The sequence below is a fragment of the Dietzia sp. B32 genome (assembly GCF_024732245.1).
GTDB lineage: Bacteria > Actinomycetota > Actinomycetes > Mycobacteriales > Mycobacteriaceae > Dietzia.
Map to the genome: position 1 here is coordinate 226,407 of NZ_CP093845.1, position 230,686 is coordinate 457,092.

Below are 230,686 nucleotides of genomic sequence, written 5' to 3' on the forward strand. Positions count from 1 at the left end.
GGCGGCCTCGGCCGTCGAGACGGACGAGGACCTGGGCACGTGGCTCGGACCGGCCCTGGCGTACAACCGGGCGGTCACCGGCCGCGCGGCCCGTCGGCAGGGGTAGCCCCGTGAGCGCGGACCACGTGATCGACGTGCGGGGACTGACGAAGTCCTTCGGGAGGTTCCCCGCTCTGAACGGGGTCGACCTGCAGGTCGAGAAAGGTCATGTGCAGGGGTTCCTGGGGCCGAACGGCGCGGGCAAGTCCACCACCATCCGGGTGCTCCTCGGTCTCCTGCGGGCCGACGGCGGAACTGCGACCGTCCTCGGGTGCGACCCCTGGCGGGACGTCGTGGACCTGCATCGCCGACTCGCCTACGTCCCCGGCGACGTCAGCCTGTGGCCGGGCATGAGCGGCGGTGAGGCGATCGACCTCCTCGGTGACCTCCGGGGCGGGCTCGACGAGCGGCGGCGCGCGGAGCTGGTCGAGCGTTTCGAGCTGGATCCGACAAGGCGGGGTCGCCAGTACTCCAAGGGCAACCGCCAGAAGGTCGCCCTCGTCGCGGCCCTGGCGTCGGATGTCGAGTTGCTGATCCTCGACGAGCCCACGAGTGGACTGGATCCGCTGATGGCGAAGGTCTTCCGGGATGTGATCGGTGAGGCCAACGCCCGCGGCACGTCGGTGCTGCTCTCGAGCCACATCCTGGCCGAGGCCGAGTCCCTGGCGGACCGGGTGTCGATCATCCGTGACGGGCGGATCGCCCGGACCGGCACGCTGACCGAGCTGCGTGGCCACGCCCGCTCGTCGATCAGCGCCACGCTCAGCCGGATCCCGGAACCGCGCGAACTGGACACACTGTGTGGACTCGACTTCCTGCGCGACGTCCGGGTGGACGGTGATCGGATCTCGGCCACTGCCGAGGCGGCCAGGACCGGCGAGGCCATGACGGTGCTCGCCCCCTACGGTCTGGCCGCGCTGACCGTCGAACCCGCGTCGCTCGAGTCGCTCTTCCTGGACGTCTATGGAGGCGACGCCGGATCCGGCACGGACGGCCCGGCGGCGACCCCGTGACCGCGTTGCTCGCGGGGACCCGCCCGCTGTTGCGGGCCACGGTCCGGCACGACGGGATCCGCTTCGCACCGTGGATCGCCATCGCGACGGCGCTGTCCGCGTCGTCGGTACTCGTCTATCCGTTGCTCTTCCCCGATCCGCTGGAGCGGGCCGCGCTCGCTGTCGCGGTGGGGGACAACCCGGCGCTCGGCATCATCTTCGGACCCGCGTTCGACCTCAGCACGGTCGACGGGTTCAACGCCTGGCGCGCCCTCGCCCTCGCCGGGTTCTTCACCGCGCTCGGGGCGGTCCTCACCGTCATCCGCGCCACTCGCGGGCAGGAGGACTCCGGGCAGGCCGAGCTCCTCGCCTCCGGTGTGCTCGGACGCGCGAGCCGACTGTTCGCCGGGGTAGGGCTGGCGCTGGCCGGCTCCCTCGCCGCCGGCGTGGTCTCCGGCGTCGTCACCGGCCTCTGCGGTGGTGACTGGCAGTCCTCGCTGCTCCTGGGCGCGACCTTCACCGCGTCGGGCTGGATGTTCGCCGGGGTCGCCGCGATCACGGCGCAACTGGGTTCGGACGCCCGCACCGCCTCCTCCCTGGCGATCGGGACGCTCGGCGCCCTCTTCCTCCTCCGGGGTGTCGCCTACACCGTGGACACCCCCGCGTGGACCGTCTGGGTCAACCCGCTGGGATGGATGACCGAGACCCGACCCGCGACCACCGACCTCTGGTGGCCGCTGCTGGGGGCGGTGGCGTTCACGACCCTGTGCCTGGCCATCGCCTTCGTCCTCCAGTCCCGTCGCGACCTCGGGCAGGCCGCCCTCGCGCCGTGCCCCGGGCCGGACCGCGGACGAATCCGGTCGTCGTGGGGGCTCGCCCTGCGAATCAACCGAGGAGCCGTCCTGACCTGGACCGGCGCGTTCGTCGTGCTCGGGCTGATGTACGGGTATCTCGCCACCTCGATCCAGGACATCCTGCGCCGGGACACCGCGGTCAGGGCCATCCTCGCGGCGGGGGCCGCCACCCCGGACGACCTGACCTCCGCGTTCATCGTGACGATCCTGCGCCTCGTGGGGATCGTCGCCGCGGTCTCCGGGGTCCAGATCATGCTCAAGCTCCGCTACGAGGAGATGGAGGGCCGGCTCGAACCCGTCCTGGCCGGCGCGCTCCACCGGGCCCGGTACCTCGCGGGCAACGTGGTGCTGGCGTTCGCCGCCCCGGCCGCGTTCGTGCTTCTCGCGGGCCTGCTGATCGCGGCGCGCGCCCCCGGGGCCGGGATCGGTGTGTCGTTCGGTCCCACCGTGCTCCAGGCCGCGGCCACGATCCCCGCCGTGTGGACGGTCGTCGCGCTCGCCGTCGCCGTGGTGGGCGCGCGACCGCACGTGAGCCTCGCCGCGTGGGTCGGGGTGTTCGCGTCCTTCGCCCTGACTGTGCTCGGGCCGACGTTCAGACTCCCCGACCCGTACCTCGCGATCAGCCCGTTCTGGCACGTCCCGAGCGTCACCGCGGGCGGGGCCGGCTGGGGTGGGCTGCTGTGGATCTCCTCGGTCACGGCTCTGTTCCTGGTGGTGGGGTTCGTGGGTTTCCGTCGACGTGACGTGGCGGCCCCGTGACCACCGACCGTCCGTGGTGGACACCACGGAGCTCGCCGTGCGGATGACCCTCGCCGTGACGATGAACAGAGTCGCCGACGGCCTGGGACGGTCGCTCGCCGCGGTCGCCCGCGCCGCCGACCGACGCCTGGACACCCTGGGCCTGGCTCCCCCGCCCCTGGATCTGCCTCCAGAGGTCCGCGACGCCCTCCGCGACGTCTTCGGTCACACGATCGACCCCACCTCGGTGATGATCCGCCGCGGCCATGTCCCGGGCGTGCCGCACCGGCGGGCGTTCGCGCTGCCCGGGTTGATCTACCTGGGTGCCGACCCCGGCGTGGTGGGCACCACGTCAGTTGACTCGGTGGCAGCGGGCACCGATCGGCCCCGGGCCACCCCGACCCTGGTGCATGAACTGGTCCACATCTGGCAGGGCCGGTATCTCGGCCCGCGCTACGTGGTGCGGGCGCTGGGCGAGCAAATCCGCCTGGGCCGGCGCGCCTACGACTGGCGGGCGGCAGTCGCCCACGGTGCCCACGACGCGCCCGCCGGCCACGTCGCCCACGGAGGCCACGGCCCGGGCGCGCTGCCCGTGGAGGCCCACGCCCAGCTGGTGTCCGAGGCGTACGCCGCGGGCCACGACTTCGCCCCCACCGCCGTCCTCTCCGGGCGGGACCATCACCTGCGGGCGGTGGAGCACGTGCTCATCGGGTTGCGTGCCGGCGACGCCTCCACGCTGCGGGGGAGAACGGTTTAGGGGCTGACCACCTCGTCGTCGTACCGTATCGGGGTGACCGGCATCGACCCAGACAGTTTCGACCCGAGCGGTATCGAGCCAGGCGGTATCGACCCGAGCGGTATCGAGCCAGGCCGCATCGACCCGAGCGGTATCGACCCGGCTGACCTCGAGATCTGCCTGCGCGTCCTCGACAGGGCCGCCGCGCTCGGCGAGGACCACCCCGACTCCATCCGGGTGCAGCGGTCGGTGGGCCACATGTTCAAGCTCCTCAAGAAGACCCGCCGCGCCGAGGTGCGCCGCGCCCGCCAGGAGGCGGACAAAGCCGTCATCGAGGCCACCGCGACCGGCTCGCCCACCCGCATCGACGACGAGACCGCCGGCATCCGCCTGGTCTCCAACACCCCGGGCGCCGTCGCCGGCCACCTCCAGCGCGCGATGGCGTGCTACGTCTGCAAGCAGCGCTTCACCCAGGTCGACGCCTTCTACCACCAGTTGTGTCCCCGGTGTGCGGCGCTCAACCGGGCCCGGCGGGATCCGGAGATGGATCTGACCGGCCGGCGGGCCCTGCTCACCGGCGGCCGCGCGAAGATCGGCATGTACATCGCCCTCATGCTGCTGCGCGCCGGCGCCGACGTCACCATCACCACCCGCTTCCCCCGCGACGCCGCGCGCCGGTTCGCCTCGATGGACGACCACTCCGAGTGGGCCGACCGCGTGCACGTGATCGGCGTGGACCTGCGCGACCCCGCCCAGGTGGTGGCGCTGGCCGACGAGGTCGCCGCCGGCGGCCCGCTGGACATCCTCATCAACAACGCGGCCCAGACCGTGCGCCGCTCCCCCGGGTCGTATTCCGGGCTCGTCGAGGGCGAGTCGGCCGCACTCACCGGCCGCGCCGCCGACATCCCCGTGGTCACCATGGGCCGCACCTCCGAGCTGCACCCGGCCGCCCTCATGGGAGGAGAATCCGCGCTGATCGGGTCCGAGGAGGCCGAGCGCGAGGCCGACCACATCGCGACCCTGGCACTGCAGGCCGGCTCGTCCTCGCTGGAGCGCATGGCCGCCGGAACCGCCATCGACGCTGGCGGGCTGCTGCCGGACGTGGTGGACCACAACAGCTGGGTGGCCACCGTCGAGCAGGTCGAGCCGATGGAGATGCTCGAGGTGCAGCTCGCCAACTCTGTCGCTCCGTTCATCCTCGTCTCGCGCCTGCGCCCCGCCATGGCGGCCTCGAAGGCGCGGCGCAAGTACGTCGTCAACGTCTCCGCCATGGAGGGGCAGTTCTCGCGGCGCTACAAGGGCGCCGGCCACCCGCACACCAACATGGCCAAGGCGGGCCTCAACATGCTCACCCGCACCTCGGCCGAGGAGATGTTCACCGAACACGGCATCCTCATGACCGCCGTGGACACCGGCTGGATCACCGACGAGCGCCCGCACACCACCAAGGTCCGGCTGCACGAGGAGGGCTTCCACGCGCCGCTGGACCTCGTCGACGGCGCCGCCCGCGTGGTGGACCCGATCGTCCGCGGCGAGGCCGGTGAGGACCTCTACGGCTGCTTCCTCAAGGACTTCGAGCCCAGCCCGTGGTGAACGTCGACGCCGCCCGCCGGATCCTCGCCGACGAGCTCCTGCCCACGATCCGCGCCGCGGTGGCCGATCTCGGCGGCGACGGGCCCGACACACTGGTGCACTCGCGGCCCACGACCGCGGGGTCGGATTGGCCCACCAACACCGCCGCCGCGCTCGTCCACCACCTGTGCGGGGTGCTCGCCTCCTGGGGCGCGTCGTGTCTCGGCGGCGAGGACGCGGACCGGGACCGTGACACCGAGTTCGCCTTCACCGGACCGGTGGGGCCGGAGCTCGACCGGCTGGGCGCGCTCATCGCACGGCTGCCCGGGTGGGTCGCCGCGGCGGTCGAACGCGGCGAGCTGGCCACTCCCGCCGGGACCACGGTCGACGTCGACGCCGCGCGCCGGGCGGGGACCTTCACCCCGGACTGGGTCGTGGGCCACATCCTGCACGAGGTCGCCGCCCACACCGGCCAGCTGCAGGTGACCCGCGACGTCCTGCTGTCCCGGGGCCGCTCGCGGTGAGTCCGACCCCGGTCCTGCTCGACTGCGACCCGGGCATCGACGACGCCCTGGCGATCGCCTACCTGGTGGCCGAACACCGCGCCGGGCGGATCGACCTGACCGGCGTGGTGTGCACGGCCGGCAACGTCGGGTTGGAGGACACGGTCGGCAACGCGTGTGCGTGGCTGGACCTGGCGGGCTCCGCGGAGCTCCCGGTGGCCGCCGGGGCGCCCGGCCCGATCGTCGTGCCCCACGTGCTGACCCCCGAGACGCACGGCCCCCGTGGGGCCGGGTTCGCGGAACTGACGACGACGACGAGGGCGGTCGATCCCCGCGACGGCGCCCGCCTCTGGGTGGACGCGGCGCGCGCACATCCGGGTGAGCTACTGGGGATCGTCACCGGGCCCTCGTCCACGCTGGCCCATGCCCTGGCGTTGGACCCCGCACTCCCCCGGTTGCTGGGCGGGCTCGTGGTGATGGGCGGGACGTTCCGTGGGCACCCCGGCAACACCACCCCGGTCAGCGAATGGAATGTCGACGTCGACCCGGAAGCCGCCGACCGGGTGTGTCGGGCGTGGGAGGACGCGCGCGCGGCCGATCCCGCGGTCCCGGCCCCGCTGTGGTGCGGGTTGAACCTCACCGAACGTGCGGTGTGGACCCCGGAACGGTCACGGTGCCTGCTCGAGACGTCGGGGTCGCCGCTGGCGCGGCAGTTGACCGAGGCGCTGCGGTTCTACTTCGGGTTCCACGACTCCGTCGGCGAGGGGTACCTCGCGCAGGTCCATGATCCGTTCGTCGCGTGGATGGCCCTGCACCCGCAGGCCGTGGTGGCCGAGGTGGCGCACGTGCGGGTCGAGTGCGTGGGCGAGCACACGCGCGGGATGACGGTCGCCGATGTGCGTGGCCACCGGGGTCGGGTGGACAATGCCCGCATCGCGACCGATGTGCTGGTGCCGGGCGGGCCGGACGCCGTGCTGGACGAGATCTGTGCGGCGATCGTCTCGCTGGCGGGCCGGCCTGACTAGTTTCCCGGCCGCGTGAAGTTCCGGGTCGGCGGTGCCGGGTCGGGAACGCACTCGGCCGTGGCGTGCCCGCGCAGCGAGGTCGCGCACGCCACGCCGGCCGCGGCGCCGGTCCCCACGGCGATCGGCACGAGCTGCAGGCCGGTCACGATGTCGCCGGCGGCGTACACCCCGTCGACGCTGGTCAACTGCATCGCGTTGACGGTGAGACCGCCTTCGTCATCCAGCTCGCAGCCCAGGGACGTCGCGAGCTCGTTCGTCGGGTGGTGCGCGTAGGAGAAGAACACCTTCGATCCCGCGATCATCCTCCCGTCCGCGAGCCGCACCCCCTCCAACCGGCCGGGGTCGCCGACGAGTTCCCGGGCGACCCCGTCGACCACCTCGATGTCGTGCTCGGCACAGGCGGCGCGCTGGTCGTCGTCGAAGGCCGGGTCGGAGTCGCTCTCGGTGATGATCACGACCTCCGACGCCCAGTCCAACAGTTCGGAGGCGTACGCCGGCACGTGGGCACCCACGCCCAGGACGATGATCCGCTGGTCCGCGGCGGTGAGGCCGTCACACGCGGGGCAGTGGTGCACATCGACCCCGTAGTGTTCGTCGATCCCCGCGAGGTCGGGTAGCCGGTCGCGCACGCCGGTGGCGAGGATGATCCGCTTGGCGGTGACCGTGACGGGGTTCTCGTCCCCGCCGTCGGTGGTGGTGCCCGGCGCGATGCGTGCGACGAACCCGTCGTCGTCCTCCCTGACGAGGTCGGTGACGACCCCGCGGAGCCGGCGGACGGTCGGGTACTCGCTGAGACCCTCCTCGACATCGGCATAGAACCCGGCGGGCGTGGCGGGGCCGGTGCCGAGCATCCCGTGGATCTCCCGCGCCGCGAGGTTGCGTTGACACCCGGCGTCGACGAGCAGGGTGGAGCGGCGGTACCGGCCGACCCAGGTGGCGGCTGACAGACCTGCCGGGCCGCCGCCCACGATCAGGACGTCCACGCTCTCGGGAACGGGGTCGCTCGACGCGACCGCCCCGGGGTCGGCGTCGTCTGCGGGGGCGTGGGTCATGGCTCTCCGATCCATCACACGGGTGGTGTCACACTACGGAAAGTGAGGCGGCTCGATCACCGGTCCGCGTCGGTCCGCGCCGGTCAGCGACGCCACGGGCGACGCGGGTGGCCGAGGGGCCCGACTAGAACCGGTGTTAGGCTCCTCCGGATGTTCCGGTGGGCCCGTGGGCTCCCCCGGACAACGCCGTCGCCCCACTTCACCGCCCCGGGAGAGTCCATGAGGTCTGTCGCTGCCGCCCTGATCGTCGTCGCGGGTGGGGCGGTCGTCGCCGGGGTCTCGGCCCGTCGCGAGGCGGTGGCCGCCGGCGACGCCGAACCCCTTGCTGCCACCGTGCGAACCGCGGTGACGACCGCGCGGGAGACCGTACGGCGTCGGATCAGGTCGCGATCGGCGGCGGCGGTGCCCGCGGGGGGCCCCGACGCCGCGGCCCCCGAGGGATCGGGACCGGCGTCGTATCCGGCGCCCCCGGACCGGGCCGACCCGGGCACGGGCACGGGCACGGCATCCCGCGGGCTCGCCGGGGCCCGAGGGTTCGTGCCCGCCCTCGAGGGGATCCGCGGGCTCGCGGCAGTCGGCGTGCTGACCACCCACGTCGCGTTCGTCACCCGCGCCTCCACCGGGTCACCCGTCAAGCGGCTGTTCGGTCGACTGGACCTCGCGGTGGCGGTCTTCTTCGCCAAATCCGGGTTCCTGTTGTGGCGGTCCCACGCGGCCCACGCCCGCCGGGACGAGCCCGGGACCGCCCGGCCGACCAGGGAGTACCTGCGCTCGCGGCTGGTGCGGATCATGCCGGCGTACTCGGTGTTGGTCGCCGCGGCGATGCTGTTGCTCGAGCAGAACCACGTCAACGGCCCGGACTCGTGGATCGCCAACCTCACCCTGACGCAGATCTACACCTCGAACTTCCTCGTCGCCGGGTTGACCCACGCGTGGTCTCTGGCGGTGGAGATGGCCTACTACCTCGCCTTCCCGCTTCTGTGGACCGCGATGAAGGACCTGCGCGGCGACGCCGCCCGTTGGCGCATCCCCGCGATCGCCGCCTTCGGTGCCTCGGGACTCGTGTTCCCGATGCTCCCGTGGCACGCCCTCGGGCTGTTGCCGGCCGACGTCAACGTCCAGATTCTGCCCCCGTCGTTCACCGCGTGGTTCGCCGCGGGGATGCTCCTGGCCGAGGTCGCCACGGCGCCTCCCGGCACCCTCGCCCGGTTGTGCCGGGATCAGCTCTCGAGGTGGGGGTGGTGGGTCGCCGGCGGCGCGGCGCTGGTGGCCACCACGGTCCCCGGGTGGTTCACCGAGGGGTTCGTCCACCCCGGGCCGATCGAATTCGCCGCCCGCACCGGACTGGCGGGCACGATGGCCTTCCTCGTCCTGGCGCCTGTCGTCCTCGCCCCGGAGGGCACGCGCTTCCCGCTCCTGGAATCGAGGCCCCTGCAGAAGGTCGGCACCTGGTCCTACGGCGTCTTCCTGTGGCACCAGCTCGTACTGCACGCCGCGTTCCCCCTCACGCGCACCCGGCTCTGGGACAGGCGGATGGCGGTCATCTGGCCGGTCACCGTCGCGGGATCCCTGGCGGCGGGCGCGGCCAGTCACCACTGGCTGGAGGAACCCGCGCGCAGGGCGCTCGAGCGCCGCTGAGGCCCTCCCCGACCTCCGTCGGAGGAGTTTCGACCGAACCTGTCGATCCGGGCGGTCCCGTTCGTCACCATGATGTCGGCACACTCGCGTGTCCGACGTCCACCACGAACGGTCAGGAGATCGACATGAAGTACGTGCTATTGCTCTTCGGGAACATCGACGACGTCCGGTGCGGGGAGGCCGGACCGGAGGAATCCGTCGAGGGGCCCGGGCCGGAGGCGTTCATCGCGTTCGACGCCGAGCTCCGGGCCGCGGGAATCCTCGCCGGTGGTTTCGCCCTGGAGGACCCGGAGACCGCGGTCAGTCTCGCGGCCCCCGCCGGTGGCGGCGACCCCGTCATCACCTCGGGTCCGTTCGCGGAGAGCCGCGAGTTCGTCGGGGGCACGATCATCATCGACGTGCCCGACATCGACGCGGCGCTCGCGTGGGCGAGGCGATGCCCGGGAGTGCACGGTGGTCGGGTCGAGGTCCGCGCGATCGCCGAGTACTGACGGACGCCGGGCACTGACGGACGCCGGAAACCGATGACCGAGGGACCGGGAGGCGCGACGGGCGCGGATCGCGGGGCGCCCGGTGACGGCCGACCCGGGGTGGACGAGAGCACCACCCCGGGGCGGTCGGCGACCGACGCCCTCGCCGCGCTCCGGCGAGAGGACCGCTCGCGACTGCTCGCGGCCCTCACGTCCCGGTTCGGTGACCTCGACCTCGCCGAGGACGCGACGCAGGACGCCTTCGCGGCCGCGCTGGAGACCTGGCCGGGCACCGGAGTGCCGGAGAAGCCCCTCGCCTGGCTCATGACCACCGCGACCAGAAAGGCGATCGACCGACTCCGGCGACAGCGGGCTCTGACGGAGCGGTTGGCCCGGCTGCATGTCGAGCAGGAACACCGGGTGGCCCGTGCGGTGGAGGTCTCGCCGGCGGACCCGGACGAGATCCCGGATGAGCGTCTAGAGCTGTTCTTCGCCTGCTGCCACCCCACCCTGAGGGTCGAGGAGCAGGTCGTGCTCACGCTCCGGTGCCTGGCGGGGCTGACCACCGCCGAGATCGCCCAGGCGTTCCTGGTGCCGGTGCCCACGATGCAGCAGCGGCTGGTCAGGGCGAAGAAGCGGATGCGGGTCACCCGGATCCCGGTGCGGGTGCCTGGGAGCGCGGAGCTTCCCGCTCGGCTCTCGTCCGTCCTGACGGTGATCTACCTGGTCTTCTCCGAGGGGTACGCCGCCACGGAGGGGGCGGACCACCTGAGGAGGGATCTGACGCGGGAGGCGATCCGGCTGGCCCGGATCGTCCATCGTCTGATGCCCACCCAGCCGGAGGTCACCGGTCTGCTGGCGTTGGTGGTGCTGATCGAGGCCCGCGCGTCCGCACGGACCGGTCGCGACGGGATGCCCGTTCCCCTGGCGGACCAGGACCGCCGCACGTGGGACCCTATTCTGCTGGAGGAGGGCCTGTCGCTCGCAGAGCAGGCTGCCGCGGGCGGCCCGGGCCCGTACTCCGTTCAGGCCGCCATCGCCGCCGTGCACGCCGAGGCCCCTGACTTCGCGTCGACGGACTGGCGGCAGATCGTGGCCCTCTACGATGTGCTCCTGATCCTCGCTCCCGGTCCGGTGGTCCGGATGGCGCGAGCGGTGGCCATCGGGCGACGAGACGGGCCGGAGGCGGGGATCGCCCACCTGGACGAGTTGTCCGCGGACCCTGCGCTCGCCGGGCACCATCCGTTCCACGAGGCGAGGGCCGTCACCCTGGAGTTGCTCGGGCGTCCGGAGGAGGCGCGCCGGGCGTGGGCCCGCGCCCACGCACTCGCCCGCAACGAGGCCGAGCGTGACTACCTCCTGCAGCGCTGGTGGGATGCCTGAAGCTCGTGCGTCGGGTAGCTCGACTCGCCTTCCCTTCCCCCTCGACCCATGGCAGGTTAGGCTAACCTCACGCCGCGACCTCCAGGTGCCGGCGCCGCATCCCCGAGGAGGATCCCACATGACCGCCAGTCCGCTCCCCCAGCACGACCGGGACCCCGAGTCCGTCGCCGGGCACTGGCTTCTGGCGCGTATCGGCAAGAAGGTTCTGCGTCCAGGCGGAAAAGAATTGTCCGAATGGCTGGTCTCGGCCGCCACCGTGACGGGGAAGCGCGTGGTGGAGTTGGCTCCCGGGCTCGGACTGACCGCAACCCTGCTACTGAACGAGAACCCGGCGTCGTATGTGGGCGTGGATTCGGATCCCGACGCCGTCGCCGTCGCCCGTGACACGATCGGCGGCCGGGGTGAACTGGTCGTGGCGACCGCGCAGAATACGGGGCTGGAGACCGCCTCCGCCGACATCATCATGGGCGAGGCCATGTTGACCATGCAGGGCGACTCCGCCAAGCGGCAGATTGTCGCGGAGGCCGGCCGGGTGCTCGGACCGGCCGGGCGGTATCTGGTCCACGAACTGTGCCTGGTCCCCGACACACTGGACGACGAGATCAAGACGGGTATCCGCAAGGACCTCGCCCGTTCGATCCGGGTGAACGCGCGGCCACTGACCGTAGCGGAGTGGATCCACCTGTTCGACGAGGCCGGCTTCGGGGTCGAGAGCACCGAACTCCGCCCGATGGCGTTGCTCCAGCCCCGCCGTGTCCTCGCCGACGAGGGCATCGTCGGCGTGGCCCGGATCGTCCGAAACCTCCTCCGCGACGCCGACGCCCGCCGACGAGTTCTCGCCATGCGTAGGACCTTCGTCGCGCACGACCAGCACATGAGCGCGGTCGGGTTCGTACTGCGCAAACGCTGACCACGCCGCGGCACACGAAATCCGCTACTCTCCCTCCGGATCCGCTACCCGATTCCGAGTAGCAGATTGGCAGTGCGAGTAGCGGATTTCGTGTGGGCGGTCGGGGGCGGTGCGCGGCCTGCGCACTGCGCACGACGGCGCCCGGCAGGGTCAGGAGTCGAACGCGTCGATGATCGCCTGCGCCGCCAGTGCGGCGGTGAGCGTCCCCTCGCGGACCTGACGCTCGACCTGCGGAGCGATCCGGCGCACGTCCGGGTCGGCGGACAGCCGGGCCATCAGGGTGTCGTGGACCATGGACCACGTCCAGTCGACCTGCTGTCGCGCCCGCCGGGCCTCCACCTCGCCGATGCCGGACATCGTCTCCTGGTGCGAGCGGACCGCGTCCCAGAAGCGGTCGAGGCCCTCGGCCTCCAGTCCCGACATCGTGAGGACGGGAACCTTCCACACCGCGTCGGACGGACGCACCAGCCGCAGCGCGGCCGCGAGCTCGCGGGCGGCCCGCGCCGCGTCCTTGACGTGTGGCCCGTCGGCCTTGTTCACCGCCACGATGTCCGCCAGCTCGAGGACACCCTTCTTGATGCCCTGCAGCTGGTCACCGGTGCGGGAGAGGGTGAGGAAGGTGAAACAGTCCACCATCCCGGCCACCGTCACCTCGGACTGGCCGACGCCGACGGTCTCCACGAGGATCACGTCGAAACCGGCGGCCTCGAGCAGGACCATCGTCTCCCGAGTCGCCTTGGCCACGCCGCCGAGCGTGCCCGACGTGGGTGAGGGTCGGATGTACGCCCTCGGCTCGGTGGACAGGGTGGCCATCCGGGTCTTGTCGCCGAGGATCGAACCGCCGGTGCGGGTGGAGGACGGGTCGACGGCGAGGACCGCGACCTTGTAGCCCTGCTCCAGCAAATACAGGCCGAAGGACTCGATGAACGTCGATTTTCCGACCCCCGGCACCCCGGTGATGCCGATCCGCAGGGACCCGCCGGCGTGCGGCAGCGCGCCCAGGAGGAGCTGTTGGGCCTTCTCCCGGTGCGCCGGACTGGTGGACTCCAACAGGGTGATCGCACGGGCGAGGACCGGACGCCGGTCCTCGAGCACCCCGGAGAGCAGGGCGTCGACGTCGATCTCGCGCCGCGGTCGCGGCCCGGTGGGCGAGGGCACCGGGCCGCGTACCGAACCGGTGCCGGCCGTGGTCGACAGACTGCCCGACAGGTTGCCCGACCCCGCGGGATCGGGTCCGGAGCCGGGGCGGGTCAGGACGTCACCTCCGAGCCGGCCCCCTCACCCGAGGACGCCGACGCCAGGTCGTGGCCGAGCTCGGCCGCGAGAGCGTCCAGCAGACCGATCGCGGCCTCGGCGATCACGGTGCCCGGCGGATAGATCGCGGCGGCGCCGGCGTCGTAGAGCTCCTGGAAGTCGCCGGGCGGGATGACGCCGCCGACGGTGACCATGATGTCCTCGCGGCCCACCTCGGCCAGGGCCGAACGCAGTGCGGGCACCAGGGTGAGGTGACCGGCGGCCAGGGAGGACACGCCCACGACGTGGACGTCGGCGTCGGCGGCCTGCTGGGCCACCTCCTCCGGCGTCTGGAACAGGGGGCCCATGTCGACGTCGAAGCCCAGGTCGGCGAAGGCGGTGCCGACGACCTTCTGGCCGCGGTCGTGCCCGTCCTGCCCCATCTTGGCGAGCAGGATGCGGGGACGGCGCCCCTCCTGCTCGGCGAACGAGTCGGCCATCCGCATGGCACGGGTGACGTTGTCCACGGCGCCCTCCTTGGTGACCTCCTGCCGGTACACACCGGACAGGGTCTTGATCTCGGCCTTGTGACGACCGTAGACCTTCTCCAGCGCGTCGGAGATCTCCCCGATGCTGGCGTACGCGCGGGCGGCATCGATCGCGAGGGCGAGCAGGTTGTTGTCCATGTCGCTGCTCGCCCCGCCGGAGGCGGCCTCGGTCAGGCGGGCCAGGGCCGCCTGGCAGGCGTCCTCGTCCCGCTCCGCCCGCAGCTTGTCCAGCTTCGCCAGCTGCTCGGTGCGGACCCGCGAGTTGTCGACCTTGAGGACCTCGATCTCCTGGTCCTCGGTGACGACGTACTTGTTCACGCCGATCACGGGCTGGCGACCCGAATCGATCCGCGCCTGCGTACGGGCGGCGGCCTCCTCGATGCGCAGCTTGGGGATGCCCTCCCCGATCGCCTGGGCCATACCGCCGGCCTCCTCGATCTCGAGGAGGTGCAGACGGGCCTTGTCGGCGAGCTGGGCGGTGAGCCACTCGATGTAGTACGACCCGGCCCACGGGTCGATCGGTCGCGTGGTCCCCGACTCCTGCTGCAGCAACAGCTGCGTGTTGCGGGCGATGCGCGCGGAGAAGTCGGTGGGCAGTGCCAGCGCCTCGTCGAGGGCGTTGGTGTGCAGCGACTGCGTGTGCCCCTGGGTGGAGGCCATGGCCTCGATGCAGGTGCGGGCGACGTTGTTGAAGACGTCCTGCGCCGTCAGGGACCAGCCCGAGGTCTGCGAGTGGGTGCGCAGCGACTTGGACTTGGCGTTCTTCGGCCCGAACTTCTCCACCAGCTCGCTCCACAGCAGACGCCCGGCCCGCAGCTTGGCGATCTCCATCGAGAAGTTCATGCCGATCGCCCAGAAGAACGACAGGCGGGGCGCGAACTTGTCGATGTCCAGCCCGGCGTCCAGGCCCGCGCGGAGGTACTCCACGCCGTCGGCGAGCGTGTACGCCAGCTCGAGATCGGCCGTCGCACCCGCCTCCTGGATGTGGTAGCCGGAGATGGAGATGGAGTTGAAACGCGGCATCATCCGGGACGTGTAGGCGAAGATGTCCGAGATGATCCGCATGGAGGGCTTGGGCGGATAGATGTAGGTGTTGCGGACCATGAACTCCTTGAGGATGTCGTTCTGGATGGTCCCCGCGAGCTGCTCCGGCGTCACCCCCTGCTCCTCGGCCGCGACCACGTAGAACGCGAGGATCGGCAGGACGGCGCCGTTCATCGTCATGGACACCGACACCGACCCCAGGTCGATGCCGTCGAACAGCTCGCGCATGTCGAGGATCGAGTCGATCGCCACGCCGGCCATGCCGACGTCGCCGGCGACCCGCGGGTGGTCGGAGTCGTACCCGCGGTGCGTGGCCAGGTCGAACGCCACCGACAGGCCCTTCTGCCCGGCGGCGAGGTTGCGCCGGTAGAAGGCGTTGGACTCGGCCGCCGTGGAGAAGCCCGCGTACTGACGAATCGTCCACGGCTGGTTGACGTACATCGACGGGTAGGGCCCGCGGAGGAAGGGCGCAGCGCCCGGCACGGTGTCCAACGGGAAGGGGGTGACCTCCTCGCCGTCGTCGGTCGGGGCGGTGCCCGCCTCCACGGCGTCACGGTCGGCCTTGGTGTAGACGCGCTTGACGTCGATACCCTCCGGTGTCTCCCAGTGCGCGTCGGCGGCGATGCCGCCGGAGACGGCCACCGCCGCGGCAGCGGTGCCGGTGCCGTCGGTGGCGTGGAGCGGAGCGGTGCTGAAATCGGGGAAGGTCGTCATGTCACTTCACTCCCAGCTGGTCGAGGAGGGTGGTCAGGGCGGCGACGGCGTCGATGCCGAGGGCCAGGTACCCGTCCGGGCGGTCGGAGGCGTCGGCCGGGAAGCCCCTCTCGGCACCGGCGAGGTACACCGTCGACACCCCGGCGTCCCGCAGGGCGCGGACGGCGTCGGAGCCCTCGGTCGCGTAGCGCTTGTCGGCCCCACAGAGCACGGCGATCTGCTCGCCCTCGTGCGCACCGGCGTACTGGCCGGCCTCGGTGACGACCGGGTTGCGTGCCACGATGCCGCCGGCGGCGAGCAGGTTGGCGACGAACGTCACGCGGGGTGTCGTCTCCGCCTGCGGGCCGAGACCTGCGATGAGGACGGTCGGCCGGCTGCCGGTGGCCTCCAGGTGGGCGTCGGAGCGGTCCCGCAGGTCCTCGAACGCGCGGCCGTAGCGGTAGTCCCCGCCGCCGCGGCGGGACGCGTCGAGCGGCTGCTCGTCGAGGTTGGGGAACTCGGACACTCCCGTGATCGGGGCGGTGCGGTGGGCGATGTCGGCGTCGCGGGCCTCGCGCACCCGGGCGATGGCGTCGGCGACGGTGCCCGAGGAGATCGCGGCGGTCAGGCCGCCCTCGGCCTCGATGGTCTGCAGCGCCGACCAGGCGGCGTCGGCGAGGGAATCGGTGAGCGACTCGACGTACCAGGAGCCACCGGCCGGGTCCACGACGTGGCCGAGATGAGACTCCTCGAGCAACAGGAGCTGGGTGTTGCGGGCGATACGCGCGGCGAAGGACCGCGAGGTGCTCTCCAGGCCGCCCGGCACCGAGGCGTCGAACGGGAGGACCGTCACCGAGGTGGCGCCTCCGACCCCGGCGCCGAACGCGGCGAGGGTGGTGCGCAGCATGTTCACCCACGGGTCGCGGCGCGACATCATCGCCGACGAGGTGACCGCGTGCTGGGGCGCCCCGCCGGCCTCGGGGGCGCCGAGGAGCTCGGCGACCCGGGCCCACATGAGCCGGCCGGCGCGGAACTTGGCGATCGAGGCGAACTGGTCGTCGGTGGCGGCGAGCCGGAACGAGACCTGGCGCAGCGCGGCGGCGGCGGGCAGTCCCGCCGAGACGAGCGCGCGGACGTACTCGAGCCCGGCGGCGACGGCATAGGCCAGCTCCTGGGCGTCACCGGCACCGTCGGCGTGGAACACCGTGCCGTCGGCGACGAAGGTCCGGATGGTCTCCTCGCGCTGGCTGACCCGCGAGGCCAGCTGGACCGCGGCGTCGAGCCCGATCGACTCGGTCCCCGCATAGGCGGCGGTCACGGGCGCAGCGCCCAGGTCGGCGATGACGGCGGCACGGTCGGTGACCCCGTCCCCCGCGGAGCGGCGCTCGTCGAGCAGGGCGAGGAACGCCTCGGCCACCTCCTGCAGGTCCGCGCCCGAGTCGAGGGTCACCGGCGCCAGGTCCAGGTAGACGTCCTTGAGAACCGCGGCCAGGTCGGCGGCCCCCGACGTGAGCCACAGCGCGGAGACGCCCTGGTTCAACAGGTCCAGTACCTCGGTGTTGACCTCGGAGGGCTCCTGGGTGACCTCGACACGGGAGCTGACGTGCCACCCGCTCTCAGGCAGTCCCGACCGGTCCCCGCCACGGACGTAGGGGAACTGGCCGGGCGCGGGGCGCTCGTCGATCTCGTCTTCCCGCGTGTACAGCGGGTTGACCTCGATGCCGTCCCGGGTCGTGGCGACCAGGGCGCGCCAGGCGTCCTCGGGCATGTCGGCGGGATCCTTGCGGGCGGCCTTCGCGAGGACGGCTCCCACAGAGGCGTACCAGGAGTGAAGGTCTGGACCTGTGGTCGGACTGGACACCGGTACCTCGTTCTCGTGTGGAGTGAAGGGGGTCACCCCCGGACTCTAGTCGAGCCCCCTGCGGGCTCGGTACACGCAGGTGCGGTCAGGGGGACCTGCGGGGGAACGCGCCCGGGGCGGTGGCGACTACAGTCGTCCCGGTGCGGAACCGGGCGATCGCGTGGGTGGCGGCCGTGGGGCTGGTGATCCTCGCGGTGACCCTCGTGCCGACCCCGGGGTTGGAACAGTTCCGCGAGTGGGCCACACATCTGGGACCCTGGTTCCCCGTCGCGTTCTTCGCCGCGTACGCGATCGTCACCATCGCCCCGGTCCCCCGGTCGACGTTCACCTACTCCGCCGCGGTGCTGTTCACCCCGGCCGTGGCCATCCCCTGGTCGCTGGTGGCCAGTTGCATCGCGGCGACACTGGCCTTCGCCGGGGTGCGCCGCCTCGGGCACGACCGGACGGCCGCGTTACGGGCGGACCCACGGGTGGCCTCGATCGACACGCGACTACGGCGGCGAGGGTGGCTCTCGGTGGGCAGCCTGCGCCTGGTGCCCGCGGTTCCCTTCTCGGTGGTCAACTACGCCGCTGCGCTGACCTCGATCTCCTACCCGCAGTTCCTCCTGGCCACCCTCGTCGGCAGTGCGCCGGGAACCGTCGCGGCCGTCCTCCTGGGGCATTCTCTGACCGAGGGCGACGGCACGGCGGCTCTCTGGGCGACCGCAGGGTTCGCGGCGGTCGGCCTGGTCGGGATGGTCCTCGACGCCAGACTCCCCGTCAGACCGGTTCGGTGACGAAGTCGACCAGGCGCTCCACCGCACCGAGCAGTGCGGGCTCGATGTCCCGGTAGGTGCTCACGGAGGCGAGCACGTGGCGGAACCCGTCGGCGGGCTCACCCCAGCCCAGGCGCTGACAGATGCCGGTCTTCCAGTCCTCCCCGCGGGGCACCACGGGCCATTCGCGGATGCCCACCGCGGAGGGTTTGACCGCCTGCCAGATGTCCACGTACGGGTGGCCGGTGACGAGGACGTTCTCGCCGAGTCCGGCGACGATCCGTGATTCCTTGCTCCCCTCGACGAGGTGGTCCACCAACACGCCGAGGCGGGCACGACGGGTGGGGCCGAACTCGGTGACCAGGGAATGCAGGTCGTCGATCCCGTGCAGCGGTTCGACCACCACGCCCTCGACCCGCAGGTCGTGACCCCAGATCTTCTCCACCAGAGCCGCGTCGTGGATGCCCTCGACCCAGATACGTCCCGCACGGGCGGTCCGGGCGCGCAGCCCCTCGACCTTCCGCGACCCCGACGCGGTGACCGCGGGTCCCCGCCGCGCCGCCGGCGCCGGCCTGCGCAGTGTGACCGGGGAGCCGTCGATGAGGAAGGCCGAGGGGGTCATCGCGAAGAGGCGCACCCGACCGCGCCGGTCCTCGAGTCTGACGAACTCGCCGTCGTGGGACCGGTCGAAACCCACCACCGCGCCGCAGAACCCGGACCCGGCGTCCTCCACCACCAGGTCCCGTTCGGCGTCGACGACGGGGACCTCCGGGCGGCGGCGTCGCGCCGTGCCGGACAGGATGTCGGAACCGTACATGTCTGCCATGGCCAGACACCGTAGCCGTCGTCGCGCCGGGGGTGCCGACGGCACACCGCCGGTAGGATTGATCGTCATGTCCCGACCCCTCACCCGCGGTACCGCGCTGTCCCCGGCGTGGCCGCTGCCGCTGCACCTCCTACGCACCGCGTGGGCGGATCAGCCGTTCGACGAGTTGACCGCATATGTCTCCGGTCTGGCGGAATCGCACCTGCTGGAGATCGTCGGAGAGCCCGTTCCGGCACTGGCCGAGGTCTCCCCCACCGCCGGCCCCGCGGGGCTCCTGCCCGGTCTCGTCACCTCGCTCCGACGCGCCGGGCGTTCACACCCGGCTCCGGAGGCGCTGTCCCTGCTCACGACGGCGCCCGGAGACTCCTCGAGCCTGCCTCCGGTCCCGGCGGTCCGCGCGGATGTCGCCGACGCCGGGTGGGGGGTCCTCGTCCGCGATCCCGACTCGCGGGACGCCGTGTGCCTCACCTGTGTCCAACCGCACCCGGATGTCCTGCGGTGGCGGGCCCGCGGGGTGCACGACTGCCCCGTCGCGCCACAACCGGCCGGCCCCTCGGAGGCGCTGGCGGACCTGGGCGGGGCCGTCGTGGAGGCCGCGGACCTCATCGAGCGCACGGCCGTGCGCACCAACGGCGTGGCCCGCGTCGACCTCCCTTCCCACGTCACCCGCCTGCCGGCCGGGCTCCCGTCCCGCGTCCTCGAGTTGGTGGACAGGATCGACAGGGTCGAGGCGATCATCTCCGTCGCCCTGGCGCAGCCGGAGGTCGGGGTGGATCCCGCCGCGCGTGAGCCGGTGCTCCGGCGGCTCGTCGCGGTGAAGGACGCCGCCCGCCGGTCCGCTGTCGCCGCAGCCGGCGACGCGGCGCTCAGATCCCTCTGAACAGCCTGCGGCGCCGGCAGGCGTCCGCGACCCCGGTCACGCTCTCCGCGACGGGGCGGGGCAACAGTCGACCGCGCACCGGGCCCCGTTCCGGGTGCAGCCCAGGGACGGCACGTCGCCGAGCCGACCGACCTCCTCCCCCGTCTCGAGCTCCTCGAGCAACTGCAGGATCATCTCGGTGAATTCCGGTGACGGGCCGGGGGTCGCGCACCGGGTGATACGGACGCCGAGGTCCTCGGTGTCCTCGACGAGTTCGGTGTCGAGGTCCCAGATCACCTCGACGTGGTCGGAGATGAAGCCGACGGGGCACACCACGACGTCGCGGATCCCCCGATGGGTGGCGAGGTCCCGGACGTGGTCCACGACGTCCGGTTCGAGCCACGGCACACTCGGCGGCCCCGACCGGGACTGCCACACGACGTCGTACTCGTCCACCCCGACCGCTGCGGCGATGAGGCGCGCGGCGTCCTTGACCTGACGGCTGTAGAGGTGGCCGCCGTGCTTCTTGGGGCCGGCGGTGGCGTCGGCGGTGTTCGGGACGGAGTGCGCGGTGAACACCAGTCGGGGTTCCCCGCCGGTACCGACGCCGGCGCCGTCGGAGTCGGCGTCGCGGGCCAGCCGGCGGGCGTCGTCGAGAGCGCGCGACAGGTCCGCGGCGAACCGTTCGACGAACTTGGGATGGTCGTGGAACTGACGCAGACGCACCAGCGTGGGGGCGTCCCCGACCGCATCGCGGGCCCGCTGGATGTCCTCGTGGTACTGCCCGCAGCCCGAGTATCCGCCCCATGCCGAGGTGGCGAAGACCGCCGCGGTGCGGATGCCGTCGTCGCGCATCTGCGTGAGGGTGTCCTCGAGGAACGGGGTCCAGTTGCGGTTGCCGAAGTAGACCGGCAGTTCGCGGCCGCGGCGGGCGAGTTCGGCCTCCACACCTCCGATGATCTCGCGGTTGAGATCGTTGATCGGGCTGCGGCCGCCCAGCTGGCGGTAGTGGGTCGCCACTTCCTCCAGGCGTTCCTGCGGGATCCCCCGGCCCCGGGTGACGTTCTCCAGGAACGGGATCACGTCGTCCTGCCCCTCGGGCCCGCCGAACGAGAGCACGAGCAGAGCGTCGACCCGCCCCACGGGGTCGTCCGTCGATCCGGTCATGTCACTTCTCCTGTCCACTGAACGAGACCGTTCCCGCCCCGCCGTCCGCGTAGATCACGGTGCCGGTGGTGGCGGTCATGAGGTCGGAGAGGAGGGCGACGGCCGTCGTCGCCACCGCGGTGGGATCGTTGACGTCCCATCCCAACGGCGCCCGCCGGTCCCATTCGTCCTGCATCTGGTCGAGTTCGCCACCGGGGCCGAGGGCCTCACCGGCGATCGCCTTGGCCGCGAGGGTCTTGACGGGCCCGGCCGCGATGAGGTTCGAGCGGATCCCGTCGGGTCCCAGGTCGCGGGCGACGTACCGGTTGACCGCCTCGAGGGCGTTCTTGGCCACGGACATCCAGTTGTAGAACGGCATGGAGAACCGCGGGTCGAAGTCCAGGCCGATGATCGAGGCGCCGCGGTTCAGCAGGGGGTGCACCGCCTTCGCGAGCGACGCGTACGAGTAGGCGGAGACCTCGAGAGCGACCGCCACGTCCTTCCAGGGCGCGTCGAGGAAGGGGTCCCCGAGACAACTGGGAGGGGCGAACCCGATCGAGTGCACGACCCCGTCCAGGGAGTCGGCGTGCTCCCGCACCCGGTCGGCCAACGCGGCCAGATCGTCCTCACTCTGGACGTCCAGCTCGATCACGGGTGGGCGTTCGGGCAGTCGCTTGGAGATCGCCTTGACCAGGGAAGGGCGTCCGAACGCCGTGAGGATGACCTGCGCACCGTGCAGTTGGCAGTGCTTGGCGATGTGGAACGCGATGGAGGCGTCGGTGATGACGCCGGTGACGAGGATGGTCTTGCCGGACAGCAACCCGGTGCCAGCCCCGGTGGTCTCGCTCGTATCGGTCTGGCCCATGTCAGTGCCCCATTCCCATTCCGCCGTCGACGGGGATCACGGCCCCGGAGATGTAACCGGCGTCGTCGCCGGCGAGGAAGCTCACGACCCCGGCCACGTCCTCGGCCGAGCCCGTGCGTGCGAGCGGGATCGCGGCGACGGCCTGCTCCCGGGTCTTGTCGTCGAGTCCGGCGGTCATATCGGTGTCGATGAAGCCCGGGGCCACGACGTTCGCGGTGATGCTGCGTGAGCCGAGTTCGCGGGTCAGGGAGCGGGCCATGCCCACGAGGCCGGCCTTGGACGAGGCGTAGTTCACCTGGCCTGCGGTGCCCGACTGCCCGACCACCGAGCCGATGAAGATCAGGCGCCCGAACCGGGCGCGCAGCATCCCGCGGGACGCGCGCTTGGCCACCCGGAACGCCCCGGCGAGATTGGCGTCGAGCACGCTCGTGAACTGCTCGTCCTTCATCCGCATGAGCAGGGTGTCGTCGGTGGTGCCGGCGTTGGACACCACCACCTCGACGGTGCCGAACTCGGCCTCGACGGCGGTGAAGGCGGCGTCGACCGAGTCGGGATCGGTGACGTCACACTCCACGCCGAAGAGGCCCTCGGGGGCCCCGGATCCGCGATGGGTGACGGCCACGCGGTGGCCGTCGGCGTGCAGCCTCACGGCCACCGCCCGCCCGATTCCGCGGCTGCCTCCGGTCACGAGGACCGTTCTCGGGGTGGTGCCGGGCGTGCTCTCGGAAACCATGGCCCCCACCCTAGCGAGCCGGGGCGGACGGTTCGGTGCTGGTCCGCTCTCCGGACGAAGTCGGGGTCACGGGATCCGTCGGTGGGCGGCCAGCGATCCCGCTGCGGCGGCCATCCCGAGGAGCGTGCCGATGACGAGCCAGGGCCGCGAGGCGTCCGCCTTCTTCCACTCGTAACCGATCTGCTCCTCGAGGGTGCGGTATACGGAGTCGAGTTCCTCGAGGCTGGAGGCGGTGAAGAAATCGCCTCCCGAGATCTCGGCGATCCGGCGCAGCGATGCATCGTCGACGGGCACCGGCTGGGGCCTGCCCTGGATGTCGACGGTGCCGTAGAGGGTGCCGAACGAGATGGTGGAGACGGGGATGCCGGCCTCCGCGGCACGCTCGGCGGCGGTGAAGGCGCCCCGCTCCTCGGTGGGGTCGGCCGGGACGGTCTCCTTGCCGTCCGACAGCAGGACGACCCTCGCCGGCGGTGCCTGGTCGGGGCCCCCGAGGCTCTCGGTGAACGTCGTGATCGCCTGGGTGGCGGTGTAGATGGCCTCGCCGGTGGCGGTGCGCTCGTCGAGGGTGAGTCGCTCCACCGCGCGGATGACCGGCCCCCGGTCGGTGGTGGGGGCGACGAGCATGGAGGCGGTGCCCGCGTAGGAGACCAGGCCCAGGTTGACCCCCTGGGTCAGGTTGCCCGCGAAGGTCGTGGCCGCTTGTTGCGCGGCCTCGAGGCGCGACGGGGAGACGTCCGTCGCCTCCATGGACAGGGACACGTCGACGACGAGCATGACGGTCGCCCGGTTCCGCGGGACCTTCTGCTCCTTCTGTGGGCCGGCGAGAGCGACGACGAGGAAGAGCAGCGACAACACCAGGAGCACCGCCGGGACGTGCGTGAACCAGCGGCGGCCGCGACGGTCGACGGTGCGCAGCACGCCGAAGTTGCCGAACCGCACGGTCCGGCGCTTCTTGGAGCGCAACGCGATGATGTACCCCACGGCGAGGGCGACGGGGACGATCAGCAGGATCAACCAGAGGGGGTGCTGGAACTCGGACAGGCTCACCGCGACGGCACCTCCTGTACCCCGGGATGGTCGTCGGGCAGGTCCCTCACCAGACTGTCGCCGGTGGGGAGGCCACCCTGGCGGCGCGCGCCGACGAAGTCGATGACGTCCCGGATCCAGTCCCGGTCGGTCCGCAGCGCGAGGACGGGTGCGCCGCAACGCCTCAGCGCGGAGTGGACCAGGACGCGGTGCTCCTCGGCTGCGCGGCGGTAGTCGACTGCGAGGGCGTCGTCGACGTCCAGCTCCAGCACCTCCCCGGTGGCGGGATCCTGTAGCAGGGCCGCGCCCACGGCTGGCAGGGAGATGTCGAGAGGATCGGCGACGTGCACGGCGAGGAACTCGTGGCGGGTGCCGAGGACACGGAGCGACCGTTCCCAGTCCACCTCGGACAGGAAGTCGGAGACGACGACCACCAGACCGTGGCGACGGGTGGCGTTGCGTACGGCGCGGAGGCAGTCGTCGATCGAACCGCCGGGTGAGACCCGTGGCGTCGCCCGTGACACCTCCTCGAGCAGCCGCCGCACATGGTCGCGGCCACCCGCTGCCCGCAGGACGCGGGGGCGACCGTCGCCGGTGAGTACCAGCCCCACCCGGCTCCCGGCCCCCGCCGAGAGGAATCCGACGGTGGCGACGGCGGCCTCGACCAGTCGCCGCTTGGCGCCGTACCGGCCCTCCACATCGAGGCTCGGTGCGAGATCGACGACCAGCCAGGTCTCGAGCTCGCGGTCGGCGATGGTCTGGCGGATGTGGGGAACGGTGGTCCTGGCGGTGACCGACCAGTCCATCGTGCGGACGTCGTCCCCGGGTTCGTAGGCCCGGGCCTCACCGGGCTCGGTGCCCGGCCCGGGCAGCAGTCCCCGGTGGTCGCCGTTGAGGACGCCGTCGAGTCGCCGGGTGACGAGCAGTTCCAGCCGCGCCAGGGCCGCACGTGACGACGCGTCGACCGGGTCGTCGCGTCTGCCCTCGTCCGCGGTGGTCACCGTGACGGCGGCGGGCCGGCCTGGGCGGGGACCGCGCTGATCTGCGGGAGTGGCACGGCCTCGAGCACACGGCGCACCACGGTGTCGGCCGTGACCTCGTCGGCCAGGGCGTCGTAGGTCAGCACGAGACGGTGACGAAGGACCGCCGGCAGGACGTCGACCACGTCCTGCGGAACGACGTAATCGCGCCCACGGACCAGGGCGAGCGCGCGGGCGGCGGTGACGGCTCCGAGGGTGGCGCGCGGGGAGGCGCCGTAGGACAGCCATCGCGCGACGTCCTCGAGCCCGTGCCGGGCGGGTTCGCGGGTGGCGACCGTGACCCGCACGACGTAGTCGACCAGTGCATGGTGGACGAACACCTCGCGGACCGCCTGCTGCAGACGGATGAGGGCGTCCACGCCGAGGACCTGCGAGGGCTCGGGAGGGGTCGAACCCATCCGGTAGACGATCTCGCGTTCCTCCTCGGGGGTCGGGTAGTCCACGACGAGCTTGAACAGGAAACGGTCCCGCTGAGCCTCCGGGAGTTGGTATACCCCTTCACTCTCGATCGGGTTCTGCGTGGCCATGACGAGGAACGGGCTGGGCATCGGGAAGGTCTGCCCGCCGATGGAGACGTGCCCCTCCGCCATGACCTCCAGCAGCGCGGACTGGACCTTGGCGGGCGCCCGGTTGATCTCGTCGGCGAGGACGAAGTTGGCCAGGATGGGACCGAGTTCGACCTCGAACTCCTCGCGCCCCTGCCGATAGATCCGGGTGCCGACGATGTCGGCGGGGACCAGATCAGGAGTGAACTGGAGCCGCCGGAAGCCGCCTCCCACCACGGTGGCGAACGTCTCCACCGTGAGGGTCTTGGCCACGCCCGGGACACCCTCGAGCAGGATGTGCCCCCGCGAGAGCAGGCCGACGAGGATCATCTCGATCAGTCGGTCCTGGCCCACCACGACCTTCTTGACCTCGTAGACCGCGCGCTCGAGGAGCCGGGCGTCCTCGGCGGCCGTCGAGGCGCTCACCGCGAGGGAGTCGCCGGGCTTGCTCGATGGTTCGGGGTGGGGATCGGTCACCGCGGAGGGCTCCTTCGCGTGGTCGGGTGTTCCGGGCGCCCTGCCGGCGCCGTCCGAACGGGCTGGGGACGACAGTACCGCCTGCCCCGGTCAGACCAGCCGGACCACCATCGGCGAGATCCCGGCCATCCGCACGGGCGAGATCTTCACGACGTCGCCCGACTGCGGTGCCTCGACCATCCTCCCGTCGCCCAGGTACAGGGCGACGTGACCGGGCCAGAACAACATGTCCCCACGCTGGCGGGTGGCCACGGGGTGCTGCGGCCCGGCGGTGTACTGGTACCCGGTGTAGTGCGGCAGGGCCTTGCCGATCCCGGCGAACGCGTAGATCATCAGGCCCGAGCAGTCGAAGCCGATCTTGTTGTAGTCGCCGTGACGGTCGGCGACGCCGCCGTCACGGATGCCGCGGGTGGGGCCGTTGGCGTCGCCGCCTCCCCACGCGTAGGGCACCCCGAGTTGCGACAGGGCCCGGTTCACCACCGTTTCGACCCGCGCGCTGTTCGACGGCGCGCCGGAGTTGCCGCCCTGACCGGGTGCGGGTGCCGGAGCGGCCGGGCCCTGGGCGATCGAACCGAAGTCGGCGCGGCTGATCGCGTCCGCGACCTGCTGCACGATCGCCTCGGTGTCACCCCTGATCCCGGCGTCGACGGCCGCGCCGACACTGCCGGCGTCGATCGTTCCGCCGATGGCGCGGGTCGCCTGATCGGAGGATCCCCCGGCGAACTGTCGTACCGCACCGAGGTCGAGATGCGACGGGAGGGCGGAGGCGATGTCGGCGGCCTGCTCCACCGCCTCCGGCTGCGCGGCGAGAGCGGAGATCGCCTCGTCGCGCAGAGCGTCGGCGTCGACCCCGTCCCCGGGGTCGACTCGCGGCCCGGCGGGGGTCGCCCCCGACTCCGCGAGGGCGGAACGGTGCACTTCCAGCTCCGCGGTCAGCGCGGCGACCTCCTCCTCGAGAGCGAGGACGTCGTCGGCGACCCGGGACACCTCCGCCTCCGCGGAGTCCCGCCGGGCGGCGGCGTCCGAGTAGCGTTGCTCCGCGGCATCGCGGGCGGCGACGGCCTCGGCCTCGCGGCGGGCGGCTTCATCGGCGGCCGCCACCATCTCCCGCACCACGGTGCGCTGGTCGGCCGCCGCACGCCGGAGATACTCCTGCCTCAGGCCGGCGTCCGCGGGTCCGCCGGGGGCGAGGATCTCCGACGCCGCACCCGGTGCGGTCCCCTGCCGGTGCAGCAGGCGCGAATAGTCGTCCAGGGCGCCCCTCGCGGAGTCGACACCGGACTCGGCCCGTTCCCTCTCGGCGGTGGTGCGATCGGCGTCGGCGATCGACCGATCCAGCTCGACCCGTGCCATCTGAAGATCGACGAGGCTCTTGTTGACGCCCTCGCGCTGCACCGCGATCTGCTCGCGGGTCTCGTCCAGCCGCGCGGTGGCGTCGGCGACCGCACGGATCAGACCGGAGACATCGCCCGGCGCGACCGCCGAGACCTGCTGGGCGCCCGCGACGGGGGGCTGAAGCGCCGCCCCGGCGGTGCCCAGCACCAGCACCGCCGCCAGCGCCACCCGCCCGGGCGCTCTCCCGGGATTGCCACGTGTACGTACCCCTCGGGCACGGTTCGACCGATAGTCAGGCTCCACGTTTCACCTTCCGCTGACCGCACCGGGGTGCGGCTGACCGCGCGTCCCGTACGCGGGACGCGTGACCGAGGCGGCGTCGGCGGCCGGTGATGCCTTCCCCTGCGCCACTGGAGCCTCAAACCGACTCGGCAGAACCTAGTGTTCCTTTAGCACCGTAGGTCACAGGGAACACATGTGAAACATTGGGCGGAAAAATACACTGCTGTAACTTCTATAACAGCAGGCGGGACGGCGTGTCGCGAACTGGACACGTCGACCGGAATACGGCGGTCAGCGCGAGCGGCGCCGCAGAACGACCGCGAAGAGGGCCACCGCCAGCACCGCCACCACGATCGCGACGGCGGTGAGGGTGCCCCACGGCGGAGCCGGGGCGGTGATCTTGTGGGCGAACACCGACGCGGAGACCACCGGATCGAACTCCTCCCAGGCGTCGTCCTGGCCGGCCTCGAGCTGATGGCGTGGGATCGAGTCACTGGAGCTGCCGATGAAGACGGGTGTCCGCACGAGGATCGTGCCGTCGTACTCCTCGCCCAAGAACGCCGCGAGGTCGCGGGCGTCCGTGTAGACGGCCGCGGGCGCCTCGGTGTAGACCACCTTGAGGTCGACGCCACGGTCGCCGGCTTCGTCCACCACGGTTCGCAGACCCTCGACGAACGGCTCCGGGGCGGAGACGCCGTCGTCGGCCAGATCCGCGACCACGGCGTGGTAATCCAGCCAGGGAGGAACCTCGCCCTCCCGCAACGACATGATCGGCTCGTCCTCGTAGGCGAGCACGGTCACGGAATCCGCGGGGTTGTCCACGCCCGACATGGTGCCATCTCGGCGTCGTCACCCACGAACCCACGCGCCGCCCCGACCGACAACCGCAGTCGCGTGCCCACGTTCGGGCGTGCCGGGACCTATACAGGACGGGCGTACTGGTAAATTGGCGGCCGAAGACGGATCAGAGGGTCCACAATGGACCCTGTGTCCGCCCCGGCGTCGCCGCCCGAGACACATGCGGTGACACCGGGAGGGATGACGAACCGACATTCGCACCACGAGTGGAGCTGACGTGACAGCAAGCATTGACAGTTTTGGCGCCAAGGGGACCCTTGAGGTCGGCGACGAAACCTACGACATCTACCGCCTCTCGGCGGTGCCGGGAGCCGAGAAGCTCCCTTACTCGCTCAAGGTTCTCACCGAGAACCTCCTGCGCACCGAGGACGGCAAGAACGTCACCAAGGCGCACATCGAGGCGCTGGCCAACTGGGATCCGAACGCCGAGCCCGATACCGAGATCCAGTTCACGCCCGCCCGCGTGATCATGCAGGACTTCACCGGTGTGCCGTGCATCGTCGACCTCGCCACCATGCGTGAGGCCGTCGAGAAGCTCGGCGGCGACCCGGACAAGGTCAACCCCCTCGCCCCCGCCGAGATGGTCATCGACCACTCGGTGATCATCGAGTCCTTCGGTCAGGCCAGCTCCTTCGACACGAACGTGGAGATCGAGTACGAGCGCAACGAGGAGCGGTACCAGTTCCTGCGCTGGGGCCAGGGCGCGTTCGACGACTTCAAGGTCGTCCCCCCGGGCACCGGCATCGTCCACCAGGTCAACATCGAGTACCTGGCGCGCACGGTGATGGTCCGCAACGGCCAGGCCTACCCCGACACCTGTGTCGGCACCGACTCGCACACCACCATGGAGAACGGTCTCGGCGTCCTCGGCTGGGGTGTCGGTGGTATCGAGGCGGAGGCCGCGATGCTCGGCCAGCCGATCTCCATGCTCATCCCCCGCGTCGTGGGCTTCAAGCTCACCGGTTCGATCAAGCCGGGCGTCACCGCGACCGACGTGGTGCTGACAATCACCGAGATGCTGCGCAAGCACGGCGTCGTCGGCAAGTTCGTCGAGTTCTACGGCGCCGGCGTCGCGGCCGTGCCGCTGGCCAACCGCGCCACCATCGGCAACATGAGCCCGGAGTTCGGCTCCACCTGTGCCATGTTCCCGATCGACGGCGAGACCATCGACTACCTGCGCCTGACCGGTCGCGACGAGGAGCAGCTCGCGCTCGTCGAGGCCTACGCCAAGGAGCAGGGCATGTGGCTCCACCCGGACTCCGAGGAGCCCGTCTTCTCCGAGTACCTCGAGCTGGACCTCGGGGACGTCGTGCCGTCGATCGCCGGTCCGAAGCGGCCCCAGGACCGCATCGAGCTCGCCGACTCCAAGAGCGCCTTCCGCAAGGACATCCACAACTACGTCGACACCGAGGCCAAGCCGCTCGGTGACACGGAGAAGGGTCGGATGCAGTCCGAGGGCGGCGCCCCGTCGGACAACGCCGACAAGGCCGTCCTGAGTCACGCCGAGGAGGGGGCGGTCCGCGCCGACGCCTCCACTCGTTCCGACGGCCGTCCGTCGAAGCCGGTCGAGGTCAAGGTCGGGGACACGGAGATGGTCCTGGACCACGGCATCGTGTCCATCGCGTCGATCACCTCGTGCACCAACACCTCCAACCCGTCGGTCATGATCGGCGCCGGGCTCGTCGCTCGCAAGGCGCACGAGAAGGGCCTCACCGCGAAGCCGTGGGTCAAGACCTCCATGGCCCCGGGCTCGCAGGTCGTCACCGAGTACTACGAGCGGGCGGGCCTCTGGCCGGACCTGGAGGCTCTCGGCTTCCACCTCGTCGGCTACGGCTGCACCACCTGCATCGGCAACTCCGGCCCGCTGCCGGAGGAGATCTCCGCCGCGATCCAGGAGAACGACCTCACCGCGACCGCCGTCCTGTCCGGCAACCGCAACTTCGAAGGTCGTATTAACCAGGACGTCAAGATGAACTACCTGGCGTCCCCGCCGCTGGTCATCGCGTACGCGATCGCCGGCTCGATGGACTTCGACTTCGAGAACGACTCCCTGGGCAAGGACAAGGAGGGCAACGACGTCTTCCTCAAGGACATCTGGCCCACCTCCGAGGAGATCGAGGAGACCATCAAGGCCTCCATCTCGTCCAAGGAGTACAAGTCCAAGTACGCCGACGTGTTCGCCGGTGACGAGCGCTGGCGCGGGCTCAGCACCCCGGACGGCAAGACCTTCGAGTGGGACGAGAAGTCGACCTACGTCCGCAAGGCCCCGTACTTCGACGGTATGGAGATGGAGCCGGAGCCGGTCACCGACATCAAGGGTGCGCGGGTCCTGGCCAAGCTCGGCGACTCGGTCACGACCGACCACATCTCGCCGGCGTCGACCATCAAGCCGGGTACCCCGGCGGCGCAGTACCTCGACGCCAACGGGGTGGAGCGCAAGGACTACAACTCCTTCGGCTCCCGCCGCGGCAACCACGAGGTCATGATCCGCGGTACCTTCGCCAACATCCGCCTGCAGAACCAGCTGCTGGACGGCGTGACGGGTGGCTACACCCGTGACTTCACCCAGGAGGGGTCGCCGCAGGCGTTCATCTACGACGCCGCGCAGAACTACGCCGAGCAGAACACCCCGCTCGTCGTGCTCGGCGGCAAGGAGTACGGCACCGGTTCCTCGCGTGACTGGGCCGCCAAGGGCACCCGCCTGCTGGGCGTGCGCGCCGTGATCACGGAGTCGTTCGAGCGCATCCACCGCTCCAACCTCATCGGAATGGGCGTCATCCCGCTGCAGTTCCCCGAGGGCGAGTCCCACGAGACCCTCGGTCTCGACGGCACCGAGACCTTCGACATCACCGGGATCGAGGAGCTGAACAACGGCTCCACGCCCAAGACTGTCAAGGTCACCGCCACCAAGGAGGACGGCCAGGTGGTCGAGTTCGACGCCAAGGTGCGCATCGACACCCCCGGCGAGGCGGACTACTACCGCAACGGCGGCATCCTGCAGTACGTCCTGCGGAACATGATCAAGGGCTGATCGGCCTCCCACATCGACGGCGGTGCGCGGTTTCCCCAGCTCAGGCGAGGAAACTGCGCACCGCCGCGGTGTATCCGAAGGAAAGTAGTGACATGCCCAGGGTCAGTCAGGACCACATGGACGCCCGGAGACACCAGATCCTGTCCGGCGCGCGCGAGTGCTTCGCGGAGTACGGGTTCGAGGGTGCCACCGTGCGTCGCCTGGAGGAGGCCACCGGGCTGAGCCGGGGCGCCATCTTCCACCACTTCGACGACAAGGACGCGCTCTTCCTCGCACTGGCCCACGACGACGCCGCGGCAATGGCCGCCACCGTGGCCGCGCAGGGTCTGGTGCAGGTGATGAGGGAGATCCTCGCCGACCCCCAGGAGTTCTCGTGGCTCGGTACGCGGCTCGAGATCGCCCGGCGGATCAGGACCGACCCGGAGTTCCGGGAGCGGTGGACGGACCGTCAGGCGGAGGTCGATGCCGCGGTCGTCGCGCGACTCCGGGAGCAGAAGGCCTCCGGACGGATGCGCACGGATATCCCCGCGGACGTGCTGCGTGTCTACCTCGACATCGTGCTCGACGGCCTCATCACACACCTGGCCACCGGGCGCGGCACCGAGCACGTGAGCGAGATGCTGGATCTCGTCGAGGCGTCCCTGCGGACCGGTCAGGGGTGACAATCCCCACCTGCGCGATCCCCCGGTGCGGGCGTACGTTGGTCGCATGTCCACACCTGACACGCAGATCCCGCAGCTCACCCTGAACGACGGTCGATCGATCCCCCAGGTCGGTTTCGGTACGTTCCAGGTCCCGCCCGCCGACACCGAGAAGGTCGTCACCGACGCGATCGAGGCCGGGTACCGCCACCTCGACACCGCCCAGATGTACGGCAACGAGGAGGGTGTCGGCCGGGCGGTCGCGGCGTCCGGCATCCCGCGCGACGAGTTCTGGATCACCACCAAGCTTAACAACACCTTCCACGAGCGCACCGCCGCACGTGAGGCCACCGAGCGCTCGCTCGAGGCGCTGGGCGGGCGCATCGACCTCTACCTCGTGCACTGGCCGCTGGCGATGCACGACGACGTCGCGACCGTGTGGGAGACGATGGAGGAGATCCGCGCCGACCTGGCCGTCGACTCGATCGGCGTCTCCAACTTCACCGCCGCCAACCTCGAACGGTTGGCGGAGGCGGGCCTGAGCACACCGACGGTCGACCAGATCGAGTCCAACCCGTACTTCGTCAACGACGACCTGCGCGCGGCGTGCGTCGAGCGGGGCATCGCGGTCGAGGCGTGGAGCCCGCTCGCCCAGGGTGCGGTCTTCGGTGATCCCCAGCTGCAGGCGCTCGCCGAGCAGGTCGGGAGGACTGTCTCCCAGGTTGTCCTGCGTTGGACCCTCCAGCGCGGCGACATCGTCTTCCCCAAGTCCTCCAACCCGGCCCGCATGCGCGAGAACCTCGAGGTCTTCGACTTCGACCTGTCGGACGAGCAGATGGCCTCGATCACGGCCCTGCACAACGGCACCCGCTCGGGCCCGGACCCGGACACCTTCGACTGGCGCGGCTGACCCCACCGCCTGACCCCACCGCCAGACCCCGTCGCCCAACCCCGTCGCGAAGACAGTTCCGCACACGTTCGCCGAGAGGCAGGTGTGCGGAACGCTCTTTTCGACGGCGCGACGGACCGCAAGCGCCCTAGAGTCGGTCCATGACCACCACCGCGGCCACGGGCGGGGAGCCCGCCACGGGCCGGACAGTGACCGACCGGTCCACCACCGCCCCGGTCCTCGCCTCGTACGCGGCGGGCAGCCTCGGCACCGGCGCGTTCGGCACCCTGCCCGGGTTGGTGCTGGCGTACTACCTCACCGACTCGATCGGGGTGGCGGCCGCCGTCGCGACGGTGCTCGTTCTGGTGCCCAAGGTCCTCGACGTCCTGGCCTACCCGCTCATCGGCGCGATCTCGGACCGGGCGTCCCACCGCAGCGGCTATCGCACGGGCCTGATGCTGTCCGGGGCGCTGGCCCTGCCGCTGCTGTTCGTGGCGACCTTCTCGGCGCCGACCGGCTGGAGCACGAGCGCGGCCGGGGTGTGGGTGATGGGGTTCTTCCTTCTGGCCTCGATCGCCTACTCGTGCTTCCAGGTGCCCTACCTCGCGTTGCCGGCCGAACTCACCGATGACGCCGCCGCCCGCGTGACGCTCCTGGCCTGGCGGGTGGCTGTGCTCGCCGCGGCGATCCTGCTCACCGGGGGCGGCGGGCCGGCACTGCGTGACGCGGCCGGTGGCGGCGCGACCGGATACGTGGCGATGGCCGTCGGTGTGGCCGCACTGATGCTGGTGGGCATGCTGTGGTCGACGTTCGTGGCGGGCTGCCGCACGATCATGCGGGCAGACGCCCCAGCCGGTGGGCTGGCCCACGAATACCGCGACGGGCTCGACGCGTTGCGGGTCACCCGCCCGTTCCGGCTGCTGGTCGCGGTGTTCTGCCTGCAGGCCGTGGCGACGGCCGTGATGCTCGCGGGCGGCCAGTACGTGGCGACGTACGTTCTGGGCGACGAGACCGCCCTGACCGGGCTGTTCCTGGCCCTGGTCGGCCCGGCGTTGCTGGTGATGCCCCTGTGGACCCGACTCGCGCGCGCCCGCGGGAAGGTGCCGGCGCTGGCCGCGGCCACGGCGCTGTTCACGGTCGCGACCCTGCTGCTCATCCCGGCCGGCTTCTCCCCAGGCGCCTGGGTTCACGTGCCCGTGGCAATGGCGGGTGTCGCGTACGCGGGAATGCAGGCTCTACCGATGTCGATGCTGCCCGACTGCACTGACCTAGACCGCATTTTGGGGGGACGACGACGAAGTGGCGCGATGAGCGGCCTGTGGACGGCGTCGGAGACCGGCTCGATGGCCCTGGGCCCGGTCGTCGTGCTCGCCCTGTTGGCGGTCGGGGGATTTCGCTCCGGCGGGGTGTCCGATCAACCCGGGACGGCGCAGTGGGCCATCGTCCTGGCGTTCTCACTGGTCCCCGCACTCCTCGCGGGCGCTAGCCTGCTGCTGATCCGGACGCTGGGCCGGTCCTATCCCCGATGGACGGAGCGATCATGACACCCGATCCCCTCTCCCTGGAGATCACCGACCGCGGGGAACACGCCCTGGCCCGCCTCGTCGCGATGCGGGCGCAGGACCCGCCGACCACCGGGGGCCGGGTCCTGTCGTACGTCTACGATTCCGGGCTCGCCGAACTCGACGAACTCGCGACCCGCGCCGCCCGGCTGGCTCACGGCGTGAACGGGCTCGATCCCACGGTGTTCTCCTCGGTCGCCCGGATCCACGGCGGCATAGTCGCCCGTGTGCGCGACATTCTCCGTGGGCGATCAACGGGCGAGGGTGGCGAGGGTGGCGACGCGCAAGGCGGGGACATCTACGGGAACGTCACGTCCGGTGGCACCGAGAGCTGCATACTCGCCTGCCTCGCCGCCCGCGAGGTCTCCGGTCGACAGCCGGGCGACGGTGGGACGATCGTCGCGCCGGTGACGGTGCACGCGGCGTTCCGCAAAGCCGCGCACCTGCTGGGCCTGAGGTTCGTCGGCGTCGAGGTCGATCCCGGGACGGGGCGGGTGACCGCCGCCGAGCTCCTCGCCGCGGTCGATGAGGACACGGTGCTGGTGGTGTGTTCGGCCCCCGCGTACCCGAACGGCGTGATCGACCCCGTGGCCGAGGTCGCCGCCGGACTGGAGGCCGGTCTCGATCCGCGGATCGGGCTGCACGTCGACGCCTGCCTCGGCGGCCTGGTGCTGCCGTTCTGGCCCGTGCCGGACCCCGCCGCGCCGAGTACTTCGGGGGCGAACCCGATGCCCCCGTGGGACCTGCGGGTCGGGCGGGTCACCAGCATCTCCGCGGACCTGCACAAATACGGCTTCGCCCCCAAGGGCACCTCGGTCCTGCTCACCCGGGGACGCGAGCGACACCGGGCGGCATGGTTCGCCACCGTCGACTGGCCGGGCTACCCGGTGGTCAACCCGACGCTCGCCGGGTCCAAGCCCCTCGAACCCGCGGCGGCGGCGTGGGCGGTGCTCGAGGCACTCGGCGACGACGGGCAACGGGAACTGGTCGCCCGGACCGCCCGCGCGACCGACCGGCTGGTCGCCGGACTGTCCGGGATCGAGGGGTTGCGGGTCCTCGACCGCGACTCCGGCCCACTGCTCGCGGTCGTCGCCGACGAGTCCGCAGGTACAGGCCGACGCGTCCACCCGCACCTCTGGGCGGATGCCTGCGCCCGGAGGGGCATCGCCGTCCAGGCGCAACCTGCCTACCGCCAGGAGCGGGGGACCTTGTCGTCGTCGTCTCATCTCACCATCACCCCGGTGACCGAACGGCTCGTCGAGGAGATCCTCCGCGTGGCGCGCGAGGCGGCCGATGAGGTCCGTGGACAGCCGGCGCCCGCTCCTCCCGCGGGGTTCGCCGACGTGCTCGACGCGCTGGACTCGGGCGCCCTCTCCCCTGCCGACCTGCTCGCCCTGCCGGAGGACGAGGTCCACGCGCTCGTGGGTGACCTTCGCGCCGCCGACGAGGCCGGGGCCGAGGGAGACGGTGGCGGAATGGCGCCGCTGCTCGCGGCGATAGAACGGCTGCCCGCTGACGTGGGCGCCCGCCTCGTCCGGGCCTACCTCGCAGCGGTGATGGAAGGCTGAAAGCGACACGCCCCCCGACCAGGAAGGTCGGGGGGCGTGATGTCGAGCGCTCGGATGCGTCAGACGAGGACCGCGATCGCGACATTGACGATGCCGAGGATGCCGGCGACGTTGGCGAGCGTCCGGGTGGTGCCCTGCGCCCGTGCTTCCTTGCGGACGCCGATGATCGCGATCACGAGGATCACAACGGCCACGAGGAGCTTGATGCCGATCTTCATGTGATTGACGTCGGCGTCCTGCATCTCGCGCAGCCCGACCAGCAGGATTCCGGTGACCACCTGGAGAATGGCTCCGTGGAGAATGCCCTTGGCCATGTACGGGGCCTTGATGGTGGCGAGCCAGCCGCCGATGATGCCGGCGAGGCCGATGAAGTGCAGGATCAGTACGATACTGAAGGCGATGTCCATGTCGCGATTGTCTCAGGTCAACGCGGCGACTCAGCACATAAGGGTTCCCTATGTGACTCTCGACTCGATCGGTGCAGACGCGGTGTGGGGCGCAACCTGAAGGATGTCGGCCGCTACTCGGTCTCGTCCCTGGAGTGCGGCAGGACGACGACCGGACAGCGCGAATGGGGCACGACGTGCTGGCTCACCGAGCCGAGCAGCATCGCCGCGAAACCACCTCGGCCGCGACTGCCCACCACCAGCAACCGGGCATCCCTGGACGCCGCGACCAGCGACTCCGCGGGATGTCCTCGAAGAACGGCCAGCTGGACACCGGAATCTGAACCCAGGGTGTCGTTCACCGCACCTTCGAGCATCGCGTGTGCCCCGGCCTCCAACTCGGAGGAGCTCTCCCACCCGGCCATCGCGTAGGGACCATAGACGGTCGGTAGGTCGTAGGCGGTGAGAGCTATCAACGGTGCGTTCACGGCGCGGGCGTACTCGGCCGCCCACCGCAGGGCGACCAGGGAGTCAGGGCCCCCGTCCACTCCCACGACGACTGGTCTGGTGTCCATGAGCATGCCTCCTCGGGCGAGATCGCCGACGGCGCTCCGGACTGTCGTGCACCGACGACACCTTCCACCGTAGCCCGGGTGGCCACACCTCGTGAGGAAGTCGCCAGAGCCGACCGATCAACCCGCTCACGCGAGTTCGACGGGAGCGTGCGCGAACGTCGCGTGCCCTCGCTTCGCTCGGTTACGCGAGTTCGACGGGAGCGTGCGCGAACGTCGCGTGCCCTCGCTTCGCTCGGTTACGCGAGTTCGACGATCTCCATGTATTCCTGGTTCCACAGGTCCTCCGTGCCGTCCGGCAGGATGATGACCCGCTCCGGCTCGAGCGCCTCGACAGCGCCCGGGTCGTGGGTGACCAGGACGACCGCACCCTCGTAGGTGCGTAGAGCGTCGAGCACCTGCTCTCGCGAGATCGGGTCGAGGTTGTTGGTGGGCTCGTCGAGCAGCAGCACGTTGGCGGCCGAGGACACCAGCCCGGCCAGCGCCAGACGCGTGCGCTCACCACCGGACAGCGTGCCGGCGGGCTGCTCGAGCTGCGGGCCGGTGAACATGAACGCCCCCAGCAGGCTGCGCAGCTCCTGCTCCCCCGCGTCCGGCGCGGCGTGGCGGATGTTCTCCCACACGCTGGCGTCCATGTCGAGAGTGTCGTGCTCCTGGGCGAAGTAGCCGACCTTGAGCCCGTGGCCGGAGACGACCCCGCCCTCGCCGTCGGTGCGCTCCACCCCGGCGAGCAGTTTGAGCAGAGTGGTCTTGCCGGCGCCGTTGTAACCCAGCACGACCACGCGGCTGCCCTTGTCGATCGCCAGGTCGACCCCGGCGAACACCTCGAGCGAGCCGTACATCTTGGTCAACCCCTTGGCGAACATCGGGGTCTTGCCACACGGCGCCGGCGTGGGGAACTTGATGTGCGCGACCTTGTCCGACACGCGCACCTCGTCGAGCTCGTTCATCATGGTCTCCGCGCGGCGGATCATCTGCTTGGCGGCGGCGGCCTTGGTGGCCTTGGCGCCCAGCTTGGCGGCCTGCATCTTCAGTGCGCCGGCCTTCTTCTCCGCGTTCGCGCGCTCACGGCGGCGGCGTGCCTCGTCGGTGGCGCGCGCGTCGAGGTACTTCTGCCACCCCATGTTGTAGGCGTCGATCTCCCCGCGCACGGCGTCGAGGAACCACACCTTGTTCACTACGGCCTCGAGCAGCTCGACATCGTGGGAGATGATGATCAGGCCGCCCTCGTGCTTCTCCAGGAACTGGCGCAGCCAGGTGATGGAGTCGGCGTCGAGGTGGTTGGTGGGCTCGTCGAGCAGGAGCATGGTCTGCGACTTGCCGGCCCCGTCGGAGGCGGCGAACAGGATCCGCGCCAGCTCCACGCGCCGACGCTGCCCGCCGGACAGGGTGCCCAGATGCTGGGTGAGGATCCGGTCCTCGAGCCCGAGGCTCGCGCAGATCCGCGCCGCTTCGCTCTCGGCCTCGTACCCGCCGCGGGCGGAGAACTCGTCCTCGAGCCGGCCGTACCGGCGCACGGCCTTGTCCATGGCCTTGTCGTCCGGGGCGTCGACCATCTGCTCCTGGGCGGCGGTCATGTCGGCCATGATCACGTCCAGTCCGCGGGCCGAGAGGACCCGGCTGCGCGCGAGCTGGTCCATGTTGCCCTCACGGGGGTCCTGCGGCAGATAACCCAGGTCCCCTGTCCGGATGACCTTCCCGGCGTAGGGCTCACCTTCGCCGGCGAGGATCCTCATCGTCGTCGTCTTACCCGCGCCGTTCCGTCCCACCAGGCCGATCCGGTCGCCGGGCTGGACCCGCAGCGAGGACCCGTCCATGTGGAGCAGGGTGCGCACGCCGGCGCGCACCTCGAGGTCGTCGATGGTGATCACGTGCGCGGGTACCTCGCTGTAGCGTTCGGGGACAGTCTCGACCACCCTCGCGGGATTCGGGCCGACCTGCCACTCTACCTGCGGCGAATGACCTCCGGCGAGTTCGGTGACGTGGGTCTCCGTGTGACTCGGAACCCCACGGGCAGTCGCGTCACCCGCGGACGCCCGTCCGGTTGATGCGGCCCCACCCGGCTGTGGGAAGGGCCCGGAGTGCTCTCCCGGCCGTCGGCGCACCCGGCAGCGGGACCAGGCGGGCATTGGGGCAGCGCGACACCGCCGGGTTGTGCTGCCTCCTCGTCCTACGCTGCTGCTGTGGTCCATTCTCCCAGCGCGACCGGGCATTGCGTGGGCATACCCCCAGCGTAAGTCAACGAGGCAGCACACCTGGAGGCAGCCGCGCTGCCGGAATGCCCACCCGGCCTCGAGCGCCCGGCGCGGATGACCGGGCAGCCCCGGCCAAGTGCGCCCTGAGCCGCCGGGCCGGTCAGCCGCCGCTGCGCCCGAACAGGTTCTGCACGCTGCGGCCGATCGGCCCGTGGTCGTCCGAGAGCAGCGTGTCGGTGAGCACCCCGTGCCCGGGGCCGCCGATCGTCTCGGTGTCCAGGCGCACCCAGCCGGGCGCGGGCTCGCGGTGCAGCGAGACCACGAGATCGCAGTTGATCGTGGGATGGCTCACCGGATCGGTGGCGAGGGAGACGCCGCTCGCGGAGTCGGCCACCACCACGGTGTGCTGCCAGCCCGTCATGCGCTCGCCGGAGACCAGATCGACCCGCGACCGACCCCACGCCCGGGCCGGGCCCAGCTCGTCCCCGCCGCCGGATTCGTAGGAGAAGTCGACCACCGAGAGGTAACCCCCTCCGTGGGCGAAGCTCATCATGGGATCGCGCTCGCGCGCCACGGGCACCGGCGGCGCCGCGTGATCGCCGACCACGGGGTAGTCCGCCGGAGTACGCCGCATCCGCCAGCCGCGCGCCACCAGGGTGGGCCGGCCGTCCACGGATGCGGTGGCTTCGAGCAGCTCCACGCTGCGGCCGGGGCGGACCGTGCGGATCTCGATGTCCAGGGGCGCGACGGGCACGGGTCCCAGCACGTCCACGGACACCCGCGCCAACCGCACGTCCTCCCCGGAGTCGACGCGCTCCATGGCCCGGACCAGCAGCGCGCTCGGCGGGCCGGCGTGCTGGGCCTCGGCGGACCACGGCCCCGCGGTGAGCGTCGTGGCCTCGAAACGGGTCTCGTCGAGCTGCTGGTAGAACGCGTCGGACATGGGTCCCCTCTGCCTCGGGCGGTAGTGTCGATCCTGATGAATGCTACGGGTGGCGGACTCTACGACGTCGCAGTCGTCGGGCTCGGGCCCGCCGGCCGCGCGCTCGCCTCCCGCTGTGCCGCAACCGGTCTCACCGTGCTCGCGCTCGACCCGGACCCGGCTGCGCCGTGGCGCCAGACGTTGTCGGTGTGGGCCGACCAGATCCCTCCGTGGCTCCGGCACGAGGCGTGCGGGGTGGACGTGCTCGCGCACACCGTGCCGGACGCGGCCCTGTACGCGCCCGACAGGGCCCTGTTGCACCGTGAGTACGCCGTGCTGGACAACGAGGCACTGCGCCGCGCGCTGCCGCTCGGTCCCGGGGTGACCGTCGAACACGCGGAGGTCGACGACGATGCGGTGCGTGCCCTGACCGCCCGCGCGCACCGGGTGGTGGACTGCCGCGGCGCCGGGGGCCGGCGGAACCGGGGCCCCCTGCAGACGGCCTACGGGATCGTCGTGGACGCGGCGGACGCGGTGCCGGCGCTGGGCGGGGAGAACGCCCTGTTCATGGACTGGCGGACCGACTACGTCCGCGACCGGGACGACGACGACGACGAGGCCGGCCCCAGCTTCCTGTACGCGATCCCCGTGGGGCCGGACCGGGTCCTTCTGGAGGAGACGTGTCTGGCGGGACTGCCCGCTCCGGATCCCGCCGTCCTGGCGAGCCGGCTCCGCTCGAGACTGGCGGGCCGGGGGGTGGCCGCCGAGGCGATCGCGTCGCCGCTGTCCGTCGAGCGGGTTCGGATCCCGCTCCTGCCGCGCCCCGGGGTGCCGGAGGACCCGCTGGTCGAGGCGTTCGGCACCGCCGGGGGACACGGGCACGCGGCGACGGGGTACTCGGTGGCAGCGATGCTCGCGGCCGTGCCGGGGGCGGTGCACGCGATCGAGGCGGGGTACCCGTTGCCCGCTCCGCGGTCGCCGCTGAGCACGGCCCTCCACGGCGTGGGACTGCGTGCTCTGCTGCGGGCCGATGACCGGACGCTCCGGGCGCTGTTCAACGCCTTCGGCAGGCTCGACGGTCGCCGTCAGCGCTGGTTCCTCGACGCCGCGAGCCCGTCTTACCAGGTGGCCGCCGCGATGTGGGGCATGTGGGTCTCCATGCCCGCGCGCGCCAAGGCCGGGATGGTCGCGGCGGTGCTGCGTCCGTCGGCGCGCTCGTCGGTGGGTGCGCCGGCGACCACGTCAGGCGACGCGCGGACGGTACCCGTCGAAGGACAGTGACAGACCTGCCGGCCGGCGCGTCACGCGGAACATCGACGACAGCGCCACGGCCGCGACGGCCACGGCCACTAGTTCAAAGGTCTCCTCGGTGTACATGAGGACGAGATAGGGCGTCGACATGCCGGCGTCCGCGCGGTGGACGAGACCGGTCAGGCTCTCGATGACGATCGCGCCGGTCAGGAAGACCACGGCCGAGAGGATCAGTGCGAGAACCACCCGACGCTTCAGCGCCAACACGAGGCGGATCAGCAGCGCTCCGACGACCAGCGCGATGATCGCGCCGGGGATCACCCAGTTGTAGAAGGTGTCGAACGGCAGGTACGGGGCCATCCTGTCCCCCACCACGAACAATCGCTCGTGCAGGGCGGAGGCCTCGTCCACCGAGGCGGTGACGCCGACCGCGGCGAAGAGCCACCACGACTTCCGGAACCTGTTGGCGGTGAGAGCGGCGAGGGCGGCGAAGATACCGACGAGGAGCCAGATCGTCGAGGCGAACCACACCGCGATGTTGCCCTCGGCGCCGATGTCGAAGGCCGTCCACAGGAGGTTCCAGGTGTGCCAGGGCTGGTCGCTGCCCGTGCGGTGGACCATGAGGAGCAATAGGCCGGACAGCGGCGCGAGCAGGATCGACGGGGGCAGGACCACCCACGCGGTCGCCTTGGTGAGGCGGGCTCCGGTCTCGGTCCCGACTTCGGTTCCCGGAAGATCAGAGGGGCGGGACATGTGTCCAGCGTAAACGGCCGGTGAACGGAACAGCCGCAGGTCGTCTGGCCCCCGGCCGGAAGAACGACCCGGACACGAAGAGCGCCCGCCCCCTCTCGAGGGGGCGGGCGCTCTGTCGCGTGACCGGGGCGCGGCTACACCGTGAAGCCGATGGCGCGGAGCTGCTCGCGGCCGTCGTCGGTGATCATCTGCGGACCCCACGGCGGCATCCAGACCCAGTTGAGCTCGAGATCGTTGACGAGGTCGGCTCCGATCGTCGCGCTGCGGGCCTGGTCCTCGATGACGTCGGTGAGGGGGCAGGCGGCGGAGGTCAGCGTCATGTCGACGCGGGCGATCGTCGAGCCCTCGGTCTCGCCCGGGCGAACCCAGATGTCGTAGACCAGTCCGAGGTCGACCACGTTGATCCCGAGCTCGGGGTCGACCACGTCGCGCATGGCCTCCTCGAGATCGGCGACCAGGGCCAGGTCCTCCTCGGACTGCTCCGGCCGGTTGGGGTCGGGGCGGAACTCGCCGTTGTAGACGGTGCCCGCCGGTGTGGCGTTCTCCTCCGTCGACGCGGACTCGTCGACCGACGGATCGTTGGCAGGGGTCATCTGCTCGGTCATGTCACTCACTCCTGATGGTGTTCGGTCTGTCGGCCGAGGGCGTCCTTGAACGCCATCCAGCCCAGCAGCGCGCACTTGACGCGCGCGGGGTATCGGGACACCCCGGCCAGGGCCACGGCGTCGTCGAGTAGCTCCTCGTCCCCGGCGTCCTGCCCGCGGGAGGAGATCATCGCCTGGAAGGCGTCGAGCACCTCCAGTGACTCCGTCACCGGGCGGCCGACCAGGAGGTCGGCCATCATCGACGTGGAGGCCTGACTGATCGAGCAACCCTGGGCGTCGTAGGACACGTCCTCCACGGTGGCGAGGTCGTCGGACAACCGCAACCGCAGTGTCAGCTCGTCGCCACAGGTGGGATTGACGTGGTGCACCTCGGCGCCGAAGGGCTCCCGCAGCCCGCTGTGCTGCGGACGGCGGTAGTGGTCGAGGATGACCTCCTGGTACATCTGCTCGAGCTTCACGTGAGCGCCCCTTCCACTCCGAAGAACTGCTGGGCCCGGCGCAGGGACCTCGCGAGAGCCTCGACCTCGTCGAGGGTGTTGTACAGCGCGAACGAGGCCCGCACCGTGGACTGCACGCCGAGGCGGCGGTGCAGCGGCCACGCGCAGTGGTGGCCCACACGGACGGCCACGCCGTCATCGTCGAGCACCTGGCTCACGTCGTGGGCGTGGATACCGTCCACGACGAAGGAAACGGCGCCGCCCCGGGAGACCATGTCCGTCGGCCCGACGATCCGGATGCCCGGGATCTGACCGAGCGCGTCGAGCGCGGCCACGGTCAGCGACTCCTCGTGGCGCGCGATGGTCTCCATCCCGATCGCCTCGAGGTAGCGCACGGCGGCCGCGAGACCGACAGCCTGGGACACCATGGGCACGCCGGCCTCGAAACGCTGGGGCGGCTCGGCGAAGGTCGACTCCTCCATGGTCACCGTGGAGATCATCGACCCGCCGGTGAGGACGGGAGGCATGGCCCGGAGGAGCTCGCGCCGGCCGTAGAGGACGCCGATGCCCGTGGGGCCGAGCATCTTGTGGCCGGAGAACGCCGCGAAGTCGACGCCGAGGGCGTGGAAGTCCACTGCCATGTGCGGCACCGACTGGCAGGCGTCCAGCACGACGAGCGCGCCGACGGACCTGGCCGTCTCCACCACGCGGGCGACATCCGTCACCGCGCCGGTGACGTTGGACTGATGGGTCACGGCGATGACCTTGACCGCGTCGGTGATCTCGAGCGAGTCCAGATCGATGCGACCGTCGTCGGTCACCCCGTACCAGCGCAACGTGGCACCGGTCCGTCGGCACAGCTCCTGCCACGGCACCAGGTTCGCGTGGTGCTCGAGCTCGCTGATGACGATCTCGTCCCCGGGGCCCACCGCGTACTCGCCGAAGCGCTGGTCGCCCAGGGCGAAGGCCACGAGGTTGAGCGCCTCGGTGGCGTTCTTGGTGAAGACCAGCTCGTCGACGTGGGCACCCACGAACCGCGCGATGTCCGCGCGGGCGCCCTCATAGGCGTCCGTCGCCTCCTCGGCGAGCTGGTGCGCGCCGCGGTGGACGGCCGCATTGGAGTGCAGCAGGAAGTCCCGCTCCGCGTCCAATACCTGCAGCGGGCGCTGCGAGGTCGCCCCGGAGTCGAGGTAGACCAGGGGCTTTCCGTCACGGACCGTCCGCTGCAGGATCGGGAAATCCGAGCGCACGGCGGTGAGATCGAGGGTCGAGGTCATGTTCTCCCAGCTGTCCGGTCAGGCGTTCGCCGGCGTCAGGTACGACTCGTACCCGTTCGCCTCGAGCTCGTTGGCCAGTTCGGCGCCACCGGAGGCGGCGACGCGGCCGTCGACGAACACGTGGACCCTGTCGGGGGTGATGTACTTGAGGATGCGGGTGTAGTGCGTGATGAGCAGGATGCCGCCGTTCTCCTCCGCCTTGTAGCGGTTGACACCCTCGGACACCACGCGCAGGGCGTCCACGTCGAGGCCGGAGTCGGTCTCGTCGAGCACGGCGATCTTCGGCTTGAGCAGGTCGAGCTGCAGGATCTCGTGGCGCTTCTTCTCACCGCCGGAGAATCCCTCGTTCACACTGCGCTCGGAGAAGGCCGGGTCGAAGTCGAGGTCGGACATGGCCTCCTTGACCTCCTTCACCCAGTGGCGGAGCTTGGGGGCCTCACCGCGGACGGCGGTGGCGGCGGAACGCAGGAAGTTCGCCGTGGAGACCCCGGGGATCTCGGTGGGGTACTGCATGGCCAGGAACAGGCCCGCGCGGGCCCGCTCGTCGACCTCCATCGACAGGACGTCCTCCCCGTCGAGAGTCACGGTGCCACCGGTGACCTCGTACTTGGGGTGACCGGCGATGACGTACGCGAGGGTGGACTTGCCGGAGCCGTTGGGCCCCATGATGGCGTGGGTCTGGCCCGACTCGATGGTCAGGTCGACGCCCTTGAGGATCTCGACGGTCTCGGGTGAGTCCTCGGTCGCTGCGACGCGGGCCGTGAGGCCCTTGATCTCGAGAGTGGTCATGGGAGTTGCTCGCAATCTGTGTATGAGGTCGTGGGGGAAGTTCTGGGCGGGCTCGTCAGATGCCGGAGGACTCCAGCTCCAGTTCGACGGCCTCGGTGATCCGCTCGCGCACCTCCGGCACGCCGATACGGTTGATCACCTCGCCGAAGAACCCGCGGATCACGAGACGCCGCGCGACGTCCTCGGGAATGCCCCGCGACATGAGGTAGAAGAGCTGCTCGTCGTCGAACCGCCCGACGGCGCTGGCGTGGCCGGCCCCGGCGATCTCGCCCGTCTCGATCTCGAGGTTCGGCACCGAATCGGCGCGGGCGCCGTCGGTCAGCACGAGGTTGCGGTTCATCTCGTAGGTGTCGGTTCCCACGGCGGCCGCGCGGATGAGCACGTCACCGATCCAGACGGTGTGGGCCTCCGGCAGCTTCGACTTGGCGTCGCCCTGCAGCGCACCCTTGTAGAGGATGCGCGAGGTGCAGTTGGGCTCCGAGTGGTCCACGAGCAGACGGTGCTCGAGGTGCTGCCCGTCGTCGGCGTAGTACAGGCCGTTGAGGGTGACCGTGCCGCCGGGAGCGGTGAACCGTGCGAACGGGGAGACACGCACGAGCTCGCCACCGAACGTCACCGTCGTGTAGGTCAGTGTCGCGTCGCGGCCGACCTGCAGATGGTGACCCGCGAGGTGCAGGGCGTCGTCGTCCCAGTCCTGGATGAGGACGACCTCGAGGTGGGCGGAGTCGCCGACGATGAACTCGACGTTCTCGGCGATCGTCCCGCCGCCGCGCTGGTCCACGACGAACGTCGCATTGGCGAACGCCTCGAGGCGGATCTGGGTGTGGCCGTAGGCCAGTTCGCCCTCGCCCGGGCCGTCGACGGTGACGTAGACGGGCTCGTCGATCACGGTCTCCTTGGCGACCGTGATGACGGTGGCCTCGGCGGCGGAGCTGAACGCCTGCGCGGCGACGCGGTCGCGGGGGGCCCCGGCCTCGCCGACGCGCTTGTCGTCCATGGCGACCGTCTCGACGGTCAGACCGTCGTGCTCGGCGACGGACGCCAGCAGGCGACCGGTCGCGGTGATGTTGGAGCCGTCGTGGATACCGCGCAGACGACGCAGCGGGGTGAAGCGCCAGATCTCGTCCTTGTGGCTGGGTACCTCGAAGGCGCCCACGTCGAACGACGCGAACTGGTCGCCCTTGGTGGCGTCGACGGGGACGCCGTAGCGGTCCGTCAGGGGTGCCGGGGTGGACCCGGTCTCGGGGGTGGTGGTGTCGGTCATAGTGGTCAGCCCACCGATCCTTCCATCTGCAGTTCGATCAGGCGGTTGAGCTCGAGCGCGTACTCCATGGGGAGTTCCTTGGCGATCGGCTCGACGAAACCACGCACGATCATGGCCATCGCCTCGTCCTCGGCGAGGCCGCGGCTCATGAGGTAGAACAGCTGGTCCTGGCTCACCTTGGAGACCGTGGCCTCGTGCCCCAGCGTGACGTCATCTTCGCGGATGTCGATGTAGGGGTAGGTGTCGGACCGGCTGATGTTGTCGACCAACAGGGCGTCGCACTCGACGTTGGACTTGGAGCCCTTCGCACCGGCGTTGATCTGGACCAGACCTCGGTACGCGGAGCGTCCACCGCCACGGGCCACCGACTTGGAGACGATGTTCGAGGAGGTGTTGGGGGCCAGGTGCAGCATCTTGGAGCCTGTGTCCTGGTGCTGTCCCTCCCCGGCGAACGCCACCGAGAGCACCTCGCCCTTGGCGTGCTCACCGGTCAGCCAGACGGCCGGGTACTTCATCGTCACCTTGGAACCGATGTTGCCGTCGATCCACTCCATGGTGGCGCCCTCTTCGGCGCGGGCACGCTTGGTGACGAGGTTGTAGACGTTGTTCGACCAGTTCTGGATGGTCGTGTAGCGGCAACGGCCGCCCTTCTTGACGACGATCTCGACGACCGCGGAGTGCAGCGAGTCCGACTTGTAGATCGGAGCCGTGCAGCCCTCGACGTAGTGCACGTAGGCGCCCTCGTCCACGATGATCAGCGTCCGCTCGAACTGGCCCATGTTCTCGGTGTTGATGCGGAAGTAGGCCTGCAGCGGGATGTCCACCTGCACACCCGGCGGGACGTAGATGAACGACCCGCCGGACCAGACCGCCGTGTTGAGGGCGGAGAACTTGTTGTCACCGGAGGGGATGACGGAGCCGAAGTACTCCTCGAAGTACTCGGGATGCTCCTTGAGCGCCGTGTCGGTGTCCATGAAGATGACGCCCTGGCTCTCCAGGTCCTCACGGATCTGGTGGTAGACCACCTCGGACTCGTACTGGGCGGCCACGCCCGCCACGAGACGCTGCTTCTCGGCCTCGGGGATGCCGAGCTTGTCGTAGGTGTTCTTGATGTCCTCGGGCAGGTCCTCCCAGCTGGTGGCCTGCTTCTCCGTGGAACGGACGAAGTACTTGATGTTGTCGAAGTCGATACCGGACAGGTCCGATCCCCAGGTGGGCATCGGCTTCTTGTCGAAGATCTTCAGGGCCTTGAGGCGCTTGTCGAGCATCCAGTCGGATTCGCTCTTCTTGGCGGAGATGTCACGCACGACCGCCTCGGACAGGCCGCGCTGCGCGGTGGCACCGGCGTCGTCCGAGTCGTGCCAGCCGTAGTTGTACTGGCCGATGGAGGCGATTCGTTCCTCATCGGTGGTCGGCTCCGTGACGTCGGCCGTCACCTGATCGGGGGTGATGGTCATCGCACTGTCCTTTCGGCGGTCGGTGCCGACGCGGACGCGTCGGCCGGTGCGGGGATCGTGGCCGCGAGATCACTCACGGTCACGGTCCCGGTCGGGATGTTGGTGGTGCAGGCGCAGTTTCCGCCCGCGATGGTGGCGAGCCGCTGGACGTGGGTGCCCACTATCTCGGCCACCACCTCCTGCTCGGCTTCGCACAGTTCGGGGAACCGGGAGGCGACGTTCCACACCGGGCAGTGGTGCTGGCAGATCTGCAGTCCCGTGCCGGCCTCCTCGACGGAGGACGCGTAACCCGCCCCGGACAGGGCGGTGGCGATGTCGGCGGCCGCCCGCTCGACGTCGTGGGGCCCCTCGGCGGGACGGACGTGCCCGATCACCGAGCGCACCCGCTCCCGGGCGAACTCCGAGACGGCGGCCGTGCCACCGATGCGACGCAGCGCGGTCAACGCCTCGACCGCCAGGTGGTCGTACCCGTGGCGGGCGGTGTTGCGGCCCGTGGCCGTCATCTGGAACGCCTTGGCGGGGCGGCCGCGGGTGCCCGCCGGCCGCGTACGGACGGCCTCCACCTCGCCGGACTCGACCAGGTGGTCCAGGTGGCGTCGGACACCGGCGGCGGTGAGCCCGAGTTCGTGCCCGATCTCCACGGCGGTGAGGGCTCCGCGCTCCAGCAGGAGCTCACGGATCGACGAGCGGGTGTCCGGACGCGTGGTGCTGTCGAACACGTGCTGCACGCTCATGCGCCACTCCCTTCCGGTTATGCTCGGTGCGCCCGGTCGGGACGCACCTCCTGATATTACGCAACACTTCTGTTTCGGAAATATTCCCCCCACCCCCGGGCGTGCGCTGCCGGGGTGAGGTGTGCGACGACAGCGGCGGTGGAGGAAGGGTCGGGACTGTGGCACGCGATTCCCCGATGCGCGGCGCCGGGTCGGTGACATCCCGACTCCACGCGCAGGAGCAGTCCAGCGGGTCCCCGGTTTCCGCGGAGCTGGCCCGACTGCGTCGCATCCGACGCCTCGGCACCACGGCGGCCGTCGCCATGGCGGTCGGGGCGCTCGGGGCCGGGGCGCTGCCCGTCCTGCAGAACCCGATCGCCGGTGAGCGTCTGTTCGGGCTGTGGCTGCGACTGCAGCAGTCCTCGATGACGGTCGTCATGGCAGGCATGGTGACCGTCACCCTCTGTTGGTTGCTCCTGGCCCCGTACGTGCTGGGTCAGGACCGGCGGGGGCGGATCAGCGGTCGTATCGACCGGGCGACGCTCGACCGGGTCATCGCGTCGTGGGCACTCCCCCTCGCGCTGGCGCCACCGATGTTCAGTCGGGATGTCTACAGCTATCTCGCCCAGGGGGCGATAGGCAACGAACTCGACGACCCCTACGAACTCGGCCCGGTCTCCGCGTTGGGAACCTCCCACGCCCTGACCATCAACGTCCCGGACATCTGGCGGGACACGCCCAACCAGTACGGCCCGCTGTTCCTGGGGGTGCAGAAGGCCATCCACGGACTCACGGGTGACGACGTGCTGTTCGGGACCATCCTGCACCGGGTCGTCGCGGTGCTCGGGATCCTCATGCTGGGTTGGGCCGTCCCCCGGCTCGCCGAGTACTGCGGTGTGTCCGACGTCGCCGCCCTCTGGCTGGCCGTCGCCAACCCCCTCGTGCTGTTCCATCTGGTCTCCGGTATCCACTCCGAATCGCTCATGATGGGCCTGCTCGCGATCGGCCTCGTGCTGGCCCTCCGCGCGGTGGACGCCTCCGGAACCGGGTGGCGGAACACCGCGGTGTTCGTCCTGGGCACCGTCCTGGTCACCGGCTCGGCCCTGGTCAAACTCCCCACCGTGGTGGCCCTGGGCTTCATCGGGATGGCACTTGCGCGGCGCTGGGGGGCGAGCTGGTCCGCCACCCTGCGCGCGGCGGCGACCATGGTCCTGATCAGCGGGGTGACGACCGGGCTGGCGATGCTCGTCACCTCGTCCGGTCTCGGGTGGATCACCAAACTCGGCGCGGCCACCTCACTCCGGAGTTGGCTCTCCCCGCCCACCGCGATCGGCGTGATCATCGGCGGCATCGGTCAGTACCTCGGTCTCGGGGACCACACGGAACAGATCCTCGTCATGGTGCAGACCGCCGCGTTGGTCGCAGCCGGCGCGTTCACCGTCCGCATGCTGTTCGCGGTCCAGTCGGGCCGCATCAACCCTGTCGGCGGGCTGGGGGTGTCCATGGCCGCGATCGTCCTGTGTTTCCCCGTGGTGCAGCCCTGGTACGTCCTGTGGGCCCTGGTCCCGTTGGCCGCATGGGCCTCACGGATGGAGTTCCGGCTGCCGGTGGTGGCGGTCAGCGCCGTGCTGGCCTGCTTCACCCTCCCGCCAGGTGCGGGACTGCCGCCGTTCGTGACCGTCCAGGCCTGGGCGGCGACCGTCGTGGCCGTCGCCATGCTGCTCGTCGCGCTGTTCCGGTGGCCGGGGCTGTTGCGCTTCCGGTAGCCGGACCGGCCTACACTCGGATCCCGTGACCTCCCCGCCGACCCCGCCCGCTCTGCACGTCGAGGGGCTCGTCAAGAGATTCGGCGCGACCACCGCCGTGGCCGGCCTGGACCTGCGGCTCGAGCGCGGACAGGTCATGGCGCTGCTGGGACCCAACGGCGCCGGGAAGACCACGACGGTCGAGATCTGCGAGGGATTCGTCCGCCCCGACGCGGGAACCGTGAAGGTCCTGGGACTGGATCCGGTCCTCGATCGACAGCGGGTCCGCAGCCGCATCGGGATGATGCTCCAGGGTGGCGGCTCCTACCCCGCCGCCAGGGTCGGGGAGATGCTCCGGCTGGTGGCGTCCTACTACTCCGATCCCCTCGATCCGGCCTGGCTGCTGGGCGAACTCGGGCTGACCGAGCACGCACGGACCCCGTACCGACGGCTGTCCGGCGGCCAACAGCAGCGTCTGTCGCTGGCGATCGCGGTGATCGGGCGCCCGGAACTGGTCTTCCTCGACGAACCGACCGCCGGCCTCGACGCCCAGTCGCGCCGTGCCGTGTGGGACCTCGTCCACGCCCTGCGTCGCGACGGGGCCGCGGTGGTACTCACCACGCACCTCATGGACGAGGCGGCCGCGCTGGCCGACGAGGTGGTCATCATCGACCACGGCCGACGGGTCGCCTCCGGGACCCCGGCGGAACTCGAACGCGCCGGAACCGCCGAGGGTGTCACCCTCGTCGTCGACGGCGAGGTGTCCCCGTCCGTGCTCGCCGGCGCACTCGGCGAGGAACACACGGTCACGGCGGGGACCGCGGCCGGCGTCCTCGAGGTCCACGGCCCAGTCTCCCCCGAGATCATGACCGCCATGTGCGCCGCCCTCGAGCGGTCCGGCATCCAACTCACCTCCCTGGCCACCCGCACCAGGAGCCTCGAGGACGTCTTCCTCGACCTGACCGGACGGGAACTGCGATGACCCACACGCCGACCAGTGGCAACCGCTTCGCCCCCGGGACCTTCGCCCGACCGTCCGCCCCGGCCTCCCCGGCCAGGATGACGGCCGCCCAGACCCGCATGGAACTGGCCCTGTTCCTGCGCAACGGCGAACAGCTCCTCGTGGCCCTGGTCATACCCGTGGCCATCCTGTTCGCCCTCACCGCGGTCGAGTTCGGCGCGGTACCCGAACCGCGGATCGACTACGCGATCACCGCCGTGCTGACCATTTCCGTCATGGGCACGGCCTTCACCGGTCAGGCGATCGCGGTGGGCTTCGACAGGCGCTACGGAGCCCTCAAGCGTCTCGGTGGCACTCCCCTGCCGCCCAGCGTCATCATCATCGGCAAGATCCTGGCGACCCTGGTGCTCGTGTCCGGGCAGGCCGTGGTACTCGGCATCATCGCCGCACTGTTGGGATGGCGGCCCGACCCGGCCGGACTGGCGGTCGGGGCGCTCGTGATAGCCCTCGGTTCGGTGGCGTTCTCGTCCATGGGTCTCCTGCTCGGGGGCACCCTGCGGGCGGAGATCGTCCTCGCGTTGGCCAACCTCATCTGGTTCGTCCTCATCGGTGGCGCCGGTCTCGCGATCGGGGTGGTCGATCTCCCCGCCGCGCTGAGTGACCTCCTCGTCGTCGTCCCCTCCTACGCGTTGACCACCGCACTGGTCACCGCGCTCGGCGGCGGCGTCCCCGCACTGGCGGCGCTGTCCCTGCTCGTCTGGACCGCCGTGTGCGGCGGATTCGCCGTGCGTCACTTCTCCTTCACCTGATAGCAGACGTCCGACCGTCGCGGCCTAGAATCGGGGCCGTGACCTCGACATCGCACGCCCCGACCTCCGGAACCCCGGCCGCGAGCGACCCCGGGAGATCCGCTGGACCACTGTCCCGCCTGCCCGTGCCGTCGATCCGGGTCCAGAAGGGCGTCGCACTCGCCAACGTCATCGCCCAGATCGGGATCATGACCACCGGCGTGACCGTCCGCGTGACCGCCTCCGGCCTCGGCTGCGAGACCTGGCCGCAGTGCAACGAGGCCAGTTTCGTCCCCGTCCCGGGCGCGGCACCGGCCCTGCACCAGGCGGTCGAGTTCGGCAACCGGCTGCTCACGTTCGTCCTGGTGGCCGTGGCCGCCGCGTTGCTGTTGGCGCTGCTGCGTGCCGGACGTCGCCGCGGGCTCATCTGGTTGGCCCTGGCGATGCCCGCCGGGATCGTCGCCCAGGCCGTCATCGGAGGAATCACCGTCCTGGCCGGCCTCGTCTGGTGGACCGTGGCCCTGCATCTGTTGCCCTCGATGATCCTCGCCTGGCTCGCGGCCGTGCTCTTCGCCCGCATCGGCGAGGACGACACGGCGCCGCCACGGCGCGTCATTCCCAGGCCCATGACGTGGCTGACCGTACTCTCGGCCGTCCTGCTCACCGGGGTGCTGACCACCGGGACGATGGTCACCGGCGCCGGCCCCCACGCCGGCGACGCCCGCATCACCGCCGCGGATCGACTCCAGATGCCCATCCAGTGGCTCGTGCACTTCCACGCCGAGCTCATGGTGGGCTACGTATGCCTGCTCATCGGATTGCTGGCCGGGCTCATCGCCCTGCGCACGGAGGGCCCCGCGATCCGACGGTGCGCGATCCTCATCGGGCTCATCGCGGCGCAAGCGGTCATCGGGATCACCCAGTACCAGCTCGGGGTCCCCGAACTCCTCGTCGTGGCGCACGTGACCCTCGCGGGCGCGATCACCGCCGTCACCGGGGCACTGTGGGCGGCGGGGGTCATCAGAGACCACGTGCCCGCCTAGGTCGATCCCGTCTCCACCCCGGTGGGGCGCCCCGAGGTGCGCGCACCCGGAGGTGCGCCGCGAGGTCCACCCCGGTGGTGCGCCGCGAGGTGCGCGTCGTCTCTGTACGGATGGCCGCCCGCTGCGCGCCCCCTCCGGTCCATTCGGGGCGCGCACCCGGACGACCGCAGACACGACAGCGGCCCCGCCGATCGGCGGGGCCGCTGTCGTGTGCCGCAGGTCAGGGAATCAGACCAGCGAACCCGAACCAGCCATGCGCTTCCAGTGCCCGGCCGGCACATCGGTGCGCGAGACCAGCTCACGCGTCCAGTCCGATCCGGTCAGACCGGAGATCCCGTCACGGACCGCCTCGGCCTCCGACAGGCTGTCGACCATCGTGTCGCCCAGGACGCCGTCGGCGCCCACCAGGGTGACGCGGACACCACAGCGACCCACGGGCTGGAGGACGACGTCCGCCGACCCACCGTGGCGGGACAGGAACTTCTCGACGAACTTGGCGGTCTTGGCCGGCGGGGTGGGGCCCGAGGGCACCGGCGCCGCCTCGATCTTCTCGGCGGGCGCCTTCTCGGCCGGCGTGTCCTTCGCGGCAGCCGGCTCCTCCTGCGTCGCCGGGCCGCCTTCATCGCCCGCGCCAGCCGCCGCCGGCTGGGAGGCCGCCGGTGCGTCCGCGGGTCGGTCAGCCGCGGACGGCGCCGAGTCGGCCGAGCCGGTGGCGTCGACGTCCTTCGACTCGTCGGCAGTCTCCGCAGCGGGGGTCGCCTGCGCGGCGGGCGCGGTGCCACCGCCCAGCGTCAGACCGCCGGGCTTGCCGCCGCCCGGTGCCTTGGCCTTGCTCCCGCCGCCCAACGTGAGGCCGCCGGGCTTGCCGCCGCCCGGTGCCTTGGCGGAGGAACCGCCGCCGAGGGTCACTCCGCCGGACTTCTTCTCGGCCGGAGCCGCATCGGTGGCGCTCTCCGCCTTCGCCGCGGGCACCGGGGCCGCCTGTGCTGCGGGCGCCGGGTCCCCCGCGGGCGTCGACGCCGCGGCCGGGGTGGGGGCCTTGTCGTCGCCTCCCGATGCCGCAGCGGCACCGGCCGCAGCGGCACCGGCCGCGCCACCCAGGACGAGTTTGCCCGCAGAACCGCCACCGGGGGCCTTGGCCTTGGAGCCGCCCCCGAGCTTGAGCCCGCCGCCGGACGGTGCGGACGGTGCGGACGGTGCGGCCGCCGGTGTCGGGGCCGCCGGAGCCGGGGAGGCGGCCGTCTCATCCGACTGCGCGGCGTTCGCGGCCGGCTCGGCAGCAGGCTGCGCCGGAGCCGACCCCGTCTCGGCGGGGTCGGACGCCGTGGAACCGGCCGGGGCGGGTGACGCGGCAGCGGCCGGCTGGGCGGGTGACGCGGCAGGGGCCGACGATGCGACGGGAGCGCCGCCGTCGACCTCGGTGATACGCGAACCGTGAAGGGTGGACGCACCCCCGCCCGGTGCGCGCGGGGCGCGGCGACCGAGCGAGACGGCCCCGCCCGATCCGCTCGCGGCCGGGGCCGGGGTCTCCTGCGCGGGGGTCTCCTGCACGGGGGATGCCGTCTGTGCGGGTCCGGTGGCCTCGGCAGCCGCCGCCCCGGGAGCCTCCGTCCGCGGCGCGGCCGTCTCCGGAGCGTCCTCGGGTGCCGCCTGGGAGCGGGTGGACGCGGCCGGCGACCCGGACCCACTGGTGGTGATCTCGGGCCATCCGGTCGCCCGGACTCGCGGCCCCCCGGCGTACTGGGAAAGGATCTGCAGGCTCATGGGGGTAGCCTATCGCCTCCCCCGCCCCGCCCACGCCGGCACTCCCGCGAACAGGCGAACCGATGGACCCGCACCGGCTGCGTCGGGCCCGACCCTCCCGGATACTGGGCTCCATGAGAGCCATTGAGATCTCCGGACACGGTGGACCCGAGGTGCTGACGCCGGTCGAGGTGGACACGCCCTCCCCAGGGCCGGGCGAGGTGCTCGTGCGCACCACCGCGGTCGGGGTGAACTACATCGACACCTACTTCCGCGAGGGCATCTACTCCCGGGAGCTGCCCTTCGTCCCGGGTAGCGAGGGGACGGGAGTGGTCGAGGAGGTCGGCGAGGGCACTCCCGACCTGGTGGTCGGCGATCGGGTGGCCTGGTGCCAGGTGCCCGGGTCGTACGCGCAGTACGTGGTGGCGCCGGCCGAGTCGCTGGTGACCGTGCCGGAGGGGGTCGACGACGAGGTGGCGGCCTCGATGCTGCTGCAGGGACTCACGGCGCACTACCTGATCACCGACACCCACCGGGCCGTACCCGGTGACACCGTGCTGATCACCGCCGGCGCGGGTGGTGTGGGTCAGCTCCTCATCCAGATGGCCACGGTCCATGGCTATCGGGTGATCACCACGACATCGACCGAGGAGAAGGCGCAACTGTGCCGGAACCTGGGGGCGCACCACGTGCTGCTCTACCCCGAGGCGACCCCCGACAGGGTCCGGGAGCTCTCCGACGGCGGCGTCTCGGTGGTGTTCGACGGGGTGGGCCGGGACACCTTCGACGACAGCCTGGCCTCGCTGGCCCGTCGGGGGACGCTCGTGCTCTTCGGCGCGGCGAGTGGTCCGGTTCCCCCGGTGGACCCGCAGCGGCTCAACGCGGCCGGCTCGGTGTTCCTCACCCGGCCGAGCTTGGGTGACTTCATCGCCGGCACGGCGGAATTCCGCGAGCGCGCGGCAGAGGTCCTCGAGGGGATCGTCGACGGGTCGCTGCGGTTGTCTGTGGGCGCGGGCTTCGCCCTGTCGGACGCCGCTGAGGCGCACCGGGCACTGCAGTCGCGACAGACCACCGGATCCGTCGTCCTCCACCCCACCCGCTGAGCGGCGCGTGGGGTCGAGTGGTCAGGCGAGCGGGATGAGCTCTGCGACCGTCTGTAGTCCCAGGAGGGCGTCGACGGACAGCGCCACGAACACCCCGGCCAGGTAGTTGTTCGACAGGATGAACAACTTCAGGGGCTTGACCTCGATGCCGCGGTGGACCCCGGCCTCGAGACGGTGGGCCATGATGATGAACCACACGCCGAAGCCGACGGCGCCGGCGGCGTACACCCACCCGGCCGCGGGGATCAGTGCCAGGGTGCACAGGACCGTCACCCAGGTGTAGATGGTGATGCGGCGGGTGACGCCCTCGGCGGACATGACCACGGGCAACATCGGGACACCCGCGGCCTCGTAGTCCTCCTTGTAGCGCATCGCCAGCGCCCAGGTGTGCGGCGGAGTCCAGAAGAAGATGATGAGGAACAGGACGATCGCCTGCCACCAGTTGTGCGGCTGGCCCTCGGGGAGGTGGTCCGTGATCACGGCCCACGACACCAGCACCGGCATGCATCCGGCGGCTCCGCCCCACACGACGTTCTGGGCGGTGCGACGCTTGAGGATCATCGTGTAGACGAATACGTAGAAACAGATCGTCAGCAGGATGAAGAACGCGGCCAACCAGCTGCCGGCGAGCAACCCCAGCCAGAGCATGCTCGAGGCACCGAGGACCAGACCGAAGATCAGGGCGGCCCGGGTGCTGATCGCGTGACGCGCCAGCGGCCGGCGCTCCGTCCGCTTCATCACCTTGTCGATGTCGGCGTCGACCACCATGTTGAGCGAGTTGGCGCTGGCCGCCCCGAGCCAGCCACCCACCAGTGTGAGCAGGACCAATGAGATGGACAGGCCCGTGTCGTCGCCGCTCAGGAGGGCGCCTCGATCGGCCTGCAGCATCGCGGGGATCGCCGCGACGAGGAGCAGTTCGATCACTCGGGGCTTGGTGAGGGCGATGTACGCCATCACCACATCCGTCAGACGGGCTCGCCCGCTCGCCGGAGCCGGCCGCCCCGTGGACTCGGGAGGGGAGACGGATGGTCCCCCACTCCGGGTCGGGGTGGAATCGTGCACCGGAACTCCTCGCAGCAGACGTCAACGCACTACTGCGCCGATACTACGTCCCCCCTGCGCGGTCCGCGAAAGAGCGGGGGCGGGGACCGTACGCCCCGCCGCGCCCGCGACCACTAAGGTGGTTCACGACATACGCGCGGATCCGCGCCGCACCCTCAGACCCGGGAGAACCACAAGTGACCAGCGCGTCGGAGATCACCGAGCTCACCACTGCACGCCACCCGTCCGACTGGACCGAACTCGACACCCGCGCCGTGGACACCGCGAGGGTCCTCGCCGCGGAGGCCGTGCAGAAGTGCGGCAGCGGCCACCCGGGCACCGCGATGAGTCTCGCGCCGCTCGCGTACACGCTCTACCAGCGCATCATGCGGCACGACCCCACCAACCCCACGTGGGTCGGCCGGGACCGCTTCGTCCTGTCCTGTGGGCACACCTCCCTCACCCAGTACATCCAGCTGTACCTCGCCGGCTTCGGTCTGGAGCTGGACGACCTCAAGGCGCTGCGGACCTGGGGGTCCAAGACCCCCGGACACCCGGAGTGGCGTCACACCGACGGCGTGGAGATCACGACCGGCCCGCTCGGTCAGGGACTGGCCTCCGCGGTCGGCATGGCGATGGCCGCACGCTACGAGCGCGGTCTGTTCGATCCGGAGACCCCGTCGGGCAAGAGTCCGTTCGACCACTTCATCTACGTGATCGCCTCCGACGGGGACATCCAGGAAGGCGTCACCGCCGAGGCGTCCTCCCTCGCCGGCACCCAGCAGCTCGGCAACCTCATCGCGATCTACGACGACAACGAGATCTCGATCGAGGACGACACGAAGATCGCCTTCAACGAGGACGTCGCGGCACGCTACGAGGCGTACGGCTGGCATGTGCAGACGGTGAACGGCGGCGAGGACGTCGCCGCCATCGAGGAGGCGATCGCCGATGCGCGCGCGGTCACCGACAAGCCGTCTCTCATCGTGCTGCGCACGATCATCGCCTACCCGGCTCCCACGATGATGAACACCGGTGCCTCTCACGGCGCGGCGCTCGGCCAGGACGAGGTCGACGCGGTCAAGGAGGCGCTCGGTATGGGCGGTACCGATCCGTTCACGGTCGAGGACGAGGTGATCGCCCACACGCGGGCCGCCCGCGACCGGGGTGCCCGCGTCCACGCGCAGTGGAGCGACATGTTCCACGCCTGGGCGGAGGCGAACCCGGAGCGGAAGGCGCTGTTCGACCGTCTCTACTCGGGCAAGCTCCCCGAGGGCTGGGACGCCGGGCTCCCGACCTGGGACGCCGATGCCAAGGGTGTCGCCACGCGCAAGGCCTCGGCGGAGGCGATCCAGGCCCTGGGTGCGGCCCTGCCCGAACTGTGGGGCGGTTCCGCGGACCTGGCGGGGTCCAACAACACACCCATCAAGGGTGCGGACTCCTTCGGCCCGTCGACCATCTCCACCGACACGTGGACCGCGTCGCCCTACGGCCGGAACCTGCACTTCGGTGTCCGCGAGCACGCGATGGGGGCGATCCTCAACGGAATCGCGCTGCACGGCCCCACCCGGCCCTACGGCGGGACCTTCCTGATCTTCAGTGAGTACATGCGTCCGGCAGTCCGGCTGGCCGCACTGCAGGGCAGCAACGCGTACTACGTGTGGACGCACGACTCGATCGGTCTGGGCGAGGACGGCCCCACCCATCAGCCGGTCGAGCAGCTGGCCGCCCTGCGCGCCATCCCCGGGTTGGCGATCCTCCGCCCGGCCGATGCCAACGAGACCGCGGCGGCGTGGCGCGCCATGCTGGAGGCGCTCGACGGGCCCAAGGGCCTGTGCCTGACCCGTCAGGACGTCCCCGTTCTCGAGGGCACCAAGGAACTCGCCCGCGAGGGCGTGGAGCGCGGCGGATACGTCCTCGCCGAGGCGTCGACGGGCACTCCCGAGGTGATCCTCATGGGCACCGGGTCCGAGGTGCAGCTGGCCGTCCGGGCACGTGAGGTCCTCGAGGCGGAGGGGGTGCCGACCCGGGTGGTCTCCATGCCGTGCGTCGAGTTCTTCGATCAGCAGGACGCCGGGTACCGCGAGTCGGTGCTCCCCCGCTCCGTCCGTGCCCGGGTGAGCGTCGAGGCCGGCATCGCCATGCCGTGGCACCGGTTCATCGGGGACGCCGGTCGGGCCGTCTCGCTCGAGCACTTCGGCGCCTCCGCGCCCTACCAGACCCTGTTCACCGAGTTCGGGATCACCGCCGATGCGGTGGTCTCCGCGGCCCGCGAGTCCCTCGCGGCCGCCCGAGGGGAGGCATCATGACCAACGCCAATCTCGCCGCCCTGAGCGCCTCCGGCGTCTCCGTGTGGCTCGACGACCTGTCGCGGCAGCTCCTGGCCTCCGGCGAGCTCGAGAAGCGGATGTCCGCGTACTCGATCGTCGGCGTGACGACCAACCCCGCGATCTTCCAGTCGGCACTGGCCGACTCCTCCGCGTACGAGAGTGCGCTCGCCGAGGCGGTCCGGGCCGATCGCGACGTGGATTCCGTCGTCCGGGCCCTGACCACGTCCGACGTCCGCGACGCCTGTGACGTGCTGGCGGACATCCACCGGACGACCGACGGGGTGGACGGCCGTGTCTCCCTCGAGGTGGATCCCGGTCTCGCGGACGACACCGCGGGAACCGTCACCCAGGCGGTGGAGCTGTCCGAGGTGGTCGACCGACCGAACGTCATGATCAAGATCCCCGCCACCGCCGCGGGCCTGCCGGCCATCACGGATGTCATCGGCAAGGGGATCGACGTCAACGTCACCTTAATCTTCTCGGCGGCGCAGTACCGCAAGGTCGCCGAGGCGTACCTGACCGGGCTCGAGCAGGCTGTCGCAGCAGGGCACGACCTGTCCGCCATCCACTCGGTGGCGTCGGTGTTCGTCTCCCGGCTGGACACCGAGATCGACTCCCGACTTCCGGGATCGTCCGACCTGCGCGGCCAGGCCGGGCTGGCGAACGCCCGCCTGTGCCAGGAGGTCTACGACGAGGTCTTCGACCCGGCCGGTCGCTTCGGTGAGTTGGCCGATCGCGGGGCCCGCCCCCAGCGTCTCCTGTGGGCCTCTACGGGGGTCAAGGACCCGGCGTACCCGGACACCCTCTATGTGACCGGTCTGGTCACCCACGGCACGGTCAACACCATGCCGTTCGGCACCATCGAGGCGTTCGCGGACCACGGCGTCGTCGAGGGCGACACGGTCCGCGGCACCGCCGAGGCGTCCCGGGCCACTCTCGACGCCGTGCGCGCCGAGGGCGTGGACTTGGAGGAGGTCTTCGCGCTCCTGGAGCAACAGGGCGTGGAGAAGTTCGTGACCGCCTGGGACGATCTGGTGGACACCGTGCGGGCGCGGATCGACGAGATCCCGACCGGGTCGTGAGCGGCTCCGACGGCGGGGGCACACGGGTCGACGAGGTCCCGGGGGGAGCGCCGGAGGGATGGTCCAATCCTCTCCGCGACCCGCGGGACCGTCGGCTCCCCCGGATCGCGGGGCCGTCCGGCCTCGTGATCTTCGGCGTCACCGGTGACCTGTCCAAGAAGAAGCTCATCCCGGCGATCTACGACCTGGCCAACCGTGGTCTGCTCCCGCCGGGTTTCTCCCTGATCGGGTTCGGACGTCGGAAGTGGGCGCACGACGAGTTCGCCGCGTTCGCACGCGAACAGGCCCGGGAACGGTGCCGTACCCCGTTCCGAGAGGACGTGTGGGAGCAGCTCGCCGCCGGGCTGAGGTTCGTCACCGGGACCTTCGACGACGACGAGGGCTTCGATCGCCTCGCGGCCCAGCTGGAGGCCCTGGAGGCCGAACGTGGGACCGCCGGCAACTACGCGTTCTACCTGTCCATCCCCCCGGACGACTTCCCGACCGTCTGCCGGCACCTCGATCGCACCGGGTGCACCCGCGGTCCGGAGGGATCCTGGCGCCGGGTCGTCATCGAGAAGCCCTTCGGACACGACCTGGCCAGCGCGCGCGAGCTCAACGCCGTGGTGGGTGCGGTGTTCCCCGAGGACTCGGTGTTCCGCATCGATCACTATCTGGGCAAGGAGACCGTCCAGAACATCCTCGCATTGCGTTTCGCCAACCAACTCTTCGAGCCGGTGTGGAACGCGAACCACGTCGACCACGTCCAGATCACCATGGCCGAGGACATCGGTCTGGGTGGCCGGGCCGGCTACTACGACGGCATCGGCGCCGCGCGGGACGTCATCCAGAACCACCTCATCCAGTTGATGGCGCTTATCGCGATGGAGGAACCGACAGACTTCTCCGCTGCCGCTCTGCGGGCGGAGAAAACCAAGGTCCTCGAGTCGACCTCGCTGGCGCTGCCGATAGCCGAGACGGCCGCGCGAGGTCAGTACGCGGGGGGTTGGCAGGGATCCGAACAGGTCGTGGGGCTGAAGGACGAAGAGGGGTACGACCCCTCCTCGACCACCGAGACCTATGCCGCGATCACCCTCGAGGTCCACAACCGGCGCTGGGCGGGAGTCCCGTTCTACCTCCGCACCGGTAAGCGTCTGGGACGGCGCGTCACGGAGATCGCCGTAGTCTTCCGCCGCGCTCCGCACCTGCCGTTCGACGCGACCATGACGCAGGAGCTCGGCCAGAACGCCCTGGTCATCCGGGTCCAACCAGACGAGGGTGTCACCCTGCGCTTCGGTTCCAAGGTCCCCGGCACCGCGATGGAGGTCCGGGACGTCAACATGGACTTCGCCTACGGCGAGGCGTTCACCGAGTCCTCCCCCGAGGCGTACGAGCGTCTCATCCTGGACGTCCTCCTCGGAGAGCCCTCGCTCTTCCCGGTCTCCCGCGAAGTCGAACTGAGCTGGCAACTGCTGGACCCCGTCCTGCAGGAGTGGGAATCGGACGGGACCCCCGAGCAGTACCAGGCGGGTACCTGGGGGCCGAGGGGCGCCGACGAGATACTGGCCCGCAGTGGCCGCACATGGAGGCGACCGTGATCATCGACCTACCCGACACCTCGACGCGGGAGATCGCCAAGAAGCTCGTGCAGATCCGCGAGGACGCCGGGTTGAGCACCATCGGACGGGTCCTGACACTGATCGTGATCACCGATCATGTCCGCGGCAGTGAGTCCGCGATCGAGGCGGCCAACGAGGCCAGCCGGGAACACCCGTGCCGGGTCATCGTCGTGATCCGCGGTCGCCGCGCGGACGCGGACAGGCTCGACGGTCAGATCCGCGTCGGGGGCGACGCCGGCGCGGCAGAGGTCGTCGTGCTGCGCACCTCCGGCGCGATGGCGTCCCAGTCTGCGTCCCTGGTGACCCCGTTGCTGTTGCCGGACACGCCACTCGCCGTGTGGTGGCCCCGCCACTCCCCCACGCTGCTGTCCGAGGACAGGGTGGGCAGACTCGCGAGGCGTCGGATCGTCGACTCCGACGCGGAGGGGCACCCGACCGATGCCCTGGCCAAGCGGGCGGCCGGGTACTCGCCCGGCGACACCGACCTGGCGTGGGCGCGCATCACGCACTGGCGATCGCTGCTCGCCGCAACGCTGGACAGCCCGCCGTTCGAACCCATCACCGGAGCGACGGTGTGCGGTCCGGAGCGGGCGGCCTCGGTGGACCTGGCCGGTGGTTGGCTGGCGTCGCGTCTCGGCATCGACGTCCTCCGGGCCGTCGGGCCGAGGATGGTCGTCCTCGAGCGGGCATCCGGGTCCATCGTCCTCGAGCAGATCAGCCCCACCTCGGCCGAGCTCCGCATCACCGGTCAGGCGCCCACGCGGGTCGCCCTCGTCGGTCGGAGTATCGCCGACTGTCTGTCGGAGGAGCTGCGGCGCATGGACACCGACGGCGTGTACGCGGATGCCCTGGCGAACCATGACCGCGTCATCTACACCTCGGCCTCCGTCCGCTGAGCCGGGGCTCGCGTCAGATCCCGACCACACCCACGACAGGAGCGCCGATGTCAGTCACCCGTCATCTCGTACACCCGGATTCCGAGGCCCTCGCCGAGGCTGCAGCACTGGCGACTGCCGGGCATTTAGGCGACCGGATCGCGGTGGCCGGGCATGCGACCCTGTCCCTCACGGGTGGGTCGGTGGGCGTGAAGACCGCCGCCGCGCTCGCCCGGGCCGACATCGACTGGAACAGCGTGACCGTCTTCCTGGGTGACGAACGCTTCGTCCCGGTGGACGACGCCGAACGCAACGACGGGCAACTCGACGCCGTTCTGCTCGGCGTCATCGGCGACCGTGCCGTCATCCACCGGTGGCCGGCGCGCGGCCCCGAGTTCGACGACGTCGATAGCGCAGCCGAGGCATTCCTGCGGGCCGTGGACCTACCCGCCGGCGATGGACCGCTGTTCGACGTCACGCTGCTGGGTATGGGCCCCGAGGGACATATCGACTCGATCTTCCCGCACTCCCCGGCGATCGCCGAGGTCGAGCGGCTCGCGGTGGGCGTGCGTGACTGTCCCAAGCCCCCGCCTGAGCGGCTCACCTTCACCCTTCCCGCCGTCCGCCGGTCGCGGCACGTGATCGTCGTGGCCGCCGGCGACGGGAAGGCTGAGGCGGTGGCGAAGGGCCTCGGCGGGGCCGATCCCGCGGACTGGCCGGTCGCCGGCGCCGTCGGCATGGAGTCCACCACCTACCACCTGGACGGACCGGCCGCTTCGATGCTGGGTTAGACAGCTGCTGGGTTAGACAGTTGGTGCGTCAGAGATATGGCGCGTCAGACAGATGCTGGGCTGACCGGACACCGGGGTGCACCATTCCGTCCTCAACGGACGAAACGGGGTGCCTGTCCTTCCGTTGCCGGAAGGCGGGCACCCCGCTCGTGTGGGCGACGACTCGGTCGCGCCGGAGTGTGGTGGGTCAGCCGAAGCGGACCATGAGGCCGACCGCCACGATGGCGATGACCCACAGGATCGCGACGACCACGGTGACGCGGTCGAGGTTCCGCTCGACGACGCTGGACCCGGAGAGGCTGGACTGGACGCCGCCGCCGAACAGCGAGGACAAGCCACCACCCTTGCCGCGGTGCAGCAGGATGAACAGCATCAGCAGCAGGCTGGTGATGATGAGGAAGATGTCCAGGGCGAGCTTCATGTAGGGATCGTGCCTCACGTCGGGTCGGGCGGTCGGGTGCGACCGCTACAGACTACCCGGTCGGGTGTCCGCGGCGAATCCCGGCGCGCCCGACCCGGCCGGGCCGGGCGCGCCGGGGTGGGTGGGTCAGGGCAACGGGCCGCCGGCCGCGATGGCGGACAGCTGGGCGAACTCATCCGGCTTGAGCGAGGCTCCGCCCACCAGACCGCCGTCGACGTCGGACTGCTCGAGTAGTTCGCCGATGGTGCCGGCGTTGACGCTGCCGCCGTACAGGACCCGCATCTGCTCGGCGGTCGCGTCGTCCGCGAGATCGGCGAGCGCCGAACGGATGGCGGCACAGACCTCCTGGGCGTCGGCCGCGGAGGCGGTCTTGCCGGTCCCGATCGCCCACACGGGCTCGTAGGCGATCACGGTCGAGGCCAGCTGGTCCCTGGTCAGACCCGCCAGGGAACCCTTGAGCTGGTTCACGACGAAGTCGACGTGGTCCCCGGCCTCGCGCACCTCAAGCTTCTCACCGACGCAGACGATCGGCGTCAACCCGTGCTTGTGGCAGGCGGCGGCCTTGGCGGCCACGAGCTCGTCGGTCTCCGAGTGGTAGTCCCGCCGCTCGGAATGGCCCACGACGACATAGGTGCAGCCGAGCTTGGCCAGCATCGCCGCCGAGATCTCGCCGGTGTAGGCACCGGACTCGTGGACGGAGACGTCCTGGGCGCCGTAGGCGAAACCGAGCTTGTCGCCCTCGATGACGATCTGGACACCGCGGATGTCCGTGAACGGGGCGATGAAGGCCACGTCCACCTTCTCCAGGTACTTGTCCGGGAGTGCGAAGGCGACCTTCTGCACGAGTGCGATGGCCTCGAGGTGGTTGAGGTTCATCTTCCAGTTGCCGGCGATGAGCGGGGTGCGTGCCATGTTCTCTCCTGTGGTCTCGGGGTCCGGATCAGTTGCTGCGCTCGAGGGCGGTGACGCCGGGCAGCTCCTTGCCCTCCAGGTACTCCAGCGAGGCCCCGCCACCGGTGGAGATGTGCGAGAAGTTCTCCTCGCCCAGACCCAGAGTGCGGACGGCCGCGGCGGAATCGCCGCCGCCGACGACCGAGAACGCGCCGTTCTTCGTCGCGGTGATGATGGCCTCCGCGACCCCTCGTGTCCCGGCGGAGAACGCCTCGAACTCGAACACGCCCATGGGGCCGTTCCAGAAGACGGTCTTGGCGGTGGAGAGCGTCTCGCTGAATGCCTTCACCGACTCGGGACCGATGTCCAGGCCCATCTTCCCCTCGGGGATGGCGTCGGCGGCGACCGTGGTGTGCGGCGCGTCGGCGGCGAAACCATCGGCGGCCACCACGTCCACGGGCAGGCTGATGACGTCCCCGAACTTGGCGAGCAGATCCTTACAGGTGTCGATCATCTCCTCCTGCAGCAGGGAGGAGCCGACCCCGTGACCCTGGGCGGCGAGGAAGGTGAAGCACATACCGCCACCGATGACGAGGCTGTCGACCTTGGGCGCCAGGGCTTCGATCACGGCGAGCTTGTCGGACACCTTGGACCCGCCCAACACGACCGCATAGGGGTGCTCGGGGTCACCGCTGAGGTTCGCGAGGACCTCGACCTCGCTCCGGACGAGGTCCCCGGCGTAGGCCGGGAGGACCTTGGCGACGTCGTACACGGACGCCTGGGCACGGTGGACCACCCCGAAGCCGTTCGACACGAAGGCCCCGTCCTCGCCCACGAGGCTCGCCAGTTCGGCGGCGAACTCGGCCCGCTCCGCCTCGTCCTTGCTCGTCTCGCGTGCGTCGAACCGCACGTTCTCCACGAGGAGGACGTCGCCGTCGGTCAGACCGTTGGCGCGCTCGCGGGCATCCGGACCCACCACGTCTCCGGCGAGCTGGACGTAGCGTCCGAGCTCGTCACCCAGCTTCTCGGCCACAGGGGCGAGTGAGAACTCGGGATCGGCCTGCCCCTTCGGACGGCCGAGATGCGCCGTGATCACCAGCGCCGCGCCGGCGTCCAGCAGGGCGTTGAGCGTGGGCAGCGAGGCCGTGATACGGCCCGCATCGGTGATGGTCGTGCCGTCGAGCGGGACGTTGAGGTCGCAGCGGACGAGGATCTTGCGGCCCTCTACGCCGGCGTCGAGCAGGTCGTTGAGCGTGCTCACGGCCATGTGGTGGGACTCCTGTCGGAAGAACGGTGGTGATGGTGGGTGGTACGCGGTACCGGACTATGTGCTCCGGGCCCGGTCGGGACGCTGTGGGCGTTCCCGGACCGGGCCCGGATCGTCGTACTGGGGATGAAAGTCCCGAGAGTTCTCAGAGGGACTTGCCGACCAGGCCGATGATGTCGGCGAGGCGGTTGGAGTAACCCCACTCGTTGTCGTACCAGGAGGCGATCTTGATCTGGCCGTCGATCGCCTTGGTCAGCGGCGCGTCGAAGATGGACGAGTGCGGGTCACCGACGATGTCGGAGGAGACGATCGGGTCCTCGGTGTACTTCAGGATTCCCTTCATCGGACCCTCGGCGGCGGCCTTGATCGCGGCGTTGACCTCGTCGACCGAGGCCTTCTTCTCGAGCTCGACCGTGAGGTCGGTGAGCGAACCGGTGGGCAGCGGGACGCGCACGGCGTACCCGTCGAACTTGCCCTTGAGCTCCGGGAGGACGAGCGCGACGGCCTTGGCGGCACCGGTCGAGGTGGGCACCATGTTGATGCCGGCGGCGCGGGCACGACGCATGTCGCTGTGGGGCGCGTCCTGGAGGTTCTGGTCCTGCGTGTAGGCGTGGATCGTGGTCATGAGGCCCTTGACGATCCCGAACTCGTCCGAGAGCACCTTGGCGACCGGGGCGAGGCAGTTGGTGGTGCAGGAGGCGTTGGAGATGATCGTCTGCGAACCGTCGTACTCGTGGTCGTTGACGCCCATGACGACGGTGATGTCCTCGTTCTTGGCCGGCGCCGAGATGATGACCTTCTTGGCGCCGCCCTCGAGGTGGCCCTTGGCCTTCTCCGCATCGGTGAAGATGCCGGTGGACTCGACGACGACGTCGACCCCGTAGTCGCCCCACGGCACGGACGCGGGACCCTCCTTGACGGCGAGGGCGCCGATCTTCACACCACCGACGGTGATCGACGAGTCGTCGAACGTGACGTCCTTGCCCAGACGACCCAGGATCGAGTCGTACTTGAGCAGGTGAGCGAGCATGTCGTTCGTGGTCAGGTCATTGACGGCCACGATCTCGATGTCCGTCTTGCCCTCGGCCTTGAGAGCCTCCACCGCGCGGTAGAAGTTGCGGCCGATACGTCCGAATCCGTTGATGCCTACGCGCACGGTCACGTGTTGTCTCCTTATTGGTGGTGCGAGAACGCTTTACGTCACCAGGGCCGGGTGGAGCCCGGGACGTGATCCAGACTACCCGCCGCGGACCGCGCCCGTGCAGGGTGCTCGGGGGTGGATCAGCCTTCGTCGAGCATGTCCTCGGTGACGACGGACTCGGTGTCGGGGATTCCGAGATCGGCGGCCTTCCGGTCCGCCATGGACAGGAGCCTCCTGATCCGGCCGGCGACCGCGTCCTTGGTCATGGGCGGGTCCGCGAGCTGGCCGAGCTCCTCGAGCGAGGACTGGCGGTGCTGGACGCGGAGTTCACCCGCAGCGAGCAGGTGATCGGGGACGTCCTCGGCGAGGATCTCCAGGGCGCGCTGGACGCGGGCGGCCGCTGCCACGGCGGCCCGGGCCGACCTGCGCAGGTTCGCGTCGTCGAAGTTGGCGAGCCGGTTGGCCGTGGCGCGGACCTCCCCCCGGGATCGGCGCTCCTCCCAGATGTCCCTGGTGGAGGTGGCGCCCAGTCGGGCGAGGAGGACCCCGATCGCCTCGCCGTCGCGGATCACGACCCGGTCCCCGCCGCGGACCTCGCGGGCCTTGGCGGTCACACCGAGACGCCGTGCGGCGCCCACGAGCGCCATCGCGGCCTCCGCCCCCGGCGCGGTGACCTCCAGCGCGGACGATCGACCGGGCTTGGTCAGCGACCCGTGGGCGAGGAACGCGCCCCGCCACGCAGCCTCGGCGGCGGCGACGGAGCCGCCGACGACCGCGGCGGGGAGCCCGCGGACCGTCCGGCCCGAGTTGTCGACCAACCCGAGTTGGCGGGCCAGATCCGCACCCCGGTCGATGACCCGCAGGACGAACTTTCGGGCCGGTCGCCCGCCCGAGCCCCCGATCGGGTGGATCTCGCACGGGACGGAGAACAGTGCGTCGAGTTCCCCGGCGAGACGATCCGCGATCTCCCCCGAGTCCACCTCGGCCTCGATCACGAGTCGGTTGGACAGGACCTGGAGGGTGCCGGCGAACCTCAGCAGCGCGGCCACCTCGGCCTTCCTGGTCTCGGTGTTCCCCACGGGAACCCTCACCAGTTCGGACTTGACCTGTGCGGTCAGTGACACGCCCTGCTCCTTCGTTCTCGGCTCATCGTCCCGTTCCTCATCGCACCGAGTCGGCGAGTGCCGAGGCGAGCAGTGCGGGGTCGTGGACAGGCCTCATGGTCCCATCCGCAGCGGTCCTGGCGATCTCCGCGGTCATCACCCGTGCCCCGAGTCCCGCCGCCGCCCGGTCGAGATGCGCGCGTTCGGTGGCGCTCAGCGGCATCCTGGGGTCCACGAGCAGGACGTCGAAGTCAACTTCGGGCGCATGCTGACGCAGCACGTGGAGATGCTGCTCGGCGGAGAAGCCGGCGGTCTCCCCCGGCTGCGGCGCGAGGTTGAGCACGAGAGCCTTCGTCGCCGTCGTCCGCTTGAGGGCGGACGCGATCTCGGGCACGAGCACGTTGGGGATCACGCTGGTGAACCACGACCCGGGGCCGAGCACCACGAGGTCGGCCCCGGTGATCGCGCCGACCACGCCCTCCGCGGCGGGCGGACCGTCCGGGATGAGGGTGACCCGGCGGACGCTGCCCGGGGTCGTCGCGACGGCGACCTGTCCGATGATCGTCCGGACCACACGGGGGTCCGCCTCCAGTCCGACGACCTCGGCCGCGATGTCGAGGGCGACCGGGGACATCGGGAGCACGCGGCCGGTGACGCCGAGCATCGATCCGACGGCGTCGAGCGCCTCGATGGGGTCACCCAGCAGCTCCCACAGGCCGGCGAAGACGAGGTTGCCCACCGCGTGCCCGGCCAGTGCGCCCGTGCCCCCGTAGCGGTGTTGGAAGAGCCTCGTCAGGAGCGCGTTGTCGTCCTCCTCGGAGGCGAGGGCGCACAAGGCCATCCGCAGGTCCCCCGGTGGGAGGATCCCCAGCTCGCGACGTAGCCGACCGGAGGAACCGCCGTCGTCCGCGACCGTCACGACCGCCGTGACGTGGTCGGCGACGAGGCGGGCTGCGCGGAGGGTCGCGGACAGGCCGTGACCGCCGCCGAGGGCGACGACGGACGGGATGCTGCCGGTGTCGGCGGTGTCGGCGGTGTCGGTGCTGTCGGTGTTGTCGGTCATGTCCGGCCTCACTCCCGCCCGAGGTCGCGGTGACGGACGTGGACCTCGACCGCGTCGAGGCCGGTCAGTCGGCCGGCGAGCGACTCGGAGATCGCCACGCTCCGGTGTTTGCCCCCGGTGCATCCGACCGCGATCGTCATGTACCGCTTGCCCTCGCGTCGGTACCCGGTCATCGCCAGCCGGATCATCGAGACCGCGGCGCGGAGGTATTCCTCGATCGACTCGTCGGCGAGGACGTAGTCCTGGACGGGCTTGTCCCGCCCCGTGTGCGGCTGGAGCTCGGGTATCCAGTGCGGGTTGGGGAGGAACCGCATGTCCAGCAGCATGTCGACGTCCACGGGGACGCCGTACTTGAACCCGAACGACTCCACGGTGAGGTGGAAGTCGAACCCGAGGTCGCCGAAGGGGGTCTCCAGTCGGTGGCGCAGGTCGTGCACGCTCAGGGATGAGGTGTCCACCACGACGTCGGCACGCCCGCGTAGTCCCTCGAGGATCTTGCGTTCACGGGTGATGCCGTCGATCAACCCGCCACCGGATTGCAGGGGGTGGGAGCGGCGCACGTTGTTGAACCTGCTGACCAGTGCCTCGTCCGAGGCCTCGAGGAAGAGGATCCGCGCCTGCGGACGGTCGTCGATCAGCGCGAGGAGGTCCCCGAGGTGCTCGTCGAACCCGAGGCTGCGGGTATCGGTGACGATGGCGAGGCGGAGGGGCTCGTCGTCGGATTCCCCGAACCGGGCGAGCAGTTCTCCCACGAACGCCAGCGGGAGGTTGTCGACGACGTACCAGCCGAACTCCTCGAGGACCTTGGATGCGGTGCCCTTCCCCGCCCCGGACATACCGCTGATCAGCAGGAGCTCGCGCCCTCGCTCGCCGTGGCCGTCGTCGTCACCTGCGTCCATCGTGTCACCTCGTGTCGTCGGTCTGTGCCCGGTCGGCTTGCCCGTCCGAGTCTTCCACGTCGGTGGCGGCCGCGTCCCCGGGCCCGGTGTCGGTGCCGAGCGTCGAGTGGATCGCGGCCGCGACCCCCGGACCGATCCCGGGTACCGCGCACAGGTCGTCGATGCTCGCGGCGCGCAGTGCGGACACGGTCGGGAACTTCTCCACCAGCGCGGCCCGTCGGGACGGGCCGAGGCCCGGGACATCGTCGAGCACCGACGCCGTCATCCGCTTGGACCGGGCGCCCCGGTGGGCCCGGATGGCGAACCTGTGGGCCTCGTCGCGCAACCGCTGGAGCAGGAACAGCCCCTCACCGTGGCGCGGGAAGATCACGGGGTACTCCTCCCCGGGCAGCCAGATCTCCTCGAGTCGTTTGGCGATCCCGATCACCGGCACGTCGGTCACACCGAGCTCGGACAGGACCTCGGCGGCGGCCTCGACCTGCGGTCGGCCACCGTCGACCACGAAGAGCTGCGGTGGGTAGGCGAACCGGCGGGTGGCGGGCGCCGTGTCCCGGGCTCCGACGTCGTCGACCGGGCCGTCGGTCTCGTCCGGCGTGACGGCCGGGTCCTCGTGGTGGCGTCGGAAGCGACGGCGGGTGACCTCGGCGATGCTGCCGACGTCGTCGGAGTGGCCGTCGCCGGCGGCGTCCCGGATGCGGTAGAGCCGGTAGTCGCTCTTGCGCGGGATCCCGTCCTCGAACACCACGAGGGAGGCCATGACGTCGGTGCCCTGGGTGTGGGAGATGTCCACGCACTCGATGCGCAGGGGTGCCGAGTCCAGCTCGAGAGTCTCCTGGATCTCCTGGAGTGCGGCGGAGCGGGCGGTGAGGTCGCCGCTGCGCCGGAGTTTGTGCTGGGTCAGGGCCTCGACGGCGTTGCGGTGGACCGTCTCGGCCAGGGCCCGCTTGTCGCCGCGCTGGGGCACCCGCAGCGAGACACGGGAGCCGCGGAGGCCCGAGAGCCAGTCCGCGAGCTCGTCCGAGTCCTCGGGCAGGGCGGGGACCAAGACCTCCCGTGGCACCGCGGCTGCGATGTCCCCGGATTCGGCGGCTTCGGCCAGATCGGCCTCTCCCCCGTAGAACTGGGCGAGGTAGTCGGAGACGACCCCGGGGACGGCCCGGGTCGCGTCGAACTCGCCGTCCTCGTCCACCCCGTGGGCGTGCTCGACGACCCATCCGCGCTGGCCGCGGATCCGCCCTCCGCGGACGTGGAACACCTGGACGGAGACCTGGAGTTCGTCGACCTCGACGCCCACCACGTCGGCGTCGGTGCCGTCGCCCAGCACGACCGCCTGCTTCTCCATCGCACGCCGCATGGCACCGAGGTCGTCCCGGAGGCGCGCGGCGCGCTCGAAGTCGAGGTCCGCGGAGGCCTCGAGCATCCGCTTCTCGATGCGGCGCATGATCGCATCGGTGCGCCCGGCCAGGAAGTCGATGAGCTCGCCCACGATCACACGGTGTTCGTCCGGGGTCACCCGGCCTATGCAGGGGGCGGCGCACTTGTCGATGTACCCCAGCAGGCAGGGCCTGCCGAGCTGGGCCTGACGCTTGAACACGCCGGCCGAACAGGAGCGCACGGGGAACACCCGCTGCAGCGTGTCGAGGGTGTCGCGGATGGCCCACGCGTGTGAGTAGGGGCCGAAGTAGCGGGTACCCGGTCGCCGGGGCCCCCGGTAGACGAACGCCCTGGGGAACTCCTCGCCCACGGTGACCGCCAGCATCGGGTAGGTCTTGTCGTCGCGGTAGCGGACGTTGAACCGCGGATCGTATTTCTTGATCCAGGTGTACTCGAGCTGCAGCGCCTCGACCTCGGTGGACACGACCGTCCACTGCACCCCGGCCGCGGCGAGGACCATCCGTCGGGTACGGGGGTGGAGGAGCGACAGGTCGGCGAAGTACGAGCTCAGTCGGCTTCGGAGGTTCTTGGCCTTGCCGACGTAGATGACACGCCCGTGCTCGTCACGGAAGCGGTAGACCCCCGGCTCGGTCGGAATCGAGCCGGGGGCCGGGCGGTAGGTACGTGGATCGGCCACAGCGGGTCAGCGGTCGGCGACGGTCTCGGGGTCGGCGGCCGAGGGCTTGCGGGCTCGCACGGCCTCGCGCAGGCGCGCCATGCCGTCGATCCCGTGTTGGCCGTCGATGGTCTGGATGGCCCAGATCCCGGCGTGTTCGTAGGCCGGGAGCTCGAGCCGGGGCCAGTAGCTGGAGCGCGGGAACGTCAGCCCCACGACGTCGTCCCACCCCCAGGTCCGGACGCGCAGTGGCCCGCGGAGCTCCACGCCCTGCTGTCCGACCCGCACCCGGATCCGCAGGAGGGTGAGCAGGACGCCGGCGAAGATGAAGCCGATCACGACGAAGGCCAGCTGGTCGGCGACCCCGATCGTCACCCCGGTGTCACCGCGGACGAGGATGACCGCCCACACCACGTGGACGATGACGATGAGCACCGCCACCGCGATCGCGGTGGTGCGCATCCGCCGGGGCCGGTGTTCGAAATCCCAGCTCTCGTTCATCGACCGGTCCTCAGGCTGCGGAGGGCGATCGCGGCGCCGAGCGCGGCGGCCACGGCCTCTCCCCCCTTGTCCTCTGCGGCGCCCTCGTGGCCGTCGCGGTCGCGGGCCTGGCCCTCGTTCTCGGTGGTGAGCACCCCGTGGGCGACGGGGGTGGCCTCGTCCAGTGCGATGCGGGTGAGACCGTCGGTCACCGACCGGCAGACGTAGTCGAAGTGCGGGGTGGAGCCCCGGATCACCACGCCCAACGCCACCACGGCGTCATGGGACCGTGCGAGCTCCTGCGCCACCACGGGCAGCTCCACGGCGCCGGTCACGCGCGCCACGGTGACCACCGCACCGGAGGCCTCGGCGACGGACAGGGCCCGGTCCATCAGCTGGGTACAGATCTCCTGGTGCCAGGTGGAGGCCACCACCCCGAGCCGCAGCCCGCGGGCGTCGGGGATCACGAGCTCGGGTCTACCGCTGCCGCTCATCGCTGATCTTCTCCGTCCACGTCGGCGCCGGCCGGGCCGGCGGGCCCCTCGTCGAGTCCCTCGAGCAGGTGACCCATCCGGTCTCGCTTGGTACGCAGGTATCGCAGGTTCTCGGGAGTGACCGCCGTCGGCATGGGCACCCGGGCCACGACCTCGACCCCACCGGCACGCAGCGCGTCCGCCTTGGCGGGATTGTTGGTCATCAGCCGCACCCGGGTCACGCCGAGGTCCCTGAGCATCTGCGCGGCGAGACTGAAGTCGCGGGCATCCGCGGGCAACCCCAGGTCGAGGTTGGCGTCCACCGTGTCGCGCCCGTCGTCCTGCAGTTGGTAGGCGCGCAGCTTCTGCACCAGGCCGATCCCCCGGCCCTCGTGTCCACGCATGTAGAGCACGATCCCGCGACCCTCCTCGCAGACCGCGGCGACCGCGGCGTCGAGCTGGGGTCCGCAGTCGCAGCGCAGCGAATGGAACACGTCGCCGGTCAGGCACTCGGAGTGGATGCGGACCGAGACGGGGTCGTCGCCCGAGATGTCACCCGCGACCATCGCCACGTGCTCGACCCCCTGCAGGGTGTCGCGGTACCCGTGGGCGGTCATGGTGCCGGCCGGGGTGGGGATCCGCGCGGCGGCCTCGTGCACCACCTGGACCTCGTTCGCGCGACGCCACGCCTGGAGTGCCTCGATGGTGATCATCGCCAACCCGTGCTCGTCGGCGAACCGCCGGAGCTCGGGGGTGCGCGCCATGGTGGTGGGGTCGTCCTCGGAGACGATCTCGCAGATGACGCCGGCGGGGCGCAGCCCCGCCAACCGGGCGAGGTCGACCGCGGATTCGGTGTGGCCGGGCCGGGTGAGCACGCCGCCGGGACGGGCGCGCAGGGGCACCACGTGGCCGGGGCGGGTGAAGTCACCGGGCACGGTGTCGTCGGCGGCGAGCAGACGTGCGGTCCGGGCGCGGTCGGCGGCCGAGATCCCCGTGGAGACGCCGGTGCGCGCGTCGACGGTCACGGTGTAGGCGGTGTCGTGGCGGTCCTCGTTGATGGCGCGCATGGGCGGCAGGTCCAGTCGGAGGCAGTCCTCGGCCTCGAGCGCGACGCACACGTATCCGGACGAGTACCGGACGAGGAAACCCATGAGTTCGGGTGTGGCGAGTTCGGCGGCGAAGATCAGATCGCCCTCGTTCTCGCGGTCCTCACTGTCCACCACCACCACGGCCCGTCCCGCCGCGATGTCGGCGATGGCTCGATCGATGCCGTCGAAGGTGGTCACTGCTGCGGGTTCTCCTCAATCAGGCGGGCCCGGGCGGGGGCCGCGGGCGCGGGCTCAAGTATGGCGCATCCGGTCAGTGCGACCCCCCACCGCGTCCGCCGAGCAGCCGCTCGACGTACTTGGCCAGCACGTCCACCTCGAGGTTGACCGGGTCGCCCTCGCCGAGTCCGCCGAGGATCGTGGCCTCGAGGGTGGTCGGGATGAGGGAGACCTCGAACCACGCCTCCGGCTCGCCTCCGGGGCTGACCGCCGACACCGTCAGCGAGGTCCCCGAGACGGTGATCGACCCCTTCTCCACCACGTACCGGGAGAGGTCGACGGGCAACGAGACGCGCACGACGTGCCAGTGATCGTGCTCGACCCGGCTGAGGACGTGGCCGGTGCCGTCGACGTGGCCCTGGACGATGTGGCCACCGAACCGGGCGTCCGCGCGCATGGCGCGCTCGAGGTTGACCGGGTCACCGGGCGCCAGTGCTCCGAGGGCGGTGCGGTCGAGCGTCTCGGCCATCACGTCCACGTCGAAGTACTCCCCCGGCTCCCACCGGGTGACCGTCAGGCACACCCCGTTGACGGCGATCGAGTCGCCGTGGTGGGCGTCCGAGGTGACCAGCGGCCCTCGTATGCGCAGGCGCGCGGAGTCCCCCGTCGTCTCGATCGAGTCGAGGGTTCCGAGTTCCTCCACGATTCCGGTGAACATCAGCGGGGTCCTCTCGTCAGTGGGGTCGTGTCAGCAGTAAGAGTCAGGCGCAGGTGGAGGTCGTCGCCCAGGATGGTGGTCTCTCGGATCTCGAATCCGTGGGCGGCGGCGAGCGTGTCGACCCCTGCGCCGGACACCGCCGACAGTCCGGCGCCGAGTACCAGGGGCGCGAGGTAGGCGTCGATCTCGTCGACGAGACCGGCGGCGAGGAACGCTCCCGCGAGTCGTGGGCCTCCCTCGACGAGGACGTGCGAGACGTCACCGAGCAGGGCCAGCGCCTCGGCGGGGTCGCGGGTGGCCAGGTGCCGGAACCGGTCGTCGGCGCCCCGCACCCTCGCGTCCGCGGGCACGGGGCTCAGCCCCATCACCACCCGCAGCGGTTGGCGGGGGGCGGGCCGGCCGTCGTCGGTGCGGGCGGTCAGGGCGGGGTCGTCGGCGCGCAACGTCCCGGTTCCGACGACGAGGGCGTCGATCTCCTGCCGTCTGGCGTGGGCGTGGCGGCGCGACACGGGCCCGGTGATCCACTTGCTCGATCCGTCCGCCGCCGCCACCCTGCCGTCCAGGCTGGCCGCGTACTTCCAGGTGACGAGGGGCCGGCCGTGGTCCTGGCGGTGGAGCCACGCCCTCAGCGGGCCGCTGCGGGCGGCGCGCACCTCGTCGTCGTCGGCCCGGACGACCCCGATCCCCTCCCGCCGCAGGGTCCCGGCGCCGCCGGACGCCACGGGGTTCGGGTCGGATACCGCGTACACCACACGGGCGAGCCCCGCCTCGCGGATCCGACCGGTGCACGGTCCGGTGCGCCCGTGGTGGTCACACGGCTCCAGGGTCACCACGATCGTCCCGCCACGCGCGCGGTCCCCGGCGGCGTCCAGCGCCACCACCTCGGCGTGCCGACCGCCGGGGGCCTCGGTCGCGCCCGTCCCCACGACCTCACCGCTCTCGTCGAGGACGACCGCACCGACCGGGGGGTTGGGGGTGCAAACCCCCAACGCGGAGGCGGAGACGGTGATCGCCGCGGCGAGGGCGTCCCGTTCGCGACGGCGGCGTCCGTCACCATCGGCCCCCGGCCCGCCGGGCACGCCCGGCACCTCCGGCACGTGAGGCACCGTCACGCCCGCGCGTCGAGCGCCCCGGAGCGCAGGGTCCCGATCATCGCGTCGGGGTCCGGAGCACCGTAGACGGCCGAGCCGGCCACGAACACGTCGCATCCCGCGGCAGCGCACTCGGCGATGGTGCCCGCATCGATGCCCCCGTCGATCTGGATCAGGACGGCGAGACCGCGGCGGTCGATCTCCGCGCGCAGCGTGCGGACCTTGTCCAGCACCTCGGGCATGAACTTCTGGCCGCCGAAACCGGGCTCGACGCTCATCACCAGGACCAGGTCCACATGGTCGAGCAGATCGAGGTACGGCTCGACCGCGGTCCCGGGCTTGATGGAGATGCCCGCCCTGCACCCCCTGGAGTGCAGCTGCTCGGCGACCGCCCTCGGGTCGTCGGTCGCCTCGACGTGGAAGGTGACGTTGAACGCCCCGGCGTCCACGTAGTCACCGACCCAGCGCGCGGGGTCCTCGATCATCAGATGACAGTCCATCGGCTTGTCGGTGACCCTCCCGACCGCCTTGGCGACAGGGGCGCCGAAGGACAGGTTGGGCACGAAGTGACCGTCCATGACGTCCACATGGATCCAGTCGGCGGACGGGATGCGCTCGATCTCGCGGTCCAGGCGGGCGAAGTCGGCGGACAGGATCGACGGCGCGATGAGCGGCTGGTACGACATGTCGTCCAGTCTAGGCGGGCCGGCCCGGGCGGCCCCCCGAGGGCGCGGACCGCGACCGGTCCCCGACGATCAGGCGTCCGGAGACACCAGGGAGACGCAGAATTCCAGCTGGTCGGCGACGATGCGCTCGAAGTGCGGGTCGACGTAGGGGTCGAAGTGTTCGCACGGGTACTCCAGGTACCGGCCGTCCGGAATCCGCTCCGCGGCCCGACGCGCGGTCGCCGCGGGGGTGATGGCGTCCCCCGTCGCGATCTGCACCAGCGTCGGGCAGGTGATCCGCCGCGTGTGCCGAATCGGCGAGTAGAAGCCGATCCGTGCCAGGATCCGTGCCGCGACGTCGTCGCGGAAGTCGCTGCGGCGCAGTCCCGAGTCGGCCGCCAATCGGTCCACAGCGGGATCGGCGTCCGGACTCGTCATGACCGCCGTGTCGCCCGGTCGTCCGACGAGACGCACGTACCGGGGTTCCCGACGCCGGAGCGAGCGCCACAGGTCGTCGAGGATGGCCGGGCCGAGTCGGAGCGCCGCGGCGAGCCCCGTCGCCCGGACCGCCGCCGGACCGCTCACGTGGGGGACCTGGGCGACGACACCTGCCAGCCGCTCCCCCGTGCCGGCGAGGGTGAGGACGTGTCCACCCGAGAACGACGTGCCCCAGGCGATGACGCGGTCCGGGTCGACCCCGGGCAGTGACCGGGTGAAGGCGAGGGCGGACCGCCAGTCGTCCAGTTGGCGGCCGATGTCGAGGAGCTGCCGGGGCTGTCCGTCGCTGGCACCGAAGTGCCGGTAGTCGAAGACCACCACGACGAAGCCCGCGTCCCGGAACCGCTCCGCGTAGGCGGGCAACCGCAGGTCCCGGATGCACCCGAAGCCGTGTGCCATGACGATCGCCGGTGCGGGCGCGGCCGGTGCCGGGGTGTCACGTGCCGGGGTGTCACGTGCCGGGGTGGCGGGGCCACCGGCCGACCCGTCCGGGCGGTAGACCCACGCAGAGCACCGCACCCCGTGTGAGGTGAACTGCGCGTCCTCACGCATCGTTGCCCCTTCGTAGCGCCGCCATGAACATCGCGTCGGTGCCGTGCCGGTGCGGCCACAGCTGCACCCACGGGCCGTCGCCCAGGCCGTCGACCGGACGGCCGACCACCTCGGCGAGGATCTCACGCACATCGAGGAGCTCGACGTCGTCGCGCCGATCAGCCTCGCGCACCACCGACACGGTCTCCGACAGGTGCGGCGAGCAGGTGGCGTACAGCACCACCCCTCCGGGCCGGACCAGACGCAGAGCCGACTCGAGGAGTTCGCGCTGGAGCGTGACCAGGCCCGGGATGTCGGCGGCGGTCTTGCGCCACCGCGCCTCGGGTCGACGACGAAGTGCGCCGAGGCCGGAACACGGGGCGTCGAGGAGCACCCGGTCGAACCCCGGCTCCAGACCCGGGTCGCGACCGTCGGCGGTGTGCACGGTGACCGGCAGATCCTTCGTCGCGCCGCGGACGAGGTCGGCGCGGTGCTCGGAGATCTCCACCCCGGTGAGCGTCGCCTGGTCGATCTCCGCGAGAGCACCCAGCATGACCGCCTTGCCGCCGGGTCCGGCGGCCAGATCGAGCCACCTCCCGGAATCCGGACCGGTCAGCGGTGCGCGGGCGGCGGCCAACGCGACGAGTTGGCTGCCCTCGTCCTGGACCGTGGCGAGCCCGTCGCGGACGGCGTCGAGGGCACCGGGGTCCCCGGAGTCCAGGTGCACCGCATAAGGGGACAGCTCGCCCTCCGTCCCCCCGGTGATCAGCGCCAGTTCCTCACCCGTGATCGCCCCTGGGCGGGCGGCGAGGTGGACCTTCGGCCGGGCGTCGTCGGCGGCGAGCAGTTCCGGCAACTCCGCGGCGGCGGCACCGAGGGATTCCGCGAACGCACGGGCGATCCACTCGGGATGGGCGGTTCCGATCGCCATCCGGGCCACCGGGTCGGTGACGCCGTCACGGAGCGCGTCGACCCACGAGTCGAGACCCCGGGCGGAGACCTTCCGGAGAACCGCGTTGACGAATCCGCCCGCCTTGCCCAGGCCCGCGGTGCGGGCGGCCTCGACCGCGGTGTCGACCGCGGCGTGCGCACCGATGCGGGTGAACAACAGCTGATACGAGCCCAGCCGCACGAGGTCGAGGACCGGCGGGTCGATCTCCTCGACCGGCCGGGACGCCGCGAGCGCGATCACCCGGTCGAGCAGCCCCTGCGCCCGGAGGGTGCCGTAGGTCAGCTCCGTGGCCAGGGCGGCGTCCCGGGTGTCCAGCTTCGCGCGGCGCAGTTCGGCCGGCAGGGACAGGTTCGCGTAGGCCGAGCGTTCCCGGACGGCCGCCATCACCGCCAGGGCGACGGTTCTGGCGTCGGGGCGGGGCTGCTTTCGCGACGAACCCTGCTTCTCCGCCCGGGCGTCGGGCCGCCGACGGCGGTCCGATCGCGGCCGGCCTCCCCCGCCACTCCCGGGGCGCCCCTGCCCACTGCCGCGCGGGCGGCCCTCGCCACCGCTTCCCGGGCGTCCCTGTCCTCCGCCGCGGCGGGCGTCGGGACCCTGCCCACGGCCCTGTCGATCGTCGGCGCTCACTCGAACACCGCACCCTCGTCGAGTCGGGCGCCGCGCACCCAGTCGAGCGCGTTCATCATCTTCTTCCCCGGTGGCTGGATGGTGCCCAGGGCGAGCGGTGTGGTCGCGGTGCCCACGAGGAAGGACCGCTTGTCCCACGCGATTCGGCCGGGCCCGAGGTCCGCGGGAGCGTCCTCGGCGGGGCGAGCGGAGCCGATCTTCACGCGTTCACCGCCCAGGGTCGTCCACGCGCCCGGTGCCGGGGTGACCGACCGGATATGACGGTCGACGGCCAGTGCGGGATCAGACCACCGCACGCGGGCGTCGTCGACCGTGAGCTTCGGCGCGTGGGACGCACCGTCCGCCGGCTGGGGAACCGCGCGCAGCTCTCCCGCCTCGAGACCGTCGAGGGTCGCCGTCAGCAGGCCCGCACCCGACACGGCCAGACGACCGAGGAGGTCCCCGGCCGTGTCGCGGGGCCTGACGGTCTCGGTCATCGTCCCCAGGACCGGGCCCGTGTCCATCCCCTCGTCCAGCAGGAACGTGGTGGCTCCGGTCACCTCGTCTCCGGCGGCGATGGCGGCGTTCACCGGGGCCGCGCCCCGCCATGCCGGGAGCAGGGAGAAGTGCAGGTTGATCCATCCCTGCGCGGGGATGTCGAGCACGGGGCGGGGGACGAGGTGTCCGTAGGCGACCACGGGCACCGCGTCGGGCGCCAGCTCGAGCAGGCGCTCGGCGAATTCCGGGTCGCGGGCGTTCGGCGGCGTGAGGACGTCGAGCCCCGCGGCGTCGGCGGCGGCCGCCACAGGGCTACGGGACAGTCCCCGGCCACGGCCGGTGCGGGCGTCGGGGCGCGAGATCACGGCCACCACCTCGTGGTCGCTGTCGAGCAGTGCCCGGAGGGAGGGAACGGCGACCTCGGGTGTGCCGGCAAAGACGAGACGCATGGTCACCTCACCGCCAGGGCGTCGGAGAGCTGGTCGTAGATGACGCCGCCGCTGACCGCCGCGCTACCGAACCAGCTGGCCGAGCGGATCTCGGCCATCGCCGCGCGGCGACGCTCCGGGGTGAGTCGCTGGAGGAACAGCACCCCGTCGAGGTGATCGGTCTCGTGTTGCACGGCGCGGGCGAGGATGCCCTCGGCCTCGAATCCGACGGGCTCACCGTGCACGTCGAACCCGCGGGCGCGGACGCGGGCGAAGCGCTCGGTGGGCACGGACACACCCGGGATCGACAGGCACCCCTCGTTGACGTGGGTCCTCTCGTCGCCGATCGGTTCCCACTCGGGATTGACCAGGTGCCCCTCACTGCCGCCGCAGCTGTAGACGAACACCCGGGTGGATACTCCGATCTGGGGCGCCGCGAGTCCGGCACCCTCCTCGTGCGCGACGGTGTCCATGAGGTCCGCCACCGTGCGCGCCAGCCTGTCGTCGAAGGAGGTGACGGGGTCGGCGGCGGTCCGCAGGACCGGGTCGCCGAAGAGACGGACGGGGTGGACGGTCATGCGTATCGGGTCTCCTCGCGGGCGTCGATGCTGAACGGCCATTCTAGGCCCTCCGTCGGCGGGCGCCCGCGGCGGCGGTTCGTGACGCCGGGCGCGCGCGGCCGTCAGCCGATGTGGACGGGATCCAGCCGCACCCGGACGGGGTGGCTGTGGCGGCGCCCGGACCGTCGGAGGACGAGCGCGCGGATCTCCGCGGCGACCTCCGCCAGGACGGGCGGAGGAACCCGGAACAACACCCGCTCCGGGTCCTCCACCTCGTCATGGCCCGGGAGTTCCTCGCCGGCGGGCAGATCCACCGGCCCCAGGACCTCCACGCTGTCCATCAGCCGGAAGTCCTCGAGGACCTCGGCGAGCGCGGCGGCCGGACCGTCGACCGCGATCATGTGCACCGCCGGCGGGAAGCCCACCTCGGCGCGGTCGGCGAGTTCGCGCTCCGCCCAGCCCTGGGGGTCCCAGCGGACCAACGCCTGGGCGACCGCGGACTCCGACTCGGCGGACAGGAAGACCCTGCCGCCCTCGTCGGCGGGACGCACGAGGCCGGCGGCGCCGATCCACAGGCGCAGGGCGTTCTGCACGGCACGGAGATCGGGACGGCCGAGGAGGGCCCACGAATCCAGGAGCAGGGCCGCGCCGTACCCGCCCTCGGCGACCGGTTCCGCACCCGGGGTCGACACGATGATCGCGGGGCCGGCGGGCACCGTGTCGAGGATGTCCCCTCCCCCGCTGGTGCGGATCCGGATACCGGGGAACATCCTCCCCAGTTCCTCCGCGGTGCGGCCGGCCCCCACGACCCCGGCCCGCAGCGCCCGGGACCCGCACGCCACGCACCGGAACCCCGGTTCCGGGACCCCGCACCACCCACACGCCAGCTCCACGGGGCCGTAGACCTCGTCCATCCGACCGGCTCGGAGCGGGCCGTTGCACCGGCGGCACCGTGCCGGGGTCCGGCAGGAGCCGCACAGCAGGGTCGGGATGTACCCCTTCCTCGGCACCTGCACCAGGACCGGGGCGTCCACGTCGATCGCCTCGCGGGCCATCGTCAGGGCGACGGCGGGCAACCGGGTCCGGCCCCCCGCGACATCGCGGGCCTGGACCGGGTCGGCATCGGTCACGGCGACCACGCGGGGCGCGAGCTCGCGGACCAGCCCGGGCCGCGGACGGATCTCGTGCGCCCAGCCGGAGCGCACGTACTCGGCCACCTCGGGGGTCCGGTCCACCGACGACAGCAACAGGGGCACCGCCTCGAGCGCCGAGCGTTGCGCGGCGACGTCCCGCGTGTGCGGATAGGGCGCGCGCGGTTCGACGAACGAGTCGTCGCCGTCGTCGTGCAGCACGATCAGTCCCAGTTCGGGCAGCGGCGCGAAGACCGCGCTCCTGGTGCCGACGACGATCCGGGCGTGGCCGCGGACCGCGCGCAGCCAGCGGCGGTAGCGGGCGGAGGGCCCGACACCGGCGGACAGATCCGTGACGAGTTCCCGACCGGCCGCGCCGCCCCCGACGACCTCGCGACACGCCGCGGCGAGGCGGTCGACGTCCCGCTGGTCCGGGACGATCAGGAGGACCTGGAGCCCACGACGTCGCAGGGAGTCGGCGAGGGTCGCCAGGGCCCGGGCCCAGTCCCGTCCCGGTGGGACCGTCCACACCCCGCGGGCGGGGACGGCGCCGGTCGCGGCCTCGAGGAACCTGGCGACCATCGGGTGGTCGCCCCACCCTTCCGGTACCTCGACCGGCCCCACCGACACCCCGAGGGGCGGCTCCGGCTCCGGGACGGACTTCTCGGCGGCGGCGTGGCGCGGCGGGATCGCCAACCGGATCACGTCCGAGCGCATCCCCACCCACCTGCGGGCGACGAGGTCGACCAACCGGAGCAGGGCCGGGGTGAGGACGGGCTCGGGCGACACGACGCGTTCGAGCCAGGCCAGATCCCCCTGGTGATCGGTCTGCGCGCGCCGCTCGACGAGGAACCCGTCGACCAAGCGGCCGGCGAACCTCACCCGCACCCGCACGCCCGGGGCCGCCTCGGCGGAGAGGGATTCGGGGACCAGGTAGTCGAACTCCCGGTCGAGGTGAGGGACCCCGAGCAACGGCAGGACCCGGGCCACGGGGGCTTCTGCCGCCGCGACCCGGGTCGCTGGGCGCGTGGTGGTCACGTCCGAAATACTCGCACCCCGCTCCGACACACGGGGCGGCGGCGTCAGAGTCCGGCGGCCTGCTTGAGCTCGTCGACGCGGTCGGTGCGCTCCCAGGGCAGGTCGATGTCGGTGCGACCGAAGTGACCGTAGGCGGCCGTGGGGGCGTAGATCGGGCGCTTGAGGTCCAGGTCGCGGATGATCGCGCCGGGCCGCAGGTCGAACACCTCGGTGACGGCCTGCTGCAGGCGGTCGATGTCGACCGTCTCGGTGCCGAACGCCTCCACGAACAGCCCGACGGGGGCGGCCTTGCCGATGGCGTAGGCGACCTGGACCTCGACGCGCTCGGCCAGGCCGGCGGCGACGATGTTCTTGGCGACCCAGCGCATGGCGTAGGCGGCCGAGCGGTCCACCTTGGACGGGTCCTTGCCCGAGAACGCGCCGCCGCCGTGGCGGGCCATGCCGCCGTAGGTGTCGACGATGATCTTGCGTCCGGTGAGGCCGGCGTCGCCCATCGGGCCGCCGAGCACGAACCGGCCGGTCGGGTTGACCAGCAGTCGGAAGTCGGCGGTGTCGATCCCACCGGCGGCCTCGGCCAGGACCGGGTCGATCACGTGCTGCGTGAGGTCGTCCCGCAGGGTGGTCTCCAGGTCGACGCCGTCGGCGTGCTGGGTGGAGATGACGATGGTGTCCAGCCGGACAGCGCGGTCACCGTCGTACTCGATGGTGACCTGGGTCTTGCCGTCCGGGCGCAGATAGGCCAGCGTGCCGTCCTTGCGCACCTCGGTCAGCCGCCGCGAGAGGCGGTGGGCCAGCGCGATGGGCAGCGGCATCAGCTCGGGGGTGTCCGAGCAGGCGTAGCCAAACATCAGGCCCTGGTCGCCGGCGCCCTGACGGGCGATCGCGTCCTCGACCGAGTCGGTGGACGTACGAGCCTCGTGGGAGGTGTCCACGCCCTGGGCGATCTCCGGCGACTGCTGGCCGATGGAGATCGACACGCCGCAGGAGACGCCGTCGAAGCCCTTGTCCGAGGAGTCGTAACCGATCTCGACGATCTTGTCGCGGATGAGCTGCGGGATCTCCACGTAACCGGTGGTCTTGACCTCGCCGGCCACGTGCACCATGCCGGTGGTGACCATCGTCTCCACGGCCACCCGGGCCGCCGGGTCCTGCTCCAGCATCGCGTCCAGGATCGAATCTGAGATCGCGTCACAGATCTTGTCCGGATGCCCCTCGGTCACGGACTCGCTGGTGAACAGCCGACGTGCCTGCGTCACAGTGGTTCTCTCTTCCATGGTGGGATCGCGTGTGATCGTTGCTGATCGCGTGGGAACAGACTAGTCGGTGCGGTCCGCGTCACTCCGCGCGGTCCGCCCGTCCGCGATCCCCACGACCGCGTCGAGGAGGCGGTCGGCCAGGAGGTCCTTGCTCGCGTGCTCGACAGCCGTCTCGCCGCCGCCCGAGTCCAGGATCCAGCCACCGTTGACGTCCTTGCCGAAGGTGGTGTCACGGCCGACCTCGTTGACGACGAGGAGATCGCACCCCTTGCGGGCGAGCTTGGCGCGGCCGTGCTCGAGGACGGACCCCGATGCGTCCCCGGTCTCGGCGGCGAAACCCACCAGGACGCAATCTGCCGGGACGTCCCCTGCCGAGCGCGCGGAGACCAGCTCGGCCAGGATGTCCGGATTCCGCCGGAGGCGGATCTCCGCCGGCTCGGACTCGCTCCCCTTCTTGAGTTTGGAGTCGGAGACGTCGGCCGGCCGGAAATCGGCGACGGCGGCGGCCTTGATCACGACGTCCGCGTGGGCCGCTGCGCGCAGCGTCTGCTCGCGCAGTTCCAGCGCCGACTCGATGTGCACGGCCTCGACCGCGGGTGGGGTCGGCAGATCGGAGGACGTCACCAGTGTCACGTGGGCCCCCCGGGCGGCGGCCACCGCGGCGATCGCGTGGCCCTGTTTGCCCGAACTGCGGTTGCCGAGGAAGCGAACGGGGTCGATCTCCTCGCGCGTGCCGCCCGAGGTGACGACGACGTTCTTCCCGGCGAGGTCCCACGGCAGTGATCCCCCGTCGAGCAGGAGTCGGGCCAGCCGCGCGATATCGGCGGGCTCCGGAAGCCGCCCGGCGCCGGTGTCCGCCCCCGTGAGCCGACCCCACGCCGGCGGCATGACGTGGATGCCGTCCCCCCGGAGGGTGTCGACGTTGCGTCGGGTCGCGGGGTGCTCCCACATCTCGGTGTGCATGGCCGGGGCGAGGAGCACCGGGCAGCGAGCGGTGAGGAGCGTGGAGGTGAGGAGGTCGTCGGCCCGACCGCTCGCCGCGCGGGCGAGCAGGTCCGCGGTGGCGGGGGCGACGACGACGAGGTCCGCCCGTTGCCCGAGGGCGACGTGGCGGACCGAGGGTACGTCCGAGAAGACCCCGGTGGACACCGGGTTGCCGGACAGCGCCTCGAACGTGGCGGACCCGACGAATCGCAGGGCCGCCTCTGTGGGGACGACGTCGACGTGGCATCCGGACTCGGTGAGGAGCCGGATCAGGCCACAGGCCTTGTAGGCGGCGATCCCGCCGCCGACTCCGACGACGACGCGCGGGCCGCGCTTGTCGTCCCCGGAGGGGCTCACTCGCCCTCGGCGCAATCGAGCAGGTCGGAGTGCAGCTCGCGCAGCGCGATGGTCAGGGGCTTCTCGTGAAGACCCGGGTCGACCAGCGGGCCGACGTATTCGAGGATGCCCTCCTCGATCTGGTTGTAGTACGAGTTGATCTGACGTGCACGCTTGGCCGCGAAGATCACGAGTGCGTACTTGGAGGACGCCCGCTCGAGCAGCTCATCGATCGGGGGGTTGGTGATGCCGATCGGGGTGTCGTACAGCGGGGTGGCCGCTGCGGCTTCGGTGGTGGCCACTATGGGTTCTCCTCTGGGTACAGCCTGGGATGGTGTCTCGGGTGACACCGGGGTGATGCCGGGTGATGCCGGTTCCGCCGCTAGTCGCGGCCGACCAGCAATGATACCAACTCGTCGACGGCCTTTTCGAGTTCGTCGTTGACGACCACGACGTCGAACTCGTCGCGGGCCTCCATCTCGACCTTCGCGGTCTCGAGCCGGCGGGTCACCACGTCGTGTGGTTCGGTGCCGCGACCACGCAGTCGGACCTCGAGTTCCTCCCACGACGGTGGGGCCAGGAACACGGTCCTGCCCTCGGGGATCGACTCGCGGATCTGACGGACACCCGCGAGGTCCACCTCGATGAGGACCGGGTGCCCCTCCTCGAGAGCCTGTCGCACCGGCTCGGCGGGGGTGCCCGACAGCTGCAGCCCCCGGTGGATCTCCGCCCACTCCAGCATCCGGCCCTCGGAGACGGCTTCCCGGAAGTCCTCGGTGGACACGAAGTAGTAGTCGCGGCCGTCGACCTCACCGGGCCGCGGGGCCCGCGTGGTCATCGACACGCTGAAGTAGAGGTCCGGGAGGCGCTCGCGGAGGCGGGCGACGACGGTTGACTTCCCGACGGCGGAGGGGCCGGCCAAGACGATCAGCCGGCCCCTCTTCGCCGTCGACTCCGGGGTGACCCCGGATGACGGTGTGTTCATTCGTCGATCAGTCGACCGTGAAGTCGAACCGCTCGAGCAGTGCGCGGCGCTGGCGGTCACCGAGACCACGCAGGCGGCGCGTCGGCGCGATCTCAAGCTCGGTCATGATCTCCTGAGCCTTGACCTTGCCGACCTTGGGCAGGGCCTCGAGCAGCGCGGAGACCTTCATCTTGCCAAGGATCTCGTCGCTCTCGGCATCCTTGAGCACCTGCTTGAGGTCGGTGCCGCCACGCTTCAGGCGCTCCTTGAGCTCAGCCCGGGCGCGACGGGCGGCAGCCGCCTTCTCCAGAGCAGCAGCGCGCTGCTCATCGGTCAACTGGGGAAGGGCCACAATTCCTCCGTCTCGTTCGTGTGTGTCTCATGACTCACGCGGATGTCCACCGTAGGACACCCCCGCCTGGTGTGCGGTGACCGTCCCCGGCGCGTCCGCGGGCTGCGGAACACCTCCGGGAGCGGGCGCTCCCTCGTGCTCACCGTACCCGGGCGGTTCCGCCGCCCCCGAGGGGACTTCCGCGGCTCCGGGCCTGATGACCTCAGCAACAGTACGCGGCCGGCCGGCCGTGTACCAGACGGGGTCCCACAGTGGCACCCCGTCTGATCTGCGCTTTGACGGTTCGAGGTTGTATGGCACCCTAGCGCCGCCGGCCGGGGCGCGCGATGTGAACCGCGCGATCCCCCGGTTCGGGCGGCCAGGGGCGTGTCGGGTGGGACGCCGGTTCACGCGAGGGGAATCAGGCGACTGGGGAGTCGCCGGAGAACCTGTACTGCGAGGCCAGTTCGACCACGGTCGCACGCATCGCTCCGACGTCCGGACCCGCCCGGAGCACGTGCCGGGAGACGTTGACCAGGGTGTCGCCGAGCGCGGGGCCGGCGATCCTCCGGACGTCCGCGAGGGTGCCCCCCTGCTCCCCCACCCCGGGCATGAGGACCGGGCCGGAGAGCGCGTCCAGCCGCGGGGGGTCGGCGACCGTCGCACCGACGACCACTCCGAACGACCCCGGGGTGCCGTCCCCGTCACGGGTGTTCCTCAGGCCCACCTGGTCGACCACGGACTGGGCGACCGTGCCGGCGGGGCCGGTCGAACCCTGGAGCGCCCCGGCCTCCGGATTGGAGGTCCGGGCGAGGACGAAGAGACCGCGACCGGTCTCGCCGGCCATGTCGAAGGCGGGCTCGAGCGATCCCACCCCGAGGTAGGGCGACACCGTGAGCGCGTCACACGCCAGCGGTGAGCCGTCGCGGAGCCACGCCCTCGCGTACCCCGCCATCGTGGACCCGATGTCCCCCCGCTTGGCGTCGGCCACCGACAGTGCCCCGGCCTCACCGATACCGCCCAGGACCTCCTCGAGGACCGCGAGGCCCGCGGATCCGTACTCCTCGAAGAACGCGACCTGCGGTTTGACCGCGGGCACCAGGTCTGCGAAAGCCTCCAGCGACCGGCGGGAGAACTCGGCGAGCCCGGCCGGGTCCGTCCCGAGCCCCCAGGACCGGAGCAGCGCGGGGTGCGGATCGATCCCGACGCACAGATTGCCCCGGTCGTCGATGGCGGACCGCAGGCGCGTTCCGAAAGGGGCCCGGGAGGCGGTTCCGGTCATCGCGCGGCGAGCCCCGAGTGCAGCTGCTGCAGCGGGCTCACCCCGACGTCACCGCGGCGCATCGCCTCGATGCCGTGTACCGCCGCCGTGGCACCCTGCACAGTGGTGATGCACGGGACACGGCGCGAGATCGCGGAGGACCGGATCTCGTGCCCGTCGGCCCGGGTGCCGCCGGTGGACGAGGCGATGTTGAGGATGAGATCCACCTCGTCGGCGTTGATCCGGTCGACGATGGTCTGGACCGGGTTGCCGTCGGCGTCCACCGGGCGGGGGCCCGACTCGGAGAGCTTGGCGACCGTCTCGCAGGCGATCCCGTACCGGCGGAGCATCAGCGCTGTGCCCTCCGTGGCCAACACGGTGAAACCGAGCGCGGCCAGGCGCTGTGCGGGGAACACCATCGAGCGCTTGTCGCGGTTGGCGACCGACACGAACACCGTCCCGGACGTGGGCAGGACTCCCTCGGCCGCGAGCTGCGCCTTGGCGAAGGCGACGGCGAAGTCCGGGCCGATGCCCATGACCTCACCGGTGGACTTCATCTCGGGGCTGAGCAGCGAGTCGACGGTGTCGCCGGCCGGGGTGCGGAAGCGGTTGAACGGCAGCACGGCCTCCTTGACCGCGACCGGTGCGTCCGCCGGCAGGGAGCCGCCGTCGCGGTCGGACGGCAGCAGGCCGTCGGCCCGCAGGTCGGCGATCGACTCGCCCATCATGATCCGCGCGCAGGCCTTGGCCAGGTGGACGCCGGTGGCCTTCGAGACGAACGGCACGGTGCGGCTCGCACGCGGGTTCGCCTCGAGGACGTAGAGGATGTCGTCCTTGATGGCGTACTGCACGTTCATCAGGCCCTTGACGCCGATACCGAACGCGAGGGCCTCGCTCGAGCGGCGCACCCGGTCGATGTCGTCCTGGCCGAGGGTGATGGGCGGCAGCGCGCACGCCGAATCGCCCGAGTGGACGCCGGCCTCCTCGATGTGTTCCATGACGCCGCCCAGGTAGACCTCGGTGCCGTCGCACAGGACGTCGACGTCGATCTCCACGGCGTCATCGAGGAACCGGTCGACCAGCACGGGGCGGTCCGGGCTGATCTCGGTCGCGCGGCCGATGTACGAACGCAGGGAGGCCTCGTCGTAGACGATCTCCATACCCCGCCCGCCGAGAACGTAGGACGGGCGCACGAGGACCGGGTACCCGATGTCGGCTGCGATCGTCGTGGCCTCCTCGGCGTTGATGGCCGTGCCGAAGGCCGGAGCGGGCAGGCCGGCCCTGGCCAGCACCTCGCCGAACTCGCGACGGTTCTCGGCGAGGTCGATGGCGGACGGGCTCGTGCCCACGATCGGCACGCCGGCGTCCTCGAGCTGGGCGGCCAACCCGAGCGGCGTCTGTCCACCCAGCTGCACGAGGACACCCGCGACGGTGCCCGACTCGGACTCGGCGTGGTAGACCTCCATGACGTCCTCGAACGTCAGCGGTTCGAAGTACAGACGGTCCGCGGTGTCGTAGTCGGTGGACACGGTCTCCGGGTTGCAGTTGACCATGACGGTCTCGTACCCGGCCTCCGACAGGGTCAGCGCGGCGTGGACGCACGAGTAGTCGAACTCGATGCCCTGGCCGATCCGGTTGGGCCCGGAGCCCAGGATGATGACCTTCTCGCGCTCGGTCTGTGGGGTCACCTCGGACTCCGCGGACGGGTCGAGCTCGTAGGTCGAGTAGTGGTACGGCGTCTTGGCCTCGAACTCCGCGGCGCAGGTGTCGACGGTCTTGTACACGGGTCGCACACCGAGGCGGTGGCGGAGCCGCTGTACTCCCTCGGCTCCGGCGTACTCCGGGCGCAGGGCCGCGATCTGGGCGTCGGAGAGCCCGTTGTGCTTGGCGAGGCGTAACAGCGCCTCGTCGACCACGGGCGCGTCGATGATCTGCTGGCGCAACTCGACGAGCGCGGCGACCTCCTCGACGAACCACGGGTCGATCCCGGAGGCCTCGTGCACCTGCTCGACCGTCGCGCCCAGGCGCAGCGCGAGCTCGACGTCGTACATCCGTCCCTCGGTGGGGCGACGCAGGTCGTCCAGGACCGCGGACAGGTCGGTCGAGCGGCCCGGTGCGATCACCTCGTCGGACAGGGTCCAGAAACCGGCGGACTTGGTCTCCAGCGACCGCATGACCTTGCCCAGGGCCTCGCGGTAGTTGCGGCCCAGGCTCATCGCCTCGCCCACCGACTTCATCGTGGTGGTGAGGGTGTCGTCGGCCTCGGGGAACTTCTCGAACGCGAACCGGGGGGCCTTGACCACGACGTAGTCCAGCGTCGGCTCGAAACAGGCCGGGGTCTCGCCGGTGATGTCGTTGGTGATCTCGTCGAGCGAGTAACCGATGGCGAGGCGGGCGGCGATCTTGGCGATCGGGAACCCGGTCGCCTTGGAGGCCAGGGCCGAGGACCGGGACACGCGGGGGTTCATCTCGATCACCACGAGGCGCCCGTCGACGGGGTTGATGGCGAACTGGATGTTGCACCCGCCGGTGTCCACGCCGACCTCGCGGATGATCGCGATGCCGAGGTCGCGCATGTTCTGGAACTCGCGGTCGGTCAGGGTCATCGAGGGCGCGACGGTGACGGAGTCGCCGGTGTGCACGCCGAGCGCGTCGACGTTCTCGATCGAACACACGACGACGACGTTGTCCTTGTTGTCGCGCATGAGCTCGAGTTCGAACTCCTTCCACCCGAGGATGGACTCCTCGATGAGGACGTTCGCGGTGGGCGAGGCCGACAGCCCGCCGCCGGCGATCCGCTCGAGGTCCTCGGTGGTGTACGCCAGGCCGGAGCCGAGCCCGCCCATGGTGAACGAGGGCCGGACCACGACGGGCAGCCCGAGCTCGGCGACCGTCGCGTGGACCTCCTCCATCGTGTGGCACACGGCGCTGCGGGCCGAGTCGCCGCCCACGCTGGCGACGATGTCCTTGAAGGTCTGGCGGTCCTCACCACGGTTGATGGCGGGGATGTCGGCGCCGATGAGCTCGACGTCGTACTTGGTGAGGATGCCCTGGGCGTCCAGCTGCATCGCGGCGTTGAGGGCGGTCTGCCCACCGAGCGTCGCCAGGACCGCGTCGACGGGATGGCCCTCCGCGGCCTCCTTGGCGAAGATCTTGTCGATGTACTCCGGCGTGATCGGCTCGACATAGGTGGCGTCGGCGAACTCCGGGTCGGTCATGATCGTGGCCGGGTTGGAGTTGACCAGCGTCACGCGCAGACCCTCCGACCGCAGGACGCGGCACGCCTGGGTCCCCGAGTAGTCGAACTCGCAGGCCTGGCCGATGACGATCGGCCCGGAGCCGATGACGAGGACGTGGTTGATGTCAGTGCGCCGGGGCATCAGTTCGAGCCCTTTCTGGAGTCTGCGGAGCCGAGGTCGGAGGAGTCGAGGAGGCTGACGAAGCGGTCGAAGAGGTCGGCCGCGTCGCGGGGGCCGGCTGCGGCCTCGGGGTGGTACTGGACGGAGAACGCGCTCCCGTCGGTCAGGGCGACGCCCTCGACGGTGCCGTCGTTGGCGCAGGTGTGGGTGACCGTGGCGGTACCCCACGGGGTCTCCCAGGTCTCGGTCTCGGGAGCGCGGAGCGCGAACCCGTGGTTCTGTGAGGTGATGGCCACCGCGCCGGTGGCCTTCTCGATCACCGGGATGTTGGTGCCGCGGTGACCGAACTGCATCTTGTAGGTTTCCAGCCCCAGCGCACGGCCGAGGATCTGGTTGCCGAAGCAGATGCCGAAGAACGGGATGCCCTGACCGAGCACTTCCTTGGTGAGGTGGACCGCGGCGTCGGCGGTGGCGGGGTCACCCGGCCCGTTGGACAGGAACACCCCGTCGACGTCGAGGTCGAGGACGTCCTGGAGGGTCGACCCCGCCGGGATCACGTGGACCCGGACGCCGCGCGCGGCGAGCATGCGGGGCGTGTTGGACTTGATGCCCAGGTCCAGGGCGGCCACCGAGAAGCGGGTCTCACCCTCGGGCTCGACCACGTAGGGGGTCTCGGTGGTCACCTCCTCGGACAGGGAGGCACCGGCCATGGACTCCTGCGCCCGGACGGTGGCCAGCATCGACTCGTCGTCGGTGAGATCCGCGCCCGAGAAGATGCCGGCTTTCATCGCCCCGCGCTCGCGGATGTGGCGGACGACGGCACGGGTGTCGATCCCGGCGATCCCGACGATGCCCTGCGCGATCATCTCGTCGGAGAGGCTGCGCTGCGACCGGTAGTTGGACGCCCGCCGGGAGAGGTCGCGGATGACCAGTCCGGAGACCCAGATCCGGCCACCGCCGACCTGTCCGTCGAGGAGCGATTCCCCGTCCTCGTCGTTCCATCCGGTGTTGCCTATCTGGGGGGCGGTGGTGACGACGATCTGGCGGCAGTAGGAGGGATCGGTGAGCGTCTCCTGGTATCCCGACATGGCGGTGGTGAACACGGCTTCCCCGAGGGTGGTGCCGGTCGCGCCGAAGGAGGTACCGCGGTGGATGCGTCCGTCCTCGAGGACGAGCGCGGCGGGCTGCGGGGCCCCCTGCGGCGCGGGCGTGGTGCTGTGCGGTGTCACTGGTTCTCCTCGGTGGTGGCGCTGGGGCTGGGGGTCGTGTCGGAGGGGGCGGCGTCTCCGCGTAGGGCCTCCCAGCGGGGATAGGTGTCCTTGTCGTCGGCCCGGAAACCGGAGTCGATGAGTGTTCGGCCGTCGGTGCCCGTCACCTGCCAGCGTGCGACCAGGATGCCGCCGCCGGGCACGGTCTTGTTGGCCAGCGCCGAGGCGCGGCGCACGTCGACGAGGTCCGCGCGGGGGATCCACACGTCGGCGTCGGCGAGTTCGAGGTGCACGCCGCCGGTGTGGGCGGTCAGGGTGGCGGCCGAGCGGTGGCCGAGCGGCGGGCGGGCGATCCGGGCCTGCCAGTCCCCCGCGATGGTACTGCCGATGTAGACACCGGTCAGCGGCCCCAGGACGATGTCGCCCGGGTCCGAGGGCCGGGCCGGGAGATCATCGAAGAGACCGGCCTGGGAGCGGCTACGGTTCCGCCATCCCAGCGTCATCAGCCCGATCAGCGTCAGCAGGACGGCGACGACGATGATGACGGTCCAGTAGTCCTGGGTCATGCGAGTACCTCTCCGTCGCGGGTGGTCAGGCGGCCCCGGTACACGGTGCCGATGACCCTCGCCGCGAATGTCATTCCCTCGTAGGGGGTGTTGGCGGACAGACTTGCGAGCGCGTCGCCGACGACGGTCCACGGCGAGTCGGGGTCGACGACGGCGAGGTTCGCGGGCTCCCCCACGGCGATCGGTCGACCCTGGTCCGACAGGCCGGCGATCTCGGCGGGCCGGGTGCTCATGACGCGGGCGAGGTCCCGCCAGGTCATGTCCCCGGTCTCGACGAGCAGGGCGGCCACGATGGGCAGGGCGGTCTCGAGCCCGAGCATCCCCGGCCGGGCGGCGGCGAACTCGCAGCACTTCTCCTGTGCGGCGTGGGGGGCGTGGTCGGTGGCCACGCAGTCGATCACGCCGGACCTCAGCGCCTCCCGCAGGGCGAGGGTGTCGTGTGCCTCGCGGAGGGGCGGGTTGACGCGGTAGACGCCGTCGTAGGTCTCGAGACGGGAGTCGTCGAGCAGCAGGTGATGCGGGGTGACCTCCGCGGTGATCGAGATCCCCTGGGCCTTGGCCCACCGGAGCAGTTCGACGGTGCCGGTCGTGGACGCGTGGCAGATGTGCACGCGGGCACCGGCGTCACGGGCCAGGATCGCGTCGCGGGCCACGATCGACTCCTCCGCCGATCGCGGCCACCCGGTCAGGCCCAGGCGGGCGGCGTTGGGCCCTTCGTGGGCCACCGCGCCGCCGGTCAACCGGGGCTCCTCGGCGTGCTGGGCGATGAGCACGCCGAGCCCGGCCGAGTACTCCAGGGCGCGACGCATCACGAGGGGGTCGTGGACGCACATCCCGTCATCGGAGAAGACCCGGACGCGGGCCTCCCCCGTGGCCATCTGACCCATCTCGGTGAGCTGCTCGCCCTTGAGGCCCACGGTGACGGCGCCGACGGGGTGGACGTCGCACAGTCCGACCTCGCGCCCGATGCGCCAGACCGAGTCGGCGACCGTCTGGTTGTCCTGCGGCGGCTGGGTGTTGGCCATGGCGAACACGGCCGTGTACCCGCCGCGAGCCGCCGCGGCGGAACCCGAGTGGATGGTCTCGGTGTCCTCGCGCCCGGGCTCCCGCAGGTGGGTGTGCAGGTCGACGAATCCCGGCAGCAGGACGGCGCCGGCGGCGTCGAGGGTCTCGGTGTCCGTGGAGGACGGATCGACGGAGTCGGCGGCGTCCGGGCCGATCGCGGCGATGACGCCGTCGCGCACGACGACGTCGACCGGGTCGCCCTCTCCGTACGGGCGCGCCCGCCGGATCAACAGGGTGGGTGCGTGGGGGGCGCTCACTCGGGTGTTCCTTCCGTGCCGACGAGGGTGTGGAGTAGGACGGACATGCGGACGTGCACGCCGTTGGTGACCTGCTGGAGGATCGCCGAGGACGGCGCGTCGGCGGCGTCGAAGCCGATCTCCATCCCCCGCACCATCGGCCCCGGGTGGAGGACCACCATGTCCTCGCCGAGCCGCGCGGCGCGCGCCGGGCCGAGCCCGTAGCGCACCGCGTACTCACGGGCCGACGGGAAGAACCCGCCGTTCATCCGTTCGGCCTGGACACGCAGCATCATGACGGCGTCCGCGCCGTCGAGTTCGGCGTCGAGGTCGGTCGAGGCGCGGACCGGCCAGCTGTCCACGCCCACCGGGAGCAGCGTGGGCGGGGCGACGAGGACGACCTCGGCACCCAGCGTGGACAGCAGCAGGGCGTTGGACCGGGCGACGCGCGAGTGCAGGATGTCCCCGACGATCACCACCCGGCGTCCGTCGAACCCGCCCAGCCGCTCACGCAGGGTCATCGCGTCGAGCAGGGCCTGGGTGGGGTGCTCGTGCATCCCGTCACCGGCGTTGATGACCGACGGGCCCGCCCCGCCCGGCGCGACCCATCCGGCGATCTGTTGCGCCGATCCCGAGGCGGGGTGCCTCACGATGAGGGCGTCCGCGCCGATCGCGGTGAGCGTCAGCGCCGTGTCGCGCAACGACTCGCCCTTCTGGACCGAGGAGGCGCTGGCGGAGACGTTGATGACGTCCGCGCTCATCCACTTGCCGGCGGTCTCGAAGGACACACGCGTGCGGGTGGAGTTCTCGTAGAACACGGTCAGGACGGTCTTGCCCCGCAGCGTCGGGAGCTTGCGGACCTCACGCCCGAGGAGCATCTCCTTGAGTCGCTCCGCCTCGTCGAGGATCGACAGGGCCGCGTCGCGGTCGAGGTCGGCCGCGGAGAGCAGGTGCTTCATCGGGTCTCCTCCGAGTCCGGGCGCCGCAGTACCACCGCGTCGACACCGTCGATCTCGGTGAGCCGGACCGACACACCCTCGTCGCGGGAGGTGGGGACGTTCTTGCCCACGTAGTCGGCGCGGATCGGCAGTTCGCGATGGCCGCGGTCGACCAGCACGGCCAGCTGGACGCGGGCCGGTCTGCCCAGATCGCGCAGCGCGTCGAACGCCGCCCGGATGGTCCGGCCCGAGAACAGGACGTCGTCGACGAGGATCACCGTCGCGCCGTCGATCCCGGCGGTCGGGACCCGGGTGGGACCCATCGGCCGGTGGGGGCCACCGGCGAGATCGTCTCGGTAGAGCGTGACGTCGAGTGATCCCGCGTGGACGTCGGCCCCGCTGAACTCACGGATCCTCTCCGCGAGGCGGGCCGCGAGCGGTACACCCCGGGTGGGGATCCCCAGCAACACCACGGGGCCCGAGTCGGGTGCATCCGCTGCGGTGCGTTCGATGATCTGATGTGCCAGGCGGGACACCGTCCTGGCGACGTCGTCGGACGTGAAGAGTGACACCGAGTTCGTCTCCGAACCGTCAGCGCTCACCGATCACCACCTCCTTGTCCGCCTCGCTGGACGGCTCGTTAAAGGGATAGCTTTCGGTCCTGGACTCTATCAGTCCCCGGGGTGCGTTCCGGGATCGGCGGACGTGGTCTCGGACACGTCCCCGGCGACGTCGGGCGTGGACCCGGACTCGTCCGCGGCGGGCTCGGCACCCAGGCCCGACACGGCCCGCTCGGCGGCCCTGATGTGCTGGGCCAGTCCGGCCACCCGGTCGAGCACCGCGTTGACGTACGGGACCGACTTCTCCGCGGACAGGTCGGACACCAGCAGGACCGCCTGGTCGATCACGACCGCCGCATCCACCTCGTCCGTGCCGAAGAGCAGTTCCCAGGCCCCGGCGCGCAGGACCGCGCGGTCGACGGCGGGCAGGCGCTCCAGAGTCCACTCGCGGAGGTGCTCGGAGATGGTGGAGTCCAGCCGGTCGAGTCGCTCGGCGACGCCGGTGACGATCTCCATGGTGTACGGCGCGACGTCGTGGAACTCCTGGGAGTCCTCGCCCATCTGTCGGCGTTCCTCGGCGAGCGCCACCACGTCCGCATCGCGGAGCTCCGCCTCGAAGAGCAGGGAGACGGCACGTCTACGCGCCCGGTAGCGCGATCCGCGACTCCGGTGATCGGCCTCGTCCGCCATGATCAGTCGTTCACCCGGCTGAGGTAGTGACCGTCGCGGGTGTCGATACGCAGCTTGTCGCCGGTGCTGATGAACAGCGGCACCTGGACCTCGGCACCCGTCTCCAGGGTGGCCGGCTTCGTTCCACCGGTGGAGCGGTCGCCCTGCAGACCCGGGTCGGTGTGCTGCACCACCAAGTCGACGGCGACCGGCATCTCGGCGAACAGCGGCGCGCCCTCGTGCATGGAGACCTGGACCGAGGTGTTCTCGAGCAGGAACCGCGCGCCGTCGCCCATCACGGCGGGGCTGACGTTGATCTGCTCGTAGTCCTGCTCGTCCATGAGGACGTAGTCCTCGCCATCGCGGTACAGGAAGGTCATGTCGCGGCGGTCGACCGTCGCGATCTCGACCTTCACACCGGCGCTGAACGTCTTGTCGATGTTCTTCCCGGTGACGACGTTCTTCATCTTGGTCCGCACGAAGGCGGGACCCTTTCCGGGCTTGACGTGCTGGAACTCGACGATCTGCCAGAGCTGACCCTCCTCCTTGAGGACGAGGCCGTTCTTGAAGTCGGCGGTGGACGCCATGGTCGGTACTCCTTCGGGAAGTCGTCCGCGCCGACGCCGTGTGCCGGCGCCGCGCGAATGGTCGTGGGTCGGTCCCTCAGAGCACCCTGAGAGCCTTCGACGTGGTGGTCAGGGACCTTCCGCCTCCGCCGGTGACGGCTACGGTGTCCTCGATTCGGATCCCGCCGAGGCCCGGGAGGTAGATCCCCGGCTCGATGGTGATCACATCGCCGTCGGACAGTGTACTCGTGGACCGGGTGGACACCGCGGGCGCTTCGTGTACGTCCAACCCCACCCCGTGCCCGAGCGAATGTCCGAAGTGGTCGCCGAACCCGGCGTCGGCGATGAGGTCCCGACTCACGGCGTCGAGATCCGCGCACGGGACGCCCGGGCGGACGGCCTCGACGCCCGCCACCTGTGCACGGCGGACGATCTCATAGGCATCGAGCAGGCGGTCCGGGGCGGTTCCGAGAGCGACGGTGCGGGTGCAGTCGGAGGCGTATCCCGACACAGTGGCGCCGAAGTCCACCACCACGAGGTCGCCGTCGGCCAGGACCCGGTCGCCGGGAACGTGGTGCGGGTGCGCGCCGTTGGGGCCGGAGGCCACGATCGTCTCGAAGGCGACCCCGTCCGATCCGGCCCGCCGCATCGCGTGCTCGAGATCGGCCGCGATGTCCCGTTCGGTCCGGCCGGCGATCACCAGGTGCTGCTCCAGCACATGGGTCCACGCCTCGTCGACCACGGTGCACGCTCGTTCGATGAGCGCGAGTTCGTCAGGGTCCTTGGCGCGGCGCACCTGCTCGACCAGGCCGCTCGTCTCCACGATCCGCGCGCCCGCTCCCCCGGTTGCCGCGAGCACCCGGCGCAGCGCCGCCGCAGCGGAGAGGGTCAGCTGATCCGCCTCGACGGCGAGCGGGGCGTCGGCGGGTCCGCGGCGACGGCCGAGGACCCCGGCGACGTACTCGCGTGAGATCACGTGACCCACGTCCGGGGCCTGCTCGACGACCTGGAGTTCGTACCGGGAATCCGTGCAGAGGACCGCCTCGCCGTCGCCCTCGACGAGCACGGCCCCACCCGACCCCGAGAACCCCGTCAGATAGGCGATGTTGCGGGGATCGGTCACCAACAGTGCGTCGGCACCGACACCCGGGAGGGCGGAGGCGACGGCGCGACGCCGGGGGGCGAGACGCTCGATCACAGCAGGATCCCTCCCCCGCTGGGCTTGCGACCCTCCGAGATGGTCGCGTAGGCCGCGGTCATCAGCGACGGGTCCGGGGCCTCCATCCGCGAGGGGCGGGCCAGTCCGTCCAGGACCACCAGGCGCAGGAAACCCGAGTGGTTCTTCTTGTCGCCGGCCATCAGCTCGAGCAACCGCGGGAAGGCGTCCTCGTCGTACCCGGTGGGCAGACCCAGAGAGGCCAGGACGGCGGCGTGCCGGTCCGCCGTCACGTCATCGAGACGACCGGCCAGCCTGGCGAGCTCGGCGACGAAGCACATGCCCACGCTGATCGCCGCGCCGTGCCGCCAGCGGTACTGCTCCCGCCGCTCCACGGCGTGGCCGAGGGTGTGGCCGTAGTTGAGGATCTCCCGCAGGCCGGACTCCTTGAGGTCCTGGCCGACCACGTCGGCCTTGACCTGCACGCTGCGGCGGATGAGTTCGACGATCGTGTCGCCGCCCGGGTCGAGGGCGGCCTCCGGATCCGCCTCGATGAGGTCGAGGATCCGTGGATCGGCGATGAAGCCGCACTTGACCACCTCGGCCATCCCGGAGACCAGTTCGTTGCGCGGGACGGTCTCGAGGGTCGCGGTGTCGATGAACACGGCGGCCGGCTCGTGGAAGCTGCCGACGAGGTTCTTCCCGGCGTCGGTGTTGATCCCGGTCTTGCCCCCCACCGCGGCGTCGACCATCGCGAGCAACGTGGTGGGGATGTGCACCACCCGCACTCCCCGCATCCAGGTGGCGGCGACGAAGCCCGCGAGGTCGGTGGCCGCACCGCCGCCGAGGCTCACGATGGTGTCCTTGCGGTTCAGTCCGATCTGGCCCAGGACGTCCCAGCAGTAGCCGGCCACGGCGAGGTCCTTGCCGGCCTCCGCGTCCGGGATCTCGATCCTGTGGGCGTCGATGCCGGCGTCGGCGAGTTTCTCACGCAGCGCCTCGGCGGTCTGGGCCAGCGGGGGCTGGTAGAAGATCGCCACGGTTCGCGAGGACGAGCACGCCTCGAGGATCTCCGGGAGCAGGCCCCGGCCGATGACCACTTGGTACGGGTCCGCGGCGCGCACCTCCACGATGACGGGCTCGGTGGTGTTCTCGTCCTGGTTCATCTGCTGCTCCCGCTCATCGCTGGTGTTCCTACGCGTCTGGTCATCGGTCACGTCCGGCCGGCGCTCCGCAGGTGCGGGTCGCCGGATTCGAGCCTGTCGACGATGTCCGTCACCACCTTGCCCGAACTGCGTCGCTCGGTGCTCACCGTGGTCCAGGCGACCTCCCGGTACAGCGGGGACCGTTCGGTCAACAGTGCCTGGTACCGGGCCGTGGCGTCGCCTCCGGCGAGCAGGGGACGACCGGGCCCCCGCGACCGGCGCACCCCCTCAGCCACCCCGATCGTCAGGTGGACGACGCGGTGGCCCCGTAGGCGTTCCCGGGTCGCCGCCGACAGGACCGCCCCGCCCCCGAGGGACAGGACGCCGTCGAACGAGGCGAGGGCGTCACCGATGATCCGCTCCTCGATCCCACGGAAGTACGGCTCGCCGTCGGAGGCGAAGATCTCGGGGATCGACCGGCCCTCGGCCTCCTCGATCAGGAGGTCGGCGTCCCGGAACGGTACGTCCAGTCGCCGGGCGAGCTTGCGGCCGATGGTCGTCTTGCCGGCACCGGGCGGCCCCACGAGGACGGCGACCGGTCGTGCCGGATCGCTCATGCCTCGTCCGTCGCCCAGTCCAGCCGCTCGGCGACCGCGTCGAGGTAGCCCCCGACGTTGCGACGGGTCTCCGCAAGCGAGTCACCACCGAACTTCTGCAGGACGGCGCGGGCCAGCACGAGGGCGACCATCGACTCCGCGACGACGCCGGCCGCCGGCACCGCACACACGTCCGAGCGCTGGTGGATGGCCGTGGCGGCGGAACCGTCCTCCATGTCCACCGTGCTCAGCGCGCGGGGGACGGTGGAGATCGGCTTCATCGCCGCCCGGATACGCAGGGGCTGACCGTTGGTCATGCCGCCCTCGAGGCCCCCGGCACGGTTGCTGCGGCGCTCGACTCCGTCGTCCCCGCGGACCATCTCGTCATGGGCCACGCTGCCACGGCGGCGCGCGGTCTCGAACCCGTCTCCGACCTCGACACCCTTGATCGCCTGGATCCCCATGAGGGCGCCGGCCAGCTGGGCGTCCAGCCGATCGTCGCCGGAGACGTGGGAGCCGAGGCCGATCGGGAGTCCGTGGACGACCACCTCGACGACGCCGCCGAGGGTGTCGCCGGCCTTCTTCGCGGCCTCGATCTCCGAGATCATCGACTCGGCGGCCGCGGTGTCGAAGGCCCGGACCGGGCTGGCGTCGATCGCCTCGAGGTCGGCGTAGGTCGGTTCGGGACCGACGTAGGGCTCGGAGGCGCCGATGGAGATGACGTGGGAGAGCACCTCGACCCCGAGGACGTCCCGCAGGACCGCGCGGGCCACCGTTCCGGCCGCCACCCGGGCGGCTGTCTCCCGGGCGCTGGCGCGCTCGAGCACCATACGGGCGTCGTCGAAGTCGTACTTGAGCATCCCGGAGAAGTCGGCGTGACCGGGCCGCGGGCGGGTCAGACGGGCCGCGCGGGCCTTGTCGTCGATCGCCTCGGGGTCGACGGGGTCCGCCGACATGATCTGTTCCCACTTGGGCCACTCGGAGTTGCCGACCTCGATCGCCACGGGCGATCCCATGGTCCGGCCGTGGCGGACCCCGCCCAGGACCCGGACGGCGTCGGCCTCGAACTTCATCCGCGCCCCGCGGCCGTAGCCCAGGCGGCGGCGGGCGAGCTGCGAGGCGATCTCGTCGCTCGTCACCTCGACGCCCGCGATGACGCCCTCGACGATCGTCACGAGGGCCTGGCCATGCGATTCTCCGGCAGTGGTCCACTTCAGCACGTCGCTGATCATCCCACGCCCCCGCGGGTGCGGGAACATCAGGCCCGCCGCGGGCCCGTCACCGGCCGAGGACTCCCGACAGGGCCGCCGCCATGGCCTCGCGCGGCGCCGGCATCCCGGTGAACAGTTCGACCTGGCCGAAAGCCTGGTTGAGCAGCATGACGTCCCCGCCCACGACCGGCACCCCGGCCCGCGAGGCGACCGCGCCGGCAACGGTGGGCCAGGGGTCGTAGAGCACGTCGAACAGTCGCCGGGCGTGTGCCACCAGATCGGTGAGGTCGCGGACCCCCGGCTCGGGCACGGTGTTGACCAGCACGTCGGCGCGGGAGATCTCCCCGGGCAGCGAGGGGTCGGTCAGCAGGACGGTGTGGACGTCCAACCCAAGGGCCCGGCCACACTCGGCCGCGGGACCGGCGTTGTCGCGCCGGGACGCCAGGACCACGCGTGTGGCGCCGGCCTCGGCGAGGCCCGCCAGGACGGGGCGTGCGGTCCCGCCCACGCCGAGGACGACCGCGGTGGGCGCCGGGGGCAGATCCCCGAACGCGGCGAGAGCCCCGGTCACCCCGTCGACGTCGGTGCAGTCGGCGAACCAACCGCCGGCCCGCCGGACGAGGGTGTTGGCGCTCCCGACGATCCGGGCGCGCTCACTCACATCGTCGGCCGAGGCGAGGGCGGCGAACTTGCCGGGCATCGTGACCGAGTACCCGATGCGGTCCGCGGGCGACGAGGCGACCACCGACGACAGACGCTCGGCGTCACAGTCGATGCGCTCGTAGGTCCATCCGTCGAGCCCGAGGGCCCGGTACGCGGCGCCGTGCAGGACCGGGGACAGCGAGTGGTCCACCGGGTGGCCCAGGACGGCGGCCGACCGTGGCGGACCCCCGGGGTCAGCGCCCACTGGCCAGGACCCCGTTGGCGATGGCCTCGCTCTGGTACCGCTCGTGCTCAGGGTAGTCGTCGGCGAAGCGGGTGGTGCCCTGCATGTCGACGGTCACGAAGTACTTCCACCGGCCCTCGGCCGGGTTCTCCATCGCGCGCAGTGCGTCGAGGCCGGGCGAACCGATGGGCCCGTAGGGCAGGCCGTCCATCGCGTAGGTGTTCCAGGGGGTGACCGCGGCCCGGTCGGCGTCGGTGGTGGCGATCTCCTGGTCGGCGAGGGCGTAGTTCACCGTGGAGTCGAACTGCAGTTGCATGGGCTCGGCGAGGCGGTTGAGGATGACCCTGGCGACCTTGTCGAAGTCCTGCAGCATGCCCTCCTTCTCCACCAGGGACGCCGCCGTGACCACCTCGTAGGGGGTGAGGCCGATCCGACCCGCGGCCGGGACGAGCCCCGTCTCGTCGTAGGCGGCGGTCGAGGCGTCGATGAGCTGGCGCAGGATCTCGACGGGCTCGGACTGCGGGTTGATGTTGTGGACGCCCGGGGCGATCAGGCCCTCGAGCCGACGGACCGGGTCCGGGGCGCCCCGGACCTCGTTGATGGCCCAGTCGGGGACGCCGAGCTCCACCGGATCGGCCTGTACGGCCGCGTCCACGATCTCCTGGGGCTGCCGACACGACGTCGGGGCCCCGGGATCGTCCAGGTCACGCAGGCATGTGGCGTCGGCGATCAGGGTGAAGATGCCCTTCTCCCTGCCGCCGCCCACCACGACGGTGTCGAGCAGCCTGCCGCCCGGCTTGACCTCGATGAAGCCGACGCGGTTCTGCGGGTCCGAGAGCGCCTCCACGGCCGCGTCGGCGCTCATCTCCTGCCGGACCTGGTAGTAGCCGGGCTGGATGCCCTCGACGGGTGTGCCCGCCGCGGCGCCGGTGAAGGCTCGCGTGCTGGCGACGGTGCCGATCTCGTACAGGCGGTCCCCGACGACACCCAGGGTGTCCCCCGGTTCGACGTGCAGGAGCGCGTTCCCGCTGCCCTGCCCCTCGAAGTCCGGCGCCGCCGCGACCTCGGTGTTCAGATTGCGGTAGACCATCACGCCAAAGGCGAGGACCACCCCGATCACGGCCGCCAGGAGGATGAACCTCGTGGTGGCTCCGGTTCGTGAGCGTCCTCGTGCCGCAGACATCGTGCTCCTCGGTGATGGTGTCAGGGGAGCTGTCCTGCGGACAGCATCGTGCTCGTCGGCGAGTTTATCCAGGTTGGCCGCCCAGGGGGTCGTTCATCGCCGGGCGTGCCGCGAGTCGATCCAGGCCTGGAGCAGGACCACCGCGGCCGCCTGGTCGATCACGTCGCGTTGTCTGCGGGTGTTGCGGCCGGCGCCGTGGAGCGCGTTGCTCGCGGTCACGGTGGTGAGGCGCTCGTCGACGAGATCCACGGTCAGGTCCGGCGCCCCGGCCGTCAACGCGGCGGCGAACGAGCGGGCCATCGCGGTGGACGCGGTCTCCCGGCCCTTGAGCGAGGTGGGCAGCCCGACCACCACGCCCACGGCGTCGTACTCCTCGACGAGTGTGGTGAGCCGTCGGAGTTCGGCGGCCCAGCCGGGGTCGCCGTCGGTGACCCGGATGGTCTCGACGGGCGTGGCGAGGATCCCGTCGGGGTCGCAGGATGCCACGCCGATGCGGGCCGTGCCCACGTCCAGGCCGAGCCGCCGACCGCGGGTCCATCCGCCGCCGGGCGTGGCGGGCCCGGCCGGATCGGCCGGTGCGCCCGGGGCGTCGGTCATCCGGCGTCCCGCACGGCGTCGCGCAGTGCCGTCACGGCCGCGTCGATGCCGGCCGGGTCGGATCCCGCGCCCTGCGCCATGTCCGGCTTGCCGCCGCCGCGGGCACCCAGTGCCGGCGCGATGGCCTTCACGAGATCGCCGGCCTTGAGCCCACGGTCCTGTGCGGCGGAGCTGACGGCGATGACGAACGGCACCTTGTCCTGGCCGGGGGCGGTGAGGAACACGACCCCGGCGTCCGAGCCGAGCCGTCCCTTGAGATCGGAGGCGAGGGTGCGCAGGTCACCCGCGGCGCCGCCGGGCGTGCTGTGCGCCAGGAACCGGATGCCACCGAGGTCCTCCGCCGAGTTCAGCAGGTCGCCGGCCTGGGCCGCGAGCTGGGAGGTCCGCAGGGACTCGAGTGCCTTCTCGGCTTCGCGCAGCTTGGCGGTGAGGGCGGCGACGCGGTCGGGCAGCTCGTCGGTGGGCGCCTTGAGCGAGGCCGCCAGGCCGGACACGAGCGCGCGCTCGCGGGCCTGGTGGCGGTAGGCGTCCATGCCGACGTAGGCCTCGACGCGCCGGATGCCGGAGCCGACGGAGGCCTCCCCCAGCAGGCTGACGGGTCCGATCTGCGCGGAGCTGGCGACGTGGGTACCGCCGCACAGCTCCATCGAGAAGGGTCCGCCGATCTCCACCACGCGGACCCGCGAGCCGTAGTTCTCGCCGAACAGGGCCATGGCGCCCATGCGCTTGGCCTCCTCGAGGGTGGTCTCGACGGTGTTGACCCCGTAGTCGGCGTCGACCGCCGCGTTGGTGATCTCCTCGACCTGGGCGAGGACGTCGGAGGGGATCGAGCCCGACCAGTTGAAGTCGAACCGCATGTATCCGGGCTTGTTGAGCGACCCTGCCTGGACGGCCTCCGGGCCGAGGATCTGCCGCAGTGCGGCGTGGACGAGGTGGGTGGCGGAGTGGCCCTGGGTGGCGCCCTTGCGCCACTCGGGGTCGACGGCGGAGGTGACGAGCTGACCCGCCTCGGCCTCGCCGCCGGTGAGGACGCCCTTGTGCACCCAGAGCTTCTTGCCGATCTTCTGGACGTCGTCGACCCGCATCTGGAACCCGGCGGTGGAGATCATGCCCCGGTCGCCCAGCTGGCCACCGGACTCGGCGTAGAACGGGGTGCGGTCGAGCACGAACTCCACCGCGTCTCCCTCGCGGGCGACGTGGACGGCCGCTCCGCCGGAGACGATGCCCAGCAGCCGCGACTCGTCGGTGAGGTCGGTGAAGCCGGTGAAGACGGTCTCCCCGGCGTCGAGGAAGTCACGGTAGACGGACAGGTCGGCATGGGCGTGCTTCTTGGCCCGGGAATCGGCCTTGGCGCGGGCCCGCTGCTCCGACATCAGGGAGCGGAAGCCCTCCTCGTCGACCTGCAGTCCGGCCTCGGACGCCATCTCGAGGGTGAGGTCGATCGGGAAGCCGTGGGTGTCGTGCAGGGCGAACGCCTGGCGGCCGGTGAGCACCGCCGCGCCGGAGGCCCGGGCGTCGGAGGCGGCGCGCTCGAACAGCTGCGTCCCGGACTCGAGGGTCTTGAGGAACGCCACCTCCTCGGCCACCGCGATCCGCTCGATCCGGTCGTACCCTGCGACCGTCTCGGGGAAGGACGGGCCGATCGCCTCGCGGACGGTGGCCATGAACTCGGCCATCGTCTCGCCGGTCGCGCCGAGGAGTCTCACGGACCGGACGATGCGACGCAGCAGGCGTCGCAGGATGTAGCCGCGGCCCTCGTTGCCGGGTGTCACGCCGTCGGAGATGAGAATGTAGGCGGTGCGAGCGTGGTCGGCGATGACCCGGAAGCGCACGTCGGCGGCGCTGTCCGCCCCGTACCTCGCGCCGGACAGCCGCTCGGCGGTGTCGATGACCGGACGCAGCAGGTCGGTCTCGTAGACGTTCTCCACGCCCTGGAGCAGGAACGCGACACGCTCGACGCCCATGCCGGTGTCGATGTTCTGCTTGGGCAGTGGGCCGAGGATCTCGAAGGCGTCCTTGCCGCTGCCCTCGCCCCGCTCGTTCTGCATGAACACGAGGTTCCAGATCTCGATGTACCGGTCCTCGTCCGCCTCGGGCCCGCCCTCGACCCCGTAGGCGGGGCCCCGGTCGTAGAAGATCTCCGAGCACGGTCCGCACGGTCCGGGCACGCCCATGGACCAGTAGTTGTCCGCCATGCCGCGCCGCTGGATCCGCTCCTCGGGCACCCCGATCACGTCCCGCCAGATGCCGTGGGCCTCGTCGTCGTCGAGATAGACGGTGACCCACAGCAGCGCCGGGTCGATCCCGAACCCGCCGTCGTCGACCGACGAGGTCAGCAGCGACCACGCGTGCCGGATGGCGCCTTCCTTGAAGTAGTCGCCGAAGGAGAAGTTCCCGGCCATCTGGAAGAAGGTGTTGTGGCGGGTGGTGATGCCCACCTCCTCGATGTCGAGGGTGCGCACGCACTTCTGGATGGAGGTCGCCGTGGCGTACGGCGGGGTCTCCTGGCCGAGGAAGTAGGGCTTGAACGGCACCATCCCGGCGTTGACGAACAGCAGGTTGGGATCGTCCAACACCAGCGACGCACTGGGGACCTCGGTGTGACCGGCCCTGACGAAGTGGTCGAGGAAGCGGCGCCGGATCTCATGGGTCTGCACTGGGGGCCTCACTGGTCGTCTACTGGTGGTCTCGGGCGAGGTCCCAGCCTACCGCCGCGTCCGGACGGGACCGGGAACGAGGTGGGTGGGGCACGCGGGTACGACGACGACGGGGTCGGCGGCCCGGACACGACCGCGGGCGCCCATCCGGCCGAACCGGTGGATGGGCGCCCGGTGCCGGACGTGCCGTGCGTGACGTGGGATCAGCGCGGCATCGGGGGCAGGATGATGCCGAAGTTCGCGGCGGTGATGAACGCCTCCTGGGGCAGGAGCCCCATGCTGTGCGCCCCCGTGCCCCAGACCCCGATCGAGGTCGCGACGCTGACGAGTGTGGACAAGAGATAGGCCATGTTTCCTCCAGAGTGAGCGGCGTTGTAAAAGTGCCTGGTCGAGCACTTATTAACGATACTCACATATTTCTCAAGGACTGGCTACGTCTTCGTTCGGATGATCTTGCGTAGCTTGTCCACCCGCGACGCGAGCTCCCTCTCGTGTCCGTGGGAGCTCGGTTCGTAGTAGTCGCGGCCCACCAGCTCGTCGGGCGGGTACTGCTGTGCCACGACACCGGCGGGCGCGTTGTGGGCGTACCGGTAGCCCACTCCGTTGCCCAGGCCCTTCGCCCCGGCGTAGTGCCCGTCCCGGAGGTGCTTGGGCACCTCGCCCACCCCGCCGGCGCGTACGTCGGACATGGCGGCGTCGACGGCCGCGATGACAGCCTTGGACTTGGGGGCGGTCGCGAGGTGGATGGTGGCCTGGGCGAGCGCGAGCCGACACTCCGGCATTCCGACCTTTTGCACGATCTCTGCGGCCGCACTCGCCGCCAGCAACGCCGTGGGATCGGCCATCCCGATGTCCTCGCTGGCGTGGACCATGAGGCGGCGCGCGATGAACCGCGGGTCCTCCCCCGCCACCAGCATCCGCGCCAGGTAGTGCAACGCCGCGTCCACGTCGGAACCGCGGATGGATTTGATGAACGCACTGGTGACGTCGTAGTGCTGGTCACCGTCGCGGTCGTAGCGCACCGGGGCCGCGTCCAGGCTGAGCTCGACGACCTCCGGCGTCACCACACCGTCCTCGGCCGCCCCCGCCGCCGCCTCGAGGATGGTGAGACTCCGCCTGGCGTCGCCTCCCGAGAGCCTGACGATGTCCTCCAGCGCCGCGTCGGTCAGCTCGACCCCGCCGGCCAGACCCCGTTCATCGTCCACCGCGCGGTTCAGGACGGCCGCGACCCCCCGGTCGTCCAGGCCCTGGAGCTCGGCGATGAGAGATCGACTCAGCAACGGGGCGATCACGGAGAAGTGGGGGTTCTCGGTGGTCGCGGCGACCAGCAGGACGATCCCGTTCTCCACCGCGGCGAGCAGCGCGTCCTGCTGACTCTTGGAGAACCGGTGCACCTCATCGATGAACAGGACCGTGCGCTGGCCGTGGACCTGGCGGGTGCGGGCGTCGTCGATCACCGCCCGGACGTCCTTGACCCCGGCGCTCAGGGCCGACAAGGCCACGAAGTGTCGTCCCGAGGTGCTCGCGACCAGGTTCGCGAGCGTGGTCTTCCCGGTTCCCGGCGGACCGTAGAGGATCACCGAGGAGCCACCCCGCCCCTCCACCAACCGCCGGAGCGGGGAGTTGGGCCGGAGCAGGTGCTCCTGGCCTATCACCTCGTCGAGCGTGCGTGGCCGCATCCGCACGGCCAGCGGAGCCGAGGGGTCCACGGTGCCCGACGCGGGCGGGACGGGCCCGTCGCCGCTCGCGTCCCCCGCGGCGAACAACCCAGCATCATCTGTCACGCCGACCAGGCTACCGGCGCGCCATGACTGGACCCCGGGTGAACATTCGGGGACCAATCACCCCAAGTCCCGGCAGGCCTCGTCGTCGTCGGGTTCTCTTGTCACCAGGTGTGTCACGGTCCCCGCCGGGAACACCACCCCCGCCGACCACGATCCCCGGAGGACCCCCACCCCATGTGCCGCGACGACCACCCCATCCACGGCTCCACGTTCACGCGGCGCGAGGCGCTCGCCGGCGCCGGCATGGTCGCCGCCGCCGGCGCGATCGGGGTGACCCTGCTCGCCGACCCGGCTCCCGTGTGGGCCACCCCGGCCCGCCCGGTCGCCGACGACCTCGACGTCTACGTGATCGTCACCGACGGGATGCGGCCCGACGAACTCAACCCCGCCCAGTCCCCCACCCTGCACCGGTGGGCCACCGAGGGGACACGGTTCACCGCCGCCTCCTCGGTGATGATCGCCGAGACCCTGCCCAACCACGCCGCCATGGTCACAGGGGTCCTGCCCGCGCGCAACGGGGTGCCCGCCAACACCGTCTGGGACCACGCACTCGGCGACGAACGGACCCTCGACCGCCCCGACGACCTGCGGGCGCCCACCGTGCTGGACCGCATCCGTACCGAGGCGGGCCTGACCACCGCGAGCGTGCTCAGCAAGGACTACCTCCACGGTCTGTTCGGTGGCCGCGCGAGCGTGCAGTGGGCGCCCTTCCCGCTGGTCCCGATCACGGACCATTCGCTCGACTGGTTCACCGTCGAGGCGCTCAAGCAGACCATCACCGATCACGCTCCGCGGATGACCTTCGTCAATCTCGGGGACATGGACCGCTTCGGGCACATGGACCTGTCGGGGACCTCACTGCGCCTGGCCCGCAACCAGGCGGTGTACAACTCCGACCACAAACTGTGGGACCTCGAGCAGTTCCTCCGGGCCACCGGCCGCTGGGAACGGTCGGTGCTCATCGTGCTCGCCGACCACGGTATGGACTGGTCCGAGCCACTGCGCCTCATCAGCGCCGCCGGCGCGATCGACGCCGACCCGGCGCTGCGCGGCCGCGTCGGGATCGCCCAGAACGGGGGTGCGGACACGTTCGCCCACCTCGGGCCCGCCGGGGACCGGGACGCGACGCTGGCACGGCTGCGGGAGGTGGTCGGAGCACTCCCGGGGGTCAACCGCCTCTACGACCCGGCCGAGCTCGACCTGGGCGACCGGGGCGGCGACCTCGTGGCCACCTGTCACCCGGGTTGGCGGTTCTCCGACCCCACCCCGTTCTCCAACCCGATCCCCGGTAACCACGGCCACGAGGTGACCCTTCCGATCCCATTCTTCATCGGCGGCGGGCACCGGATCGTCCGACGCGGTGGCGTCGTCGACCGGCCGGTGCGCACCCTCGACGTGGCGCCGACCGTCGCGCGCCTGTTCGGCCTCGAGCACTCCGGTATGGACGGGCGCCCGGCGCTCGAGGCGTTCCACCTCTGACCAGACCGCCCCGGTCCGGGCCCGGTCCGGGCCCGGTGCGGGCCCCGCCCTGCGCCGGGACCTACTCGGCCGCGGCCGGCTGGGCCTGGGTGGCCTGTCCGCGCTGGATCGGCTTGGCGTCGATGCCGGACTCCTTGCGCTGCTGGGGGGTGATGGCCGCGGGGGCGTCGGTGAGCGGGTCGACCCCGCCGCCGGACTTCGGGAACGCGATGACGTCCCGGATCGAGTCGGTGCCGGCGAGCAACGCGCAGATCCGGTCCCAGCCGAAGGCGATCCCACCGTGCGGCGGGGCGCCGTAGGAGAAGGCGTCGAGGAGGAACCCGAACTTCTCCTGCGCCTCGTCCTGCGAGATCCCCATCACGCCGAACACGCGCTCCTGGACGTCCTTGCGGTGGATACGGATGGACCCGCCACCGATCTCGTTGCCGTTGCACACGATGTCGTACGCGTAGGCCAGGGCCGAGCCCGGATCGGTGTCGAAGGTGTCGAGGTGCTCGGGCTTTGGCGAGGTGAACGCGTGGTGCACGGCGGTCCACGCACCCGAGCCCACCGCGACGTCACCGGCGGCGGTGGCGTCGTCGGCCGGCTCGAACATCGGGGCGTCGACGACCCAGGTGAACGCCCACTTCTCGGGGTCGATCAGGCCGAGCTTGGACGCGATCTCACCGCGGGCCGCGCCGAGGAGTGCGCGGGTGGACTTGACGGCCCCGGCGCCGAAGAAGATGCAGTCCCCCGGCTCGGCACCGACGTGCGCGGCGATGCCGGCACGCTCGGTGTCCGAGAGGTTCTTGGCGACGGGACCGCCGAGCTCGCCGCCCTCACCGACGAGGATGTACGCCAGGCCCTTGGCGCCGCGCTGCTTGGCCCACTCCTGCCAGGCGTCGAGCTGGCGACGCGGCTGAGACGCCCCGCCCTTCATGACGACCGCCCCGACGTAGGGCGCCTTGAACACGCGGAACGGGGTGTCGGCGAAGAACTCGGTGCACTCGACCAGTTCGATGTCGAAGCGGAGATCCGGCTTGTCCGAGCCGTAGCGCCGCATCGCCTCGTCGTAGGTCATCCGCGGGATCGGCGTGGTGATCCGGTAGCCGGCGGTGGCCCACACGTCGGTGAGGATCTCCTCGGCGAGTGAGATGACATCGTCCTGGTCGACGAAGCTCATCTCCACGTCGAGCTGGGTGAACTCGGGCTGGCGGTCGGCCCGGAAGTCCTCGTCGCGGTAGCAGCGTGCGAGCTGGTAGTACTTCTCCATCCCGGCCACCATGAGCAACTGCTTGAACAGCTGCGGTGACTGCGGGAGGGCGTAGAACGTGCCCGGCTGCAGGCGCGCGGGCACGAGGAAGTCACGCGCCCCCTCGGGGGTCGAGCGGGTCAGCGTGGGCGTCTCGATCTCCACGAAGTCGTGGCGCGCCATGACGTTGCGGGCGGCGGCGTTGACCTTCGACCGCAGGCGCAGTGCGGCGCCCGGGCCCTCGCGCCGCAGGTCGAGGTAGCGATGGCGCAGACGCGCCTCCTCACCGACCTCGTCGTCCAACTGGAACGGCAGGGCCGCGGCCTCGCCGAGGACCTCGAACGAGGTCACGTCGATCTCGACCTCACCCGAGGCGAGGTTGGGGTTCTCCGACCCCTCCGGGCGGCGGTCCACCACGCCGGTGACGGCGACGCAGTACTCGTTGCGGAGGCGGTGTGCGCGCTCGGCGACCTCCTCGGAACGGAACACCACCTGGCATACGCCGGTCGCGTCGCGGAGGTCGACGAAGATGACCCCGCCGTGATCCCGGCGGCGCGCGACCCAGCCGGCCAGGGTGATGGTCTCCCCTGCATCGGCGGCTCGGAGCTGGCCGGCGGAATGGGTGCGCAGCACTGCGGTTGTCCTCTCGTCGGGAAAAGGTGTGCGGTCGGCGAACGCCAGAGCGGACCCACCGCGTCGTGAGCGGTCGGCCCCGGGTTCGGACGAGGCACAGTCTACGTCCCCCCTCGGCCGTTCCCCGTGTCGGATGCGGCCGCGGCTCGGCGCCCCATACAGTGATCCCGGAGCATCGCGGTGGTGCGGCATGCCCGGGTGGACCGGCGGCCCCGCGGACGAGAGGCGGCGACATGACGTTCCGGCAGGGTGGGCGGCTGGACACCAGCGGGGTCTCCGGCGGGGGACGCGGAGGCCGGGGGGGACGTCGGGGGATGGCGGTCGGCGGCGGTGTCGGAGGCCTCGTCGTCGTCGTCATCGCGCTGTTCCTGGGCGTGGACCCGGGCCAGCTCGGCCTGGACTCCGGAACCGGGGGCGGCCAGGGACAGTCCACGGACTCGGCGCAGCGGTTCCAGGCCCACATCGACCAGTGCGACCTGCAGCAGGCCAACACCGACACCATCTGCCGCATCGTCGCCACCACGGAGAGTCTGGAGGACGTCTGGACGGCCCAGTTGCCCGACCAGATCGGGATGCGCTGGGTCCAGCCCCACACCAACATCTTCACCGGCGCCATCGACACCGGATGTGGTGCGGCCTCCTCCGACATCGGGCCGTTCTACTGCCCGGCCGACGAGAACGTGTACATAGACCCCGCGTTCTTCGACCGGGTTCTCGTGGGCCAGCTCGGTGGGTCACCCTCCGGTGCGGCGCAGATGTACGTCGTCGCCCACGAGTTCGGGCACCACCTGCAGACCATGCTCGGCGACATCCGCCGGTCGCAGCAGGACCCGCAGGGCCCCTCCTCGGGTGCGGTCCGGGTCGAACTCCAGGCCGACTGCTACGCCGGGCTGTGGGCCCACTACGCCACCTCGACCCCGGCGCCCGACGGCGGCCCTCCGCTGCTGGAGAGCCTCACCGGGAGCGACGTGGACGCGATCATCCGGACCGCGGAGGCGATCGGCGACGATCACATCCAGAAGTCCGGCGGAGCGCGCGTCGACCCGGGCTCGTGGACCCACGGCTCGTCCGAGATGCGCCGGCAATGGTTCCTCACGGGCTACGAGCAGGGCTCGATGCAGGCCTGCGACACGTTCCGCGCGCAGCTCTGAGCCGCGGTCGGGGTCACCGGCCGCTCGGGGTCAGCGCGCGACGGCCCTGGTCACGTGGTCGACGACGGCCTCCAGGGGCACGGGCTCCTGGTCGCCGGTGGCCATCGTCTTGACGACGGCCGTGGAGGTGGCGAGCTCGTCCTCCCCGACGACGACGGTGACCGCCGCCCCGGAACGGTCCGCCGCCTTGAAGGCCCCCTTCATACCGCGGTCCCCATAGGCCATGTCCGCCCGGAGTCCGCTGCGACGGAGTTCGGCGAGCAGGGGTACGAGCACCGCCTTGGCCCGGGCGCCGAGCGCCACGCCGTACACGTCCACGCGCCCCTGCGCCGCGGGGTCGATTCCCTCGGCCTGCAACGCGAGCACCGTCCGGTCCACGCCGATGCCGAATCCGATCCCCGACAACGCCTGGCCGCCGAGCTGCTCCATCAGACCGTCGTACCGGCCGCCGCCGCCGATCCCGGACTGCGCGCCCAGGCCGTCGTGGACGAACTCGAAAGTCGTCTTGGTGTAGTAGTCCAGACCCCGGACCATGCGGGGATTGACCTCGTACGCGACGCCCAGCGCGTCCAGGTGCGCCCGCACGGTCCCGAAGTGCTCGGCGCTGGCGTCCGACAGGTGATCGATCATCAGCGGCGCGTCCTCGAGCTGGGCGCGGACGTCCGGGCGCTTGTCGTCGAGCACACGCAGCGGGTTGATCCGCGCGCGCTCCCGGGTGGCCTCGTCGAGGTCGAGACCGAAGAGGAAGTCCTGGAGGCGGTCCCGGTAGGCGGGGCGACAGGTCTCGTCACCCAGCGACGTGAGCTCGAGGCGGAATCCGGTGAGGCCGAGCGAACGGAACGCCTCGTCCGCCACCGCGATGACCTCGGCGTCCAGCGCCGGGTCGTCGACGCCGATCGCCTCGATGCCGACCTGCTGGAGCTGGCGATACCGGCCGGCCTGGGGGCGCTCGTATCGGAAGAACGGGCCCGCGTAGCAGAGCTTGACCGGGAGCTGGCCGCGGTCGAGTCCGTGCTCGATCACGGCACGCATGACCCCGGCGGTGCCCTCCGGGCGCAGGGTGACGCTCCTGCCGCCCCTGTCGGAGAACGTGTACATCTCCTTGGACACCACATCGGTCGACTCCCCGACCCCCCGTGCGAACAAGGCCGTGTCCTCGAAGACCGGCAACTCGATGTGCCCGTACCCGGCGCGCCGCGCGGAGGAGGTGATGGCCTCCCGCACCGCCACGAACCCGGCGGACGCCGGGGGGACGTAGTCGGGAACGCCCTTGGGAGCCTTGAGCGCGGTCTTCTTCTCGGTGCCGGTCACTGGTGAGTGGTCCTTGGGTCTCGAGGGTGGGGAAGCTGGTCGGTCTAGAGGTCGCGCAGGAACGGATTCGAGCGCCGCTCGCGACCGATGGTCGTGGAGGGCCCGTGTCCCGGCAGGACCACGGCGTCGTCGTCCAGGACGAGGAACTTCTTGGCGATGGACTGCATCAACACCTCGGTGTCGCCCGCCGGGAGGTCGGTGCGACCAACGCCGTCCTGGAACAGTACGTCCCCGCCGAGGACGACCATCCGGGGTCCCTCCTCGGTCTCGACCGTGATCCGGAAGGACACGGAACCGGGACTGTGGCCCGGAACGTGGTCCACGTCGAAGGTCATCGATCCGAATCGCAGGGTGTCGCCGTCGAACACCTCGACGACCTCGGCCGGTTCGGTGAACGTGACGCCCTTGAGCATCGCCGACAGGTCGAGGGACAGCCCCTTGCCCGGGTCGGCGAGCATCGCCCGGTCCTCGGGGTGGATGTAGGCGGGGACCCCGTAGTGGTCCGCCACCTGTTGTGCGTTCCAGATGTGGTCGAGGTGCCCGTGGGTGAGGAGAACCGCTCGAGGCCTGAACCCGGACTCGGAGATCTGTCGACGGACCTGCGCCTCCGAGTCCTGCCCCGGGTCGACGATCACACAGTCACCGGCGTCGTCACCGACGATGTAGCAGTTGGTCTGGAACATTCCGGCGGGGAAACCGACGATCTGCACGTCCCGAACTCCCTTTCTGATGATGGTCGACGCCGTCCGGCGTCCCGTGGCGGGTCAACGGGGCCCGACACCGGAGTGGCTTTCAGCCGTCATCGCCCGACCTGGTAGACAAGGACCCTGGGCTGGACCGCCCTGGTGACTCCGTCGAGGAGCCCACCGTGGGTCCGCCCGACCGTTCCAGCCTAGTCCAGGTCCCCAGGAGGGTCAGTGTCCACCAACCAGGAACGCCGAGCCGAGGCGCGCCAACGCCTGCGCGAGCAGATGGAGGCGCAGGCCCGCCGCGAGAAGCAGCTGAAGATCGCGGGGGCCGCGATCGTGGTGGTGGTCCTCCTCGGCATCGTGGGCGTGGTGGTCTGGAACAAGGCGGAGCAGGCCCGGGCCGAGGAGTACGCCGCCAACTGGGTCACCTGCGAGTACGCGGAGGACAACGCCCCCAGGGAGAAGGTCGACCCGGCGGAGTTCGAGGATCAGGGGCCGGAGATCGTCGCCGAGGCGCGACGCTTCAACGAGCAGATCGACGAGGTGGAGAAGTCCAAGCGCGAGGTCGACCCCCCGACCGGAGATCAGCCCCGGCGCGGTACTGCCGAGATCACCATCACCACCGGTAAGGGGGAGATCCCTCTCGTCCTCGACCGTGAGGGTGCTCCGTGCAACGTCGCGAGCTTCGTGCACCTGGCGCAGCAGGAGTACTTCGACGACACCGAATGTCATCGTCTGACCGTGGGCGGGGAGGGCTCGCAGCTCTCGGTGCTGCAGTGTGGTGACCCGACGGGGACCGGGCTCTCGGGCCCCGGCTACATGATCACGGACGAGCCGCCCACCGACCTGGCCGTGGACGAGAGCGGTTCGGGGATGTCGATCTATCCCCGGGGAACCGTCGCCATGGCCAAGTCGCAGGCACCGAATAGTGCCGGCAGTCAGTTCTTCCTCGTGTACGAGGACTCCATGCTGCCGCCCGAGTACACCGTCATGGGGACGATCGGTGAGGCGGGTCTGGAGGTCCTCGACGAGATCGCCGAGGCGGGTACGAAGAGCGACGACCAGACGAAACCGGACTACGAGACCCCGCGTCGGCCCGTCGTCATCGAGAAGGTCACTGTCGGCGCCCAGGAGGGCCTGCCCGAGGAGTGACCCCACGTCACCGGATCACCGGCCCCGGCCTCCAGGCCGGGGCCGGTGTCGTCTCCGGTGCCACCCGGTCCTGCTCCCGACCCCGTCCTCGGTGCGACCAGCACACCTGGTCCGGGTCCGCTCCCCTAGTTCGAGGTCATGCGGTAGACGTCGAAGACGCCCTCGACCTTCCGGACCGCACCGAGGACGTGGCCCAGATGCTTGGGGTCGGCCATCTCGAACGTGAATCGGGAGATCGCCACCCTGTCGTCGCCCGCGGTCTGCACCGAGGCGGACAGGATGTTGACCTTCTCGTCGGCTAGGACCTTCGTGATGTCCGACAGGAGGCGATGGCGGTCGAGGGCTTCCACCTGGATGGCCACGAGGAACACCGCGCCGGGCTGGGGCGCCCACTCGACCTTCACCAGTCGCTCCGGTTCCCTGTGCAGGTCGGAGGCATTGGTGCAGTCGGTCCGGTGCACGCTGACCGAGCCGCCGCGCGTGATGAAGCCCAGGACCTGGTCACCAGGGACAGGGGTACAACAACGGGCGAGCTTGGCGTGGACGTCCTCCACGCCGCCGACCAGGACTCCTGCACCCGAGGTGGTGGTCCGCGGCGGGGTGATGGTCTTGTCGCGGGAGCGGTCGGCCAGTTCCTCCGTGACCTCGTCCACTCCGCCGTGGGCGGCGACCAGACGGCCCACCACGGTCTTCGCCGAGACATGGTTCTCACCGATCGCCGTGTAGAGCGCGGTGACGTCCGCGAACCCGAGCTCGCGGGACACCCCGGCGATCGACTCGTTGGAGAAGATGCGGTGAACCGGGACCCCGCCGCGGCGGACCTCCCGGGTGATGAGATCCTTGCCCCGCTCCAGGGCCTCCTCACGGCGTTCCTTGGCGAACCACTGCCGGATCGAGCTCTTGGCACGGCCCGAGACAACGAACTTCTGCCAGTCCAGGCTGGGGCCGGCGTTGAGGTCCTTGGAGGTGAAGACCTCCACCACCTCGCCGTTCTCGAGCGGGCGCTCGAGGGCGACGAGCTTGCCGTTGACCCGCGCCCCGATGCACCGGTGGCCGACCTCGGTGTGCACCGCGTAGGCGAAGTCCACGGGTGTGGCACCGACCGGCAGGTTGATGACGTCTCCCTTGGGGGTGAAGACGAAGATCTCTTTGCTGGTCATCTCGAAACGCAGGGAGTCCAGGAACTCGCCGGGATCCGCGGCCTCACGCTGCCAGCTGAGCAGCTGGCGCATCCATGCCATCTCGTCGACCTCGGCGGGGTCGCCGTTGTGCTTGCCGCGGGTCTCCTTGTAGCGCCAGTGCGCCGCGATGCCGTATTCCGCGTTGCGGTGCATCTCGTGGGTACGGATCTGGATCTCCAGCGGCTTGCCGTCGGGTCCGATCACGGTGGTGTGCAGCGACCGGTACACGCCGAAGCGCGGCTGGGCGATGTAGTCCTTGAACCGACCGGGCATCGGCTTCCACGTCGAGTGCACCACTCCGATCGCGGCATAGCAGTCACGTACGTCCTCGCAGAGGACGCGGATACCGACGAGGTCGTGGATCTCGTCGAACTCCCGGCCCCGGACGATCATCTTCTGATAGATCGACCAGTAGTGCTTCGGACGACCCTCGACCCGCGCCTGGATGTGGGCCTTCTCGAGGTCCGTCCGCACCCGGTTGGTCACGGTGCCCAGGTAGACGTCGCGGCTGGGGGCCCGGTCGGCCACGAGCCGGACGATCTCCTGGTACTTCTTCGGCTCGAGGATCGCGAAGGCGAGGTCCTCGAGCTCCCACTTGATGGTCGCCATACCCAGCCGGTGTGCGAGCGGGGCGATCACCTCGAGGGTCTCGCGCGCCTTCTTGACCTGCTTCTCGGGTGGCAGGAAGCGCATCGTGCGCATGTTGTGCAGGCGGTCGGCCACCTTGATCACCAGGACGCGCGGGTCGTGAGCCATCGCGATGATCATCTTCCGGATGGTCTCCGCCTCGGCGGCCTCGCCGAACTCGACCTTGTCCAACTTGGTGACGCCGTCCACGAGGTGGGCGACCTCACCGCCGAAGTCCGCTTCCAGCTGGTCTAGTGAGTACGCGGTGTCCTCCACCGTGTCGTGCAGCAGTGCCGCCACGAGGGTGGTGGTGTCCATGCCCATCTCGGCGCAGATGGTGGCCACGGCGAGCGGGTGGGTGATGTAGGGGTCACCGGACTTGCGGAAGACGCCCTCGTGTTGCTTCTCGGCGAGGGTGTAGGCACGCGCCAGCAGGCCGACGTCGGCTTTGGCGTGGTGGATGCGGTGGACGCGGACCAGCGGTTCGAGGACGGCCGGTGTGGAGGTCACGGTCAGCCCGGAGGTGAGGCGTCGTGCCCACCGGGCCCGCACCCGCCGTCCGGCGGACGGGCGGTTGCCCGGGATCACCGGGAGCGGTTGGGTCGAGGGCTGGGGTTGGGCCTTCTGTCCGAGGGGTGCGCCCCGGTCCGGCTGCCCGGCGGGGTCCTGCCGTTGCGTCATGTCCGGCTCCTCCCTCCAGTTCCGGGCCGTCAGATACGGCCGGCGGTCACGCGACCGTGAGGCAGGCCAGCGGTGTGCCGGCCAGTCTATCCCGACCCCCGAGACCGGGGACCTCGAGCACCACGGACAACCCGGCGACTATCGCGCCACAGTCCTCCAGCAGTCCCACCGCGGCGGTGAGGGTCCCCCCGGTGGCGAGGACGTCGTCGACGACGAGGACGCGCTTCCCGCTGAGGTCGAGACCGTCCGCGGGGAGTTCCAACGTGGCAGCGCCGTACTCGAGCTCGTAGGAGCGCGAGTGCACCGGTGGCGGGAGCTTGCCGGCCTTGCGGATCGCGAGGATGCCGGTGTGCAGGCGCACGGCAGCTGCCCCGGCCAGCAGGAAGCCGCGGGCGTCGAGTCCGGCGACGTAGTCCACGCTGCCGATCTCGTGTCCGGCGATGAGCCCGGCGACGACGGCATCGAAGCCGTCGGCGTCGGCGAGGACCGGGGTCAGGTCGCAGAACTGGACCCCGGCGGACGGGAAGTCCTCGACGCGGCGCATCAGGCGCTCCACGGCGGAGCTGATCGCTGGTGAGACGTGGGTCAGGGCGGGCTCGGTCATGCGGTGGCCTCGGACTTCTCGCGTCGGGCCAGCACCTTGGCGGTCTGGCGGCTGATCTGGGGATCGCGGTTCTTCAGGCTCACCAGCAGTGGCGTCGCGAGGAACACCGAGGAGAACGTACCGGTGACGATGCCGACCATCTGCACCAGAGCGAGATCCATCAGGGTGCCCACTCCGAGGATCCACACCGCGATGACCACCAGCGCCAGCAGTGGCAGCACGCCGATGATCGTGGTGTGGATGGATCGCATGAGGGTCTGGTTGACACCCAGGTTCGCCTCTTCGGCGTAGGTGCGGCTCGTCGTGTGTCTGATGCCGCGGGTGTTCTCCTCGACCTTGTCGAACACGATCACCGTGTCGTACAGCGAGAAGCCGAGGATGGTCAACAGACCGATCACCGTGGCCGGCGACACCTCGAAGCCGACGATCGAGTAGATCCCGGCGGTGGTCACGACGTCGAACAACAGTGCCACGATGGCGGCGGTGGCCATCTGCCACTCGAATCGGAAGGCGATGTAGCCGAAGACGATCACGAGGAAGACCCCGAGTGCGATCAGGGCGTTCTTGGTGACCTGCCCTCCCCAGCTCTCGGATCGGGCGGAGTCACCGATGGCTTCCACCGACGAGACCCCGTCCGCGGTCACCGGCTGGAACTCCTCGTACAGGGAGTTCTTGGCGGCGAGGATCTCGTCGCTGGTGAGGAACCGGGTCTCGACCTCCACGATCCGGGCGTTCCCGGCGCCGACGATCTGCACCATCTGCGGTTCCTCGCCGACGGATTCCTCGACCACCGCGGCCACGCGGTCCTTGTCGATGTCGCCGGCCGGCATCGTGAGTTTGGTGCCGCCGGTGAAGTCGATCCCGAAGCTGAAACCGCGGAAGAGGATGCTCGCCAGGCAGATCGCGACGATCACGAGGGTGAGGACGTAGAACTTCCGGCGGTTCGGAACGATGCCGAACGCCCCGGTTCCCGTGTAGAGCCGGGTGAACAGGCTGTCGGTCCGGCCGGTGGGCGCCGTGGCGCCGCTGTCGGTTGCGGTGGTGACGGGAGTGCTCATCGGCCCTCCTCCTCATCGGTGGCGGGGCGCGTGGTCGGCGTGTCGGTCATCGTGTCGCCGCCCGGTCCCCGGATGGTCGCGGTGACCCCGCGGCCACCGTCCCGGTCCGCGTCCTTCTCGGCCTTCCGGTCGAGTCGACGCTGTTCTGCTGCGGCCGCCTGGAGATTCTCCATGCGTCCCATCCCGTTCGCCCAGGTCTTGGCGAAGGTGGGTCGGGTGGAGGCCAGGTAGACGAGCGGCCACGTCACGGTGAACGCGACGAACACGTCCATGACGGTCGTCAGACCGAGGGTGAACGCGAAGCCGCGCACCTCGCCACTGGCCAACAGGTAGAGGACGACGGCACCGATGAGGCTGACCATGTTGCCGGTCACGATCGTGCGGCCGGCGCTCTTCCAGGCCCTGGGTACGGCGGATCGGAACCGGTGGCCGTCCCGTAGTTCGTCCTTGATGCGCTCAAAGAACACGACATAGGAGTCGGCGGTCATTCCGATGCCGATGACCAGGCCCGCGATGCCGGCGAGGTCGAGGCTGTAGTCCACCGTGTAACCCAGGAACACGAGCATGACGTAGGTCAGCAGGAACGACAGGGCCAGCGAGATGAACGCCAGGACTCCCAGCAGGCGGTAGAAGAAGGCCGAGTAGGCCAGGACCAGGAGGAAACCGATCGCACCGGCGAGCAGGCCGGCCTCGAGCGACGCCAGACCGAGGGATGCCGGCACGTTGTCGACGTTGGGGTCCTCGAAGGAGATGGGCAGGGCGCCGTAGCGCAGGTTCGCGGCGAGGGACGCCGCCTCGTCCGTGGTGAAGTCACCGGTGATGGAGGTCGCCGAACCGACGGGCGTAGCGCCCTGGACGACCGGCGCACTGATGACCTCGCCGTCGAGGACGATGGCGATCTGCCGCTGGAGGTTCTCCTGGGTCAGGCGTGACCAGGTGGCGCTGCCCTGCTCGCCGGGGCCGGCGTTGAACCGGAAGGAGACCTCGTTCTTGGCGGCCTGCTGGTTGAACCCCGAACTGACGGAGTCCTTGACGATCTGCTGGCCGTCGAGACGTCGGCCGTCCTCGGGTTCGCCGATGAGCAACGGGACGGGACCGAGGACGTACTTCGCACCGTCACCACAGGCGATGAGGGCCCGGGACGGGTCGTCGAAGCCGGCGAGCACATCGCGCTCCGGGCAGCGGAATGTCGCGAGCGTCTCGGTGAGTTCCTGCGGATCGCCCTGGCGGACCTCGCGGGCCTCCTCGACCTCCCTGGCGACGGCCTCCCGGTCCCCCTTGGCGGCGGGCACGGGCTCGAGGTCGCCCTCGGCGACGGGCTGGACCTGCAGGACGGGGCGGATCGTCAGCTGCGAGGTGGTGCCGAGATCGCGGGCCTGGCTGGAGTCCTCACCGGGAACGGTGAGGACGATGTTGCTGCCCTCGATGACGACCGAGGTCCCGGCGACGCCGAGCCCGTCGACACGGTCCCGGATGATGTCCTGCGCCAGTCGTAGGTCCGCCTCGTCGGGGTCTCCCTTGGGGATCAGCGTGACGCGCGTTCCGCCCTGCAGGTCGATGCCCAGCTTCGGCGTCAGTCCGCGGTCCGCCACGGCGAAGGCGCCGAGGAGGAGGATGAACAGCACCAGGAAGAAGGCGGACAGCAGTGCCCACGGTCTGGGGCGGGCGTCGGTGCCTCGAGGACGAACTGGTGACACAGGTGATCTCTCTCGGTATTCGTCTGTGGCCTCCGGCTGGACGGCCCCATTACACTACTCGCCGGTTGCGGCCTACCGGGAATCCGCGGCGCCGGTACCGGAGTCGGTACCGGGGTCGCTTCCAGGGGTCGTACCGGTCTCGAGCTTCTCGCGGATCACCCGCCGGTCCCACCGGGTCCGGACGCCCGAGGCGATCTCCAGTTCCACCGTCTCCTCGCTGACGGAGACGATCGTCGCGTGCAGACCGGAGGTGGTGAGCACGCGATCCCCCGCGGACAGGGACGCCTGCATCTCACGCATGTCCTTCATCGCCCTGCGCTGCCTTGTGCTCTGCAGGACCATCAGCACGATCAGCACGACGATCATCAACGGAAGCAGCAGTTTTAGTCCCATGCGGGTCCTCCTGACGTGGACCCGCCGGTTCCGGGTCAGCGGGGCGGGTCCGGGCTACGGACGGTCTCGTCCGAGGATGCCAGTCGGGGACTCAACCGCGTGCGCCGGGTCCCCGGTCGACCTCGACAGGCAGCATCGGCTGACCGGCCGCCCCGTCGGATCGGGTGAGGCCCAGGTGGTCCCACGCCGCGGTGGTGGCGATTCGCCCGCGTGGAGTACGCGCGAGCAGGCCCGCGCGGACGAGAAAGGGTTCGCAGACCTCCTCCAGGGTGGTGGACTCCTCCCCCACGGCCACCGCCAGGGTGCTCAGCCCGACCGGCCCGCCCTCGTGCTGGACGAGGAGCGCCCTCAAGACCGCCCGGTCGAGACGGTCGAGTCCCAGTTCGTCCACCTCGTACACCTCGAGCGCGGCCCGCGCGACGGGCACCGTGATGCGCCCGTCAGCGCGGACCTCGGCGAAATCACGTACCCGCCGCAGGAGACGGTTGGCGATCCGCGGTGTGCCCCGGGACCGGCCGGCGATCTCCAACGCCGCGTCGGCCTCCACGGGGATGGCGAGGATGTCCGCGGCGCGGGTGACGATCCTCGCGAGATCGGCGTCGGTGTAGAAGTCCATGTGCGCGGTGAATCCGAACCGGTCGCGCAGGGGTCCGGTGAGCGCACCGGATCGCGTGGTGGCGCCGACGAGGGTGAACGGGGCGATCTCCAGAGGAATCGAGGTGGCGCCGGGCCCCTTGCCCACCATGATGTCGATCCGGAAGTCCTCCATGGCGAGGTAGAGCATCTCCTCGGCCGGCCGGGCGATGCGGTGGATCTCGTCGATGAACAGCACGTCGCCCTCGATGAGGTTGGACAGCATCGCGGCCAGGTCGCCGGGCCGTTCGAGGGCGGGCCCGGAGGTGATCCTCAGTGATCCACCGAGTTCGGCCGCGACGATCATCGCGAGACTGGTCTTGCCCAGCCCGGGCGGACCGGAGAAGAGCAGGTGGTCGGGGACGACGCCCCGGCGGGTGGCGGCGGTCAGGACGAGGTCGAGTTGTTCCCGGACGGTCTCCTGACCGATGAACTCGCCCAGACTGCGCGGTCGGAGGGCGCCCTCGACGTCCGAGTCGAACGGGGTCACGGACGCGGACAGTTCGCCCTCCTGCCCCGCGCTGAGCCCGTCCCCGGGGGTGAACCCGTCACCGAGCGCGTCGGACCGTCCCGTCATCAGCGCTTACCGAGGGACTTGAGCGCCAGCCGCAGGGCCTGCGCCGGGTCCAGGTCCGGCTCGGCCGCGAGGACAGCGGTGGCGGCCTTCTCCGCCTCGGCCGCGGAGAAACCAAGGCCCTCGAGTGCCTCTGCCACCTCGGTCGCCGCCGGCGCACCGCCGACACCGCCGGGGGTTCCCGCCGACCCGCCGGCCGACACGGGCCCGACCTTGTCCTTGAGCTCGAGCACCATGCGCTCGGCCGTCCGCTTCCCCACCCCGGGCACCCGGGTCAACGCCTTGACGTCCCCGGCGCCCAGCGCGCGGACGAGGTCCTCCGGTTCGAGCGTGGCGACGATCGCCAGGGCCAGACGCGGGCCGACCCCGGAGACGGTCTGCACGGTGAGGAACAGCTGTCGGGCGTCCACCGAGTCGAAGCCGTACAGGGTGAGCGAGTCCTCGCGCACCACCAGCTCCGTGTGGAGCATCCCCTCGGCACCGCGCCTCAGACCCGCGAGCGCGGCCGGTGTCGCGTGCACGAGTACGCCGACACCTCCGGTCTCCACCACGCAGCGGTCGAGACCGATCTCGGCCACTGTTCCCCGTATTGAGGCGATCACCAGCGCACTCCCTTCGTCCGCGCCATACCCCGGGCGGCGGCCCGGGCGCGCTCCTGATCGGCGGCCGCGCTGCGGCCTCCGGTGACGTTCGACGCGGCGGCCTCGCGTGCCGCCGCCACCTTCGACTCGAACCCGGCGCGGGTCCGGGCGACCCGACCGTCGAGGGCTGCCACCCGACCCTGCATGGGCGCGCGCCAGCTGTGGCACACGGCCAGTGCGAGGGCGTCGGCCGCGTCCGCCGGGCTGGGCGGCTTCTGCAGACCGAGGATGCGGGTGATCATCAGAGTCATCTGTTTCTTGTCCGCGCGCCCGCTGCCGGTGATGGCGGCCTTGACCTCCGAGGGGGTGTGGAAGGCCACCGGGATGTCGCGGTAGGCGGCCGCCAGCGCCACCACGCCCGCGGCCTGGGCCGTGCCCATGGCGGTGGAGACCTGGTTCTGCGCGAAGACCCGCTCGATCGCGACGACGTCCGGTCGGTGGATCTCCATCCACTCGTCCGCCACTGCGTGGACCGCCCGCAGGCGCTTCTCGAGGGGGTCCTGGGCCGCGGTGCGGACGACGTCCACGTCCAGGGCCGTGACGGCGCGGCCCGGCTCGGTTTCGATCAGCGCGAGCCCGCACCGGGTCAGCCCCGGGTCCACACCCATCACGCGCATAGCGACCTTTCGCCGACCACTGGTAGAACCTACGTTCGAGACCCTACCAGTGGCCCGCCCGTCAGGCGTTCAGCGCCGCCAGCACGTCGTCCGGCACGTCCAGGTTGGAGTAGACGTTCTGCACGTCGTCGGAGTCCTCGAGCGCGTCGATCAGCTTGAAGACCTTCATGGCGCCGTCCGCGTCGACCGTCACCTCGACGGAGGCGCGGAACCCGGACTCGGCCGACTCGTAGTCGATGCCGGCCTCCTGGAGCGCGGTGCGCACCCGGACGAGGTCGGTCGGCTCGCAGACCACCTCGAACTGTTCACCGAGGTCGTTGACCTCCTCGGCGCCGGCCTCGAGAACGGCCATGAGGATGTCGTCCTCCTCGAGCTCACCCTTGTCCAGGACGATCTCGCCCTTGCGGGTGAACAGGTACGCCACCGAGCCCGGGTCGGCGAGGTTGCCGCCGTTGCGGGTCATCGCGGTGCGCACCTCGCCGGCGGCACGGTTGCGGTTGTCGGTCAGACACTCGATGAGCAGGGCCACGCCGTTCGGGCCGTAGCCCTCGTACATGATGGTCTCCCACTCGGCGCCGCCCGCCTCCTCACCGGCGCCACGTCTACGCGCCCGCTCGACGTTGTCGCCCGGGACCGAGTTCTTCTTGGCCTTCTGGATGGCGTCGTAGAGCGTCGGGTTGCCGGCTGGGTCACCGCCGCCCGTACGGGCCGCCACCTCGATGTTCTTGACGAGCTTGGCGAAGAGCTTGCCGCGCTTGGCGTCGATCGCGGCCTTCTTGTGCTTGGTGGTGGCCCACTTGGAATGGCCTGCCATGTGATGTTCCGCCCTCCGGGGGTTCTCAGACCGGCCCGCCGTATGGTGGGTCCGGTGCGACGTGTCGCTGACTGATCAGTCTACGAGGTCGCCTGCCGCACCATGTCGAGGAAGTACCCGTGGACGCGCACATCGTCGGTCACCTCGGGGTGGAAGGAGGTCGCCAGGGCGTTGCCCTGGCGCACCGCGACCACGTGATCGTCGCCGTCCGAGGCGCGGACCCGGGCGAGCACCTCCACGTCCGGGCCCACCGTCTCGACCCAGGGTGCGCGGATGAACACGGTCCGGACCGGGTCGGCGCCGAGGGCGTCGACGACGAGGTCGGCCTCGAACGAGTCGACCTGCCGTCCGAAGGCGTTCCGACGGACGGTCATGTCGATCGCGGAGAACCAGGTGGCGTCCGCCCGGGTGTCCAGGACGACCGACGCCAGCAGGATCATGCCCGCGCAGGAGCCGTAGACCGGCATGCCGCCGGAGATCCTCTCGGCCACCGGCTCGTACATGTCGTACACATCGAGGAGTCGGCTCATCGCGGTCGACTCACCGCCGGGAAGGATGAGACCGTCCACGGTGTCGAGCTCCGAACGCCGACGGACCGGCACAGCGCGGGCGCCGACGGACTCGAGATGGCGGAGGTGTTCGGCGACGTCGCCCTGCAGGGCGAGGACGCCGACGGTCGGGGCTACCGCGCTCACTTCTTCGACGGGTCGTCGGTGGTGCTCACCGGGAACGGCTGCGCACCCGGGCGCAGGCGCCGGGACAGACCCTCCTGGGTGACGGCGGCCACGAGTCGACCGGAGCGGTCGAAGATCCGCCCCTGGGTGAGGGCGCGCCCCCCGAACGCCGACGGCGAGGTCTGGTCGTACAGCAACCAGTCATCGGCCCGGAAGGGGCGCATGAACCACATGGCGTGGTCGAGAGAGGCGTCCTGGGTGGGCTCGTCGGGGTGCGGGACCTTGGCCGAGCCCAACAACGTCATGTCCGACATGTACGCGAGTGTGCACACGTGGAAATTGGGGTCGTCCGGCAGCGCGTCGACGCTCCGGAACCACACCCGCTGCTGCGAGGCCAGCACCGAACTCGTCTCCAGGCGGTCCCGGGGGACGATCCGGATGTCCCACTGGGCCCATTCCTCCACGAAGACGCGGTGGGCCTCGTCGAGGTCCTCGATTCTCGGGACGTCGATCTCCTCGGGCCCCACGACCCGGGGCATCGAGTCCTGGTGCTCGATGCCCTCCTGGTCGACCAGGTGGAAGGAGGCCGACATGGAGAAGATCGGCTCCCCCTCCTGGATGGCCGTGACACGGCGGGTGGCGAAGCTGCGACCGTCCCGGAGGCGGTCGACCTGGAAGACGGTCGGCACGTCGGGGATGCCCGGCCGGATGAAGTACCCATGCAGGGAGTGGACGTGCTTGTCGGAGTCCACGGTCCGGACCGCGGCGACGAGGGTCTGACCGGCGACCTGGCCGCCGAAGGTCCGCTGCAGGTGCGTGCGGATGGCCGGTCCTCGGTAGAGGTCGCGGTCTATCCGCTCGATCTCGAGGATGTCCTCGATCTTCGCCACCGGCGGGTCACCAGCCCCGCTCGGCGAGCCGGTGGGGCTCGGGGATGTCGTCGACGTTGATGCCGACCATGGCCTCGCCGAGGCCGCGGGAGATGGTCGCGAGCATCTCCGGATCGTCGTGGAAGGTCGTCGCCTTGACGATCGCCTTGGCCCGCTCGGAGGGGTTGCCGGACTTGAAGATGCCGGAACCGACGAACACACCCTCGGCACCGAGCTGCATCATCATCGCGGCGTCGGCCGGGGTGGCGATGCCGCCCGCGGTGAACAGGACCACGGGGAGCTTGCCGGTCTCAGCGACCTCCTTGACCAGCTCGTACGGCGCCTGCAGCTCCTTGGCGGCCACGTACAGCTCGTCGGACGGCAGGCTCTGGAGCTTGCGGATCTGCTGGCGGATCTGGCGCATGTGGGTGGTGGCGTTGGAGACGTCGCCGGTGCCGGCCTCACCCTTGGAACGGATCATGGCCGCGCCCTCGGTGATCCGGCGCAGGGCCTCGCCGAGGTTGGTGGCGCCACAGACGAACGGCACGGTGAAGCCGAACTTGTCGATGTGGTTGGCGTAGTCGGCCGGGGTGAGGACCTCGGACTCGTCGACGTAGTCCACGCCGAGGGCCTGGAGGATCTGGGCCTCGACGAAGTGACCGATCCGGGCCTTGGCCATCACGGGGATGGAGACGGCCTCGATGATCCCGTCGATGAGGTCCGGGTCGCTCATGCGGGCGACGCCGCCCTGGGCGCGGATGTCGGCGGGGACACGCTCGAGGGCCATGACGGCCACGGCGCCGGCGTCCTCGGCGATCTTCGCCTGCTCGGCGGTGACGACGTCCATGATGACGCCACCCTTGAGCATCTCGGCCATACCTCGCTTGACGCGTGCGGTTCCGGTGGTGTTCTCGCTGGACTGCGGCTCGCTCACGAAATAGGCCTTTCCTGGCTCAGACGACGTGTAACAGGGGTCCAGTGTAGGTCGCCCTCACCCCGCCGCCCCAACCGCCGCCCCGCCGGGGTTGGTCAGGCCTGTGGCGGCGGGGCGTCCACGAGCTCGACATACCCGGGCATGGGGGCCCGGCCGGCCAGTCGCAGGACCCGGACGGGGGTCTGTTCGCGCAGGGTACGGGTGTCGCGCACGGCATCGTTGTAGAAGCGACGCGCCATGGAGACGCGGTCGGTCGCGTCCTCCAGTTCTGCGGCGAGGTCAGCGGGCAACCCGCTCGTGTCGACGCCGGAGAGCACCACGCCGAGGGTGTTCTCGGCGATCTCGGCGTCGGGCCCGGTGGAGTCATCGGAGTGGTCGTCGGCGTCTCGGTGCCGCCGGTGCTCCGGGTGGGGGGCGGGGTCCGGTCCGGTGATCGCCCCCGGCGGGTGGGCCCGGGCGCGTGCGAGGGCCCGCGCCAGGCGGTCGGCGCCCACCGGGTCTCGTTCCCTGAGGTCCCGGATCACGGCGGTGGCGACCGTGTGGCGCCGTTCCAGGGCCCCGGCCAGGGCGGCGCGGGCCAGGTCGGTGCGGATGTGGAGCCTGTCCAGGCGGTGGGCCGTGAGGTAGGCCAGGACCAGTGACGCGAGCGCGACGACGAAGACGACGACGACGACGAGGACGATCAGTTCACCGGACACGGAGCGTCTCCCCCGGGCCGCGGATGGTCTCGTACACGCGGACCACCCTGTCGGCGACGACCGACCAGTCGTAGTCGCGGACCGCCTCACGACTCCGCGCGCGGAGGCCGTCCCGGCGCCCGGGGTCGGTCAACACCCTCGTGAGAGCGGTGGCGAGGGAGTCGGCGTCGCCGACCGCGGCGAGTTCGCCGCACTCGCCGTCCCGCAGGACCCGGCGGAACGCGTCGAGATCGGATGCCACCACCGCGGTCCCGGCGGCCATGGCCTCCACGAGCACGATGCCGAAACTCTCCCCGCCGGTGTTGGGGGCGCAGTACACGTCGGCGGCGGCGAGGACGGCGGCCTTGCGGGTGTCGTCGACGCGCCCGAGGAACTCCACGTCCATCCCCCGGGGCAGTCGGGCGCGCAGGGCCCGCTCGTCGCCGTCACCCATGATCCGCAGCCGCAGGCCCGGCACCTCTCGCAGGACTGCCGGGAGCGCCGCGGCGAGCACCCCCATGCCCTTGCGCGGTTCGTCGTAGCGGCCGAGGAACGCCACGGTGGGTGCACCGGTCGGCTCGGCCGAGGTGTCGACATCCGTGAACGCGGACACGTCCACACCGTTGGGGATCTCCACGGCGTCGGAACCGAGGGCCTCCATCTGCCAGCGGCGCGCCAGGGTCGAGACCGCGATCCTCCCGCGGATCTTCTCGAGCAACGGGGCCAGGACCCCGTCGGCGGCGCCGAGTATCAGCGACCCGGTCGTCGACGTGTGGAACGTGGCCGTGATGGGGCCGGAGGACATGGCCAGGGCGAACATGCCCACTCCCGGGGCGTTGGGTTCGTGGATGTGGAGGATGTCCAGTGGCTGTTCGCGGAGCCACTGTCTGGTGGCCCGCCAGGTCGCCGGACCGAAGCTGAGGCGGGCAACCGATCCGTTGTACGGGATCGGGACGCCCGGCCCGGTCAGTGTCATCCCGGAGACGGGCGCGCTGCCCGGACTGCCCGGAGCGAGGACCCGGACCGTGTGCCCCCGGCGCCGCAGTTCCTCGGTCAGGTCCACCACGTGGGCCTGGACGCCTCCCGGGGCGTCGAAGGAGTAGGGGCAGATCATGCCGATGCGCACGGCGGGCTCAGCCCTCGATCCGCGCGCGCCGCTCGGCCGGCAGGTCGTCCAGCCAGAGGGGCTGGAGCATGTGCCAGTCCGCGGGGTGTCGGGCGATCCCCTCCGCGAAGAGGTCCGCCATCGCCTGGACCGCCGACTCGATCCCGCCGGAGACATCGATGGGAGGGGTGATCCGAACGCGCATCGTGTCCTCGTCGGAGTACCAGAACTGGGCCACCAGCAGCGGTGCCCCGGTCTCCACCGCGAGCCTCGCGGCCCCTGCGGGCATGCGCGTCTGCTCGCCGAAGAACGTCACCGGCACCCCGGTCCGGCGGAGGTCTCGCTCCCCCGGCAGACAGACGATCCCGCCCCCGGCGAGGAACTCGCGCAGCGCGTCGAGCGGCGGGGTGGGGCCGCCCGTGTGGGGGTAGATGGTGAACCCGAGCCCCTCCCGGAAATCCAGGAAGCGCTGGTACAGCGATTCCGGCTTCAACCTCTCCGCGACGGTCGCGAACCCGCCGTAGCGTCGCGCGAGCCAGGTGCCGCCGAGGTCCCAGTTGGCGGAGTGCGGCAGCGCCACCACCACCCCGCGTCCCTGTGCCAGCGCCGCGTCGAGGTGCTCGACCCCGGCGATCGTCCGGTCCATCTCGCGCGCCACCGCCTCGCGGTCCATCGACGGCAGGCGGAAGGCCTCCCGCCAGTAACGGGCGTAGGACCGGAAGGAATCCCGGATCAGTTGGTCGGGGACCTCTGCCGGGGCGACCCCCAGGACACGGGCCAGGTTCCGGCGCAGTTGCGAGTCCGGGCCCTGTCTGCGGGCGGCGAGATCGGCGCCCGCCCGGAAGAGCGCGCGGGCGGCCGGCTCGGGAAGCGCGCGCACGACGGCCCACCCGGCGGCGTAACCCAGATCCGACAGGCGCTCGCCCAGTGCGCTCATCGGTCCCCCACCGCAGGGGCGTCGGCTCGTGCCACCCGGCTGAGGTAGTCGGTACGCCCGCCCCACACGCGCTGGATCACCGTGACGAAGCTGCCCACGGCGACCGCGGTCAGGCCCACCTCGAGCGCCCACGGCACCCCCAGTCCTTCCAGACCGGCACCGAGCAGGACGAGGACCAGGCGATCTGCGCGCTCCATGAGTCCGCCCGGCGTGCGGAGCCCTCCGGCGTCGGCGCGGGCCTTGGAGTAGGACACCACCTGGGACAGGATCAGACACGCCAACACCATGATCAGCGCGACGCTGTTGTCGGGCTCGGCGTGGACCAGCCACCACAGCAAGGACGCCAGGATCACCCCGTCCGCGACCCGGTCGGAGACCGCGTCGACCAGGGCCCCGTACGGTGACCCGCCCCCGCTCGCGCGGGCGACGGCACCGTCGACCAGGTCGAACAGGGTGCACAGGGCGATCACGATCGCGCCGGCGACGAGATGGCCGGGCCCGAACAACGTGATCGCCGCGGCGCAGGTCAGCAGGAGACCTGTGAGGGTGATCCCGTTGGCGGTGACACCGGTGCGGACGAGGAACGCCGCCAGGGGGTGGGCCACCCTGGCGACCCCCGACCTTCCGTACTCGCTGAGCATTCGTCTCCCTGCCTACCTCGAGGTGTGGTCTGGTCCGGAGACGCCGTTCGGGGACACCGTGGCGGACCACGCCTCGGAGAGCAGCCGCCGCGTCTCGCGGAGGAGCTGCGGAAGCACCTTGGTTCCGCCGGTCACGGTAATGAAGTTGGCGTCGCCGATCCAGCGCGGCACGACGTGTTGGTGCAGATGCTCGGACAGGGACCCGCCGGCCGCGCCCCCCAGATTGAGCCCCACGTTGAACGAGTCCGGGTTGGAGACGGCCTTGATGACCCGGATCAGGTGTTGCGTGTACGACATGAGTTCGCGGGACTCGTCGTCGTCCAGGTCCTCCAGGTCCGCCACCCTGCGGTACGGGACCACCATCGAGTGACCCGGGTTGTAGGGGAACAGGTTGAGCACGACGTAGACGTGCTCGCCGCGGGCGACCACCAGCCCGTCCTCGTCGCTCATCCTCGGGATGTCGAGGAACGGCTCCCCCGTCATCCCCTCCGCGGGTTCGGGACGCGTCTCGGCGATGTACGACATCCGGTAGGGCGCCCACAGCAACTGGAGGTGGTCCTCCCCCACCCCGAACTGGCGGTAGACGTCCGTGGAGGACGGATCTCCGGTCGTCACACTCGCTCCGCGGTCGGGACGTCGTTGCGGCGTGAGTTGACCCAGTACGAGATCTTGTCCATCGCGGCGTTCCGCGAGACCCCGTTGAGCTGCGTCCCGTCGGGGAACCGGAAGCTCACCGCGCCCGCCTCGACGTCGCGGTCACCGGCCAGGAGCATGAACGGGACCTTGCCGGTGGTGTGGTTGCGGATCTTCTTCTGCATCCGCTCGTCGGAGACGTCGAGCTCGGCCCGGATACCGCGCCCGCGGAGCTCGTCGATCACGTCCTCGAGGTGCTTCTCGTGCGCCTCCGCCACGGGGATACCCACCACCTGCACCGGCGCGAGCCACGCGGGGAACAGCCCGGCGTAGTGCTCGAGCAGGACCGCGAAGAACCGCTCGATCGAGCCGAAGAGCGCGCGGTGGATCATCACCGGCCGCTTCTTGGTGCCGTCCGCGGCGTTGTAGGTCAGGTCGAACAGCTCGGGCAGGTTGAAGTCCAACTGGACCGTCGACATCTGCCACGTACGCCCGATCGCGTCACGCGCCTGGACGGAGATCTTGGGGCCGTAGAAGGCGGCCCCGCCCGGGTCCGGGACCAGCTCGAGGCCGGAGTTCGTCGCCACCCGACGCAGCGTGTCCGTCGCGCGCTCCCAGATTTCGTCGCCGCCGACGTACTTCTCCGGGTCCTTGGTCGACAGCTCGAGGTAGAAGTCCTCGAGGCCGTAGTCGCGCAGGAGCGAGATGATGAAGGACAGCACGGAGGCGATCTCGCCCTCCATCTGCTCCTCGGTGCAGTAGATGTGGGCGTCGTCCTGGGTGAAGCCGCGGGCGCGGGTCAGGCCGTGGATCACGCCGGACTTCTCGTACCGGTAGACCGTGCCGAACTCGAACATCCGCAGTGGCAGTTCGCGGTACGAGCGGCCGCGGGAATCGAAGACCAGGTTGTGCATGGGGCAGTTCATGGGCTTGACGTAGTAGTCCTGCCCCGGCTTGGTCTCCTTGCCGTCCGCGTCGTATTCGGCGTCCAGGACCATGGGGGGGAACATCCCCTCCGAGTACCAGCTGAGGTGCTGCGACTTGCGGAACAGGTCGCCCTTGGTCACGTGCGGGGTGTTGACGAGTGAGTACCCCGCGGACAGGTGGCGCCGGAGGGAGTGCTGCTCCATCTCATTGCGGATGATCCCGCCACGGGGGTGGAACACCGGGAACCCGGACCCGATCTCGTCGGGGAAGCTGAACAGGTCCAGCTCGGTCCCGAGCCGACGGTGGTCGCGCTTCTCCGCCTCGGCGAGCCTGTCGAGGTAGGCGTCCATGGCCTCGGTGCTCTCCCAGGCCGTGCCGTAGATCCGCTGGAGACCGGCGTTGTTCTGATCGCCCCGCCAGTAGGCAGCGGACGAGCGCGTGAGTGTGAACGCGGGGATGAACTTGGTGGTGGGCGTGTGCGGGCCGCGGCACAGATCCGACCAGATGACCTCGCCCGTGCGGGGGTTGAGGTTGTCGTAGGCGGTCAGTGCACCCGCGCCGACCTCCATGATCTCGGAGTCCTCGAGCGCCACCGCACCGTCGGCGTCACCGGCGTCCGCCCGGCCCTTGTCCTCGACCAGCTCGAGCTTGTACGGCTCGCCCGCCAGCTCGGTGCGCGCCTCGTCGAGCGAGGCGTACTCCCGCCGCGAGAAGCGCTGGCCGGCCTTGATGATCTTCTTCATCCGCTTCTCGAGGTCCTTGAGGTCCTCGGGCGTGAAGGGCTCGGCCACGTCGAAGTCGTAGTAGAAGCCGTTCTCGATCGGCGGACCGATCCCCAGCTTGGCCTCGGGAAACTTGTCCTGCACCGCCTGGGCGAGCACGTGCGCGCACGAATGCCGGATCACCGACCGGCCGTCCTCCGAATCGGCGCGGACCAGTTCGACCTCGGTGTCCTCGGCGGGCGCCCAGGACAGGTCCCGGAGGGTCCCCTCCGGATCCCGCACCACGACGATCGTCTCCGGGCCGCTGCGCGACTGCAGCTCCCGCTCGGCGAGGATCTTGCCCGCGGGCTCACCGGCCGGGACGACGGTCGTCACAGGGGCCGCACCCGTCGCGTCGACATCGGTTTCCGGAATGCGGTTCTCGGACACGGGGGGAGATCTCCTCGGGCAGTGGACGTCGGGTGCCGGTGGGCCACCCGGGCTGACACCGGTCCACGACAGGGACCGGGCCGGTCCATGCTACCCGGGGCCCTCACGGAATCCCGGACCGCGGCGCGACGTTGCACCCGTCATGCGCATTGACATCTGGTCCGACGTCGTCTGTCCGTTCTGTTGGATCGGCAAGCGGCACCTCGAGGCGGCACTGGAGAAGTTCCGTGCGCGACACCCCGAGATCAGGGTGGAGGTGGTGTGGCGGGCCTACGAACTCGACCCGTCCGCTCCCCGCGTCGAAGGGGACGAGCCGACAGAGACGAGCGCACAGATGCTCTCGCGCAAGTACGGGATGTCTCTCGCCGAGGCGGAGGCCGGGCAGGAGCAGATGGCCGCCCGGTTCACCGAACTCGGTCTGGACTTCGACTGGCGGTCCGCGCGAATCTGTTCGACCTTCGACGCCCACCGCCTGGCCGCCCTGTCCGCCGAGCACGGACGGGCGGACGCGGTGGACGAGGCCCTGCGACGCGCCCACTTCACCGAGGGACGGGCGATCTCGGACCCGGCGGTGCTCCATCAGATCGGGGTCGGGGCCGGGTTACCCGCAGAGGAGGTCGACCGGGTGCTCCGTGGGGACGCGTACGCCGACCGGGTGCACCGCGACGTCGAGACGGCCCGCGGTCTCGGGGTCCGGGGGGTGCCGTTCTTCGTGTTCGACCACCGACTCGCCGTCAGCGGGGCCCAGCCGGTCGAGGTGTTCGACCGGGCACTGGAGCAAGCGGCGGCTGCGGAGATCTGAGTCCTCGCCGAGCTCGTACACACCACCGGGCCCGTACCCACCACTGAGCCCGCACGCACCGCCGGGCGCCCGTCCCGCTGTCCGCGGATCGGGCGCCCGGTCGTGCGGGGTGCCGCTATGTCACATCGCCAACGCCGCCGCGCCGAAACCGGCGAGGGCCACGAGGCCCGAGCCCGCGGCGAGCTGGACCATGCGGTCCGCGGCCATGCACTTGAGCAGGAAGTCGCCCATCGTGCCGCCCTGCCGCTGGTGCGCGATCGCGAGGGCGGACGGCCCGCACCTGCCGATCGAGACCGCCGCGAACAGAGCCGCGCCGAGAACGGGGTTGGCGAGGGCGATCGCGCCCAGGAACAGCAGGTAGTAGGCGCTGGAGCGGATGAAGATCATGAACCCGGGCCCGATGAGCGTGCCGAAGTAGAACGACACCCGCATCGGACGACCGACCCGGCGCAGATGGCGGGGCAGCTGCTGACGTCGCATCGGCGTCGGCATCCGCAGCAGACCGGTCTCGTGGAGGCCGTACAGGAACGCCAGCGAGGCCCATCCCGCCAGCAGCGGGGCCACCGGGGCCGGCCCGACCACGGACTGGACGGCCATTCCCACGAGGCCCAGGCCCGCACCGACCGGCAGAGCGGTGAGCAACGAGCCCGCGAGGTGGGCACCGAGACGGCTCAGGGCGGAGCCGTCACCGGGCCGGTCCGCCTGCTTGGGGGCGGCGACGACCCCTGCCACGGACATGCCGCAGGTGGACCAGTTCGCCGCGACGGCGGTGAGAGCGGCGGCGCCGACGACGCCGACCGTGAGTGCGACCGGCGCCGAGAGGCCACCGACGGCACCGACGGCGACCGCGGCGCCCACGCCGGCCGCCAGGGAGGCCGCGGCGACGCCCACGCGCTTGCCCAGGCTGATCGCCCGGCCCATACGTGGCCGGATGCCCGGGCGGTCGCCCAGGTCGAGATCGGAGATGTCGGGCACGCTGGCTGTGGCGACGCCCTCCACGGATGACGGCGCCGCGAGGTGCGGTGCCGTGGTCTGGATACTTGTCATGGTGTTCCTCCTCGGTGATGGTGGATATCGACCCGGTATCGGGGGTTGGTGGATTCAGGGGCAGGAGCCCGGCGGGGGTGGTCCCGTCCGATCAGGCCCGCGGTTCGACGACCACGGTCCCGACCATCTGGGGGTGGATCGAGCAGGTGACCCGGTAGACACCCGGGTCGGCGAACGTGATCCGGTGCTCGCCCTCGGCGCGGAAGCCGGCGTTGCCGTCGACGCCTTCCACGACCACGTCGTGGAAGGTCCCGCCGTCGTCGTAGAACCATGCGACCTCGTCTCCGGCGGTGAGATGGATCTCCCGGGGTTCGAAGGCGACGTTGCGGACCGTGACCCTGGTGGGCTCTGTCTGCGTGGAGCAGCCGGCGCCCGCCGTCAGGACCCCGGCCAGGACGAGGAGCCCGACCGCTGCCGACCGGCCCGGACGACGCGTCCGTTCGGCGGGGCTCATCCCTCGACGATGACCTGCCCGGTCATCTGCGGATGGGGGGTGCAGTGGTAGCCGTACTCCCCCGGCGTGTCGAAGGTCTGGGTGTAGCTGCCCTCCGTCTGCAGTTCCGAGACGAACTCGATCCCGGAGTCGTCGTCGGAGGCCACATCGTGGGGTAGGGAGGCCTCCCAGACCCACTCGACCGAATCGCCGGGTTGGATCGTCACCACGGGGGGCTCGAAGCTCATGTCCTTCACGTGGACCCGGACGGTCTCACCCGACGCTGTCGATCCGGATCCCCCGTCCGACGAGCAGCCGGTGGCGAACAGAACCGCGGACAAGGCCAGCGCGGCGATCTTGGTGGTGCGATGCAACATCAGTTGTCACCTCTCGTAGTAGAAGTTGGTCGTCATACCGGCGTCCAGGTGGTAGGCGTTGTGGCAGTGGAACATCCACGCACCCGGGTTGTCGGCGTCGAACTCGAAGGCGAGGTCCTGGCCGGGGTGGATGATGACCGTGTCCCGCCGCAGCCCGCCGTACGCCGGCACCCCGAAGGTGTGCCCGTGTAGGTGCATGGGGTGCCACATGGTCGTCTTGTTGGTCATCTCCACGCGGATCCGCTCACCGGTCTTCATGGACACCTTCCCCACGTCGGGCCCGGCGATCCCCCAGACGTAGTCCGCCGGCGACTGGATCAGTTCCAACCGGAACGTCCTGTCCACAGGTCGCTCCGGGAGCTTCGAGGCCTCCGTTGCGGCGAGGTCGGCATCCTGCACAGGTGTAGTGCCGAGTTCGTCGATATCCCCCGACCGCGAGGGATCGATCGTCGTGACCGAGTCCCTCGTCCGAAGGGTCGTGGCCACGAAGTCCTCCGACCCCTCCACACGGGCGACGATCGGCCATGTCCCGGAGTCCACGTCCACGAGGACATCGACCCGCTGCGCCATCCCCACGAGAACGGACCGGGCCTCCACCGGTCGACACGGGAACCCGTCGGTCTCGACGACACGTATCGTCCGACCGCCGACCGCCACCCGGTAGGGGGTCTCCGCCGCCGCGTTGATGATGCGCAGACGGACGGTGGAGCGCGGCGGCACCGTCAGCGGGTCGGCGTCCTCCGAGGGACGCCCGTTGAGGAGGTGCAACGGGTAGGCGATGTGCTGGGTCATCCCCCCGAGCGCCGCGGACTCGGGATGGGGTCCGGCGGTTCGGGCGAGCGCATCCGGATCGACCGCACGGGCGGCGGCCGTGGTGCTCGAACCGTGTCCGGAGTGTCCGCCGTGACCGGAGTGACCCCCGAGCGCGGGGTTGAGCGCCCGGAGCAGTTCGTCGGGTGACGGGCCGAAACCCACGGTCCAGTCGTCGATCACCAGGACGTGGTCGACATCGGCGCCATACTGGTCCTGCGGGTCCTCGACGACGAGGGCCCCGAGCATTGCCTCGTCCGCCTGGAGACCGGAGTGGGAGTGATACCAGTACGTTCCCGGGTGCGGAAGGGTGAACGAGTACTCGAATTCCCCGCCCGGGGCCACCGTCTCACCGGTGAGCGGAGGCGCCCCGTCCATGTCGTTTCGGAGCTGGATGCCGTGCCAGTGGATGATCGTCTCCTCGTCGAGGAGATTGGTGTGGCGGACCCGGAGTCGGTCCCCGAGCGACGCCCGGATCTCCGGACCCACAGGGCCCTCGCCGTAGGCCTTCGCCGTCACCTGTCGGCCTGCCAGGCCGAAGGTGGCAGCGACCGCCGGCACGGCCACGTCCACGACCCGACCGGAGCTGAACCGGGCGGCTTCCGCCTCCCCGACCTCCGGATCGGAGTAGCCGATGCGGTCCGATGCCCGGATCGCGGACGTGACCGCCGCCTCCGCACCACAGGCGGCCATGGCCAACCCCACGCCGCCCAGACCCAGGGCGGCGAGGAATGCCCGGCGGTTGACGTCAGGGGCCAGGGTGGGCAGGACACCCGTGGTGCGCCCCATCAGCCGGCCCGCCGTTCCGGGGCCCGGAGTCCGCTCACGCCGTCGGAGCCGCCGGCGTGGCCCGTGACGGTCACGGTCGACACGACCTGTCCGGTCGCGGGGTCGATGCCGACGACCGTCGGCAGGTCCTTGCCCTCGTCGTCACCCTCACCCGGGGCGGTCCCCAGGACGTAGAGGACCGACCCGTCGAGGTTGTAGGACACCGAATCGATGGAGGCCAGCCCCAGCTTCTCGAGGTCGAGGTTCTGGGTCTCCCGCGCCCCGTCGACGTCGAACAACCGGATCCTCACCAGGTCTCCCCCGTTGGCGGAGTGCGGGTGGATCTCCGTGTCGGTGTACTCGACGAAGAACTGTCGCCCGTCCGGGCGGACGCCGTTCTTGTGGAAACGGCCGTCCTCGCGACCGACATTGCCGACGGGCGTGACCTCCTCGGTGGGCAGACCGTCGGAGAAGTCGAACAGGTACACGTCGCCCGCTTCGTTGATGAGGAAACCGGAGGCGATCTCCTCGGCGAAGTGCCCCTCGCGAGCGGACGTGAAGTCCTCCGGGAGTACCTCCGACCGCCCGGTCTCGCTGATCTTCCCGTCGGAGTCGATCGTCAGCTCGATGAGCTCGCGGGAGTTCTCACAGACCGAGTAGATCTTGTCGCCCACCGGCCAGGTGAACGGCCCGCACCCGAGGATCTGCTGTTCCCCGGAGAGCACGCCCCGGTCGAGATCGACGACACGCGGTCCGAAGAGCTGGTCGTCCCACGACGTCATGTAGCGGCCACCGACACTGACGGTGTGTGAGCCCTCCCGGGAGTGGAAACGCACGTGTCGGGGAAGCAGTACCTCGGCGGGCTCGAGGAGGTTCCCGGAGTACGTCGAGACCGTGTAGTCGGCCTGTCCGCGCGACCCACGGGGCGCCCACACCTCGAACGCCACCGCCTGGGGTTCGGACGCGTCGTCGGAGGTGAAGACGTGGACCACGTCGTCCCAGATGGCGTGCCCGGTGGTGATCCGGGTCTTGACCACGCCGTCGGCCGGATCGAACGCGGCGTACACCGTCTCGTTGTCGCGGGATTCGGTCGCGACCATCCAGTCCTCCCCGATCGGGGTGACCTCCGCGGTGTACGGCTTGTTGGGGTCGGCGCCGACCTCGCCGAGTTCCTGGTCGTCGTCCCCGAGCGCCGCGTTGGACGGCGGCAGGGTGACCTCGGGCACGTTGGGGAACCCATACGTGGTGGCGACGCCGTTGGCTACGTCGAACTCCTCGCCCGACTCGGTGGAATCGCTGCCGGACGAACATCCGACGAGCATCAGCGCCGTGGCGGTGGCGAGCGACATACCCGCCAGCCGGGTGGTCGTGAACATCTTCATGGGGTGTCCTTTCCGGCCGGTCAACGGGCGCCGGCGCCGACGCGGGGCCGGGTCGCGTTGTTGGTCTGGCAGTCCTCGCCGATGATCGGCGCGAGGGTGCAGGTGTAGGACTGGGACTCATCCGAGACGCACCAGATGATCTCCTGGTCGAAGCTGCCGGAGACGGGGTTGTACATGACCGCCTGGGCATCCGGCTCTCCGCAGTACGTGGTCGAGCAGCGAGGCGCTCCACAGCAGTCGTAGTAGGCGATGAGGTAGGTCTTGCCGTTCTCGGGATGCGTGCAGCATCCGACCCAGTACTCGGCGCCCGGCTTGGAGCCGGGGGCGCAGGTGGACACTCCGCCACCGGCGCAAGACGGACACGGGCGGCCGTCCATGTTGCACCAGCGCCAGTAGTTGCACTCGGTGGGATCCTTGCCGTCGTACGTGGGCAGCAGGTCATCGCCCGCACCGAACGGCGTCATCTTGGTGGCACCGGCCGACGGCGTCGCCGCGGGGGGTTCCTGTGCCATCGCCTTGGGGTCGCGGGTGACGGGCAGGGCCCCGACGAGTGCGACGCCGGAGACGCCCATCGTCCACGTGGCCATCCGGGACAACACGGACCGGCGGGACGTCCTCTCGGACAGCCTCCGGGAGACCTTGCTGATCGCGGAGCCGCCGCCGCCGGCCAGCCATTCGGCGTGTTCGCTCAACCGTTGTTGGTCGGAGTCTTCGATGTGGACCACGGTTCATTCCTTTCGTTTCGGGTGGGGGGTGATCTCGTGGGCCCGGACGCGACCTGCGTCCCGGTGGGCTCACGACGCGTTGGGGACCTTCAGGCCGGCGTACAGGTGCTGGATGGTCGGGGTTGCGGTCTCGAGTGCGTTGAGCAGGCTCTCGACGTGCTGCATGTTGTTGCACAGACCCTTGGCGGCGATGGATCCGTCGGAGTCGATCAGGATCCCGTAGGGAGTGGTGCCGACCTGGTAGGCGATTCCGACCTCGCGGGCGTCGAGGTACTGCAGTTCGCCGCCGATGCCCGCTCCGGACAGGAACTCACGGTGTTCCTGCTCGGTGCCGTCCGAGATCAGCACGACGTCGAGGTCCTTCTCGGCCCTGGCCATAGTCTTGATCCCGGGCAGGAGCGCCTTGCAGGTCGAGCACTTCGGGCCGGTGAACATCAGCAGCTGCGGCCGGGGCCGCTCCCCTGCCACCGATGCGTCGCGACCGAGGTGGTCCGTGAGGCCGTCGAAGGCCGGGCCGGTGTCGCCTATCGCAGGCCCGGAGTCCTGGACGCGGGCGCCGAGGGGGCCGAGCCGGACCTGGACCCGACCCAGCTCACGGGCCAGGCCGAGGATCATCAGGACGAGGACGACGTCGACGGCGACGAGGACCGCGAGGACGGTGTAGACGAGAACGGACATGGGGACTCCTCTGGGGTGATTCGGGCAGGGGGTGCCGGCCCCAGGTGCGGCGCACGTGGGGATGGGAGCGGCTCCCGGACGGCGGGGCCGATCGGAACCGATGGTCGGGAAGGGTCTGTTCGGCTCGGCCGGGGCCGGACCGGACAGGGAGGTCGGGTCAGACCGAGCCGGCCTGCCGGCGGTGGAGTTCGGCCCGGGCGGGTTGCAGATAGGTGTCCACCCGCGAGCGTCCGAGCGTGAGGGTGGAGAACACCGAACCGACCCCGAAGGCCAGGACGACGGCGAGACCCGCCAGGGCGAGAGCGGTCATCGCCTCCGTCAGCGTGGCCGGGCCGGGCAACACGGGAGCCAAGGCGGCGGCGCCGGCGAACGCGAGTGCGCGGGCGGCGTGCCACCAGGTGATCCGCGGGGCCTCGTGGCTGCCGAACGCGAAGCAACCGCAGTCGAGCTCGGTCCTCCCCCGCAACAGGTTGACGGAGAGGCCGGCCGCGTAGGCGAGAAAGAGGGCGGCGATGGCCCAGCTGGTCGACTGCAGGGCCACGCGGGCGATGAACGCGGCGCCGAGGGCCACCTCGAGGAACGGGAGAACTCGGCCGACACGGAATGCCAGGCGGTCCGGGAGGATCTTGTAACCGACCACCACGCGGCCGTGAGCATCCAGATCTCGGAGTTTGCTCACCCCCGCGACGACGAGCCCGATCCCGACGACGGATGTGACGAACATGCCCGTCATTAGCGCTCCTTCCAGCGGCGATGCCCCGGTCGGGGCGTGTACTTCAGCACGTCCGGAACGCTATGGAGGTTGTGTTACAGATGTGTGACGGCAGTGGTCCTCAGTTGTTTCATACCCTCCACAACCGTTGAGATCTCGGTCACGCGGGCTACTCAGACCCTGGACTGGGTGACAGATGTAGAGGCCATCTCGGATGTGACCTGCGGCGTCGTTGCTCTGCGGGTACGGGACCGGAATCACTGAAATGCGGACGACCCCCGGTCTCCGTGGTGGAGTCCGGGGGTCGTTGTGGGCTCTGGCCCGCTTCAAGGGTGGTCCTAACTGGGTTCGAACCAGTGACCTCTCCGGTGTGAACGGAGCGCTCTTCCGCTGAGCTATAGGACCTCGCGTTCCGGGCGGTCTCGCCTCGGCACCGGAACACTGTATCAAGACCCGGGCCGGGCCCCAATTCGGCCCCCTCGAGGGGCGGGCGGATCGCTGACGGGCCGTCCGGGGCGTAGGCCGTGAGGGTCTCGGTGGGTAGTGGCCCTCGCCCGGGTCGCCCACTGTGCCGTGGGCCCTCGACCATTCGCCCCGACCAATCGCCCCGGCCATCAGCACAGACCCTTTGCACCTCGCCGTGGCGACCCGTGGGCCGTACGGGGCGCTCGACGTCGAGGCGAGCTCGCCGGGGCTGCACGGTAGAGCACCGTGCCGTCGCCCGGTCCATACAGCTCAGACCTGGTTTCCGCCCCCCGATTTGTGTTCCCCGAAGACCGTCGGCTAATGTTCCTTCTCGCAACGAGGTGAGCGAGAGCGAGCCGCGAAGCGATGCGGATGTGGCGCAGCTGGTAGCGCATCACCTTGCCAAGGTGAGGGTCGCGGGTTCGAATCCCGTCATCCGCTCGGAGGGATCGAGGAGCCAGGACGTCCTCACCAGGCTCGATACCTTTGCGGTGGAGTGGCCGAGTGGTGAGGCAGCGGCCTGCAAAGCCGTCAACACGGGTTCGATTCCCGTCTCCACCTCCACGTCCGGACTTGTCCGGACGGGAAGCCCGCGCGATTAGCTCAGCGGGAGAGCGCTTCCCTGACACGGAAGAGGTCACTGGTTCAATCCCAGTATCGCGCACCATCACGAACGCCCCGGCCGTCGGCCGGGGCGTTCGTCGTCGTCGCTCCCGATCCGGTACCGCGGCGTAGTCGCCCCGTGATCTCGTAGGCGGATGATCGGGGTATGTCCGTGATGCCGTACCTACACCACTCGACGACCGTCGACCTGGCCGATGTCGCGACCCTGCGTGGCCGCGTCGTCGACTTCCGGCACAGCACCGGGATCCTGGCGGACCTCCGACGCACCGGGACCGACTCGTTCGAACTCACCCTCGTCCTCGGTGGAGGCGACGACATCGAGAAGCTCACGATCCGCGGTGTCCGCGGGGGCGAGAGCCTGCACCTGCACGAGGCCTGAATCGGACCCCGATAGTCTCTGGGCGTGACACCGCGATTGCAGCATGCTTCAGGGGCCGACATCGACGCCGTGGCGTCGCTCGCCGCACGCACCTTCCCCCTGGCGTGCCCGCCCGAGTTGGATGCTCCGGCGATCGAGGCGTTCATCGCCGAGAACCTGACCCCGGAGGCCCTGCGGGCCCACCTCGATACTCCGGGTCACGAGCTGCTGGTCGCGAGTGGGACCGGAGGCGAGGCCGTCGGTTACGTCCTACTCGTGGCGGGGACGGAGATGGACCCGGACTGTGCGGCCCAGATCGTGCACCACCCGACTATCGGAATCAGCAAGTTCTACGTTGATCCCGCCCACCACGGAGCAGGCCTGGCCGCGGTGATGCTCGACGACGTCTCGCGGCGGAGCAGAGCGGGCGGCGCCCGGAGTGTGTGGCTGGCCACCAACCTCGCCAACACGAGGGCACGGCGCTTCTACGGCAAGCACGGATTCCTGGAGCGGGGACAACGGACCTTCGACGTCGGTGGTGTGCTCAACACCGACGTCGTCTACGAACTGCCCCTATAGAGACCGGGCGAGGCCCCGTAGGTCCACGGTCGGCCCCCGGTCAGCCCCCGACGGTCTCGAACCGGGACAACGCCAGTAGACGCGAGGTCGCCCGGAGGTACTTCTTGCGGTAGCCGCCGGCGACCATCTCCTCGGTGAAGATCGCGTCCAGCTTCTCACCGGAGTTACGCACGGGGATGCCCGCGTCGTAGAGACGATCGGCGAGCACGACCAGGCGCAGCGCGATCGACTGGTCCGGCAGCGGCTTGACCCCGCTGAGGCAGACTCGGGTGACGCCGTCGACGAGACGGTTGTACTTGGACGGGTGCAGGGTCGACAGGTGCTCGCACAGTGCGTCGAAGTCGTCGAGAGTCGCACCCGAGACCGCCTCAGCGTCGGCCTCGAGGTCGGCGTCGTTCATCGGGTCCGGAGCGGGGGGCAGGTTACGGTGCCGATAGTCCGGGCCATCGACCCGGATCGACTCGAAGATGCCGGACATCTTCCGGATCTCGCGCATGAAGTCCTTGGCCGCGAACCGGCCCTCCCCCAGCTGCTCGGGCAGCGTGTTTGACGTGGCCGCGACACTCACCCCGGCCGTGGTGAGCTCCGCGAGCAGGCGGGACACCAGCATGGTGTCCCCCGGGTCGTCGAGCTCGAACTCGTCGATGCACAGGACGGAGTGCCCGGAGAGCTCGTCGACGGCCCGGTTGAACCCGAGGGCACCGACGACGTGGGTCAACTCGACGAACGTCCCGAACGCCTTGGGCTCGGGGCAGTTGTGGTAAATCGATGTCAGCAGGTGGGTCTTGCCCACACCGAAGCCGCCGTCCAGGTAGATGCCGGTGCCCTGCACCGCCTTCGGACGTCGGCCGAAGATCCCCTTCTTGGGCGCGCGACGGGCCACCACCGACTCGGCGAACGACCGACACGCCGTGACCGCAGCGGCCTGGGAGGGCTGCGCCGGGTCGGGGATGTAGGAGTCGAAACTGACGTCGTCGAACATCGACGGGGGGACCATCTGTGCCACGAGCTGGTCGGCGGGGACCACCGGGGTGACGTCAACGAGGCGAGAGACCATGGGCAGAGCCTATCGTGGGGACACCCGGCGTCAGAACGGAAGGAGTCCCCGGTGCACATGACACGGCCCACCGTGCTCGACGACGACCCCGCGGCCCTCGAGGCCCTGTGGGCGGCACTGGACCCCGAACCGGGCCTGCCCGTGCCGTGCATCCGCGCGGTGATGATCTCCTCGGTCGACGGCACGACCACCGTGGACGGGCGCAGCGGCGGGCTGGGCACCCCGACGGACCGGCTGGTCTACGACGCCATGAGGGCACGGTCCGACCTGGTCCTGGTGGGCTCGGGCACCGTCCTCGCCGAGGGTTACGGCCCCGCCCGCACCGCCGCCGTGTGGGCCGACAGACGTCCCGGCCCCCCGCCCGTGGTCCTGGTGTTCACCCGCACCCTGGGCGACGACCTCATCGACCACTGCGCCAGTGCCGGCGACGGATTGCAGGTGGTCGCCACCCACGGTGTGACCGGTGACCGACTCACCGCCGCCCGGGCGCGCGGGATCACGGTCCACGTCCTCGACCCGGGCCCGCTGCGGAACACCGTGCGATCGCTGGCCACTCATTTCGGGGCCTCGGAGGTGACCTTCGAAGGCGGCCCGCGGCTGCTCGGGACCTTCCTGCGTGAGGGCGCGGTCGACGAACTGATCCTGTCGATGTCCCCGGAGATCATCCTCGGCGGTGACGACTCCCGACTGGCGGAGGCCACCGCCACCACCCGGGTCCCCCTGCGCGTCGCGGCGGCCTTCACGTGCCCCCGCGGCGGCCTCTACACACGCTGGGTCGTCACCGGAACTGACGGACGGGAGGGCGTGCGGTGACGCGACACCGGGGCATCCGGGCGATCGGTGCGGGCGTGACGGTGCTGGCATTGTCGGTCGCGGCGTGCGCGCCACTGCCCGCGACGGGTCCACGGCTGGCGACCGGGGACGGACCCGGGAGGACCTCGGGGGGCGGCGTCGCCGAGGAGCCCGAGGCCCCGCCCGACTGGCTCGCGCCGCGGGCCGACCTGAGCTGGGTCCCGTGTCCCAACAGCCGGGTCGGCGGGATCCCCGAGGACGCGACCATTGAGTGTTCGCTGGTCGGGGACACGCCGGTGTTGCGACTCACCGCGACGGACACACCGGACGACGCGGCTCCGCTCGTCGTCGTCGCCGGTCCCGAGACACCGGCCGATTCACTCGTCGCGAGGCTCGCCTCCGCCGGCCCCGAGCTCGGCCGCTCCAGACCGCTGGTCGTCGTGGACCACCGCGGGCGGACCGGGCCGGCCGGCACCTGCCTGTCGTTTCCGGCGCGCCGCACGCTCGACGCACTGGCGGATCGGGGCACCGATCCCGGCTCGCCGGAACTGCGAGCGAACCTCGCCGACACCTCCCAGTCCTGCACGGACCAGCTCCAGGGCCGCGAACTGGACTTCGGCTCCGCCGGCGCCGCCGAGGACCTCGAACGTCTACGCCAGCAGTGGGATGTGCCCGGGCTCGCCGTGATGGGGATCGGCACCGGGGCCCGGACCGCGCTGGCCTACGCCGGCGCGCACCCCGGCCGGCTGTCCCTGCTGGTGCTCGACTCCCCCGCCCCGGCGGACGGTGACCAGGAGGCCGCGGCCCGCGCCGGGATCGACGGCTCAGACGCGGCGCTGCGGCTGTGGGCCGCGGCGTGCACCCGCGTCGAGTGCGGGCCCGGGGACGCCGACGAGAAGGTCGCGGCCCTGGACCGCGCCCTGGATCGCGCCCGCGACCCCGGTGCGGCGGTCCCCGCGGCATTGCTGTCCGACGTGATCCGGTCGGCTCTCGCAGACCTGTCCGGCGCGTCCGCCCCGGCCCCGTCGCCGGGAGACGTCCTCCTGGGCGACCTCGTCGCCGCCGCCCCCGGCGAGACCCCGGACAGTGTCCGCGGCCGTGCCGCCGCACTGGCCGGCACGTCGTTGCCGTACGTGGCCGGATGTTCCGACCTGACACGTCGCGTCCCGGTCAACCGGGTGGAGGAACTACGGGCAGAGTGGGAGCAGACCCCTCCGTTCGGGGAGATCGTCGCCGCACAGCTGTCCGCGTGCTCCACCTGGCCCGTCCCCGGGCCCTCCCCCGTGACCCTGCCCGCGGACACCCCGGTGCTGCTGGTCGGCGGCATCGCCGATCCACAGGCCGGGGCCGCCGCGCTCGAACCGACCGCCGGCGCGCTCACCGCCGCCGGGGCCTCCGACGTGCGGATCGTCACCTGGGGCGCACCGGGGTCGCAGGTGATCCTGCACTCCGGATGCGTCCGGAGCGCCGTCACCGGGTTCCTCGACGACCCCGACGCCGCAGGGGAATCCGCCGCCTGCCCGTCCTGACCGGCCGGGGTGCCTCACCGGGGGCGGGGAGGTCAGGCGGTAGCCTGCGAGTCGTGCCGCTGCCCTCCCGAAGCACGACGACCGTGCCCCGTGTCCTGACCCATGTGTTGTGGCCGCTGGCGATCATGACCGTGATCCACCGCGTCGTGATCAAGGCCGTCAACGGATCCATCACGAACGACTTCGGCACCGTCTACGCCGCCACCAGGCGTTTCCTGGCCGGCGAGCCGGTGTACGCCGAGAGTCTGCTGACGGTGCAGCCGCACTACCTCTACGCCCCCAGCGGCACCTTCGTCCTGGCCCCGTTCGGGATGATCGACAACTACACGCTGGCGCGGTGGCTGTTCATCGGCGTCAACACGGCCGCGATCATCGCCGCGTTGTGGCTGCTCATGCGGCTGTTCGACCTCGACGTCCGGTCGTTCGCCGCCCCCGCCATCCTGCTCGCGGCGTTCTGCACCGAGGCCGTCACCAACACCCTGGTCTTCACCAACGTCAACGGCGTGGTCTTCCTGTGCCAGGTGGCGTTCCTCTACCTGCTCCACCGACGGCGCCTGTGGTGGGCGGGCGCGGCCATCGGCATGTCCCTGGCCATCAAACCGATGCTCGCGCCACTGCTCGTGCTGCCCCTGATCCGGAAGCAGTGGCAGCCCTTCGTCACCGCGGCCGCGATTCCCGCGGTCACCATGGCCGCCGGCTGGGCCCTGACCGTCGATGCCCGCAGCTACGTCGACACCACCCTCACGTACATGGGCGAGGTACGCGACTACTACAACAGTTCGATCGCCGGGCTGGGCCTGTACTACGGGGTGCCCGAGCCGATCGTCCTGGTGGCCCGGATCCTGGTCGTGGTGGCCACCCTGCTCGCCGTGTGGCTCCTGTTGGACTACCGCCACAACCACGAGGTGCTGTGGCTCGCGACGACCTCCGGGGTCGTGCTCACCGGCGTCTTCCTCGTGTCCACCCTGGGGCAGATGTACTACTCCATGATGCTCATCCCGCTCATGCTCACGGTGGTGCTCGACAAGTCCCTGGTCCGGAACTGGCCGGCCTGGCTCGCCGCGTACGGCTTCTTCACGCTCGACTTCTGGGAGTCGGCGCGCTGGCCGTACTACGGGCGCCTGCTGGAGTTCGCGCACCCGACCCTGGGGTGGTCGCTGTTGCTGGCCACCATCCTGGTGGTGCTGCTGTGGCGTCGCACCGATCCCCACCGGCACGAGCGGATCGCACCTGCCGCCGTGTCGGCGTAGCCTGCGGTCATGAGCAAGCCCACCGATACCCACACACCCCAGCCGGATTTCACGCTGGACGACACCGAGTGGCGTCGCCGTCTCAGCCCCGAGGAGTACCAGGTGCTGCGGCAGGCCGGCACCGAGCGGCCCTTCACCGGTGAGTACAACGACACCAAGACCGAGGGCGTGTACCGCTGCCGTGGCTGCGGTGCCGAACTGTTCCGCAGTGACGCCAAGTTCGAGTCCAACTGCGGGTGGCCCTCGTTCTTCACCCCCCTGGCCGGTGGGAGTGTCATCGAGCGCGAGGACACCTCACTCGGTATGACCCGCACCGAGGTGATCTGTGCGCGCTGCCACGGCCACCTGGGCCACGTGTTCGCCGGCGAGGGGTACGGCACCCCCACCGATCTGCGGTACTGCATCAACTCGCTGAGCATGACCCTGGAGCCGGCGGAGGACTGAACACCTCGGGACCCGTGCGGTCCCGACGAGAGAGGGCCGACCGGGACTGTCCCGGTCGGCCCTCTCTCGTGTCGGATCGACGTCAGGGCATAGAAGCGGCCAACTGCCGAGCCGTGACGCGCGGCCCGGTGAAGAACGGGATCTCCTCGCGCACGTGACGCCGGGCCTCGGTCGCCCGCATCTCACGCATGAGGTCGACGATGCGGTCGAGCTGCGGGGCCTCGAACGCCAGGATCCATTCGTAGTCCCCGAGTGTGAAGGACGGCACGGTGTTGGCGCGGACGTCCGGGTACTCGCGGGCGGCGCGGCCGTGCTGGGCGAGGATCTGGCGCCGCTCCTCGTCCGGGAGCAGGTACCACTCGTAGGAGCGCACGAACGGGTACACGGAGACGTAGGCACCCGGCTCCTCCTCGGCGAGGAACGCCGGGATGTGGCTCTTGTTGAACTCCGCGGGACGGTGCAGTGCGGTGTTGGACCAGTAGGCGGTGCTCGCCCGGCCCAGGATCGTGGTGCGTCGGAACTCGTTGTAGAACCGCTGGAGCTCCTCGATGTGCTCGCAGTGGGTCCAGATCATGAAGTCGGCCTCGGCGCGCAGGCCCGAGATGTCGTACAGGCCCCGCACCACCACATCCGTGCCGTCGTAGCGGGCGAGGAACGTCTCCAGGTCCGCGGCGACCGTGTCCCGGTCCTCCCCGAGCTGACCCGGGGTCACCGTGAAGACGGAGAACATCAGGTACCGCAGGGTCGAGTTGAGCTTCTTGTAATCAAGGCGTGCCATGGCTCAATCCTGCCACTTCGCCGCCAGTCGCCGGGCCGCGGCCCGTGCCGAGCCGATACAGGCGGGCACCCCCACGCCCTCGGTCGCCCCCCCGACGAGTTCCACCCCGGGCAGGCGCTCGGCCAGTTCGTCGCGCACGCCCGCGATCCGCGCGTCGTGTCCGGGGCCGATCTCGGCGAGGGCGTCGGACCAGCGGCGCACCCGCGAGTGCAGGACCGTCGGAGCGGAGCCGCACAGTCCTCCCAGTGCGGATTCGGCCATGCGGGAGAGGGTGGCGTCGTCGGCGGCGAGGACCTCGTCGTCGTCCAGTCTCCCGAACGACACCCGCACCAGGTGACCGGGTCGGGTGTCGAGGTGCGGCCACTTGCGGCTGGTGAAGGTCATCGCCTTGAACGGCACCGGTTCGTCGGTCGCCACCAGGACGCCGGAACGCCCGGGCAGGTCGAGGGAGCGGTCGACCTCCAACGCGACGACGGCCGAGGAGGCCGTCCGGATCCCGGACAGGCCCCGGTCGTCGGAGTCGAGCCCACCGGCGGCCACGAGGAGCGGGGCGGCGTGGGGGACGGGGACGGCGACGACGACGAGGTCCGCCTCACACGCCCACGACCCGCGGTCGCCGACCACCGCCAACGAGTAACGGGGACCGTCCCGGTGGAGGGCGGTGCAGGTGGCGTGTGTGCGGATGACGGCCCCCGAGGACCGGACGAGTGCGTCCACGAGGAGCCGGTAGCCGCCGTCGAGGGTGGCGAACACCGGGCCCGGCACGCGGTGGCCGACGAGTTCCCCGGCGGCGGCGGTGAGGCTGGGCGCGCCCCGGTCGAGGGCCTGTGCCAGCCCCGGGATCACCTGCCGCAGCCCCAGTCCTGTGCTGGGAGCGGCGTACACGCCCCCGAGCATGGGGTCGACGAGCCGCGTGACGACGGCGTGACCGAATCGCTCGGAGACGAGCGACCCGAGCGAGACGTCGCCTCCCGGTTCCCAGTCCAGCGGCAGGTCGACCTCGCGCGCGGCGACGGCGAGTTCGCGTGGTCCCAGCACGTCGGACAGCGCCGCCACGTCGGACGGGAGCCCCATCAGCGTGCCGGAGGGCATGGGGACCATCCGGCCCCCGGTGAGGATGGCCGGCCCGAGGGGGCCGGGATGGCGGAGCGCGCCGGTGAGGCCGAGCTCGGAGACGAGGTCGCTCGCCTCGGGCCGGCGGCCGATGAAGGCCTCGGCACCGAGCTCCATCGGGCCGGACGGGAAGTCCGCGGTGTGCAGCGCCCCGCCCGGCCTGTCCGAGGCCTCGAGGACGGTGATGTGCGCGTCCGGGAGCTCCCGGGAGAGCTGGTAGGCGGCGGTCAGTCCACTGAGGCCGCCCCCCACGACGGCGACGCGTGGGCCCACCGCTACTTCCCGGTCAGCTCGTGGACGAGCTCCACCACGTGGGTCACCGCGCCCGGGTCGGTGCTCGGCAGGACACCGTGGCCGAGGTTGAACACGTGGCCGCGTGCGCCGAGGTCGCGGGCCCGGCTGCCCTCCTCGACTATCCGTCGGACCTCGCCGTCCAGTGCGGACCGATCGGCGAAGAGCATGGCGGGGTCGAGGTTGCCCTGCAGGACCTTGCCCGGTACCCGCCCGGCGGCGTCGTCGAGTGGGATCCTCCAGTCCACACCGACGACCTCCGGACCGGCATCGCCCATCGCGCCGAGCAGTTCACCGGTGCCCACGCCGAAGTGGGTGCGAGGGACAGTCGAGATGACCTCGTCGGCGAAGATGCGGGTGGAGTGCGGCAGAACCAGCGCGCGGTAGTCCCGCAGGCTGAGCGCGCCGGCCCACGAGTCGAAGAGCTGGACGGCGTCCACCCCGGCGTCGATCTGCGCCCGCAGGAACACCGTGGTCAGGTCGGCCAGTTTGGCCATGAGCGCGTTCCACACGTCGGGCCGCGAGTACATCAGCGACTTGGTGTGCTCGTGGTTGCGGCTCGGGCCGCCCTCGATGAGGTAGGAGGCCATGGTGAAGGGGGCGCCGGCGAAGCCGATGAGCGCCACCTCCGGGTCGAGTTCGGCCACGACCAGGCGCACGGCCTCCTCGATCTTGTCGAGCCGGTCCGGGGTGAGCTCCGGCAGTGCCGCGACGCCCGCCTCGTCGCGGATCGGCTCGGCCACCACGGGCCCGGTCCCGGGGACGATGTCGATGTCCACACCGGCGGCGGCCAGCGGGATCACGATGTCGGAGAAGAAGATCGCGGCGTCCACCCCGTGGCGGCGGACCGGCTGCAGGGTGATCTCACACGTCATCGCGGGATCGAAGCAGGCCTCCAGCATGGTGGAGCCGGCACGCACCTCCTTGTACTCGGGAAGCGAGCGTCCCGCCTGGCGCATGAACCACACCGGGGTGTGTGCACCGCCGACGCCGGTCACCTCGTCGAGGTAGGGGCCGGTCCCGGCGCGGCGGCCGGTGGTCGCGGCACCCGCGGTGGGGTCGACGGAACGGGAGGTCGAGGACGCATCAGAGTTCAACACGCCCCCCATCGTCCCATGAAGCGGCGACCGGGGCCGGTCAGCCCACCCGGGCAGGTGACGGCGCGCCTCCTCGGGGCGGGAGCGTGCGGTCGCTAGCGTGACGACCCGTGAGCACATCGGTCAATGACGGCGCACCCGAGGTCTTCCGGGAGGCGGTCGAGTCGCTGTCGCGACTCGAGGTACGCCCCGAGATCTCGGTCGGCCCGATCCGCCCGCCGCAGCGACTGGCACCCTACAGTCACGCCCTCGGCGTCGAGATCATCCCGCCGTCCGGGGACGACGTCCCGGAGTTCTCCGACGGCGACGCCTTCGGCCGCCTCATCCTGCTGCACGACCCCTCGGGGGACGATGCATGGAACGGCACCCTGCGCCTGGTGGCCTACATCCAGGCGGACATGGAGGCGTCCCTGGCGGCCGACCCGCTCCTGCCCCAGGTGGCGTGGAGCTGGCTCACCGAGGCCCTCGATGAGCAGGCCGGGCCCTACACCTCACTGGGTGGCACCGTGACCAGCACCGCGTCCGTCCGTTACGGCGACATCGCCGGTCCTCCCCAGTCGCATCAACTCGAACTGCGCGCGTCCTGGACCGCCCTCGAGTCCGACCTGACGGGGCACGCGTCCGCGTTCTGCTCCACCCTGGCACTGGCCGCCGGCCTCCCGCCCGTCGGCGTGACCTCCCTGCACCGGCGGTCGTGAGCGGGCGTCGCCGCGGCGAGACCCCGCCCGGGTCACCGCCTCCCCCGGCCGAGTACGAGTTCACCGACGACCCGGCCTCCATCGAGGCGGTCGCCGAGGCCCTGCGATCCTCGCCCGGCCCCGTCGCGGTCGACGTCGAACGCGCCTCGGGGATCCGCTACTCCGAGCGGGCCTTCCTCCTGCAGCTCCGCGCCCCGACCGGCCCCGCCCTGCTCGTGGACCCGGAGACCCCGGGTCGGACCATCGGCTCCGTCGCCGACGTCCTGTCGACCCGGCCCCTGCTGCTCCACGCCGCGAGTCAGGACCTCCCGTCGCTGCGTGAACTGGGGGTCTCCCCGACCTCGCTCGTCGACACCGAACTGGCCGGACGCTTCCTCGGCACCGAGCGGGTCAACCTCGGGGCGATGATCTCCGAACACCTCGGGATCGGCCTGGCCAAGGCGCACTCCGCCGCCGACTGGTCCCGTCGCCCGTTGCCGGCGGCGTGGTTGGACTACGCCGCCTACGACGTGCTTTTCCTCCACGAACTGGCGGACGAGGTCCTCCCGCGGCTCGACGAGCTCGGCCGCCGCGAATGGTTCGAGGCCGAGTGTCGGTACCTGGTGGAGTCCGGCCCGGCACCTGCCGCGCCGGACCCCTGGCGTCGACTGTCTCGCTTGTCGACCCTGCGTGACGGGCGTCAGCTCGCCCGGGCACGGGAGCTGTGGATGGCCCGGGACCGGGTCGCCGCCGAGCGCGACATCGCACCCAAACGGCTCCTCGGCGACGCGGCGATCGTCGAGGCCGCCAGGGTGGGGCCGTCGAACGCGGCGGCCCTGTTGGCGATCGACGGGTTCGACGGGCCGCACCGCCGGCGTCTGGCCGGGGAGTGGCTGGCCGCACTCGAGTGGGCCGAAGGACTCGGGCGCGGGGACCTCCCCTCCCGCCAGGGGCCACCCGCCGAGCATCCCCCGCACGCGTCGTGGAAGCGCAACGAGCCCGAGGCCGCGGAACTGCTCGAGATCGCCCGCGACGAGATCGGCGCGCTCGCCGACGAACTGGGACTCGAGCCCGGGCTGCTGCTCAAACCCTCGACCCTGAGACTGTGGGTGTGGCGCGCGGCCACCACCCGGCCCACCGACGACGGTGCGCTGCTCCACGACGTGCTGACCGCGGAGAATGCCCGCGCCTGGCAGATCGAACTGACCGCCGACCCGCTGCTGGAGGCGGTGCGGCGCTTCCGAGCGGACTCCTGAACCGTCTCCGCGTCGGGCGCCCGACGCGGAGACGGGGACCGCGGATCCGGTCCGTCAGTTCAGGCGGGTACGGATGCTGGCCGCGATCCCCTCGGGCGTCAGGCCGGCGTCCGCGAGGATCTCCCCGCGCGAGCCGTGGTCGAGGAACTGCTGGGGGATCGCCAGCGAGAGGCGATCGACCAGCACCGATGCGGCATCCAGGCACGCCGACACCGCCGAGCCGACCCCTCCGTGAAGTCCGTTGTCCTCCACCGTCACCACGAGTCCGCGTCCGCGGGCGCTCTCCACGATCGATGCCGGCACGGGGTAGACCCACCGCGGGTCGACGACGTCCACGGTGAGTCCCTCTGCCTCGAGTGCGCGGGCGGCGGCGACGGCGGGGGCGACCATCGACCCGACCGCCACCACCAGGACCTCGGCCTCACCGGGGCCGTACACGCGGTCCACCCCGTCCTCGGATGTGGCGAGGGCCGGTACCGCGTCCCCCACGGACCCCTTCGGGAACCGGACGACGGTCGGGCCGTCGTCGACGGCCACCGCCTCGCGGAGTTCCTGCCGGAGGGTCACCGCGTCCCGCGGGGCGGCCACTCGCACCCCGGGGATGATGCCGGTCAACGACAGGTCCCACATCCCGTTGTGGCTGGCACCGTCCGGACCGGTGACCCCGGAGCGGTCCAACACCAGGGTGACCGGCTGCCGGAGGAGTGCGACATCCATCAGCAGTTGATCGAAGGCGCGGTTGAGGAAGGTCGAGTAGACGGCCACGACGGGGTGCAACCCGCCGAGCGCGAGCCCGGCGGCCGAGGCCACGGCGTGCTGCTCGGCGATGCCCACGTCGTACATCCGTTCCGGGAACCGCTCCCCGAACGCGGCCAGGCCGGTCGGCCCGGCCATCGCCGCGGTGATGGCGACGACATCGTCGCGTTCGGTGCCGATCGCGCACAGTTCCTCGGAGAACACGGAGGTCCAGTCCACGGATGACGAGGTCGCCAGCGGCTTGCCGGTCTCGGGATCGATGACCCCGGTGGCGTGCATCTGGTCCGCCTCGTTGTTCTCGGCGTGGACGTAGCCCATCCCCTTACGGGTCACGACGTGGACCACCACCGGACCGCCGAAGTCCTTCGCGAGGCGCAGCGCCGCCTCGGTCGCCGCGAGGTTGTGGCCATCGACCGGACCCATGTATTTGAGGCCGAGATCGGCGAACAGTTCCTGCGGGGACACGACGTCCTTGACGCCGGTCTTGATGCCGTGGAGCACGGAGTAGAGGGCCTTGCCCACGACGTCCTTGCGGGCCGTGAGCGCGTTCTTCGTCCGGTCCATCGCCTTCTCGTACGCCGGCTGGAGCCGGAGCGCGCCGAGACGCTCTGCGATCCCCCCGATGGTCGGCGAGTAGGACCGGCCGTTGTCGTTGACGACGATCACCATGGGGCGGTCCTTGGCGGCGGCGATGTTGTTGAGCGCCTCCCATGCCATGCCGCCGGTCATCGCACCGTCCCCGATCACGGTGACGACGGTGCGATCGGACTCCCCCCGCAGGGAGAACGCCTTGGCGAGGCCGTCCGCGTACGACAGGGACGCCGTGGCGTGGGAGGACTCGATCACGTCGTGTTCACTCTCCGCACGGCACGGGTAGCCGGAAAGCCCCCCTCTGGTGCGGAGACCGTCGAACTGGTCGCGACGGCCGGTGAGGATCTTGTGCACGTACGACTGGTGCCCGGTGTCGAAGATGATCGGATCGCGCGGTGAGTCGAAGACCCGGTGCAGCGCGACGGTCAGTTCGACGACGCCGAGATTCGGGCCGAGGTGCCCGCCCGTGGCGGCGACCTTACGGATGAGGAACTCCCGGATCTCCCCGCACAGTCGGCCCAACTCGTCGGAGTCGAGCCTGCGGAGATCGGAGGGGCCGTCCACCTGTTCGAGCACGCTCATTGCTGTCGACTGCCCCTTCCGTGACCGACACCCCGCTGGGTCGAATCGTCAGTCTACGGGCTGACGCCGCGCGACCTCGCCCACGGGCGGGCGTTCGGGCCCCCACCTGCGGCGCTGCCTCAGGAGCCCTGCGGCGAGTCCAGTACAGCGATCCCCTCGACGTGGTGGGTGCCCGGGAAGGCGGCCACTCCGCGGAGGTCCGCGAGCGTCCACCCGGCGCCCACGAGTACCCCGATGTCGCGCGCCAGACTCGCCGGATCACAGCCCACATGGATGATCCTGGACGCCCCCGTGGCGGCCAGGCGTTGCATCACCGGGATCCCGGCCCCACCACGTGGCGGATCGAGGATGACGACCTCGGGATAGGGGTGGTCTCCCGGGCGGTCGTCACGGCCCTCGAGAAAGGTCTCGACGCGGGCCCTCACGGTTCGCACTCCCCCGCCAGATCCGTCGCCGAAGGCGTCCGTCGCGGCGTGCACCGACGCCGTCGCGGATTCGACGATCGTCACGCGTGACCCCGGGATCGCGTCGTGCACCCCGGCGGCGAACAACCCGGCGCCGCCGTAGAGGTCCCAGACCACGGGCGCGTCGGACAGACCCGGGGTGTTCGTCACCGCGGTGCGTACCCCGTCGCTGTAGTGGGTCGCCGCGGAGCGGTGCGCCTGCCAGAAGGCCTCTGACGGTAGGCGCCACTGCCGGTCGCCCACGCACCGCACGACGGTGGGCCCCCCGGCGACGACCTCCCAGTCAGTGGCTCGTGAGTGACGCGCACGAGCGCGCGTCGCGGCGGACCGACGGGACCGGCCACCCCGTCCGCGCGGCGCGTCGTCGACGACCGGACGGTGGGCGAGGTGGACGACTCCGTCGTCCCCGAGCACACCCAGGACCTCGCGGTCCGCGCCGAACGAGGCGGAGGACACGGCGTCCCGGAGACGGGGATCGGGCTGGATGCAGGGCTCGGTCACCAGCTCCCGGGAACGGGCCCTGCGTACGCCGGGCACCCCGTCGGCGCCGGTGACCCAGCGGGCGACGGTACGCCAACCCGAGGTGACCGGATCCGCGGCCGGGACCTCCACGTGGACCGGTCCGTCGTGGAGGTCGATGCGGCCTATCCGGGACACCTGCTCGGCCAGGATCCGCCCCGCGAGGTCGCGGGCCGCACCGGGGGCGATGTGGCTCCAGTCGCAACAGCCCGCACCGGCGGCCGCCGCCGGGCAGGCCGGTGCGACCCGGTCCGGGGACGGCTCGAGCACGCTCTGCACGGTGCCCCGACAGAAAGCGCGGCCCGGGTCGTCGTCGACGAGGACGTCCACCAGCTCCCCGGTGATCCCGCCGCGGCAGAACACCACCCGGCCTTCGTGACGCGCCACGAACTCGCCGCCGTGCGCGGGGCCCCCCACACGGAGGCGCAGCACTCGGCCCGTCCAGTCGGTTGCTCGGTCCTGGGTCATCGTTCCTCCGGTCCACCCCAGCGTCCGACGATCGGTTCGTCGCGGGCCTGCTCCGCGCGGCCGTGCGAGGACGACAGCTGCCACGGGACGCTGGTCACCATGACACCCCTCTCGTAGAGCAGGCGGGTCTTGAGCCGCAGCGCACTCTGGTTGTGCAGCAGCTGTTCCCACCAGTGGCCCACCACGTACTCGGGGATGTACACGGTCACCACGTCGCGCGGTGCCTGATCGCGGATCCGCTTCACGTAGTCCACCACGGGTCGGTTGATCTCACGGTACGGGGACTCGACGACCTTGAGCGGGACCGAGATCCCGCGGCGCTCCCACTCCCGTGCCAGGGCCCGGGTCTCGGCGGTGTCGATGTTCACCGTCAGGGCCTCGATCGTGTCCGGGCGGGCCGCCCGTGCATACGCGAGAGCCCGCAGGGTGGGCAGGTGCAGCTTGGACACGAGCACCACGCAGTGTGTCCGGCTGGGCAGGACGACCTCCCACGAGGACTCGTCGAGTTCGCGGGCGACGGAGACGTAGTGGCGGTGGATGAGTCGCATCACCCCGAACGCCCCGAGCATCGCCAGGACCGCGACGTACGCGCCGGAGAGGAACTTCGTCGCCATGACGATCACCAGGACGCCGGCGGTGAGGACGAAGCCGACGGCGTTGACCACCCGGGACCGGCGGATCCGGCGACGCACGACCGGGGCGCGCTCCTCCCCCAGCAGCCGGCTCCAGTGCCGGACCATGCCGAGCTGGCCGAGGGTGAAGGCGACGAAGACGCCGACGATGTAGAGCTGGATGAGGACCGACACCTGCGCGTCGAAGGCGACGACCAACGCTATCGCCGCGATCGCGAGGAGGACGATCCCGTTGGAGAACGCCAGCCTGTCGCCGCGGGTGGCGAGTTGTCGGGGCAGGTACTTGTCCCGCGCGAGCACCGAGGCCAGCACCGGGAATCCGTTGAACGCCGTGTTGGCGGCGAGCACCAGGATGAGCGCGGTGATGACGATGACGGCGTAGAAGGCCGGCGGCAGCCCGGCGAACACCGGCTGGGCCAGCTGGGCGATCATCGTCTTCTGTCGATACCCCTCGGGAGCCCCGATCAACTGGGTCGCCGGTTGCTCGGCGATCCTGACGCCGAGCCGACCGGCCAGGGCGATGAGCCCGAGCAGGAACGAGACCGCCAGCGTCCCGAGAACAGTGAGTGTCACGGCGGCGTTGCGGGCCCGGGGTTTGCGGAAGGCGGGGACGCCGTTGTGGATCGCCTCGATCCCGGTCAGCGCCGCACAGCCCGAGGCGAACGATTTGGCGACGACGAAGGCGAGCGCGAGTCCGGCCAGTTCCGCCCCCTCGGCGGGGACGAGTTCGAAGCCGGATGATTCGGCCCGGAGGTCGCGGCCCAGGATCTCGACCTGGAACAGTCCCCAGAGGATGAGCCCCGTCATGGACGCGAGGAACGCGTAGACGGGGAAGGCGAACATCGCCCCGGTCTCGCGGATGCCGCGCATGTTGAGTGCCGCCAGCAGGGCGATCGCCAGGACGCCGAACGCGACCTCCCGGGACTGGACGAACGGGATGGCGGAGCCGATGGTGGCGGCGGCGGCCGATATCGACACGGCGACCGTGAGGACGTAGTCGACGAGCAGGGCCGCGCCGACCGCGAGGCCGGCGCCGGGGCCCAGGTTGACCGTCGCGACCTCGTAGTCGCCCCCTCCCGAGGGGTAGGCGCGGACGTTCAGCCGGTAACAGGCGATGACGACGACGAGGACCGCAGTCACCGCCAGACCCACCCACGGGGTGAACGTGAGGGCGGACATCCCGGCGATCGAGAGGACGAGGAAGATCTCCTGCGGGGCGTAGGCCACCGAGGACAGCGCGTCGGAGGCGAACACCGGGAGCGCGACCCGTTTGCGCAGACTCCTGGCCCCGACGGTGTCGCTACGGAAGGGGCGACCCACGAGGAGGCGCTTGGCTCCCACGGAGACCTTCGAGATCGTGGACACCGACATATCCTAGGGCCCGCGCGCCCGGACGGGCAGCAACCGAGGGTGTGAGTAGCGTGATCATCACTGGCGCACGCGGGTGGGCCGTGAGGAGTGGGACTCATCATGAGAGTCGTCGTCATGGGATGCGGTCGTGTCGGGGCAGGGTTGTCCGTCGAACTCGACGCAGCCGGTCACGATGTCGTGGTGATCGATCGGGAGGCGGCCGCGTTCTCCAGGTTGTCGGAGGGGTTCTCGGGACGCACGGTCACGGGACAGGGTTTCGACAGGACGGTGCTCACCGAGGCCGGAATCGAGGGTGCGGACGCGTTCGCCGCCGTGTCCTCGGGCGACAACTCGAACATCATCGCCGCCCGGGTCGCCCGGGAGACCTTCGGCGTCGAGCGGGTGATCGCGCGGATCTACGACGCCGGCCGGGCCGAGGTCTACGAGCGACTGGGGATCTCCACCATCGCGACCGTGCCGTGGGCCACCGGTCGTCTCGTGCGGTACATCACCGCCGGATCGAGTCCCGTCGAGTGGCGGGACCAGACGGACTCGGTGTCACTCGTCGCGCTCGACCCGCCCGCAGCGTGGGTAGGGATCCCGGTCGACCGGCTCGCCGTGGCGGTCGGGGGACGGGTCGCCGCGGTCACCCGCTTCGGCGACTGCCGACTCCCGGACGCCCGCACGCTCGTCCAGGCCGACGACGTGGTTCACCTCGTTGTGCCCTCGCAGGCGGTCCCGGACCTGGACGACCTGCTCCGGGAAGGACCCTCTGATGGCTGACGATGTTGTTCCCGACTACGCCGACGGGTCCGGACTGCTCGCCGGTGCACCTGCCAGGACCGTGTACTCCGCGACCATGAGGGTGGTGGTCGCCGGAGCCGGTGTCGTGGGGCGGTCGATCGCGCGGGAGCTCGTGACGAGTGGTCACGAGGTCACCCTGATCGACAGGCGATCGATCGTGTTCTCGGCCGATCCCGTCGACGGGGCCGACCAGCAGGTCGGCGACGCCTGCGAGCTCAGCGTCCTCGAACGGTTGCACCTGCAGGACGCGGACGTCGTCGTGGCCGCGACCGGCGACGACAAGGCCAACCTGGTCGTGAGCCTGCTGGCCAAGACGGAGTTCGCCGTGTCCCGGGTGGTCGCCCGCGTCAACGATCCGCGCAACGAATGGCTCTTCGACGAGCGTTGGGGGGTCGATGTGGCCGTGTCGACGCCGCGCCTGATCGTCTCGGTCGTCGAGGAGGCGGTCTCCGTCGGGGACGTGGTGCGCCTGATGACCCTGCGCCGCGGTGGCGCGAACCTGGTGAGCGTGACGCTGCCGGATCAGACCCCGCTGGCGGGGCGGTCGGTGTCGCGCGTGCGACTTCCCCGCGATGCCGCCCTCGTCGCCATCCTGCGGGGCGGGCGGGTGATCGTCCCCGAGCCAGACGTCCCCTTCGAGCCCGGTGACGAGCTGCTGGTGGTGGCTCCGGAGGAGGTCGAGGCGGAGATCAGCGAGGTGGTCAGGGGCGGGTGACCGTCACGGCGATCTCCCGGCCGTAATCCCACCCGGGGGCCAGCGGGAGGTCGTCCCCGCTCCAGAACCGACCGGGGTCATACCAGCTCGGGTCCCCCGCCGGGAGGAGCACGCCCATCGCCTCGAGGGTGACACCCACGACCTCCGCGCAGTACGCCGCCTCCATGCGCAGTGCCGCCCCCGCCCCCGCCCCGGTCCCGGTCGCGGATCCGGTAGCGGTCACGCGCGGGCTACCGGCCGACCGCTTACCGCGAGCAGCCCACCGCCCCCGAGCCCACCTCGCGGTGAGGCGTCCCGCAGACGGGAACGACACGCCGTTCAACCGGGCGATGGTCTCCAGGAGCGCGTCCTCACCTTCTCGGCCGATCTCCGGGGCGATCTGGCGGAACCACGCCCGTTGCCCGTACGGGCCGGCCCACTGCCGCACGGCGGCCTCGAGGTCGTGGAGCTGCACCCCGCGTTGGCGCCGACCGGTCCACACGTCCGGCAATGCCCGCCCCATCTCCGCGTGCCACAGCAACGGCGGCATGTCGTCCAGCACCACCGCGACGCCCACGTGATTGACCGGCGCATTGGTGAGTGTCTGGATCAACCGGTCCGCCGGGGTACGCCCCCGGAACACCCACAGATCCCCGGTGCGGGTGCGGTGTGCGGCGGCGGCTAGAGGGACGGTGTCGACGGTCATACCGCGATCCTGCCAGGACGGACCGCCCGTTCCGCCTAGTCTCGGCGGCATGGCTCCCAGGGGACGGCAGTGGCTCAAGGTGATCGGCGCGGCGGGAGTGGCGGGGGTGGCCGCCACGGGGATCCTGGCGACCCGGTCGGAGCGGCGTCGACGGTCGTACGAGCCCGATGAGGTGCGGGAGCGCCTGCACGAGCGTTATGCCAGGATCCAGGCCCGCAGGCACGGCGCGGACGGGTAGACCCCGCGCGCGTCGGAGACCGGAGGGGGACTGGATATCCTGGCGGCACCATGCCGTCGTCCTCCCCGCCTTCCCCCGACCTCCGTCGGGCCCGCCACGAGCTGCAGGCCCGACTCGACGACGTCGGCATCCTCGATGCGCACCGGCTCCGGCCCCGGATCCGGCGTGCCCGCGTCGACCAACTCGAGGAGCTCGGCCGGCGGATCGACGTGGCCGCCGAGCTCGTCCGGCGTCGATCCGGGTCCATCCCCACGCCCCGCTATCCCGAGCAGCTGCCGGTCAGCTCCCGCAAGGACGAGATCGCCGAGGCGATCCGGGACAACCAGGTGGTGGTGATCGCCGGCGAGACCGGGTCGGGTAAGACCACCCAGATCCCCAAGATCTGCCTCGAGCTCGGTCGCGGGGTCAGGGGCATGATCGGGCACACCCAGCCGCGACGGTTGGCCGCCCGCTCGGTGGCCGAGCGCATCGCGGACGAGCTCGGTGTGGAGATCGGCGGGCCGGTCGGTTCCGCTGTCCGCTTCGACGACCGCACCAGCCCGGAGACCGCGGTCAAGCTCATGACCGACGGTGTCCTGCTCGCCGAGATCCGGCGCGACCGGCTGCTGCGTGCGTACGACACGATCATCATCGACGAGGCCCACGAGCGCAGTCTCAACATCGACTTCCTGTTGGGTTACCTCCGGCAGATCCTGCCCCGTCGCCCGGATCTGAAACTCGTCATCACCTCCGCCACGATCGACCCGGAGCGTTTCGCCCGCCACTTCGCGGACGCCGAGGGACGCCCCGCGCCCGTCATCGAGGTCTCGGGACGCACCTATCCGGTGGAGATCCGGTACAGGCCCCTCGAGGTCGAACACGCGGGCCGTCTCGTCGACGTGGATCCGCTCGATGCGCTCGCCGACGCCGTCGCCGAACTCCTGCGCGAGGATGACGGCGACGTGCTCGTGTTCCTCTCCGGCGAGCGCGAGATCCGCGACGCCGAGGAGGTGCTGCGGGGGCGGAAGTTCCGCAATACGGAGATCTTCCCGCTGTTCGCCCGCCTCACGGCCGCCGAGCAGCAGCGCGCGTTCCGTGCCCATTCGACCCGACGGGTGGTGCTCTCGACCAACATCGCCGAGACGTCCGTGACCGTTCCCGGCATCCGCTACGTCGTCGACACCGGTCTGGCGAGGATCTCCCGCTACTCGACCCGGACCAAGGTCCAACGCCTTCCCATCGAACCGGTGTCGCAGGCCTCCGCAGCCCAGCGCGCCGGTCGCTGCGGCCGCGTCGCCGACGGGATCTGCATCCGCCTCTACTCAGAGGAGGACTTCGACTCCCGGCCCGAGTTCACCGATCCGGAGATCCTCCGGACGAATCTCGCGTCGGTGATCCTGTCCATGGCGGATCTGGACCTGGGACCTGTGGACGACTTCCCGTTCGTGGAGCCGCCGGACCGCAAGGCGGTCCGCGACGGGATGACCCTGCTCTCCGAGCTCGGGGCGTTGACGGTCGACGAGGACGAGCGTCCGCATCTGACCGAGGTGGGCCGCGACATGGCGGCACTCCCCCTCGATCCCCGACTCGCCCGGATGGTGGTCGAGGGCCATCGCAACGGTTCGCTCTCCGACGTGTTGGTGGTCGTCGCGGCTCTGACCGTTCAGGACGTCCGCGAGCGGCCCGCCGAGGAGCGCGACAAAGCCGACCTGCTGCACCGTCGGTTCGCGGACAAGACCTCCGATTTTCTCGGCTACCTCAACCTGTGGCGGTACATCACCGAGCAGCGTCGCGAGCTCTCCGGCAGCGCTTTCCGCAAGATGTGCAAGGCCGAGTACCTGCACTGGCTGCGCATCCGGGAATGGCAGGACCTCAACTCGCAGCTGCGGAGCATGTGCCGCGAACGCGGATGGCATCCCGCGTCCGGGCATGCGGCGGAGGACGATCTCCACAAGGCGGTCCTCACCGGTCTGTTGACCAATGTCGGTATGCGCGACGAGGAGACCCGGGAGTTCCGCGGGACACGTGGTATCCGGTTCCAGGTGTTCCCCGGGTCGGACCTGTCCAGGAAGCCACCCCGCTGGGTGATGGCCTCGGAACTGGTCGAGACCTCCCGGCTGTGGGCCCGCGACGTCGCCCGGATCGATCCCGGTTGGATCGAGCAGCTCGGGGGCCACCTCACCCGTACCCAGTACTCCGAACCGCACTGGTCGGACGCGCAGGGTGCGGCGATGGCCTACGAGAAGGTCCTCCTGTTGGGCCTGACGGTGGTGGAGGCGCGGAGGATACTGCTGTCGCGCGTCGACGCGCCGCTCGCCCGGGAGATGCTCGTCCGCCACGGAATCGTCGAGGGACGCCTGGACACCCGCGTCCCGGTCATCCGGGAGAACGCCCGCGCCGTGGAACAGGCCCGTGAACTGGAGACACGGAGCCGTCGCCGTGACCTGGTGATCGATGACGAGGCCCTCGTGGCCTTCTACCTCGAGCGACTGCCGGAAGACGTCACGTCCGGCCGTCATCTCGAATCGTGGTGGAAGAAACGAGGCCACCGCGACCCTGACGTCCTTCGCCTCACGCCCGAGGACATACGTACCTCCGAGGCTGCGCCCGACGCGGCGGATTTCCCGCCGCTCTGGCGCCAGGGCGACCGGAGTTTCGAACTGCGCTACGCCTTCGACCCGGGCGTGACGTCGGACGGCATCACGGTCCGTATCCCCCTGCCCCAGCTGTCCTCGGTCACGGCCGCCGGTTTCGAGTGGTTGGTTCCGGGGCTGCGGGAGGAGCTCTACACCGAGATGCTCCGCACACTCCCCAAGTACCTCCGCCGTCAGTGCTCACCGCCGGCGGAGTTCGCGTCGCTGCTCGCCGGCGACGTCTCGCCCCGCTCCGCCCCGCTTCCCGTGGCGCTCGCCCGGGCGCTCTCGGCCCGGATAGGTTCGACAGTCGATCCCCGTGACTTCGACCCGACCCAGCTACCGGGCCACCTCCGGATGCGCTTCGAGGTGGTCGACGGTGACGAGGTCGTGGCCTCCGGGACGGATCTAGCGCAGTTGAGGACCCGCTTGGTGGACAGGGTTCGTGCGACTCTCAACGCCCGCCTGGTCCCGGACAAGGGTCCGTACCGGGAGTGGACCGCCGGCACCATCGGCGATCTCCCGCCGGCGGTGACCGGCTCGGTGGACGGGGTCGAGGTCACGGTCTATCCAGCACTGCGTGTCGGCGCGGACGGCATCCACGTGGTGGCGTGTGCCACCGAGGACGAGCGCCGATCGACCCAGGCGGCCGCGGTGCTGACGCTGATCTCGTCTGGTCTCGTGTCGGCGTCGTCGATCCTGCGTGGGCGCCCGGTACAGCAGCGGCTCGCTCTCTCGCAGTACCCGCACGGCGGGATCGAGGGGCTCGTCTCGGATGCCTCACTCGCGGCGTGCGGCCGGATCATCGCCCGGAGAAAGGGCGCTCCGGTCCTCACCGTCGCTGATTTCGACGAGCTGCAGGCCACCGCGAGAGCGGAGGTGCCCGGCGCCGTGGCGTCCGCGATCTCGACGGCGGTGCCCGCTCTCGTGGCGGCCCAGTCGGTGTGGGGCTCGCTGGCCGCGGCACCGGCGGACATCGCCGATGCCGTCCGGCCGTCTCTCGACTTCCTCATCGGCCGGGGTTTCCTCGCCCGACACCCGGCCGACGCACTCCCGCATCTGGAACGACACGTGAGGGCTGTGGGGCTCCGCCTGGAGCTGGCGGAGAAGTCTCCGTCCCGCCACCGGGAACTCACGGTGAGGCTGTCCCGGTCCGAGGCGAGGGTCGACGAGGCGTGCGCCGCGTTGCGAAAGCGCCCGGGTGGGGCCCGGGCCGTTCGCGACCTGCGCTGGATGCTGGCCGAATACCGCGTGGGGCTGTTCGCGCAGACGCTCGGGACCGCCAGATCGGTGTCGGCGGAGCGCATCGAGAAGGCAGTGGCAGCGGCGCTGGCCCCCCGGTCGTCCCGCTGAGGCAGGCCGTCCCCTGGAGCCGGCCGTCGGCCGATCACCCGCCTATGGCGCGCGTCTAGCGACTCGTCCGGCGTTCCCGGAGGGCGATGATCTCGCGTTCGAAGTCATCGGCGGAACTGAACTGCTTGTACACCGAGGCGAAGCGGAGGTAGGCGACCTCGTCCAGGTCCTGTAGCGGGCCCAGGATGGCAAGACCGATCTGATGGGCGGGGACTTCGGACACGCCACCGGCGCGGACGGCGTCCTCGACCTGTTGGGCGAGGCGGCGCAGGGCGTCCTCGTCGACCGCTCGTCCCTGGCACGCACGCCGGACTCCGCGCACCACCTTGTCCCGGCTGAACGCCTCCGTGACCCCGTTGCGTTTGAGAACAGTCAGAAGCGGCGTCTCGAGAGTCGTGAACCGGTGGCCGCACCTCGGACATTCCCGGCGACGCCGGATCGCCTGCCCCTCGTCGACCGATCGTGAATCGATCACGCGGGAGTCCTCGTGGTGGCATGTCGGGCAGTACATTCCCGTGGGGCCCTTCGTCGACCGGACTTCACGCGTCCCGGCTCGTGCCTGACGGGATGCGGGGATGGCAGTACACCGTCCCCGACTCATTCTAGGAGGCCCGACGACCGGTCATGCGTAGGCGGGCCCGCCGAGATACGCCACGGCGAAGAGCAGGATCACTCCGAACGCGATCCCGCAGGCCAGGAGCGCCCACGTAGGAACGTCGTCGACGACGCCGCTGGCCACAGGAGCCTCGATATGGCAGGCGCGCACGCCCTCGGCCGACGCCGGGCGGACGAGCACGCGGCGACCCGGTGCCACAGACGTGACGCCGAGGGGGCGGCCGGGCACCCTCGGCCGGACGACGGTGTCGACACGTGCCGACGCCGCCGCGGGACGGCTGCCCTCCGGTCGAACCGCGGGGCGACGGTGGACGCGACCGGGCTGTGCGCTGCCCTTACCCGGGGAACTCTGTGGGGTGCCGGGACGATCGACGCCCGCGGACCGCCCGCGATGGTCGCCGGGGCAGACCTCGCTCCACCGCACGGTCGGACGTGCGTGTGACTGCAACTCCGTAACGGTCATGGTGACTCCCTACTCGATACGGTGTGCGAGTGGTGTTCGCACACCCGTATGTATGTGTCAGTACATCTGTTCGAATCCGAACTCTCCTAGAGTTGTATCACGCGACTCCGACACAGTCACCATTCCGGGCCCGATTATTTCGAACACCTGTGTGGCGCGACGTTCGCATGGGCGATAGGGTGTACACAGATACAGACGTCGAACATCCATTCGCCGAAGGGACCACACGAGATGCCGAAGCCCGACTTCGAGTCGCTGACGGACCGACAGAAGAGCGTTCTCCTCCACATCCACGACACCGTCAAGGAGCGCGGCTATCCGCCGAGCATCCGGGAGATCGGCGACGCGGTCGGGTTGCAGTCCACCTCGTCGGTGGCTCATCAGTTGCGGACTCTCGAGAAGAAGGGTTTCCTGACCCGGGACCCGCACAAGCCGCGCGCGGTGGACGTGCACGGGGTTCCCGGGCAGAAGTCGCGCGGGCGTCGTTCGCCGACGCCCGAGCCCCAGCGGCCCGGCGGCGCCTCCGAGCCCGTCTACGTCCCCGTGCTCGGCCGGATCGCCGCCGGCGGTCCGATCCTCGCCGAACAGGCCGTCGAGGAGATCTTCCCGCTGCCCGCGGACCTCGTGGGATCCGGCGACCTGTTCATGCTCAAGGTCGTCGGGGAATCGATGATCGACGCGGCGATCTGCGACGGCGACTTCGTGGTGGTCCGGCGGCAGAACGTCGCGGACAACGGTGAGATCGTCGCGGCGATGATCGACGGGGAGGCGACGGTCAAGACCTTCCGCAACGACGCGAGCGGAGTCTGGCTGCTACCTCACAATCCGTCGTTCAGTCCCATCCCGGGAGAGCACGCGACGATCCTCGGCAAGGTGGTGACGGTGTTCCGGAAGCTCTGAACTCCGGACTCGAACGGCGCGCCGCCCGTCCCCGGTGGGGGTCAGGCGGCGCCGTCGTGTGAGCCGTCGGCGGCGAACTCGTCGAGTTCACCCGCCACTGAGGCGGGCAGTCGGACGATGACCCGGGTTCCGTTTTCGGTGTGCTCCTCCTCGACCACCGCGCCCTCGGCGTGGACCCGTGACACCACGTCCCCACGGGAGTACGGGATCTCCAGGGTGACCTCGGTGTCCCCGGAAGCGACGATCTGGGTGATCCGCTCGAGCAGCTCGTCGACGCCCTGACCGGTGACGGCCGAGACGAACACGGCGTCGGGTAGCGCGTGGTGCAACTCGGTGAGTACGACGGGATCCGCGGCGTCCACCTTGTTGATCACCAGCAGCTCACGAGGTCGCTCGGCGTTCTGCTCCTCCACCACCTCGTTGATCACCTTGCGCACCGCCTCGATCTGGCGGAGCGGAAAGGCATCCGAGCCGTCCACCACATGGAGGAGAAGTTCGGAGTCGACGACCTCCTCCAGTGTGGAACGGAAGGCCTCGACCAACTGGGTCGGAAGATGACGAACGAACCCCACGGTGTCGGTGAAGACGACCGCGCGGCCGTCAGGCAGCTCGGCCTTCCGGGTGGTCGGGTCGAGCGTGGCGAACAAGGCGTTCTGGACCAGTACCCCGGCACCGGTTATCCGATTGAGAAGACTGGACTTTCCGGCGTTGGTGTATCCGGCGATCGCTATCGAGGGCACGGGCGTGGCACGGCGACGGTGCCGTTTGGTGTCGCGGGCCTGTTTCATCCCCTTGATGTCGCGCCGCAGACGTGCCATCCGTTCGCGGATCCGACGCCGGTCGGTCTCGATCTTGGTCTCACCCGGACCTCGGAGACCCACGCCGCCGTTGCTGCCGGCACGCCCGCCGGCCTGACGGGACAACGACTCGCCCCAGCCGCGGAGGCGGGGAAGCATGTACTCCATCTGGGCGAGAGTCACCTGGGCCTTGCCCTCGCGGCTGGTGGCGTGCTGCGCGAAGATGTCGAGGATCAGGGCGGTGCGGTCGATGACCTTGACGTTGACCGCCTTCTCCAGCGCGAGCAACTGTCCCGGGGTGAGTTCACCGTCGCAGATGACGGTGTCGGCGCCGGTCGCGGCGATCACGTCCTTGAGGACACTGACCTTGCCCGACCCGATGTACGTCGCGGCGTCGGGCTTGTCGCGTCGCTGGATGAGCGCATCGCACACCTCTGATCCCGCGGTCTCGGCCAGCTGGGCGAGTTCGGCCATCGCGGCGTCGGCCTGGGCGGCGGAGCCCTCCGTCCAGACACCCACGAGCACGACCCGTTCGAGTCTGAGCTGGCGGTACTCGGCGTCGTTGACGTCCTGGAGTTCGGTGGACAGCCCCGCCACCCGGCGCATCGAGGATCTCTCCTCGAGCTGGAACTCACCGATGGATGGATCGAGGTCGCGTGTCGGCCGATCAGCGGCCGTGTAATCAGTAGTCATTCGCGTTCATCTTCTCACACCCGGGCCCCTGGTGTCCTGTGTGGAGCGGTGTGCTAATGCCTACGACGATATCGGCCGTGGGCGACGAGGGCCGACGGTCCGATGAGGGAGGATCCACCCTCTCGTAGAGCGACCGCGAGTTCGCCGCCCGGGACCGCGACGACGACGTCTCCCGACGCCTCCCCCGCGTCGGCCAGTGCGGCCACCGCGGTCGCCACGATCCCGGTGCCGCAGGACATGGTCTCCCCGGCACCGCGCTCATGGACACGCATCGAGACCCGGCCGTCCACCATCGGGGTGGCGATCTCCACGTTGACCCCGTCGGGGAAGAAGTCCCTGTCGAACACCGGGCTCTGCTCCACCCGCAACGCGGCGAGGTCCGCCGCTCCCAGACCCGGGACCACGCAGGCCAGATGCGGATTGCCCATGTCGACGGCCAGTCCCGCGAAGGTGCGGCCCGCGATCTCCGCCGAGGACAGCCCGAGCAGTCGCGGCTCCCCCATGTCCACCCGCACCACGGCATCATCGCCCGAGTAGGAGATGACCTCGGCTGGGCGAGCGCCGGCCCGCGTGCCCACGGGGATCGAACCCGCCTCCGCCCGTCCGGTCCCGACGAGCGCGTGGGCGAAGACCCGGACCCCGTTCCCGCACATCTCCGCGATCGAGCCGTCCGCGTTGCGGTAGTCCATGAACCAGTCCGCCCGGTCGACACCGTCGGGCAGGGAAGCCAGCACCCCCCGGTCGACGAGGGCGCCGGCGGTGGCGATCCTGAGCACGCCGTCCGCGCCGATACCACCGCGCCGGTCGCACAGCGCACGCACGAGGGCCTCATCCAGTTCGAGGTCGGCGTCGTCGTCCGGGAGGATGACGAAATCGTTGAGGGTCCCGTGGCCCTTGAGGAAGGCGATACCGTCGGGCTGCGAAGCCGGGCGAGTCGAAGTCATGGCGAAATCGTACTCGGCTCCGGTAATCGTTCCGCAGTGCGGAAAGGCCGGATGAACCCGGACGGGGCGCCCACTAGAGTCGGACAGGAGAACGGTCCCCTACCTCTAGGAGAGCATCGATGTCCGAACGCATCACCGTCGGCGGTATCCAGGTCGACGAGGTCCTCTACGACTTCGTCAACACCAAGGCCATTCCGGGGACCGGGGTCGACCCCGACGCGTTCTGGGCGGGTGCCTCAGAGATCTTCACCGAGCTGGCCCCGCGCAACCGCGAGCTGCTCGCCACCCGCGAGGAGTTGCAGTCCAGGATCAACGCCTGGCACCACGAGAACCCGGCGCCGATCGACCCGAGCGCCTACAAGGCCTTCCTGCAGGAGATCGGGTACCTGGTTCCGGAGCCGGAGTCGGTCTCCGTCACTACGGAGAACGTCGACGCGGAGATCGCGACGGTCGCCGGTCCGCAGCTCGTCGTGCCGATCATGAACGCCCGGTTCGCGATCAACGCCGGCAACGCCCGGTGGGGATCGCTCTACGACGCCCTCTACGGGACCGATGCGATCCCGGAGTCGGACGGCGCGGAGCAGGGTTCCTCCTACAACAAGGTCCGCGGGGACAAGGTCATCGCCTGGGCGCGTGAGTTCCTGGACGACGCCGCGCCGCTGGAGGCCGGCAGTCACGTCGGGAGCACCGGTTACGCCGTCGTCGACGGCGGCCTGCAGGTGACCGTCGCCGACGGCTCGACCACCCGGTTGGCGGACCCGGAGAAGTTCGTGGGCTTCCTCGGCGAGGCCTCGAGCCCGTCGTCGGTCCTGCTCCGCAACAACGGACTGCACATCGAGATCCAGATCGACCCGGACTCCCCGATCGGCTCGACCGACGCCGCCGGCGTCAAGGACGTCGTCCTCGAATCCGCCGTCTCCACCATCATGGACTTCGAGGACTCCGTCGCCGCCGTCGACGCCGAGGACAAGACCCAGGGCTACAGCAACTGGCTGGGCCTCATGAAGGGTGACCTGTCCGAGGAGATCACCAAGGGCGACAAGACCTTCACCCGCGTCCTCAACGACGACCGGGTCTTCACCGTGCCCGACGGCTCGGGCGAGGTCCGTCTGCACGGCCGTTCGATGCTCTTCGTGCGGAACGTCGGCCACCTGATGACCAACCCGGCTGTTCTCGACGCCGAGGGCAACGAGATGCCGGAGGGCATCCTGGACGCGCTGATCACCTCGCTCGCGGGTATGCACGGCATCGCCGAGGGCAACGAGCGGGGGAACAGCCGTCACGGTTCGATCTACATCGTCAAGCCCAAGCAGCACGGGCCGGAGGAGGTCGCCTTCACGACCGAGCTGTTCGGCCGTGTCGAGAAGCTCCTCGGCCTGCCCGAGAACACCCTCAAGGTGGGCATCATGGACGAGGAGCGTCGTACCTCGGTCAACCTCGCGGCCTGCATCGCCGAGGCGACCGAGCGGGTGGTGTTCATCAACACCGGTTTCCTCGACCGGACGGGCGACGAGATCCACACCTCCATGGAGGCCGGGCCGATGATCCGCAAGGGCGAGATGAAGTCCGCCCGGTGGATGACGGCCTACGAGGACTTCAACGTCGACACCGGACTCGCGTGCGGTCTGCGTGGCCGGGCCCAGATCGGCAAGGGTATGTGGGCCAAGACCGACCTCATGGCGGAGATGCTCGCGGAGAAGATCGGACAGCCCGAGGCCGGTGCGAACACCGCATGGGTCCCCTCCCCGACCGGAGCCACCCTGCACGCCACGCACTACCACCGGGTCAACGTCATGACCCGGCAGGAGGAGCTGCTCGCCGGTGGCGCCCGCGCGAGTGTCGACGACATCCTCTCCGTGCCGCTCGCCCCGAACACCGAGTGGTCGGATGCCGAGAAAAAAGAGGAGGTCGACAACTCCTGCCAGACCATCCTGGGTTACGTCGTCCGGTGGGTCGAGCAGGGAATCGGTGTGTCGAAGGTGCCGGACATCCACGACGTCAACCTCATGGAGGATCGCGCCACCCTGCGGATCTCGTCGCAGATGCTGGCCAACTGGATCCGCCACGGCATCATCACCGCCGACGATGTCGAGGATTCGCTGCGCCGGATGGCAGAGATCGTCGACAAGCAGAACGCCGGTGACGAGGCGTACCGGAACATGGCACCGGACTTCGATTCGTCGATCGCGTGGCAGGCCGCCCGGGAGCTGATCCTCGAGGGCACCACGCAGCCGTCGGGCTACACCGAGCCGATCCTCCACCGCCGTCGTCGCGAGTTCAAGGCGGCCAACGCCCGGTAGGACACGGCGCACGGTTGGACACGGCGCACGGTGACCGGCGCCCGCGCACCGGAATCCGCTGCCCCGCCCGATACCCGCCCCTCACCGGGGAGCGGATCGGGACGGAGGGCAGCGGATTCCGTCATTCCGGCCAGGGTCCGCGCTGCCGGGATCGACGGGCTCCCGACGCCGCGGTGTCAGGGGACGAGACCGGCCACCGCCGCGCGGAGGATCGCCACGGCGGCATCCCTACGGTCGCGGGTGAACCTGGCCTCGGGCCCGGATGCCGACACCGCGAAGGCGGCGTCACCGGTGCCGACCGCGATGGCCACGCACCGGACACCCTCCTCCTGCTCGGACTCGTCGGTGGCGAACCCGACCCGGCGGACCAACCGCAGTTCGTCGATCAGACTGTCCGGATCGACGATCGTCGAGTCGGTGAAGCGGCGCATGCCGGCCCGGTCGAGCATGCTGCGGACCTCGTCGTCGTCGTCCCCCGCGACCAGAGCCTTACCCACCGCGGTGCAGTGCACGTCCACCCGTCGGCCCACCTCGGTGAACATCCGCATCGAGTGCGGCGAGGGCACCTGGGCCAGGTAGACCACCCCGTCTCCCTCCCGGACAGCGAGATTGGCGGTCTCGCCGGTGCCCTCGACCACGGCGGTGAGAACCGGCACGGCCCAGGAGGCGGTCGCGCGCCCGGCGACGTCACCGATCCGCTGCAGTCGCGGACCCAGCAGGTAGTCACGGCCGGCGTCACGCCGGAGATGTCCGCTCTCGGCGAGAGTGCCGCACAGACGGTGGACGGTGGCGGCCGCCAGCCCGGTGTCGGCGACGAGGTCTCCGAGACTCGCCCGGCCGCCTCGGCTGCTCAGCGCGTCGAGCAGATCGAAGGCACGGTCGACGGACTGGACCCGCGAGCGCCCGCCACGAGGAGAACTCACCGCCGGTCCGCCCCCAGAATCCGGAGCGCGACCTCGAGCGGGTCGGGCGCGTCGTCGGCGCGGCCACGGGTGTCGGTGTCGATCCACCGGATCCGGTGGTCACGGCCGAACCACGACCGCTGCCGCCGGACGTAGCGACGGGTACCGATCACGGTCCGCTCCTCGGCGCGTCCCGTGCCCTCGTCGTCGATCCGCTGGTGCGCGTCCATCTCATCGAGCACCTGTGCGTACCCGATCGCCCGCCGCGCCGTGACGCCCTCGAGCAACCCGACGCCCACGAGTCGACGGACCTCGTCGACGAGGCCGGTCGCGAACATCGTCGCCGCTCGTGTGGCCAACCGTTCATCGAGTTCGGCCAGGTCGCATCGCACCCCCAGCAGACGGGTGCCCCACCGGGGCTCCCCGATCGTCGGCCGGGAGGCCGAGAAGGGCTTCCCGGTGAGTTCGACGACCTCGAGGGCGCGAACGGTACGCCTGGGATCGCTGGGCAGGATGGTCCGGGCGGCCTCGGGGTCCACCGCCGCGAGCTCGGCGTGCAGCGCCTCCACCCCGATCTGCTCGAGTCGACGCTCGTAGTGGGCCCGCACCTGAGGGTCGGTGTCCGGGATCATCCATCCGTCCACGAGGGCCTGGACGTACATCATCGATCCGCCGCACAGGATGGGCACATGGCCGCGCTCGCGGATCTCGTCGATCTCCCGCTCGGCCGCTGTGCGGAAGTCGGCCACGCTGGCGGTCTGGGTCACGTCCAGGACGTCGAGTCGGTGGTGAGGGATCCCCCGCCGCTGTTCCGGCGTGAGCTTGGCGGTACCGATGTCCATTCCGCGGTACTGCTGCATGGCATCGCAGTTGACCACCTCCCCGCCGAGTCGTTCGGCCAGTCCGAGGGCCAGGTCCGACTTCCCGGTCCCGGTCGGCCCCACCACGGCGACGGGAGCGGTCCCCGTCATGACGGCTCCCCGGGCACGATCGCATCGCGGGCGTGGGGGTCGCGGACGGCGCCCTCCACTGCAAGGTCCGTGGGGGATTCCGGGGGCCACCACGCGCAGTGATACCCCACCCCGAACGGCGCCCAGGACAGCGACTCCCGAGCAGGGCGGCCCGCGACCAGAGAGGCCAGTGCGAGCCACGCGGGCCGACTCCACCACCCGACCTCGTCCGCCACGCGCGCGCCCGGGTCGGGAAGCACACCCCCGGTACGCAGCCACCGGCCGAGGTGGCCGTCCAGTGAGACACCGCGCGGGTCCTCGGGGACGGGGGCGCGCGGTGTGAGGGAGGCGGGGCCGTCCGCGACGACGACGACGAGGTCGTCCGGCTCCGGAGTGGGGGCGGACCGCGGACTCACGGGGATGCCCCTGAAGGACCTCGGAAGGTCGGTTCCCGCACGGTCGAGCAGCCACCAACCGATCAGTGCCGCGTCGGGGACCGCCCCGTGCGGTGCCGGCGGGGCATCGGGCCGACCCACCGGGACGTCGACCCCCCACCTCGCGAGAGTGGAACGCATGTCGCCGAGGCCTCGGCCCCCGGGGTCGGACCCCAGTACGACGACCCGTGCCGCGCCGATCCGGGCCCGCCGGAGCACCTCACAGATCGTGTCCACCCCGCCGCCGGTGTCCGCGACCGCCGATCCGGACAGCTCCGGCACGAGGACCGGGGCTCCGGGGACCAGGACGACTGAGGGGCTCACATCCCGAAACCCTACTGACCGCCTCCGACGCCGGGGAACAGACCCGTACGGGGACACGGCGGGGATACGGCGGACACCCGGGCGGCGGTTGGTACACACTAGGAGGATGCCGTCTCCGCGACGCGGGTCGGCGAGGCGATGACCGGTGCGAACCCGGTGACGGTGCCGTGACACGCGGCAGAAGGAAACGAGGACGACATGACCGAGCAGTCACCCGCCGCCCAGAGCGGATCAGGTCCGGGCGGATCGAGTTCGGACGGCGCGACCCCGAACCCCGGTCCGAGGCCGGGAGCGCCCTCCCCCGCCGCACTGGCCCGCAAGGTGGCTCCGCGGCCGACCCCCGCCGTCGCGCCCCGGGTCGAGCGCGGTTCGGATCCGTCCAAGTGGGGTCGCGTCGACGAGTCGGGGGCGGTGTTCGTCCGGACGGCTGACGGCGAGCGCCAGGTCGGGTCGTGGCAGGCCGGTGCCCCGGAAGAGGGGCTGGCGCACTTCGGGCTCCGGTTCGACGACCTCGCGGCCGAGGTCGCCCTGCTGGAGACCCGCCTCGATTCCCACCCGCAGGACGCCCGCAAGACCCGCGCCTCGGCGGAGACGCTCGCAGCGCAGATCCCCGCCGCCGCAGCAGTGGGGGATCTGGACTCACTCGCGGCACGGGTGGCAGCGGTGATCGAGCGTTCCGGCGAGGTCGAGGCCGCGGCCAGGCAGCGCAAGGACGAGCAGCGGGCGGCGGCGATCGCGCGCAAGGAGGCCCTGGCGGCGGAGGCCGAGGAGATCGGCGCGTCGTCGACGCAGTGGAAGTCCGCCGGCGATCGACTCCGCGAGATCCTCGAGGAGTGGAAGACGATCCGGGGTATCGACCGCAAGACCGACGACGCCCTGTGGAAGCGCTTCTCCAAGGCTCGGGAGGCGTTCAACCGGCGCCGTGGCTCGCACTTCGCCGAACTGGACCGCACCCGGGCCTCGGTCAAGCGGGTCAAGGAGGAGCTCGTGGAGCGGGCCGAGGCGCTCTCGGCATCCACCGAGTGGAACGACACGGCAACGGCGTTCCGTCGTCTCATGGACGAGTGGAAGGCGGCCGGCAGGGCTCCCCGTGACGCCGATGATGCGCTGTGGAAGCGGTTCAAGGCCGCCCAGGACACGTTCTTCGACGCCCGCCACGCGGCGTCAGCGGAACGGGACGCCGAGTTCGAGTCCAACGCCCAGGCCAAGGAGGCGCTGCTCGCCGAGTACGAGGGCAGGATCGACCCTGCGGCGGACCTGGGTGCCGCACGGTCCGCTCTGCGGTCGTTGCAGTCCCGGTGGGAGGAGATCGGCAAGGTTCCCAGGGAGCGGATGGGTCAGCTCGAGGGTCGTATCCGGGCTCTGGAGAAGCGGGTCGCGGACGCCGCGGACACCGAGTGGCGTCGTACCGATCCGGAAGCGAAGGCACGCGCCGGCCAGTTCTGGGACCGGGTGCGCGACTTCGAGGAGCAGGCCGCGAAGGCGGAGGCTGCAGGCAGGAGCAACGAAGCCGAGGGTGCCCGCGCCCAGGCCTCGCAGTGGAGGGAGTGGGCGGAGGCCGCCGAGAGGGCGGTTGACACCCGCTGACTCCTGGTTGACGGGGAGCGCCCCCGGATCAGAAGAGCCCGACCCGGATCGACGGGTCGGGCTCTTCCTCGTCCGGGCGGACTATGGGGTTCGGGGTTCGGTCAGCCCCGGTCCCCGTGCCGGGCGTCGTCCTCGAGCGCGAGCTGCTCGGGGGTCCGTGCCCACAACACGCTCGCAAGGGTGATCGCCAGTGCGAACACGATGAGCTCGCTGATGTAGAGGCCGATCCCGGGGGCTCCGAAGTCCTGCACGTCGGGGTTGGGTCCCCGGCCGGACTGGCGAAGCCAGATCGCCAGTACGCCGTAGACGGCGGCGACACACGTCGCGCCCCAGGCGATCCCGGCGGCCCACCACTTCTGGGTCATGATCATCGCGGCGCCGAACGCGATGGTCCCGACCGAGTACAGGAGCACGAACAGGTGGGACGGCAGCGTCGTTTGCTGCTCGCTCGCGACGTCGGTGAAGAACAGGACGTCGAGCCCACGTACTCCCGCGCTGTGCGGGAGGGCGAGAGCGACGGCCAGCAGGACGATGAGGACGGCGGAGGCCAGGTAGGCACGCCCGATCACGAGGGTGCGCCCGAGAACCCTGTCCCGCTCGCGCATCGCCGATTCCGCGTTCCGGGTGACTTCCATGATCCCCGCGATCGGATCGGGTCGGTCGTCGGTGCTCACGTGGGGCATCCCTTCTCGGTGGTGACGGAGGCGACGACGGTGTCGCGCCGCAGAGTGGGCAGTCCGAGCCCGACCCCGATGGGCGGGGTCTCGGGCTTGCGACCGGCTTCGTGACGATCTCCGGCACGGGTGGCCCGGTAGGTGAGCACCCCGTCGTCCGCGAGCAGGTGGTGCGGGGCCGCCGCGGTGATCCGGGTCGTCACGATGTCCCCCGGCCGCACCCGCTCGGCATGCTCGCCGACCGGCGCGAAGTGCACCAGCCGCCCGTCGCGGGCTCGGCCCGTCATCCGGGCGGTCGCCGCGTCCTTACGCCCTTCGTCGGCGGTGACGAGTAGCTCGACGATCTGCCCGACCTGCTTCTGGTTCTCCTCCAGGGTGATCCGCTCCTGGAGGAGGATCAGGCGTTCGTAGCGTTCCTGGACCACCGCCTTGGGGATCTGCTCCGCCATGGTGGCCGCGGGGGTTCCCGGACGGGGCGAGTACTGGAAGGTGAACGCGCTGGAGAAACGGGCCTTCTCGACCACATCGAGGGTGGCCTGGAAGTCCTCTTCGGTCTCACCGGGGAACCCGACGATGATGTCGGTGGTGATGGCGGCGTGCGGCATGGCCGCGCGGACGCGGTCGATGATCCCGAGGAAGCGCTCGGACCTGTAGGACCTGCGCATGGCCCGGAGCACGCGGTCGGAACCGGACTGCAGGGGCATGTGCAGCTGGGGACACACGGTGGGCGTGGCGGCCATGGCCTCGATCACGTCGTCGGTGAACTCCGCCGGGTGCGGCGACGTGAAGCGGATGCGTTCGATCCCCTCGACACGACCGGCCGCACGGAGCAGTTTGGCGAACGCCCCCTTGTCCGAGGGCTCGTCGGGATCGTGGAACGACCGGCCGTAGGCGTTGACGTTCTGGCCGAGCAGCGTGACCTCGAGAACACCCTCGTCGGCGAGCGCCTGAATCTCGGCCAGGACCTCTCCGGGCCGCCGGTCGACCTCCTTGCCGCGCAGGGAGGGAACGATGCAGAAGGTGCAGGTGTTGTTGCATCCCACGGACACCGAGACCCAGCCCGCGTAGGCGGACTCGCGGGTGGCGGGCAGGGTCGAGGGGAAGTGCTGCAGGGAGTCGGCGATCTCCACCTCGGCCCGCTCGTTGTGGCGCGACCGGTCGAGGAGGGTCGGGAGGTGGCCGAGGTTGTGCGTACCGAACACCACGTCGACCCACGGCGCGCGGGAGACGACGACGTCCTTGTCCTTCTGGGCGAGGCAGCCGCCGACCGCGATCTGCAGACGGGGGTTGGCGTCCTTCCACGGGCGAAGGTGACCGAGAGTGCCGTAGAGCCGGTTGTCGGCGTTCTCGCGGACCGCGCAGGTGTTGAACACCACGAGGTCGGGGAGGTGGCCCTCGGCCGGGTCGGCCTCGCCCACGAAGGGGATGTACCCCGCGGCGTCGAGCACCCCGGAGAGCCGCTCGGAGTCATGGACGTTCATCTGGCAGCCGAAGGTACGCACCTGGTACGTCCGGCGGTCAACGCCCTTGACGTGTGCGTCCTGCGCCGCCGTCTGCAGGTCGGTCACGAGAGTATCCACGCAGGCCAGGGTACTCAGGGCGACGCGTGGGCCGCCAATTCGGCGTCCACGACTTTCATCGCCAACCCCGTCGGATAACCCCGACGAGCGAGGAAGGCGATGAGCCTCCGTCGCTCCCCCTGTACATCGGGGCCGGATAAGGCCTCGGCGGGCCGGCGATCCAACCGACCGCGAACCAGTTCAGCAGCCTGCCGGCGGTCATCGGACTCGTCGATTCCGCCGACCGCCCGGGCGATGTGCGACTCCGCCACGCCCTTGTCCCGCAGCTCGCGTTCGAGTGCGCCCCGAGAGCGGCCGCGGCGTTTCCTGCGACCCCGGACCCATTCCTCCGCGAAGTCAGCGTCGTTGAGCAGACCCCACGCCCTGACCCGGTCGAGTGCCTCGTCGACCGCATCCGCGGAGTGCTCCTTCTCGAGCAACCGCCCACGGAGCTCGTGCTCGCTGCGTGGCCGGTGTCGGAGCAATCTCAGAGCGGAGGAGGCAGCCTCGTGTGCCTCGGGCGCCAGCGGGGGCAGGTCCGAGGAACTGGAAGGCCGGGCCTCCACCGCGGCGATCGCCGTGCGGAGCTCCTCCGCTCCCAGCGCTCCGCCGGGGCGTCCGGCGCGGGTGTCCCGTTCAGGCATCAGAATTCGACGGGCACCACGTCGATCGGCGCGTCCTCGTCGGACTCCGCCTCGATCTCGGCGATCTCCGCGCCCGCGCCGATCTTGAGCTTGTCGAGGATCTTGCGCTCGATCTCGTCTCGCACCGACGGGTTGTCCTTCAGGTAACGACGGGCGTTCTCCTTGCCCTGGCCGAGCTGGTCCTGTCCGTAGGTGAACCAGGAACCCGACTTCTTGATGAAGCCGTTGTCCACGCCCATGTCGATGAGCGACCCCTCGCGGCTGATCCCCTCGCCGTAGAGGATGTCGAACTCCGCGATCTTGAACGGCGGTGCGACCTTGTTCTTGACGACCTTGCACTTGGTGCGGTTACCGACCGCGTCGGCACCGTCCTTGAGCGTCTCGATCCGACGCACGTCCAGCCGCACCGACGCATAGAACTTCAGCGCCTTACCACCGGTGGTGGTCTCCGGCGAGCCGAACATGACGCCGATCTTCTCGCGTAGCTGGTTGATGAAGATGGCGGTGGTGCCGGTGTTGTGCAGCGCACCGGTCATCTTCCGCAGGGCCTGACTCATGAGTCGCGCCTGCAGGCCGACGTGGCTGTCACCCATCTCGCCCTCGATCTCCGCCCGCGGCACCAGCGCCGCCACGGAGTCGATGACCAGGATGTCGATCGACCCGGAGCGCACCAGCATGTCGGCGATCTCCAGCGCCTGCTCGCCGGTGTCCGGCTGGGAGACGATGAGGTTGTCCGTGTCCACGCCCAGTTTGCGGGCGTACTCCGGATCCAGCGCGTGTTCGGCGTCGATGAACGCCGCGATTCCCCCGGCGGCCTGGGCGTTGGCCACGGCGTGCAGCGCGACCGTGGTCTTACCCGAGGACTCGGGTCCGTAGATCTCGACGACGCGGCCGCGGGGGAAACCGCCCACGCCCAGCGCCACGTCCAGGGACAGTGCACCGGTCGGGATCACCTGGACCGGCGGCCGGGTGTCGTCGCCCAGCCGCATGACGGAGCCCTTGCCGTACGCCTTGTCGATCTGCGCGAGGGCCAGTTCCAGGGCCTGCTCGCGATTCTGGGCCACGCCCGTCTTGGTCCCCGACTTCGCGGTGGTCTTGGGTGCCATGGTGCTCTCCGTTCCTGCGCGACCCCCGGCGTCCGGCCGATCGGTCTGGGTGGTGATTCAGTTGCGGACGTTACGGGCCGGGTACGACACGAACGTCTCGCGCGAAACCGGCGACCGCTCTCCTGTGGAGGGAGGGCGCCCTGTGGACGGGTCGTCCCGTCATCACGTGTCCCCCAGTGTAGCCGAACGGGTGTTCGAGGTCGACAGACACGCCGTGCGTCATCCGCTAGCGCAGCTGTTCGGGCACGTCGAACTCGGCGCACAGCGCCAACCAGACGCGCTTGACGGGCAGTCCGGCGTCGATCGCCTCGTCCGCGGTCCTCCCGCCGCACTCCGCGAGATGGTGCGACCTGATGAGGCTGTCGGCGCGGAGTGCTCCGAAGGCCTCCGCCGTGCGCGCCCGGAACTCGGTCTGAGTCACGTTCCGCCCTCCCCTGCGGACGACGACGGGCCGCCGGCGTGGTCGCCGACGGCCCGTTGCCGCGAGATCACTGCTGTTCGGTCTGCGCCTGCTGCTGCGGCGACGCGGCCGGCTGGGACTGCCCCTGGCCGAGCTGGCCGGCGGCGCCGGTGCCGGAGCCGAGCTGGCCGCCCTCGGTCATCGACGCGCGGATCTGCTCCAGACGGCTGTGGCCGGCCATCTGGGTGGAGGCCTGTTCGACCTCGAGCATCCGACCCTGCACGGAGTTCTGCGCGAGTTCCGCGGAACCCAACGCGTTGGCGTAGCGCCGCTCGATCTTGTCGCGGACCTGGTCGAGGTTTGGGGTGTTGCCGCCCGAGGAGAGCTCCGACATCGACTGCAGGGAGGCGCTCACCTGCTCCTGCATCTTGGCCTGCTCCAGCTGGCTGAGCAGCTTGGTGCGCTCGGCCACCCGCTGCTGCAGGACCATCGCGTTCTGCTCGACGGCCTTCTTCGCCTGGGCCGCGGCCTGGAGGGACTGGTCGTGCAGCCCCTTGAGGTCCTCGACGCTCTGCTCGGCGGTGACGAGCTGCGCGGCGAAGGCCTCCGCTGCGTTCTCGTACTCCGTCGCCTTCACCGAGTCGCCGTTCTGGCGTGCCTGCTCCGACATCTGGAGGGCCTGGCGGGTGGAGCCCTGCAGCTTCTCGATGTCCGCGAGCTGCCGGTTGAGCTTCATCTCCAGCTGCCGCTGGTTCCCGATGACCGCGGCGGCCTGCTGCGAGAGCTGCTGGTGCTGGCGCTGCGCATCGGCGATCGCCTGCTGGATCTGGACCTTGGGGTCAGCATTCTCGTCGATCTTCGAATCGAACAACGCCATGAGGTAGCGCCATGCCTTGGTAAACGGATTGGCCATCGCTGCGTAGTGTCCTTCTGCCGATTCGGACGACGGGTCTGTTCAACGGTACCGAACAACGCCGGTGTGGGACCACCGACCGTGATGGGTGCGGGGTCAGGCCGCGAGCACGGGCTCCGTGAAAGTGCCCGGAGGGGACACCTCGAGCGCCGCACGGATGAGGATCTCCCCCAGCGAGACGTCGAGGGCGCCCGAGATGGAGGCGAGGAGTTCGCTGGAGGCCTCCTTGCGGCCGCGCTCGATCTCCGAGAGGTAACCGGGACTCACACGGGCGGCGTCGGCCACGTCACGCAATGTCCGACCGGACTCCCCCCGCAGACCACGAAGGACCGTTCCTAGCGTCTCGCGTAGCAGAGGGGCACCGCCGGTCTGGTCCGGTCTGGGCAGGGTGGTCATCTGGATGTTCGGCATCACGGGGTATAACGCACCACCTGCCGGATTCGTTCCCGTCGTCGTCGTCACCGGTCCATCTCCCCCGTCGCTGCGGCGACGACCTGCTCCAATGCCGCCGTGCACGCTGCTCGGCGGATCCGGCTGCGGTCACCGTCCACCCTCAGTGGCACCGACCACGGTCCCCGGCCGGGGACGACCAGGCCGAGGAAGACGGTGCCGACCGGCCGGCCCTCCTGAGGGTCCGGTCCCGCCACTCCGGTCAGGCCCACGCCGACGTCGGCACCGCAGCGCGCGGCAGCGCCCCGGGCCAGCTCGCGAGCGGTCTCCGCCGAGACCGCCCCGTACTCGTCGAGGATCTCGCGGGAAACCCCGGCGAGGTCGTGTTTGAGCTCGGTGGCGTACACGATGAGCCCACCGCGCAACACCGCGCTGGCGCCCGGGACGTCTGCGATGGTCGCTGCCAGCAGCCCGGCGGTGAGGGACTCGGCCGTCGCCAGGGTCCAGCCCCGGTCCCGCAGGGCCGTGACGGCGGCCCGGGCCGCGGGCGGCGGTGCGACGGTCGGAGTAACGGGTCCGTCAGTCACCGGCACGGGCGGCCTGACGTGCCTTGACCAGATAGTCGACGCCGGTGACGACCGTGAGCACCACGGCCGCCCCGACCACGACCCACTCCACGGGCCACACCCAGTGCGGCAGCGGGAGGATGAGCATCCCCATCCCCACCGTCTGGGTGACGGTCTTGAGCTTGCCGCCCCTACTGGCGGCCACGACGTAATCCACCCCGAACAGCCGCCACAGCGTGATCCCGATTTCTCGGACCAGGATCACCACGGTCACCCACCAGAACAGCTCGCCCACCAGGGAGAGCGAGATGAGCGCGGCGGCGATGAGCGCCTTGTCGGCGATCGGATCCGCGATCTTGCCGAAGTCGGTGACCAACCCCAGTTTGCGGGCCAGGTGACCGTCGACGTAGTCGGTGAACATCGCGACGGCGAACACGACGAACGCCCCAACCCGCCACCACGGCTCCTGGGCGTCGGCGACGAAGAACAGGACCACGAAGACCGGGACCAGGATGATCCGCAGCACCGTGAGCACGTTCGCGATGTTGAGTACGGGGACCTCGGCGGTGGGTAGCCCGTCCTCGCGCGTGGAAGCAGTCACCCCCTCACCTTAGCGAGCCGGGCGGTAATACCCTTGGTCGTGAGGCACCCCCGCCATCATCCCCAGGAGGACCCCGATGCCGATCTTCGCCGTGACCTACCGTTACGAGGCCGCCCAGAGCGAGGAACGCGAGGCCAACAAGCCCGCCCATCGTGAGTGGCTGTCCGCCCGCGTCGACGACGGCTCGATCCGGTCCGTGGGACCGTTCGTCGACGGGTCCGGGGCGCTGCTGCTGGTGGAGGCCGACGACGACGAGGCGGCGCGATCACTGGTCAACGACGACCCCCACTGCCTCCGCGGAATGGTCTCCGAGATCGTGGTCCGCGAGTGGATGCCCGTCTTCGGCGCCCTCACCTGAGCGCGCTCCGTCGGACCGGAGGCCCGCCGGAGCCGCCTGACCGCCCGCTACCCCACCGGGGTCGCGGCGGGGTCCTGCAGATCGGCCGGGTCGTCGCCCGGCTCCTCCTCCGGCGGGGCTCCGCCCTTGATCATCCAGAGCACCGAGGCCAACTCCTCCGGCTTCACCAGGACGTCGCGGGCCTTGGACCCCTCGGAGGGTCCGACGATGTCGCGCGACTCCATGAGGTCCATGAGCCGGCCGGCCTTGGCGAATCCGACCCGTAGCTTGCGTTGGAGCATGGACGTCGAGCCGAACTGGCTGGAGACCACCAACTCCACGGCGGCGAGCAGATCGTCGAGGTCGTCCCCGATGTCGGCGTCGATGTCCTTCTTGCCGTCCTCCTTCGCCGCGGTGATGGACTCGTCGTACTCGGGCTCGGCCTGGTTCTTGGCGTAGTCGACGACCTCGTGGATCTCCTCGTCGGTGATGAACGCGCCCTGCATACGGACGGGACGCGACGCGCCCATCGGGATGAAGAGCCCGTCGCCCATGCCGATGAGCTTCTCGGCCCCGGCCTGGTCGAGGATGACCCGCGAGTCGGTGAGTGAGGACGTGGCGAACGCCAGCCTGGACGGGACGTTGGTCTTGATGAGACCGGTCACCACGTCCACGGACGGACGCTGCGTGGCCAGGACGAGGTGGATTCCCGCCGCGCGCGCCTTCTGGGTGATGCGGACGATCGCGTCCTCGATGTCGCGGGGCGCGGTCATCATGAGGTCCGCCAGCTCGTCGACGACCGCGACGATGTACGGATACGGCCGGTAGACGCGTTCGCTACCGGGCGGGGTGGTGATGGCGCCCGACTTCACACGCTCGTTGAAATCGGTGATGTGACGCACGCGGGTGGACTTCATGTCCTGGTAGCGCTGCTCCATCTCCTCCACCAGCCACGCCAGCGCCGCGGCCGCCTTCTTGGGCTGGGTGATGATCGGCGTGATGAGGTGCGGGATGCCCTCGTACGGCGTCAGTTCGACCATCTTCGGGTCGATGAGGATGAGACGGACCTCGTCCGGGGTGGCGCGTGTCAGGAGCGACACCAGCATCGAGTTGACGAAGCTCGACTTGCCGGAACCGGTCGACCCCGCCACCAGGAGGTGCGGCATCTTGGCGAGGTCGGCCGTGACGAAGTCCCCCTCGATGTCCTTGCCCAGGCCGATGAGCATCGGGTTGTGCTTGCCCGCGGTCTTGGGATCGGTCAGGACGTCCGCCAGGCGGACCAGCTCGCGATCGAGGTTGGGCACCTCGATGCCCACCGCGGACTTTCCGGGGATCGGCGCGAGCAGACGGACGTTGTCCGTGGCGACCGCGTAGGCGATATTGCGGTGGAGTGCCGTGATCTTCTCGACCTTGACGCCGGGGCCCAGTTCGACCTCGTAGCGGGTGACGGTCGGGCCGCGGGTGAAGCCGGTGACAGCCGCGTCGATCTTGAACTGCTCGAGGACGCCCTGGATGGCCTCGATCATCTGGTCGTTGGACTCGCTGCGGGCCTTGGGCGGATCGCCGGCGGTCAACAGGCTCACGGGCGGCAGCGCGTAGTCCACGCCGCTGAGGAGCTGGGTCTGGGAGTCGAGGCGTTCGGCACCGCTGTCGGCCGCGGTGTGCGACGACGGGGTGTTGGTCTGCGGGACCGCGGAGGTGTCCACGACGGGGGTCTCGGCCGCTCTCGCGGGCGCGGCGGCCCGCGGGGACGGGGTGGACCGTGTGGACGGGGTGGTGGCCGGGGCAGCGTCCTCCGTCCCCGCCTCGTCGTCCACCGGGAGGACCTCGGTCCTGCGCGGGGCGCGCCTCGGGCGTGCCGGGGCCGCCGCGGTGGCGCGCTGCGCGGTGTCGGCGTCCTCGGGGTCCGGCCCTGGCTCGGCGGGGGTTCGGGCCGCGCGGGGCATCTCCACCGTCTCACCGGCGGTGGGGGTGTCGGACCACGCGGCGACCCGGCGACGCGAACCGCGACGCGCCGCGGATCGCTCGGGTTCCGTCGCCCTGTTGGTCTCGGCGATCGGGTAGGCCGTGGTCGCCTCGTCGTCCCAGTCCTCGTCGGAATCGACGTAGTCGTGGTCGACGATGTCGCCGTTGCCGTCCCACCCGAAGAACCCACGGACGATGCCGGGGATCTCGCGCGCGGGACGCCCCACCATCACCAGGATCCCGAACGCGATGAGGAGCACGAGAAGCGGCACCGCGACGAAGACGGACAGCCCGGCCTCGAGCGTGCCCCCGACGATCCGGCCGAGCACACCGGCACCGGAACGCACGCCCTCGGGACCCGTCGGCGACCCGGATCCCAGGTGCCACAGTCCGAGCACACCGAGGGCCGTGACGGTGGTGCCGACCAGCCATCGCGAATGCACGTCGGGACGGGGTTCGCGGGCCATGACCAGCACTCCCCACCCGCCCAGCAGCAGTGGTAGCAGAGCGCCGGGGGTCCCCACGATCGTCCGGATGCCGGAGTCGATCCACTGGCCGACCGGGCCGGCCGCACCGAACCACACCGCGCCGGCGAACACGATCGCCACGCCGATGAGGATCAGCCCGAGACCGTCCCGGCGATGCGGCGGGACCACCTTGTCGTCGTCGTCGGATCCGCCACCGAGGCCACGGACGCCGTGGCCCACCCCCTTGGCGACCGCCGACCAGCTGCCGCGCAGACCGCGGCCCACGGCGCTGAACGCGCCCGAGGTGCGTTCCGGCGCCGGAGCGGCGGCTCGGGAACTGCCCCGGGTCCCCTTCTTGGGGGTCGAGACGACTGCACCGCGACGGGAACCGCCACCCCGCGCCGAGGCCGGGGTGGACTTGGTCGATCGCTGCGCTCCCGAGGTCGAAGCCGGACGTCGGCCGCCGGGGGCACGGGTGGAGCGCGTGCTCGAGGTGGATGCCATGGTCGTCACTCTATCGTCTCGTGCACCACTGGTAACAGCAGCCACACGGGGTCGGGGTGGTTCAGATGCCGCGCGGGACCGCCTCGAGGGCATCGATCCCCCGCTGCGCCCCCGAGATGTCCATCTCGACCTCGTCACGACCGAACGTCCACAGCAGGAACTCGACAGGATCCGCGGTGATGCTGACGAGCGGGGCGAGAGCCGCGCCCGTGGAGACCGACGCCATGCGGGTCGATCCGGGCTGGGGCGGAGTGCGCAGATCGACGCGGGCGTTCACCTTGCGGAGGAAGGTCTTGGCCACCGTGGTGGCCAGCGACCAGATCCGCTCGAGGTCCTCCACGTCGAACTCGCGACGTGTCCACTCCCCGCTCCCCCGACGCACATCCTCGTGGTGGACGAGGTATTCGGCGAGGTTCGCGACACGATCCGCGTACCGCAGCGGCGAATACCAGGGCGCCCCGCCGGCGATCGCATCGAGCAGGTCGTCCCACGAGCGCTCTGCCTCACGCAGTCTCAGCTGCTCCAACCGATCCGCGAGCGCGGGGACGACCACCCCCGCCGCCGCGTCCGGTCGGAACTCACGGACGACGAGGTGCGCCGCCAGGTCCCTGGTCGTCCAGCCCTCGCACAGCGTCGGGGCGTCAGGGCCCGAGGCGCGCATGCTCTCCACGAGCGCGCGGCGCTCACGCTGGGCGAGGGTCGGACGACCGGGACTCATCGAGCTCAGACCTGCGCGACGGCGGAGGTGATGACCGTCGGGACGATCATGGGCTTGCGGCGCCACTTGTCGGACACCCAGCGGCCCACCGTGCGTCGCACGGCCTGGGCGATGCGGTACGGATCCGTCTCGCCCTCGCCAGCGAGGTCCCACAGGGCGTTCTCCACCAGCTCGACGACCGGCGCGAGCGCGCCCGGCTCGTCGGTGAAGCCCTTGGCGATGATCTGCGGCCGGCTCACGGGGCGGCCCGTACGCGGATCGACCACGACCGTGGCGACGATGAACCCGTCCTCGCTGAGGGCGGTCCGGTCGGCGAGGACGGTGTCGCCCACGTCACCGGTGGACAGGCCGTCGACGTACAGGTTGCCGACGGGCACCTGGCCCACCACGGAGGCCTTGCCGTCGACGAGGTCCACGACGACGCCGTTCTGGGCGAGCACGACGTTCCCCTCGGGCACCCCGGTCGCCACGGCGAGCGCCTTGTTGGCCCGCAGATGCCGCCACTCGCCGTGCACGGGCATGGCGTTCTTCGGGCGCACGGCGTTGTAGATGAACAGCAGTTCGCCGGAGTACCCGTGGCCGGACACGTGGATGTCCGCCTCACGACTGGTGACGACGTTCACGCCCATCTGCGACAGGCCGTTCTGGACGCCGAAGACGGATTCCTCGTTGCCCGGGACGATCGACGAGGAGAACAGGACGGTGTCACCCTCGGAGAGGTTGATCTGCCGGTGCTCGCGGCGGGCCATCCGGGAGAGTCCGGCCATGGCCTCACCCTGTGTACCGGTGGTCATCACGAGGACCTTCTCGGAGGGGAGCTTCGCCGCGGTGTCCATGTCCACCAGGACCCGGCCGGGATCCGTGAGCAGGCCCATCTCGAGGGCGATCTCCATGTTGCGGAGCATCGACCGACCGGTCAGGGCGACCTTGCGACCGGTGGCGGCGGCGGCGTCGACGACGGACTGGACCCGGTAGACGTTGGAGGCGAAGCAGGCCACCACCACGAGCTGCCGCGCGTCGGCGATGAGCCGCTGCAGGGCGGGCCGGACGCCGGACTCCGACGGGCTGATGCCCGGAGTGGTGGCGTTGGTGGAGTCCAGGAGCAACAGGTCGACACCCTCGTCGCCGAACCTCGACATCTTGGGCAGGTCGGTGGGGCGCTTGTCGGTCGGGAGCTGGTCGAGCTTGATGTCGCCCGACATCATCACGGTGTTGTCGCCGGCCTTGATGACCACACCCAGGCACTCGGGAATCGAGTGGTTGACGTCGAAGTAGCGGACCTGGAACTTGCCGAAGTCGCTGACGCTGGACTCGTCGACCGTGCGGAACACCGGCTTGATGCGGTGCTCCTGGCACTTCGCCGCCACCAGCGCGAGGGTGAACTTGGAGCCCACCACGGGGATGTCCGGGCGCAGCTTGAGCAGGAACGGGATCGCCCCGATGTGGTCCTCGTGGGCGTGGGTCAGCACGAGCGCCTCGACCTGGTCCAGGCGGTCCTCGATGTGCCCGAAGTCGGGGAGGATTAGGTCGACGCCCGGCTCGGTGGAGCTCGGGAACAGTACGCCGCAGTCCACGATGAGCAGCTTCGAGTCGTACTCGAAGACGGTCATGTTGCGGCCGATCTCGGAGATGCCGCCCAGTGCCACCACCCGCAGGGCACCCTTGCGGGCCTTGGGCGGGCTGGACAGCCGGACCGTCATGTCCCCGCCCTGCATGGTCTTGACGCCGCCGAACTCGGCGGTCGAGGTCTCCCCCCGACCGCGACCCCGGCCGCGGCCGCTGCGGCCACGTCCGCCGCCCTGACCGCCGGAGCCCTGACCGCCGGAGCCCTGACCGCCGGAGTTCTGGCCCCCGTTCTGGTCGTTGCCCGACGATCCGCCCTTGGCGCCCGCGGACGAACCCTTGCCGCGGCCGCGCGAACCGCCCCTGGACGAATCCTTGTTGCCGCCGTCCTTGTTGCCGCCGTCCTTGACGGCGTCGCCCTGCTGGGACCGGCTCGTCTGGCCAGTGTCCTGCTGGGCCTGATCCTGCTTGCCGTTGCCCTTGCCGTTTCCGTTGCCCTGACCGGAGCGGCTCTGCCCCGCGTCTGTGGCGGGCACGTCGGCCACGGGGGTCGGCTCGGTGAACTGCACCGCTGTCGTGGGTGCCGGCTCGCCCGTGGGCCGTCCGGCGGCGCGCCGGGTGCGGCCGCGTCCGCGGCCCGTGGAATTACTTTCCGTCATCTGGTGACTCCTGCTCTGTGCAGCAGCGCCGCGAGGGCGTCCCGCTGCTCGTCGGTGGGTGGTAACTGCGGGAGTCGCGGCACACCGGCCGGGACCCCGAGAAGCTCTAGTGCTGCTTTGGACATCGACACGCCTCCGAGCGCCCTCTGGGCGTCGAAAAGCGGGAGGAGTCCGAGGTTTATCCGTCGTGCCGTCTCGACGTCGCCACTCAGGTAGGCGCGGCGGAGCTCGACCAGCCGCGACGCGGCGACGTGTCCGATCACGCTGACGAATCCCGTCGCTCCCACGGCCAGCCAGGGGAGGTTGAGTTGGTCGTCACCCGAGTAGTAGACGAGGTCGCAGTGGGTCATGACGGTCACGGCGTCGTGGAAGTCGCCCTTCGCGTCCTTGACCGCCACGATGTTCGGGTGGTCGGCGAGCCCGATCAGGGTGTCCGCCTGGATGGGGACCACCGATCGCGGGGGGATGTCGTAGAGCATCACAGGCCGGTCGGTCGCGTCCGCGATCGTCCGGAAGTGGACGTCCAGGCCCGCCTGGGTGGGCTTGGAATAGTACGGCGTCACCACGAGCATCCCGTGCGCCCCGGAGGCTGCGGCCTGCTTCGCCGCGTGTACCGAGTGCGCGGTGTCGTAGGTACCGACACCAGCGACGATCGTCGCCCTGTCCCCCACCTCGGCGAGGACGGTCTCGAGAACCGCGATCTTCTCCGCGTCGGTGGTGGTGGGCGATTCCCCCGTGGTTCCCGAGACGACGAGACCGTCGCACCCCGAGTCCACGAGATGCCGCGAGACACGCGCGACGGCCTTGAGATCGACGTAACCGTCGGCCCCGAACGGGGTGACCATCGCCGTGACGACCGTGCCGAACGGCGCAGGGCGCCCTGTATCGGCGGGGGTCCGGCCGGTGTCGGCCGGAGTCTCCCAGCCGACAGGGCCCCCGGTGGTCACGTGTGTCATGGTCTCCCAGACTACCCGCAGGACCCCACGGAGCCCGATTCCCACCCTGGGGGCGTCGTCATCCCTCGAGAACGTACGGGCTGACCGCGATCTCCGAACCGTCCTCCAGGGTGGCGATCTCGAAGTCGGAGAACACCGCCGGCGCGGCCTCCTGGAGACGCCGTAGGACGTCGATGGCCAGGCCCCTGATCTCGGTGTCGGCGTGTTCGGTGGCGCGCATCCCGATGAAGTGCCGCCACGAGCGGTAGTTGCCCGTCACCACGATCCGCGTCTCGGTGGCGTTCGGCAGGACGGATCGGGCGGCCTGCCTCGCCTGCTTGTGCCGCAGCATGGGGTTGGGCACGTCCGCGAACCTGTCCTCGAGCTTGGCCAACATCTCGGCGTAGGCGTCCCGGGAGGCGTCGGTCGCCCGGCGGAAGATCTCGACGAGCTCGGGATCATCCGCGATCGCGGGTGGGGGAACGACCTTCGAGTCGTGCTCGGGGACGAACCGCTGGGACAGCTGACTGTAGGAGAAGTGTCGGTGGCGGATCAGTTCATGCGTGCACGAGCGCGAGATCCCGGTGATGTAGAAGGACACGCTCGCGTGCTCGAACACCGACAGGTGCCCCACCTCGAGGATGTGCCTGAGGTACCCGGCGTTGGTGGCGGTGCGAGGGTTGGGTTTGTCCCAGCTCTGGTAACAGGCGCGCCCCGCGAACTCGGCCAGGGCGGATCCGCCCTCGGCGTCGGTCTCCCACTCGATCTCGTCGGGTGGGATGAACTCGGTGTGCGCGACCAGGCGGACCTGCCGCCGGACGAGCTCGGACATCGTGGAACTCCTCTTGGGTGTCGTGCCCGGCGGTTCAGCCGAGCAGGTGTGCGGCGACGGTGGCCGCGGCCTCGGCGGCGGTGTCGAGGTCCTCGCGACCGGGTTCGCCGGTCAACTGGACCGCGGGGGCGACGGCCTGAAGTCCCCATCCGGTCGCGATCCTCTCGACCGAGTTGACCGCCCCGGCGGTGTCGTTGTCCCCGTGTACGCACAAGGCGTACGGCCGACCCGACACCGCTCCCTCGCAGGTGTAGTAGGTGCGGTCGAAGAAGTGCTTCAGCGCACCGGACATGTAACCGAAGTTGGCGGGGGTGAGCAGGACGTAACCGTCCGCGCGCAGTACGTGGTCGTCGGTGGTGGCCAACGCCGGGACGGACTCGACCTCGATCTCCTCGAGCTCGGGATGCGCGAGACCGGTGACGAGCGACTCCAGGATCCTCCGCAGGCGCGGGGACGGGGCGTGGTGCACCACCAGTACCGAGCTCATCGCCGACTCTCCCCCGAGGCGAGTTCGGCGTCCCGTAGCCCGATGGCGACCTTCATGGCCTCCCGTGCCCGGGTGCGGTCGCCGGCATGGTCGTAGGCCCGCGCCAACCGGTAGTTGGTCCGCCAGTCGTCGGGGGCCGCCCGGTACTCGGCGCTGATCCGGTCGAACAGACCGTCCGCCGCATCGTGTCGGAGTCGGCCGGAAGGCCGCTGCTCCATCCCGGTGAGATCCACCTCGATGCCCTCCGCGGCGGCGGCGGCCGAGATCTTCTGGAGTTCCACGCCGTTGCGGACGATCGCCCAGGTGGCCCACGCGCCGACAGCGGTGAGCAGGATGATCCCCACACCGAGACCTCGCAACGCCAGGTGATCGGAGGCCCTGATCATGGACCAGCCGAGGTAGAGCAGGTAGCCGAAGGCCACCACGAGACCCAGCGCCGTGAGGGCCATGACCAGGGGCTTGACGATTCGATCCACCGCAGGCGTCCTAGAGGTCCATGAAGGCGTCGAGCCCCACGGTCAGGCCCGGGGCCCCGGTGATCGAGCGGATCCCCAGCAGGACACCGGGTGCGAACGATGAGCGGTCGAGAGAGTCGTGCCGGATGGTGAGGGTCTCACCCTGAGTGCCGAGCAGCACCTCCTGATGGGCGACGAGGCCGGTCAGGCGCACCGAGTGGACGCGAACCCCGTCGACGTCCGCGCCACGGGCACCCTCGAGTCCGGTCGACGTGGCGTCGGGCGACGGTCCCATCCCGGCCGCGGACCGGGCCTCCGCCATCATGGCGGCGGTGCGGTGAGCGGTCCCCGACGGCGCGTCGGCCTTGTTCGGGTGGTGGAGTTCGACGATCTCGGCGGACGGGAAGTACCGGGCCGCCTGGACGGCGAACCGCATCATGAGAATGGCGCCGATCGCGAAGTTCGGTGCCACGAGCACGCCCGTGCCGGGATCGTCCTCGAGCCACCCCCTGAGCGTGGCGAGACGGTCCTCGGTGAACCCGGTGGTCCCGACGACCGCGTGGATCCCGTGGGAGATGCAGTACTCGAGGTTGTCCATCACCACGTCGGGGTGGGTGAAGTCGACCACGACCTCGGCACCGGATTCGACGAGGGAGCCCAGTGGATCCTCCTGGTCCACCTCGGCGACCAGCTCGAGGTCCTCCGCCCGGCGGACGGCCTCGCAGATCGCCGTCCCCACCTTGCCGCGTGCACCGAGCACCCCGACCTTCGTCACCGTCATCGTCTCCTCGATTGGTCGTCGCCGAACCCTGTCAGACTATCCGCCCACGCGCCCCAACAGCCCAGCCGCGCCGCCGCCCGGCATGCCGGGACCGACCGCGGCCAGGCACCACGGCGCGGACTCGCCGGTCCAGTAGGCGGCGACCTCGTCGGGGGTGACACGCAGGAGCCTGGCGACGGACTCCTCCACGGGGATCACCGTGTCCCTGTCCAACAGGTGCCGACCGATCCGGGTCATCCTGGACATCGGGTCGTCCAGACCGAGCCTGATGGAACCCGTGAGGTGGCCGATCGCGCGGTCGACCTCGTCGACGGCGGGTGGCGCGGTCAGCATCCCGGACACCACGTCGCCGACCTCGTCGCACAGCGCGCCGACCCGGTCCACCGGGGACCCGGCCACCACCGTGATCAGACCGGTGGATCGGAACTGGTCCATGCCGGCGTAGACCGTGTACGCCAGCCCCAGCTCCTCGCGGATGCGTTGGAACAGCCGCGAACTCAGTCCACCCCCGAGGACCGCGGTGCCGACCTGGGCGGCAGCCCGGTCCCGGTGATCCCGGGCGGGGGTCCGGCGGGCGAGGGCGATCAACGCCTGCTCGGAGTCACTGTCCTCGCCGGCGAGGACGGCCGTCTCCGACCACCCCGCGTCCCGCTCGGGGGCGACGCCGCCGCGGTCGGTCCGCTCGGAACCGCGCTGCCCGGCACCGTGCCGGGAGACCACCTCGGCCAGCGGACCGTCGGCGATCCGGCGGACCAGGGCGTCGTGATCGATCCGCCCGGCCGCGGCGACCACGACGTCGGAGGCGCCGAGCATACGGCGGTGGAACGCCCGGAGTGTCTCGGCGTCCAGAGCCTCGACCGAGTCCTCGGTGCCGATGATCGGCCGGGCGAGTGGGTCTCGCCCGAGGACGGCGGTGGCGACCAGTTCGCAGGCCAGGTCCTCGGGGTCATCCGCCCGCCCGGCCAGCTCGTCGAGTACGACGTCCCGCTCGATCTCCACGTCGTCCGGGTCGCAGGAGCCGTTGGCGACGACGTCCACGAGCACGTCCACCGCTGTGTCCAGCCCCTCGGCGGGAACGTGGACGTGGTAGCAGGTGTGTTCGCGCCCTGTGTAGGCGTTGAGGTCCCCGCCCAGCAGATCGATCCGTTCGGAGAGTTCGCGACCCGTGGCACCGGTGGTCCGTTTGAACAGGACGTGCTCGAGGAAGTGTGCGGCCCCGTGCTCGCCGGGACCCTCGTCCGCCGAGCCGGACCCTATCCAGATGCCGACCGCCGCGGTGTGGCACCAGGGCAGGTCCTCCGTCACCACGCGCACGCCGGGGATCGTGCGGTCCACGCGGATCGTCGGGTTCACGGCCCTTCCCTTCTGTCGACGAACGAGGCACGCACCCCGCGCGCGGGGTGCGTGCCTCGTCGGGTGCCGGCGCCGCTGTCGGCGGGCCGGCGGGGTATCAGTTGTCGCTACCGGCGTCCGCGTCGGAACCGGAGGTCGTGTCCTCGCCCACCGGGATGAGGCTGATCTTGCCGCGGTTGTCGATGTCGGCGATCTCGACCTGCATCTTGTCGCCGACGTTGACCACGTCCTCGACCTTGCCGACGCGCTTGCCCTGGCCCAGCTTGGAGATGTGGACCAGACCGTCGCGACCGGGCAGCAGGGAGAGGAATGCTCCGAACGGAGCGGTCTTGACGACCGTACCGAGGAACCGCTCTCCGACCTTGGGCAGCTGCGGGTTGGCGATGGCGTTGATCTTGTCGATCGCGGCCTGGGCGGACTCGCCGTCGGTCGCACCGATGTACACGGTGCCGTCGTCCTCGATCGAGACGGACGCGCCGGTCTCCTCGGTGATCGAGTTGATCATCTTGCCCTTGGGCCCGATGACCTCACCGATCTTGTCGACGGGGACCTTGATGGCGATGATGCGCGGCGCGAACGGGCTGAGCTCGTCGGGCTCGTCGATCGCCTCGGCCATCACGTCGAGGATGGTGAGCCGGGCCTCGCGGGCCTGGGTGAGCGCGCCGGCCAGGACCTCGGACGGGATGCCGTCGAGTTTGGTGTCCAGCTGGAGCGCGGTGACGAACATGCCCGTGCCGGCGACCTTGAAGTCCATGTCGCCGAACGCGTCCTCGGCACCGAGGATGTCGGTGAGCGCGACGTAGCGGGTCTCGCCGTCGACCTCGTCGGAGACCAGGCCCATCGCGATGCCGGCGACGGGCGCCTTGAGGGGCACACCGGCGTTGAGCAGCGACAGGGTGGAGGCGCAGACGGACCCCATGGAGGTGGAGCCGTTGGAGCTGAGCGCCTCGGAGACCTGGCGGATCGCGTACGGGAACTCCTCGACGCTCGGCAGGACCGGCATGAGCGCACGCTCGGCGAGCGCCCCGTGTCCGATCTCGCGGCGCTTGGGCGATCCCACGCGACCGGTCTCGCCGGTGGAGTACGGCGGGAAGTTGTAGTGGTGCATGTAGCGCTTGCTGGTCTCGGGCCCGAGCGAGTCGATCTGCTGGGCCATCTTGACCATGTCCAGCGTGGTCACGCCCAGGATCTGGGTCTCGCCTCGCTCGAACAGCGCCGAACCGTGAGCGCGCGGGATGACCTCGACCTCGGCGGACAGTGCACGGATGTCCCGCGTGCCGCGGCCGTCGATGCGGAAGTGGTCGGTGAGGATGCGCTGGCGCACGACCTTCTTGGTCAGGGACTTGAACGCGGCCCCGACCTGGCCGAGGCGGTCGGAGAACTGCTCGGTGAGCTGCTCGAGGACGGTCGCCTTGAGCTCGTCGGTCGCGCCGTCACGATCCTGCTTGTCGGCGATCTGCATGATCTGGCCGAGCTTGGTCTCGGCGATCTCGGCGACCGCGGCGTAGACGTCGTCCGCGTACGGCGGGAACAACGGGAACTCACGCGGGGTGCCGGGCGCGGCGTCGGCCAACGCCTGCTGCGCGGCGCACAGCTCGGCGATGAACGGCTTGGCGGCCTCGAGGCCCTGGGCGACGACGTCCTCGGTGGGCGCCTGCGCGCCCCCGGCGACCTTCTCGATCACGTCGTCGGTGGCCTCGGCCTCGACCATCATGATCGCGACGTCGGCGGTGTCACCGGAGCCGACGACACGACCGGCGACGACCATGTCGAAGACGGCGTCGGAGAGCTGCTCGACGGTGGGGAACGCCACCCACTGACCGGCCGGGTCGGCGGCCGTCGGGATGAGGGCGACGCGCACGCCGCCGACCGGGCCCGAGAACGGCAGTCCGGAGAGCTGGGTGGAGGCGGAGGCGGCGTTGATGGCCACCACGTCGTAGAGATCCTTGGGATCGAGGCTCATGACGGTCACGACGACCTGGACCTCGTTGCGGACCCCGTCCGCGAAGGTCGGGCGCAGGGGCCGGTCGATGAGCCGGCAGGTGAGGATGGCGTCCGTGCTGGGACGTCCCTCGCGGCGGAAGAACGAACCGGGGATCCGTCCCGCGGCGTACATCCGCTCCTCGACGTCCACCGTCAGGGGGAAGAAGTCGAAGTGCTCCTTGGGGTGCTTGCCCGCCGTGGTGGCGGACAGCAGCATCGTGTCGTCGTCCAGGTAGGCGACGACCGAGCCGGCGGCCTGCTTGGCCAGCCGGCCGGTCTCGAAGCGGAGCTCGCGGCGACCGAAGTCGCCGTTGTCGATGGTCGCGACGGTCTCGAAGACCCCGTCTTCGACCTCGACGGCCGTGATCTGTGGCATGTGTTTCCTGTCGTGTCGGGTGCATGGGCCGCACGGCGGAATCGTCCCGCCGGGGCCACCGGGCGTCACGTCAGGGGGTCCCGGTTCGACCTCGGTCTTCGATCGAAGCGGCCGGAACGTGCGCCCCACAGCAAATTGGTTCTGCTGGGGGCGTCGGGCTCCGGCGGCCACTACCGAGGACCGTCAATCGGACCTGTCGACCACCCCGGCACGTGTGCACCGGCTCCCCCGAGGCTATCAGGGAAAACCGTCCGGGTCACCGGGGCACGCGGGCCTGACGCCCCCGGCGCGCGGCGACCGGGGGTTCGGGTCGGGTGACCGAAATGCGACGACCCCCGACCGGGAGAACCGGGCGGGGGTCGGTGACGCGGTGGTGGTCCGGCGTCAGCGACGCAGGCCGAGTCGCTCGATGAGCGAGCGGTAGCGCGCGATGTCGGTCTTGGCGATGTACTTGAGCAGACGACGCCGACGTCCGACCATCAGGAGCAGGCCGCGCCGCGAGTGGTGGTCGTGCTTGTGGGTCTTGAGGTGCTCGGTGAGCTGCTGGATGCGCTTGGTGAGCATGGCGATCTGGGCCTCGGGTGAGCCGGTGTCGGTCTCATGGATCCCGTACTCGGCCAGTACGGCCTTCTTCTCTTCGGTGCTGAGCGCCATGGTGTCTCCTGGTTGTTCCAGTCCGCGAATATGTATGACCCCGCCGCCGCGGACCGCAGCTGAGCCGACTGACGAGGTTACCAGCCGGACCGCCCCGGGCCCCAATCCCCGGCTCAGCCCCCCAGCACGCCCCTGGTGGTGGTGACGTCGCGGTCCATGGCCACGAGCAACTCGTCGACGGAGGCGAACTTGACCATCTCGCGGACATGGTCGACGAAGTCGACGGCGGCCAGTCGTCCGTACAGGTCGGCGGACTCGTCCAGCACGAACGCCTCCACGCTGCGGGCGGAGTCCCCGAACGTCGGGTTGGTCCCGACGGAGATCGCGCACGGGTAGCGGCGGCCCGGGACGATCGTGCCGTCCACCGGGCCGTCGTCGAGGACTGTGAACCACCCGGCGTACACGCCGTCGACCGGCACGGCAGTGTGTTCGGGGAGGTCGAGGTTGGCGGTCGGATACCCGAGGTCCCGCCCCCCGCGACCGGCACCGTGGACCACGACCCCGGAGACGCGGTGGGGTCGGCCGAGGACCTCGGCGGCACCGGCCACGTCGGCCTCGCCGAGCAGTCGGCGGACCCGGCTGGAGGAGACGGTCTCGCCCCCGGCCTCGAGAAGGTCCACGATCTCGCAGACGATGCCCCGTTCCGCGCACAGGTCTCGCAGGGTCTCCGGCGTACCGGCCGCGCGTCGGCCGAACGTGAAGTTGCGCCCCACGGTGACCGCACGGGCCCGCAGACCGCGCACGAGGACCCGGTCGACGAACTCCTCGGGCTCCCACGCGGCCATCTCGCGGTCGAAGGGCAGCGCGAACACCGCGTCGATCCCGAACCCGGCCGCGAGCTCGGCACGCCGCTCCAGGGGGGTGAGGACCGACGGGTGGGTTCCCGGCCTGACGACCTCCACGGGGTGGGGGTCGAACGTCACCAGGACGGGGCTGGCACCCAGTTCCCGGCCGTGGCCGACGGCGCGGTCCACCAGGCTCCGGTGGCCCCGGTGGAGTCCGTCGAACACGCCGAGGGCGACGGAGGTCCCGCCGTCGGGGATCACGATCTCGTCGAACGTCCGCCACAATTGCACGGCGACCACCTTACGCGCGGCGTTCACAGGCCCGCCGGGCGCATGACCACGACCGGAGCGGCGCGCCGCCCCGATTCCGAGACCAGCGCCGCGACCCGGCCGTCGGGCCCCACGGCCGCGACGACACCGGTGTCACCGCGGGCCTCGAGCCACCGTCCGTGCCGCAGGCCCTCCGCCTCGTCGGCGTCGATGTCGCGTCGGGGGAACGCGGTCAGCGCGGCGGCGTCGAGGTCCAGCGACAGCGTCGGATCGGCCTCCAGCTGTTCGAGGGTCCGTGCCACGTCGAGGCCGAACGGCCCGACGTGGGTGCGGCGCAGCGCGGTGAGATGCCCCCCGACGCCGACCGCGGTTCCGAGGTCACGGGCGAGGGCGCGGATGTAGGTGCCGGTCGAACAGTCGACGACGACGACGAGGTCGATCACGTCCCCGGTGCGGACCCGCTCGAGCACGTCGAACCGGGAGACGGTGACGCGCCGCGGCTCGAGTTCGACCTCCTCCCCCGCCCGCACACGGTCGTAGGCCCGCCTCCCGTCCACTTTGATCGCACTGACGGCGGACGGGACCTGGTCGATCTCCCCGGTCAGGGCGGTGATGGCCGCGTCCATCGCCTCATCGGTCACATCCGAGGCGTCCGCCGTCGAGGTGGTCTCCCCCTCGGCGTCGTCCGTGGTCGTGGTCTGGCCGAGACGGATGGTGGCCTCGTAGGACTTGGTCTCCAGGGCCAGGAGCCCGAGCATCTTGGTGGCCCGTTCGATGCCCACGACGAGCACTCCGGTCGCCATGGGGTCCAGTGTCCCGGCGTGGCCGACCTTGCGGGTGCCGAAGTACCGACGGAGACGCCCGACGACGTCGTGGCTGCTCATCCCACCGGGTTTGTCGACGACCACCAGGCCGGGTTCGGGTGCGGGGCGGGTATCGGGTCTGCGCGGGGTCACGGCCCCACGCTATCGACCCCGGCGGGTCGCAGCACGATCGCCGAGGCCACATAGCCGTCCCGGACGGCCCATCGGCCGCGGAACTCTCGCACATCGGGCCCCCCGTCGACGGCCTGGCCGTCGATGAGGATCCGCGATCGCAGCGTGCCGGTGACCACCTCGTCGTCGTCGCCGTCCGGCACCAGGGTGATGTGTGCGTCACCGAACCCCAGCCACCGGTGGGTGAGCGGGAACCACGCCTTGTACGTGGCCTCCTTCGCGGTGAACAGCAGCGTGTCCCAGGCGACGGTCCCCATCTCGGCGCGTGCCGCACGCACCCACGCCGCCTCCTCGGGAAGGGAGACGGCCTCGAGGACGCCCGCGGCCAGCGGTGCGTGTCGTTCCACGTCCAGCCCGAGCGACCGGACGCGGGCGGTCGGCGCCAGCGCGGCGGCCCGCAGCCCCTCGGTGTGCGTGAGCGTGCCCACCAGGCCCGGCGGCCACACCGGCATGCCCCGACCCCCGCGCAGCACGGGGCCAGCGGGGACGCCGAGTCTCGACATCGCCACCCGGGCACACGCACGCGCACCGGCGAAGTCGATCCGGCGCCGCTCGACGGCCGCCCCGATCTGCTCGACCTCCACCGGGTACAGCGACGCCAACAGGGCCGCGTCGTCCAGGCCGAGCTCGGCGTCGGTCACCCCCGCCACATCCGGCGGGAAGAGGTCGTCGATCACTGCTCGTCCTCCAGGTAGGGGCCGGGGTCACCGGGCCGGGCGATCCTCGGCAGGCCACCCTCGTCGCGGACCCACCGGACCTGCGGACCGTCCGGCGCCGGGAGGATCTGACGGGTGAGCGGATCCGGCCGCCCACGCCCGTTCCACTCCCTCGGGTACCCCAGCGACACCTCCTCGAAACGCACGCCGTCGTGGACCGTCGTGCGCGGGATGTGCAGGTGCCCGTAGACGCACGCGGTGGCGCGGTACCGGCGGTGCCAGTCCGCCGTCTGGGCGGTTCCGCACCACAGCGCGAAGTCCGGGTGGCGAAGGACACGGGTGGGTTCCCGGAGCAGCGGCCAGTGGTTCACGAGCACCGTCGGGTACGCGGGTTCCAGGCGCGCCAGCCGGGTCGTGGTGCTCACGAGTCGCTCCCGGCACCAGGCGACCGCGTCACCGTAGGGCGCGGGGTCGATGAGGAACTCGTCCGAGGCCACGACCCGGCGCTCCCGCGCTCCGGCCAGGGCGTCGGCGCGGGACTGACCCGCGACCGGCGTCCAGCTGTAGTCGTAGAACAGGAACATCGGCACGACCCACGCCGGGCCGCCCGGACCGGTCCACAGGGGGAACTCGTCCTCCGGCGTGTCGACCCCGATCGCGCGGCACGCCTCCACCAGCCTGTCGTACTTGGTGGTCGACGTGATCCCCTCGTCGTCTCGTCCGATCCACAGCTCGTGGTTGCCCGGTGCCCAGATCACCCGTTCGAAGCGCGCGGCGAGCCGCTCCAGCGCGTCGACCACCCGGTCGACCCTCTCCGCGACGTCGCCGGCGACGATGAGCCAGTCGCCCGGGTGCGCGGGGTGGATCTCGTCCACGACGTCCGCGTTGCCCCGGTGTCCCACGTGCAGGTCGGACACCGCGCGCAGGCTCGGTTGTACGCCCGTCGCCCCGCCGGTCATCCGTCCACCTTCCCCGGGGTCCCGGCCCGGGACGTCCGGGCCTGTGCCATCCGCGCGCCGGGGGTCTGTGCGCCCAGCACCATCCACCGGTCGCCGCGTACCCGGGCCGCCACGGCGACCAGCCGGAGTCCGACGAACACCCCCATGCCCACCCAGATCCCCGCCAGACCCCAGCCGAAGTGCCGGGTCGCGAGGAGAACGGGCAGGAAGCCCAGCAGCGCGGCCACCACCGTGCTGGTGCGCAGGTACGCCGCGTCGCCCGCACCGAGAAGGACACCGTCGAGACCGAACACGACCGCGGCGGGGATCACCACCACCGCCATCCCGACGAGCGCGACGACCAGACGACCGGCCACCCCTGGGTCCCCGGACAGCAGCGCTGCCAGGGGCACCCTGAACACGAGCGTGAGCAGGGCGAGAGCCGCACCCAGTCCCAGGGACCACACGACAACCGCGCGGGCCAGCGCCCGTCCCTGGGCGGCGAGCCCGGCGCCGAGCGCGGCACCGACGAGCGACTGGGCGGCGATCGCGACCGAGTCCAACACGAGTGAGTACAACGCCCACAGTTGTTGCGCCAGGTGATGCGCCGCGAGCGAGTTCACCCCGGCGGCCGCTGCCGCGGTGGTGGCGACGGCGAAGGTGACCTGGAACGAGGCGGTACGGATCACCAGATCCACTCCCATGCGGAGCTGGCTGACGATCACCGCGCGGCGGGGTGCCAGTGATCCCGGACGTTCGAGCACGAGCGCCGCGAGGAAGCCGCCGGCCATGAGCAGCTGCCCCGCGAGATTCGCCCAGGCACTCCCGACCAACCCGAGAGCCGGCGCCGGCCCCAGACCGGGCACCAGCATCACGCAGCCGACGGTCGAGACCCCGACGCCCACACCGACGAGCACGAGGGGGGTCCGCAGCCGTTGGACGCCCCGCATCCAACCGTGACCCGCCGACGCGACGAGGATGCACGGTATGCCCCACACGGCCACCCGGAGCCACTCGGCCGCCCCGGCGGCCACAGCCGCATCCGCGGCGAGTACCCGGGTGATCGGACCGGTGAGGGCGAGTACGACGGTCACCACGAGCGCGCCCACGGCGAGGGCGATCCAGGTGGCCTGCACCCCTTCGGCCACGGCGTCGCCACGTCGGCCCGCACCGTGAAGCCGTGCCGACCGCGCGGTGGTCCCGTAGGACAGGAAGTTCATCTGGGTGCCCAGCACCAAGAGAACCAGGGCGCCCACACCGAGCGCAGCCAGGTCCTCCGGTCCCTGCCGACCCACGATGATCCCGTCCACCAACAGGTAGACGGGTTCGGCGGACAACACCGGCAGGACCGGGAGCGCGATGGACCACAGTCGTCGCCCGATCGCGCCCAGACCGACGACCGGATCGGAGCCGGTGCGGGACGTGTCAGCCGAGGAGGTCACGGAGCCTCGTACTCACGGTCCGGAGATCCCCGCGCATCGTGCAGCCGGCCGCCGACGGGTGACCCCCGCCGCCGAGTGCGGCGGCGATGGCCGAGACGTCCACGAGGCCCGGGCCCGCGCCACCGGGACGTGAGCGCAGCGAGACGGCCCACTCGCCCGGGAGGTACTCCTTCAGCAGCACCGCCACCCGCGCCTCACGTACACCGCGTAGGTGCGACACCAGGGACTCCACGTCGTCCTCGTCCGCGGCGGAGATCACCTCGTGCGGGACCGCGAGCCACACCGAGCCACCGCCTCCCACCGCGTCGGGTTCCAACCGCACCGTGGTCAACAGGTCGCCCAGCACCCGGAGCCAGGCGAACGAGTGCGCGTCGAGTAGTGCGTGGGTGAGCTCGGAGGACTCGGCACCTGCGGCGAGTAGCCGCCGGGCCGTCTCGTGGGAGGCCGCGCCGCCCCAACGGAAGGACCCGGTGTCGGTGACCAGACCGGCGTACAGGCTCGTCGCCGTCTCCTCGTCCAGGGGGAATCCGCCCGCGTCGAGCACGTCCAACACGAGCGTCGCTGTCGACGCCGCGGACGGATCGAGCAGGATGTGTGAACCGAATCCCGGATTGGATCCGTGATGATCCACGACGAGGACCTCGGTTGCCGCCGCCGCGAGCCGATCCCACCGACCCACCCTGTCCGGGCTGGCACAGTCCAGGGTCACGACGAGCCCATCGTGTGCGGGCACCTGCTCCAGCGGTACGACACGGTCGGTCCCGGGGATGACCCCGAGTGCCTCCGGGACGACGCCGGGATCAAAGGAGTGGTGGACGGTCACGCCCCGCGCGCGAAGCGCCCGGGCGAGACCGGAGGAGCTGCCCAGCGCGTCCGCGTCCGGGCGGAGATGGCACAACACGGTCACCTCACGGTGACGGGCCAACACCTCCGCCGCGCCCGCGGCGTCGACCGGGGTGGTCACCGCGGGTCGTCCTCCGGTCGGCCCGCCTCCTCCGGCTTGCGGTAGGGGTCCTCGTCACCGGCCGGCCGCGCGCGCTCGGCGACGCGCCTGACCTGCTCGTCCTGCTCCCTGGCCTTGGCGAGCAGCTCTTCCATCTGCCGTGCCGCGTCCGGGACCGAGTCCAGGACGAAGGCCAACTCCGGGGTGAACTTCACGCCGGTCTGCTTACCGACCATCGTGCGCAGACGACCACGAGCCGCGGTCAACGCCGCCTCGGCGGCCTCGAGATCCGGCTCGTCGTCGAGCGTCACGCCCCGGACCGTGTAGTAGAGGGTCGCCACGCGCAGATCCGCGGTGATCCGCGAATCGGTGATCGTGATGAACTCCAGCCGTGGGTCCTTGATCTCGTGTTCGATGGCCATCGCGACGATCTCGCCGATCCGCTTACCGAGCCGTCCCGCGCGTCCCTTACCGGTCATGGCGGTCCTCCTTGACGTGATGCGGTCGCACGGCGACCACGGGTTGACAAGCATGCCGCGGGGGCAGGTCCGTCTTCAACGGAACCCGCCCCCGCGGTGCGCCCTGCGACGTCAGTCGCGCGGCTTCTCGACGAGCTCGTAGGTCTCGATGATGTCACCGATCTTGATGTCGGAGTACGTCACCGTCAGACCACATTCGAAGCCCTCGCGGACCTCGGTCGCGTCGTCCTTCTCTCGGCGCAGCGAGGAGATGGTCATCTCCTCGGCCACGACGTTGCCGTCCCGGATGAGCCGGGCCTTGGCGTTGCGGCGCATGATGCCGTCGAGCACCATGCAACCCGCGATGTTGCCCACCTTGGAGGAGCGGAACATGTTGCGGATCTCCGCCTGGCCGAGCTTCTTCTCCTCGTAGATCGGCTTGAGCATGCCCTTGAGCGCGCTCTCGATCTCGTCGATCGCCTGGTAGATGATCGAGTAGTACCGGATGTCGACACCCTCGCGATTGGCCAGCTCGGTGGCCTTGCCCTCCGCGCGGACGTTGAACCCGATGATCACGGCGTCGGAGGCATCAGCCAGGTTGACGTTGGTCTCGGTCACCGCACCGACACCGCGGTCGATGACGCGCAACTGCACCTCGTCGTCGATCTCGATCCCCATGAGGGCCTCTTCGAGGGCCTCGACCGTACCGGAGTTGTCGCCCTTGATGATGAGGTTGAGCTGGCTCGTCTCCTTGAGATGCGAATCCAGGTCCTCGAGGCTGACCCTACGGCGGCTGCGGGCGGCCATCGCATTGCGCTTGCGCGCGTTACGACGGTCGGCGATCTGCCGTGCGGTCCGGTCCTCGTCGACCACCATCAGGGTGTCGCCGGCGCCACAGACGCTGGTCAGGCCGATGACCTGAACCGGACGCGACGGGGTCGCCTCGGTGACGTCCTCGCCGTGCTCGTCGACCATCCGACGCACGCGACCGTAGGCGTCGCCGGCGACGATCGAGTCGCCGACCCGCAGGGTTCCGCGCTGGACGAGCACCGTGGCGACCGGACCGCGACCGCGGTCCAGGTGCGCCTCGATGGCCACGCCCTGGGCGGACATCTCCGGGTTGGCGCGCAGATCGAGCGACGCGTCCGCGGTGAGGACGACGGCCTCCAGCAGCGACTCGATGTTGAGACCCTGCTTGGCGGAGATGTCGACGAACATCGTGTCGCCGCCGTACTCCTCCGGGACCAGACCGTACTCGGTCATCTGGCCACGGATCTTGTCCGGCTGCGCACCTTCCTTGTCGATCTTGTTGACCGCCACCACGACCGGCACGTCGGCCGCCTGTGCGTGGTTGATCGCCTCGACCGTCTGCGGCATCACGCCGTCGTCGGCCGCGACCACGATGATCGCGATATCGGTCGACTTGGCGCCGCGGGCACGCATGGCGGTGAACGCCTCGTGACCCGGCGTATCGATGAAGGTGATCGTGCGATCCACATCCTCGACGGGCACCGTGACCTGGTAGGCGCCGATGTGCTGGGTGATGCCACCGGCCTCGCCCTCGCCGACCTTCGCCGACCGGATGCTGTCGAGCAGTCGGGTCTTGCCGTGGTCGACGTGACCCATGACCGTGACGACCGCGGGACGGACCTCGAGATCACTCTCGTCTCCCTCGTCCTCACCGAAGGAGAGGTCGAACGAATCGAGCAGCTCGCGGTCCTCGTCCTCGGGGCTGACGATCTGGACCTTGAAGCCCATCTCCTCACCGAGGAGCTGCAACGTCTCAGGAGTCACCGACTGCGTGGCCGTGACCATCTCACCCAGGTTGAACAGAGCCTGGACGAGCTGAGCGGGGTTGACGTCGATCTTGTCCGCGAAATCGCTCAGCGATGCACCCTGTGCCAGCCGCAGGACCTGCCCACGACCGTCGGGAAGCCGGACGCCGCCGACCTCCGGGGCCCGCATCGAATCGTATTCCTGACGCTTCTGCCGCTTCGACTTGCGCCCACGACGCGGAGCGCCGCCGGGGCGACCGAACGCGCCCGCTGCGCCGCCACGGCCACGGTTGCCGCCGCCGGGACGACCGCGGAAACCACCGCCGCCTGCCGCGGGTGCACCGCCGCCGCCACCGGGGCGGAAACCGCCGCCACCCGGTCGGCCACCGGGGCCACCCGGTCGGCCGCGCCCCTGGGCGGGACGTGCGACCTGTCCCGGCATCTGACCGGGGCTGGGACGAGGCGGCATGTTACCGGGCGTGGGACGGGGACCGCCCTGTCCCGGCGCACCGGGACGCTGCGGGGGACGGGGACCACCCTGGCCGGGCGTGCCCGGACGGGCACCTCCGGGACGGGGCCCACCCTGACCGGGCGCGGGGCGAGGACCGCCCTGCGGACGCGGTGCGGGGGTGGTGCCGCTCGAGTACGGGTTGTTGCCGACGCGCGGCGCCTTGGGGCCGGGCTTGGGCCCGGCCGGGCGCGGTCCGGGAGCCGGACGCGATGCGGCCGCGGCGGCACCGGGCGTCGCACCCGGGGTCGGCCGCTGGGTGCCGGGCTTGGCACCCGGGGTCGATCCGGATTCCGCCTTGGGAGCCGGAGCCGGAGCGGGGGCCGCGGGCTTGGCACCCGGGGTCGGTCCGGACTGCGCCTTGGGAGCCGGAGCCGGGGCCGCGGGCTTGGCACCCGGGGTGGGGCCGGCCGCGGGCCTGGGGGCCGCCGAGCGCGGATCCGCACCCGGGCGGGGACCGGGTGCCGGCTTGGACGGCGCGCCCGGCTTGGGCGCGGCGCTGCTGCCGGACTTGGTCGGGGCGGCGGCGGAGTCGCCGCCTGCCGGTGCGTGTGCCTCGCGCAGGCGCCGGACGACCGGAGCCTCCAGCGTCGACGACGCGGACTTGACGAACTCTCCCTGATCGCGGAGTTTCGTCAGAAGTTCTTTACTGGTGATACCGAACTCTTTTGCCAGTTCGTGTACCCGGGGCTTGCCTGCCACTGCTCTCCTCACTGCGAGGTCTCCACGGCAGGGCTGGCCGCGCGACCTCGGTCTACATTCGATGGACGTTCATCGCTGGAGCTTCACGGTGTGCTCATCGTGTCTGGTCCGTTCCTCTTCTTGTGCTCCCCCTGCCGGACCGAATGGCCGGCGGGTGGTGTCGTGCCCGGGGCGTAACGCCTCGAGCACCTCCGTGATCGCGTCCTGGGACACGTTCCCGGCGACTCGCAGTGACCTGATGAAGGCCTTGCGGTCGAGTGCTGTCGCGATGCACCGCTGTTCGCGGTGCACCCAGGCTCCTCGTCCGACCGCCCGTCGACGGGGATCGGGCGAGAGTGTGGCCGTCTCCGGATCGTGGACGATCCGGAGGAGCCGGGAGTCGGAATCCCGACCCCGGCAGCCGACGCAGGTCCTGATCGGACCCGCGCCCCCGGCGGTACCGGACCGCTGGTCCTCACGTCCCTGCATCCGGCCACCTCGGTCTCTCGCCGCCCGGCCCGAATGGACGGGTGGACGTGAAGTCACTGTGACAACTGATCAGTCTACAGATGATGCGGTGTCGATACTAACGGCGCGCCCGACCGCGTGGCGACAGGTCGCCCCGGGCGTCACTCCGCATCGCTGTGGATGTCGATCCGCCACTGGGTGAGACGGTGCGCCAGCCGGGCGTTCTGCCCCTCCTTACCGATCGCCAGGGACAGCTGGTAATCGGGCACGACGACCCTGGCCGCCCTCGTCGCGGCGTCGGCGACCGACACCGAGATCACCTTGGCCGGCGACAGGGCGTTGCCCACGAACACGGTGGGATCCTCGTCGTAGTCGACGATGTCGATCTTCTCGTCGTTGAGCTCCGCCATGACCGCGCGGACACGCGCGCCGTTCGGACCGATGCACGCGCCTTTCGCGTTGAGTCCCGAGATGGTGGACTCCACCGCGATCTTCGTCCGGTGCCCGGCCTCGCGCGCGATCGCCGCGATCCGCACCGAGCCGTCACCGATCTCCGGGACCTCCAGGGCGAACAGTCCCCGGACCAGGTCCGGGTGGGTGCGCGACAGCGAGACGGAGGCCCCGTGGGGGCCCTTGTGGACGCCGACCACGTGGCACTTGATGCGGTCGCCGTGCTCGTAGGTCTCTCCCGGGACCTGCTCCGCCGGGGCGATGGTCCCCTCGGTCCCCCCGTTCTCGGGTCCGATGTGGACCACCACGATCCCCCGGGCGTTCGCCCGCGAGTCCGACTGGATGACCCCACTGACCACCTCGCCCTCCCTCGTGACGAGGTCGCCGTAGATGCGGTCGGTCTCCGCCTCCCTCAGACGCTGGAGGATGATCTGCCGGGCGGTCGCCGCCGCGACCCGGCCGAAGTCCGAGGGGGTGGCGTCGAACTCCCCGATCCGGTTGCCGTCCTCATCCACCTCGGCCGCCATGACGGCGACCGTTCCGGCCTTACGGTCCAACGCGATCCGGGCGACCCGATGCGCACCTTCGGTCCGCTTGTACGCGGTGAGCAGAGCGTTCTCGAGGGTGTGCACGAGGTCTTCCAACGGGATCTCGCGCTCCCGGGACAGCATGTTCAGCGCTGCCATATCGATGTTCAACGGTTTTCTCCTTCTCGCACGCCACGCCCCGGGTTCTCCGGCTCGGACAACAGGTCCAGCTCCTCTTGCGGTGCAGGCCGGAACTCGACCCGGATCACGGCGCGGGCCACCTGCTCCAACGCTACCGATTCCACAGTCGTTCCCCGGCCCGCCCTCGACACGATGCGGACCACCCCCGTCGCCTCGTCGAGGTCGCCCACCCGTCCCCTGCTCGGCCCCTCGGCACCGTCGACGTAGACCAGGTCCACCTGGCGTCCGCGGGCGCGGCGCCAGTGTCGCGGCTGCTCGAGTGGCGCGTCGACTCCCCTGCTGGTCACCTCCAGCGTGACGGGCTGCACTGACCCACCCCACTGCTCGGCGAGCGGGTCCAGATCGACGGACAGCTCGGCGAGATCGTCGAGGGACACCCCGGAATCCCCGTCCACGACCACCGTCACCTGCCATGTGGACGACCGGGTGTTCTCCCGGATGTCCTCGAGGTCGAGGCCGCGGTCGGAGACCGCCTTGCGTATATGGGCCCTGTCGGGCTCGGGGACGATCACTGTGCTCCTGGAGTGCGGGCTGGCGGATTCCGTTCCGGGACGCGGACGGGCCGCATCACTGTACCGCCTCGCCGCCGCCGTCCCCGACCCCTGGCAGGATGTCGGAGTGCCACATTCCGCCCCCGTCGTCCTCACGCGCCGTCACTTCGTCGTCGCAGCCGCCGGCGTCGCCGGGCTCGCAGCCGCCGGTGGCTGCGCCCTGCCCACGGTCTCCGACCGCCCGGATCCGCTGCTCGGCCTGCTCGACGCAGCGCAACGCGATGCGCGCGAACTCGCCGCCGCGGACGCCTCCCACGGAGAGCGGGTCGGTGCCCTGCGCCGGATCGCCGACGTGCGGAGGCTCCACGCGGAACGGCTGACCACGATCGTGGAGTTCCCGGCCGACGAGGGGCGACCGACACCCGCGTCGACCCCTGCCCCGGTGTGCCCGCCCGCCGACGAGGTGCGCGCCCGCCTCCGCGTCGATGCCGCCGGTGCCACCGACGCCGCCGCGGCGGAAGAGGGTCCCCGGGCCGAGATCGCCGGGGCGATCGCCGCGGCATGCACCGCCGCAGCCGAGGTGGAGCTCGCGTGACCGCCCCCGTCGGACTGGCCGCCGAGGACGCCGCGGTCTACGGATACGGCCTGGTGCTCGCCCGGGCGGACGGCTCCATACGGGCCGCGGTCCGTCGCGAGCTCGCCGCTCACCGGGCCCGTCGGGACGCCGCGGAGAAGTTGTGGCCGGGGTCGCCCCCCGCCCCGGTCGGTTACCTCACCGGACCGGACACCCCCGTCTCGGCGGTCCTCCTGGCGATCCGTATCGAATCGGATTGTTGCGAGGCCTGGCGGGTGGAACTCGGCCGCGCCGAGGCACCGGAGACCCGACGGTTCTGCAGCGACGCCCTCACCGCGGCGGCGGTCCAACTGGCCCGGTGGAGGACGCTGGTCCCGGGCGCGCCGTTCGAGGCGCTGCCCGGGTTCCCCCCGCCGGCGTGAGGTGTTCTATCGTCCCGCGCCGATCAGCCTGATGATCTCCTCGGCGGCGCCGTCCACCGGCACCTGGGTGACCTCGCCGGTGGCGCGCTCGCGCAACTCGACGGTGCCCTCGGACCACCCGCGACCCACCACGACCACCCACGGGATGCCGATCAGTTCGGCGTCCTTGAACTTCACTCCCGGCGAGGCCTTGCGGTCGTCGAAGAGGACCTCGAGTCTGGCGCGGTCGAACGCCTCCACGAGGGTCCCGGCACCGGCGATCGCGGCGTCATCCTTGTTCGCGATCACCACGTGGACGTCCGCGGGTGCGGCCTCGGCCGGCCAGACCAGACCCTTGTCATCGGCGAACTGCTCGGCGAGGACAGCGACGAGGCGCGAGACCCCGATCCCGTAGGACCCCATGGTCACCCGGGCGGGCTTGCCGTTCTCGCCCAGCACGTCGAACCCGAACGCGTCGGTGTATTTCCGACCGAGCTGGAAGATGTGGCCGATCTCGATACCGCGCGCCAGCGTCAGGGTCCCGTGCCCGTCCGGCGCAGGGTCACCCTCCCTCACCTCGGCGACCTCGATGGTGCCGTCCGGGGTGAAGTCACGTCCGCACACCAGGTCCACCACATGCTTGCCGACCTCGTCGGCACCCGTGATCCAGGAGGTACCCGTGACGACCCGTGGGTCGACGAGGTAGCGGACCTCGTTCTCCTGCAGCGCGCGCGGCCCGATGTACCCCTTGACGAGGAACGGGTTGGCGGCGAAATCGGCCTCCTCGAGGATCTCGACCTCCGCCGGCTCGAGCGCTGCCTCGACTCGCTTCATGTCGACCTCACGGTCACCCGGCAGCCCCACCGCCAACAGTTCCCAGTCCCGCCCGGGCTCACGGACCTTGAGCATGACGTTCTTGAGGGTGTCCGCGGCGGTGACGTCCCGACCGAGGTCGGCGGAATTCGCCCAGGCGACGAGTGTCTCGATCGTCGGCGCATCCGGGGTCTCGTGCACGACCGCCCGGGGCGACCCCTCCACCGGGAGTGCGGGGGGCGCGGGGGTGACGACGGCCTCGACATTGGCCGCGTAATCTCCGTCGGTGGACCGGACGAACGTGTCCTCGCCCGCCGCGGAGACCGCGAGGAACTCCTCGGAGGCGGAGCCGCCCATCGCTCCGGAGGTGGCCGCGCAGATGACGTACTCGATCCCGAGACGGTCGAAGATGCGCTGATACGCCTCGCGGTGCGCCTGGTACGAACGCTCGAGCCCCGCGTCGTCGACATCGAAGGAGTAGGAGTCCTTCATCACGAACTCGCGACCGCGCAGGATCCCGGCACGCGGCCGTTCCTCGTCCCGGTACTTGGTCTGGATCTGGTACAGCGTGACGGGCAGATCCTTGTACGACGAGTACTCACCCTGGACCGTGAGCGTGAAGAGCTCCTCGTGGGTGGGCCCCAGCATCATGTCGTTGCCCTTGCGGTCCTTGAGCCGGAACAGTGCCGGACCGTACTCGGTCCACCGGCCGGTGGTCTCGTACGGTTCACGCGGCAGCAGGGCAGGCAGGCTGATCTCCTGAGCGCCGAAGGCGTCCATCTCCTCTCGGACCACCTGCTCGACCCGGCGGAGGGTGCGCAGACCGAGTGGGAGCCAGGAGTACACGCCGGGAGCGACGCGGCGGACGTATCCGGCGCGGACCAGCAGTTTGTGGCTGAGGACCTCGGCATCGGCCGGGTCATCGCGGAGGGTGCGGAGGAAAAGGTGGGACAGACGCGTGATCACGGTGGTCAAGCGTAGCCGCCCGTGGGTGGGCACCCGGCCCGCCGGTAGCCTCTGCCGGGTGCGCATCCTCCTCTCGCCCTCCGAGACCAAGTCCATCGGCGGCGCGGGTGAGCCCCTCGAACTGGCCACCCTCTCGCTGCCGTCGTTGAACGAAACCCGCCGGACGGTGGCGGATGCGCTGGTGACGATGTGTACCGACGACCCCGGGGGCGCGCGTGCGGTACTGGGTCTGAGCGAGAAGCTCGCCGGGGAGGTCCAGCTGGACGCGCAGTTGTGGACCTCCCCCACCGCGCCGGCCCTCACCCGGTACACGGGCGTGCTCTACGACGCTCTGGACGAGGGGTCGATGACCGGCGCGACCCGGGCGCGCGCGGAGTCCCGACTGTGGATCGGGTCCGCGCTGTTCGGGCTCGTCGCCGCCGATGACCCGATCCCCCATTACCGGCTGTCGGCCGGGACGCGACTGCCGGGCCTGGGCACGCTGCGGGCAGCGTGGAGGCCCGTCCTGACCGCCGCCACCGCCCGCTGGGAGGAGGACCTGGTGGTGGACCTGCGTTCCGGTGGGTACCACCACCTGGGCCCGGTTCCGGGCGCGGTGACGGTCGATGTGGTCACCGAGTACCCGGACGGCAGCCGCAAGGTGGTGTCCCACTTCTCCAAGCACCACAAGGGTCTGCTCGCCCGGACCCTCGCGACCTCCCGCGCCGAGATGGCTGATCTGCCGTCACTGCTCCGGGTGGCCCGCAGGGCCGGTCATACGGTCGAGCACACCTCTCAGAACGGCCTGACCATGGTCACGACGCCCTGACGGCAGCTCCCGGGTCCCGCCCCCGCCGTCATCGCCAGCCGAGCTCCGGGGCCACGTGGGTGAGGATCGACTCCAACAGGTGCGCGTTGTAGTCGACCCCCAGCTGGGTCGGCACGGTGATGAGCACTGTGTCCGCAGCGCTGATCGCCTCGTCCTCACGGAGTTGCTCCACCAGCCGGTCCGGCTCCGCGGCGTAGGACCGTCCGAAGACCGCCCGGAGACCGGGTTCGATCTGACCGAACTGGTCACCACGGTCACCGCCCCCGAGGAAGTACCGCCGGTCGGTGTCCGAGGTGATGGCGACGATCGACCGGGATACCGACACCCGCGGTTCGAAGCCGTGATCGTGGGCGGACCACTCGTCGCGGAACGCCTCGATCTGACGGCGCTGCTGTACGTGCAGTGGTTCTCCGGACTCGTCGGCCTTCAAGGTGGACGACATGAGGTGCATGCCCTTCTCCGCCGCCCATCGTGCGGTCGCGTCGGACGCGGCGCCCCACCAGATGCGCTCCCGCAGCCCCTCCGAGTACGGCTCGAGCCGCAGCAGACCCGGAGGGTTGGGGAACATCGGCCGTGGGTTGGGTTCAGCGAACCCGACCCCCTCCACCGCCCGGAGGAATACCTCGGTATGCCGGCGCGCCATGTCCGCGTCGGTGGCACCGTCTCCGGGTTCGAATCCGAAGTATCGCCACCCGTCGATCACCTGCTCGGGAGAACCCCGGGACACGCCCAGTTGGACCCGCCCACCGGAGATGAGGTCGGCGGCGGCGACATCCTCGGCGAAGCCCAGGGGGTTGGTATAACGCATGTCCACCACCCCGGTACCGATGTCGATCCGGTTCGTCCGGGCGCCGACGGCCGCCAGGAGAGGCGCGGGCGTACCGAGCTGGCGCGCGAAGTGGTGAACCCTGAAGTAGGCGCCGTCCAGTCCGAGGTCCTCGGCGGCCTCGGCGAGCTCGACGCTCTGGATCAGTGCGTCGGAGGCGGAGCGCACCGCGGAGTCCGGGTGGTCCATCCAGTGCCCGAAGGAGAGGAAACCGATCTTCTTGTGAGTGGTCACGTCCACATCGTGCCCGACGGCGATGCCGCCGGGCGGGATCTCATCCTTCGGTGATGTACTGCGGCAGCCCGGCGACGGCGCCGACCACAACGATGGCCGGGGGTCTGACGTCGTGGGTCGCCAGGGTCTCCGCCAGGCTTCCGAGGGTGCATCGATGGGTCGACTGCCCGTCGAGGCTCCCGTCGACCACCACCGCTGCCGGGGTCCCGGGCGAGCGGCCCCCCGCCATGAGTGACTCGGCGATCGCCGGGGAGTTCTTCACCCCCATCAGCACCACGAGCGTCCCGCGCATACGTGCGAGGGCGTCCCAGTCGATGAGGGAACCCGGGTGTCCGGGCGGCAGGTGTCCGGACACCACGGTCAGTTCGTGCGTCATCCCGCGGTTGGTCACGGGAATTCCCGCGAGGGCCGGGACGGCGAGCGCACTGGAGACGCCGGGAACGACGGTGCACGGTACACCGGCCTCGGCGCATGCCTGCGCCTCCTCGTAACCGCGCCCGTAGAGGAACGGGTCCCCGCCCTTGAGCCGTACCACGAACTTGCCCGCCCGCGCACGGTCCACCAGCACGTCGTTGATCGCGTCCTGTGCCATGGCCCGCCCGTAGGGGATCTTGGCGGCGTCGACGATCTCGACATCCGCCCGCAGCTCGGCCAGCGGGCGCTGGGGGGCGAGACGGTCGGCCACGACAACGTCGGCGCGGGCGAGCAGTCGACGACCACGCACCGTCATGAGATCGTCGGCCCCCGGCCCGCCGCCGACCAACGCGACCGTGCCCCGGAGCGCCTCGTCGACCTCGGGTGCCTCCGCCCCCGCGTCGCTGAGGGCCCGCGCGACCACGTCCCGGGCCTCGGCGGTACGCGCGCGGTCGCCGGTGAGCACCGCGACCAACATCTCGCCCCGACGGACCACCGCCGGGGTCACCGCGGAACCCGACGTCACGGCATCAGCCCGGACGCAGAAGGTGCGGTTCTGCTCGGCCTCCGCCGCGACACGGGCATTGACCAGCGAGTCCTTGGTCGCAGCGACCACATACCAGGCACCTTCGAGGTCCCCGGATTCGTACTCGCGGGGCTCCCACCAGATGCGTCCGGCGTCCACCAGCCCCTGCAGCGTCGGTGTGACGTCCGGGCTAACCAGGTGCACCACCGCGCCCGCCTCGAGCAAGACGGGGACGCGACGTTGCGCGACAGACCCTCCGCCGATGACCACGACGCGTCGACCTTCGAGGTCCAGGCCGACGGGGTACGGATTCACAGGCCGGATCATGGCTCCGATCCTATCCGCCCCCGACTGCTCCCCCGGCCCCGGCCCGGGGGTCCCCGGCGCCGGCGGGTCAGGCCTTCTGGTCGAGCTTGAGGGTGCGGGTCGAGCGCTCGAACTGCTCGGTGAACAGGGTCGGCTCCCCGGACAGGTCGCGGCCGAGCGAGGGGATCATCTCCTCGAGGGCGGGGGTCCAGTCGGCGAACCGGCTCGGGAAGCACCGCTTGAGCACATCGACCATGGCGTCGACCGCGGTGGAGGCGCCCGGGGAGGCGCCGAGCAGACCCGCGATGGACCCGTCAGCTGCGTTCACGACGGCGGTGCCGAACTCCAGGGTGCCGCCCCGGCCGTTGGGCTTGATCACCTGGACACGCTGGCCGGCGATGACCTTCTCCCACTCCCCGTCCTGTGCCGACGGCACGAAATCGCGCAGTGCGTCGACCCGGGCGCCGTGGTTCTTGGCGAGCTCGGTGATGAGGTACTTGACCAGGCTCATCTCGGTGAGCCCGATGTTGGCCATGGGCAGCAGGTTGCCGGCGCGGATGCTGGACGGCAGGTCGAGGAAGCTGCCCATCTTGAGGAACTTGGGGGTCCAGCCGGCGAAGGGGCCGAACAACAGCCCCTTCTTGCCGTCGATGACCCGGGTGTCCAGATGCGGCACGGACATCGGCGGCGCGCCCACGGAGGCCTGGCTGTACACCTTCGCCTGGTGCTGTTTGATGAGCTCCGGGTTGGTGCAGCGCAACCACTGGCCGCCCACCGGGAAGCCGCCGATGCCCTTGATCTCGGGGATGCCGGACTTCTGCAGCAGGTGGAGGGCGCCGCCGCCCGCACCGACGAACACGAACTTGGCGTCGACAGTGCGCTCGTCACCGGTGTGGCGGTTGGTGACGGTCAGTCGCCAGCTGCCGTCGCTGTTGCGCTCGAGGTTCTTGACCTGGTTCTGGTAGTGCACCTCGGCTCCGGTGCGCGTGAGGTACTTGATGAGCTGGCGGGTGAGCGCGCCGAAGTTGACGTCGGTGCCGTTGGAGAAGTGGCTCAGGGCGAACGGCTGCTCGGGAGAGCGCCCGCGGGCCATGAGGGGGACCAGTTGTTCCAGCTCGGAGAAGTCGGTGGTGTGCCCCATCCCCGGGAAGAGGGGGTGCCCGGCGAGTTTGTCGTACCGCTTCCGGAGGTAGTCCTGACCGTCCTTGCCCGCCACGAAGCTCATGTGCGGGACGGGTCGGATCCACTCTGTGGGGTCACCGAGGATGGTGTTCTCGACGGCGTAGGACCAGAACTGGCGCGAGACCTGGAACTTCTCGTTGACGCTGACGGCCTTCGTGATGTCCACGTCGCCGTCCGCGGTCTTGGGCGAGTAGTTCAGCTCGCAGAGTGCGGAATGGCCCGTGCCGGCGTTGTTCCAGGCGTCGGACGACTCCAGTGCAGGCCCCTCGAGCCGTTCGAAGACCTGGATGTCCCAGTCCGGCTGGAGCCGCCGGAGCAGTGCACCCAGAGTCGCGCTCATGGTGCCCGCGCCGATGAGCGCCACATCCGTCGTTCCGTGCTTTGCCACCTGGTCTGAAGTCACCGGCTACCCTCGCTCGTTGGTCGTGGACCCGAATCTCTCATCGACGCGGGCAGTCCCGACGGCCCTGCGTCGACCGGCTTCCAACACTACTCACGGCACCGGGCGTGGGACACACCGGACTAGGGTGGTCGTCGTGCCGACGTCCTCTCCCGATCCCGACGCCTCCGCCGGAACCGACCCGCAGTGGACCCCGGACCTGCTGGGGCCGTCGTACCGGCGGCGCGAACTGCCGCTCGGCGACGATCCCGACGGTGAGGGCGAGATCGTCGCGACCCTGGTCCGCCACGAGGACGCGCCGTCGGACCCCACCGCAGTGGTGCTCGTCGTCCACGGCCTGTCCGACTACTTCTTCCACACCCACCTCGCCGAGTTCCTCGCGTCGCGCGGTATCGCGACGTTTGGGATAGACCTGCGCAAATGCGGCCGTTCGCGGCGGGACGGCGTAACACCGCACTTCACGACCGACCTGGAGCGTTACGACGACGAGTTGGACCGGGCGCTCGAGGTGATCGTCTCCGAGCACCCGCGCACGCCGGTGCTCGTGGCCGCCCACTCCACCGGGGGGTTGGTGGTGCCGCTGTGGCTGGGCAGGCGGCGCGACAGGGGCGCCCTGCCCCCCGTCGTGGGGGTGATCCTGAACTCGCCGTGGTTCCAGCTCGACGTCCCGGAGCGCGCCCGGCCCGTGCTCGACCCGGTCATCCGCACGCTCGGATCCGTCCGGCCCTTCTACCGCCTCCCGCTGCCCACGTCGGACCGGTACGTCATCAGCACGCACGTGGACCACGACGGTGAATACCACTTCGACACCACCCTCAAACCCCCCGGCGGTGTCGGCGTCCGGGCGGGGTGGCTCGCAGCGGTCCGACGTGCACAGAAGCGTCTGCAGGCCGGCGTCGATCTGCCGCTGCCGGTCCTCCTGCTCCGCTCCACCGCGTCGTCGATCGGGTCCCGGCCCCGCGGCTCCGCGCTCGATGTGGACACCGACCTGATCCTCGACGTCCGATCGATGCAGCGTTTCGCCGACCGGGTCTCCGACGACGTCACCGACGTCCCCGTCGCCGGTGCCCGGCACGACGTCTTCCTGTCCCGCGCCGACGTCCTCGAGGTGGTTTTCGACCACCTCGGGCACTGGCTGGACCAGATCCTGTCCTCACACATCAAGGAGTCCTGACCCCCATGACCCAGACCCCCTCCCGCCACTTCGACCTGGTCGTCATCGGCACGGGCAGCGGCAACTCGTTGATCGACGAGTCGTTCGCGGACAAGTCCGTGGCGATCTGCGAGAAGGGGACGTTCGGCGGAACCTGCCTCAACGTCGGTTGCATCCCCACGAAGATGTTCGTCTACGCCGCCGACACGGCCACCTCCGTCCGGCACTCGTCCACCTACGGCATCGACTCGACACTGGACGGGGTCCGCTGGCCGGACATCGTCTCGCGGGTCTTCGATCGACGCATCGACCCGATCGCGTCGAGCGGTGAGGACTACCGGCGCAACCGTTGTGACAACGTCACGGTGTACGACGGTCACGCGACGTTCGTCGGTCCGCGCACCATCGACACGGGTACCGGGGAGATCATCACCGCGGACTCGGTCGTGATCGCCGCAGGCGCACGCCCGTCGATTCCGGACATCGTCACCGAGGCGGGCGTCGCCTTCCACACCAGCGACGACGTCATGCGTATCCCCGAACTGCCGAAGTCGATGGTCATCCAGGGCTCCGGGTTCATCGCCTGCGAGTTCGCGCACGTGTTCTCCTCCCTCGGCGTCGACGTCACCGTCATCGGCCGCTCGGACGTGCTGCTCAAGCATCTCGACCGCGAGCTGGCCGAGCGGTTCACCGACGCCGCCCGGGGACGGTGGGACGTCCGCCTCGGGCAGCAGATCGCCACGATGACCGCGACGGGTGAGGATCGCCGGGGCGTGGAGATCACCTTCGAGGACGGGTCGACGTGCGCCGGCGACGCGCTCCTCGTGGCGATCGGCCGGACGCCCAACGGCGACCTGCTGGGGTTGGGTGCGGCCGGGGTCGAGATGGACGGCGAGAGGGTACGAGTGGACGAGTTCGGCCGTACCACGGCGGAGGGCGTCTGGGCGCTGGGCGACGTGAGCTCGCCGTACCAGCTCAAGCACGTCGCCAACCACGAACAGCGGGTGCTGGGGCACAACCTTCGCCACCCGGAGGACCTGCAGCCGTTCCACCACAGTCACGTCCCGTACGCCGTGTTCAGCTGGCCACAGATCGCCTCGGTCGGCATGACGGAGGCCGAGGCCCGCGCAGCCGGATACGACGTGACCGTCAAGACCCAGGACTACGGCGACGTGGCGTACGGCTGGGCGATGGAGGACTCGGTCGGGTGCTGCAAGCTCATCGCGGACCGCGCCACCGGGCTGCTGCTGGGCGCCCACCTCATGGGCGCCCACGCCCCGTCCCTCGTGCAGATCCTCATCCAGGCGATGGAATTCGGGATCACCGTTCCCGACCTCGCACGCAAGCAGTACTGGATCCACCCGGCGATGGCCGAGGTGGTCGAGAACGCATTGCTGGGTCTGGACTTCCCAGATCGCGGGTTCTGACAGCGGGGGTCGGCGGCGGTGGGTCGGTGCCGGTGGGTCGGTGCCGGGGGCGGCCCGCACCCGCCCCCTCCCCGACCGGGCTCACGTGAGGACGAAGTCCTCGGGCTCGACGGTGCGGACCTGCTCGCGGTACCGGAACGTGAACGTCGGCCACTGCAGGGAGTTCCGTCCACTGGAGTCGATGTACCAGCTCGAGCAGCCGCCCTGGTTCCACACGGTGTGCGCGAGTTGGCGGTCCATCCGCGCGGCATAGGACTCCTGGACCTCCGGACGGACCTCGATGGTTCGTCGTCCCGCACTCCCCGCGAGGTCGAGGAGCCGCAGCACGTGATCGGCCTGGGACTCGAGCATGTAGACGATCGATGAGTGCCCCAGGTTGGTGTTGGGCCCGTACAGCAGGAACATGTTGGGGAACCCCGCGACAGTGATCCCGTTGTGTGCCCGCGGGCTGCCGTCCCAGTGCTGCGCGAGGGTCCGCCCGTCCGCCCCGGTGACCACGCGGGAGATCGGCGGCTCGGTCGGCTGGAATCCGGTGCCGAAGATGATGACGTCCGCCGGGTGCTCGGTGCCGTCGTCCGCCACGAGCCCACGGGGGGTGAGGGACGACGCCGCACCGGACACCAGCGAGACATCGGGCCGGGTGAGCGCGGGCAGCCAGTGACTGGTGAGCAGCACTCGCTTGCACCCGATGGAGAAATCGGGGGTGAGTGCCCTCCGCATCCTGCGGTCCCGCACCTTGAGGAACAGGTAGAACCTCGCGAACCACTCGAAGAAGCGCAGGAGGAACTGGGCCCGGGTGAACACCACGACGTAGAGCTCCCGTCCCAGGTAGATCCGCCCGCGGACGAGCCGCTGCAGGAGCGGGAAGCGACGGTAGAGCTTCTGACGTCGGTCCGAGATCGACCGGTCCAGACGGGGCAGGATCCATCCCGGGGTCCGTTGGAAGACGGTGACGTGTTCGGCGGCGCCGGCGATCTCCGGAACGAACTGGACCGCGGAGGCCCCCGTCCCGACGACCGCGACCCTCCGGCCCTCGAGCGGGATATCGTGGCGCCACCGCGCCGAATGGAACACGTCGCCCTCGAAGGACTCCAGTCCGGGTAGGCGCGGAACAGAGGGGGCGGACAGCGCTCCCGAGGCCAGCACGAGGTGTCCGGCTCTGATCCGTCCGCGGCTGGTGTCGACCACCCAGTGCGCCATCTCCGCGTCCCACGTCGCCGCGGTCACCTCACACGAGGTCACGAGCCTGTCGCGGAGACCGATTCGGTCCGTCACCGATTCCAGGTACGCCCGGATCTCCGGCTGCCTGCCGAACGAATGGGACCAGCCCGGGTGAGCGTGCCGGGACAGCGAATACAGCGCGGTGGGGACGTCGCAGGCACAACCCGGGTACGTGTTGTCGCGCCAGGTACCCCCCACCGACTCGGCGGCCTCCACGACGAGGAAGTCGCGACCACGCCCCTCCCTGAGGAGGCGGTCGGCCATGGCGATGCCGCCGAAGCCGGCACCCACCACCAACAGGTCGATCTGGTCCACGGGTCCACGGGGGGTCTCGATCATGCTGGACAGTATGCCCCGTCTTGTCCACGGACGAGGGCCACATCGGGACGATCGTCCATCAGCGTCCCCCGCCCGTTCCGGTCTGCCGGGCGGTCGCCCTGTCGTGTCCGCCGGGCGGTCAGGACCCGGACGGCAGGGTGAGGATCTCGTACCCGTCCTCGGTGACGACGACGGTGTGCTCGAACTGGGCGGTCCACGCCTTGTCCGCGGTGGTGACGGTCCAGTCGTCGTCCCAGACGTCGAAACCCGGTCCGCCGAGGGAGATCATCGGCTCGACGGTCAGCGTCATACCGGGCTCGAGGACCTCGGTCCGGGACGGCTCGTCGTAATGCAGGACGACGAGCCCGTTGTGGAAGGTCGGACCGACACCGTGGCCGGTGAACTCCCGCACGACCGTGTAGTCGAAGCGCCGGGCATAGGATTCGATGACCCGACCGATGACGTTGACCTCCCGGCCGGGCCGGATGGCCTTGATCCCCCGGTTCATCGCCTCCCTGGTGCGCTCCACCAACAGCCGGGCCTCCTCGCTGACGTCCCCGGCGAGGAACGTGGCATTGGTATCGCCGTGGACGCCGTGGATGAACGCGGTGACGTCGACGTTGACGATGTCACCGTCCCGGATCACCGTGGTGTCGGGGATGCCGTGACAGATCACCTCGTTGAGGGAGACGCAACTGGACTTGGGGAACGCCTTGTAGCCCAGGGTCGACGGGTAGGCACCGTTGTCGCACAGGAATTCGTGGACGACCCTGTCGATCTCATCGGTCGTCACACCGGGGGCGACCGCCTCCCCGGCGAGCACGAGTGCATCCGCGGCGAGCCGGGAGGCCACCCGCATGGCGTCGATGACGTCCGCGGGCTGGATCCACGGCTCACCGTTGGCCTCGTCGACGCTGTCACGCCACGCGTACTCCGGCCGGGGGATCGATTCCGGAACTGTCCGGATCGGGGTGGGTTCACCGGGGACGAGCGGCTGGCGGGTGGAGGTGGTCATGCCCCCAGGATAGGCCCGCGCGGCGGGGCCGGTCGCCCCGGTCCGGTCACCAGATGACGAAGCAGATCGACGCGATGACGACCATCGCCCCGAACAGGGACATCGTGATCACGTCCGCCGAGGACTGGCCGGGCTCCTGGTTCGACCGAGCAGCGCCGTCGGTCACCGCGTCCGGCCCGCTGTCGTCGTTCGCGCCGGTGTCCACCCGGGACTCGGGGTCCTGTCGCGGGTCCATCAGATCGCCCCCCACCGGTGGAACTCGGAGACCATCGCCACGGCGAGGATCACGAACACGATCCCCATGAACCCCGTGTACGTCCAGCGCTTCGCATGGTCGGACGCCCAGAACCTGCGGAGACTGACCACCCCGTTCACCACGGCGACGACGCACAACGCGATACCGACCGGTGCGGCAACCCATCCGGAGAGGCTGAGCAGCGGGACGAGGATCGGGATGGCGAGATAGGTGATGAGGCACCGCACGGCCGAGACCGCCACGGAGACCCGGAACGCGCGGTGGGCACCGGAGCCGGCGCCTCTGTCGATGTGCCGCACGCCCAGCAGGCGCCGCATCGCCCGGTCCGCCGGCCGCCGAGACCGGAAAGCCGGTCGGGCCTCAGCGCCTCGTTCCGGACCCGTCTTGGACTCCGGCACCGGGGCCGCGGTGACAGGAGCGGTCATCGGGGTACTCACGCGGTCCTTCCCCGCACGGCTCCGTACACGGAGGGCCCTGTCGCTGTGACTGTCATCGGGTTACACCTTCCGAGGTTCACGGTCTGACTGCACTCCACTTTCCCACAGGCGACACCGATGCCGAAGTCGCCGGGCACGCGATACCCCACCCGGGGTCGCCGGACGCCCTGTGCTGCCGCATGCGCGGGCGTTCACAGCAGGACCGTCGCGTAGTCGACCGCGTCGATCATGCCCACCCGCCGATAGGCGGCACGGGCGGCGTCGTTCGACCCGTTCACCACCAGGGAGGGCCTGAGTCCTCGCGCCTGGAGGGCGGCGCACACGGCGGCCGTCCCGCCGGACCCGAGCCCCGCGTCCCTCCGGTCGCGGTGGACCCAGATGCCCTGGATCTGTGCCACGCCCGGGGAGATCGCGGCGACATCCGCCTTGAAGACCACCTCGCCGGCGTCGATCCCCACCCAGGTCCTCCCCCGGGCCAACGATCGTGCCACGCGGCGTCGGAACGGGATGCCGGACCCGACCGCGAACGGGTCCGCGCGCAGCTCCTCGCGGTACATGGCCGCGGCGGCGGCGAGCACCGGCTCGAACTCGTCCAACGTGGCCGGGCGGATCCCGTCCATGACGAGCACCGGGTCGACCGGGCCGTCGAGTGCCATGAGGAACTGGTTCACGCGGTATTCCCGGGCATCGCCCCACCGGTCGCGCAGTGCGGTCCACATGGCCGCGACCCGGTCCCGCCGGCCGTGCACGGACATCGGCCCGAGCCCCAACTCGGCGACCGCCGCACCGAGGAGTCGTTGATCCGCGGCGTCACCACGCAGCGGCAACACCGAGGTGCCGATGAAGACCAGGGACCGGTCGGGACCGCCGACCGTGAGGAACCGCCCGTCGACGCCGGGCGCCACGCCCGTCGACGCGAACTTCTCCGCCGCAGGTGCGGACACCAGAGGATCAGAGCCCAAAACCTCGAGAACCGCCCGCGACTCACCCGGGCCGACCGACCGGCAGGCGCCGAGCCCGGTCCGCGGGGCAGCCGTGTCGGTCATCGGACTATCGCGTGACCTTGACCTGCGGCCCCTGGCCGGCAGCGGCCTCCCCCACGGGCTCGCCCATCTCCTCCGCGATCCGCATGGCCTCCTCGATGAGGGTCTCGACGATCATCGCTTCCGGAACGGTCTTGATGACCTCGCCCTTGACGAAGATCTGCCCCTTGCCGTTGCCCGACGCGACGCCCAGATCGGCCTCACGCGCCTCACCGGGCCCGTTGACGACGCACCCCATGACCGCAACACGGAGAGGCACGCTCATCCCCTCGAGGCCGGCCGTGACCTCGTCCGCGAGCTTGTAGACATCCACCTGGGCACGACCGCAGGACGGGCAGGACACGATCTCGAGCTTGCGGGGACGGAGATTCAGCGACTGCAGGATCTGCGTGCCCACCTTGATCTCCTCCGCCGGCGGCGCCGACAGCGAGACCCGGATCGTGTCACCGATGCCCTCCGACAGGAGGGCCCCGAACGCCACGGCGGACTTGATCGTGCCCTGGAACGCCGGCCCGGCCTCCGTCACACCGAGGTGGAGCGGGTAGTCCGTCCTCGCCGCGAGCTGGCGATAGGCCTCGACCATGATCACCGGATCGTTGTGCTTGACCGAGATCTTGATGTCGCCGAACCCGTGCTCCTCGAACAACGACGCCTCCCACATGGCCGATTCGACGAGAGCCTCGGGGGTGGCCTTTCCGTACTTGGCGAGCAGGCGGGGGTCCAGTGAGCCGGCGTTCACACCGATGCGGATGGGGATGCCCGCATCTCCCGCGGCCCTGGCGACCTCCGCGACGCGTCCGTCGAACTCCTTGATGTTGCCCGGGTTGACCCGCACCGCCGCACAGCCGGCGTCGATCGCCGCGAAGATGTACTTGGGCTGGAAGTGGATGTCGGCGATCACCGGGATCGGTGACTTGCGCGCGATGGTCGACAGCGCGTCGGCGTCCTCCTGCCGCGGGCAGGCAACGCGGACGATGTCGCAGCCCGACGCCGTGAGCTCGGCGATCTGCTGCAAGGTCGAGTTGATGTCGTGGGTCTTGGTGGTGGTCATGGACTGGACCGAGACCGGATGATCGCTGCCCACGCCCACCTGGCCGACGAACAGCTGCCGGGTCTTGCGCCGCGGCGCGAGGACGGGCGGCGGGCCGTCGGGCATGCCCAGTCCGACCGGGATCGAGGATGAGTCGTTCACTTCAGGCCTTCCGTAGGGGTTGCCAGCCGGGTGCTCGCAGGTCCCGGGACCCATTATCCGGGTATCCGGGCGCGGGTGCGAGGTGGGTGTGCGCCCGGATCAACCGGGCAGCAGGATCGGGTTGACGAAGTCGGCGGTGATGACGATCGCGGACACTCCGATGAGGAGCACGAACACCGCCATCGTCAGGGGCGCCAGCTTCTCGTAGTCCGCGGGACCGCCCGGCGCGAGGCCGCGCAGTCGACGGAGGGCGTCACGGATCTTCTCGTAGAAGACCACGGCGATGTGGCCGCCGTCGAACGGGGTCAGTGGCACGAGGTTGAACGCGCCCAGGAACAAGTTGAGCCCGGCGAGGAAGAGCAGGAACAGACTCCACAGGCCCTGTTCGACCGCCTGCCCGCCGATGTAGCTGGCCCCCACCACGGACACCGGGGAATCCTCTGCCCGCTCGCCGCCGAAGATCGACGCCGCCACCGCGGGGATCTTGGCCGGGAACGAGATGAGCCCCTCGATCGTCGCCTCGACCATCTCGCCGGTGAAGACGAACGTCGCGGGAACCGCACTCAGCGGGTCGTAGGTGTTGACGGTCTGGTAGGCGGGATCGTCGAGGATCTCCCGGGGGATACCGTCCTCCGAGAGCCGGACCCCGAGCGCACCCCGCTCCTGCCCGTCGACACTCGACGAGGTCAACGTCGTCGTCGTCGTGATCGTGGCCCCGTCGCGTTCCACCGCCACCGGCACGGTCTCACCGGGCCGTGCCGAGACCACGGTGGACAGCTCGTCCCAACTCGCCACCGGGACGCCGTCGACCGACGTGATCCGGTCGCCCGGCAGGATCCCCGCCTCGCCGGCCGGGCCGACCCCGGGCCCGCACCGGTCGGCGCCCGCGCAGGTGTCACCCACGACGGCCGCGACGCGGTCCGTGGGGATCGGCTGGACGTCCCGGTTCACCAGGCCCCAGCCCAGGGCGACCGTGTAGAACAGCGCGATCGCCAGGACGATGTTCATGACAGGCCCGGCCAGGAGCACCGCGACGCGCTTCCACCAGGCCTGGCGCCACATGGCCTTCGGCTCGTCCTCGGGCGACAGCTGGTCGTAGGCGGTCATCCCGGCGATGTCACAGAACCCGCCGAGCGGGATCGCCTTGAGGCCGTACTCGATACCGCCGCGTCGGACGGACCACACGGTGGGGCCGAAACCGACGAAGAACCGACGGACCCTCATGCCCGACCACAGGGCGACCCGCATGTGGCCGTACTCGTGCAACACGATCGACACCATGATCCCGAGCGCGAACAGGACGACTCCGAAGACCAGCACGACTCAGCCCTCCAGGCCCGTGACGAGGGTCGCGGCGTGCCGCCGTGCCCAGGACTCCGCCGCCGCGACGTCATCCGGGTCCCGCGGGTCGGAGGACCACTGATCCGCCGCCCCCACGGTCTCCGCCACGACGTCGACGATGTCGAGGAATCCGATCCGGCCGTCCAGGAAGGCCGGGGCGGCCTCCTCGTTCGCCGCGTTAAACACCGCCGTCCGCAGGCCGCCCGCCTCGCCCGCCGCGCGGGCCACCGAGATCGCCGGGAAGGTCTCGGAGTCGACGGGTTCGAAGGTCCAGGTGTGGGCCTGCGAGAAGTCCAACGGGGTCGACGCGCCGGGTATCCGTGACGGCCATCCGAGGGCCAACGCGATCGGCAGCTTCATCGACGGTGGCGAGGCCTTGGCCACGGTCGCGCCGTCGACGAAGGTCACCGCCGAGTGCACCACCGACTGGGGGTGGACCGTCACGTCGATCTTCTCGTAGGGGACCCCGAACAGCAGGTGCGCCTCGATGAGCTCCAGGGACTTGTTCACCAGCGTCGCGGAGTTCAGTGTGATCATGCGGCCCATCGCCCACGTCGGGTGCCGGAGCGCCTCGTCGGCCGTGACGTTCCCCAGTTCAGCCCGGGTGCGGCCCCGGAAGGGCCCACCGGACGCGGTCAACACCAGCGACGCCACCTCGTCGGCGGTTCCCGCCCGGAGGCACTGCGCCATCGCGGAGTGCTCGGAGTCGACGGGGATGAGCTGCCCCGGCGCCGCGGCCCCGGTCACCAGGGCCCCTCCGGCGACGAGGGACTCCTTGTTCGCGAGCGCCAGACGCGCACCCGTGCGCAACGCCGCCAGGGTGGGCCCGAGGCCGATCGATCCGTCGATTCCGTTGAGCACCACGTCGGCCTGCACCGCCCCCACCAGCTCGGTGGCGGCCTCGGGACCGGCGAGAACCGTGACCTCCGGGAACCAGGACCGGATCCGCTCGGCCGCGGCCGGGTCGGAGACGGCGACGAACCCGACGCCGGTACGGCGGATCTGCTCCGCCAGCAGATCGACCCGGCCCCCGCCCGCGGCCAGACCGACGACCTCGAAGCGGCCGGGTCCGGCCTGGGAGGTCACCTCCAGAGCCTGCGTACCGATCGAGCCGGTACTGCCGAGGACGAGTACACGCGTGGTCACCCCGCCATTGTCCATGCCCGCGGCGTCTGATGCCGCATCACCGGCCCCCGGTGTGGCGGGGACCGGCGGGTTACCCGTCGACCACCGGACTGCGTGTGACAAACTGGGCACGATGTCGGCGGCCCGCAGGGCTGCCAGCGAGCCGTGAGGAGAACCGGGGAGCATGAGCGCGGACGGGCACCACACCAGCAAGGAGATCGTCGTCGACGGGATCAGCACCCTCGACGAGCCCTCGGTCGAGTGGGGCTGGCACAAGCACAGCAGGATGGTCGGCCTCGTCGCCGGCGGTTTCTTCGTCCTCTTCATGCTGGCCATGCTGTTCGGCAACCACATCGGACGAGTGGAGAACATCTGGCTGGTGTCGATCGCCGCCTTCCTCGCGATCTGGATGTTCCTGTCGCTGCGCCCCAAGAAGGACAACACCCTCAAGCGGACCAGGGTCTTCGAGGTCTCCCCGGACCACTACGCCGTGGTCGGCGCCGCCGCCTCGGGCCATGTGGGTGCCGAGGCCGCGAGGAACCCGCAGGGCCGGGCACCGGCCAAGCACTGACCCCGGTGGACCCGAGAAGGGCCGCCACCGCTCCGTGGAGTGGTGGCGGCCCTTCTCGTCGTCCGTGGCTTCGCCGGTCGGGTGCATCGACCCCGGCCGGAGGGACACACCGGGGTCACTCCCCCGCGGTCATCCCCCGGCCGCGGTCAACCCCCGGCCCCGTTCATCCCTCCGCTGCGAGCTGGCCGCACGCCGCGTCGATCTCCTGGCCACGGGTGTCGCGCACCGTGCACGAGACGCCGGCCGAACGCACCGCCGCCACGAAGGCATCCTGCTGATGGCGGGGACTGGCGTCCCACTCGCTGCCCGGGGTGGGGTTGAGCGGGATGAGGTTCACGTGTGCCATCGGTCCCAGGCGCTGGGCGAGGAGCCGTCCGAGCATCTCGCCCCGCCAGGTCTGATCGTTGACGTCCCGGATCAGCGCGTACTCGATGGACACCCGTCGTCCTGTGGCATCGGCGTAGTGACGTGCGGCGTCCATGACCTCGGACACCGGCCAGCGGTTGTTGACCGGCACCAGGGTGTCCCGGAGCTCGTCGTCCGGCGTGTGCAGGGACACCGCCAGCGTGACCTGGAGCCCCTCCTCGGCGAGGCGGTGGATGGCGGGGACGAGTCCGACCGTCGAGACGGTGACCGAGCGCTGCGACAAACCGAATCCGGACGGCGGCGGTGCGATGATCCCCCGCACGGCGGTCATGACGCGCTTGTAGTTGGCGAGAGGCTCCCCCATGCCCATGAACACGACGTTCGAGAGCCGGCCGGGCCCGCCCGGGATCTCACCGTCGCGCATCGCCCGGGCGGCCACCCTGACCTGCTCGAGAATCTCGGCCGCCGACAGGTTCCGCTGTAGACCGCCCTGTCCCGTCGCACAGAACGGGCACGCCATCCCGCACCCGGCCTGGCTCGAGATGCACACGGTGGCCCGGTCGGGATAACGCATGAGAACGCTCTCCACCAGGGACCCGTCGTGCAACTTCCACAGGGTCTTGCGGGTGGTGCCCTCATCAGTGGTGACGTGCCGCAGCGACGAGGTCAGCGAGGGGAACAACTCCTGACCGACCTTCTCGCGCAGATCCGCGGGGAGATCGGTCATCTCACGCGGATCCGCCTCGAGACGCCCGAAGTACTGGTTGGCCAGCTGTTTGCCGCGGAAGGCGGGCACGCCGAGTTCGCCCATCGCCTCTGCGCGTCCGTCGGAATCCAGGTCGGCGAAGTGGCGAGGGGGCAGCCCTCGGCGGGGGGCGTCGAAAACGAGCGGGAGAGGTTCAGCCATGATGCGGCCATTGTGTCAGAAACGGACGACCGCAACACATCGCGAGCGGTGCCGTCGCGACGGGTAAGGGCATACAGTCCAGGTATGGCACAGCGTTCACACGACCCGACCGACCGCCCTCAGGCCGCCCCCGTCGGGGGGCACGACGAGATCCCCGTCGAGGACACCCATGCGAGCTCCACCCCGGTGCCCACTGACGGGGCAGTCGAGACGACACGCACCCACGAGCAGGACGCACTTCCCGATTCATCGGGAGGGCTCCTCGGCTCCGCGTGGGTGGGTCTGGTCCTGGGTGCTCTCGTCACCATCCTGCTGCTGATCTTCATCGCCCAGAACACTGCCTCGACCGATGTCCGCTATCTGGGGCTGCAGTTCAGCCTCCCCCTGGGGGTGCTGATCCTCTTCGCCGCCATCGCCGGCGCCCTGATCATGGCCCTGTTCGCCGGTTTCCGGATCCTCCAGCTGCGGATGCGCGCACGTAAGGCGCGCAAGCTGACCACCCGCTACTGACGCACGACGCCCGGGCCGGGGCGGTGGATGCCGGATCCCAGCCCGGATCCCACCCCGGGTCGGCCGGGGTGGGGTGTCGGTCAGGTCGGGACGACGTAGGTGAAGATGACCCACACCACGACAGCCGTGGGCAGCACCGAGTCGAGACGGTCCATGAAGCCACCGTGCCCCGGAAGTAGGGTGCCCATGTCCTTGATGCCCAGGTCGCGCTTCACCTGCGATTCCACCAGATCACCCAGCGTCGCGGTAAATACCGTCAGTACCCCGAGCAGGATGCCCTTCCAGATGCTGTCGTCGAACAGCAGGGACACCACCAGGGCGCCGCCGACCGTGGCGAACAGGATCGATCCGGCGAAACCCTCCCAGGACTTCTTGGGGCTGATGGCGGGAGCCATGGGGTGCTTGCCGAACAGCACCCCCGCCACGTAACCCCCGACATCGGAGCACACGACCAACAGGATGAGTGCGACCACCCGCTGGGCGCCGAAGTCCCCGTCCGAGAGCATCGCGCCCAGGGATCCGGGCACCGCGATCCACGCCAGGACGAACAGCGCGACCGAGACGTCCCGCATGTAGTTCTTCGGCGCGGTGGTCAACCCGGCCATGAGCAGTCGCCAGACCAGGACGACCACGGCGGTGACGGCGAAAGCCGCGAACGCCCCCTCCGCCCCGGTGA

215 protein-coding genes and 4 tRNA genes (2 of these 219 only partly in view) are annotated in these 230,686 nt (G+C 70.7%); 59 read left to right on the forward strand and 160 right to left on the reverse strand.

What is annotated here, in order from left to right; all coding sequences use genetic code 11:
* The 7 genes from L8M95_RS01110 to L8M95_RS01140 form a co-directional block, all read left to right on the forward strand.
* Window positions 1-106, forward strand: the 3' end of a protein-coding gene (locus L8M95_RS01110; RefSeq protein WP_260487517.1) for a TfoX/Sxy family protein. It extends 269 nt beyond the left edge of the window; 106 of the gene's 375 nt are visible here — the last part of the coding sequence; its start codon lies beyond the left edge, outside the window; the stop codon is at window positions 104-106.
* Window positions 107-110: 4 nt separating this feature from the next.
* The gene (locus tag L8M95_RS01115) at window positions 111-1,052 is read left to right on the forward strand and encodes an ABC transporter ATP-binding protein (RefSeq protein ID WP_260487518.1); all 942 of its coding nucleotides are present in this window, start codon (window positions 111-113) and stop codon (window positions 1,050-1,052) included.
* On the forward strand, window positions 1,049-2,644 hold the full coding sequence (locus tag L8M95_RS01120; protein ID WP_260487519.1) for an ABC transporter permease: 1,596 nt from the start codon (window positions 1,049-1,051) through the stop codon (window positions 2,642-2,644). The genes L8M95_RS01115 and L8M95_RS01120 overlap by 4 nt, the downstream gene beginning before the upstream one ends.
* A 13-nt stretch (window positions 2,645-2,657) precedes the next feature.
* A complete protein-coding gene (locus tag L8M95_RS01125; RefSeq protein WP_260487520.1) occupies window positions 2,658-3,380 on the forward strand; it encodes a hypothetical protein in 723 nt (240 codons plus the stop codon).
* A gap of 102 nt (window positions 3,381-3,482) precedes the next feature.
* Window positions 3,483-4,952 (forward strand): SDR family oxidoreductase, encoded by a 1,470-nt coding sequence (locus L8M95_RS01130; protein ID WP_260489115.1) that lies wholly within the window; start codon window positions 3,483-3,485, stop codon window positions 4,950-4,952.
* Complete coding sequence (locus tag L8M95_RS01135; protein ID WP_260487521.1) at window positions 4,946-5,455, forward strand: DinB family protein; 510 nt, start codon at window positions 4,946-4,948, stop codon at window positions 5,453-5,455. Before L8M95_RS01130 ends, L8M95_RS01135 begins: the two co-directional genes overlap by 7 nt.
* Entirely contained in the window at window positions 5,452-6,459 is a 1,008-nt protein-coding gene (locus tag L8M95_RS01140; protein ID WP_260487522.1) for a nucleoside hydrolase, read from the forward strand. The genes L8M95_RS01135 and L8M95_RS01140 overlap by 4 nt, the downstream gene beginning before the upstream one ends.
* On the opposite strand, the gene L8M95_RS01145 is transcribed toward L8M95_RS01140, so the two are convergent.
* A complete protein-coding gene (locus L8M95_RS01145; protein WP_260487523.1) occupies window positions 6,456-7,511 on the reverse strand; it encodes an NAD(P)/FAD-dependent oxidoreductase in 1,056 nt (351 codons plus the stop codon). The two genes, L8M95_RS01140 and L8M95_RS01145, sit on opposite strands and share 4 nt — an antisense overlap.
* Window positions 7,512-7,730: 219 nt before the next feature.
* On the opposite strand from L8M95_RS01145, the gene L8M95_RS01150 reads away from it, so the two are divergent.
* The 4 genes from L8M95_RS01150 to L8M95_RS01165 all read left to right on the forward strand — a co-directional run bounded on the left by L8M95_RS01150 (window position 7,731) and on the right by L8M95_RS01165 (window position 11,912).
* Window positions 7,731-9,149 (forward strand): acyltransferase, encoded by a 1,419-nt coding sequence (locus L8M95_RS01150; RefSeq protein WP_260487524.1) that lies wholly within the window; start codon window positions 7,731-7,733, stop codon window positions 9,147-9,149.
* A 125-nt stretch (window positions 9,150-9,274) separates the two neighbouring features.
* Window positions 9,275-9,640: a YciI family protein gene (locus L8M95_RS01155; protein ID WP_260487525.1), complete on the forward strand. Its 366-nt coding sequence runs from the start codon at window positions 9,275-9,277 to the stop codon at window positions 9,638-9,640.
* Between the two features lie 33 nt (window positions 9,641-9,673).
* On the forward strand, window positions 9,674-11,002 hold the full coding sequence (locus tag L8M95_RS01160) for an RNA polymerase sigma factor (RefSeq protein ID WP_260487526.1): 1,329 nt from the start codon (window positions 9,674-9,676) through the stop codon (window positions 11,000-11,002).
* A gap of 118 nt (window positions 11,003-11,120) precedes the next feature.
* Window positions 11,121-11,912: a class I SAM-dependent methyltransferase gene (locus tag L8M95_RS01165; protein WP_260487527.1), complete on the forward strand. Its 792-nt coding sequence runs from the start codon at window positions 11,121-11,123 to the stop codon at window positions 11,910-11,912.
* Between the two features lie 150 nt (window positions 11,913-12,062).
* On the opposite strand, the gene meaB is transcribed toward L8M95_RS01165, so the two are convergent.
* The 3 genes from meaB to L8M95_RS01180 form a co-directional block, all read right to left on the reverse strand.
* The gene (gene meaB, locus L8M95_RS01170; protein WP_260487528.1) at window positions 12,063-13,070 is read right to left on the reverse strand and encodes a methylmalonyl Co-A mutase-associated GTPase MeaB; all 1,008 of its coding nucleotides are present in this window, start codon (window positions 13,068-13,070) and stop codon (window positions 12,063-12,065) included.
* Between the two features lie 92 nt (window positions 13,071-13,162).
* Window positions 13,163-15,451, reverse strand: a complete 2,289-nt coding sequence (gene scpA, locus L8M95_RS01175) for a methylmalonyl-CoA mutase (RefSeq protein WP_260487529.1) — start codon at window positions 15,449-15,451, stop codon at window positions 13,163-13,165.
* A 1-nt stretch (window position 15,452) separates the two neighbouring features.
* Window positions 15,453-17,291 carry a methylmalonyl-CoA mutase family protein gene (locus L8M95_RS01180; RefSeq protein ID WP_260489116.1) on the reverse strand — a complete coding sequence of 613 codons (1,839 nt, stop codon included), beginning with the start codon at window positions 17,289-17,291 and terminating at the stop codon, window positions 15,453-15,455.
* Between the two features lie 140 nt (window positions 17,292-17,431).
* Between L8M95_RS01180 and L8M95_RS01185 the strand changes: the two genes are divergently transcribed.
* On the forward strand, window positions 17,432-18,067 hold the full coding sequence (locus L8M95_RS01185; protein WP_260487530.1) for a TVP38/TMEM64 family protein: 636 nt from the start codon (window positions 17,432-17,434) through the stop codon (window positions 18,065-18,067).
* On the opposite strand, the gene L8M95_RS01190 is transcribed toward L8M95_RS01185, so the two are convergent.
* Window positions 18,051-18,872, reverse strand: a complete 822-nt coding sequence (locus L8M95_RS01190; protein ID WP_260487531.1) for a DUF3097 domain-containing protein — start codon at window positions 18,870-18,872, stop codon at window positions 18,051-18,053. The genes L8M95_RS01185 and L8M95_RS01190 overlap by 17 nt on opposite strands.
* A 67-nt stretch (window positions 18,873-18,939) precedes the next feature.
* On the opposite strand from L8M95_RS01190, the gene L8M95_RS01195 reads away from it, so the two are divergent.
* A complete protein-coding gene (locus L8M95_RS01195) occupies window positions 18,940-19,752 on the forward strand; it encodes a hypothetical protein (protein ID WP_260487532.1) in 813 nt (270 codons plus the stop codon).
* Between the two features lie 36 nt (window positions 19,753-19,788).
* Here L8M95_RS01195 and L8M95_RS01200 read toward each other — a convergent pair whose 3' ends face one another.
* The 8 genes from L8M95_RS01200 to L8M95_RS01235 all read right to left on the reverse strand — a co-directional run bounded on the left by L8M95_RS01200 (window position 19,789) and on the right by L8M95_RS01235 (window position 28,002).
* The gene (locus L8M95_RS01200) at window positions 19,789-20,898 is read right to left on the reverse strand and encodes a ferrochelatase (protein WP_260487533.1); all 1,110 of its coding nucleotides are present in this window, start codon (window positions 20,896-20,898) and stop codon (window positions 19,789-19,791) included.
* Between the two features lies 1 nt (window position 20,899).
* Entirely contained in the window at window positions 20,900-21,742 is an 843-nt protein-coding gene (gene inhA / locus L8M95_RS01205) for an NADH-dependent enoyl-ACP reductase InhA (protein ID WP_260487534.1), read from the reverse strand.
* Window position 21,743: 1 nt separating this feature from the next.
* Entirely contained in the window at window positions 21,744-22,475 is a 732-nt protein-coding gene (gene fabG1, locus L8M95_RS01210) for a 3-oxoacyl-ACP reductase FabG1 (RefSeq protein WP_260487535.1), read from the reverse strand.
* 66 nt (window positions 22,476-22,541) lie between these two features.
* Entirely contained in the window at window positions 22,542-23,522 is a 981-nt protein-coding gene (locus L8M95_RS01215; RefSeq protein ID WP_260487536.1) for a VWA domain-containing protein, read from the reverse strand.
* Window positions 23,519-24,502, reverse strand: a complete 984-nt coding sequence (locus L8M95_RS01220) for a DUF58 domain-containing protein (RefSeq protein WP_260487537.1) — start codon at window positions 24,500-24,502, stop codon at window positions 23,519-23,521. The genes L8M95_RS01215 and L8M95_RS01220 overlap by 4 nt, the downstream gene beginning before the upstream one ends.
* Complete coding sequence (locus tag L8M95_RS01225; RefSeq protein ID WP_396119725.1) at window positions 24,499-25,638, reverse strand: AAA family ATPase; 1,140 nt, start codon at window positions 25,636-25,638, stop codon at window positions 24,499-24,501. The genes L8M95_RS01220 and L8M95_RS01225 overlap by 4 nt, the downstream gene beginning before the upstream one ends.
* 15 nt (window positions 25,639-25,653) lie before the next feature.
* Window positions 25,654-27,126, reverse strand: coding sequence for an NlpC/P60 family protein (locus L8M95_RS01230; RefSeq protein WP_260487538.1), 1,473 nt, complete (start codon window positions 27,124-27,126; stop codon window positions 25,654-25,656).
* Window positions 27,127-27,471: 345 nt separating this feature from the next.
* Window positions 27,472-28,002: a DUF6676 family protein gene (locus L8M95_RS01235; protein WP_312027434.1), complete on the reverse strand. Its 531-nt coding sequence runs from the start codon at window positions 28,000-28,002 to the stop codon at window positions 27,472-27,474.
* Window positions 28,003-28,255: 253 nt separating this feature from the next.
* On the opposite strand from L8M95_RS01235, the gene L8M95_RS01240 reads away from it, so the two are divergent.
* The 5 genes from L8M95_RS01240 (at window position 28,256) to L8M95_RS01260 (ending at window position 35,729) form a co-directional block, all read left to right on the forward strand.
* Window positions 28,256-31,069, forward strand: a complete 2,814-nt coding sequence (locus tag L8M95_RS01240) for an aconitate hydratase (protein ID WP_260487540.1) — start codon at window positions 28,256-28,258, stop codon at window positions 31,067-31,069.
* Window positions 31,070-31,161: 92 nt separating this feature from the next.
* On the forward strand, window positions 31,162-31,731 hold the full coding sequence (locus L8M95_RS01245) for a TetR/AcrR family transcriptional regulator (protein ID WP_067714355.1): 570 nt from the start codon (window positions 31,162-31,164) through the stop codon (window positions 31,729-31,731).
* Window positions 31,732-31,777: 46 nt separating this feature from the next.
* Window positions 31,778-32,620: an aldo/keto reductase gene (locus L8M95_RS01250; RefSeq protein WP_260487541.1), complete on the forward strand. Its 843-nt coding sequence runs from the start codon at window positions 31,778-31,780 to the stop codon at window positions 32,618-32,620.
* A gap of 140 nt (window positions 32,621-32,760) precedes the next feature.
* Entirely contained in the window at window positions 32,761-34,143 is a 1,383-nt protein-coding gene (locus L8M95_RS01255) for an MFS transporter (RefSeq protein ID WP_260487542.1), read from the forward strand.
* A complete protein-coding gene (locus L8M95_RS01260; RefSeq protein WP_260487543.1) occupies window positions 34,140-35,729 on the forward strand; it encodes a pyridoxal-dependent decarboxylase in 1,590 nt (529 codons plus the stop codon). Before L8M95_RS01255 ends, L8M95_RS01260 begins: the two co-directional genes overlap by 4 nt.
* A gap of 59 nt (window positions 35,730-35,788) precedes the next feature.
* Here L8M95_RS01260 and L8M95_RS01265 read toward each other — a convergent pair whose 3' ends face one another.
* The 4 genes from L8M95_RS01265 to L8M95_RS01280 all read right to left on the reverse strand — a co-directional run bounded on the left by L8M95_RS01265 (window position 35,789) and on the right by L8M95_RS01280 (window position 39,825).
* A complete protein-coding gene (locus L8M95_RS01265; RefSeq protein WP_260487544.1) occupies window positions 35,789-36,136 on the reverse strand; it encodes a hypothetical protein in 348 nt (115 codons plus the stop codon).
* A 113-nt stretch (window positions 36,137-36,249) separates the two neighbouring features.
* Window positions 36,250-36,690, reverse strand: coding sequence for a universal stress protein (locus L8M95_RS01270; protein ID WP_260487545.1), 441 nt, complete (start codon window positions 36,688-36,690; stop codon window positions 36,250-36,252).
* A gap of 236 nt (window positions 36,691-36,926) precedes the next feature.
* Window positions 36,927-38,558 (reverse strand): ABC-F family ATP-binding cassette domain-containing protein, encoded by a 1,632-nt coding sequence (locus L8M95_RS01275; RefSeq protein ID WP_260489118.1) that lies wholly within the window; start codon window positions 38,556-38,558, stop codon window positions 36,927-36,929.
* Between the two features lie 484 nt (window positions 38,559-39,042).
* The gene (locus tag L8M95_RS01280) at window positions 39,043-39,825 is read right to left on the reverse strand and encodes a thioesterase family protein (protein WP_260487546.1); all 783 of its coding nucleotides are present in this window, start codon (window positions 39,823-39,825) and stop codon (window positions 39,043-39,045) included.
* Window positions 39,826-39,861: 36 nt separating this feature from the next.
* Between L8M95_RS01280 and L8M95_RS01285 the strand changes: the two genes are divergently transcribed.
* Window positions 39,862-41,085, forward strand: coding sequence for a lycopene cyclase family protein (locus tag L8M95_RS01285; RefSeq protein ID WP_260487547.1), 1,224 nt, complete (start codon window positions 39,862-39,864; stop codon window positions 41,083-41,085).
* On the opposite strand, the gene L8M95_RS01290 is transcribed toward L8M95_RS01285, so the two are convergent.
* The 8 genes from L8M95_RS01290 to L8M95_RS01325 all read right to left on the reverse strand — a co-directional run bounded on the left by L8M95_RS01290 (window position 41,047) and on the right by L8M95_RS01325 (window position 48,371).
* Window positions 41,047-41,808, reverse strand: coding sequence for a hypothetical protein (locus tag L8M95_RS01290; protein WP_260487548.1), 762 nt, complete (start codon window positions 41,806-41,808; stop codon window positions 41,047-41,049). The genes L8M95_RS01285 and L8M95_RS01290 overlap by 39 nt on opposite strands.
* Before the next feature lie 134 nt (window positions 41,809-41,942).
* Window positions 41,943-42,401: a metal-sulfur cluster assembly factor gene (locus L8M95_RS01295; RefSeq protein WP_371517556.1), complete on the reverse strand. Its 459-nt coding sequence runs from the start codon at window positions 42,399-42,401 to the stop codon at window positions 41,943-41,945.
* 17 nt (window positions 42,402-42,418) lie between these two features.
* Window positions 42,419-42,871, reverse strand: coding sequence for a Fe-S cluster assembly sulfur transfer protein SufU (gene sufU, locus L8M95_RS01300; RefSeq protein ID WP_260487549.1), 453 nt, complete (start codon window positions 42,869-42,871; stop codon window positions 42,419-42,421).
* Entirely contained in the window at window positions 42,868-44,127 is a 1,260-nt protein-coding gene (locus L8M95_RS01305) for a cysteine desulfurase (RefSeq protein WP_260487550.1), read from the reverse strand. The genes sufU and L8M95_RS01305 overlap by 4 nt, the downstream gene beginning before the upstream one ends.
* 18 nt (window positions 44,128-44,145) lie before the next feature.
* A complete protein-coding gene (sufC, locus tag L8M95_RS01310; RefSeq protein ID WP_260487551.1) occupies window positions 44,146-44,916 on the reverse strand; it encodes a Fe-S cluster assembly ATPase SufC in 771 nt (256 codons plus the stop codon).
* Window positions 44,917-44,971: 55 nt separating this feature from the next.
* Window positions 44,972-46,180: a Fe-S cluster assembly protein SufD gene (sufD, locus tag L8M95_RS01315; RefSeq protein ID WP_260487552.1), complete on the reverse strand. Its 1,209-nt coding sequence runs from the start codon at window positions 46,178-46,180 to the stop codon at window positions 44,972-44,974.
* Between the two features lie 5 nt (window positions 46,181-46,185).
* Complete coding sequence (sufB, locus tag L8M95_RS01320) at window positions 46,186-47,637, reverse strand: Fe-S cluster assembly protein SufB (protein ID WP_260487553.1); 1,452 nt, start codon at window positions 47,635-47,637, stop codon at window positions 46,186-46,188.
* Window positions 47,634-48,371: a metalloregulator ArsR/SmtB family transcription factor gene (locus L8M95_RS01325; RefSeq protein ID WP_260487554.1), complete on the reverse strand. Its 738-nt coding sequence runs from the start codon at window positions 48,369-48,371 to the stop codon at window positions 47,634-47,636. The genes sufB and L8M95_RS01325 overlap by 4 nt, the downstream gene beginning before the upstream one ends.
* A gap of 158 nt (window positions 48,372-48,529) precedes the next feature.
* Between L8M95_RS01325 and mptB the strand changes: the two genes are divergently transcribed.
* Genes mptB through L8M95_RS01345 form a run of 4 tightly spaced genes read left to right on the forward strand, consistent with a single transcriptional unit; the run spans window position 48,530 to window position 52,887 of the window.
* The gene (gene mptB / locus L8M95_RS01330) at window positions 48,530-50,116 is read left to right on the forward strand and encodes a polyprenol phosphomannose-dependent alpha 1,6 mannosyltransferase MptB (RefSeq protein ID WP_260487555.1); all 1,587 of its coding nucleotides are present in this window, start codon (window positions 48,530-48,532) and stop codon (window positions 50,114-50,116) included.
* Window positions 50,117-50,141: 25 nt separating this feature from the next.
* Entirely contained in the window at window positions 50,142-51,077 is a 936-nt protein-coding gene (locus L8M95_RS01335; RefSeq protein WP_260487556.1) for an ABC transporter ATP-binding protein, read from the forward strand.
* The gene (locus L8M95_RS01340; RefSeq protein WP_260487557.1) at window positions 51,074-51,865 is read left to right on the forward strand and encodes an ABC transporter permease; all 792 of its coding nucleotides are present in this window, start codon (window positions 51,074-51,076) and stop codon (window positions 51,863-51,865) included. Before L8M95_RS01335 ends, L8M95_RS01340 begins: the two co-directional genes overlap by 4 nt.
* Before the next feature lie 38 nt (window positions 51,866-51,903).
* Window positions 51,904-52,887: a heme A synthase gene (locus tag L8M95_RS01345; RefSeq protein WP_260487558.1), complete on the forward strand. Its 984-nt coding sequence runs from the start codon at window positions 51,904-51,906 to the stop codon at window positions 52,885-52,887.
* A 228-nt stretch (window positions 52,888-53,115) separates the two neighbouring features.
* Here the strand turns inward: L8M95_RS01345 and L8M95_RS01350 are convergent, their stop codons facing one another.
* Window positions 53,116-54,651, reverse strand: a complete 1,536-nt coding sequence (locus L8M95_RS01350; protein WP_260487559.1) for a hypothetical protein — start codon at window positions 54,649-54,651, stop codon at window positions 53,116-53,118.
* Between the two features lie 113 nt (window positions 54,652-54,764).
* On the opposite strand from L8M95_RS01350, the gene L8M95_RS01355 reads away from it, so the two are divergent.
* Entirely contained in the window at window positions 54,765-55,733 is a 969-nt protein-coding gene (locus tag L8M95_RS01355) for a quinone oxidoreductase (RefSeq protein WP_260487560.1), read from the forward strand.
* Window positions 55,734-55,754: 21 nt separating this feature from the next.
* On the opposite strand, the gene L8M95_RS01360 is transcribed toward L8M95_RS01355, so the two are convergent.
* Window positions 55,755-56,702 carry a heme o synthase gene (locus L8M95_RS01360; RefSeq protein WP_260489119.1) on the reverse strand — a complete coding sequence of 316 codons (948 nt, stop codon included), beginning with the start codon at window positions 56,700-56,702 and terminating at the stop codon, window positions 55,755-55,757.
* A 269-nt stretch (window positions 56,703-56,971) separates the two neighbouring features.
* On the opposite strand from L8M95_RS01360, the gene tkt reads away from it, so the two are divergent.
* The 5 genes from tkt to pgl are packed head-to-tail and all read left to right on the forward strand — an operon-like array spanning window position 56,972 to window position 63,450.
* Window positions 56,972-59,083 (forward strand): transketolase, encoded by a 2,112-nt coding sequence (gene tkt, locus L8M95_RS01365; RefSeq protein ID WP_260487561.1) that lies wholly within the window; start codon window positions 56,972-56,974, stop codon window positions 59,081-59,083.
* Window positions 59,080-60,186, forward strand: coding sequence for a transaldolase (gene tal, locus L8M95_RS01370; protein ID WP_260487562.1), 1,107 nt, complete (start codon window positions 59,080-59,082; stop codon window positions 60,184-60,186). Before tkt ends, tal begins: the two co-directional genes overlap by 4 nt.
* Window positions 60,183-61,763: a glucose-6-phosphate dehydrogenase gene (gene zwf / locus L8M95_RS01375; protein ID WP_260487563.1), complete on the forward strand. Its 1,581-nt coding sequence runs from the start codon at window positions 60,183-60,185 to the stop codon at window positions 61,761-61,763. Before tal ends, zwf begins: the two co-directional genes overlap by 4 nt.
* Entirely contained in the window at window positions 61,760-62,680 is a 921-nt protein-coding gene (locus tag L8M95_RS01380) for a glucose-6-phosphate dehydrogenase assembly protein OpcA (protein ID WP_312027435.1), read from the forward strand. The genes zwf and L8M95_RS01380 overlap by 4 nt, the downstream gene beginning before the upstream one ends.
* A gap of 47 nt (window positions 62,681-62,727) precedes the next feature.
* Window positions 62,728-63,450 (forward strand): 6-phosphogluconolactonase, encoded by a 723-nt coding sequence (gene pgl, locus L8M95_RS01385; RefSeq protein ID WP_260487565.1) that lies wholly within the window; start codon window positions 62,728-62,730, stop codon window positions 63,448-63,450.
* Between the two features lie 187 nt (window positions 63,451-63,637).
* Here pgl and secG read toward each other — a convergent pair whose 3' ends face one another.
* The 43 genes from secG to L8M95_RS01600 form a co-directional block, all read right to left on the reverse strand.
* Complete coding sequence (secG, locus tag L8M95_RS01390; RefSeq protein WP_260487566.1) at window positions 63,638-63,871, reverse strand: preprotein translocase subunit SecG; 234 nt, start codon at window positions 63,869-63,871, stop codon at window positions 63,638-63,640.
* Between the two features lie 126 nt (window positions 63,872-63,997).
* Window positions 63,998-64,783 (reverse strand): triose-phosphate isomerase, encoded by a 786-nt coding sequence (tpiA, locus tag L8M95_RS01395; RefSeq protein WP_260487567.1) that lies wholly within the window; start codon window positions 64,781-64,783, stop codon window positions 63,998-64,000.
* 28 nt (window positions 64,784-64,811) lie between these two features.
* Window positions 64,812-66,029 carry a phosphoglycerate kinase gene (locus L8M95_RS01400; RefSeq protein WP_260487568.1) on the reverse strand — a complete coding sequence of 406 codons (1,218 nt, stop codon included), beginning with the start codon at window positions 66,027-66,029 and terminating at the stop codon, window positions 64,812-64,814.
* A 145-nt stretch (window positions 66,030-66,174) separates the two neighbouring features.
* Window positions 66,175-67,191: a type I glyceraldehyde-3-phosphate dehydrogenase gene (gap, locus tag L8M95_RS01405; RefSeq protein ID WP_260487569.1), complete on the reverse strand. Its 1,017-nt coding sequence runs from the start codon at window positions 67,189-67,191 to the stop codon at window positions 66,175-66,177.
* A gap of 119 nt (window positions 67,192-67,310) precedes the next feature.
* The gene (gene whiA, locus L8M95_RS01410) at window positions 67,311-68,294 is read right to left on the reverse strand and encodes a DNA-binding protein WhiA (RefSeq protein ID WP_260487570.1); all 984 of its coding nucleotides are present in this window, start codon (window positions 68,292-68,294) and stop codon (window positions 67,311-67,313) included.
* 37 nt (window positions 68,295-68,331) lie between these two features.
* On the reverse strand, window positions 68,332-69,336 hold the full coding sequence (gene yvcK, locus L8M95_RS01415; RefSeq protein WP_260487571.1) for a uridine diphosphate-N-acetylglucosamine-binding protein YvcK: 1,005 nt from the start codon (window positions 69,334-69,336) through the stop codon (window positions 68,332-68,334).
* A gap of 8 nt (window positions 69,337-69,344) precedes the next feature.
* Complete coding sequence (gene rapZ / locus L8M95_RS01420) at window positions 69,345-70,235, reverse strand: RNase adapter RapZ (protein ID WP_260487572.1); 891 nt, start codon at window positions 70,233-70,235, stop codon at window positions 69,345-69,347.
* Window positions 70,236-70,239: 4 nt separating this feature from the next.
* Window positions 70,240-72,306: an excinuclease ABC subunit UvrC gene (gene uvrC, locus L8M95_RS01425; RefSeq protein WP_260487573.1), complete on the reverse strand. Its 2,067-nt coding sequence runs from the start codon at window positions 72,304-72,306 to the stop codon at window positions 70,240-70,242.
* Between the two features lie 6 nt (window positions 72,307-72,312).
* The gene (locus L8M95_RS01430) at window positions 72,313-72,786 is read right to left on the reverse strand and encodes a PH domain-containing protein (RefSeq protein ID WP_260487574.1); all 474 of its coding nucleotides are present in this window, start codon (window positions 72,784-72,786) and stop codon (window positions 72,313-72,315) included.
* Entirely contained in the window at window positions 72,783-73,259 is a 477-nt protein-coding gene (gene ribH / locus L8M95_RS01435; protein WP_260487575.1) for a 6,7-dimethyl-8-ribityllumazine synthase, read from the reverse strand. The genes L8M95_RS01430 and ribH overlap by 4 nt, the downstream gene beginning before the upstream one ends.
* The gene (locus tag L8M95_RS01440) at window positions 73,256-74,524 is read right to left on the reverse strand and encodes a bifunctional 3,4-dihydroxy-2-butanone-4-phosphate synthase/GTP cyclohydrolase II (RefSeq protein ID WP_260487576.1); all 1,269 of its coding nucleotides are present in this window, start codon (window positions 74,522-74,524) and stop codon (window positions 73,256-73,258) included. Before L8M95_RS01440 ends, ribH begins: the two co-directional genes overlap by 4 nt.
* Window positions 74,525-74,597: 73 nt before the next feature.
* On the reverse strand, window positions 74,598-75,221 hold the full coding sequence (locus tag L8M95_RS01445) for a riboflavin synthase (RefSeq protein ID WP_260487577.1): 624 nt from the start codon (window positions 75,219-75,221) through the stop codon (window positions 74,598-74,600).
* The gene (gene ribD / locus L8M95_RS01450; protein ID WP_396119726.1) at window positions 75,221-76,300 is read right to left on the reverse strand and encodes a bifunctional diaminohydroxyphosphoribosylaminopyrimidine deaminase/5-amino-6-(5-phosphoribosylamino)uracil reductase RibD; all 1,080 of its coding nucleotides are present in this window, start codon (window positions 76,298-76,300) and stop codon (window positions 75,221-75,223) included. The genes L8M95_RS01445 and ribD overlap by 1 nt, the downstream gene beginning before the upstream one ends.
* A gap of 29 nt (window positions 76,301-76,329) precedes the next feature.
* On the reverse strand, window positions 76,330-76,998 hold the full coding sequence (gene rpe, locus L8M95_RS01455) for a ribulose-phosphate 3-epimerase (RefSeq protein ID WP_260487579.1): 669 nt from the start codon (window positions 76,996-76,998) through the stop codon (window positions 76,330-76,332).
* A 69-nt stretch (window positions 76,999-77,067) separates the two neighbouring features.
* On the reverse strand, window positions 77,068-78,027 hold the full coding sequence (locus tag L8M95_RS01460) for an alpha/beta hydrolase (protein WP_260487580.1): 960 nt from the start codon (window positions 78,025-78,027) through the stop codon (window positions 77,068-77,070).
* A complete protein-coding gene (locus L8M95_RS01465) occupies window positions 78,020-79,585 on the reverse strand; it encodes an RsmB/NOP family class I SAM-dependent RNA methyltransferase (RefSeq protein WP_260487581.1) in 1,566 nt (521 codons plus the stop codon). Before L8M95_RS01465 ends, L8M95_RS01460 begins: the two co-directional genes overlap by 8 nt.
* A complete protein-coding gene (gene fmt / locus L8M95_RS01470) occupies window positions 79,582-80,511 on the reverse strand; it encodes a methionyl-tRNA formyltransferase (RefSeq protein ID WP_260487582.1) in 930 nt (309 codons plus the stop codon). Before fmt ends, L8M95_RS01465 begins: the two co-directional genes overlap by 4 nt.
* Window positions 80,512-80,513: 2 nt before the next feature.
* Entirely contained in the window at window positions 80,514-81,068 is a 555-nt protein-coding gene (gene def, locus L8M95_RS01475; protein ID WP_260487583.1) for a peptide deformylase, read from the reverse strand.
* Window positions 81,069-81,172: 104 nt separating this feature from the next.
* Window positions 81,173-83,218, reverse strand: a complete 2,046-nt coding sequence (locus tag L8M95_RS01480; protein ID WP_260487585.1) for a primosomal protein N' — start codon at window positions 83,216-83,218, stop codon at window positions 81,173-81,175.
* 44 nt (window positions 83,219-83,262) lie between these two features.
* Window positions 83,263-84,474, reverse strand: a complete 1,212-nt coding sequence (gene metK, locus L8M95_RS01485; protein WP_260487586.1) for a methionine adenosyltransferase — start codon at window positions 84,472-84,474, stop codon at window positions 83,263-83,265.
* A 60-nt stretch (window positions 84,475-84,534) separates the two neighbouring features.
* Entirely contained in the window at window positions 84,535-85,815 is a 1,281-nt protein-coding gene (gene coaBC, locus L8M95_RS01490) for a bifunctional phosphopantothenoylcysteine decarboxylase/phosphopantothenate--cysteine ligase CoaBC (RefSeq protein ID WP_260487587.1), read from the reverse strand.
* The gene (rpoZ, locus tag L8M95_RS01495; RefSeq protein ID WP_061228655.1) at window positions 85,812-86,096 is read right to left on the reverse strand and encodes a DNA-directed RNA polymerase subunit omega; all 285 of its coding nucleotides are present in this window, start codon (window positions 86,094-86,096) and stop codon (window positions 85,812-85,814) included. Before rpoZ ends, coaBC begins: the two co-directional genes overlap by 4 nt.
* A gap of 80 nt (window positions 86,097-86,176) precedes the next feature.
* Window positions 86,177-86,779 (reverse strand): guanylate kinase, encoded by a 603-nt coding sequence (gene gmk / locus L8M95_RS01500; protein WP_260487588.1) that lies wholly within the window; start codon window positions 86,777-86,779, stop codon window positions 86,177-86,179.
* Between the two features lie 7 nt (window positions 86,780-86,786).
* A complete protein-coding gene (gene mihF / locus L8M95_RS01505) occupies window positions 86,787-87,110 on the reverse strand; it encodes an integration host factor, actinobacterial type (RefSeq protein ID WP_007631925.1) in 324 nt (107 codons plus the stop codon).
* A gap of 400 nt (window positions 87,111-87,510) precedes the next feature.
* Window positions 87,511-88,371, reverse strand: coding sequence for an orotidine-5'-phosphate decarboxylase (pyrF, locus tag L8M95_RS01510; protein WP_260487589.1), 861 nt, complete (start codon window positions 88,369-88,371; stop codon window positions 87,511-87,513).
* A complete protein-coding gene (gene carB, locus L8M95_RS01515) occupies window positions 88,368-91,730 on the reverse strand; it encodes a carbamoyl-phosphate synthase large subunit (RefSeq protein ID WP_260487590.1) in 3,363 nt (1,120 codons plus the stop codon). The genes pyrF and carB overlap by 4 nt, the downstream gene beginning before the upstream one ends.
* A complete protein-coding gene (gene carA / locus L8M95_RS01520) occupies window positions 91,730-92,938 on the reverse strand; it encodes a glutamine-hydrolyzing carbamoyl-phosphate synthase small subunit (protein WP_260487591.1) in 1,209 nt (402 codons plus the stop codon). Before carA ends, carB begins: the two co-directional genes overlap by 1 nt.
* Window positions 92,935-93,483: a hypothetical protein gene (locus L8M95_RS01525; RefSeq protein WP_260487592.1), complete on the reverse strand. Its 549-nt coding sequence runs from the start codon at window positions 93,481-93,483 to the stop codon at window positions 92,935-92,937. The genes carA and L8M95_RS01525 overlap by 4 nt, the downstream gene beginning before the upstream one ends.
* Window positions 93,480-94,805: a dihydroorotase gene (locus L8M95_RS01530; RefSeq protein ID WP_260487593.1), complete on the reverse strand. Its 1,326-nt coding sequence runs from the start codon at window positions 94,803-94,805 to the stop codon at window positions 93,480-93,482. Before L8M95_RS01530 ends, L8M95_RS01525 begins: the two co-directional genes overlap by 4 nt.
* Complete coding sequence (locus tag L8M95_RS01535) at window positions 94,802-95,743, reverse strand: aspartate carbamoyltransferase catalytic subunit (protein ID WP_260487594.1); 942 nt, start codon at window positions 95,741-95,743, stop codon at window positions 94,802-94,804. The genes L8M95_RS01530 and L8M95_RS01535 overlap by 4 nt, the downstream gene beginning before the upstream one ends.
* Window positions 95,740-96,324 (reverse strand): bifunctional pyr operon transcriptional regulator/uracil phosphoribosyltransferase PyrR, encoded by a 585-nt coding sequence (pyrR, locus tag L8M95_RS01540; RefSeq protein WP_260487595.1) that lies wholly within the window; start codon window positions 96,322-96,324, stop codon window positions 95,740-95,742. Before pyrR ends, L8M95_RS01535 begins: the two co-directional genes overlap by 4 nt.
* Before the next feature lie 69 nt (window positions 96,325-96,393).
* Window positions 96,394-96,972 (reverse strand): transcription antitermination factor NusB, encoded by a 579-nt coding sequence (gene nusB, locus L8M95_RS01545; protein WP_260487596.1) that lies wholly within the window; start codon window positions 96,970-96,972, stop codon window positions 96,394-96,396.
* Window positions 96,973-96,974: 2 nt separating this feature from the next.
* On the reverse strand, window positions 96,975-97,538 hold the full coding sequence (gene efp / locus L8M95_RS01550; protein ID WP_260487597.1) for an elongation factor P: 564 nt from the start codon (window positions 97,536-97,538) through the stop codon (window positions 96,975-96,977).
* Window positions 97,539-97,614: 76 nt separating this feature from the next.
* Window positions 97,615-98,715, reverse strand: a complete 1,101-nt coding sequence (locus tag L8M95_RS01555) for a Xaa-Pro peptidase family protein (RefSeq protein WP_260487598.1) — start codon at window positions 98,713-98,715, stop codon at window positions 97,615-97,617.
* Window positions 98,712-99,839, reverse strand: a complete 1,128-nt coding sequence (aroB, locus tag L8M95_RS01560) for a 3-dehydroquinate synthase (protein WP_260489120.1) — start codon at window positions 99,837-99,839, stop codon at window positions 98,712-98,714. The genes L8M95_RS01555 and aroB overlap by 4 nt, the downstream gene beginning before the upstream one ends.
* 47 nt (window positions 99,840-99,886) lie before the next feature.
* Window positions 99,887-100,435 (reverse strand): shikimate kinase, encoded by a 549-nt coding sequence (locus L8M95_RS01565; protein ID WP_260487599.1) that lies wholly within the window; start codon window positions 100,433-100,435, stop codon window positions 99,887-99,889.
* Complete coding sequence (gene aroC / locus L8M95_RS01570; protein WP_260487600.1) at window positions 100,432-101,646, reverse strand: chorismate synthase; 1,215 nt, start codon at window positions 101,644-101,646, stop codon at window positions 100,432-100,434. The genes L8M95_RS01565 and aroC overlap by 4 nt, the downstream gene beginning before the upstream one ends.
* Window positions 101,647-101,692: 46 nt before the next feature.
* Complete coding sequence (locus L8M95_RS01575) at window positions 101,693-102,532, reverse strand: shikimate dehydrogenase (RefSeq protein WP_260487601.1); 840 nt, start codon at window positions 102,530-102,532, stop codon at window positions 101,693-101,695.
* A complete protein-coding gene (mltG, locus tag L8M95_RS01580; protein WP_260487603.1) occupies window positions 102,522-103,694 on the reverse strand; it encodes an endolytic transglycosylase MltG in 1,173 nt (390 codons plus the stop codon). Before mltG ends, L8M95_RS01575 begins: the two co-directional genes overlap by 11 nt.
* Window positions 103,695-103,787: 93 nt before the next feature.
* Complete coding sequence (gene ruvX / locus L8M95_RS01585; RefSeq protein ID WP_260487604.1) at window positions 103,788-104,291, reverse strand: Holliday junction resolvase RuvX; 504 nt, start codon at window positions 104,289-104,291, stop codon at window positions 103,788-103,790.
* Window positions 104,288-106,948, reverse strand: a complete 2,661-nt coding sequence (alaS, locus tag L8M95_RS01590) for an alanine--tRNA ligase (protein WP_260487605.1) — start codon at window positions 106,946-106,948, stop codon at window positions 104,288-104,290. The genes ruvX and alaS overlap by 4 nt, the downstream gene beginning before the upstream one ends.
* Before the next feature lie 203 nt (window positions 106,949-107,151).
* Window positions 107,152-107,298: a hypothetical protein gene (locus tag L8M95_RS01595; RefSeq protein WP_162845690.1), complete on the reverse strand. Its 147-nt coding sequence runs from the start codon at window positions 107,296-107,298 to the stop codon at window positions 107,152-107,154.
* Between the two features lie 81 nt (window positions 107,299-107,379).
* The gene (locus tag L8M95_RS01600) at window positions 107,380-108,732 is read right to left on the reverse strand and encodes a replication-associated recombination protein A (protein ID WP_396119243.1); all 1,353 of its coding nucleotides are present in this window, start codon (window positions 108,730-108,732) and stop codon (window positions 107,380-107,382) included.
* A gap of 174 nt (window positions 108,733-108,906) precedes the next feature.
* On the opposite strand from L8M95_RS01600, the gene L8M95_RS01605 reads away from it, so the two are divergent.
* Window positions 108,907-110,211: an alkaline phosphatase family protein gene (locus tag L8M95_RS01605; RefSeq protein ID WP_260487607.1), complete on the forward strand. Its 1,305-nt coding sequence runs from the start codon at window positions 108,907-108,909 to the stop codon at window positions 110,209-110,211.
* Window positions 110,212-110,272: 61 nt separating this feature from the next.
* Here L8M95_RS01605 and aspS read toward each other — a convergent pair whose 3' ends face one another.
* Window positions 110,273-112,075, reverse strand: a complete 1,803-nt coding sequence (gene aspS / locus L8M95_RS01610; RefSeq protein ID WP_260487608.1) for an aspartate--tRNA ligase — start codon at window positions 112,073-112,075, stop codon at window positions 110,273-110,275.
* A 233-nt stretch (window positions 112,076-112,308) separates the two neighbouring features.
* On the opposite strand from aspS, the gene L8M95_RS01615 reads away from it, so the two are divergent.
* Complete coding sequence (locus L8M95_RS01615) at window positions 112,309-113,226, forward strand: neutral zinc metallopeptidase (RefSeq protein WP_260487609.1); 918 nt, start codon at window positions 112,309-112,311, stop codon at window positions 113,224-113,226.
* A gap of 30 nt (window positions 113,227-113,256) precedes the next feature.
* Here the strand turns inward: L8M95_RS01615 and hisS are convergent, their stop codons facing one another.
* Both hisS and L8M95_RS01625 read right to left on the reverse strand, forming a co-directional pair.
* Window positions 113,257-114,537 (reverse strand): histidine--tRNA ligase, encoded by a 1,281-nt coding sequence (gene hisS / locus L8M95_RS01620; protein ID WP_260487610.1) that lies wholly within the window; start codon window positions 114,535-114,537, stop codon window positions 113,257-113,259.
* A 44-nt stretch (window positions 114,538-114,581) separates the two neighbouring features.
* Window positions 114,582-115,247, reverse strand: coding sequence for an MBL fold metallo-hydrolase (locus L8M95_RS01625; protein ID WP_260487611.1), 666 nt, complete (start codon window positions 115,245-115,247; stop codon window positions 114,582-114,584).
* Between the two features lie 207 nt (window positions 115,248-115,454).
* Between L8M95_RS01625 and L8M95_RS01630 the strand changes: the two genes are divergently transcribed.
* Window positions 115,455-116,378, forward strand: a complete 924-nt coding sequence (locus L8M95_RS01630) for a peptidylprolyl isomerase (protein ID WP_260487612.1) — start codon at window positions 115,455-115,457, stop codon at window positions 116,376-116,378.
* 125 nt (window positions 116,379-116,503) lie between these two features.
* Here L8M95_RS01630 and L8M95_RS01635 read toward each other — a convergent pair whose 3' ends face one another.
* From L8M95_RS01635 to thrS, 18 genes are all read right to left on the reverse strand, one after another.
* On the reverse strand, window positions 116,504-118,867 hold the full coding sequence (locus tag L8M95_RS01635; protein WP_260487613.1) for a bifunctional (p)ppGpp synthetase/guanosine-3',5'-bis(diphosphate) 3'-pyrophosphohydrolase: 2,364 nt from the start codon (window positions 118,865-118,867) through the stop codon (window positions 116,504-116,506).
* A 46-nt stretch (window positions 118,868-118,913) separates the two neighbouring features.
* Window positions 118,914-119,471, reverse strand: coding sequence for an adenine phosphoribosyltransferase (locus L8M95_RS01640; RefSeq protein WP_260487614.1), 558 nt, complete (start codon window positions 119,469-119,471; stop codon window positions 118,914-118,916).
* Window positions 119,468-120,529 carry a protein translocase subunit SecF gene (secF, locus tag L8M95_RS01645; protein ID WP_260487615.1) on the reverse strand — a complete coding sequence of 354 codons (1,062 nt, stop codon included), beginning with the start codon at window positions 120,527-120,529 and terminating at the stop codon, window positions 119,468-119,470. The genes L8M95_RS01640 and secF overlap by 4 nt, the downstream gene beginning before the upstream one ends.
* Window positions 120,526-122,226, reverse strand: coding sequence for a protein translocase subunit SecD (gene secD / locus L8M95_RS01650; RefSeq protein ID WP_260487616.1), 1,701 nt, complete (start codon window positions 122,224-122,226; stop codon window positions 120,526-120,528). Before secD ends, secF begins: the two co-directional genes overlap by 4 nt.
* A 72-nt stretch (window positions 122,227-122,298) precedes the next feature.
* Entirely contained in the window at window positions 122,299-122,619 is a 321-nt protein-coding gene (gene yajC / locus L8M95_RS01655; protein WP_260487617.1) for a preprotein translocase subunit YajC, read from the reverse strand.
* A gap of 91 nt (window positions 122,620-122,710) precedes the next feature.
* Complete coding sequence (ruvB, locus tag L8M95_RS01660; protein WP_260487618.1) at window positions 122,711-123,829, reverse strand: Holliday junction branch migration DNA helicase RuvB; 1,119 nt, start codon at window positions 123,827-123,829, stop codon at window positions 122,711-122,713.
* Window positions 123,829-124,428 carry a Holliday junction branch migration protein RuvA gene (gene ruvA / locus L8M95_RS01665; RefSeq protein WP_260487619.1) on the reverse strand — a complete coding sequence of 200 codons (600 nt, stop codon included), beginning with the start codon at window positions 124,426-124,428 and terminating at the stop codon, window positions 123,829-123,831. Before ruvA ends, ruvB begins: the two co-directional genes overlap by 1 nt.
* Complete coding sequence (locus L8M95_RS01670) at window positions 124,425-125,084, reverse strand: crossover junction endodeoxyribonuclease RuvC (RefSeq protein WP_260487620.1); 660 nt, start codon at window positions 125,082-125,084, stop codon at window positions 124,425-124,427. The genes ruvA and L8M95_RS01670 overlap by 4 nt, the downstream gene beginning before the upstream one ends.
* 61 nt (window positions 125,085-125,145) lie before the next feature.
* On the reverse strand, window positions 125,146-125,898 hold the full coding sequence (locus L8M95_RS01675) for a YebC/PmpR family DNA-binding transcriptional regulator (RefSeq protein WP_260487621.1): 753 nt from the start codon (window positions 125,896-125,898) through the stop codon (window positions 125,146-125,148).
* 80 nt (window positions 125,899-125,978) lie between these two features.
* On the reverse strand, window positions 125,979-126,593 hold the full coding sequence (pdxT, locus tag L8M95_RS01680) for a pyridoxal 5'-phosphate synthase glutaminase subunit PdxT (RefSeq protein ID WP_260487622.1): 615 nt from the start codon (window positions 126,591-126,593) through the stop codon (window positions 125,979-125,981).
* Window positions 126,590-127,462, reverse strand: coding sequence for an acyl-CoA thioesterase II (locus L8M95_RS01685; protein WP_260487623.1), 873 nt, complete (start codon window positions 127,460-127,462; stop codon window positions 126,590-126,592). The genes pdxT and L8M95_RS01685 overlap by 4 nt, the downstream gene beginning before the upstream one ends.
* A 7-nt stretch (window positions 127,463-127,469) precedes the next feature.
* Complete coding sequence (gene pdxS / locus L8M95_RS01690) at window positions 127,470-128,375, reverse strand: pyridoxal 5'-phosphate synthase lyase subunit PdxS (protein ID WP_260487624.1); 906 nt, start codon at window positions 128,373-128,375, stop codon at window positions 127,470-127,472.
* 95 nt (window positions 128,376-128,470) lie between these two features.
* Complete coding sequence (locus L8M95_RS01695; protein WP_260487625.1) at window positions 128,471-129,073, reverse strand: LemA family protein; 603 nt, start codon at window positions 129,071-129,073, stop codon at window positions 128,471-128,473.
* Window positions 129,063-130,178 (reverse strand): glycosyltransferase family 4 protein, encoded by a 1,116-nt coding sequence (locus L8M95_RS01700; protein WP_260487626.1) that lies wholly within the window; start codon window positions 130,176-130,178, stop codon window positions 129,063-129,065. Before L8M95_RS01700 ends, L8M95_RS01695 begins: the two co-directional genes overlap by 11 nt.
* Before the next feature lie 7 nt (window positions 130,179-130,185).
* A complete protein-coding gene (locus tag L8M95_RS01705; protein WP_260487627.1) occupies window positions 130,186-131,094 on the reverse strand; it encodes a phosphatidylinositol mannoside acyltransferase in 909 nt (302 codons plus the stop codon).
* Window positions 131,091-131,735: a phosphatidylinositol phosphate synthase gene (pgsA, locus tag L8M95_RS01710; RefSeq protein WP_260487628.1), complete on the reverse strand. Its 645-nt coding sequence runs from the start codon at window positions 131,733-131,735 to the stop codon at window positions 131,091-131,093. The genes L8M95_RS01705 and pgsA (L8M95_RS01710) overlap by 4 nt, the downstream gene beginning before the upstream one ends.
* A gap of 12 nt (window positions 131,736-131,747) precedes the next feature.
* A complete protein-coding gene (locus tag L8M95_RS01715) occupies window positions 131,748-132,260 on the reverse strand; it encodes an HIT domain-containing protein (RefSeq protein WP_260489122.1) in 513 nt (170 codons plus the stop codon).
* A gap of 86 nt (window positions 132,261-132,346) precedes the next feature.
* Window positions 132,347-134,446, reverse strand: coding sequence for a threonine--tRNA ligase (thrS, locus tag L8M95_RS01720; protein ID WP_396119251.1), 2,100 nt, complete (start codon window positions 134,444-134,446; stop codon window positions 132,347-132,349).
* 142 nt (window positions 134,447-134,588) lie between these two features.
* On the opposite strand from thrS, the gene L8M95_RS01725 reads away from it, so the two are divergent.
* On the forward strand, window positions 134,589-135,248 hold the full coding sequence (locus tag L8M95_RS01725) for a DsbA family protein (RefSeq protein WP_260487629.1): 660 nt from the start codon (window positions 134,589-134,591) through the stop codon (window positions 135,246-135,248).
* 120 nt (window positions 135,249-135,368) lie between these two features.
* On the opposite strand, the gene L8M95_RS01730 is transcribed toward L8M95_RS01725, so the two are convergent.
* From L8M95_RS01730 to L8M95_RS01770, 9 genes are all read right to left on the reverse strand, one after another.
* On the reverse strand, window positions 135,369-136,169 hold the full coding sequence (locus L8M95_RS01730; protein ID WP_396119727.1) for a methylamine utilization protein: 801 nt from the start codon (window positions 136,167-136,169) through the stop codon (window positions 135,369-135,371).
* A gap of 217 nt (window positions 136,170-136,386) precedes the next feature.
* Window positions 136,387-136,749: a cupredoxin domain-containing protein gene (locus L8M95_RS01735; protein ID WP_260487631.1), complete on the reverse strand. Its 363-nt coding sequence runs from the start codon at window positions 136,747-136,749 to the stop codon at window positions 136,387-136,389.
* Window positions 136,746-137,105 (reverse strand): plastocyanin/azurin family copper-binding protein, encoded by a 360-nt coding sequence (locus tag L8M95_RS01740; protein WP_260487632.1) that lies wholly within the window; start codon window positions 137,103-137,105, stop codon window positions 136,746-136,748. Before L8M95_RS01740 ends, L8M95_RS01735 begins: the two co-directional genes overlap by 4 nt.
* A 6-nt stretch (window positions 137,106-137,111) precedes the next feature.
* Complete coding sequence (locus L8M95_RS01745; protein ID WP_260487633.1) at window positions 137,112-138,704, reverse strand: multicopper oxidase family protein; 1,593 nt, start codon at window positions 138,702-138,704, stop codon at window positions 137,112-137,114.
* Entirely contained in the window at window positions 138,704-140,065 is a 1,362-nt protein-coding gene (locus tag L8M95_RS01750) for a hypothetical protein (protein ID WP_260487634.1), read from the reverse strand. Before L8M95_RS01750 ends, L8M95_RS01745 begins: the two co-directional genes overlap by 1 nt.
* 20 nt (window positions 140,066-140,085) lie before the next feature.
* Window positions 140,086-140,790, reverse strand: coding sequence for a methylamine dehydrogenase light chain (locus L8M95_RS01755; RefSeq protein WP_260487635.1), 705 nt, complete (start codon window positions 140,788-140,790; stop codon window positions 140,086-140,088).
* A 69-nt stretch (window positions 140,791-140,859) separates the two neighbouring features.
* A complete protein-coding gene (locus tag L8M95_RS01760; protein WP_260487636.1) occupies window positions 140,860-141,468 on the reverse strand; it encodes a redoxin domain-containing protein in 609 nt (202 codons plus the stop codon).
* Window positions 141,469-141,625: 157 nt separating this feature from the next.
* Window positions 141,626-142,192 carry a MauE/DoxX family redox-associated membrane protein gene (locus L8M95_RS01765; RefSeq protein ID WP_260487637.1) on the reverse strand — a complete coding sequence of 189 codons (567 nt, stop codon included), beginning with the start codon at window positions 142,190-142,192 and terminating at the stop codon, window positions 141,626-141,628.
* A 321-nt stretch (window positions 142,193-142,513) separates the two neighbouring features.
* A tRNA-Val gene (locus L8M95_RS01770) sits at window positions 142,514-142,585 on the reverse strand.
* 428 nt (window positions 142,586-143,013) lie between these two features.
* Here L8M95_RS01770 and L8M95_RS01775 point away from each other — a divergent pair.
* The 5 genes from L8M95_RS01775 (at window position 143,014) to L8M95_RS01795 (ending at window position 144,206) form a co-directional block, all read left to right on the forward strand.
* A tRNA-Gly gene (locus L8M95_RS01775) sits at window positions 143,014-143,086 on the forward strand.
* A gap of 49 nt (window positions 143,087-143,135) precedes the next feature.
* A tRNA-Cys gene (locus tag L8M95_RS01780) sits at window positions 143,136-143,209 on the forward strand.
* A gap of 28 nt (window positions 143,210-143,237) precedes the next feature.
* Window positions 143,238-143,312: transfer RNA gene (locus L8M95_RS01785), tRNA-Val, on the forward strand.
* A gap of 102 nt (window positions 143,313-143,414) precedes the next feature.
* On the forward strand, window positions 143,415-143,648 hold the full coding sequence (locus L8M95_RS01790; protein ID WP_260487638.1) for a hypothetical protein: 234 nt from the start codon (window positions 143,415-143,417) through the stop codon (window positions 143,646-143,648).
* 24 nt (window positions 143,649-143,672) lie between these two features.
* The gene (locus L8M95_RS01795; protein WP_260487639.1) at window positions 143,673-144,206 is read left to right on the forward strand and encodes a GNAT family N-acetyltransferase; all 534 of its coding nucleotides are present in this window, start codon (window positions 143,673-143,675) and stop codon (window positions 144,204-144,206) included.
* A gap of 40 nt (window positions 144,207-144,246) precedes the next feature.
* Here L8M95_RS01795 and zapE read toward each other — a convergent pair whose 3' ends face one another.
* Complete coding sequence (zapE, locus tag L8M95_RS01800; RefSeq protein WP_260487640.1) at window positions 144,247-145,263, reverse strand: cell division protein ZapE; 1,017 nt, start codon at window positions 145,261-145,263, stop codon at window positions 144,247-144,249.
* Window positions 145,264-145,320: 57 nt separating this feature from the next.
* Here zapE and L8M95_RS01805 point away from each other — a divergent pair, with 57 nt between their 5' ends.
* The 4 genes from L8M95_RS01805 to msrB are packed head-to-tail and all read left to right on the forward strand — an operon-like array spanning window position 145,321 to window position 149,278.
* Window positions 145,321-146,076 carry a dihydrofolate reductase family protein gene (locus L8M95_RS01805; protein WP_260487641.1) on the forward strand — a complete coding sequence of 252 codons (756 nt, stop codon included), beginning with the start codon at window positions 145,321-145,323 and terminating at the stop codon, window positions 146,074-146,076.
* A complete protein-coding gene (locus L8M95_RS01810; protein ID WP_260487642.1) occupies window positions 146,073-147,584 on the forward strand; it encodes an alpha/beta hydrolase in 1,512 nt (503 codons plus the stop codon). Before L8M95_RS01805 ends, L8M95_RS01810 begins: the two co-directional genes overlap by 4 nt.
* A 53-nt stretch (window positions 147,585-147,637) precedes the next feature.
* Window positions 147,638-148,834 carry a glycosyltransferase family 87 protein gene (locus tag L8M95_RS01815; RefSeq protein ID WP_260487643.1) on the forward strand — a complete coding sequence of 399 codons (1,197 nt, stop codon included), beginning with the start codon at window positions 147,638-147,640 and terminating at the stop codon, window positions 148,832-148,834.
* A 9-nt stretch (window positions 148,835-148,843) separates the two neighbouring features.
* A complete protein-coding gene (msrB, locus tag L8M95_RS01820) occupies window positions 148,844-149,278 on the forward strand; it encodes a peptide-methionine (R)-S-oxide reductase MsrB (RefSeq protein ID WP_260487644.1) in 435 nt (144 codons plus the stop codon).
* Window positions 149,279-149,360: 82 nt separating this feature from the next.
* On the opposite strand, the gene hemQ is transcribed toward msrB, so the two are convergent.
* The 3 genes from hemQ to hemE are packed head-to-tail and all read right to left on the reverse strand — an operon-like array spanning window position 149,361 to window position 152,569.
* On the reverse strand, window positions 149,361-150,056 hold the full coding sequence (hemQ, locus tag L8M95_RS01825; protein ID WP_260487645.1) for a hydrogen peroxide-dependent heme synthase: 696 nt from the start codon (window positions 150,054-150,056) through the stop codon (window positions 149,361-149,363).
* A 3-nt stretch (window positions 150,057-150,059) separates the two neighbouring features.
* The gene (hemG, locus tag L8M95_RS01830; RefSeq protein WP_260487646.1) at window positions 150,060-151,442 is read right to left on the reverse strand and encodes a protoporphyrinogen oxidase; all 1,383 of its coding nucleotides are present in this window, start codon (window positions 151,440-151,442) and stop codon (window positions 150,060-150,062) included.
* 2 nt (window positions 151,443-151,444) lie between these two features.
* The gene (gene hemE, locus L8M95_RS01835) at window positions 151,445-152,569 is read right to left on the reverse strand and encodes a uroporphyrinogen decarboxylase (RefSeq protein ID WP_396119260.1); all 1,125 of its coding nucleotides are present in this window, start codon (window positions 152,567-152,569) and stop codon (window positions 151,445-151,447) included.
* A 98-nt stretch (window positions 152,570-152,667) separates the two neighbouring features.
* Between hemE and L8M95_RS01840 the strand changes: the two genes are divergently transcribed.
* Both L8M95_RS01840 and L8M95_RS01845 read left to right on the forward strand, forming a co-directional pair.
* Window positions 152,668-153,255: a DUF3000 domain-containing protein gene (locus L8M95_RS01840; RefSeq protein ID WP_260487647.1), complete on the forward strand. Its 588-nt coding sequence runs from the start codon at window positions 152,668-152,670 to the stop codon at window positions 153,253-153,255.
* A complete protein-coding gene (locus L8M95_RS01845) occupies window positions 153,252-154,490 on the forward strand; it encodes an HRDC domain-containing protein (RefSeq protein WP_260487648.1) in 1,239 nt (412 codons plus the stop codon). The genes L8M95_RS01840 and L8M95_RS01845 overlap by 4 nt, the downstream gene beginning before the upstream one ends.
* A 54-nt stretch (window positions 154,491-154,544) precedes the next feature.
* On the opposite strand, the gene dxs is transcribed toward L8M95_RS01845, so the two are convergent.
* From dxs to L8M95_RS01860, 3 genes are all read right to left on the reverse strand, one after another.
* Window positions 154,545-156,419 (reverse strand): 1-deoxy-D-xylulose-5-phosphate synthase, encoded by a 1,875-nt coding sequence (dxs, locus tag L8M95_RS01850; protein WP_260487649.1) that lies wholly within the window; start codon window positions 156,417-156,419, stop codon window positions 154,545-154,547.
* A 119-nt stretch (window positions 156,420-156,538) separates the two neighbouring features.
* Window positions 156,539-157,870, reverse strand: a complete 1,332-nt coding sequence (locus L8M95_RS01855; protein ID WP_260487650.1) for a class I SAM-dependent RNA methyltransferase — start codon at window positions 157,868-157,870, stop codon at window positions 156,539-156,541.
* On the reverse strand, window positions 157,867-159,873 hold the full coding sequence (locus L8M95_RS01860) for an APC family permease (protein ID WP_260487651.1): 2,007 nt from the start codon (window positions 159,871-159,873) through the stop codon (window positions 157,867-157,869). Before L8M95_RS01860 ends, L8M95_RS01855 begins: the two co-directional genes overlap by 4 nt.
* Before the next feature lie 99 nt (window positions 159,874-159,972).
* Here L8M95_RS01860 and L8M95_RS01865 point away from each other — a divergent pair, with 99 nt between their 5' ends.
* The gene (locus L8M95_RS01865; RefSeq protein ID WP_260487652.1) at window positions 159,973-160,635 is read left to right on the forward strand and encodes a TrkA family potassium uptake protein; all 663 of its coding nucleotides are present in this window, start codon (window positions 159,973-159,975) and stop codon (window positions 160,633-160,635) included.
* Window positions 160,636-160,711: 76 nt separating this feature from the next.
* Window positions 160,712-161,371 carry a TrkA family potassium uptake protein gene (locus L8M95_RS01870; protein ID WP_260489124.1) on the forward strand — a complete coding sequence of 220 codons (660 nt, stop codon included), beginning with the start codon at window positions 160,712-160,714 and terminating at the stop codon, window positions 161,369-161,371.
* Here the strand turns inward: L8M95_RS01870 and L8M95_RS01875 are convergent.
* Window positions 161,358-162,056 carry a hypothetical protein gene (locus tag L8M95_RS01875; RefSeq protein ID WP_260487653.1) on the reverse strand — a complete coding sequence of 233 codons (699 nt, stop codon included), beginning with the start codon at window positions 162,054-162,056 and terminating at the stop codon, window positions 161,358-161,360. The genes L8M95_RS01870 and L8M95_RS01875 overlap by 14 nt on opposite strands.
* Window positions 162,057-162,105: 49 nt before the next feature.
* On the opposite strand from L8M95_RS01875, the gene L8M95_RS01880 reads away from it, so the two are divergent.
* On the forward strand, window positions 162,106-162,294 hold the full coding sequence (locus tag L8M95_RS01880; RefSeq protein ID WP_260489307.1) for a hypothetical protein: 189 nt from the start codon (window positions 162,106-162,108) through the stop codon (window positions 162,292-162,294).
* 50 nt (window positions 162,295-162,344) lie between these two features.
* On the forward strand, window positions 162,345-166,259 hold the full coding sequence (hrpA, locus tag L8M95_RS01885) for an ATP-dependent RNA helicase HrpA (RefSeq protein WP_260487654.1): 3,915 nt from the start codon (window positions 162,345-162,347) through the stop codon (window positions 166,257-166,259).
* 55 nt (window positions 166,260-166,314) lie between these two features.
* On the opposite strand, the gene nrdR is transcribed toward hrpA, so the two are convergent.
* Window positions 166,315-166,770: a transcriptional regulator NrdR gene (nrdR, locus tag L8M95_RS01890; protein ID WP_260487655.1), complete on the reverse strand. Its 456-nt coding sequence runs from the start codon at window positions 166,768-166,770 to the stop codon at window positions 166,315-166,317.
* 111 nt (window positions 166,771-166,881) lie between these two features.
* On the reverse strand, window positions 166,882-167,073 hold the full coding sequence (locus L8M95_RS01895) for a DUF3806 domain-containing protein (protein WP_260487656.1): 192 nt from the start codon (window positions 167,071-167,073) through the stop codon (window positions 166,882-166,884).
* 495 nt (window positions 167,074-167,568) lie between these two features.
* Here L8M95_RS01895 and lexA point away from each other — a divergent pair, with 495 nt between their 5' ends.
* Complete coding sequence (gene lexA / locus L8M95_RS01900) at window positions 167,569-168,237, forward strand: transcriptional repressor LexA (protein WP_260487657.1); 669 nt, start codon at window positions 167,569-167,571, stop codon at window positions 168,235-168,237.
* Window positions 168,238-168,278: 41 nt separating this feature from the next.
* Here the strand turns inward: lexA and hflX are convergent, their stop codons facing one another.
* Both hflX and dapF read right to left on the reverse strand, forming a co-directional pair.
* Complete coding sequence (gene hflX / locus L8M95_RS01905; RefSeq protein WP_260487658.1) at window positions 168,279-169,727, reverse strand: GTPase HflX; 1,449 nt, start codon at window positions 169,725-169,727, stop codon at window positions 168,279-168,281.
* Between the two features lie 53 nt (window positions 169,728-169,780).
* Window positions 169,781-170,671 (reverse strand): diaminopimelate epimerase, encoded by an 891-nt coding sequence (dapF, locus tag L8M95_RS01910; RefSeq protein WP_260487659.1) that lies wholly within the window; start codon window positions 170,669-170,671, stop codon window positions 169,781-169,783.
* 119 nt (window positions 170,672-170,790) lie between these two features.
* On the opposite strand from dapF, the gene L8M95_RS01915 reads away from it, so the two are divergent.
* Window positions 170,791-172,971: a malate synthase G gene (locus tag L8M95_RS01915; RefSeq protein WP_260487660.1), complete on the forward strand. Its 2,181-nt coding sequence runs from the start codon at window positions 170,791-170,793 to the stop codon at window positions 172,969-172,971.
* A gap of 176 nt (window positions 172,972-173,147) precedes the next feature.
* On the opposite strand, the gene L8M95_RS01920 is transcribed toward L8M95_RS01915, so the two are convergent.
* The 3 genes from L8M95_RS01920 to L8M95_RS01930 are packed head-to-tail and all read right to left on the reverse strand — an operon-like array spanning window position 173,148 to window position 175,581.
* Window positions 173,148-173,894 (reverse strand): IclR family transcriptional regulator, encoded by a 747-nt coding sequence (locus L8M95_RS01920; RefSeq protein WP_260487661.1) that lies wholly within the window; start codon window positions 173,892-173,894, stop codon window positions 173,148-173,150.
* The gene (gene miaA, locus L8M95_RS01925) at window positions 173,891-174,844 is read right to left on the reverse strand and encodes a tRNA (adenosine(37)-N6)-dimethylallyltransferase MiaA (RefSeq protein ID WP_260487662.1); all 954 of its coding nucleotides are present in this window, start codon (window positions 174,842-174,844) and stop codon (window positions 173,891-173,893) included. The genes L8M95_RS01920 and miaA overlap by 4 nt, the downstream gene beginning before the upstream one ends.
* Entirely contained in the window at window positions 174,841-175,581 is a 741-nt protein-coding gene (locus tag L8M95_RS01930) for a hypothetical protein (RefSeq protein ID WP_260487663.1), read from the reverse strand. Before L8M95_RS01930 ends, miaA begins: the two co-directional genes overlap by 4 nt.
* A 198-nt stretch (window positions 175,582-175,779) precedes the next feature.
* Here L8M95_RS01930 and L8M95_RS01935 point away from each other — a divergent pair, with 198 nt between their 5' ends.
* A complete protein-coding gene (locus L8M95_RS01935; protein WP_260487664.1) occupies window positions 175,780-177,168 on the forward strand; it encodes a DUF349 domain-containing protein in 1,389 nt (462 codons plus the stop codon).
* Between the two features lie 101 nt (window positions 177,169-177,269).
* Here L8M95_RS01935 and L8M95_RS01940 read toward each other — a convergent pair whose 3' ends face one another.
* The 9 genes from L8M95_RS01940 to pgsA (L8M95_RS01980) form a co-directional block, all read right to left on the reverse strand.
* Window positions 177,270-177,851, reverse strand: coding sequence for a hypothetical protein (locus L8M95_RS01940; RefSeq protein WP_260487665.1), 582 nt, complete (start codon window positions 177,849-177,851; stop codon window positions 177,270-177,272).
* Window positions 177,839-179,410 carry a tRNA (N6-isopentenyl adenosine(37)-C2)-methylthiotransferase MiaB gene (miaB, locus tag L8M95_RS01945; RefSeq protein ID WP_260489125.1) on the reverse strand — a complete coding sequence of 524 codons (1,572 nt, stop codon included), beginning with the start codon at window positions 179,408-179,410 and terminating at the stop codon, window positions 177,839-177,841. The genes L8M95_RS01940 and miaB overlap by 13 nt, the downstream gene beginning before the upstream one ends.
* Window positions 179,411-179,436: 26 nt before the next feature.
* Entirely contained in the window at window positions 179,437-180,045 is a 609-nt protein-coding gene (locus L8M95_RS01950; protein ID WP_260487666.1) for a regulatory protein RecX, read from the reverse strand.
* On the reverse strand, window positions 180,045-181,151 hold the full coding sequence (gene recA, locus L8M95_RS01955; protein WP_260487667.1) for a recombinase RecA: 1,107 nt from the start codon (window positions 181,149-181,151) through the stop codon (window positions 180,045-180,047). Before recA ends, L8M95_RS01950 begins: the two co-directional genes overlap by 1 nt.
* A gap of 226 nt (window positions 181,152-181,377) precedes the next feature.
* A complete protein-coding gene (locus L8M95_RS01960) occupies window positions 181,378-181,572 on the reverse strand; it encodes a DUF3046 domain-containing protein (RefSeq protein WP_260487668.1) in 195 nt (64 codons plus the stop codon).
* 67 nt (window positions 181,573-181,639) lie between these two features.
* Window positions 181,640-182,464: a PspA/IM30 family protein gene (locus L8M95_RS01965; protein ID WP_260487669.1), complete on the reverse strand. Its 825-nt coding sequence runs from the start codon at window positions 182,462-182,464 to the stop codon at window positions 181,640-181,642.
* A gap of 96 nt (window positions 182,465-182,560) precedes the next feature.
* On the reverse strand, window positions 182,561-182,875 hold the full coding sequence (locus tag L8M95_RS01970) for a helix-turn-helix domain-containing protein (protein ID WP_260487670.1): 315 nt from the start codon (window positions 182,873-182,875) through the stop codon (window positions 182,561-182,563).
* 47 nt (window positions 182,876-182,922) lie between these two features.
* On the reverse strand, window positions 182,923-183,441 hold the full coding sequence (locus tag L8M95_RS01975) for a CinA family protein (protein WP_396119271.1): 519 nt from the start codon (window positions 183,439-183,441) through the stop codon (window positions 182,923-182,925).
* Window positions 183,434-184,021, reverse strand: coding sequence for a CDP-diacylglycerol--glycerol-3-phosphate 3-phosphatidyltransferase (pgsA, locus tag L8M95_RS01980; protein ID WP_260487671.1), 588 nt, complete (start codon window positions 184,019-184,021; stop codon window positions 183,434-183,436). Before pgsA (L8M95_RS01980) ends, L8M95_RS01975 begins: the two co-directional genes overlap by 8 nt.
* Before the next feature lie 76 nt (window positions 184,022-184,097).
* Between pgsA (L8M95_RS01980) and L8M95_RS01985 the strand changes: the two genes are divergently transcribed.
* A complete protein-coding gene (locus tag L8M95_RS01985; protein ID WP_260487672.1) occupies window positions 184,098-184,379 on the forward strand; it encodes a YciI family protein in 282 nt (93 codons plus the stop codon).
* Between the two features lie 47 nt (window positions 184,380-184,426).
* Here L8M95_RS01985 and L8M95_RS01990 read toward each other — a convergent pair whose 3' ends face one another.
* From L8M95_RS01990 to rimP, 22 genes are all read right to left on the reverse strand, one after another.
* Entirely contained in the window at window positions 184,427-187,294 is a 2,868-nt protein-coding gene (locus L8M95_RS01990) for a DNA translocase FtsK (protein ID WP_260487673.1), read from the reverse strand.
* 61 nt (window positions 187,295-187,355) lie between these two features.
* Complete coding sequence (locus L8M95_RS01995) at window positions 187,356-188,012, reverse strand: TIGR03085 family metal-binding protein (RefSeq protein WP_260487674.1); 657 nt, start codon at window positions 188,010-188,012, stop codon at window positions 187,356-187,358.
* A gap of 5 nt (window positions 188,013-188,017) precedes the next feature.
* Entirely contained in the window at window positions 188,018-190,234 is a 2,217-nt protein-coding gene (locus L8M95_RS02000) for a ribonuclease J (protein ID WP_312027437.1), read from the reverse strand.
* Window positions 190,231-191,190, reverse strand: coding sequence for a 4-hydroxy-tetrahydrodipicolinate synthase (gene dapA / locus L8M95_RS02005; RefSeq protein WP_260487675.1), 960 nt, complete (start codon window positions 191,188-191,190; stop codon window positions 190,231-190,233). The genes L8M95_RS02000 and dapA overlap by 4 nt, the downstream gene beginning before the upstream one ends.
* Window positions 191,191-191,248: 58 nt before the next feature.
* Window positions 191,249-192,001, reverse strand: coding sequence for an FAD-dependent thymidylate synthase (thyX, locus tag L8M95_RS02010; RefSeq protein WP_260487676.1), 753 nt, complete (start codon window positions 191,999-192,001; stop codon window positions 191,249-191,251).
* 34 nt (window positions 192,002-192,035) lie between these two features.
* On the reverse strand, window positions 192,036-192,488 hold the full coding sequence (locus tag L8M95_RS02015) for an NAD(P)H-dependent oxidoreductase (protein WP_260487677.1): 453 nt from the start codon (window positions 192,486-192,488) through the stop codon (window positions 192,036-192,038).
* A complete protein-coding gene (locus tag L8M95_RS02020; protein ID WP_260487678.1) occupies window positions 192,485-192,964 on the reverse strand; it encodes a hypothetical protein in 480 nt (159 codons plus the stop codon). The genes L8M95_RS02015 and L8M95_RS02020 overlap by 4 nt, the downstream gene beginning before the upstream one ends.
* Before the next feature lie 10 nt (window positions 192,965-192,974).
* Entirely contained in the window at window positions 192,975-193,724 is a 750-nt protein-coding gene (dapB, locus tag L8M95_RS02025) for a 4-hydroxy-tetrahydrodipicolinate reductase (RefSeq protein WP_260487679.1), read from the reverse strand.
* A gap of 36 nt (window positions 193,725-193,760) precedes the next feature.
* A complete protein-coding gene (locus tag L8M95_RS02030; protein ID WP_260487680.1) occupies window positions 193,761-195,077 on the reverse strand; it encodes a pitrilysin family protein in 1,317 nt (438 codons plus the stop codon).
* Between the two features lie 97 nt (window positions 195,078-195,174).
* Window positions 195,175-197,436, reverse strand: coding sequence for a polyribonucleotide nucleotidyltransferase (locus L8M95_RS02035; protein ID WP_260487681.1), 2,262 nt, complete (start codon window positions 197,434-197,436; stop codon window positions 195,175-195,177).
* Between the two features lie 384 nt (window positions 197,437-197,820).
* Window positions 197,821-198,090 carry a 30S ribosomal protein S15 gene (rpsO, locus tag L8M95_RS02040; protein WP_260487682.1) on the reverse strand — a complete coding sequence of 90 codons (270 nt, stop codon included), beginning with the start codon at window positions 198,088-198,090 and terminating at the stop codon, window positions 197,821-197,823.
* Between the two features lie 113 nt (window positions 198,091-198,203).
* On the reverse strand, window positions 198,204-199,193 hold the full coding sequence (locus tag L8M95_RS02045) for a bifunctional riboflavin kinase/FAD synthetase (protein ID WP_260487683.1): 990 nt from the start codon (window positions 199,191-199,193) through the stop codon (window positions 198,204-198,206).
* Window positions 199,190-200,101, reverse strand: coding sequence for a tRNA pseudouridine(55) synthase TruB (gene truB / locus L8M95_RS02050; RefSeq protein WP_260487684.1), 912 nt, complete (start codon window positions 200,099-200,101; stop codon window positions 199,190-199,192). The genes L8M95_RS02045 and truB overlap by 4 nt, the downstream gene beginning before the upstream one ends.
* The gene (locus L8M95_RS02055) at window positions 200,098-200,817 is read right to left on the reverse strand and encodes a 4'-phosphopantetheinyl transferase (protein ID WP_260487686.1); all 720 of its coding nucleotides are present in this window, start codon (window positions 200,815-200,817) and stop codon (window positions 200,098-200,100) included. The genes truB and L8M95_RS02055 overlap by 4 nt, the downstream gene beginning before the upstream one ends.
* A complete protein-coding gene (locus L8M95_RS02060; protein WP_260487687.1) occupies window positions 200,814-201,755 on the reverse strand; it encodes a metallophosphoesterase in 942 nt (313 codons plus the stop codon). Before L8M95_RS02060 ends, L8M95_RS02055 begins: the two co-directional genes overlap by 4 nt.
* Window positions 201,752-203,176, reverse strand: coding sequence for an MATE family efflux transporter (locus L8M95_RS02065; protein ID WP_260487688.1), 1,425 nt, complete (start codon window positions 203,174-203,176; stop codon window positions 201,752-201,754). The genes L8M95_RS02060 and L8M95_RS02065 overlap by 4 nt, the downstream gene beginning before the upstream one ends.
* Complete coding sequence (locus L8M95_RS02070; protein ID WP_260487689.1) at window positions 203,160-204,140, reverse strand: bifunctional oligoribonuclease/PAP phosphatase NrnA; 981 nt, start codon at window positions 204,138-204,140, stop codon at window positions 203,160-203,162. The genes L8M95_RS02065 and L8M95_RS02070 overlap by 17 nt, the downstream gene beginning before the upstream one ends.
* Window positions 204,137-204,598 carry a 30S ribosome-binding factor RbfA gene (gene rbfA / locus L8M95_RS02075; protein WP_260487690.1) on the reverse strand — a complete coding sequence of 154 codons (462 nt, stop codon included), beginning with the start codon at window positions 204,596-204,598 and terminating at the stop codon, window positions 204,137-204,139. The genes L8M95_RS02070 and rbfA overlap by 4 nt, the downstream gene beginning before the upstream one ends.
* Window positions 204,599-204,709: 111 nt before the next feature.
* Window positions 204,710-207,562: a translation initiation factor IF-2 gene (gene infB / locus L8M95_RS02080; protein WP_260487691.1), complete on the reverse strand. Its 2,853-nt coding sequence runs from the start codon at window positions 207,560-207,562 to the stop codon at window positions 204,710-204,712.
* Window positions 207,563-207,631: 69 nt separating this feature from the next.
* A complete protein-coding gene (locus tag L8M95_RS02085; RefSeq protein WP_260487692.1) occupies window positions 207,632-208,030 on the reverse strand; it encodes a YlxR family protein in 399 nt (132 codons plus the stop codon).
* Window positions 208,031-208,170: 140 nt separating this feature from the next.
* The gene (gene nusA, locus L8M95_RS02090) at window positions 208,171-209,157 is read right to left on the reverse strand and encodes a transcription termination factor NusA (protein WP_260487693.1); all 987 of its coding nucleotides are present in this window, start codon (window positions 209,155-209,157) and stop codon (window positions 208,171-208,173) included.
* Window positions 209,154-209,699: a ribosome maturation factor RimP gene (gene rimP / locus L8M95_RS02095; protein ID WP_260487694.1), complete on the reverse strand. Its 546-nt coding sequence runs from the start codon at window positions 209,697-209,699 to the stop codon at window positions 209,154-209,156. Before rimP ends, nusA begins: the two co-directional genes overlap by 4 nt.
* A 106-nt stretch (window positions 209,700-209,805) precedes the next feature.
* On the opposite strand from rimP, the gene L8M95_RS02100 reads away from it, so the two are divergent.
* Entirely contained in the window at window positions 209,806-210,273 is a 468-nt protein-coding gene (locus L8M95_RS02100; protein WP_260487695.1) for a hypothetical protein, read from the forward strand.
* A complete protein-coding gene (locus L8M95_RS02105; protein ID WP_260487696.1) occupies window positions 210,270-210,674 on the forward strand; it encodes a ferritin-like domain-containing protein in 405 nt (134 codons plus the stop codon). The genes L8M95_RS02100 and L8M95_RS02105 overlap by 4 nt, the downstream gene beginning before the upstream one ends.
* Window positions 210,675-210,680: 6 nt before the next feature.
* On the opposite strand, the gene L8M95_RS02110 is transcribed toward L8M95_RS02105, so the two are convergent.
* On the reverse strand, window positions 210,681-212,432 hold the full coding sequence (locus tag L8M95_RS02110; protein WP_260487697.1) for a proline--tRNA ligase: 1,752 nt from the start codon (window positions 212,430-212,432) through the stop codon (window positions 210,681-210,683).
* Between the two features lie 58 nt (window positions 212,433-212,490).
* Here L8M95_RS02110 and L8M95_RS02115 point away from each other — a divergent pair, with 58 nt between their 5' ends.
* Window positions 212,491-213,240: a peroxide stress protein YaaA gene (locus L8M95_RS02115; protein ID WP_260487698.1), complete on the forward strand. Its 750-nt coding sequence runs from the start codon at window positions 212,491-212,493 to the stop codon at window positions 213,238-213,240.
* Between the two features lie 28 nt (window positions 213,241-213,268).
* On the opposite strand, the gene L8M95_RS02120 is transcribed toward L8M95_RS02115, so the two are convergent.
* The 3 genes from L8M95_RS02120 to mqo form a co-directional block, all read right to left on the reverse strand.
* Complete coding sequence (locus tag L8M95_RS02120) at window positions 213,269-214,255, reverse strand: LLM class flavin-dependent oxidoreductase (RefSeq protein WP_260489128.1); 987 nt, start codon at window positions 214,253-214,255, stop codon at window positions 213,269-213,271.
* An 85-nt stretch (window positions 214,256-214,340) separates the two neighbouring features.
* Window positions 214,341-215,567, reverse strand: a complete 1,227-nt coding sequence (gene cobA / locus L8M95_RS02125) for a uroporphyrinogen-III C-methyltransferase (protein WP_260487699.1) — start codon at window positions 215,565-215,567, stop codon at window positions 214,341-214,343.
* A gap of 67 nt (window positions 215,568-215,634) precedes the next feature.
* Window positions 215,635-217,131: a malate dehydrogenase (quinone) gene (gene mqo, locus L8M95_RS02130; RefSeq protein WP_260487700.1), complete on the reverse strand. Its 1,497-nt coding sequence runs from the start codon at window positions 217,129-217,131 to the stop codon at window positions 215,635-215,637.
* Between the two features lie 133 nt (window positions 217,132-217,264).
* On the opposite strand from mqo, the gene L8M95_RS02135 reads away from it, so the two are divergent.
* The gene (locus L8M95_RS02135; protein ID WP_260487701.1) at window positions 217,265-218,302 is read left to right on the forward strand and encodes an alpha/beta hydrolase; all 1,038 of its coding nucleotides are present in this window, start codon (window positions 217,265-217,267) and stop codon (window positions 218,300-218,302) included.
* Between the two features lie 5 nt (window positions 218,303-218,307).
* Window positions 218,308-219,708 (forward strand): mycothione reductase, encoded by a 1,401-nt coding sequence (mtr, locus tag L8M95_RS02140; protein ID WP_260487702.1) that lies wholly within the window; start codon window positions 218,308-218,310, stop codon window positions 219,706-219,708.
* An 81-nt stretch (window positions 219,709-219,789) separates the two neighbouring features.
* Here the strand turns inward: mtr and L8M95_RS02145 are convergent, their stop codons facing one another.
* The 8 genes from L8M95_RS02145 to dxr all read right to left on the reverse strand — a co-directional run bounded on the left by L8M95_RS02145 (window position 219,790) and on the right by dxr (window position 227,692).
* Window positions 219,790-221,268 carry an NAD(P)/FAD-dependent oxidoreductase gene (locus tag L8M95_RS02145; protein WP_260487703.1) on the reverse strand — a complete coding sequence of 493 codons (1,479 nt, stop codon included), beginning with the start codon at window positions 221,266-221,268 and terminating at the stop codon, window positions 219,790-219,792.
* 118 nt (window positions 221,269-221,386) lie between these two features.
* Window positions 221,387-222,262: a type I methionyl aminopeptidase gene (map, locus tag L8M95_RS02150; RefSeq protein ID WP_260487704.1), complete on the reverse strand. Its 876-nt coding sequence runs from the start codon at window positions 222,260-222,262 to the stop codon at window positions 221,387-221,389.
* 46 nt (window positions 222,263-222,308) lie between these two features.
* Window positions 222,309-222,497 (reverse strand): hypothetical protein, encoded by a 189-nt coding sequence (locus L8M95_RS02155; protein ID WP_260487705.1) that lies wholly within the window; start codon window positions 222,495-222,497, stop codon window positions 222,309-222,311.
* Window positions 222,497-222,943, reverse strand: a complete 447-nt coding sequence (locus L8M95_RS02160; protein WP_260487706.1) for a hypothetical protein — start codon at window positions 222,941-222,943, stop codon at window positions 222,497-222,499. Before L8M95_RS02160 ends, L8M95_RS02155 begins: the two co-directional genes overlap by 1 nt.
* Before the next feature lie 203 nt (window positions 222,944-223,146).
* Window positions 223,147-223,899 (reverse strand): GNAT family N-acetyltransferase, encoded by a 753-nt coding sequence (locus tag L8M95_RS02165; RefSeq protein ID WP_260487707.1) that lies wholly within the window; start codon window positions 223,897-223,899, stop codon window positions 223,147-223,149.
* A gap of 106 nt (window positions 223,900-224,005) precedes the next feature.
* Window positions 224,006-225,154 (reverse strand): flavodoxin-dependent (E)-4-hydroxy-3-methylbut-2-enyl-diphosphate synthase, encoded by a 1,149-nt coding sequence (ispG, locus tag L8M95_RS02170; RefSeq protein ID WP_260489129.1) that lies wholly within the window; start codon window positions 225,152-225,154, stop codon window positions 224,006-224,008.
* 135 nt (window positions 225,155-225,289) lie between these two features.
* A complete protein-coding gene (locus L8M95_RS02175; RefSeq protein WP_260487708.1) occupies window positions 225,290-226,510 on the reverse strand; it encodes an RIP metalloprotease in 1,221 nt (406 codons plus the stop codon).
* Window positions 226,511-226,513: 3 nt separating this feature from the next.
* A complete protein-coding gene (gene dxr / locus L8M95_RS02180; protein ID WP_260489130.1) occupies window positions 226,514-227,692 on the reverse strand; it encodes a 1-deoxy-D-xylulose-5-phosphate reductoisomerase in 1,179 nt (392 codons plus the stop codon).
* A gap of 148 nt (window positions 227,693-227,840) precedes the next feature.
* On the opposite strand from dxr, the gene L8M95_RS02185 reads away from it, so the two are divergent.
* On the forward strand, window positions 227,841-228,227 hold the full coding sequence (locus tag L8M95_RS02185) for a DUF2631 domain-containing protein (protein WP_260487709.1): 387 nt from the start codon (window positions 227,841-227,843) through the stop codon (window positions 228,225-228,227).
* A gap of 163 nt (window positions 228,228-228,390) precedes the next feature.
* On the opposite strand, the gene rlmN is transcribed toward L8M95_RS02185, so the two are convergent.
* Window positions 228,391-229,500: a 23S rRNA (adenine(2503)-C(2))-methyltransferase RlmN gene (gene rlmN / locus L8M95_RS02190; protein ID WP_260487710.1), complete on the reverse strand. Its 1,110-nt coding sequence runs from the start codon at window positions 229,498-229,500 to the stop codon at window positions 228,391-228,393.
* Window positions 229,501-229,584: 84 nt separating this feature from the next.
* Between rlmN and L8M95_RS02195 the strand changes: the two genes are divergently transcribed.
* On the forward strand, window positions 229,585-230,010 hold the full coding sequence (locus tag L8M95_RS02195) for a lipopolysaccharide assembly LapA domain-containing protein (protein WP_260487711.1): 426 nt from the start codon (window positions 229,585-229,587) through the stop codon (window positions 230,008-230,010).
* Window positions 230,011-230,090: 80 nt separating this feature from the next.
* Here the strand turns inward: L8M95_RS02195 and L8M95_RS02200 are convergent, their stop codons facing one another.
* On the reverse strand, window positions 230,091-230,686 hold the 3' portion of the coding sequence (locus L8M95_RS02200) for a phosphatidate cytidylyltransferase (protein ID WP_260487712.1). It continues 283 nt past the right edge of the window; only the last 596 of its 879 coding nucleotides appear in the window; its start codon lies off the right edge, out of view; the stop codon is at window positions 230,091-230,093.

Bases quoted from the DNA above. Each gene is read 5' to 3' on its own strand.
- L8M95_RS01145 (WP_260487523.1), bottom strand. From the start codon at position 7,511: ATGACCCACGCCCCCGCAGACGACGCCGACCCCGGGGCGGTCGCGTCG.
- L8M95_RS01150 (WP_260487524.1), top strand. From the start codon at position 7,731: ATGAGGTCTGTCGCTGCCGCCCTGATCGTCGTCGCGGGTGGGGCGGTC.
- L8M95_RS01155 (WP_260487525.1), top strand. From the start codon at position 9,275: ATGAAGTACGTGCTATTGCTCTTCGGGAACATCGACGACGTCCGGTGC.
- L8M95_RS01160 (WP_260487526.1), top strand. From the start codon at position 9,674: ATGACCGAGGGACCGGGAGGCGCGACGGGCGCGGATCGCGGGGCGCCC.
- L8M95_RS01165 (WP_260487527.1), top strand. From the start codon at position 11,121: ATGACCGCCAGTCCGCTCCCCCAGCACGACCGGGACCCCGAGTCCGTC.
- scpA (WP_260487529.1), bottom strand. From the start codon at position 15,451: ATGACGACCTTCCCCGATTTCAGCACCGCTCCGCTCCACGCCACCGAC.
- L8M95_RS01190 (WP_260487531.1), bottom strand. From the start codon at position 18,872: ATGGCAGACATGTACGGTTCCGACATCCTGTCCGGCACGGCGCGACGC.
- L8M95_RS01195 (WP_260487532.1), top strand. From the start codon at position 18,940: ATGTCCCGACCCCTCACCCGCGGTACCGCGCTGTCCCCGGCGTGGCCG.
- L8M95_RS01200 (WP_260487533.1), bottom strand. From the start codon at position 20,898: ATGACCGGATCGACGGACGACCCCGTGGGGCGGGTCGACGCTCTGCTC.
- inhA (WP_260487534.1), bottom strand. From the start codon at position 21,742: ATGGGCCAGACCGATACGAGCGAGACCACCGGGGCTGGCACCGGGTTG.
- fabG1 (WP_260487535.1), bottom strand. From the start codon at position 22,475: ATGGTTTCCGAGAGCACGCCCGGCACCACCCCGAGAACGGTCCTCGTG.
- L8M95_RS01245 (WP_067714355.1), top strand. From the start codon at position 31,162: ATGCCCAGGGTCAGTCAGGACCACATGGACGCCCGGAGACACCAGATC.
- L8M95_RS01250 (WP_260487541.1), top strand. From the start codon at position 31,778: ATGTCCACACCTGACACGCAGATCCCGCAGCTCACCCTGAACGACGGT.
- L8M95_RS01255 (WP_260487542.1), top strand. From the start codon at position 32,761: ATGACCACCACCGCGGCCACGGGCGGGGAGCCCGCCACGGGCCGGACA.
- L8M95_RS01260 (WP_260487543.1), top strand. From the start codon at position 34,140: ATGACACCCGATCCCCTCTCCCTGGAGATCACCGACCGCGGGGAACAC.
- L8M95_RS01265 (WP_260487544.1), bottom strand. From the start codon at position 36,136: ATGGACATCGCCTTCAGTATCGTACTGATCCTGCACTTCATCGGCCTC.
- L8M95_RS01270 (WP_260487545.1), bottom strand. From the start codon at position 36,690: ATGGACACCAGACCAGTCGTCGTGGGAGTGGACGGGGGCCCTGACTCC.
- L8M95_RS01280 (WP_260487546.1), bottom strand. From the start codon at position 39,825: ATGTCCGACGCGTTCTACCAGCAGCTCGACGAGACCCGTTTCGAGGCC.
- L8M95_RS01285 (WP_260487547.1), top strand. From the start codon at position 39,862: ATGAATGCTACGGGTGGCGGACTCTACGACGTCGCAGTCGTCGGGCTC.
- L8M95_RS01290 (WP_260487548.1), bottom strand. From the start codon at position 41,808: ATGTCCCGCCCCTCTGATCTTCCGGGAACCGAAGTCGGGACCGAGACC.
- L8M95_RS01295 (WP_371517556.1), bottom strand. From the start codon at position 42,401: ATGACCCCTGCCAACGATCCGTCGGTCGACGAGTCCGCGTCGACGGAG.
- L8M95_RS01305 (WP_260487550.1), bottom strand. From the start codon at position 44,127: ATGACCTCGACCCTCGATCTCACCGCCGTGCGCTCGGATTTCCCGATC.
- sufC (WP_260487551.1), bottom strand. From the start codon at position 44,916: ATGACCACTCTCGAGATCAAGGGCCTCACGGCCCGCGTCGCAGCGACC.
- sufD (WP_260487552.1), bottom strand. From the start codon at position 46,180: ATGACCGACACCACCACCCCCGAGACCGGGTCCACCCCGGCACCCCTG.
- sufB (WP_260487553.1), bottom strand. From the start codon at position 47,637: ATGACCATCACCCCCGATCAGGTGACGGCCGACGTCACGGAGCCGACC.
- L8M95_RS01325 (WP_260487554.1), bottom strand. From the start codon at position 48,371: ATGAGCGTGCAGCACGTGTTCGACAGCACCACGCGTCCGGACACCCGC.
- L8M95_RS01340 (WP_260487557.1), top strand. From the start codon at position 51,074: ATGACCCACACGCCGACCAGTGGCAACCGCTTCGCCCCCGGGACCTTC.
- L8M95_RS01350 (WP_260487559.1), bottom strand. From the start codon at position 54,651: ATGAGCCTGCAGATCCTTTCCCAGTACGCCGGGGGGCCGCGAGTCCGG.
- L8M95_RS01355 (WP_260487560.1), top strand. From the start codon at position 54,765: ATGAGAGCCATTGAGATCTCCGGACACGGTGGACCCGAGGTGCTGACG.
- tal (WP_260487562.1), top strand. From the start codon at position 59,080: ATGACCAACGCCAATCTCGCCGCCCTGAGCGCCTCCGGCGTCTCCGTG.
- pgl (WP_260487565.1), top strand. From the start codon at position 62,728: ATGTCAGTCACCCGTCATCTCGTACACCCGGATTCCGAGGCCCTCGCC.
- secG (WP_260487566.1), bottom strand. From the start codon at position 63,871: ATGAAGCTCGCCCTGGACATCTTCCTCATCATCACCAGCCTGCTGCTG.
- tpiA (WP_260487567.1), bottom strand. From the start codon at position 64,783: ATGGCACGCACCCCGCTCATCGCCGGCAACTGGAAGATGAACCTCAAC.
- L8M95_RS01400 (WP_260487568.1), bottom strand. From the start codon at position 66,029: ATGGCCGTGAGCACGCTCAACGACCTGCTCGACGCCGGCGTAGAGGGC.
- yvcK (WP_260487571.1), bottom strand. From the start codon at position 69,336: ATGACCGACAACACCGACAGCACCGACACCGCCGACACCGCCGACACC.
- rapZ (WP_260487572.1), bottom strand. From the start codon at position 70,235: ATGGACGCAGGTGACGACGACGGCCACGGCGAGCGAGGGCGCGAGCTC.
- L8M95_RS01430 (WP_260487574.1), bottom strand. From the start codon at position 72,786: ATGAACGAGAGCTGGGATTTCGAACACCGGCCCCGGCGGATGCGCACC.
- ribH (WP_260487575.1), bottom strand. From the start codon at position 73,259: ATGAGCGGCAGCGGTAGACCCGAGCTCGTGATCCCCGACGCCCGCGGG.
- L8M95_RS01445 (WP_260487577.1), bottom strand. From the start codon at position 75,221: ATGTTCACCGGAATCGTGGAGGAACTCGGAACCCTCGACTCGATCGAG.
- rpe (WP_260487579.1), bottom strand. From the start codon at position 76,998: ATGTCGTACCAGCCGCTCATCGCGCCGTCGATCCTGTCCGCCGACTTC.
- L8M95_RS01460 (WP_260487580.1), bottom strand. From the start codon at position 78,027: ATGCGTGAGGACGCGCAGTTCACCTCACACGGGGTGCGGTGCTCTGCG.
- fmt (WP_260487582.1), bottom strand. From the start codon at position 80,511: ATGCGTCTCGTCTTTGCCGGCACACCCGAGGTCGCCGTTCCCTCCCTC.
- def (WP_260487583.1), bottom strand. From the start codon at position 81,068: ATGACCGTCCACCCCGTCCGTCTCTTCGGCGACCCGGTCCTGCGGACC.
- gmk (WP_260487588.1), bottom strand. From the start codon at position 86,779: ATGAACACACCGTCATCCGGGGTCACCCCGGAGTCGACGGCGAAGAGG.
- pyrF (WP_260487589.1), bottom strand. From the start codon at position 88,371: ATGACCGGAACCGCCTCCCGGGCCCCTTTCGGAACGCGCCTGCGGTCC.
- carB (WP_260487590.1), bottom strand. From the start codon at position 91,730: ATGCCCCGGCGCACTGACATCAACCACGTCCTCGTCATCGGCTCCGGG.
- L8M95_RS01525 (WP_260487592.1), bottom strand. From the start codon at position 93,483: ATGACCCAGGACTACTGGACCGTCATCATCGTCGTCGCCGTCCTGCTG.
- L8M95_RS01535 (WP_260487594.1), bottom strand. From the start codon at position 95,743: ATGAAGCACCTGCTCTCCGCGGCCGACCTCGACCGCGACGCGGCCCTG.
- nusB (WP_260487596.1), bottom strand. From the start codon at position 96,972: ATGGCGGACGAGGCCGATCACCGGAGTCGCGGATCGCGCTACCGGGCG.
- efp (WP_260487597.1), bottom strand. From the start codon at position 97,538: ATGGCGTCCACCGCCGACTTCAAGAACGGCCTCGTCCTCAAGGAGGAG.
- aroB (WP_260489120.1), bottom strand. From the start codon at position 99,839: ATGAACCAGGACGAGAACACCACCGAGCCCGTCATCGTGGAGGTGCGC.
- L8M95_RS01565 (WP_260487599.1), bottom strand. From the start codon at position 100,435: ATGAGCGATCCGGCACGACCGGTCGCCGTCCTCGTGGGGCCGCCCGGT.
- aroC (WP_260487600.1), bottom strand. From the start codon at position 101,646: ATGATCAGCGACGTGCTGAAGTGGACCACTGCCGGAGAATCGCATGGC.
- mltG (WP_260487603.1), bottom strand. From the start codon at position 103,694: ATGTCTGCGGCACGAGGACGCTCACGAACCGGAGCCACCACGAGGTTC.
- ruvX (WP_260487604.1), bottom strand. From the start codon at position 104,291: ATGACCGACGCCCCGGGCGCACCGGCCGATCCGGCCGGGCCCGCCACG.
- L8M95_RS01595 (WP_162845690.1), bottom strand. From the start codon at position 107,298: ATGGCCTATCTCTTGTCCACACTCGTCAGCGTCGCGACCTCGATCGGG.
- L8M95_RS01605 (WP_260487607.1), top strand. From the start codon at position 108,907: ATGTGCCGCGACGACCACCCCATCCACGGCTCCACGTTCACGCGGCGC.
- L8M95_RS01615 (WP_260487609.1), top strand. From the start codon at position 112,309: ATGACGTTCCGGCAGGGTGGGCGGCTGGACACCAGCGGGGTCTCCGGC.
- L8M95_RS01635 (WP_260487613.1), bottom strand. From the start codon at position 118,867: ATGACGCAACGGCAGGACCCCGCCGGGCAGCCGGACCGGGGCGCACCC.
- L8M95_RS01640 (WP_260487614.1), bottom strand. From the start codon at position 119,471: ATGACCGAGCCCGCCCTGACCCACGTCTCACCAGCGATCAGCTCCGCC.
- secF (WP_260487615.1), bottom strand. From the start codon at position 120,529: ATGAGCACTCCCGTCACCACCGCAACCGACAGCGGCGCCACGGCGCCC.
- yajC (WP_260487617.1), bottom strand. From the start codon at position 122,619: ATGGGACTAAAACTGCTGCTTCCGTTGATGATCGTCGTGCTGATCGTG.
- ruvB (WP_260487618.1), bottom strand. From the start codon at position 123,829: ATGACGGGACGGTCCGACGCGCTCGGTGACGGGTTCACCCCCGGGGAC.
- L8M95_RS01670 (WP_260487620.1), bottom strand. From the start codon at position 125,084: ATGCGCGTGATGGGTGTGGACCCGGGGCTGACCCGGTGCGGGCTCGCG.
- L8M95_RS01675 (WP_260487621.1), bottom strand. From the start codon at position 125,898: ATGGCAGGCCATTCCAAGTGGGCCACCACCAAGCACAAGAAGGCCGCG.
- L8M95_RS01705 (WP_260487627.1), bottom strand. From the start codon at position 131,094: ATGAGCGCACTGGGCGAGCGCCTGTCGGATCTGGGTTACGCCGCCGGG.
- pgsA (WP_260487628.1), bottom strand. From the start codon at position 131,735: ATGCTCAGCGAGTACGGAAGGTCGGGGGTCGCCAGGGTGGCCCACCCC.
- L8M95_RS01715 (WP_260489122.1), bottom strand. From the start codon at position 132,260: ATGTCGTACATCGCCGAGACGCGTCCCGAACCCGCGGAGGGGATGACG.
- L8M95_RS01725 (WP_260487629.1), top strand. From the start codon at position 134,589: ATGCGCATTGACATCTGGTCCGACGTCGTCTGTCCGTTCTGTTGGATC.
- L8M95_RS01730 (WP_396119727.1), bottom strand. From the start codon at position 136,169: ATGGGCCGGGCGATCAGCCTGGGCAAGCGCGTGGGCGTCGCCGCGGCC.
- L8M95_RS01735 (WP_260487631.1), bottom strand. From the start codon at position 136,749: ATGAGCCCCGCCGAACGGACGCGTCGTCCGGGCCGGTCGGCAGCGGTC.
- L8M95_RS01740 (WP_260487632.1), bottom strand. From the start codon at position 137,105: ATGTTGCATCGCACCACCAAGATCGCCGCGCTGGCCTTGTCCGCGGTT.
- L8M95_RS01745 (WP_260487633.1), bottom strand. From the start codon at position 138,704: ATGGGGCGCACCACGGGTGTCCTGCCCACCCTGGCCCCTGACGTCAAC.
- L8M95_RS01750 (WP_260487634.1), bottom strand. From the start codon at position 140,065: ATGAAGATGTTCACGACCACCCGGCTGGCGGGTATGTCGCTCGCCACC.
- L8M95_RS01760 (WP_260487636.1), bottom strand. From the start codon at position 141,468: ATGTCCGTTCTCGTCTACACCGTCCTCGCGGTCCTCGTCGCCGTCGAC.
- L8M95_RS01765 (WP_260487637.1), bottom strand. From the start codon at position 142,192: ATGTTCGTCACATCCGTCGTCGGGATCGGGCTCGTCGTCGCGGGGGTG.
- L8M95_RS01790 (WP_260487638.1), top strand. From the start codon at position 143,415: ATGTCCGTGATGCCGTACCTACACCACTCGACGACCGTCGACCTGGCC.
- zapE (WP_260487640.1), bottom strand. From the start codon at position 145,263: ATGGTCTCTCGCCTCGTTGACGTCACCCCGGTGGTCCCCGCCGACCAG.
- L8M95_RS01805 (WP_260487641.1), top strand. From the start codon at position 145,321: ATGACACGGCCCACCGTGCTCGACGACGACCCCGCGGCCCTCGAGGCC.
- msrB (WP_260487644.1), top strand. From the start codon at position 148,844: ATGAGCAAGCCCACCGATACCCACACACCCCAGCCGGATTTCACGCTG.
- hemQ (WP_260487645.1), bottom strand. From the start codon at position 150,056: ATGGCACGCCTTGATTACAAGAAGCTCAACTCGACCCTGCGGTACCTG.
- hemE (WP_396119260.1), bottom strand. From the start codon at position 152,569: ATGGGGGGCGTGTTGAACTCTGATGCGTCCTCGACCTCCCGTTCCGTC.
- dxs (WP_260487649.1), bottom strand. From the start codon at position 156,419: ATGAGCGTGCTCGAACAGGTGGACGGCCCCTCCGATCTCCGCAGGCTC.
- L8M95_RS01855 (WP_260487650.1), bottom strand. From the start codon at position 157,870: ATGACCCAGGACCGAGCAACCGACTGGACGGGCCGAGTGCTGCGCCTC.
- L8M95_RS01860 (WP_260487651.1), bottom strand. From the start codon at position 159,873: ATGTCGGTGTCCACGATCTCGAAGGTCTCCGTGGGAGCCAAGCGCCTC.
- L8M95_RS01865 (WP_260487652.1), top strand. From the start codon at position 159,973: ATGAGAGTCGTCGTCATGGGATGCGGTCGTGTCGGGGCAGGGTTGTCC.
- L8M95_RS01870 (WP_260489124.1), top strand. From the start codon at position 160,712: ATGAGGGTGGTGGTCGCCGGAGCCGGTGTCGTGGGGCGGTCGATCGCG.
- L8M95_RS01875 (WP_260487653.1), bottom strand. From the start codon at position 162,056: ATGACCGTCGACACCGTCCCTCTAGCCGCCGCCGCACACCGCACCCGC.
- L8M95_RS01880 (WP_260489307.1), top strand. From the start codon at position 162,106: ATGGCTCCCAGGGGACGGCAGTGGCTCAAGGTGATCGGCGCGGCGGGA.
- hrpA (WP_260487654.1), top strand. From the start codon at position 162,345: ATGCCGTCGTCCTCCCCGCCTTCCCCCGACCTCCGTCGGGCCCGCCAC.
- nrdR (WP_260487655.1), bottom strand. From the start codon at position 166,770: ATGTACTGCCCGACATGCCACCACGAGGACTCCCGCGTGATCGATTCA.
- lexA (WP_260487657.1), top strand. From the start codon at position 167,569: ATGCCGAAGCCCGACTTCGAGTCGCTGACGGACCGACAGAAGAGCGTT.
- hflX (WP_260487658.1), bottom strand. From the start codon at position 169,727: ATGACTACTGATTACACGGCCGCTGATCGGCCGACACGCGACCTCGAT.
- dapF (WP_260487659.1), bottom strand. From the start codon at position 170,671: ATGACTTCGACTCGCCCGGCTTCGCAGCCCGACGGTATCGCCTTCCTC.
- L8M95_RS01915 (WP_260487660.1), top strand. From the start codon at position 170,791: ATGTCCGAACGCATCACCGTCGGCGGTATCCAGGTCGACGAGGTCCTC.
- miaA (WP_260487662.1), bottom strand. From the start codon at position 174,844: ATGACGGGGACCGCTCCCGTCGCCGTGGTGGGGCCGACCGGGACCGGG.
- L8M95_RS01935 (WP_260487664.1), top strand. From the start codon at position 175,780: ATGACCGAGCAGTCACCCGCCGCCCAGAGCGGATCAGGTCCGGGCGGA.
- L8M95_RS01940 (WP_260487665.1), bottom strand. From the start codon at position 177,851: ATGCCCCACGTGAGCACCGACGACCGACCCGATCCGATCGCGGGGATC.
- L8M95_RS01950 (WP_260487666.1), bottom strand. From the start codon at position 180,045: ATGCCTGAACGGGACACCCGCGCCGGACGCCCCGGCGGAGCGCTGGGA.
- recA (WP_260487667.1), bottom strand. From the start codon at position 181,151: ATGGCACCCAAGACCACCGCGAAGTCGGGGACCAAGACGGGCGTGGCC.
- L8M95_RS01965 (WP_260487669.1), bottom strand. From the start codon at position 182,464: ATGGCCAATCCGTTTACCAAGGCATGGCGCTACCTCATGGCGTTGTTC.
- L8M95_RS01970 (WP_260487670.1), bottom strand. From the start codon at position 182,875: ATGCCGAACATCCAGATGACCACCCTGCCCAGACCGGACCAGACCGGC.
- L8M95_RS01985 (WP_260487672.1), top strand. From the start codon at position 184,098: ATGCCGATCTTCGCCGTGACCTACCGTTACGAGGCCGCCCAGAGCGAG.
- L8M95_RS01990 (WP_260487673.1), bottom strand. From the start codon at position 187,294: ATGGCATCCACCTCGAGCACGCGCTCCACCCGTGCCCCCGGCGGCCGA.
- L8M95_RS01995 (WP_260487674.1), bottom strand. From the start codon at position 188,012: ATGAGTCCCGGTCGTCCGACCCTCGCCCAGCGTGAGCGCCGCGCGCTC.
- L8M95_RS02000 (WP_312027437.1), bottom strand. From the start codon at position 190,234: ATGACGGAAAGTAATTCCACGGGCCGCGGACGCGGCCGCACCCGGCGC.
- dapA (WP_260487675.1), bottom strand. From the start codon at position 191,190: ATGACACACGTGACCACCGGGGGCCCTGTCGGCTGGGAGACTCCGGCC.
- thyX (WP_260487676.1), bottom strand. From the start codon at position 192,001: ATGTCCGAGCTCGTCCGGCGGCAGGTCCGCCTGGTCGCGCACACCGAG.
- L8M95_RS02015 (WP_260487677.1), bottom strand. From the start codon at position 192,488: ATGAGCTCGGTACTGGTGGTGCACCACGCCCCGTCCCCGCGCCTGCGG.
- dapB (WP_260487679.1), bottom strand. From the start codon at position 193,724: ATGACGGTGACGAAGGTCGGGGTGCTCGGTGCACGCGGCAAGGTGGGG.
- L8M95_RS02035 (WP_260487681.1), bottom strand. From the start codon at position 197,436: ATGCCACAGATCACGGCCGTCGAGGTCGAAGACGGGGTCTTCGAGACC.
- rpsO (WP_260487682.1), bottom strand. From the start codon at position 198,090: ATGGCGCTCAGCACCGAAGAGAAGAAGGCCGTACTGGCCGAGTACGGG.
- L8M95_RS02060 (WP_260487687.1), bottom strand. From the start codon at position 201,755: ATGACCGGCGGGGCGACGGGCGTACAACCGAGCCTGCGCGCGGTGTCC.
- rbfA (WP_260487690.1), bottom strand. From the start codon at position 204,598: ATGACCGGTAAGGGACGCGCGGGACGGCTCGGTAAGCGGATCGGCGAG.
- L8M95_RS02085 (WP_260487692.1), bottom strand. From the start codon at position 208,030: ATGCAGGGACGTGAGGACCAGCGGTCCGGTACCGCCGGGGGCGCGGGT.
- L8M95_RS02120 (WP_260489128.1), bottom strand. From the start codon at position 214,255: ATGGACCACCCGGACTCCGCGGTGCGCTCCGCCTCCGACGCACTGATC.
- cobA (WP_260487699.1), bottom strand. From the start codon at position 215,567: ATGATCCGGCCTGTGAATCCGTACCCCGTCGGCCTGGACCTCGAAGGT.
- mtr (WP_260487702.1), top strand. From the start codon at position 218,308: ATGACCCAGACCCCCTCCCGCCACTTCGACCTGGTCGTCATCGGCACG.
- L8M95_RS02145 (WP_260487703.1), bottom strand. From the start codon at position 221,268: ATGATCGAGACCCCCCGTGGACCCGTGGACCAGATCGACCTGTTGGTG.
- map (WP_260487704.1), bottom strand. From the start codon at position 222,262: ATGACCACCTCCACCCGCCAGCCGCTCGTCCCCGGTGAACCCACCCCG.
- L8M95_RS02155 (WP_260487705.1), bottom strand. From the start codon at position 222,497: ATGGACCCGCGACAGGACCCCGAGTCCCGGGTGGACACCGGCGCGAAC.
- L8M95_RS02160 (WP_260487706.1), bottom strand. From the start codon at position 222,943: ATGACCGCTCCTGTCACCGCGGCCCCGGTGCCGGAGTCCAAGACGGGT.
- ispG (WP_260489129.1), bottom strand. From the start codon at position 225,154: ATGCCCGACGGCCCGCCGCCCGTCCTCGCGCCGCGGCGCAAGACCCGG.
- dxr (WP_260489130.1), bottom strand. From the start codon at position 227,692: ATGGACAATGGCGGGGTGACCACGCGTGTACTCGTCCTCGGCAGTACC.
- L8M95_RS02185 (WP_260487709.1), top strand. From the start codon at position 227,841: ATGAGCGCGGACGGGCACCACACCAGCAAGGAGATCGTCGTCGACGGG.
- rlmN (WP_260487710.1), bottom strand. From the start codon at position 229,500: ATGGCTGAACCTCTCCCGCTCGTTTTCGACGCCCCCCGCCGAGGGCTG.
- L8M95_RS02195 (WP_260487711.1), top strand. From the start codon at position 229,585: ATGGCACAGCGTTCACACGACCCGACCGACCGCCCTCAGGCCGCCCCC.